The organism is Mycolicibacterium anyangense (assembly GCF_010731855.1).
Taxonomy (GTDB): Bacteria; Actinomycetota; Actinomycetes; order Mycobacteriales; family Mycobacteriaceae; genus Mycobacterium; species Mycobacterium anyangense.
Genome location: NZ_AP022620.1, coordinates 4,732,809 through 4,959,498, shown reverse-complemented (window position 1 = coordinate 4,959,498; position 226,690 = coordinate 4,732,809). Strand labels below are relative to the sequence as shown.

232 protein-coding genes and 2 riboswitches (2 of these 234 only partly in view) are annotated in these 226,690 nt (G+C 67.5%); of the genes, 103 read left to right on the top strand and 129 right to left on the bottom strand.

Going from position 1 to position 226,690, the window contains the following annotated elements; all coding sequences use genetic code 11:
* The 6 genes from G6N35_RS23430 to G6N35_RS23405 all read right to left on the bottom strand — a co-directional run.
* On the bottom strand, positions 1-39 hold the 5' portion of the coding sequence (locus G6N35_RS23430; RefSeq protein WP_179967412.1) for a hypothetical protein. 378 nt of this gene lie to the left of the window's left edge; the window shows 39 of its 417 coding nt (coding positions 1-39); the start codon lies at positions 37-39; its stop codon lies beyond the left edge, outside the window.
* Entirely contained in the window at positions 36-1,016 is a 981-nt protein-coding gene (gene hemB, locus G6N35_RS23425) for a porphobilinogen synthase (protein ID WP_163806546.1), read from the bottom strand. Before hemB ends, G6N35_RS23430 begins: the two co-directional genes overlap by 4 nt.
* A gap of 23 nt (positions 1,017-1,039) precedes the next feature.
* Complete coding sequence (locus G6N35_RS23420) at positions 1,040-2,731, bottom strand: bifunctional uroporphyrinogen-III C-methyltransferase/uroporphyrinogen-III synthase (RefSeq protein ID WP_163806544.1); 1,692 nt, start codon at positions 2,729-2,731, stop codon at positions 1,040-1,042.
* 26 nt (positions 2,732-2,757) lie between these two features.
* Positions 2,758-3,711 carry a hydroxymethylbilane synthase gene (gene hemC / locus G6N35_RS23415; RefSeq protein WP_163806542.1) on the bottom strand — a complete coding sequence of 318 codons (954 nt, stop codon included), beginning with the start codon at positions 3,709-3,711 and terminating at the stop codon, positions 2,758-2,760.
* A gap of 5 nt (positions 3,712-3,716) precedes the next feature.
* Entirely contained in the window at positions 3,717-5,084 is a 1,368-nt protein-coding gene (locus G6N35_RS23410) for a glutamyl-tRNA reductase (RefSeq protein ID WP_163806540.1), read from the bottom strand.
* Between the two features lie 106 nt (positions 5,085-5,190).
* Entirely contained in the window at positions 5,191-5,451 is a 261-nt protein-coding gene (locus G6N35_RS23405) for a glutaredoxin family protein (protein WP_246224486.1), read from the bottom strand.
* Between the two features lie 31 nt (positions 5,452-5,482).
* On the opposite strand from G6N35_RS23405, the gene G6N35_RS23400 reads away from it, so the two are divergent.
* Complete coding sequence (locus G6N35_RS23400) at positions 5,483-6,433, top strand: HAD family hydrolase (RefSeq protein WP_163806536.1); 951 nt, start codon at positions 5,483-5,485, stop codon at positions 6,431-6,433.
* A gap of 108 nt (positions 6,434-6,541) precedes the next feature.
* Complete coding sequence (locus G6N35_RS23395; RefSeq protein ID WP_163806534.1) at positions 6,542-7,042, top strand: FAS1-like dehydratase domain-containing protein; 501 nt, start codon at positions 6,542-6,544, stop codon at positions 7,040-7,042.
* Between the two features lie 6 nt (positions 7,043-7,048).
* Here G6N35_RS23395 and G6N35_RS23390 read toward each other — a convergent pair whose 3' ends face one another.
* The 9 genes from G6N35_RS23390 to G6N35_RS23350 all read right to left on the bottom strand — a co-directional run bounded on the left by G6N35_RS23390 (position 7,049) and on the right by G6N35_RS23350 (position 14,596).
* On the bottom strand, positions 7,049-8,113 hold the full coding sequence (locus tag G6N35_RS23390; RefSeq protein WP_163806532.1) for a lysophospholipid acyltransferase family protein: 1,065 nt from the start codon (positions 8,111-8,113) through the stop codon (positions 7,049-7,051).
* Positions 8,114-8,143: 30 nt separating this feature from the next.
* Complete coding sequence (locus tag G6N35_RS23385) at positions 8,144-9,217, bottom strand: SDR family oxidoreductase (RefSeq protein WP_163806530.1); 1,074 nt, start codon at positions 9,215-9,217, stop codon at positions 8,144-8,146.
* An 82-nt stretch (positions 9,218-9,299) separates the two neighbouring features.
* Positions 9,300-9,401, bottom strand: a complete 102-nt coding sequence (locus G6N35_RS23380) for a 30S ribosomal protein bS22 (protein ID WP_003402602.1) — start codon at positions 9,399-9,401, stop codon at positions 9,300-9,302.
* A gap of 113 nt (positions 9,402-9,514) precedes the next feature.
* Positions 9,515-9,781 (bottom strand): helix-turn-helix domain-containing protein, encoded by a 267-nt coding sequence (locus G6N35_RS23375; protein WP_163806528.1) that lies wholly within the window; start codon positions 9,779-9,781, stop codon positions 9,515-9,517.
* 139 nt (positions 9,782-9,920) lie between these two features.
* Entirely contained in the window at positions 9,921-10,784 is an 864-nt protein-coding gene (gene proC, locus G6N35_RS23370) for a pyrroline-5-carboxylate reductase (RefSeq protein ID WP_163806526.1), read from the bottom strand.
* Positions 10,785-10,812: 28 nt separating this feature from the next.
* A complete protein-coding gene (locus G6N35_RS23365) occupies positions 10,813-11,718 on the bottom strand; it encodes a thioesterase family protein (RefSeq protein ID WP_163806523.1) in 906 nt (301 codons plus the stop codon).
* Positions 11,719-11,731: 13 nt separating this feature from the next.
* The gene (locus G6N35_RS23360) at positions 11,732-12,577 is read right to left on the bottom strand and encodes a sugar phosphate isomerase/epimerase family protein (protein WP_163806520.1); all 846 of its coding nucleotides are present in this window, start codon (positions 12,575-12,577) and stop codon (positions 11,732-11,734) included.
* A 7-nt stretch (positions 12,578-12,584) separates the two neighbouring features.
* Positions 12,585-13,583: an Rv0497 family membrane protein gene (locus G6N35_RS23355; RefSeq protein ID WP_163806519.1), complete on the bottom strand. Its 999-nt coding sequence runs from the start codon at positions 13,581-13,583 to the stop codon at positions 12,585-12,587.
* Positions 13,580-14,596, bottom strand: a complete 1,017-nt coding sequence (locus G6N35_RS23350; protein ID WP_163806517.1) for a Ppx/GppA family phosphatase — start codon at positions 14,594-14,596, stop codon at positions 13,580-13,582. The genes G6N35_RS23355 and G6N35_RS23350 overlap by 4 nt, the downstream gene beginning before the upstream one ends.
* Before the next feature lie 69 nt (positions 14,597-14,665).
* Here G6N35_RS23350 and G6N35_RS23345 point away from each other — a divergent pair, with 69 nt between their 5' ends.
* Positions 14,666-15,442 (top strand): DUF3109 family protein, encoded by a 777-nt coding sequence (locus G6N35_RS23345; RefSeq protein ID WP_163806515.1) that lies wholly within the window; start codon positions 14,666-14,668, stop codon positions 15,440-15,442.
* A gap of 282 nt (positions 15,443-15,724) precedes the next feature.
* Positions 15,725-17,218 (top strand): sugar transferase, encoded by a 1,494-nt coding sequence (locus G6N35_RS23340; RefSeq protein ID WP_246224485.1) that lies wholly within the window; start codon positions 15,725-15,727, stop codon positions 17,216-17,218.
* A gap of 23 nt (positions 17,219-17,241) precedes the next feature.
* Here G6N35_RS23340 and G6N35_RS23335 read toward each other — a convergent pair whose 3' ends face one another.
* From G6N35_RS23335 to G6N35_RS23310, 6 genes are all read right to left on the bottom strand, one after another.
* Positions 17,242-17,928: a winged helix-turn-helix domain-containing protein gene (locus G6N35_RS23335; protein WP_163806510.1), complete on the bottom strand. Its 687-nt coding sequence runs from the start codon at positions 17,926-17,928 to the stop codon at positions 17,242-17,244.
* Positions 17,925-19,127 (bottom strand): sensor histidine kinase, encoded by a 1,203-nt coding sequence (locus G6N35_RS23330; RefSeq protein ID WP_163806508.1) that lies wholly within the window; start codon positions 19,125-19,127, stop codon positions 17,925-17,927. Before G6N35_RS23330 ends, G6N35_RS23335 begins: the two co-directional genes overlap by 4 nt.
* A 127-nt stretch (positions 19,128-19,254) precedes the next feature.
* Positions 19,255-20,010: a phosphoglyceromutase gene (locus G6N35_RS23325; protein WP_163806506.1), complete on the bottom strand. Its 756-nt coding sequence runs from the start codon at positions 20,008-20,010 to the stop codon at positions 19,255-19,257.
* Between the two features lie 97 nt (positions 20,011-20,107).
* Positions 20,108-20,623 carry a type III secretion system chaperone family protein gene (locus tag G6N35_RS23320; protein ID WP_163806504.1) on the bottom strand — a complete coding sequence of 172 codons (516 nt, stop codon included), beginning with the start codon at positions 20,621-20,623 and terminating at the stop codon, positions 20,108-20,110.
* Positions 20,620-21,957 carry a D-inositol-3-phosphate glycosyltransferase gene (mshA, locus tag G6N35_RS23315; RefSeq protein ID WP_407664577.1) on the bottom strand — a complete coding sequence of 446 codons (1,338 nt, stop codon included), beginning with the start codon at positions 21,955-21,957 and terminating at the stop codon, positions 20,620-20,622. The genes G6N35_RS23320 and mshA overlap by 4 nt, the downstream gene beginning before the upstream one ends.
* A gap of 45 nt (positions 21,958-22,002) precedes the next feature.
* A complete protein-coding gene (locus G6N35_RS23310) occupies positions 22,003-23,295 on the bottom strand; it encodes an ROK family protein (RefSeq protein ID WP_163806502.1) in 1,293 nt (430 codons plus the stop codon).
* Between the two features lie 191 nt (positions 23,296-23,486).
* Between G6N35_RS23310 and G6N35_RS23305 the strand changes: the two genes are divergently transcribed.
* Complete coding sequence (locus G6N35_RS23305; RefSeq protein ID WP_163806500.1) at positions 23,487-24,236, top strand: SDR family NAD(P)-dependent oxidoreductase; 750 nt, start codon at positions 23,487-23,489, stop codon at positions 24,234-24,236.
* On the opposite strand, the gene G6N35_RS23300 is transcribed toward G6N35_RS23305, so the two are convergent.
* The 3 genes from G6N35_RS23300 to G6N35_RS23290 form a co-directional block, all read right to left on the bottom strand.
* Positions 24,220-25,575 (bottom strand): L,D-transpeptidase, encoded by a 1,356-nt coding sequence (locus tag G6N35_RS23300; protein ID WP_163806498.1) that lies wholly within the window; start codon positions 25,573-25,575, stop codon positions 24,220-24,222. The two genes, G6N35_RS23305 and G6N35_RS23300, sit on opposite strands and share 17 nt — an antisense overlap.
* 77 nt (positions 25,576-25,652) lie before the next feature.
* Complete coding sequence (locus G6N35_RS23295; protein WP_163806495.1) at positions 25,653-26,663, bottom strand: hypothetical protein; 1,011 nt, start codon at positions 26,661-26,663, stop codon at positions 25,653-25,655.
* Between the two features lie 146 nt (positions 26,664-26,809).
* Positions 26,810-27,871: a UDP-N-acetylmuramate dehydrogenase gene (locus G6N35_RS23290; RefSeq protein ID WP_163806493.1), complete on the bottom strand. Its 1,062-nt coding sequence runs from the start codon at positions 27,869-27,871 to the stop codon at positions 26,810-26,812.
* 26 nt (positions 27,872-27,897) lie between these two features.
* Between G6N35_RS23290 and G6N35_RS23285 the strand changes: the two genes are divergently transcribed.
* From G6N35_RS23285 to G6N35_RS23265, 5 genes are read left to right on the top strand one after another with little or no spacing between them, the layout of a single operon-like run.
* Positions 27,898-28,404: a DUF2505 domain-containing protein gene (locus G6N35_RS23285; RefSeq protein WP_163806491.1), complete on the top strand. Its 507-nt coding sequence runs from the start codon at positions 27,898-27,900 to the stop codon at positions 28,402-28,404.
* A gap of 21 nt (positions 28,405-28,425) precedes the next feature.
* A complete protein-coding gene (locus tag G6N35_RS23280) occupies positions 28,426-28,944 on the top strand; it encodes a DUF2505 domain-containing protein (protein WP_163806489.1) in 519 nt (172 codons plus the stop codon).
* Positions 28,904-29,710, top strand: coding sequence for a class I SAM-dependent methyltransferase (locus tag G6N35_RS23275; RefSeq protein WP_407664636.1), 807 nt, complete (start codon positions 28,904-28,906; stop codon positions 29,708-29,710). The genes G6N35_RS23280 and G6N35_RS23275 overlap by 41 nt, the downstream gene beginning before the upstream one ends.
* Positions 29,711-29,720: 10 nt before the next feature.
* The gene (locus G6N35_RS23270) at positions 29,721-30,542 is read left to right on the top strand and encodes a carbon-nitrogen hydrolase family protein (RefSeq protein WP_163806487.1); all 822 of its coding nucleotides are present in this window, start codon (positions 29,721-29,723) and stop codon (positions 30,540-30,542) included.
* On the top strand, positions 30,539-31,492 hold the full coding sequence (locus tag G6N35_RS23265; RefSeq protein ID WP_246224484.1) for an LmeA family phospholipid-binding protein: 954 nt from the start codon (positions 30,539-30,541) through the stop codon (positions 31,490-31,492). Before G6N35_RS23270 ends, G6N35_RS23265 begins: the two co-directional genes overlap by 4 nt.
* A 91-nt stretch (positions 31,493-31,583) precedes the next feature.
* Here G6N35_RS23265 and deoC read toward each other — a convergent pair whose 3' ends face one another.
* From deoC to G6N35_RS23235, 6 genes are all read right to left on the bottom strand, one after another.
* Positions 31,584-32,303, bottom strand: coding sequence for a deoxyribose-phosphate aldolase (gene deoC / locus G6N35_RS23260; RefSeq protein WP_163806485.1), 720 nt, complete (start codon positions 32,301-32,303; stop codon positions 31,584-31,586).
* Positions 32,303-32,686, bottom strand: coding sequence for a DUF2599 domain-containing protein (locus G6N35_RS23255; RefSeq protein ID WP_246224483.1), 384 nt, complete (start codon positions 32,684-32,686; stop codon positions 32,303-32,305). The genes deoC and G6N35_RS23255 overlap by 1 nt, the downstream gene beginning before the upstream one ends.
* A gap of 32 nt (positions 32,687-32,718) precedes the next feature.
* Positions 32,719-33,003 (bottom strand): DUF2516 family protein, encoded by a 285-nt coding sequence (locus G6N35_RS23250; protein WP_179967491.1) that lies wholly within the window; start codon positions 33,001-33,003, stop codon positions 32,719-32,721.
* Positions 33,004-33,061: 58 nt separating this feature from the next.
* Positions 33,062-33,670 carry a heparin-binding hemagglutinin gene (locus tag G6N35_RS23245; protein ID WP_163806479.1) on the bottom strand — a complete coding sequence of 203 codons (609 nt, stop codon included), beginning with the start codon at positions 33,668-33,670 and terminating at the stop codon, positions 33,062-33,064.
* A gap of 71 nt (positions 33,671-33,741) precedes the next feature.
* Positions 33,742-34,134 carry a helix-turn-helix domain-containing protein gene (locus G6N35_RS23240; protein WP_163806477.1) on the bottom strand — a complete coding sequence of 131 codons (393 nt, stop codon included), beginning with the start codon at positions 34,132-34,134 and terminating at the stop codon, positions 33,742-33,744.
* Positions 34,135-34,223: 89 nt separating this feature from the next.
* A complete protein-coding gene (locus G6N35_RS23235; RefSeq protein ID WP_163806475.1) occupies positions 34,224-35,531 on the bottom strand; it encodes a DUF445 domain-containing protein in 1,308 nt (435 codons plus the stop codon).
* Between the two features lie 137 nt (positions 35,532-35,668).
* On the opposite strand from G6N35_RS23235, the gene G6N35_RS23230 reads away from it, so the two are divergent.
* Together G6N35_RS23230 and G6N35_RS23225 are read left to right on the top strand one after the other, a co-directional pair.
* Complete coding sequence (locus tag G6N35_RS23230) at positions 35,669-36,367, top strand: TetR/AcrR family transcriptional regulator (RefSeq protein WP_163806473.1); 699 nt, start codon at positions 35,669-35,671, stop codon at positions 36,365-36,367.
* A gap of 14 nt (positions 36,368-36,381) precedes the next feature.
* Complete coding sequence (locus G6N35_RS23225) at positions 36,382-37,239, top strand: polyphosphate kinase 2 family protein (protein ID WP_163806471.1); 858 nt, start codon at positions 36,382-36,384, stop codon at positions 37,237-37,239.
* A gap of 3 nt (positions 37,240-37,242) precedes the next feature.
* Here the strand turns inward: G6N35_RS23225 and G6N35_RS23220 are convergent, their stop codons facing one another.
* The 4 genes from G6N35_RS23220 to G6N35_RS23205 all read right to left on the bottom strand — a co-directional run bounded on the left by G6N35_RS23220 (position 37,243) and on the right by G6N35_RS23205 (position 41,596).
* Positions 37,243-38,118 (bottom strand): cyclopropane mycolic acid synthase family methyltransferase, encoded by an 876-nt coding sequence (locus G6N35_RS23220; protein ID WP_163806469.1) that lies wholly within the window; start codon positions 38,116-38,118, stop codon positions 37,243-37,245.
* A 144-nt stretch (positions 38,119-38,262) separates the two neighbouring features.
* Entirely contained in the window at positions 38,263-39,117 is an 855-nt protein-coding gene (locus G6N35_RS23215; protein ID WP_163806467.1) for a 3-hydroxybutyryl-CoA dehydrogenase, read from the bottom strand.
* Between the two features lie 142 nt (positions 39,118-39,259).
* On the bottom strand, positions 39,260-40,546 hold the full coding sequence (aceA, locus tag G6N35_RS23210) for an isocitrate lyase (RefSeq protein ID WP_163806466.1): 1,287 nt from the start codon (positions 40,544-40,546) through the stop codon (positions 39,260-39,262).
* 225 nt (positions 40,547-40,771) lie between these two features.
* A complete protein-coding gene (locus tag G6N35_RS23205; protein ID WP_163806463.1) occupies positions 40,772-41,596 on the bottom strand; it encodes an acyl-[acyl-carrier-protein] thioesterase in 825 nt (274 codons plus the stop codon).
* Between the two features lie 129 nt (positions 41,597-41,725).
* Here G6N35_RS23205 and ramB point away from each other — a divergent pair, with 129 nt between their 5' ends.
* Positions 41,726-43,150: an acetate metabolism transcriptional regulator RamB gene (ramB, locus tag G6N35_RS23200; RefSeq protein WP_163806460.1), complete on the top strand. Its 1,425-nt coding sequence runs from the start codon at positions 41,726-41,728 to the stop codon at positions 43,148-43,150.
* Positions 43,150-43,686 carry a carboxymuconolactone decarboxylase family protein gene (locus G6N35_RS23195; protein ID WP_163806456.1) on the top strand — a complete coding sequence of 179 codons (537 nt, stop codon included), beginning with the start codon at positions 43,150-43,152 and terminating at the stop codon, positions 43,684-43,686. The genes ramB and G6N35_RS23195 overlap by 1 nt, the downstream gene beginning before the upstream one ends.
* Positions 43,687-43,715: 29 nt before the next feature.
* Here G6N35_RS23195 and G6N35_RS23190 read toward each other — a convergent pair whose 3' ends face one another.
* From G6N35_RS23190 to G6N35_RS23155, 8 genes are read right to left on the bottom strand one after another with little or no spacing between them, the layout of a single operon-like run.
* Positions 43,716-44,000: a hypothetical protein gene (locus G6N35_RS23190; protein WP_246224482.1), complete on the bottom strand. Its 285-nt coding sequence runs from the start codon at positions 43,998-44,000 to the stop codon at positions 43,716-43,718.
* Positions 43,997-45,391: a dihydrolipoyl dehydrogenase gene (gene lpdA / locus G6N35_RS23185; protein WP_163806452.1), complete on the bottom strand. Its 1,395-nt coding sequence runs from the start codon at positions 45,389-45,391 to the stop codon at positions 43,997-43,999. The genes G6N35_RS23190 and lpdA overlap by 4 nt, the downstream gene beginning before the upstream one ends.
* Positions 45,392-45,425: 34 nt before the next feature.
* On the bottom strand, positions 45,426-45,974 hold the full coding sequence (locus G6N35_RS23180; protein ID WP_163806450.1) for a hypothetical protein: 549 nt from the start codon (positions 45,972-45,974) through the stop codon (positions 45,426-45,428).
* Positions 45,967-46,245 carry a putative holin gene (locus tag G6N35_RS23175; protein ID WP_163806448.1) on the bottom strand — a complete coding sequence of 93 codons (279 nt, stop codon included), beginning with the start codon at positions 46,243-46,245 and terminating at the stop codon, positions 45,967-45,969. The genes G6N35_RS23180 and G6N35_RS23175 overlap by 8 nt, the downstream gene beginning before the upstream one ends.
* A gap of 29 nt (positions 46,246-46,274) precedes the next feature.
* Positions 46,275-46,823: a DUF779 domain-containing protein gene (locus tag G6N35_RS23170; RefSeq protein ID WP_163806446.1), complete on the bottom strand. Its 549-nt coding sequence runs from the start codon at positions 46,821-46,823 to the stop codon at positions 46,275-46,277.
* Complete coding sequence (locus G6N35_RS23165) at positions 46,820-48,106, bottom strand: GAF domain-containing protein (RefSeq protein WP_163806444.1); 1,287 nt, start codon at positions 48,104-48,106, stop codon at positions 46,820-46,822. Before G6N35_RS23165 ends, G6N35_RS23170 begins: the two co-directional genes overlap by 4 nt.
* A 23-nt stretch (positions 48,107-48,129) precedes the next feature.
* Positions 48,130-48,909 (bottom strand): acetoin reductase, encoded by a 780-nt coding sequence (locus G6N35_RS23160; protein ID WP_163806442.1) that lies wholly within the window; start codon positions 48,907-48,909, stop codon positions 48,130-48,132.
* A 13-nt stretch (positions 48,910-48,922) separates the two neighbouring features.
* Complete coding sequence (locus tag G6N35_RS23155; protein WP_163806434.1) at positions 48,923-49,969, bottom strand: 2,3-butanediol dehydrogenase; 1,047 nt, start codon at positions 49,967-49,969, stop codon at positions 48,923-48,925.
* 118 nt (positions 49,970-50,087) lie between these two features.
* Here G6N35_RS23155 and G6N35_RS23150 point away from each other — a divergent pair, with 118 nt between their 5' ends.
* Positions 50,088-51,902 (top strand): flavin-containing monooxygenase, encoded by a 1,815-nt coding sequence (locus tag G6N35_RS23150; protein WP_163806432.1) that lies wholly within the window; start codon positions 50,088-50,090, stop codon positions 51,900-51,902.
* An 11-nt stretch (positions 51,903-51,913) separates the two neighbouring features.
* Here the strand turns inward: G6N35_RS23150 and G6N35_RS23145 are convergent, their stop codons facing one another.
* The gene (locus G6N35_RS23145) at positions 51,914-52,978 is read right to left on the bottom strand and encodes a GGDEF domain-containing protein (protein ID WP_163806430.1); all 1,065 of its coding nucleotides are present in this window, start codon (positions 52,976-52,978) and stop codon (positions 51,914-51,916) included.
* Between G6N35_RS23145 and G6N35_RS23140 the strand changes: the two genes are divergently transcribed.
* From G6N35_RS23140 to G6N35_RS23120, 5 genes are all read left to right on the top strand, one after another.
* Positions 52,970-55,099: a prolyl oligopeptidase family serine peptidase gene (locus tag G6N35_RS23140; RefSeq protein WP_163806428.1), complete on the top strand. Its 2,130-nt coding sequence runs from the start codon at positions 52,970-52,972 to the stop codon at positions 55,097-55,099. The genes G6N35_RS23145 and G6N35_RS23140 overlap by 9 nt on opposite strands.
* 57 nt (positions 55,100-55,156) lie before the next feature.
* Complete coding sequence (locus G6N35_RS23135) at positions 55,157-55,456, top strand: DUF2563 family protein (RefSeq protein WP_163806426.1); 300 nt, start codon at positions 55,157-55,159, stop codon at positions 55,454-55,456.
* Positions 55,453-56,988 (top strand): putative alpha/beta hydrolase, encoded by a 1,536-nt coding sequence (locus tag G6N35_RS23130; protein ID WP_163806424.1) that lies wholly within the window; start codon positions 55,453-55,455, stop codon positions 56,986-56,988. Before G6N35_RS23135 ends, G6N35_RS23130 begins: the two co-directional genes overlap by 4 nt.
* A 1-nt stretch (position 56,989) precedes the next feature.
* Positions 56,990-57,331 (top strand): hypothetical protein, encoded by a 342-nt coding sequence (locus G6N35_RS23125; RefSeq protein ID WP_163806421.1) that lies wholly within the window; start codon positions 56,990-56,992, stop codon positions 57,329-57,331.
* Between the two features lie 130 nt (positions 57,332-57,461).
* Complete coding sequence (locus G6N35_RS23120) at positions 57,462-58,178, top strand: hypothetical protein (protein ID WP_163806419.1); 717 nt, start codon at positions 57,462-57,464, stop codon at positions 58,176-58,178.
* On the opposite strand, the gene G6N35_RS23115 is transcribed toward G6N35_RS23120, so the two are convergent.
* The 5 genes from G6N35_RS23115 to G6N35_RS23095 are packed head-to-tail and all read right to left on the bottom strand — an operon-like array spanning position 58,175 to position 61,411.
* A complete protein-coding gene (locus G6N35_RS23115) occupies positions 58,175-59,014 on the bottom strand; it encodes a hypothetical protein (RefSeq protein ID WP_163806417.1) in 840 nt (279 codons plus the stop codon). The two genes, G6N35_RS23120 and G6N35_RS23115, sit on opposite strands and share 4 nt — an antisense overlap.
* A gap of 29 nt (positions 59,015-59,043) precedes the next feature.
* The gene (ppk2, locus tag G6N35_RS23110) at positions 59,044-59,892 is read right to left on the bottom strand and encodes a polyphosphate kinase 2 (protein WP_163807881.1); all 849 of its coding nucleotides are present in this window, start codon (positions 59,890-59,892) and stop codon (positions 59,044-59,046) included.
* On the bottom strand, positions 59,858-60,526 hold the full coding sequence (locus tag G6N35_RS23105) for a phosphatase PAP2 family protein (RefSeq protein WP_179967410.1): 669 nt from the start codon (positions 60,524-60,526) through the stop codon (positions 59,858-59,860). Before G6N35_RS23105 ends, ppk2 begins: the two co-directional genes overlap by 35 nt.
* On the bottom strand, positions 60,475-60,999 hold the full coding sequence (locus tag G6N35_RS23100; RefSeq protein ID WP_163806415.1) for a mycothiol transferase: 525 nt from the start codon (positions 60,997-60,999) through the stop codon (positions 60,475-60,477). The genes G6N35_RS23105 and G6N35_RS23100 overlap by 52 nt, the downstream gene beginning before the upstream one ends.
* Before the next feature lie 10 nt (positions 61,000-61,009).
* On the bottom strand, positions 61,010-61,411 hold the full coding sequence (locus G6N35_RS23095) for a VOC family protein (RefSeq protein ID WP_163806413.1): 402 nt from the start codon (positions 61,409-61,411) through the stop codon (positions 61,010-61,012).
* A gap of 41 nt (positions 61,412-61,452) precedes the next feature.
* Here G6N35_RS23095 and G6N35_RS23090 point away from each other — a divergent pair, with 41 nt between their 5' ends.
* Complete coding sequence (locus G6N35_RS23090; protein WP_163806411.1) at positions 61,453-63,177, top strand: N-acyl-D-amino-acid deacylase family protein; 1,725 nt, start codon at positions 61,453-61,455, stop codon at positions 63,175-63,177.
* Between the two features lie 164 nt (positions 63,178-63,341).
* On the opposite strand, the gene G6N35_RS23085 is transcribed toward G6N35_RS23090, so the two are convergent.
* From G6N35_RS23085 to G6N35_RS23075, 3 genes are all read right to left on the bottom strand, one after another.
* Positions 63,342-64,169, bottom strand: coding sequence for an endonuclease domain-containing protein (locus tag G6N35_RS23085; RefSeq protein WP_163806409.1), 828 nt, complete (start codon positions 64,167-64,169; stop codon positions 63,342-63,344).
* 141 nt (positions 64,170-64,310) lie between these two features.
* A complete protein-coding gene (gene groL, locus G6N35_RS23080) occupies positions 64,311-65,936 on the bottom strand; it encodes a chaperonin GroEL (protein WP_163806407.1) in 1,626 nt (541 codons plus the stop codon).
* Positions 65,937-66,104: 168 nt separating this feature from the next.
* On the bottom strand, positions 66,105-66,647 hold the full coding sequence (locus G6N35_RS23075) for a TetR/AcrR family transcriptional regulator (RefSeq protein ID WP_163807880.1): 543 nt from the start codon (positions 66,645-66,647) through the stop codon (positions 66,105-66,107).
* A gap of 109 nt (positions 66,648-66,756) precedes the next feature.
* On the opposite strand from G6N35_RS23075, the gene G6N35_RS23070 reads away from it, so the two are divergent.
* The 3 genes from G6N35_RS23070 to G6N35_RS23060 all read left to right on the top strand — a co-directional run bounded on the left by G6N35_RS23070 (position 66,757) and on the right by G6N35_RS23060 (position 69,944).
* A complete protein-coding gene (locus tag G6N35_RS23070; RefSeq protein ID WP_163806405.1) occupies positions 66,757-67,656 on the top strand; it encodes an SDR family NAD(P)-dependent oxidoreductase in 900 nt (299 codons plus the stop codon).
* Positions 67,657-67,676: 20 nt separating this feature from the next.
* Positions 67,677-68,171 (top strand): cupin domain-containing protein, encoded by a 495-nt coding sequence (locus G6N35_RS23065; protein WP_163806403.1) that lies wholly within the window; start codon positions 67,677-67,679, stop codon positions 68,169-68,171.
* A gap of 132 nt (positions 68,172-68,303) precedes the next feature.
* Entirely contained in the window at positions 68,304-69,944 is a 1,641-nt protein-coding gene (locus G6N35_RS23060; protein WP_246224694.1) for a DEAD/DEAH box helicase, read from the top strand.
* Here the strand turns inward: G6N35_RS23060 and G6N35_RS23055 are convergent.
* Positions 69,941-70,756, bottom strand: coding sequence for an HAD-IIA family hydrolase (locus tag G6N35_RS23055; RefSeq protein WP_163806399.1), 816 nt, complete (start codon positions 70,754-70,756; stop codon positions 69,941-69,943). The two genes, G6N35_RS23060 and G6N35_RS23055, sit on opposite strands and share 4 nt — an antisense overlap.
* A gap of 60 nt (positions 70,757-70,816) precedes the next feature.
* Between G6N35_RS23055 and G6N35_RS23050 the strand changes: the two genes are divergently transcribed.
* From G6N35_RS23050 to G6N35_RS23030, 5 genes are read left to right on the top strand one after another with little or no spacing between them, the layout of a single operon-like run.
* Positions 70,817-71,737, top strand: a complete 921-nt coding sequence (locus G6N35_RS23050; protein WP_163806397.1) for an SDR family NAD(P)-dependent oxidoreductase — start codon at positions 70,817-70,819, stop codon at positions 71,735-71,737.
* Complete coding sequence (gene moeA, locus G6N35_RS23045; protein ID WP_163806395.1) at positions 71,737-72,963, top strand: molybdopterin molybdotransferase MoeA; 1,227 nt, start codon at positions 71,737-71,739, stop codon at positions 72,961-72,963. The genes G6N35_RS23050 and moeA overlap by 1 nt, the downstream gene beginning before the upstream one ends.
* Before the next feature lie 24 nt (positions 72,964-72,987).
* Positions 72,988-73,701: a phosphatidylserine decarboxylase gene (locus tag G6N35_RS23040; protein WP_163806393.1), complete on the top strand. Its 714-nt coding sequence runs from the start codon at positions 72,988-72,990 to the stop codon at positions 73,699-73,701.
* 23 nt (positions 73,702-73,724) lie between these two features.
* Positions 73,725-74,546, top strand: a complete 822-nt coding sequence (locus G6N35_RS23035) for a CDP-alcohol phosphatidyltransferase family protein (RefSeq protein ID WP_163807879.1) — start codon at positions 73,725-73,727, stop codon at positions 74,544-74,546.
* Positions 74,547-74,549: 3 nt separating this feature from the next.
* Positions 74,550-76,760 (top strand): AAA family ATPase, encoded by a 2,211-nt coding sequence (locus G6N35_RS23030; protein WP_163806391.1) that lies wholly within the window; start codon positions 74,550-74,552, stop codon positions 76,758-76,760.
* Between the two features lie 20 nt (positions 76,761-76,780).
* On the opposite strand, the gene G6N35_RS23025 is transcribed toward G6N35_RS23030, so the two are convergent.
* Entirely contained in the window at positions 76,781-77,236 is a 456-nt protein-coding gene (locus G6N35_RS23025; protein WP_163806388.1) for an SRPBCC family protein, read from the bottom strand.
* A gap of 39 nt (positions 77,237-77,275) precedes the next feature.
* Between G6N35_RS23025 and G6N35_RS23020 the strand changes: the two genes are divergently transcribed.
* The 8 genes from G6N35_RS23020 (at position 77,276) to G6N35_RS22985 (ending at position 84,978) form a co-directional block, all read left to right on the top strand.
* Complete coding sequence (locus G6N35_RS23020; RefSeq protein ID WP_246224478.1) at positions 77,276-77,710, top strand: DUF1707 SHOCT-like domain-containing protein; 435 nt, start codon at positions 77,276-77,278, stop codon at positions 77,708-77,710.
* A 212-nt stretch (positions 77,711-77,922) separates the two neighbouring features.
* Positions 77,923-80,820, top strand: a complete 2,898-nt coding sequence (locus G6N35_RS23015) for a Na+/H+ antiporter subunit A (protein ID WP_163806387.1) — start codon at positions 77,923-77,925, stop codon at positions 80,818-80,820.
* Entirely contained in the window at positions 80,817-81,287 is a 471-nt protein-coding gene (locus G6N35_RS23010) for a Na(+)/H(+) antiporter subunit C (RefSeq protein WP_163806385.1), read from the top strand. The genes G6N35_RS23015 and G6N35_RS23010 overlap by 4 nt, the downstream gene beginning before the upstream one ends.
* A complete protein-coding gene (locus tag G6N35_RS23005) occupies positions 81,284-82,885 on the top strand; it encodes a Na+/H+ antiporter subunit D (protein WP_163806383.1) in 1,602 nt (533 codons plus the stop codon). Before G6N35_RS23010 ends, G6N35_RS23005 begins: the two co-directional genes overlap by 4 nt.
* Complete coding sequence (locus G6N35_RS23000; RefSeq protein ID WP_163806380.1) at positions 82,882-83,424, top strand: Na+/H+ antiporter subunit E; 543 nt, start codon at positions 82,882-82,884, stop codon at positions 83,422-83,424. Before G6N35_RS23005 ends, G6N35_RS23000 begins: the two co-directional genes overlap by 4 nt.
* A complete protein-coding gene (locus tag G6N35_RS22995; protein WP_163806378.1) occupies positions 83,421-83,693 on the top strand; it encodes a monovalent cation/H+ antiporter complex subunit F in 273 nt (90 codons plus the stop codon). The genes G6N35_RS23000 and G6N35_RS22995 overlap by 4 nt, the downstream gene beginning before the upstream one ends.
* The gene (gene mnhG / locus G6N35_RS22990) at positions 83,690-84,049 is read left to right on the top strand and encodes a monovalent cation/H(+) antiporter subunit G (protein WP_163806369.1); all 360 of its coding nucleotides are present in this window, start codon (positions 83,690-83,692) and stop codon (positions 84,047-84,049) included. Before G6N35_RS22995 ends, mnhG begins: the two co-directional genes overlap by 4 nt.
* Positions 84,046-84,978 (top strand): SAM-dependent methyltransferase, encoded by a 933-nt coding sequence (locus G6N35_RS22985; RefSeq protein ID WP_163806368.1) that lies wholly within the window; start codon positions 84,046-84,048, stop codon positions 84,976-84,978. Before mnhG ends, G6N35_RS22985 begins: the two co-directional genes overlap by 4 nt.
* A 10-nt stretch (positions 84,979-84,988) precedes the next feature.
* Here the strand turns inward: G6N35_RS22985 and G6N35_RS22980 are convergent, their stop codons facing one another.
* From G6N35_RS22980 to G6N35_RS22955, 6 genes are read right to left on the bottom strand one after another with little or no spacing between them, the layout of a single operon-like run.
* Positions 84,989-85,624, bottom strand: a complete 636-nt coding sequence (locus tag G6N35_RS22980) for an LON peptidase substrate-binding domain-containing protein (RefSeq protein WP_163806366.1) — start codon at positions 85,622-85,624, stop codon at positions 84,989-84,991.
* On the bottom strand, positions 85,621-85,956 hold the full coding sequence (locus G6N35_RS22975; RefSeq protein ID WP_163806364.1) for a hypothetical protein: 336 nt from the start codon (positions 85,954-85,956) through the stop codon (positions 85,621-85,623). The genes G6N35_RS22980 and G6N35_RS22975 overlap by 4 nt, the downstream gene beginning before the upstream one ends.
* A 19-nt stretch (positions 85,957-85,975) precedes the next feature.
* Positions 85,976-87,130, bottom strand: a complete 1,155-nt coding sequence (locus G6N35_RS22970) for a glutamate--cysteine ligase (protein ID WP_407664576.1) — start codon at positions 87,128-87,130, stop codon at positions 85,976-85,978.
* A complete protein-coding gene (locus G6N35_RS22965) occupies positions 87,111-87,749 on the bottom strand; it encodes a superoxide dismutase family protein (protein WP_163806360.1) in 639 nt (212 codons plus the stop codon). The genes G6N35_RS22970 and G6N35_RS22965 overlap by 20 nt, the downstream gene beginning before the upstream one ends.
* Positions 87,750-87,759: 10 nt before the next feature.
* Entirely contained in the window at positions 87,760-88,224 is a 465-nt protein-coding gene (locus G6N35_RS22960; protein ID WP_163806358.1) for a LytR C-terminal domain-containing protein, read from the bottom strand.
* A gap of 40 nt (positions 88,225-88,264) precedes the next feature.
* Positions 88,265-88,573 (bottom strand): nucleoid-associated protein NapA, encoded by a 309-nt coding sequence (locus G6N35_RS22955; protein WP_059015596.1) that lies wholly within the window; start codon positions 88,571-88,573, stop codon positions 88,265-88,267.
* A 128-nt stretch (positions 88,574-88,701) separates the two neighbouring features.
* Here G6N35_RS22955 and G6N35_RS22950 point away from each other — a divergent pair, with 128 nt between their 5' ends.
* From G6N35_RS22950 to G6N35_RS22940, 3 genes are read left to right on the top strand one after another with little or no spacing between them, the layout of a single operon-like run.
* Positions 88,702-89,295 carry a peptide deformylase gene (locus G6N35_RS22950; protein WP_163806356.1) on the top strand — a complete coding sequence of 198 codons (594 nt, stop codon included), beginning with the start codon at positions 88,702-88,704 and terminating at the stop codon, positions 89,293-89,295.
* Entirely contained in the window at positions 89,295-90,197 is a 903-nt protein-coding gene (locus G6N35_RS22945) for an N-acetylglutamate synthase, CG3035 family (protein ID WP_163806354.1), read from the top strand. The genes G6N35_RS22950 and G6N35_RS22945 overlap by 1 nt, the downstream gene beginning before the upstream one ends.
* A gap of 18 nt (positions 90,198-90,215) precedes the next feature.
* Positions 90,216-91,031, top strand: coding sequence for an exodeoxyribonuclease III (locus G6N35_RS22940; RefSeq protein ID WP_163807877.1), 816 nt, complete (start codon positions 90,216-90,218; stop codon positions 91,029-91,031).
* Between the two features lie 51 nt (positions 91,032-91,082).
* Here the strand turns inward: G6N35_RS22940 and G6N35_RS22935 are convergent, their stop codons facing one another.
* On the bottom strand, positions 91,083-92,099 hold the full coding sequence (locus tag G6N35_RS22935) for an NADP-dependent oxidoreductase (RefSeq protein WP_163806352.1): 1,017 nt from the start codon (positions 92,097-92,099) through the stop codon (positions 91,083-91,085).
* 102 nt (positions 92,100-92,201) lie between these two features.
* Here G6N35_RS22935 and G6N35_RS22930 point away from each other — a divergent pair, with 102 nt between their 5' ends.
* On the top strand, positions 92,202-92,522 hold the full coding sequence (locus G6N35_RS22930) for a hypothetical protein (RefSeq protein ID WP_163806350.1): 321 nt from the start codon (positions 92,202-92,204) through the stop codon (positions 92,520-92,522).
* Between the two features lie 91 nt (positions 92,523-92,613).
* Entirely contained in the window at positions 92,614-92,970 is a 357-nt protein-coding gene (locus tag G6N35_RS22925) for a hypothetical protein (protein ID WP_163806348.1), read from the top strand.
* Positions 92,971-92,978: 8 nt separating this feature from the next.
* Here G6N35_RS22925 and G6N35_RS22920 read toward each other — a convergent pair whose 3' ends face one another.
* From G6N35_RS22920 to G6N35_RS22910, 3 genes are all read right to left on the bottom strand, one after another.
* On the bottom strand, positions 92,979-94,217 hold the full coding sequence (locus G6N35_RS22920) for an MgtC/SapB family protein (RefSeq protein ID WP_163806346.1): 1,239 nt from the start codon (positions 94,215-94,217) through the stop codon (positions 92,979-92,981).
* Positions 94,218-94,323: 106 nt separating this feature from the next.
* Positions 94,324-96,048, bottom strand: a complete 1,725-nt coding sequence (locus tag G6N35_RS22915; protein ID WP_163806344.1) for an MFS transporter — start codon at positions 96,046-96,048, stop codon at positions 94,324-94,326.
* Between the two features lie 178 nt (positions 96,049-96,226).
* Positions 96,227-97,081, bottom strand: coding sequence for a type IV toxin-antitoxin system AbiEi family antitoxin (locus G6N35_RS22910; RefSeq protein ID WP_170313146.1), 855 nt, complete (start codon positions 97,079-97,081; stop codon positions 96,227-96,229).
* A 155-nt stretch (positions 97,082-97,236) separates the two neighbouring features.
* A riboswitch (TPP riboswitch) is annotated at positions 97,237-97,351 on the top strand.
* Here G6N35_RS22910 and thiC point away from each other — a divergent pair.
* The 6 genes from thiC (at position 97,342) to G6N35_RS22880 (ending at position 103,674) form a co-directional block, all read left to right on the top strand.
* Entirely contained in the window at positions 97,342-98,922 is a 1,581-nt protein-coding gene (thiC, locus tag G6N35_RS22905) for a phosphomethylpyrimidine synthase ThiC (protein WP_163806342.1), read from the top strand. It overlaps the preceding riboswitch by 10 nt.
* A 2-nt stretch (positions 98,923-98,924) precedes the next feature.
* Positions 98,925-99,761, top strand: a complete 837-nt coding sequence (gene thiD / locus G6N35_RS22900; RefSeq protein WP_163807875.1) for a bifunctional hydroxymethylpyrimidine kinase/phosphomethylpyrimidine kinase — start codon at positions 98,925-98,927, stop codon at positions 99,759-99,761.
* On the top strand, positions 99,758-100,381 hold the full coding sequence (locus G6N35_RS22895) for an alpha/beta hydrolase family protein (protein WP_163806340.1): 624 nt from the start codon (positions 99,758-99,760) through the stop codon (positions 100,379-100,381). Before thiD ends, G6N35_RS22895 begins: the two co-directional genes overlap by 4 nt.
* Before the next feature lie 77 nt (positions 100,382-100,458).
* Positions 100,459-101,943: a flavin-containing monooxygenase gene (locus G6N35_RS22890; protein WP_163806338.1), complete on the top strand. Its 1,485-nt coding sequence runs from the start codon at positions 100,459-100,461 to the stop codon at positions 101,941-101,943.
* Between the two features lie 18 nt (positions 101,944-101,961).
* Positions 101,962-102,222 carry a DoxX-related protein gene (locus tag G6N35_RS22885; protein WP_163806336.1) on the top strand — a complete coding sequence of 87 codons (261 nt, stop codon included), beginning with the start codon at positions 101,962-101,964 and terminating at the stop codon, positions 102,220-102,222.
* 189 nt (positions 102,223-102,411) lie between these two features.
* Positions 102,412-103,674 (top strand): APC family permease, encoded by a 1,263-nt coding sequence (locus G6N35_RS22880; protein ID WP_163806334.1) that lies wholly within the window; start codon positions 102,412-102,414, stop codon positions 103,672-103,674.
* On the opposite strand, the gene G6N35_RS22875 is transcribed toward G6N35_RS22880, so the two are convergent.
* From G6N35_RS22875 to G6N35_RS22860, 4 genes are read right to left on the bottom strand one after another with little or no spacing between them, the layout of a single operon-like run.
* Positions 103,671-104,339, bottom strand: a complete 669-nt coding sequence (locus G6N35_RS22875) for a GntR family transcriptional regulator (protein ID WP_163806331.1) — start codon at positions 104,337-104,339, stop codon at positions 103,671-103,673. The genes G6N35_RS22880 and G6N35_RS22875 overlap by 4 nt on opposite strands.
* Positions 104,340-104,379: 40 nt before the next feature.
* Positions 104,380-105,330, bottom strand: a complete 951-nt coding sequence (locus tag G6N35_RS22870; protein WP_163807874.1) for a transketolase family protein — start codon at positions 105,328-105,330, stop codon at positions 104,380-104,382.
* 29 nt (positions 105,331-105,359) lie between these two features.
* Positions 105,360-106,208 carry a transketolase gene (locus G6N35_RS22865; protein ID WP_163806329.1) on the bottom strand — a complete coding sequence of 283 codons (849 nt, stop codon included), beginning with the start codon at positions 106,206-106,208 and terminating at the stop codon, positions 105,360-105,362.
* Complete coding sequence (locus G6N35_RS22860) at positions 106,205-107,548, bottom strand: MFS transporter (protein ID WP_163806327.1); 1,344 nt, start codon at positions 107,546-107,548, stop codon at positions 106,205-106,207. The genes G6N35_RS22865 and G6N35_RS22860 overlap by 4 nt, the downstream gene beginning before the upstream one ends.
* A gap of 187 nt (positions 107,549-107,735) precedes the next feature.
* On the opposite strand from G6N35_RS22860, the gene G6N35_RS22855 reads away from it, so the two are divergent.
* The 6 genes from G6N35_RS22855 to G6N35_RS22830 are packed head-to-tail and all read left to right on the top strand — an operon-like array spanning position 107,736 to position 113,468.
* Positions 107,736-108,566 (top strand): sugar phosphate isomerase/epimerase family protein, encoded by an 831-nt coding sequence (locus G6N35_RS22855; RefSeq protein ID WP_163806325.1) that lies wholly within the window; start codon positions 107,736-107,738, stop codon positions 108,564-108,566.
* An 11-nt stretch (positions 108,567-108,577) separates the two neighbouring features.
* Positions 108,578-109,345, top strand: coding sequence for an SDR family NAD(P)-dependent oxidoreductase (locus tag G6N35_RS22850; protein ID WP_163806322.1), 768 nt, complete (start codon positions 108,578-108,580; stop codon positions 109,343-109,345).
* Between the two features lie 5 nt (positions 109,346-109,350).
* A complete protein-coding gene (locus G6N35_RS22845) occupies positions 109,351-111,075 on the top strand; it encodes a dihydroxyacetone kinase family protein (RefSeq protein ID WP_163806320.1) in 1,725 nt (574 codons plus the stop codon).
* Positions 111,072-111,527, top strand: a complete 456-nt coding sequence (locus G6N35_RS22840; RefSeq protein WP_163806317.1) for a ribose-5-phosphate isomerase — start codon at positions 111,072-111,074, stop codon at positions 111,525-111,527. Before G6N35_RS22845 ends, G6N35_RS22840 begins: the two co-directional genes overlap by 4 nt.
* Before the next feature lie 46 nt (positions 111,528-111,573).
* On the top strand, positions 111,574-112,836 hold the full coding sequence (locus tag G6N35_RS22835) for a uracil-xanthine permease family protein (protein WP_163806315.1): 1,263 nt from the start codon (positions 111,574-111,576) through the stop codon (positions 112,834-112,836).
* On the top strand, positions 112,836-113,468 hold the full coding sequence (locus G6N35_RS22830; RefSeq protein ID WP_163806312.1) for a DUF2497 domain-containing protein: 633 nt from the start codon (positions 112,836-112,838) through the stop codon (positions 113,466-113,468). Before G6N35_RS22835 ends, G6N35_RS22830 begins: the two co-directional genes overlap by 1 nt.
* A 14-nt stretch (positions 113,469-113,482) precedes the next feature.
* Here G6N35_RS22830 and G6N35_RS22825 read toward each other — a convergent pair whose 3' ends face one another.
* Positions 113,483-114,955: a M28 family metallopeptidase gene (locus tag G6N35_RS22825; protein ID WP_163807873.1), complete on the bottom strand. Its 1,473-nt coding sequence runs from the start codon at positions 114,953-114,955 to the stop codon at positions 113,483-113,485.
* A 171-nt stretch (positions 114,956-115,126) separates the two neighbouring features.
* Between G6N35_RS22825 and G6N35_RS22820 the strand changes: the two genes are divergently transcribed.
* Both G6N35_RS22820 and G6N35_RS22815 read left to right on the top strand, forming a co-directional pair.
* On the top strand, positions 115,127-116,104 hold the full coding sequence (locus tag G6N35_RS22820; protein ID WP_163806309.1) for a permease: 978 nt from the start codon (positions 115,127-115,129) through the stop codon (positions 116,102-116,104).
* Complete coding sequence (locus G6N35_RS22815) at positions 116,101-116,799, top strand: TIGR03943 family putative permease subunit (protein WP_163806307.1); 699 nt, start codon at positions 116,101-116,103, stop codon at positions 116,797-116,799. Before G6N35_RS22820 ends, G6N35_RS22815 begins: the two co-directional genes overlap by 4 nt.
* On the opposite strand, the gene G6N35_RS22810 is transcribed toward G6N35_RS22815, so the two are convergent.
* From G6N35_RS22810 to thiO, 4 genes are all read right to left on the bottom strand, one after another.
* The gene (locus tag G6N35_RS22810; protein ID WP_163806305.1) at positions 116,790-117,557 is read right to left on the bottom strand and encodes an SGNH/GDSL hydrolase family protein; all 768 of its coding nucleotides are present in this window, start codon (positions 117,555-117,557) and stop codon (positions 116,790-116,792) included. The genes G6N35_RS22815 and G6N35_RS22810 overlap by 10 nt on opposite strands.
* A gap of 2 nt (positions 117,558-117,559) precedes the next feature.
* Entirely contained in the window at positions 117,560-118,324 is a 765-nt protein-coding gene (gene thiG, locus G6N35_RS22805) for a thiazole synthase (RefSeq protein WP_163806303.1), read from the bottom strand.
* A complete protein-coding gene (thiS, locus tag G6N35_RS22800) occupies positions 118,317-118,514 on the bottom strand; it encodes a sulfur carrier protein ThiS (RefSeq protein WP_163806302.1) in 198 nt (65 codons plus the stop codon). Before thiS ends, thiG begins: the two co-directional genes overlap by 8 nt.
* On the bottom strand, positions 118,511-119,563 hold the full coding sequence (gene thiO, locus G6N35_RS22795; protein ID WP_163806301.1) for a glycine oxidase ThiO: 1,053 nt from the start codon (positions 119,561-119,563) through the stop codon (positions 118,511-118,513). Before thiO ends, thiS begins: the two co-directional genes overlap by 4 nt.
* Positions 119,559-119,671, bottom strand: a riboswitch (TPP riboswitch). (Overlaps the previous gene by 5 nt.)
* Positions 119,672-119,695: 24 nt before the next feature.
* Here thiO and thiE point away from each other — a divergent pair.
* On the top strand, positions 119,696-120,379 hold the full coding sequence (gene thiE / locus G6N35_RS22790; protein WP_163806299.1) for a thiamine phosphate synthase: 684 nt from the start codon (positions 119,696-119,698) through the stop codon (positions 120,377-120,379).
* Here the strand turns inward: thiE and G6N35_RS22785 are convergent.
* Positions 120,363-120,944, bottom strand: coding sequence for an NUDIX hydrolase (locus G6N35_RS22785; RefSeq protein ID WP_163806298.1), 582 nt, complete (start codon positions 120,942-120,944; stop codon positions 120,363-120,365). The genes thiE and G6N35_RS22785 overlap by 17 nt on opposite strands.
* A gap of 128 nt (positions 120,945-121,072) precedes the next feature.
* Between G6N35_RS22785 and glnX the strand changes: the two genes are divergently transcribed.
* Genes glnX through G6N35_RS22770 form a run of 3 tightly spaced genes read left to right on the top strand, consistent with a single transcriptional unit; the run spans position 121,073 to position 125,657 of the window.
* Positions 121,073-122,392 (top strand): protein kinase G-activating protein GlnX, encoded by a 1,320-nt coding sequence (glnX, locus tag G6N35_RS22780; RefSeq protein WP_163806297.1) that lies wholly within the window; start codon positions 121,073-121,075, stop codon positions 122,390-122,392.
* Between the two features lie 32 nt (positions 122,393-122,424).
* Positions 122,425-123,405 carry a glutamate ABC transporter substrate-binding protein gene (locus tag G6N35_RS22775; protein WP_163806296.1) on the top strand — a complete coding sequence of 327 codons (981 nt, stop codon included), beginning with the start codon at positions 122,425-122,427 and terminating at the stop codon, positions 123,403-123,405.
* Complete coding sequence (locus G6N35_RS22770) at positions 123,405-125,657, top strand: serine/threonine-protein kinase PknG (RefSeq protein ID WP_163806295.1); 2,253 nt, start codon at positions 123,405-123,407, stop codon at positions 125,655-125,657. The genes G6N35_RS22775 and G6N35_RS22770 overlap by 1 nt, the downstream gene beginning before the upstream one ends.
* Before the next feature lie 60 nt (positions 125,658-125,717).
* On the opposite strand, the gene G6N35_RS22765 is transcribed toward G6N35_RS22770, so the two are convergent.
* Genes G6N35_RS22765 through G6N35_RS22745 form a run of 5 tightly spaced genes read right to left on the bottom strand, consistent with a single transcriptional unit; the run spans position 125,718 to position 131,933 of the window.
* Positions 125,718-126,593 (bottom strand): cytochrome c oxidase assembly protein, encoded by an 876-nt coding sequence (locus tag G6N35_RS22765; RefSeq protein WP_163806294.1) that lies wholly within the window; start codon positions 126,591-126,593, stop codon positions 125,718-125,720.
* Positions 126,594-126,653: 60 nt separating this feature from the next.
* On the bottom strand, positions 126,654-127,790 hold the full coding sequence (locus G6N35_RS22760; protein WP_163806293.1) for an acetate kinase: 1,137 nt from the start codon (positions 127,788-127,790) through the stop codon (positions 126,654-126,656).
* 1 nt (position 127,791) lies between these two features.
* Positions 127,792-129,864, bottom strand: coding sequence for a phosphate acetyltransferase (pta, locus tag G6N35_RS22755; RefSeq protein ID WP_163806292.1), 2,073 nt, complete (start codon positions 129,862-129,864; stop codon positions 127,792-127,794).
* A gap of 41 nt (positions 129,865-129,905) precedes the next feature.
* On the bottom strand, positions 129,906-130,916 hold the full coding sequence (gene fgd, locus G6N35_RS22750; protein WP_163806291.1) for a glucose-6-phosphate dehydrogenase (coenzyme-F420): 1,011 nt from the start codon (positions 130,914-130,916) through the stop codon (positions 129,906-129,908).
* Between the two features lie 57 nt (positions 130,917-130,973).
* Positions 130,974-131,933: an MBL fold metallo-hydrolase gene (locus G6N35_RS22745; protein ID WP_407664635.1), complete on the bottom strand. Its 960-nt coding sequence runs from the start codon at positions 131,931-131,933 to the stop codon at positions 130,974-130,976.
* A 256-nt stretch (positions 131,934-132,189) separates the two neighbouring features.
* Here G6N35_RS22745 and G6N35_RS22740 point away from each other — a divergent pair, with 256 nt between their 5' ends.
* On the top strand, positions 132,190-132,924 hold the full coding sequence (locus G6N35_RS22740) for an MBL fold metallo-hydrolase (protein ID WP_163806289.1): 735 nt from the start codon (positions 132,190-132,192) through the stop codon (positions 132,922-132,924).
* Here the strand turns inward: G6N35_RS22740 and G6N35_RS22735 are convergent.
* From G6N35_RS22735 to G6N35_RS22720, 4 genes are read right to left on the bottom strand one after another with little or no spacing between them, the layout of a single operon-like run.
* Positions 132,887-134,209: an NtaA/DmoA family FMN-dependent monooxygenase gene (locus G6N35_RS22735; RefSeq protein ID WP_163806288.1), complete on the bottom strand. Its 1,323-nt coding sequence runs from the start codon at positions 134,207-134,209 to the stop codon at positions 132,887-132,889. The two genes, G6N35_RS22740 and G6N35_RS22735, sit on opposite strands and share 38 nt — an antisense overlap.
* The gene (locus G6N35_RS22730) at positions 134,209-135,330 is read right to left on the bottom strand and encodes an LLM class flavin-dependent oxidoreductase (RefSeq protein WP_163806287.1); all 1,122 of its coding nucleotides are present in this window, start codon (positions 135,328-135,330) and stop codon (positions 134,209-134,211) included. The genes G6N35_RS22735 and G6N35_RS22730 overlap by 1 nt, the downstream gene beginning before the upstream one ends.
* Positions 135,327-136,397 carry an LLM class flavin-dependent oxidoreductase gene (locus G6N35_RS22725; RefSeq protein WP_163806286.1) on the bottom strand — a complete coding sequence of 357 codons (1,071 nt, stop codon included), beginning with the start codon at positions 136,395-136,397 and terminating at the stop codon, positions 135,327-135,329. The genes G6N35_RS22730 and G6N35_RS22725 overlap by 4 nt, the downstream gene beginning before the upstream one ends.
* A complete protein-coding gene (locus G6N35_RS22720; protein WP_163806285.1) occupies positions 136,394-136,903 on the bottom strand; it encodes a GNAT family N-acetyltransferase in 510 nt (169 codons plus the stop codon). Before G6N35_RS22720 ends, G6N35_RS22725 begins: the two co-directional genes overlap by 4 nt.
* 452 nt (positions 136,904-137,355) lie before the next feature.
* Between G6N35_RS22720 and G6N35_RS27670 the strand changes: the two genes are divergently transcribed.
* Both G6N35_RS27670 and G6N35_RS22710 read left to right on the top strand, forming a co-directional pair.
* Positions 137,356-138,909 (top strand): PGRS repeat-containing protein, encoded by a 1,554-nt coding sequence (locus tag G6N35_RS27670; RefSeq protein ID WP_163806284.1) that lies wholly within the window; start codon positions 137,356-137,358, stop codon positions 138,907-138,909.
* A gap of 44 nt (positions 138,910-138,953) precedes the next feature.
* The gene (locus G6N35_RS22710; RefSeq protein WP_163806283.1) at positions 138,954-139,817 is read left to right on the top strand and encodes an SDR family oxidoreductase; all 864 of its coding nucleotides are present in this window, start codon (positions 138,954-138,956) and stop codon (positions 139,815-139,817) included.
* On the opposite strand, the gene G6N35_RS22705 is transcribed toward G6N35_RS22710, so the two are convergent.
* The 7 genes from G6N35_RS22705 to G6N35_RS22675 all read right to left on the bottom strand — a co-directional run bounded on the left by G6N35_RS22705 (position 139,814) and on the right by G6N35_RS22675 (position 145,267).
* A complete protein-coding gene (locus G6N35_RS22705) occupies positions 139,814-140,266 on the bottom strand; it encodes a hypothetical protein (protein ID WP_163806282.1) in 453 nt (150 codons plus the stop codon). The genes G6N35_RS22710 and G6N35_RS22705 overlap by 4 nt on opposite strands.
* A 2-nt stretch (positions 140,267-140,268) precedes the next feature.
* A complete protein-coding gene (locus tag G6N35_RS22700) occupies positions 140,269-141,489 on the bottom strand; it encodes an O-succinylhomoserine sulfhydrylase (RefSeq protein WP_163806281.1) in 1,221 nt (406 codons plus the stop codon).
* A gap of 73 nt (positions 141,490-141,562) precedes the next feature.
* Positions 141,563-141,976 (bottom strand): rhodanese-like domain-containing protein, encoded by a 414-nt coding sequence (locus G6N35_RS22695; RefSeq protein WP_163806280.1) that lies wholly within the window; start codon positions 141,974-141,976, stop codon positions 141,563-141,565.
* 44 nt (positions 141,977-142,020) lie between these two features.
* A complete protein-coding gene (locus G6N35_RS22690; protein WP_163806279.1) occupies positions 142,021-142,458 on the bottom strand; it encodes an Rv0361 family membrane protein in 438 nt (145 codons plus the stop codon).
* A complete protein-coding gene (purT, locus tag G6N35_RS22685; protein WP_163806278.1) occupies positions 142,455-143,636 on the bottom strand; it encodes a formate-dependent phosphoribosylglycinamide formyltransferase in 1,182 nt (393 codons plus the stop codon). Before purT ends, G6N35_RS22690 begins: the two co-directional genes overlap by 4 nt.
* 21 nt (positions 143,637-143,657) lie before the next feature.
* Complete coding sequence (locus G6N35_RS22680; RefSeq protein WP_163806277.1) at positions 143,658-144,776, bottom strand: AAA family ATPase; 1,119 nt, start codon at positions 144,774-144,776, stop codon at positions 143,658-143,660.
* An 8-nt stretch (positions 144,777-144,784) separates the two neighbouring features.
* Positions 144,785-145,267, bottom strand: a complete 483-nt coding sequence (locus G6N35_RS22675; protein WP_163806276.1) for a MarR family winged helix-turn-helix transcriptional regulator — start codon at positions 145,265-145,267, stop codon at positions 144,785-144,787.
* 90 nt (positions 145,268-145,357) lie between these two features.
* Between G6N35_RS22675 and G6N35_RS22670 the strand changes: the two genes are divergently transcribed.
* Positions 145,358-147,436: an MMPL family transporter gene (locus G6N35_RS22670; RefSeq protein WP_163807872.1), complete on the top strand. Its 2,079-nt coding sequence runs from the start codon at positions 145,358-145,360 to the stop codon at positions 147,434-147,436.
* Here the strand turns inward: G6N35_RS22670 and G6N35_RS22665 are convergent.
* Genes G6N35_RS22665 through G6N35_RS22655 form a run of 3 tightly spaced genes read right to left on the bottom strand, consistent with a single transcriptional unit; the run spans position 147,418 to position 150,051 of the window.
* A complete protein-coding gene (locus tag G6N35_RS22665) occupies positions 147,418-148,104 on the bottom strand; it encodes a hypothetical protein (protein ID WP_246224476.1) in 687 nt (228 codons plus the stop codon). The two genes, G6N35_RS22670 and G6N35_RS22665, sit on opposite strands and share 19 nt — an antisense overlap.
* 19 nt (positions 148,105-148,123) lie before the next feature.
* Positions 148,124-148,759 (bottom strand): PaaI family thioesterase, encoded by a 636-nt coding sequence (locus G6N35_RS22660; RefSeq protein ID WP_246224474.1) that lies wholly within the window; start codon positions 148,757-148,759, stop codon positions 148,124-148,126.
* A complete protein-coding gene (locus G6N35_RS22655; protein WP_163806275.1) occupies positions 148,756-150,051 on the bottom strand; it encodes an adenylosuccinate synthase in 1,296 nt (431 codons plus the stop codon). The genes G6N35_RS22660 and G6N35_RS22655 overlap by 4 nt, the downstream gene beginning before the upstream one ends.
* A 79-nt stretch (positions 150,052-150,130) precedes the next feature.
* On the opposite strand from G6N35_RS22655, the gene G6N35_RS22650 reads away from it, so the two are divergent.
* A complete protein-coding gene (locus G6N35_RS22650) occupies positions 150,131-150,739 on the top strand; it encodes a peptidase M50 (protein ID WP_163806274.1) in 609 nt (202 codons plus the stop codon).
* 37 nt (positions 150,740-150,776) lie between these two features.
* Positions 150,777-151,556 carry a site-2 protease family protein gene (locus G6N35_RS22645; RefSeq protein ID WP_163806273.1) on the top strand — a complete coding sequence of 260 codons (780 nt, stop codon included), beginning with the start codon at positions 150,777-150,779 and terminating at the stop codon, positions 151,554-151,556.
* A 143-nt stretch (positions 151,557-151,699) separates the two neighbouring features.
* Here G6N35_RS22645 and G6N35_RS22640 read toward each other — a convergent pair whose 3' ends face one another.
* Entirely contained in the window at positions 151,700-152,338 is a 639-nt protein-coding gene (locus G6N35_RS22640; protein WP_163807869.1) for a TetR/AcrR family transcriptional regulator, read from the bottom strand.
* A 142-nt stretch (positions 152,339-152,480) separates the two neighbouring features.
* Between G6N35_RS22640 and G6N35_RS22635 the strand changes: the two genes are divergently transcribed.
* Together G6N35_RS22635 and G6N35_RS22630 are read left to right on the top strand one after the other, a co-directional pair.
* Positions 152,481-153,377 carry a cation diffusion facilitator family transporter gene (locus G6N35_RS22635; RefSeq protein ID WP_163806272.1) on the top strand — a complete coding sequence of 299 codons (897 nt, stop codon included), beginning with the start codon at positions 152,481-152,483 and terminating at the stop codon, positions 153,375-153,377.
* Between the two features lie 5 nt (positions 153,378-153,382).
* Positions 153,383-155,155 carry an FUSC family protein gene (locus G6N35_RS22630; RefSeq protein ID WP_163806271.1) on the top strand — a complete coding sequence of 591 codons (1,773 nt, stop codon included), beginning with the start codon at positions 153,383-153,385 and terminating at the stop codon, positions 155,153-155,155.
* Here the strand turns inward: G6N35_RS22630 and G6N35_RS22625 are convergent.
* Positions 155,152-155,568: a DUF3151 domain-containing protein gene (locus G6N35_RS22625; protein WP_163806270.1), complete on the bottom strand. Its 417-nt coding sequence runs from the start codon at positions 155,566-155,568 to the stop codon at positions 155,152-155,154. The genes G6N35_RS22630 and G6N35_RS22625 overlap by 4 nt on opposite strands.
* A gap of 91 nt (positions 155,569-155,659) precedes the next feature.
* Here G6N35_RS22625 and G6N35_RS22620 point away from each other — a divergent pair, with 91 nt between their 5' ends.
* Complete coding sequence (locus G6N35_RS22620) at positions 155,660-156,394, top strand: Rv0361 family membrane protein (protein WP_163806269.1); 735 nt, start codon at positions 155,660-155,662, stop codon at positions 156,392-156,394.
* A gap of 59 nt (positions 156,395-156,453) precedes the next feature.
* Here the strand turns inward: G6N35_RS22620 and fbaA are convergent, their stop codons facing one another.
* Positions 156,454-157,491, bottom strand: coding sequence for a class II fructose-bisphosphate aldolase (gene fbaA / locus G6N35_RS22615; protein ID WP_163806268.1), 1,038 nt, complete (start codon positions 157,489-157,491; stop codon positions 156,454-156,456).
* Between the two features lie 109 nt (positions 157,492-157,600).
* Here fbaA and G6N35_RS22610 point away from each other — a divergent pair, with 109 nt between their 5' ends.
* Positions 157,601-158,260, top strand: coding sequence for a VTT domain-containing protein (locus tag G6N35_RS22610; RefSeq protein WP_163806267.1), 660 nt, complete (start codon positions 157,601-157,603; stop codon positions 158,258-158,260).
* 92 nt (positions 158,261-158,352) lie between these two features.
* A complete protein-coding gene (locus tag G6N35_RS22605; RefSeq protein WP_163806266.1) occupies positions 158,353-158,607 on the top strand; it encodes a hypothetical protein in 255 nt (84 codons plus the stop codon).
* Positions 158,608-158,619: 12 nt separating this feature from the next.
* Here the strand turns inward: G6N35_RS22605 and G6N35_RS22600 are convergent, their stop codons facing one another.
* The gene (locus tag G6N35_RS22600; RefSeq protein ID WP_163806265.1) at positions 158,620-158,919 is read right to left on the bottom strand and encodes a hypothetical protein; all 300 of its coding nucleotides are present in this window, start codon (positions 158,917-158,919) and stop codon (positions 158,620-158,622) included.
* A gap of 55 nt (positions 158,920-158,974) precedes the next feature.
* Positions 158,975-159,649, bottom strand: a complete 675-nt coding sequence (locus tag G6N35_RS22595; RefSeq protein ID WP_163806264.1) for an envelope biogenesis lipoprotein LpqN — start codon at positions 159,647-159,649, stop codon at positions 158,975-158,977.
* A gap of 192 nt (positions 159,650-159,841) precedes the next feature.
* Here G6N35_RS22595 and G6N35_RS22590 point away from each other — a divergent pair, with 192 nt between their 5' ends.
* Complete coding sequence (locus tag G6N35_RS22590; protein ID WP_163806263.1) at positions 159,842-160,498, top strand: TetR family transcriptional regulator; 657 nt, start codon at positions 159,842-159,844, stop codon at positions 160,496-160,498.
* A gap of 84 nt (positions 160,499-160,582) precedes the next feature.
* Here the strand turns inward: G6N35_RS22590 and G6N35_RS22585 are convergent, their stop codons facing one another.
* The 4 genes from G6N35_RS22585 to G6N35_RS22570 form a co-directional block, all read right to left on the bottom strand.
* On the bottom strand, positions 160,583-161,716 hold the full coding sequence (locus tag G6N35_RS22585) for an XdhC family protein (protein WP_163806262.1): 1,134 nt from the start codon (positions 161,714-161,716) through the stop codon (positions 160,583-160,585).
* Positions 161,717-161,793: 77 nt separating this feature from the next.
* Entirely contained in the window at positions 161,794-163,608 is a 1,815-nt protein-coding gene (gene nhaA, locus G6N35_RS22580; RefSeq protein WP_246224472.1) for a Na+/H+ antiporter NhaA, read from the bottom strand.
* Positions 163,605-164,705 (bottom strand): glycoside hydrolase family 76 protein, encoded by a 1,101-nt coding sequence (locus G6N35_RS22575; protein WP_163806260.1) that lies wholly within the window; start codon positions 164,703-164,705, stop codon positions 163,605-163,607. The genes nhaA and G6N35_RS22575 overlap by 4 nt, the downstream gene beginning before the upstream one ends.
* Positions 164,706-164,721: 16 nt before the next feature.
* Entirely contained in the window at positions 164,722-165,366 is a 645-nt protein-coding gene (locus G6N35_RS22570) for a TrmH family RNA methyltransferase (RefSeq protein WP_163806259.1), read from the bottom strand.
* Positions 165,367-166,034: 668 nt separating this feature from the next.
* Between G6N35_RS22570 and G6N35_RS22565 the strand changes: the two genes are divergently transcribed.
* Genes G6N35_RS22565 through G6N35_RS22555 form a run of 3 tightly spaced genes read left to right on the top strand, consistent with a single transcriptional unit; the run spans position 166,035 to position 170,784 of the window.
* On the top strand, positions 166,035-166,787 hold the full coding sequence (locus tag G6N35_RS22565; RefSeq protein ID WP_163806258.1) for a hypothetical protein: 753 nt from the start codon (positions 166,035-166,037) through the stop codon (positions 166,785-166,787).
* Entirely contained in the window at positions 166,784-168,928 is a 2,145-nt protein-coding gene (locus G6N35_RS22560) for an Rv1355c family protein (protein ID WP_163806257.1), read from the top strand. The genes G6N35_RS22565 and G6N35_RS22560 overlap by 4 nt, the downstream gene beginning before the upstream one ends.
* Positions 168,925-170,784: a putative bifunctional diguanylate cyclase/phosphodiesterase gene (locus G6N35_RS22555; RefSeq protein ID WP_163806256.1), complete on the top strand. Its 1,860-nt coding sequence runs from the start codon at positions 168,925-168,927 to the stop codon at positions 170,782-170,784. The genes G6N35_RS22560 and G6N35_RS22555 overlap by 4 nt, the downstream gene beginning before the upstream one ends.
* A gap of 1 nt (position 170,785) precedes the next feature.
* On the opposite strand, the gene G6N35_RS22550 is transcribed toward G6N35_RS22555, so the two are convergent.
* The 5 genes from G6N35_RS22550 to G6N35_RS22530 form a co-directional block, all read right to left on the bottom strand.
* Complete coding sequence (locus tag G6N35_RS22550; RefSeq protein WP_163806255.1) at positions 170,786-171,568, bottom strand: FAD-dependent oxidoreductase; 783 nt, start codon at positions 171,566-171,568, stop codon at positions 170,786-170,788.
* 42 nt (positions 171,569-171,610) lie between these two features.
* The gene (gene pyrE / locus G6N35_RS22545; RefSeq protein ID WP_163806254.1) at positions 171,611-172,171 is read right to left on the bottom strand and encodes an orotate phosphoribosyltransferase; all 561 of its coding nucleotides are present in this window, start codon (positions 172,169-172,171) and stop codon (positions 171,611-171,613) included.
* The gene (locus G6N35_RS22540) at positions 172,152-172,928 is read right to left on the bottom strand and encodes an SDR family NAD(P)-dependent oxidoreductase (protein ID WP_163806253.1); all 777 of its coding nucleotides are present in this window, start codon (positions 172,926-172,928) and stop codon (positions 172,152-172,154) included. The genes pyrE and G6N35_RS22540 overlap by 20 nt, the downstream gene beginning before the upstream one ends.
* A 19-nt stretch (positions 172,929-172,947) precedes the next feature.
* Complete coding sequence (gene ttfA / locus G6N35_RS22535) at positions 172,948-173,736, bottom strand: trehalose monomycolate transport factor TtfA (RefSeq protein ID WP_163806252.1); 789 nt, start codon at positions 173,734-173,736, stop codon at positions 172,948-172,950.
* Between the two features lie 106 nt (positions 173,737-173,842).
* Positions 173,843-175,057, bottom strand: a complete 1,215-nt coding sequence (locus G6N35_RS22530; protein ID WP_163806251.1) for an FAD-dependent monooxygenase — start codon at positions 175,055-175,057, stop codon at positions 173,843-173,845.
* 76 nt (positions 175,058-175,133) lie between these two features.
* Between G6N35_RS22530 and G6N35_RS22525 the strand changes: the two genes are divergently transcribed.
* The gene (locus G6N35_RS22525) at positions 175,134-175,688 is read left to right on the top strand and encodes a TetR/AcrR family transcriptional regulator (RefSeq protein WP_163806250.1); all 555 of its coding nucleotides are present in this window, start codon (positions 175,134-175,136) and stop codon (positions 175,686-175,688) included.
* Positions 175,689-175,793: 105 nt separating this feature from the next.
* On the opposite strand, the gene clpB is transcribed toward G6N35_RS22525, so the two are convergent.
* From clpB to nthB, 7 genes are all read right to left on the bottom strand, one after another.
* Positions 175,794-178,340 (bottom strand): ATP-dependent chaperone ClpB, encoded by a 2,547-nt coding sequence (clpB, locus tag G6N35_RS22520; RefSeq protein ID WP_163806249.1) that lies wholly within the window; start codon positions 178,338-178,340, stop codon positions 175,794-175,796.
* Positions 178,341-178,507: 167 nt separating this feature from the next.
* A complete protein-coding gene (locus G6N35_RS22515; RefSeq protein ID WP_163806248.1) occupies positions 178,508-179,575 on the bottom strand; it encodes a substrate-binding domain-containing protein in 1,068 nt (355 codons plus the stop codon).
* A 79-nt stretch (positions 179,576-179,654) separates the two neighbouring features.
* Positions 179,655-180,095, bottom strand: a complete 441-nt coding sequence (locus G6N35_RS22510) for a MarR family winged helix-turn-helix transcriptional regulator (RefSeq protein WP_246224471.1) — start codon at positions 180,093-180,095, stop codon at positions 179,655-179,657.
* A 58-nt stretch (positions 180,096-180,153) separates the two neighbouring features.
* Positions 180,154-180,669 carry a DUF1097 domain-containing protein gene (locus G6N35_RS22505; RefSeq protein WP_163806246.1) on the bottom strand — a complete coding sequence of 172 codons (516 nt, stop codon included), beginning with the start codon at positions 180,667-180,669 and terminating at the stop codon, positions 180,154-180,156.
* A 19-nt stretch (positions 180,670-180,688) separates the two neighbouring features.
* A complete protein-coding gene (locus G6N35_RS22500) occupies positions 180,689-181,060 on the bottom strand; it encodes a nitrile hydratase accessory protein (RefSeq protein WP_163806245.1) in 372 nt (123 codons plus the stop codon).
* Positions 181,061-181,657, bottom strand: a complete 597-nt coding sequence (nthA, locus tag G6N35_RS22495) for a nitrile hydratase subunit alpha (RefSeq protein WP_163806244.1) — start codon at positions 181,655-181,657, stop codon at positions 181,061-181,063.
* A 20-nt stretch (positions 181,658-181,677) separates the two neighbouring features.
* On the bottom strand, positions 181,678-182,370 hold the full coding sequence (gene nthB, locus G6N35_RS22490; protein ID WP_163806243.1) for a nitrile hydratase subunit beta: 693 nt from the start codon (positions 182,368-182,370) through the stop codon (positions 181,678-181,680).
* Positions 182,371-182,615: 245 nt separating this feature from the next.
* Between nthB and G6N35_RS22485 the strand changes: the two genes are divergently transcribed.
* Genes G6N35_RS22485 through G6N35_RS22470 form a run of 4 tightly spaced genes read left to right on the top strand, consistent with a single transcriptional unit; the run spans position 182,616 to position 184,944 of the window.
* Complete coding sequence (locus G6N35_RS22485) at positions 182,616-182,846, top strand: CbtB domain-containing protein (protein ID WP_163806242.1); 231 nt, start codon at positions 182,616-182,618, stop codon at positions 182,844-182,846.
* 12 nt (positions 182,847-182,858) lie between these two features.
* Positions 182,859-183,584, top strand: a complete 726-nt coding sequence (locus G6N35_RS22480) for a CbtA family protein (protein WP_163806241.1) — start codon at positions 182,859-182,861, stop codon at positions 183,582-183,584.
* Entirely contained in the window at positions 183,571-184,572 is a 1,002-nt protein-coding gene (locus G6N35_RS22475) for an acetamidase/formamidase family protein (protein ID WP_163806240.1), read from the top strand. Before G6N35_RS22480 ends, G6N35_RS22475 begins: the two co-directional genes overlap by 14 nt.
* A gap of 48 nt (positions 184,573-184,620) precedes the next feature.
* Positions 184,621-184,944 carry a hypothetical protein gene (locus tag G6N35_RS22470; RefSeq protein WP_163806239.1) on the top strand — a complete coding sequence of 108 codons (324 nt, stop codon included), beginning with the start codon at positions 184,621-184,623 and terminating at the stop codon, positions 184,942-184,944.
* Between the two features lie 4 nt (positions 184,945-184,948).
* Here the strand turns inward: G6N35_RS22470 and G6N35_RS22465 are convergent, their stop codons facing one another.
* The 3 genes from G6N35_RS22465 to G6N35_RS22455 form a co-directional block, all read right to left on the bottom strand.
* Positions 184,949-185,695, bottom strand: a complete 747-nt coding sequence (locus G6N35_RS22465) for a 3-oxoacyl-ACP reductase family protein (RefSeq protein ID WP_163806238.1) — start codon at positions 185,693-185,695, stop codon at positions 184,949-184,951.
* Positions 185,696-185,824: 129 nt separating this feature from the next.
* Positions 185,825-186,766: a putative antibiotic biosynthesis monooxygenase gene (locus tag G6N35_RS22460; protein WP_163806237.1), complete on the bottom strand. Its 942-nt coding sequence runs from the start codon at positions 186,764-186,766 to the stop codon at positions 185,825-185,827.
* 53 nt (positions 186,767-186,819) lie between these two features.
* Positions 186,820-188,217: an amidohydrolase family protein gene (locus tag G6N35_RS22455; protein ID WP_163806236.1), complete on the bottom strand. Its 1,398-nt coding sequence runs from the start codon at positions 188,215-188,217 to the stop codon at positions 186,820-186,822.
* Positions 188,218-188,477: 260 nt separating this feature from the next.
* Here G6N35_RS22455 and G6N35_RS27100 point away from each other — a divergent pair, with 260 nt between their 5' ends.
* The 5 genes from G6N35_RS27100 (at position 188,478) to G6N35_RS22430 (ending at position 192,068) form a co-directional block, all read left to right on the top strand.
* A complete protein-coding gene (locus tag G6N35_RS27100) occupies positions 188,478-188,780 on the top strand; it encodes a hypothetical protein (RefSeq protein ID WP_220098520.1) in 303 nt (100 codons plus the stop codon).
* Between the two features lie 141 nt (positions 188,781-188,921).
* On the top strand, positions 188,922-189,590 hold the full coding sequence (locus G6N35_RS22445; RefSeq protein WP_163806234.1) for a GAP family protein: 669 nt from the start codon (positions 188,922-188,924) through the stop codon (positions 189,588-189,590).
* A 23-nt stretch (positions 189,591-189,613) separates the two neighbouring features.
* Entirely contained in the window at positions 189,614-190,783 is a 1,170-nt protein-coding gene (locus G6N35_RS22440) for an FAD-binding oxidoreductase (RefSeq protein ID WP_163806233.1), read from the top strand.
* A 96-nt stretch (positions 190,784-190,879) separates the two neighbouring features.
* Positions 190,880-191,137, top strand: a complete 258-nt coding sequence (locus G6N35_RS22435; RefSeq protein WP_163806232.1) for a hypothetical protein — start codon at positions 190,880-190,882, stop codon at positions 191,135-191,137.
* Between the two features lie 28 nt (positions 191,138-191,165).
* Positions 191,166-192,068 (top strand): aldose 1-epimerase, encoded by a 903-nt coding sequence (locus tag G6N35_RS22430; RefSeq protein ID WP_163806231.1) that lies wholly within the window; start codon positions 191,166-191,168, stop codon positions 192,066-192,068.
* A 65-nt stretch (positions 192,069-192,133) separates the two neighbouring features.
* Here G6N35_RS22430 and G6N35_RS22425 read toward each other — a convergent pair whose 3' ends face one another.
* The 5 genes from G6N35_RS22425 to G6N35_RS27665 form a co-directional block, all read right to left on the bottom strand.
* A complete protein-coding gene (locus G6N35_RS22425) occupies positions 192,134-192,505 on the bottom strand; it encodes a heat shock protein transcriptional repressor HspR (protein WP_163806230.1) in 372 nt (123 codons plus the stop codon).
* The gene (gene dnaJ, locus G6N35_RS22420; protein ID WP_163806229.1) at positions 192,502-193,698 is read right to left on the bottom strand and encodes a molecular chaperone DnaJ; all 1,197 of its coding nucleotides are present in this window, start codon (positions 193,696-193,698) and stop codon (positions 192,502-192,504) included. Before dnaJ ends, G6N35_RS22425 begins: the two co-directional genes overlap by 4 nt.
* Positions 193,699-193,728: 30 nt before the next feature.
* Positions 193,729-194,349 carry a nucleotide exchange factor GrpE gene (gene grpE, locus G6N35_RS22415; protein ID WP_163806228.1) on the bottom strand — a complete coding sequence of 207 codons (621 nt, stop codon included), beginning with the start codon at positions 194,347-194,349 and terminating at the stop codon, positions 193,729-193,731.
* Positions 194,346-196,202 (bottom strand): molecular chaperone DnaK, encoded by a 1,857-nt coding sequence (dnaK, locus tag G6N35_RS22410; RefSeq protein ID WP_163806227.1) that lies wholly within the window; start codon positions 196,200-196,202, stop codon positions 194,346-194,348. Before dnaK ends, grpE begins: the two co-directional genes overlap by 4 nt.
* Before the next feature lie 476 nt (positions 196,203-196,678).
* On the bottom strand, positions 196,679-196,807 hold the full coding sequence (locus tag G6N35_RS27665; RefSeq protein ID WP_281357038.1) for a hypothetical protein: 129 nt from the start codon (positions 196,805-196,807) through the stop codon (positions 196,679-196,681).
* 9 nt (positions 196,808-196,816) lie between these two features.
* Here G6N35_RS27665 and G6N35_RS22405 point away from each other — a divergent pair, with 9 nt between their 5' ends.
* Together G6N35_RS22405 and G6N35_RS22400 are read left to right on the top strand one after the other, a co-directional pair.
* Positions 196,817-198,622, top strand: coding sequence for a TPR repeat domain-containing protein (locus G6N35_RS22405; RefSeq protein ID WP_163806226.1), 1,806 nt, complete (start codon positions 196,817-196,819; stop codon positions 198,620-198,622).
* A 125-nt stretch (positions 198,623-198,747) separates the two neighbouring features.
* The gene (locus G6N35_RS22400; protein WP_163806225.1) at positions 198,748-199,452 is read left to right on the top strand and encodes a hypothetical protein; all 705 of its coding nucleotides are present in this window, start codon (positions 198,748-198,750) and stop codon (positions 199,450-199,452) included.
* Between the two features lie 3 nt (positions 199,453-199,455).
* On the opposite strand, the gene G6N35_RS22395 is transcribed toward G6N35_RS22400, so the two are convergent.
* Complete coding sequence (locus G6N35_RS22395; protein WP_163806224.1) at positions 199,456-199,770, bottom strand: WXG100 family type VII secretion target; 315 nt, start codon at positions 199,768-199,770, stop codon at positions 199,456-199,458.
* A gap of 87 nt (positions 199,771-199,857) precedes the next feature.
* Between G6N35_RS22395 and G6N35_RS22390 the strand changes: the two genes are divergently transcribed.
* Positions 199,858-200,277 carry a GlcG/HbpS family heme-binding protein gene (locus G6N35_RS22390; protein ID WP_163806223.1) on the top strand — a complete coding sequence of 140 codons (420 nt, stop codon included), beginning with the start codon at positions 199,858-199,860 and terminating at the stop codon, positions 200,275-200,277.
* A 4-nt stretch (positions 200,278-200,281) separates the two neighbouring features.
* On the opposite strand, the gene G6N35_RS22385 is transcribed toward G6N35_RS22390, so the two are convergent.
* Positions 200,282-201,511, bottom strand: coding sequence for an MFS transporter (locus G6N35_RS22385; protein ID WP_163806222.1), 1,230 nt, complete (start codon positions 201,509-201,511; stop codon positions 200,282-200,284).
* A gap of 9 nt (positions 201,512-201,520) precedes the next feature.
* Positions 201,521-202,285 carry a GAP family protein gene (locus G6N35_RS22380; protein WP_163806221.1) on the bottom strand — a complete coding sequence of 255 codons (765 nt, stop codon included), beginning with the start codon at positions 202,283-202,285 and terminating at the stop codon, positions 201,521-201,523.
* A 205-nt stretch (positions 202,286-202,490) separates the two neighbouring features.
* On the opposite strand from G6N35_RS22380, the gene G6N35_RS22375 reads away from it, so the two are divergent.
* From G6N35_RS22375 to G6N35_RS22345, 7 genes are all read left to right on the top strand, one after another.
* A complete protein-coding gene (locus G6N35_RS22375; RefSeq protein WP_163806220.1) occupies positions 202,491-203,348 on the top strand; it encodes an SDR family oxidoreductase in 858 nt (285 codons plus the stop codon).
* A 327-nt stretch (positions 203,349-203,675) separates the two neighbouring features.
* Positions 203,676-205,970 (top strand): hypothetical protein, encoded by a 2,295-nt coding sequence (locus G6N35_RS22370; RefSeq protein WP_163806219.1) that lies wholly within the window; start codon positions 203,676-203,678, stop codon positions 205,968-205,970.
* A complete protein-coding gene (locus G6N35_RS22365) occupies positions 205,967-206,908 on the top strand; it encodes a glycosyltransferase family 2 protein (RefSeq protein WP_163806218.1) in 942 nt (313 codons plus the stop codon). The genes G6N35_RS22370 and G6N35_RS22365 overlap by 4 nt, the downstream gene beginning before the upstream one ends.
* Positions 206,905-208,017: a glycosyltransferase family 4 protein gene (locus tag G6N35_RS22360; RefSeq protein ID WP_246224470.1), complete on the top strand. Its 1,113-nt coding sequence runs from the start codon at positions 206,905-206,907 to the stop codon at positions 208,015-208,017. The genes G6N35_RS22365 and G6N35_RS22360 overlap by 4 nt, the downstream gene beginning before the upstream one ends.
* A complete protein-coding gene (locus tag G6N35_RS22355; RefSeq protein WP_163806217.1) occupies positions 208,014-209,231 on the top strand; it encodes a glycosyltransferase family 4 protein in 1,218 nt (405 codons plus the stop codon). The genes G6N35_RS22360 and G6N35_RS22355 overlap by 4 nt, the downstream gene beginning before the upstream one ends.
* Positions 209,228-210,526 (top strand): lipopolysaccharide biosynthesis protein, encoded by a 1,299-nt coding sequence (locus tag G6N35_RS22350; RefSeq protein ID WP_163806216.1) that lies wholly within the window; start codon positions 209,228-209,230, stop codon positions 210,524-210,526. The genes G6N35_RS22355 and G6N35_RS22350 overlap by 4 nt, the downstream gene beginning before the upstream one ends.
* The gene (locus G6N35_RS22345; RefSeq protein WP_163806215.1) at positions 210,523-210,954 is read left to right on the top strand and encodes a protease inhibitor I42 family protein; all 432 of its coding nucleotides are present in this window, start codon (positions 210,523-210,525) and stop codon (positions 210,952-210,954) included. The genes G6N35_RS22350 and G6N35_RS22345 overlap by 4 nt, the downstream gene beginning before the upstream one ends.
* On the opposite strand, the gene G6N35_RS22340 is transcribed toward G6N35_RS22345, so the two are convergent.
* Positions 210,951-212,690, bottom strand: coding sequence for an acyl-CoA dehydrogenase family protein (locus G6N35_RS22340; protein ID WP_163806214.1), 1,740 nt, complete (start codon positions 212,688-212,690; stop codon positions 210,951-210,953). The two genes, G6N35_RS22345 and G6N35_RS22340, sit on opposite strands and share 4 nt — an antisense overlap.
* Before the next feature lie 212 nt (positions 212,691-212,902).
* Here G6N35_RS22340 and G6N35_RS22335 point away from each other — a divergent pair, with 212 nt between their 5' ends.
* The 5 genes from G6N35_RS22335 (at position 212,903) to G6N35_RS22315 (ending at position 217,665) form a co-directional block, all read left to right on the top strand.
* Complete coding sequence (locus G6N35_RS22335; protein WP_246224469.1) at positions 212,903-214,774, top strand: alkaline phosphatase family protein; 1,872 nt, start codon at positions 212,903-212,905, stop codon at positions 214,772-214,774.
* 79 nt (positions 214,775-214,853) lie between these two features.
* Positions 214,854-215,405, top strand: a complete 552-nt coding sequence (locus tag G6N35_RS22330; RefSeq protein WP_163806213.1) for a hypothetical protein — start codon at positions 214,854-214,856, stop codon at positions 215,403-215,405.
* Between the two features lies 1 nt (position 215,406).
* Positions 215,407-216,345: an LLM class F420-dependent oxidoreductase gene (locus tag G6N35_RS22325; RefSeq protein WP_163807866.1), complete on the top strand. Its 939-nt coding sequence runs from the start codon at positions 215,407-215,409 to the stop codon at positions 216,343-216,345.
* A gap of 48 nt (positions 216,346-216,393) precedes the next feature.
* On the top strand, positions 216,394-217,041 hold the full coding sequence (locus G6N35_RS22320) for a hypothetical protein (RefSeq protein WP_163806212.1): 648 nt from the start codon (positions 216,394-216,396) through the stop codon (positions 217,039-217,041).
* A gap of 18 nt (positions 217,042-217,059) precedes the next feature.
* Positions 217,060-217,665, top strand: a complete 606-nt coding sequence (locus G6N35_RS22315; RefSeq protein ID WP_163806211.1) for a hypothetical protein — start codon at positions 217,060-217,062, stop codon at positions 217,663-217,665.
* 3 nt (positions 217,666-217,668) lie between these two features.
* On the opposite strand, the gene G6N35_RS22310 is transcribed toward G6N35_RS22315, so the two are convergent.
* Complete coding sequence (locus tag G6N35_RS22310) at positions 217,669-219,153, bottom strand: dynamin family protein (protein ID WP_163806210.1); 1,485 nt, start codon at positions 219,151-219,153, stop codon at positions 217,669-217,671.
* Positions 219,154-219,210: 57 nt separating this feature from the next.
* Here G6N35_RS22310 and G6N35_RS22305 point away from each other — a divergent pair, with 57 nt between their 5' ends.
* Positions 219,211-219,654 (top strand): hypothetical protein, encoded by a 444-nt coding sequence (locus G6N35_RS22305; RefSeq protein WP_163806209.1) that lies wholly within the window; start codon positions 219,211-219,213, stop codon positions 219,652-219,654.
* Positions 219,655-219,657: 3 nt separating this feature from the next.
* Here the strand turns inward: G6N35_RS22305 and G6N35_RS22300 are convergent, their stop codons facing one another.
* The 3 genes from G6N35_RS22300 to G6N35_RS27070 all read right to left on the bottom strand — a co-directional run bounded on the left by G6N35_RS22300 (position 219,658) and on the right by G6N35_RS27070 (position 223,335).
* Complete coding sequence (locus G6N35_RS22300) at positions 219,658-221,487, bottom strand: dynamin family protein (RefSeq protein ID WP_163806208.1); 1,830 nt, start codon at positions 221,485-221,487, stop codon at positions 219,658-219,660.
* An 81-nt stretch (positions 221,488-221,568) separates the two neighbouring features.
* Positions 221,569-222,576: an IniB N-terminal domain-containing protein gene (locus G6N35_RS22295; RefSeq protein WP_163806207.1), complete on the bottom strand. Its 1,008-nt coding sequence runs from the start codon at positions 222,574-222,576 to the stop codon at positions 221,569-221,571.
* A 222-nt stretch (positions 222,577-222,798) separates the two neighbouring features.
* Positions 222,799-223,335, bottom strand: coding sequence for an Rv0340 family IniB-related protein (locus G6N35_RS27070; RefSeq protein WP_197748436.1), 537 nt, complete (start codon positions 223,333-223,335; stop codon positions 222,799-222,801).
* Positions 223,336-223,567: 232 nt separating this feature from the next.
* On the opposite strand from G6N35_RS27070, the gene G6N35_RS22285 reads away from it, so the two are divergent.
* Positions 223,568-225,544 carry an Hsp70 family protein gene (locus tag G6N35_RS22285; RefSeq protein ID WP_163806206.1) on the top strand — a complete coding sequence of 659 codons (1,977 nt, stop codon included), beginning with the start codon at positions 223,568-223,570 and terminating at the stop codon, positions 225,542-225,544.
* 7 nt (positions 225,545-225,551) lie between these two features.
* A protein-coding gene (gene iniR, locus G6N35_RS22280) for an isoniazid response ATPase/transcriptional regulator IniR (protein ID WP_246224468.1) crosses the window boundary here: on the top strand, positions 225,552-226,690 show its start. It continues 1,363 nt past the right edge of the window; 1,139 of the gene's 2,502 nt are visible here — the first part of the coding sequence; its start codon is at positions 225,552-225,554; its stop codon lies off the right edge, out of view.

Sequence of the window (226,690 nt, the reverse complement as noted above, 5' to 3'; positions counted from 1 at the left end):
GGGCCGCGAAGGCACCCCCGCGGGCGGTTGAGGTGTCACGCGAGCCAGCCCGCGGCCTCGGTGGCCCAATAGGTCAGCACGATGTCGGCTCCCGCGCGCCGGATGCTGATCAGCGACTCCAACGCCGCGGCGCGGCCGTCGATCCAGCCATTGGCGGCGGCGGCGCTGATCATCGAATACTCGCCGGAGACCTGGTAGGCGGCCACCGGCACCGGGGAGACCTCGGCAGCGGCGCGCACCACGTCGAGGTAAGCCATCGCGGGCTTGACCATCACGATGTCGGCACCCTCGTCGAGGTCGAGTTCGATCTCGCGCAACGCTTCTCGCGCATTGCCGCTGTCCTGCTGGTAGGTGCGCCGATCGCCCTGCAGGCTGGAGCCGACGGCCTCGCGGAACGGGCCGTAGAACGCCGAGGCGAACTTGGCGGCATAGGCCAGGATCACCACATCGGTGAAGCCGGCGGCGTCGAGTCCCTCGCGGATCGCGGCCACCTGGCCGTCCATCATTCCGCTGGGAGCCACCACGTGCGCACCCGATTCAGCTTGGGCCAGAGCCAGTTTCACGTACTGAGCGTTGGTGGCGTCATTGTCCACCCGGCCGCGGGCGTCGAGCACGCCACAGTGACCGTGGTCGGTGAACTCGTCCAGGCAGGTGTCGGCCATCAGCACCGTCTCGTCACCGAGGTCCTTGGCCAGATCACGCAGCGCGACGTTGAGGATCCCGTCCGGGTGCAGACCGCACGATCCCAATGCGTCCTTGTCCTCATCGCGCGGCACACCGAACAGCATCAGGCCACCGACCCCGGCGTCCACCGCCTCGGCGGCCGCCGCCCGCAGGGAGTCGCGGGTGTGCTGGTACACACCCGGCATCGAGGCGATCGGTCGCGGCTCGTCGATGCCGTCCGCCACGAACACGGGCAGCACGAGATGCCTTGGCTCCAAGGAGGTCTGGGCCACCAGCCGGCGCAGGGCCGGGGTGGACCGCAATCGACGCGGACGATGCCTGGGGAACGTCATGAACCGGCCTTCGGGGTACTTGGCTAGCGGCGGCGACTCTTCTTACGCGGGGGCGGCAGAGCACCCTCGGCGCGCAGCCGGGCAGCGTGCTCGGCCAGCGCGTCGACCAGCGGACCCACCGCGGCGGTCTCGGGCTGGACGTCGACCCGCAGCCCGAACTCGGCTGCCGTCTCGGCGGTCTTGGGGCCGATGCACGCAACGATGGTGCGTGCGTGCGGCTTACCGGCGATGCCGACGAGGTTGCGCACCGTGGAGCTGGAGGTGAAGCAGACCGCGTCGAAACCACCGGTCTTGATCATCTCGCGGGTCTCGGCCGGCGGCGGTGCCGCCCGCACGGTGCGGTAGGCAGTGACGTCCTCGATCTCCCAGCCGCGTTCCCGCAGGCCTTCGGCCAGCGTCTCGGTCGCGATGTCGGCCCGCGGCAGCAGCACCCGGTTCACCGGGTCGAAAATGCTGTCGTACTCGGGGAATTCGTCGAGCAGGCCGAGCGAGGACTGCTCACCGGAGGGCACCAGTTCCGGGCTCACACCGAAGGCCCGCACCCGATCGGCGGTGGACTCGCCGACACAGGCGATCTTCACCCCGGAGAACGCCCGGGCGTCCAGACCGAACTCGCCGAACTTCTCCCACACCGCCCGCACGGCGTTGGTGGAGGTGAACACCACCCACTGGTAGCGACCGTCCACCAAACCCTTGACGGCCCGCTCCATCTGGGCGGGGCTGCGCGGCGGCTCGACGGCGATGGTCGGCACCTCGATGGGTAACGCGCCGTGACCGACCAGCCGATCGCTCATCTCACCGGCCTGGTCCTTGGTACGCGGCACCAGCACGGTCCAGCCGTAGAGGGCACGGCTCTCCCACCAGTTCAGCTTCGCGCGGTGAGCGACGGTCTTGCCGATGGTGACCACCAGGGTGCCGGTCAGCGGGCCGGCCGGGTCGTTGCCGCCCGCCAGGGTGGCGCGGTCGATGAGACCGGCCAGTGTGCTCTCCACCGAACGCTGCCCGCAGGTGGTGCCGTTACAGGTCACCACGCACGGGGTCGAGTCGGCCAGGCCGTACTCGATCAGGGTGCGCGCGGCCTCCGGCAGGTGCGAGGCGGTGGCGGTCAGGATCAGCGGGCCGGGGGCGGCGGCCAGGGCCGCCCAGTCCACCTCGCCGCGGACGTCGGCCACGGTGTGCGCCGACCCCAGCGGCAGACCCGCGTAGGTGGGCACCGCGCTGGTCGCGGGCAACCCGGGGACGATCTCGAACTCGGCGTGCGCCTTGGCCACCGCGTTCACCTCAGTGATGACGGCGTCGATCGACAGCGGATCGCCGGCCACCAGACGCACCACGTCGAATCCGGCCTTCGCCTCGGCTACGAGCGTCTTGGCCACCTCGGCGGGGTCACCCAGCGCGGGCCGGATGTCGGGGCCGACCGACACCACCGGCGGCGCGATCTCGTCGGCGATGGGCCCGTCGGAATCCTGGCCGGGGATCTGCTCGCGCGGCGCGCCCTTCTCGGGAGCCGGGGCGGGGCCGACGGCGGGCGGCAGCTCGGTGCCGACCACGTTGAGCACGGCCTGCGGCACGTCCGGATCGGTGAAGACCAGCGCCGCGTTGGCGAGCACAGCGCGGGCACGTGTCGTCAGCAGGTTGGGGTCGCCAGGACCCGAACCGACGAACGTGATGTGTCCCGGCTTCGCCTTGCGTCGCCCGCTACCGTGGCCAGTCATCGCTTCACTCCCGCTCTACTCCGCAGTCATTGCGGAGCACTGTTCGACATGACTTCGCGCGCACCGAGCTCGAACAGCTCCGCAGCCACCGAGAGCCCAAGCTCTTCGGACCGGCCCGGCGTTCCGATTCCGGACGCACGGATCACGTCGGATCCGTCTGCCGCCGCCACGCAGGCGCGCAGCGACAGCTCATCGAAGATCCGGCCGTCCTCATCAATGGACTCGACCACCTCGGCGATCGCGCCCACCGGTGCCGAACAACCGGCCTCCAGCTTGGCCAGCAGGACTCGCTCAGCGGTGACTGCGGCGCGGGTGTCGGGGTCGTCCAACTCCGCCAGTAGCGCCGCAAGCCCGGTGTCGCCCGCGCGGCACTCGACCGCAAGCGCACCTTGAGCCGGCGCTGGCAACATCTGCACCGGCTCCAGCGTCTCGGTGACATCGTCGAGTCGTCCAAGGCGGGCCAGGCCCGCCCGGGCGACCACGATGGCGTCGAGATCACCGCTGCTTACCCTGTTCAACCTGGTATCTAGGTTGCCTCTTAGGGGGCGGATTTCCAAACCGAGACCCAGTGCTCTAAGCTGCGCGGCCCGTCGCACGGACGATGTGCCGATCACCGAGCCGGCCGGCAACTCCCCCAACACCATGCCGTCACGGGCCACGAGGGCGTCACGCGGATCCTCGCGGCGCGGAATCGCCGGGATCACCAACCGGTCGTCGGCAGCCGTCGGCAAATCCTTGTACGAGTGCACCGCCATATCGACACGATGGTCGGCGATCGCCTCCCGCAGCGCGGCGGTGAACACCCCTACCCCGATCTCGGCGACCGGTTTCTGCGAGCGGTCGCCATCGGTGCTGATGATGACCAGTTCGGCACGGCGTCCACGCCTGATGAGTTCGTCTCTGATGGTCCCGGCCTGGGTGGTCGCCAGAAGACTGCCCCGGGTGCCGATCCTGATGACCGCGTCGTCGCTGCCGGCCAAGCGCCCTACTCGGTGTGTTCTGGCTGGCCGGAGTCGAATTCCGGTGCGATCAAGGGCAGTTCACCAGCGGCCACCGCATCGACGGCCTGCGGGTCGAGTTCGAACAGTTCCCGCAGCGCCTCGGCGTAGCTGTCGCCACCCGGCGCGCTGGCCAGCTGCTTGACCCGCACGGTCGGGGCGTGCAGCAGCTTGTCGACCACCCGGCGCACGGTGTGTGCGACCTCATCGCGCTGGCTGGCGTCCAGGCCCGGCAGCCGGTTCTCCAGCCGTAGCAGTTCGGCCTCGACGACGTCGGCGGCGCGCTGACGCAGCGCGGTCACGGTCGGGGTGACCTCCGCCATCCGCTGACCGGCCAGATAGGCAGCAACCTCGGAGGCCACGATCTGGCGGGCCTGCTCGGCGTCGGTGGCCGCGGCCCGGGCCGACGGTTCGCGCTGGACGCGGTCCATGTCGACGACGGCGACACCGGGCAGTCCGGCAACGGCCGGGTCGATGTCACGGGGCATGCCGAGGTCACACAGCACCAGCGGGGCCGCGGTCTCGTCACGCTGCACAGTGGCCAGGGCGTGGTGGACATCGGCCAGCGAGACGACCGGACGGACGGCGCCGGTGCAGCTGACCACGACGTCGGCGGCGGCCAGCGCCGCGGGCAGGTGATCCAGTGTCCACGCGTCGGCGGCGACGCCCTGAGCGCGGATGTTCTCGGCCAGCCGCTCGGCGCGGGGCAGCGAGCGGTTGACGACGTGAATGTGGGTGACCCCGGCGCGGACCAGGTGGGCGACCGACAGCCCGCCCATCGAGCCGGCGCCGACCACTGCGGCGGTGCGCCCGGCCAAGCCGTCCAGGCGGGACCCGGCGATGTCGAGCGCAACGGAGACCACGCTGGCGCCCGCGGCGTCGATGGCGGTCTCGGAGTGCACCCGCTTGCCCACCGACAGTGCCCGCTGGGCCAGGTCGTGCAGGACGCGGCCGACGGTGCTGTTGGCCTCGGCGGTGGCGTAGGCGCGGCGGACCTGGCCGAGCACCTGCTGCTCGCCGATCACCGCACTGTCCAGGCCGCTGGCGACCGCGAAGAGGTGCTCGACGGCGGCCTCGCTGTAGCGGACATAGGCGTGCTTGGTGAGGTCGCCCATCGACAGTCCGGAGTGCTCGGCGAGCACCTGCCCGATGGCCGACAGGCCGCCGTGGAAGGCGTCGACCACCGCATAGACCTCGACCCGGTTGCAGGTCGAGAGCACCATGGCCTCGGTCACCAGCGGCGACTGCAACACCTGGTCGATGATCTTGACCTGGTCAGACTCATCGGTGGACAACTGCTCGAGAACGGAGACCGGAGCGCTTCGATGCGACACCCCGAACAGCAGGACGCTCACGGCACGATCACCTGGCCCGCTCCCTTGCTGTGACGGAAATGTCCGTTAGTGAAACTCGGTTCCACGGTAATCGGTGCGCGGGCAGCTGACCAAATTCTCCTGCTGTTCATCCATGGGCCAAATCGGCGCGTAGCCGCGGCTCGTCGACGTCCCAATAGCTGTGCTCCCGGCCGTCGAGCAGGATCACCGGCAGGCGGTCGCCGTACTCGGCGCGTGGCGCGGTGTTGCCCGCGGCGGCCTCGGCGTCCACGTCGATAGTGGACAGCTCGAAATCGAGCTCGCCAGCCAGTTCGGCCAGCCGGGCGTAGACCTTTTCGCAGATGCTGCACCCGGCCCGGGTCAGCAGTTCGACATGTCGACGGCTCACCCGATCGAGTGTCGCAGCTAGGGTTGGTGCCATGGGTTCCGGGGACCAAGACCAGGAGCTTGCGGGTCAGGAAGCCGGCCGAGCCAGCGCGCAACGCGCTGTCGACGAGCTGGTGGCCGAGCAGGCCAGCGCGGTGGCTCGCGACGCGAGCATCGCCGCGCATCGTGAGCCGGCTGCGAACACCGCGCCGGAGCCGGGCCCGCCGCCGGCTGATCTGACCGCAGCGGCATTCTTCGATGTGGACAACACGCTGGTCCAGGGCTCGTCGCTGGTGCATTTCGGCCGCGGGCTGGCGGCGCGCAAGTACTTCACCTACGCCGACATGGCCAAATTCGTCTACGCCCAGGCCAAGTTCCAGCTGACCGGCCGGGAGAACAGCGATGACGTGGCCGAGGGCCGGCGCAAGGCGCTGGCATTCATCGAGGGCCGGTCGGTGGCCGAGCTCGTCGAGGTCGGCGAGGAGATCTACGACGAGATCATCGCCGACAAGATCTGGCCGGGGACCCGGGCCCTGGCCCAGATGCACCTGGACGCCGGCCAGCAGGTGTGGTTGGTCACTGCCACGCCCTACGAGCTGGCGGCGACCATCGCCCGCCGGCTGGGGTTCACCGGAGCGCTGGGCACGGTCGCGGAGTCCCAGGATGGGGTGTTCACCGGCCGGCTGGTCGGCGACATCCTGCACGGGCTCGGCAAGGCCCACGCCGTGCGCCAACTGGCCATCCGCGAGGGGCTCAACTTGAAGCGATGTACGGCCTACTCCGACAGCTACAACGACGTGCCGATGCTGTCACTGGTCGGTACCGCCGTCGCGATCAACCCGGACGCCGATCTGCGCGAGCTGGCCCGTGAGCGCGGCTGGGAGATCCGCGATTTCCGCACCGCCCGCAAGGCGGCCCGCATCGGGGTGCCCTCGGCGCTGGCGCTGGGCGCGATCGGCGGGGCCCTGGCGGCGGCCGTGTCGCGGCGCTCTGACCACCGCTAGCCACCAAGTGTGGGCACTATGCACGCCAGATCGTGATGTCGCGTACATAGGCCCCGCAGTCGTCCGGCCCCGCAGTCGCCCGATACAACGCTGATAGGCTCGAAAGCCATGTCCATCGCCAGTGAGATCATCGGCACCCACTTCCGATACCCGGACTACTACCTGGTGGGTAGGGAGAAGATCCGCGAGTTCGCCAAGTCGATCCAGTCCGACGACCCGGTGCACTTCAGCGAAGAGGCCGCCAAGGCCGCCGGGTACCACGACCTGCTCGCGCCGCTGACCTTCATCGCGATCGCCGGCCGCCAGGTGCAGCTGGAAATCTTCCGCAATTTCGACGTCGGCATCAATATCGCCCGCGTCATCCACCGCGACCAGAAGATCAAGTTCCACCGACCGATCGTGGCCGGCGACAAATTGTTCTTCGATTCGTGGCTGGATTCGGTGACCGAATCGCACGGGACCGTCATCAGCGAATTGCGCAGCGAAGTCACTGACGAAGCCGGCGAACCGGTGATGACCACGATCGTCACCATGATCGGCGAAGCCGAGGGCGACGAAGAGACCAACGCCCAGATCGCCGCGATCGCCGCCGCCGCACTGCGCGGCTGATCCGGCTCAGCCGAAGAACATGTTGCGGCGCTGCGCCAGCAGTTGGTACAGCGTCTGCTGAATGGTCTCGCGCACCTGGTCGGTCAGCTCGAAGGTGACCATCGGGTCGTCGGCCGCGGACTCGTCGTAGTCGGCCGTCTCGATCGGTGTGCCAAAAGCGATGTGCCACTTGGACGGAAGCGGGATCAGCCCGGCCGGACCGGCCAGCGGGAACAGCGGCGTGACCGGGAAGTACGGCAACCCCAGGACACGCGCCAGCAACTTCACATCGGCCAGCATCGGATAGATCTCTTCCGAGCCGACGATCGAGCACGGGATGATCGGCGCGCCGGTACGCAGGGCAGCCGAGACGAATCCCCCACGGCCGAAACGCTGCAACTTGTAGCGATCCCGGAAGTGCTTGCCCAAGCCCTTGTACCCCTCGGGGAACACCGCCGTCAGCTCACCACCGGCCAGCAACCGGTTCGCATCGATGGTGCAGGCCATGGTGTGGCCGGCTTTGCGGGCGATCGGGCCCAGCATCGGCATGTCGAAGACCATGTCGGCGGCCAGCAGGCGCAGGTCGCGGTGCGCCGGGTGGTGGTCGTGCACGGCGACCGAGAGCATCAGGCCGTCGAACGGCAGGGTGCCGGCGTGATTGGCGACCACCAGCCCCGCCCCGTCGGCCGGCAAATTCTCGATACCGCTGACCTCGACACGGAACCAATTCTGGAAAAAGAAGCGCAGCAAAGGCAGAACGAGCGCGTTGTTGAACTCCGGGTCGAAGCCGAATTCGTCGACGGTGTAATCGCCGGACAGCCGCTTGCGGACAAAGTCGGCGACGGCGGAAATACGTTGGGCGAGTTCGTTGGGCTCGCCCTCGACGCGGCCGATTCCTGCCGCACCGCGGCGGGCGTCGATCTCGCGCACGACGGCGGCGATGTCCTCAGCCGAGGCCCTGGTGCCGGGATCGGACAGCAGTGAGGGGTGCCTGCGCGCCGACTCGGCCCGCAACGAAGCCCGGCGAGCAGCTGCCGATCGACTCGAATTCGAGTGCAGCGGAATCACTTTCGCCTTCGACTCACCCGCCACGCCAGCTACCTCCTCCCCGACCTCACGATGTCAGCCACCCCAACGCTGCGCGACGGCGACGGCGCGGCCCTCCACCGAGCGTACCCATTTCGGGTCGATGATCGGTGTCAAACCCCGGCCACGCACGTAGTCGTCGAATGCCTCTATGGTCGTCCACTTCGGAGCAAAACCCAACTCGGAGCGCATCCGGGCGGTGTCCATCACGCGGCCGTACCGCAGCCAATCCATGTGATCGCGATTGGCTTCGGAACCCCCGGTGGCGCGTCGCAACGAATACAGTGCCCGAACCCCGGCACTGGACACTGGAAGCGCAATCCTGCCGGAGCGCCGGATCGCCTGCGACATCATGATGATGCCGTCGGCCCCGATGTTGAACGTGCCGGACCGGCCCGCGATCGTCGCCCGCTCCAGGGCCCCGAGCGCATCCTGCTCGTGCAGCAGTTGCAGCCGGGCATCGTGGCCGAGAACCGTCGGGACCACCGGACCGGCCAGGTAGCGCGAGAGTGCGGTGTCCATCGCGGGCCCGATCATGTTGGCCAGCCGCAGGATCGTCACCGCGATGTCCGGCCGCCGCCGGCCCAGCCCACGGGCATAGCCCTCGATGTCGATGCTGTCGCGGGCGAATCCCTCGCCGGGTGGACGGCGGCTACTGCTGTCCTCGGTGTAGACCACCGGGTCGTGCGGGTGGGAGCCGTAGACCTCCGAGGTGGACTTCAGGATCACCCGCCGCACCGACGGCGCCTTCTGGCACGCCGCGAACAGCTGCATGGCACCCATCACGTTGATTTCCTTCAACGTGGCCCGGCCACCGGACCGTGGTGCATAGGACGCAGCAGCGGCATGCACCACGGTGTCGACGTCGCCGTTGCGAATCACCTTGGCGATGAAGGGGTTCCGGATATCGGCGCGCACGAACTCGGCGCGGCCCATCCGGCGCAGTAGATCCTTGCTCGGGGCGATGGCATCGACGGCGATGACCTTGTTGATCATCGGGTTCTGCACCAGGCGGGCAGTCAGATACCCGCCCAGAAATCGGCAGGCACCGGTGACCAGCACAACCTTGGGGTAGTGCAGTATCTCGGTGTCGCTGCCGCCGGACTCCATCAGCACAGCCTATCGGGCCGAAGCCGGCCAGGCAGGTTTGCACGAACCGGGCCGGCGCGTGCTGCGCGGCCCCGGCAGCGGACTACTTACCGAGTTTTCTGCGCTGAACCCGGGTACGACGCAGCAGCTTGCGGTGCTTCTTCTTCGACATGCGCTTGCGCCGCTTCTTGATGACTGAACCCATGAATTCCGCTACCTAAATCCTCGCAGTGCCCGCAGTGGCGGGCGTGTCTCTCGTCCCGGTCACCTTACCTAAGCAGGTGGGAGGAACGGAAAACGGCCCTCGCCTGTCCAGGATCAGCCGGCGTCGAAGTACGAGGTCTCCAGCAGATCGTGGACGGCTTTGGCGTGCACCCGGAACGACCGGCCGACCCGCACCGCGGGCAGCTCACCGTTGTGCACGAGCCGGTAGACCGTCATCTTGCTGACCCGCATGAGCGAAGCCACTTCGGCGACGGTGAGAAATTGAGCTCGGGCGACTGGCTGCGCCTCAGCGCCACCGGCTTCTCGCGCCGATTTTCCGCCAGCCGCGTCCCGCGCCGATGGCCCGTTCATAGACGTCATCGCAACCCAATCCGTCAGGCACGGGCAGCTCCAGCGGCTTCCCCACCGCTGGCACCCACCCGTGCATACACGAGGAGAATAGCGTGGCGTGTGGGGTTACTGCGACGGGTGTGGGTCAATCCATCAGAAATTTCTTGAACTACTCTGATGTAATTCCTAGCTGCTCAGAGCGTGTTTTTGCGGCGTCGATGGCGGACTGGACCGCGGCCCGGATCCCTCCCCTTTCAAGTTCCCGCAGGCCAGCGGCGGTGGTGCCGGCCGGCGACGTGACGACGGCACGCAGCCGGGCAGGGCTGGTGTCCAAGCCCGGGTCGGCTCCGGCAGTTCGCTCGCCCTCGATGCGCTCGAGCAGCATGGCGGCCGATCCGGCCATCGTCTGCACCGCCAGGTCGGTCGCGACGGACCTGTGCAGCCCGTTGGCGACCGCGGCATCGACCAACGCCTCGACGAACAGGAAGAAATACGCCGGGCCCGAACCGGACACCGCGGTGACCGCGTCCAGCTGGCTTTCGGACACGGTCAGGACGCTGCCGACGCACTCGAACAATGCCGAAACCTCGGCCAGGTGGTCAGCGGTCGCGAAGCGGCCCTTGGCCAGCGCGCTGACGCCGGCGCCCACCAGGGCGGGGGCATTGGGCATCACCCGCACCACCGGGCTGCCAGCGGGCAACCGGGCCTCGTAGAACCCGATCGTCACCCCGGCGACCACCGAGACGAAAACCTGCTCGACACTATTGCTCTCGGCTTGGGCGGCGGCCTCGGCGATCTCGGCGATCACCGATTCGGCATCGGCCGGTTTGACCGCGACGATGACGAAGGAGGCGGTTTCCACCGCTTCGGCGACCGAGGCCACCCGCACGGCGTACTTCTCGGACAGGTAGCGGGCCCGGTCGGGCACCCGCTCGGTCACGGTCAGGTCCTTGACCTGCCGCCCCGATCGGAGGAGCCCCGCAAGGAGAGCCTCGCCCATACTGCCGCCGCCGATGATCGCGATTCTGGCCATGGGCAGACCCTAATGCCTTGTCGGGTCCTTACTGCGTTGGCACCAACGCCAGTTGGCGCGTCTGCACGATGAGGCGGCCGGTGCTGTCGACCACCGTGTGGTCCTCGTCGAACCAGTCCTGGCCGATCTGCGTCGCAGTGCACGCCACGCGCAACCAACCGTCGGCCGGCAGGCCGCGCAGATAGGCCGTCAGCTGCACGGTGGGCGCCCAGCCTCGCCGGTCGACGGCATAGGACACCGGCAGCGAGATATCGCCGCACATGAGAGCGAAGAGGACATCCACCGGACCCTCTTTGGGCCGCACCCAGATCTTGAAGAACGGCGCACCGGACTCGGCGAAGGTCTGGGTCAGGTCCGACCGGATGTCGCAGCCGCGCGCGAGGTGGTTGATGTCGGCGGCGGGATGGCCGGGGCCGATCGGCTCGATGCCGGGCGGCGGTTCGGGACTCATCACCGGCGTCACCGGGTTGACCGACAACAACGGCTCAACGAGGTGCTCCGGCTCACCGAGGGTGATGGCGGCGCGAACACAGGTGCGTTCCCCTTGCTTCAGTTCGACATCCACCAGACCGATCCGGCGCCCGCGTTTGCGCACCGTGGTGATCAATTGCACCGCACCGGGATCGGGTGCCGACAGGAAGTCCGCCGACACTGCGACGGGTTCAAACGCTGTACCTATCCCCGGGTCGCTTCGCTCCTGCCCGCCGGAACCTATCCCCGGGTCGCTTCGCTCTCCCCCTGGCCTTCGGCCGGGCGGTACCCCCAGCCCGCCGCTATCCCCATAGAACTCACGCGCCGCCTTGGCGCACAGCGCCAGCATGACGCCGCCGTGGATCTTGGGACCAATCGTCCAGTGTTCGTTGAGGTTTCCCTCGAAGCCCTGGCCGTCACCGAGTGGACGCAACGCCATCACGTCACCGAAGCGGGGAATCATCGTTGCTCTTCTCTCAGCGCAGCAGGTGGGTCCTGGCGAACTTTAGCGACTCACTGAGCAGAGCCTCGCGCTCAGCCCGGGTGCGAGCCCCTGAGGTGGTCACCTCGAGCACCACATGCCCGGCGAAGTCGCTGGCGGCCAACATCTGGCACACCTCGACGGTGGGCTGGGAGCCGTGCCCGGGCACCAGATGCTCGTCGGTGGAAGCGCCACTGCCGTCACACAGATGAAGGTGCACCAGTCCCGAGCCCATCCGCCGCGCCATGTCGAGCGCGTCGGTGCCGGCCGTGGCGGTGTGCGAGAGGTCGAGCGTGTAGTGGGCGTGATTGCCGTCCAGCGGATCGTAGGACGGTGCGAACGCGGAGATACCGACGCCGGGGTGGCCGCCGCGCTTGCGCATCCGCTCGATCGACGGCTGACCCGAGCCGAAGAACCGGTCGGCGCGGAACGGGAACATGTTCTCCACGGCGACCATGACGTCGCTGCGGGTCTCGAGTTCGGCGACCTGATCGCTGAACCCGTCGGCGTAGCGCCGCTGCCAGCGAAACGGCGGGTGCACCACCACGGTCTGCGCGCCGAGGCGCTCAGCGGCCTGCACACTGCGGGTGAGTTTCGGGATCGGGTTGGCACCCCAAACCCGTTGGGAGATCAGCAGACACGGCGCATGCACCGACAGCACCGGCATGTTGTATCGGCGGGACAGCTTCGCGATCGCCCCGACGTCCTGGCTGACCGTCTCGGCCCACACCATCAACTCGACGCCGTCGTAGCCCAGTTCAGCGGCGTACTCGAACGCGGCCTCGGTCCTCAGCGGATAGACCGAGGCCGTCGACAGACCGACCTTGATGGCTGGACGCACTGCCGAATCAGGTCGACGACAACAGGGCCAGCGGCCCGAACGTGACCAGCGCACCGACCGCGACCGCGATCAGTGTGCTGGCGAAATCCTCGGTCTTTCGGACCAGCCGCACGGCCGCCACCAGACCGAGGATGACCAACACCGACAGCACCAGCGCGACGATGTTGTTCCACCGCCACAGCTGGTCGAACGCGATGAACAGCCCGGCGCCGAACGCCACCGCGAGAAACGACTGGCCCACCGCTATCAACGCCCGCCACAACGCGGCGAGCTTGCCCTCGCGCGGCTCGGTGTCCTCGTCGTATACCGCGTCTTCGGTGGCTACCGCGGCAGCACCGCGGTCAGCGTCCTGGTCCTCGTCCTGAGCCACGCCGCGACGGGCCAGGTCGTCGGCCACGGTCTGTCCGCCGAACAGGGTTCCGCCGGACGACCGCAGATAGGACTGCAGTTCGGCGGCGCCGTCCTCGTGTTCCTCGGCGGTGACCGCCAGCGCCGCCTCGTCGACCGGGTCGAACGCCATCTGCTCGGCATCGGAGTCGGTCTCGGCCGCCGGCGCGGACGGCCTACGCAGCGGACGCGGATCATGGCTGCGTTCGGGGCCGCGTTCCCGCCGCGGCGTCGGCGCCTCGGAGCGCTGCGGGGGTACGGCGAACGGCCGCGGTGCCTCGGCAGTCACCGGCCCGGTATCGGGCGCCGGCGCCGAGCCGTTGGTGGCGGTGCCCGCCGTCGTCTCAGGCACCTCGACGGCCGGTTCCTGGGCGGTGTCGGCGGCGTCGTCGGTGACCACGTCGTTGACCGCGTCGTCGGTCTCGTCCTCGCGGACGATGGGGATCGCACCGGTGCGGATGATGGGAATCTCGCCGGTGAGCTCGGCGACGGTCACCGCATCGCTGTTACCGCGGCGGCGACGGCGACGGCCGCTGACCGGCGGGGAGCCGATCGTGCCGTTCTTGGCCAGCAGCTCGGCTACCGAGATGGGCCGGCTCGGCGTTTCATCAGTAGTCATCGTGTGCCTCTCGATCGGGCAGGAGTCGGCCGATCAGAATTCGTGCTTCCAGCATCCCCTACGGACGTTTCCACCAGGGCAGTTCCATCGGCTTCACTGTCGAGTCGGCGCAGGATGATGCCCTCGCGCAGAGCCCACGGGCAGATGTCGACGTACTCCAATGAGAGTGCTCGCATACTCGCCTCCGCCACCAGAGCACCCGCCACGATCTGCGGCGCCCGCTCGGCGCTGACTCCTTCCAACTCGGCCCGGTCAGCCGTGGTCATCCTAGAGATGAAAGATATGAGTTGCCTCAGACCGTTGGCCGTGAGCGTGCGCTTGACCCGGGGCCCGGCTCCCGACGGCGCGGCACCGGTGAGCCGCGCGAGCGAACGGAACGTCTTGGAGGTCGCCACCGCGAGGTCGGGCTCGCCGGCGGCCAGCACCGCCGCGGCGGAGGCGGCCAGTTCGTTGTCCAGCCAATCGCGCAGCATGGCCACCCGGCGGCGGCCGGGCGGATCGTCGGGCAGCCATTCACGGGTCAGTCGACCGGCGCCCAGCGGCAGGGACATCGCGACCTCGGGGGCCTCGTCAACGCCGTTGGACAACTCCAGCGAGCCACCGCCGATGTCGAGGTTGATGATCCGGCCAGCACTCCAGCCGTACCAGCGCCGCACGGCCAGGAAGGTCAGCCGCGACTCGTTGGCACCGGAGAGCACCTGCAAGTTCACCCCGGTCTCGGCGAGCACCCGGGCCAGCACCTCCTCGGAGTTCTTGGCGTCGCGCACCGCCGAGGTGGCGAACGCCATCAGGTCCGCACATCCAGAACTGGCAGCGATCTTGGCGAACTCGTCGACGGTATCGACCAGCTTGTCGGCACCGCGGCGGGTGAGCTTTCCGGAGTCGTCGATCGCCTCGGCCAGACGCAAAGCCGCCTTGGTCGAACTCATCGGGGTGGGGTGGCCGCCACGATGGGCGTCGACCACCAACAGATGAACCGTATTGCTGCCTACGTCGAGCACGCCGAGTCGCACGTAGAACAACTTATCTGTACCGGGCCGCCCGAGATTCGGGGCGCAGCGTTTTCGTCTACCGTTACCACTGTGACGCATGGGCACCCTGGCGAGGTTGAACTGGACTTCCCCCGCGAATGGGTGGAGTTCTACGACCCGGACAATCCCGAACACCTGATCGCGGCCGATCTGACCTGGCTGCTGTCCCACTGGACCTGCGTGTTCGGCACCCCCGCCTGCAAGGGCACCGTCGAAGGACGGCCCGACGACGGCTGCTGCTCACATGGGGCGTTCCTGTCCGACGACGACGATCGGGCCCGGCTCGACGACGCCGTCAAGCAGCTCACCGACGAGGACTGGCAGTTCCGCGACAAGGGCCTGGGCCGCAAGGGCTACCTGGAGATGGACGAGTACGACGACAAGCCCAGTCTGCGCACCCGCAAGTACAAGGGCGCCTGCATCTTCCTCAACCGGCCGGGATTCAGTGCCGGCATCGGCTGCTCGCTGCACACCAAGGCGCTCAAACTCGGCGTCGAACCGCTGACGATGAAGCCCGAGGTCTGCTGGCAGCTGCCGATCCGCCGCGTTCAGGAATGGGTGACCAGGCCCGACGGCAGCGAGATCCTCAAGAGCACGATCACCGAGTACGACCGCCGGGGCTGGGGCGAGGGCGGCGCTGACCTGCACTGGTATTGCACCGGAGACCCCGCTGCACATGTCGGCACCAAGCAGGTCTGGCAGTCCTACGCCCCCGAACTGACGGAGTTGCTGGGCGAGAAGGCCTACGCCGAACTGGCTGCGATGTGCAAACGACGCAGCGGTTTCCCGCTCATCGCAATGCATCCTGCGACCCGCGCGGCACAGTAGCCCCACCAGCACGATCGGCCGGATCCGCATCCCGGTTCGATTTCGCTGTGAATTTGCTGACTTTTATTTAGCGAAAATTTTCTTTGTGACATACATCACAATCAGGCTGGTTGCCGGTTTACCCGTGCACCCCTAGTCTTCTTAGCTAGCGCATCAACTGGGGGGAAGATGCAGTTGGCCCTCTAAGAGACTTGGTTGTTAGCTTTGACCTCCGAAATCGTCAGTTCTCCCAATAGCAAGCGGGTTTTGCTGCCAGCCAAGGTTCGCCGTAGCTACAAATCTGTGCACGATTTCGGCGACGATTCACTGCCGCTCACATCGGGGATTATTCGCTCAGATCGTGAGATCTGGCACAGATCCTATGCCCGCAAGCTGTTGCTCAGCGATTGCCTGATCATTTGCTTCGCCGTCGCAGCCGGACAGCTGCGCTTCGCCGGACAACCGCCGGACCTGGGGTTCCCCTGGCCGGGCTCGCCCCTGGTGGGCTACACCGCGGTCTCAGCCGCGGTTGCTCTGCTCTGGATGGTGTTCCTGAGCCTCGTCGGCAGCCGATCGGCCCGCGTTGTCGGGCACGGCAGCGAGGAATACGCGATCATCGCGCTGGCCACCTTCCAGCTCTTCGGGCTGATCGCCATCATCTCCATGCTTGCCCACATCGAGCTGTCCCGCGGCTACCTGGCCATCGCGCTGCCGCTCGGGGTGATCGGCCTGATGTTCAACAGGCGCTACTGGCGCCGCAAGACCTCGCGCCGGCGCGTGCGCGGTGAAGACCTCACCTCGGTCCTGGTGGTCGGCACCCCCCGGGTGGCCGCCGACATCGCCATCACCTTCGACAAGGATCCCGAAGCCGGCTACCAGGTGGTCGGCATCTGCACCCCGGACGGTCCGGTCGAGGGCGCTGAAGTGGTCACCGTCGGCGGCACCGCGATCCCGATCGTCGGCATGGACGAGGCCGTCGTCGACGCCGTCCGCCGCACCGGAGTCGGCACCGTCGCACTGGCCGCCACCGAGCACCTGCGCCCAACCGAGATCCGCCGGCTGATCTGGGAGCTGGACTCGCTGGGAGTCGACCTGATCGTGGCCCCCGGCCTGGTCGACGTCGCCGAGCAGCGGCTGCGCAGCCGGCCGGTGGCGGGGATGGCGATGCTGGAAGTCACCAAGCCCCAGTACAACCGGGCCAACTCGCAGGCCAAGCGCGCCTTCGATATCGCTTTCAGCTCAGTGGTGCTGCTGCTGATGTCACCGGTGTTCCTGGCTGCGGCAGCGGCGGTGAAACTGTCGAGCCCGGGCCCGATCTTCTACGTTTCGGAGCGGATCGGCCTCAACGGCACGACGTTCCGGATGTTCAAGTTCCGCAGCATGTTCGACGGCTCGGACACCCGCGCGGCGGCGATGATCGCGGCTACCGAGAGCAGCCCGCTGTTCTGGAAGGTCAAGGACGACCCGCGGGTGACGCCGGTGGGCAGGTTCCTGCGCAAGTTCAGCATCGACGAGCTGCCGCAGTTCCTCAACGTTCTGCGCGGGGAGATGAGCGTGGTGGGCCCGCGGCCGCAGGTGCGCCGCGAGGTCGATTCCTATGACGACCTGGTGCGCCGTCGGTTGGCCGTCAAGCCCGGCCTGACCGGCCTGTGGCAGGTCAGCGGCCGGTCCAACCTTCAGATCGAGGATGCCGTCCGCCTGGACCTGACCTACGTCGAGAACTGGTCGCTGTGGCAGGACCTGGTCATCATCGCCAAGACCCTGCGCGCTGTGCTGCACAGCGAGGGCGCGTACTGAGGCTGGCCCCCCGGGCCCTGGGCTCAGCCTTCCAGCTTGTAGCCCAGGCCGCGCACTGTGACCAGGTGCACCGGGTTGGCGGGGTCGGCCTCGATCTTGGAGCGCAACCGCTTGACGTGGACGTCGAGGGTCTTGGTGTCGCCGACGTAGTCCGCGCCCCAGACCCGGTCGATCAACTGGCCGCGGGTCAGCACCCGTCCGCTGTTGCGCATCAAGTACTCGAGAAGATCGAATTCCTTGAGCGGCAACGTGATCGGCTCTCCGTTGACGGTGACGACGTGGCGTTCGACGTCCATCCGCACCGGGCCGGCCTCCAGGATGGCGTCGCCGAGGCTGGAATCGTCGGCCTCGGTCCCGCGGCGCAGCACCGCCCTGATCCGGGCGATCAACTCGCGCGCGGAGTACGGCTTGGTGACGTAGTCGTCGGCACCGAGTTCCAGGCCCACGACCTTGTCGATCTCGCTGTCGCGGGCGGTCACCATGATCACCGGCACGCTGGAGCGGGCACGGAGCTGCTTACAGACGTCGGTCCCGGTCATGCCCGGCAGCATGAGGTCGAGCAGCACGATGTCGGCGCCGGAGCGGTCGAATTCGGCCAGTGCCGAGGGGCCGTCACCGACGACGGTCGCCTCGAATCCCTCCTTGCGCAGCAGGAAGGCCAGCGGGTCGGCGAGCGACTCCTCGTCCTCGACGATCAGCACATTGGTCATTGATTTTCTTTCTCTTCGTCGCGAGCCTCGCTGGTGGTGGACTCGTCGTCGGTGTCGGAATAGGCGGGTATGGACAGGGTGAAGGTCGAACCGGTGCCGGGCTGGCTCCACAGCCGGATGGCGCCGTTGTGGTTGGCCGCCACGTGCTTGACGATGGCCAGCCCCAGGCCGGTGCCACCGGTGGCGCGCGACCGGGCCTTGTCGACCCGGAAGAATCGTTCGAAGACGCGCTCCTGATCGGCGCGGGCGATGCCGATACCGCGGTCGGTGACGGCGATCTCGACGTTATTGCCGCGGCGGCGCCGGGAGATCGACACCTTCGATCCGTCGGGTGAGTAGGCGATCGCATTGGAGATCAGATTGGCCAGCGCAGTGGCCAGCAGTGCCGGGTCGCCGAGCACCTGCAAGCCGCTCGGTGCGTCGGTCGTCACCGTGATGTCGGCGTTGTCGGCGGCCACCTTGTGGCGCGAAATCGCTTCGCTGACAACGCTATCGACCTCAACGACCTCGAGTTGCGGCAGTGGTTCGGCACCCTGCAGACGGGAAAGTTCGATGAGTTCACCGACCATGCTGGCCAGCCGCTGCGACTCGGTGAGGATCTTCTCGCCGAACCGGTGCACGGTCTGCGGGTCTTCGCTGGATTCCAGCAGGGCCTCCGCCAGCACGCCCATCGCGGCGACCGGGGTCTTGAGCTCGTGACTCACGTTGGCCACGAAGTCCCGCCTGCTGGCCTCCATGCGGGCCTGCTCGGACTGGTCGTCGAGGTAGACCACCGCAAAGCGCGGGTCCTGATCGGTCAGCAGCCGCACGTGTCCGCGCACCTGCAGTCCGGAGCGGCCGGCAGCGGCTCGCCGCGGGGGCGACAGATCGACCTCGACATCCTCACCGGTGGCCAGCGTGTGCTGGGCAGCCTTCCAGGCCCGCTCGTCGAGCAGCCGGTCACGCACCAAGCCCAACTCCACCGCCCGGTCGTTGATGAAGACCACGTCGCGCATCCGGTCCACGACGACGATACCGATCGGGGCCAGCGTCACCACGTGCTGCAGCATCTGCGAGACCGTGACGCCCGCTTCGGTGATCGCGCGGCGCTGCCTGCGCTCGAGGATGCGCGGAGTGAGTCCGGCCCCGACCCCGAGACCAAGAGCGAGCGCACCTAGCGCCGCGACGGTGACCAATAGTGCCACCGAAACAACACTCACGCGAAAATCGTACGCACTCGGTGAACGTCATCCCAGCAGCGTGCGGCCAAATCGGGTTACGTCACACGTACTGGCCGATGAGTTCCACGGCCGTTCACCCGGTGTTCGCCGGCGACAGCGGCCCGGATTACTTGGCGCCCTGGTTGGCCACTGCCGCCGCGCCCGCCGCGGCGGCCTCGGGATCCAGGTAGGTTCCGCCGGCCACCAGCGGCTTCAGATCCGCGTCCAGGTCGTAGCGCAGCGGGATGCCGGTGGGGATGTTCAACCCCACAATGTCCTCGTCAGACATGCCGTCGAGGTACTTCACCAGCGCCCGCAACGAGTTGCCGTGCGCCACCATCAGCACCGTCTTGCCGGCCCGCAGATCCGGGACGACGGTCTCCTCGAAATAGGGCACGAACCGTGCCACCACATCGGCCAGGCATTCGGTCAATGGGCCGCCGCCGATGTCGGCGTAGCGCGGGTCGGCGTCCTGGCTGTACTTGCTGCCCTTCTCGATGGGCGGCGGCGGCGTGTCGTAGCTGCGGCGCCAGGTCATGAACTGCTCGTCGCCGTACTTCTTCTTGGTCTCGGCCTTGTCCAGGCCCTGCAGGGCGCCGTAGTGCCGCTCGTTGAGGCGCCAGCTGCGGTGCACCGGGATCCACAGCCGATCAGCGGCGTCGAGCGCCAGATGAGCGGTGGTGATGGCGCGGCGCAGCAGCGAGGTGTACAGCACATCGGGCAGCACGCCCTGCTCGGCGAGCAGCTTGCCACCGCGGACCGCCTCGGCGCGGCCCTTGTCGGTCAGGTCGACGTCCACCCAGCCGGTGAACAGGTTGAGCGCATTCCATTCGCTCTCGCCGTGGCGGAGCAGGATCAGGGTCGCCGCAGAATCCGTTGCCATGTCGGGAAGTCTCTCACGCATGGTGCTCGGCCGAGTGGCCAGATACGTCACAGATCGCGGCCCGTGGCGTGGCACAACTGGCCACTGGGCGCAGCGATCAGTCGTCCTCGTCGTCGTCGATCAGATGCTCGAAGGCCTGCAAATTCTTCAGTGACTCCCCCCGGGCCACCCGCCAGGCCCATTCCTTCTGGATCGAGGACTTGAAGCCCAGCTCCAGCAGGGTGTTGAAATCGGTGTCGACGGCCTCGAGGACCTGACCGAGCACCCGGTCGAGCTCATCGGGGCTGACCGCCTCCCGCGCGATGCGCCCGATCAGGTAGATGTCGCCGATGTTGTCCAGCGTGTAGGCCACCCCGTAGAGCCTGCGGTTGCGCTTGAGCAGGAAGCGGTAGACGCCCTGGTGGTTCTCGTCGGGCTGGCGGCAGACGAAGGCCTCCACACGCACCGAGTGTTCCCCGATGCTCAGCAAGGTATTGGTCTTGAGCTTGCGCTCCCCCGGCAACTCGACGATCAGCCCGGGCAGCCCGCCGTGCGAACCCTCGAACCGGGTGTAGGCCAGGTCGTTGTCGATCAGCGTCTTCTCGATGATCTGCTGGACCTCGGACCGGTTCACGCCCGCACCCCTCTGCGCATCGTCCAGCGCCGACCGTTGCGCCGGGCCAGCAGATCGCGCGCGGCACTGTGCCGGTGGCTGCTCGCGTAGTCGGTGATCGCCCGGCCGTAGCTGGTCATCAGTCCGTCAACAGTGCTGTCCCAGGAGAACTTTCGAGCATGCTCCACAGCGGCGAGACTCAGCTGGGCAGGGTCACGCCGCAGTAGCGCGTCGATGGCGGCGGCCCACTGGCCGGGCTGGTGCCCGGGCACCAGGCTGCCGCTGACGCCGTCGTTCACCGCGACCGGCAACCCACCGACCGCGGCCGCCACCACCGGGGTGCCGCACGATTGGGCCTCCACGGCGACCAGCCCGAAGGATTCCGAATAGCTCGGCACCGCAACGAGATCCGCGGCGCGATAGACGTTGACCAAGTTCTCCCGGGACTGCGGGGGCAGGAATGTCACCCGGTCACTGATCCCCAGCTCACCCGCAAGGGCCACCAGCGCATCCGGTGCGGCCAGGCCGCTTCCGGACGGGCCGCCGGCGATCAACACCCGCACATCGGGCAGCAGTGCGGCGGCGCGCAACAGGACGTCCGGCGCCTTGAGCGGTTGGATACGACCGACGAAGGCCACTACCTTCTCCTCGGCCGCCATCCCCAGCGCGGCCCGCGCCGCGAACGTGTCCCCCGGCGTGAACGTCTCCAGGTCAACTCCGGGATGCACGACGTCGATCCGGGACGGATCGGCATTGTGCAGCGAAACCAGTTGCTGCGCTTCGTCTTCGGTGTTGACGATCAGCCGGTCGGCCTCGTCGACCACCTGTTGCTCGCCGACGGCTCGCAGCGGCGGCTCCGGTGAGTCACCCTCGGCCAAGGTGGCGTTCTTCACCGCGGCCAGGGTGTGGCTGGTGTGCACCAACGGCACCGCCCAGCGGTCCCTGGCCAGCCAGCCCACCTGCCCGGACAGCCAGTAGTGCGAATGCACGATGTCGTAGTGCCCCGGCTCGTGGGTCGCCTCCGCGCGCAGCACACCGGCGGTGAACGCGCACAGCTGGGTCGGCAGGTCGTACTTGTCGAGACCCTCGAACGGTCCGGCGACGACGTTGCGGACCAGCACCCCCGGAGCCACTCGCACCACGGTGGGATCGGCCGAGGAGGTGGCCCTGGTGAAGATCTCCACCTCGACGCCGCGGCGGGCCATGTGCAGCGCGGTCTGCAGCACGTAGACGTTCATGCCACCGGCATCACCGGTGCCCGGCTGGGCCAGCGGCGAGGTGTGCACCGATACCACGGCGACGCGGCGGGGCAACACATCGGACGAGCCGTCGCTCAGATCCCGGGCGTGCCGCACGCCTCCATCTTTACACCCACCGCCGCAGCAGCCGGTTCGGGGATCTCAGGCCGACACGTCGGGGCGACGGTTCTGGGACCGGCGAAGCGCCCCGATCGGGTCGGCGTACAGGCCGCCGAGCGAGACGATGCCCGCACCGGCCTCCTGCACCCGGTTGCCGAATGCGGTGACCCGGATGTCGCGGGCCGGCAGCACCGAACGCGCCGCGAACTCCGCTTCCACGTGCTGCATGCCCTCGGGGTACTCGGTGAAGGCCTGGCCGCCGACGATCACGTCGTCGGGATTGAGCATGTCGCGCAGCAGCGCCACCGCCCCACCGAGCACCCTGGCCCGCTCGGCCAGCAGGTCGCGGGACTCGGCCGCGCCGGGCGCGTCACCCTGGCGGGCGGTGCGCAGCAGCGTCGCCATCGACGCGCTGGGCCCCGACGCCGGGATGAGTCCACGCTTGCGAGCCGCGGCCAGCACCGCCTCGTCGCTGACGGTGGACTCCAGCTGACCGGTGCCACCCAGGACGTCGGACTGCACCGGCAGCGCCGCGATGGTGCCCGGACCGCTGGCTGGGCTGTGCACCCGGCCACCGATCACAAGGGCGAAACCGACTGTCTCACGGGCATATACGTAGAGGCTGCTGGCCGTCGGCGACGGTGCGCGGCGCATACCGAGCAACAACTCGGCGCCGGCGATCGCATCGACATGGGAAGCCACCGACACCGGCAGGCCCAACGTCTCGGCCAGTACCGGACCCACCGGCGCCTGGGTCCAGCCCAGCCGCGAGTGGTCGACATGTCCGGTGAAGCTGTCGACCACCCCACCGATGGCGACGCCGACCCACAGCGGACGCCGACGGTGCCACCGGCTCAGGTAGCGACGCGCGCTGCCGGCCAGCGAGGCCAGCGCCTGGGCCTGCCCACCGCGCGGGGTAGGGGTCTCGACCGCATCGAGGGTGCGTCCGAACAGGTCGGTGGCCACGATGCTGGTGGTGCGCGCACCGATGTGGATGCCGAGGGTCAGGAACGGTTCGTGGTTGACCTCGACGGGCACGCGGGGCCGGCCGATGGCGCCGGATACCGCGAGGTCGGCGCGCTCACGCAGGATTCCGGCGTCCAGCAAGGCGGTGACCTGGCGGTTCACCGTGGCGATCGACAGCTTGGTGACCTGGGCGATCACGTCGCGGGCGATGGCACCGCGCTGACGGACGGCGGCGAATACCGCCGCGGTGGCCGCGTCGGGGATCCGCAGCGACGGGGCGACGATATGGTGCCGGGTCCGCAGCGGATGCGGGCGGGATGCAGCGACGCCGCGGGCCGGGCTATGGGAGGAAAGAGTGGTGGTGCGCATCGGGTGTCCTTCTCGAGTCTGGGGCGGGATCTGTGCCACGCCTGGCGACTTCGAGTGGGACGAAAGGAATGTCCGGTCGGGTCAGACGCAGCGAGTCGCGTGACAACAACACGCGATGTGCGCGACCAGACAGCTGGTCAGACCGATTCGGATCACGGGGAAAAGGTAGCACAGTTACTAGAGTTGGAGCGATGACGACTCCAGATGCCCATTCTCGCGTTGCCGTGGTTACCGGCGCCAGCTCCGGGATCGGGGAGGCGACATCGAGAACCCTTGCAGCACAAGGCTTTCACGTGATCGCGGTGGCCAGGCGCGCTGATCGCATCCAGCAACTCGCCGACGAGATCAGTGGGACAGCCGTTGTGGCCGACGTCACAGACGGCTCCGCGGTGGAGGCGCTGGCCGCGGGCCTGAACCGGGTGGACGTGCTGGTCAACAACGCCGGTGGTGCCAAGGGCCTCGAACCGATCGCCGACGCCGACCTGGAGAACTGGCGGTGGATGTGGGAGACCAACGTCATCGGCACATTGCGGGTCACCCGCGCCCTGCTGCCCAAGCTCATCGCGTCCGGTGACGGCCTGATCGTGACGGTGACATCGACTGCGGCGCTGGAGGTCTACGACGGCGGCGGCGGGTACACCTCCGCGAAACACGCCCAGGGCGCCCTGCACCGCACGCTTCGGGGCGAATTACTCGGACAGCCGGTCCGGCTCACCGAGATCGCGCCCGGGGCGGTGGAGACCGAGTTCTCGCTGGTGCGCTTCGGTGGCGACGAAGACCGCGCGCAGGCGGTCTACAACGGCATCACGCCGATGGTGGCCCAGGACGTCGCGGAGGTCATCGGCTTCGTGGCCTCCCGCCCGTCCCACGTCAACCTCGACCAGATCGTCCTCCGCCCCCGCGATCAGGCCAACGCCCGCCGGTTCAACCGCCGGGCGTGACCGAGCTGCTCGTCGGGCTCGACGAGCTCGACGTGGTGGTCGGGCTCGGGGTGGTGGTGGTCGGGGTGCCCGACAGGGTGGGCGCATCGGTCGGGGTCGCGGGCGCGGTGCTGGGCATGCTCGACACCGGTTTGGTGTCGCTGAGCGCCGACATGGATTTCCATTCGTCCCAGTCCACTGCCCAGTCCCAGATGTCGCCGTCGGCGTAGGACAGCTGGATCGAGGTGCCGGTGACCTCGACCGGGTCGCCGTAGATCGCGGTGTTGAAGTACTGCTCGGCGTCCGCGGTGGACAGGTTGATGCAGCCGTTGGTGACGTTGGTGTTCCCCTGCGCCCCGGAGGACGCCGGGTTGGCGTGGATGAACTCGCCGTTGTTGGAGATTCGCACCGCCCAGCGTTCGTGGACGTTGCTGTAACCGGCGGCCTGGTTGGTCATGTAGAAGTCGGCGTATTTCTCGCTGACCACGTGAATGCCGCTGCGGGTGACGTTGCGCGGCTTGTCGGCCTCGCCGTAGCTACACGGGAAATCCATGATCACCCCGGCGTCGGTGATCACCTGGATGCGGTGCGATGTCGAGTCGGCCTTGACCACCTGACGGCGGCCGATGTCGAAATCCAACGTGGAATCGGCGGCACCGTAAGCGTCATCGCCGAACTTCACGCCGTAGAGCCGCGCATCGACGTGCACCTTGGTACCCGGCTGGTAGTAGTCCCGGGTGCGCCAGTGCAACCGGGAGCCTTTCGCCTCGTCGGGCAGCCAGGCCCAGCTGCCCTCGGTCGGCGGATCGGTGACGACCGTCATCGCGCGTTCCACGTCGGGCTTGTGGGCGTTGTCGATTGCGGCGTCGAACTGCATGATGATCGGCGCGGCTACGCCCACCGTCTGGCCGTCCGACAGCTGGAATTGGCCGTTGACCTGCGTGGTGGGATTGAGGGTGACAAACGACGCGGCCACCGGGCTGGCTTTGCCGTCACGGCCCACCACCGAGCCGGTCCAGGTGTAGACCGCACCGAATCCCAGCGGCTCGGTCACGGTGAAGGCCGTGCGATCGCGGTTGAGGGTGCCCGCGACCGGCTTCCCGTCGGCGTTCGTCAGCGCCACCCGCTGCAGCCAACCGTCCTTGACCTGCAGGCTCACCGGCGCAGTCGGCACGACGTCCTTGGCGGCGTCGGCCGGAGTGAAGGTGAGCGTGGGCTTGGGTGGCGGGGCCTGCTCGGCGGTCTTGGTGCCGGGCAGGTTCGAACAGGCTGCCAGCGCACCGGGCGCAGCAACGCCGAGCACCAGCGCGGTCAGGGCCCGTCGCCGGTTGATCGGCAACGGTTGGTCGGCTGGGCTCACGTCAATCCAAGATACGGAAAGCCACCGTCAACCTGCCAACTGCCGGGGTGTGGCCATGGCCTCACCCCGGCAACTCCTCAGATGCCGAGGATCTTGAAGAAGGCCGGTGCCGCCCCGCCGAGCTGGGTTCCGGCGAAGTCGATGCTGCCGCCCACGATGCCGATCTCGGCGCCGCTCGTCTGGTCGACGTAGCTGTAGTCGCCCCAGGTCAGCGATACCGGACGCAGCGAGGAGAACAGCCCACCGACCGGGATGTGGACGACGACGCTGGGCCCGGTGCTGCCGCCATTCTGCAGCGGCAGGTCCAGGGTGCCCGCACCGAACAGCAGGGCATTGGTGAACTGCGGCGCGGCCTGCGCCCAGGCACCGAACGCCCCGAGGATGTTGCCGCTGCCCAGTGCGGTCACGACGCTGTGCAGGCTGTCGTAGGCGGTGAGGCCCGCGTTGATCACCGCGCCCGCGACGCTGGCGACGAACGCCACCGGAGCCGGAACGGCGAACGTGCCGCCGGTCAGGGTGCTGGTGCTCTTGAGCGGCGAGGTCGTGAACGTCGTGGTGCCGGCCAGTGCGAGCGTGGCGTCACCGATCGGGGTGGTGGCGTTCACGTTCAGCGACAGCGGGCCGCTCTGGCCGAGATCCGGTGCGCTGACGTTGGCAACCAGCGAAATCGGTCCGAACGGCGTGTTGATGGTCTGGTTGAACAGCTGGCCGCCGATGGAATTGGCCGTCACCGCGGTGGCGGGCCTAGCCTTGGCCGACGACTGGGACAGCGCCGCGGCGGCGCTGAGCGGGACCGCGTTGACCTTGGCGCTACGAGCGCTGGCCGCGGTGGCCGTCACCCCGGCGGTCGGTGCGTTGACTCGCTTGGCCGAGGCCACGGACGTGGTGCGGGCGGGCCCGGCATCCGGCTTGCTGTCCGATGCGGAGTTCGACGACTGATGGCGGCCGGTGTCCGCCTGAGCGACTCCGCCCGCACCGGCCAGGGCTGCACCGACGCCGAGTGCCAGTGCGCCGGCACCCAGCCACGTCCTGAGCTCCAGCATCCGGGTACGCCCGTGCGGTGCGATCGACACATTTCCACTGGCCATTTCGAATCCCCCCATATGAGCGAACAACTCCGGAAGCTCTTTACCCCCGAACTATTTTCCTCATTTTTCGTCGCCTGGGTTAATTTTCGGAATTCCCGGAGGTTAATTCTCTGGGTTGTCCGGCAGGTCCGGCTGGCCGTACCCGTCTAGAGAGCGCAGCCGACCAGTACCGGTTCGGGTGTCAGGGTGATGCCGAAGGTGTCGCGCACGCCGTCGCGGACCGTGCGGGCCAGCGCCAGTACGTCGCTCGTGGTCGCGTGGCCCCGATTGGTCAGCGCCAGTGCGTGTTTGGTGGACAGCCGGCACCGCGCTTCCGGGCCCGGGTAACCCTTACCGAACCCGGCTTGCTCCACCAGCCAGCCGGCAGCCAGCTTCACGCCGTCCGGTGCGGGATAGTGCGGCACCGGCCCGTCATGGCGAGCCTGCAGTGCCTCGAACCGCTCAGCGGGGACGACGGGGTTGGTGAAGAACGACCCCACGCTCCAGGTGTCGTGGTCGGCCGGGTCCAGCACCATGCCCTTGCGGGCTCGAAGCTCGAGCACCGTTCGGCGCACGTCCGCAGGCTTGGCCCGCCGACCTGGCTCGACGTTGCACGCAGTGCACAGTTCGGCGTAACGCAGGGGCGCCGAAACGCCGACGGTATCCAGGGCGAACTCGACCTCCAGCACCACCGCGTCCGAGGAATTCTTGAGCACGCTGTGCCGGTAACCGAACTCCAATTCGCCGGCCTGGGCCCAGCGCACCTGCCCGGTGCGACGGTCCAACAGACGCACCCTGGTCAGGCTGTCGGCCACTTCGACGCCGTAGGCGCCGACGTTCTGCACCGGGGTGGCGCCGGCCGAGCCGGGGATGCCGGACAGACATTCCAGGCCCCCGAGGCCGCGTTCGATGGAGGTGGCAACCACGTCGTCCCACACCGCACCCGCCTCGGCCCGCAGCAGCGCCCCCTCGACCGCTACGGTGCGGTTGGCCAGCAGCACGACGGTCAGATCCGTGAGGTCGTCGGCGATCACCACGTTGGAGCCACCTGCCAGCACCACGACCGGGTCCTGACCCTGATCGAGGCGGTGCAGCGCGGCCGCGATCTGATCGGTGGTGGTGCAGGTGATCACCCGGCGGGCCACCGGCCCGACCCGCAGCGTGGTCAACGAGGACAACGGCACGTGCTCGGCAACCGCCGCGCCGCCGTAATCCTCCTGGGGTGTCACGCCCCGTAACGGTAGCCTCACCAGCTATGCCGCGTTCATTCGACATGGCCACCGACTACGAAGGCAGCGTCGAACAGGTTCACGCGGCGTTCCGCGACGAACAGTATTGGCTGGCCCGACTGGCCGACTCCGGCGCCGACGACGCCAGCCTGGACTCCTTGCGGCTCGGTGCCGATGGCAGCGTCGACGTCGTCACCACCCAGATCCTGCGAGCCGACCGCCTCCCGGGCATCGTCACGCAGTTCCATCGCGGCGATCTGCACATCAAGCGCACCGAGAGCTGGACCGGCCTGGTCGGCGACCGGGCCGAAGCGTCGGTGGACGGGGTGATCCCCGGCGCGCCGGTCACGCTGACCGGTGCCGCCCAGCTGACTCCCGCAGATGTGCGGGCGCACTTGGCTTTTCGCGCCACGGTCGAGGTACGCATACCGTTGGTCGGCGGCAAGGTGGAAAACTTCATCGGCAACCAGCTGGTGGACCTGTTGATCGCCGAACAGCGTTTCACCACCAGGTGGATCACCGAAAACGGGTGATCGCGCCGGTAGTGTGACGTCATGTCCCGCCGTATGGACTACGTGGTCGCACTCGACAAGCCCGCGCCCGACCTCTACGTGAGCTTCACCAGCCGCGAGTACTGGGAAGATCTGGTCGCCGAGCATGCCCGGCTCTACGAATCGACGCTCACGCATTTCTCCTCCGGAGCGGGCGGCACCGACATCGTGTTCACCCACACCCTGTCCAGCAAGGATCTGCCGTCGGTCGCGGCCGCCGTCGTCCCGCTGAACCTGACGGTCACCCGCGAACAACACTTCGACCCGTTCGACGCCGCATCCAATTCGGCGCGCGGGCACTACAAGGCGCTGGTGCCGTCGGCGCCGATGGACTTCGGCGGAACCTACGTGCTGTGCGAGTCGTCAACCGGCAGCGAGTTACGACTCAACAGCGTCTGCACGGTCAAGGTGCCATTGATCGGCGGGAAGATCGAGGAGTGGGTGCTGGGCGGTCTGCACGGATTGTTCGACAACGAACGTGATTTCACCCGGGACTGGATCGCCGGCCATTACCAGAACTGACCGGCCGGTCGGTGTTCCCACCCGGGGCACCACCAACGCCAACCGACTGCGCCGCGCCGACCGCTGGATACTGAACTCGCCACGGGTGCGCTCGGCGCTGGAGTCGGCCGCCGACCCACTGGTGGTCGATCTGGGGTACGGACGGCTGCCGGTGACCACCCTGGAGATGGCGGCGCGACTGCGCGCGCTGCGTCCCGACATCCGGGTGGTGGGTTTGGAGATCGATCCGCAGCGGGTGGTCCCGCCGGTCGACGGGGTGGAGTTCGGCGTGGGCGGGTTCGAACTCGCCGGGCTGCACCCAATCCTGGTGCGCGCGTTCAACGTGCTGCGCCAGTACCCCGAGGAGGCGGTGGCGCAGGCCTGGGACGTGATGCGCGCGAGGCTCTCGCCGGGCGGGTTGATCCTCGACGGCACCTGCGACGAGTTGGGCAGGCGCTGCTGCTGGGTTCTGCTCGACGGGGCCGGGCCGGTCAGCCTCACCCTGGCCTGCGACCCGCGCCATATCGACCGGCCGTCCGACCTGGCCGAGAGACTGCCGAAAGTCCTTATCCACCATAATGTTCCAGGCCAGCCGATCCATGATCTGCTCAGCGCGGCCGACCGCGCCTGGGCCGCATCGGCGGGGCATTCGGTCTTCGGGCCCCGCGACCGGTGGCGGGCCATGATCACCGAACTGCGCAACGCGGGTGTCGAGATGGAACCGCAGCGACGCAACGCCCGTGATGCGGTGCTCACCGTTCCGTGGTCTTCGGTGGCACCCCTCTAGGCTGGATCCCATGCGGATCGCCCTCGCCCAGATCCTCTCGGGCACCGACCCCACCGCCAACCTGACCCTGGTCGACCAGTACACCCGGCGGGCAGCCGACGCCGGCGCGCAGCTGGTGGTCTTCCCCGAAGGCACGATGAGCCGGTTCGGGGTGCCGCTGGCCCCGGTCGCCGAGCCGCTGGACGGCCCGTGGGCCGATGCGGTGCGCGGCATCGCCGAGCGAGCCGGGATCACCGTGGTGGCCGGGATGTTCACCCCGGCCGACGCCGGACGCGTCACCAACACGCTGCTGGCCACCGGACGCGGAGTCGACGCCCACTACGACAAGATCCATCTCTACGACGCGTTCGGATTCGCCGAGTCCGCCTCGGTCGCCCCGGGCCGCCAACCGGTGGTCATCACCGTCGACGGCGTCGGTGTCGGCCTGACACTGTGCTACGACGTGCGCTTCCCGAACCTCTATCTGGAGCTCGCGGACCGCGGCGCGCAGGTGATCACGGTCAGCGCGTCGTGGGGCGCCGGACCGGGCAAGCTCGAGCAGTGGACCCTGCTGACCCGGGCCCGTGCCCTGGACTCGGCGTCGTTCATCGCCGCCGCGGGCCAGGGTTATCCCGGCGACGAGATGGCCGCCGCCAACAAGGCGCCCACCGGCGTTGGCGGCAGCCTGGTGGCCTCCCCGTTCGGGGAAGTGCTGGCGGCCGCGGGTGCGGACCCCGAACTCGTGGTGGCCGACATCGACGTCGCAAGCGTGCCCACAGTCCGCGAGACGCTCGGTGTGCTGCGTAACCGCTCAGAGTTCGCTCAGACTGATAAGGCAGAATCGCGCGGGTGACGTATCCGCCACAGGGCCCGAATCAGCCGGTCGGGCCGGGCGACCCGACCGCCCCCGCGTGGCCGGTCGCCAGTCCCGATCAGCCCACCCAGCACATTCCGCAGGTCCCCGGACCGGTGGATCCCGCTACCCAGTACATCCCGCAGCAGGCGCCGTACGTCCCGCCGCAGACACCACCGAGCGCCCCGCCGCCGGTCGAGCCTCCCGAAGAGCCCAAGTCTGGGTTCCTTCGCGATCCGCTGTCGATCGCGCTGGTACTCGTCACCGTCATCGCTCTGGCGGTGGCCGCACTGATCGGAACCGAGCTCTATGTGCGGCACCGGGCCGACACCGTGGTGGCCAACGCGGTGTCGTGCGTGGTCCAGGACTCCGCGACCGTCTCGTTCGGGATGCGCCCATTCCTGCTCCAGCACCTGACCGGGAGCTACAGCGACATCCGGGTGGAAACGGCCGGCAATCAGATCCGCGAAGCCAAGGGCATGAAGCTCGATCTGCTGCTCGACGACATCAAGATCAACAAGACGGCCGACTCGGCGGGCACCCTCGGCTCGCTGGACGCCACCATCACCTGGTCCAACGATGGGATCAAGCAGACCGTGGCGGACATCATCCCGCTCCTCGGTGGTTTGGTGACCTCGGTGGACACCTCCCCCTCGGACGGAACGATCGAGCTCAAGGGCGGTCTGGGCACCGTGACGGCCAAGCCTGCGGTCGCCGATGGCGGGTTGAGCCTCCAGGTGGTCAGCCTGACCGGGCTGGGTTTCAGCCTGCCCCGGGAAACCATCCAGCCGGCTCTCGATGCGTTCACCACCGCGCTGACCAAGAACCTGCCGATGGGTATCCACGCCGACAGCGTCGCCGTCACCGACACCGGCGTCACCGCCAAGTTCGTCACCCGCAACGCGACCATCCCCAACGGCCAGCAGGACCCCTGCTTCGCCGGCGTCTAGTCGCATCGATTCTGCGGTGAGGGCGGGTTTTCGGCCCTCATGACGGCCCTGGACGCAGAGTCGATGCCGTAGCCACAGACTCGGCGACCGGCTAATCCAGCCCGTCGAGCACAGCCCGCGTTCCGGACAGGCCCAGTCGGGTGGCGCCGGCGGCAAGCATCGCCAGGGCGTCGGGCGTGGTGCGGATACCGCCGCTGGCCTTGACGCCGAGCCGGCCGCCGACGGTCGCGGCCATCAATTCCACGGCCGCCACCGACGCCCCGCCGGACGGGTGGAAGCCGGTCGACGTCTTGACGAAGTCGGCGCCGGACTCCTCGGCGGCCCGGCAGACCGCCACCAGCGTGGGCTCACCGGCCAGGCTCAGTAGCGCCGAGGATTCGACGATGACCTTGAGCACCGCGCCGGGGATCGCGGCGCGGACGGTGGCGATATCGGCGGCGACCGCCGCCAGATCACCCGCCACCGCGGCACCCACGTCGATCACCATGTCCACCTCGTCGGCGCCGTCGTCGACGGCCAGCGCGGCCTCGTGCGCCTTAATGGTCGGAAGGTGCTTGCCCGACGGGAAGCCCGCGACGGTGGCGATCAGCAGTCGTTCGGGGCGCTCGGTGGCGCTCTTGTGCGCGGCCGACACCATCGACGGCGACACACACACCGCGACGACGCCCAGTTCGGCGGCCTCGGCGACCAGCACGGCGACGTCGGCTTCGGTTGCCTCGGGCTTGAGCAGGGTGTGGTCGACGAGTGCGGCCACCTCGGCCCTGCGCCAGGTATCCCCGGGTCGCTGCGCTCCTGCCCGCCGGGCGCCCATCAGAACGGCTCCTCGGAGCCACCGGGGTTGCACCCGGTGGCGGTCATGGTGTTGTCGTCGACGACAGGTCGCCACGGTTCCAGGTTCCAACTGGTCTTCCCCGGTTCGGCGATCTCAGCGAACCGGAAATGGCAGGCGAACTGATCACGCATACCGGGTGTGTTGGCGTCCGGCGCCAGGGCCAGCACCTCACCCCAGGCCTCGTCGATCTCCCACGGCGGCTTGAACAGCTGTCCGCCGGCTTCCCGGCCTGCGGGCGTGGGGTAGACGCGCAGGCTGGACAGATCACCCCAGTGCTGCCACATCACGTGGTCGATGAAGGGCGGTGCGGGTGCGGTGTCGGCGGCCGCTGGGGCAGCCAGGAGCACGGCGGCCGGGGCCACGCCTAGCGCGGCGACCAGGCGGGATCGCGTGATCAGCGGGACTTCCCCTGGACGTCGAGCAGCTTGGGCCGGACATCGACCAGATAGATACCGGCGGCGCATGCCGCGATCACCGGCCCCATGATCGCCGGGATCTGGAAAATTGATAGCAGGATCGCGACGCCAAGGATGACCAGCCAGACCGGCTTGGTGAGCTTGTCGGCCGCCGTGTATGCGTCGGTCCGTTGCATGGCCGCGTGGACGAAGGCGTAGATCGCCATCACGGTCACCGCCCAGACGACGACCTGAAGAACAAGACCCGCCACACCCTGGAGCATCACAGCTACAGGGTAGGCGGGTCTTGTCCCGATCGTCGAACCTAATTCGACGGTGACTTTACTTCTGGGTGACCTTCTTGGCCGGGGCCTTCTTGGCCGGAGCCTTCTTGGCGGCAGCCTTGGCCGGGGCCTTCTTGGCCGGGGCCTTGGCCGCCGGAGCCTTGGCGGCCGGAGTGGTGGCCTTGGCGGGCAGCTCGACGCCGACCAGCTTGGCGGCGCGCTCACCGACGGCGCGGGTCTGCGAGGACACGTTGCCCAGCGCCTCCTGCGTCAGCTCGACGGCCTGGTCGACGTAGCCCTCGACCTGAGCGGCGGCATCCTTGAGTTCGGGCTGGTTGCGCAGCCGCTCCAGGGCGGCCTCGCCACGCTCGACCAGGTTGTTGTAGGTCGTGGTGGCATCCTCGACGAAGCCTTCGGCAGCCTTGCGCAGCTCCTCGGAGCTGAGCTTGCCGCGCAGTTCCTCGGCACGCTGCGGCAGGTCTTCCTGCAGCTTGGTCAGCGCGGCGCGACGGCCTTCGACGCGCTCGGCAGCCTCGGTGCGGGCGTCCTCGGCGCGGTCACGCAGGTTGGCCAGGATCTCGTTGACGGTGGCCAGGGCCAGGTCGGCGGCGCCTACCGCAGCGAGCAGCGGGGCCTTCAGGTCCTCGATGGTGGGGTTCTCGGCCATGGGAATGGCTCCTTTCGTACTCGTGAAATAAGTTGTGGTTGACGGGTTTTCAGCGGATGTCGGGAGTGCGGCTAATCAGACGTCAGCTCCTCACGGGCAGCTTCGTTCTGCTGACAGAACGACGTGTAGATGTCGAGCAGAACCTGCTTCTGGCGTTCGGTGATGGCGGTGTCCCCGATGATCGCGTCGTGCACCTGACTTCCATCACTGGGTTCCAGGATTCCGGCGCGGACATAGAGCACCTCCGCCGACAACCGCAGCGCCTTGGCGATCTGACTCAGCACCTCCGCAGAAGGCTTGCGTAGCCCCCGTTCGATCTGACTGAGGTACGGGTTGCTGACGCCGGCCTTCTCGGCCAACTGCCGCACCGAAACCTGAGCGGCTTCACGCTGCGCCCTGATGAAGCCACCGATGTCATGCGCGGCATTGGAGACCACGGCCTGGATGTCTGCATCCTGTCCCATGACCGCCTCCTCGCGCAGTGGTTATCCGGTGCGTACGGAAACCACACTACGCGGGGGTGCTAACTTTTGCAAGCACTAGTTAGCGCAGGTCAGAATATGAATTGCGCCACTGTGTAGATCACCAGGCCGGCCAGAGCACCCACCACGGTGCCGTTGATCCGAATGAACTGCAGGTCGCGGCCGACGTGCAATTCGATGCGTCGGCTGGCCTCTTCGGCGTCCCAGCGCTCGATGGTGTCGGTGATGATCGTGGTGATCTCCGCACCGTACTGACCGACCAGGTGCTGGGCCCCGCGCACGATCCAGTTGTCGACCTTGTCGCGTAGCTCGGCGTCGTCGCGCACCGACTCTCCGATCCGCACGACGGAGTCGGCGATACGGGTACGCAGCGCGCTCGACGGGTCATCCACACCGTCAAGCACCAAGCGCTTCAACGTCTTCCACGCCGTCTCAGCCGCGCGGGTCACCTCGTCGCGGGCCATCAGCTGTTCTTTGACCGCTTCGGCCCGCGCGATAGTGGCCTCGTCGTTCTGCAGGTCGTCGGCGAATTCGAAGAGGAAACGCGTAGCCGAAAGGCGCAGTTCATGATTCGGGTTGCGGCGCACCTTGTCGGTGAAGTCCATCAGCTCGCGGTGGATGCGATCTCCTACCAGCTGGTCGACGAAGCGCGGCGACCAACTCGGCGAATCGCGGGTGATCACCCGCTCGATGGTCTCGCCTGCGTTCAGGGCCCATTCAAATGCCCTGTCACACAACAGCTGTACCAGTGCTTCCTGACGGTTCTCGGCAAGCAGCTGGCTCAGCACCCGACCGACGGGAGGCCCCCACTGCGGTTCGGCCAGCCGCTTGACGATCGTGCGGTCGATCACCTGCTGGATGTCGTCGTCGTTGAGCAGTTCCACCACCACGCGCAGCACGGTGGCCGCCTCACCGGCCACCCGGTCGGCGTGCACCGGTTCCGACAGCCACTTGCCCAGCCGGCCGGCGATCTGGGCGTCACGCAGCTTGGTCTCGACCACCGGTGCGGACAGGAAGTTCTCCCGCACGAAGGTGCCCAGGCCCTCGCCCAGTTGATCCTTCTTGCGCTTGATGATCGCGGTATGGGGGATCTTCAGGCCCAGCGGGTGGCGGAACAGTGCGGTGACGGCGAACCAGTCGGCCAACGCGCCGACCATACCGGCCTCGGCCGCCGCACCCACGTAGCCGATCCAGGCCGGCCCGCCCTGGGCCTGACCCCAGCGGCAGCCCAGGAACAGCACCGTCGCGCCGAGCAGGAAGCTCAGCGCCACTGCCTTCATCCGGCGCAGCGACCGACGCCGCTCGGCGTCGGCCTCGGGGTCCGCGCCGGCGAAGGACTCCGCGATAGACGCCCCGGCGCGCACTACAGCCGTCGGCAAAGCCGGACGGTCAGGTTCGGTAACCACTCCACCATCATCCGCTATCTGCGGAGCCAGTTAATGTGACCTTGCCATCAAGACAGACCGTAGAATCGGTGCCAAAGAGGGAAACGGACTCCGCGATAGTGGCACAGCAGATGAGCGACGGGGTCGCCAAGACCGATGGTCGCAAGCGACGCTGGCACCAACACAAGGTGGAACGGCGCACCGAACTTGTCGAAGGTGCGCTCGAGGCCGTCCGCCGCCGGGGCCGTGACGTCAGCATGGACGAGATAGCTGCGGAAATTGGGGTCTCCAAGACCGTCCTCTACCGCTACTTCGTCGACAAGAACGACCTCACGACCGCGGTGATGATGCGCTTCGCGCAGACCACGCTGATCCCGAACATGGCCGGCGCGCTGTCGTCGAACCTCGACGGCTTCGACCTGACCCGCGAGATCATCCGGGTCTACGTCGAGACGGTGGCCAACGAGCCGGAGCCCTACCGATTCGTCATGGCAAACAGTTCGGCCAGCAAAAACAAGGTCATTGCCGATTCGGAGCAGATCATCGCGCGCATGCTGGCCGTGGTCCTGCGGCGCCGCATGCAACGGGCCGGGATGGAGACCCGCGGCGTCGAACCGTGGGCCTATCTGATCGTCGGCGGGGTCCAGCTGGCCACGCACTCGTGGATGTCCAACCCCCGGATGAGCAGCGTGGAATTGATCGACTACCTGACCATGCTGTGCTGGAACGCGCTGTGCGGAATCGTGGAGGTCGGTGGCTCACTGGAGGCGTTCAACGCCGATCCGCATCCCTCGCCGGTGCTGCCACCCGCATTGCGGCGGGCCCCCTAGCTAGGCTCTGACCTATGGCCGACCTGCCCTCGCAGTGGACTCACGAACCGCGCAAGATCCTCCGGTTCCGCGCCGGCGAGAAGGTCGCCAATATCGATACCGACGCCACCCCCGGCTATACCGGCGATAAGAACGGCTCGACCGAAGTCCAGACCGAGCGCAACCAGCGCTTCGCGGGGCTGCAGGAGATGCTCTACGCCAACGGCAAGGCCGGCGACAGCCGGTCGTTGTTGCTGGTCCTACAGGGTATGGACACCGCGGGCAAGGGCGGTATCGTCACCCACGTCGTCGGTGCAGGCAACCCGATGGGCATCCATTACACCGGTTTCGGGGTGCCCACCGAAGAGGAGCGGGCGCACCACTATCTGTGGCGGATCCGCAAGGCGCTGCCCGCCGGCGGCCACGTCGGGGTCTTCGACCGCTCCCACTACGAGGACGTCCTGGTGGTCCGGGTCCACGAGCTGGTACCGCCCGAGGTCTGGGAGCCGCGCTACGACGAGATCAACGCCTTCGAGAAGGAACTGGTCGACTCCGGGACCACCGTGGTCAAGTGCGCCATGTTCGTCTCCCTCGACGAGCAGAAGCGCCGGCTTTCCGAGCGGCTCGAGCGCCCGGACAAGTACTGGAAGTACAACCCAGGCGATCTCGACGAACGCAAGCTCTGGCCCGCGTATCAGGAGGCGTACCAGGCCGTCCTGGACCGCACCTCAACCGATTACGCGCCCTGGCACGTCATCCCGTGCGACAAGAAGTGGTACAGCCGGCTGGCCATCACCGAACTGCTCATCGAGGCGCTCAAGGGTATGAAGCTCACCTGGCCGCCGCCGGACTTCGACGTCGAGGCGGAGAAGAAGAAGCTGGCCGGCCTCTGAAACTCAGCCCTTGACCAGGGTGAACTGACCGATGTTGGTGATGCCGCGGCGGAAGAAGTCCGCACAGCCGGTCAGGTACTTCATGTAGCGGTCGTAGATCTCCGGGGAGGTGATGGCGATCGCCTCGGCGCGGTTGGCCAACAGGTTGGCCGCCCACATGTCCAGGGTGCGCGCGTAGTGCTCGCGCAGCAGGTGGATGCGCTCGAGGGTGAAGCCGGAGTTGGCGGCGAGTTCTTCGATGTCCTCGACGGCGGGCAGCCGGCCGCCCGGGAAGATCTCGGCTTCGATGAACTGCATGAACTTCAGGTCGCTGATGGTGACCTTGATTCCGTTGTCGCGGAAGAACTTCTGGGTGTGCGCCAGGATGGTGTGCAGCAACATCCGGCCGTCATCGGGCAGCAGGCTGTAGGCCTTGTCGAAGAACAGCGGGTAGCGCTCGACCTTGAAGGCCTCGAAGGCGCCGATGCTGACGATCCGGTCCACCGGCTCGTCGAATTCCTCCCAGCCCTGCAGGCGAACCTCGATCGAGCGGGTGGTGTCCAGCCGGGCCAGACGTTTGCGGGCGTACTCCGACTGGTTTTTGCTCAGGGTGATGCCGATGACGTTCACGTCGTACTTCTGGACGGCCAATTCCAGCGCGCCGCCCCAGCCGCATCCGACGTCGAGCAGGGTCATCCCGGGCCGCAGATCGAGCTTGCCCAGCGCCAGGTCGAACTTGGCGGTCTGCGACTCGTCAAGGGTCATGTCCTCGCGTTCGTAGTAACCGCAGGTGTACCCCATGGTGGTGCCCAGGAAGAGCGCAAAGAAGTCATCGGACACGTCGTAGATCGACTGTGACTCCTCGTAGTACGGAGTCAGGTCGGCATCCACGTTCGCCATCAACACAGCCCTTCAGATATTTCACTCACAGGGTCGGACCGTGGTCAGCGAGGTCTCGCCACAAGCGGTCCCCGACCTGGGCCTAGAGGCCCACCGGCGAGCAGCCTAGTCAATTAGTCTGTGGATTGCACAAGACGCAGGTCGTCAGTAGCTGTAGAAACCCTGTCCCGACTTCTTGCCCAGTAGACCCGCCTCGACCATCCGCAGCAGCAGCGGCGGCGGCGCGTAGTGGGCATCCTTGAGTTCCTCGTACATCGAGTCGGCGATCAGCTTCATGGTGTCCAGGCCGATCAGGTCCGACAGCCGCAGCGGGCCCATCGGGTGTGAAAGTCCGGCCACGACCGCGGTGTCGACGTCCTCTACGGTGGCCACGCCCGCCTCGACCATCCGGATCGCCGAAAGCAGGTAGGGCACCAGCAGGGCGTTGACCACGAAGCCCGAGCGGTCCGCGCAGCGCACCACCTTCTTGCCGAGCACCTCGCTGGCAAACTGCTCGACCCGGCTGATCGTGCCCTCGGAGGTGACCAGCGTGTTGATCAGTTCGACCAGCGGCAGCACCGGCACCGGGTTGAAGAAGTGCAGCCCGATGACGCGGCTCGGGTTCTTCGTCGCCGCCGCGATCTTCATGATCGGGATGCTGGAGGTGTTGGATGCGAGCACCGCGTCGGGGTCGGTGATGATGCGGTCGAGCTCGGCGAAGATCTTGGCCTTGACCGTCTCGTCCTCGACGACCGCCTCGATGACGAGCTGTCGGTCGGCCATATCGGTGAGGTCGGTGGTGAACGTCAGCCGGGCCAGGGTGGCGTCGCGATCGGCCTCGGAGAGCTTGCCCTTGCTGGTCGCGCGCTCCAGGGAGCCGGTGAGCCGGCTGCGTCCGGCATTGAGCAGCTCGTCGGTCGGTTCGAAGACCACGACGTGTGCGCCTGCCTTGGCCGCCACCTCGATGATCCCGGAGCCCATCTGGCCCGCACCGACCACACCTACCCGTTGAATGCTCACTTCATCTCCTCACGCATCAGGCCCCGCCCAATATAAGGACGGGGCCTGATGGCACAGTCGGCGGCCTCGAACGCGAGCGTGCGCGCGGTGACACACACTGCGGCGTGTCACCGTGCAGACACGCACGCTCGCGGAAGGTGGCTCAGTGGAACTGGCCCTCTTCGGTCGAACCGGCCAGGGCGGTGGTCGAGCTGCTCGGGTCCACGGTGGTGGCGATCCGGTCGAAGTAACCGGCGCCGACCTCGCGCTGGTGCTTGGTGGCGGTGTAACCGCGCTCCTCGGCGGCGAACTCGCGCTCCTGCAGTTCGACGTAGGCGCTCATCTGGTTGCGGGCGTAGCCGTAGGCCAGATCGAACATCGAGTAGTTCAGGGCGTGGAAGCCGGCCAGGGTGATGAACTGGAACTTGAAGCCCATCGCGCCGAGCTCCTTCTGGAACTTCGCGATCGTCGCGTCGTCGAGGTGCTGCTTCCAGTTGAACGACGGCGAGCAGTTGTAGGCCAGCATCTGGTCCGGGAACTCGCTCTTGACTCCCTCGGCGAACTTGGCTGCCAACTCCAGGTCCGGGGTACCGGTCTCCATCCAGATCAGGTCGGAGTACGGCGCGTAGGCCTTGGCGCGGGCGATGCAGGGCTCGATGCCGTTGCGCACCCGGTAGAAGCCCTCGGCGGTGCGCTCACCGGTGATGAACGGCTGGTCGCGCTCGTCGACATCGGAGGTGATCAGGGTCGCGGCCTCGGCGTCGGTGCGGGCGATGACCACGGTGGGGACGTCGGCGACGTCGGCCGCCAGGCGTGCCGAGGTCAGGGTGCGGATGTGCTGCTGGGTCGGGATCAGCACCTTGCCACCGAGGTGGCCGCACTTCTTCTCCGAGGCCAGCTGGTCTTCCCAGTGCGAACCGGCGACACCGGCGGCGATCATGGCCTTCTGCAGCTCGTAGACGTTGAGGGCGCCACCGAAGCCGGCTTCGCCGTCGGCGACGATCGGGGCCAGCCAGTTCTCCACCGAGGTGTCACCTTCGACCTTGGCGATCTCGTCGGCGCGCAGCAGCGCGTTGTTGATGCGGCGCACGACCTGCGGCACCGAGTTGGCCGGGTAGAGGCTCTGGTCGGGGTAGGTGTGGCCGGACAGGTTGGCGTCACCGGCGACCTGCCAACCGGACAGGTAGATGGCCTTCAGGCCGGCGCGGACCTGCTGGACGGCCATGTTGCCGGTCAGCGCACCGAGGGCGTTGACGAACTCCATGTCGTGCAGCTGGTTCCAGAGCACCTCCGCGCCGCGGCGGGCCAGGGTGGCCTCCTCGACGACGCTGCCCTGCAGCGCGACGACGTCGGCCGGGGTGTAGGTGCGGGTGATCCCCTTCCAGCGAGGATTGGTATCCCAGTCCTTCTGGATCGCTTCTGCGGTCTTCGGCTGGCCAACGTTGGACATGCCTGCTCCTTTTGCTAAGTCCGGTACAGCTGGGCTGTTCTGCTGACATGAGCATGCCTCGCACCATTAGTGCACTTCAAGCGGTTTCTTCTGCCAATTTTCGCCAAGCAGTACGCTCATCTTGCGAAGTTTGCGAAGGGTCTGATCCGCTGAACCGGTTCAGAAGTTACCAACGGGTAACGCCTTTTCGCAGGTCAGTACGCTTGTACTGTTAAAACTCGATCCTCAGAGTTGGAAGATCGAGGCGAGCGCTTTGACCTCGTCGCCGACGACGTATGTGAGCGTTCTAACAGTGCGGTCGGTGAGTTCGCGACCGAACTTGTCGGTGGAACCCGGCGGGTACACGTGCGACAGGATCTCGAGCTTGTCCCCCAGCGCGACGGGGGCGTCGTGCTCGATGGTCACCCGCAGCGGCGAGGAGAACAGCTCCGGATACGGCGCGAGGAATTCCTCGACGACCTTCCAGTACACCGAGTTGTTGACGTGGTCGAACAGGTCGATATCGCTGACCCGGATGGGGAAGTCGCGGATCTCGTCGGCGTCCTCGCGGGAACCAGGGCTCAGGTAGCCCTTCCAGCGCAACCGGGTGACGTCGGTGGTCTTCTTCAGACCGTCCAGGAAGTCATCGGCGATGCGAGCCGGACCCTGGGTCTCGCGGTTGATGTTGATCCAGAAGGCCTCGGATTCGATCAGCCCGCCCTTGCGGCCATCGATCCGCACCCGCATCTCGCACCACCGGTTCGAGGTTCCCGAGCACCAGCGCCGCATGCGCAGCATGTCCTGGAACTCGATCGGTCGGATCATGTCGACCATGGTGCGGCGGACGATCCACAGCGGGTGGGTCTCCTCATGACCCATCTCGCGCAGCTGATCCTGGCCGATGTCCTGGATATGACGGCACGCCGCGTCCAGGCGAAGCCGGCCGGCCCGGTCGATGTCGCCGACCCGCAACGGCCATTCCCGATCGAAGACGTCTGGATGCGGATCGGGGACCGGCATCAGTACCTTCGCCAGACCGGTTCCGGCCGTGTCGTTCTCGGTGGTACTCATGGTGCCTTCTCCCCAGGCCGATGCTGTCCCCGCCCCAGCGCGATCATGCCAAAGGCCTCAGCGAATGCCAACCAGCTTGCTTGCCAATCCTGCTAAGGGTCCCTTAACAGCGACGGTACGCTGGACATCGTGTCCAAGACGTTCGTCGGCCATCGCGTACGTCAGCTGCGCAGCGAACGCGGCTTCAGCCAGGCTGCGCTGGCCCAGATGCTGGAGATCTCACCGAGCTACCTCAACCAGATCGAGCACGACGTGCGGCCGCTCACCGTCGCGGTGCTGCTGCGGATCACCGAGGTGTTCGGTGTGGACGCCACCTTCTTCGCCTCGCAGGACGACACCCGGCTGATCGCCGAGCTCCGCGAAGTCGTGCTCGACAAGGATGTGGACGTCGAGATCGACCCGGCCGAGGTCGCCGAGGTGGTCAACACCCACCCCGCGATGGCCAAGGCCCTGGTGAACCTGCACCGGCGCTACCGGATCGCCACGACGCAGTTGGCCGCGGCCACCGAGGGCCGGTTCAACCTCAACGCCGGGGGCAGCGGTTCGGGAGCCATCTCCATGCCGCACGAGGAAGTCCGGGACTACTTCTACCAACGCCAGAACTACCTGCACGAATTGGACACCGCCGCCGAGGACCTGACCGTGCGGATGCGCCTGCATCGCGGTGACCTCGCCGGCGACATCGGACAGCGGCTGGCGCAGGTGCACGGGGTGCGCCTGGTGCGACGGGTCGACCTCGGTGACACGGTGCTGCACCGCTACGACCCCGAGACCAAGACGCTGGAGATGAGCGCGCACCTGTCCGGCGGCCAGCAGGTGTTCAAGATGGCCGCCGAACTGGCCTACCTGGAGTTCGGCGACCTCATCGACACCATGGTGGAAGCGGCCGCGTTCACCAGCGACGAATCGCGCCGGCTGGCCCGGCTCGGCATGGCCAACTACTTCGCCGCGGCAACGGTGTTGCCGTACGGGCAGTTTCACAACGTGAGCGAGAACTTCCGCTACGACATCGAGCGCCTCTCGGCCTTCTATCAGGTCAGCTACGAGACGATCTGTCACCGGCTCTCCACGCTGCAGCGACCGTCGATGCGCGGCGTTCCCTTCTCGTTCGTCCGGGTGGACAAGGCGGGCAACATGTCGAAACGCCAGTCCGCCACCGGTTTTCACTTCTCGTCCTCGGGAGGTACCTGCCCGCTGTGGAACGTCTACGAAACGTTCGCCAACCCGGGCAAGATCCTGGTTCAGATCGCGCAGATGCCGGACGGGCGCAACTACATGTGGGTGGCGCGCACCATCGAGCGACGTGCGTCGCGCTACGGTCAGCCCGGCAAGACCTTCGCGATCGGGTTGGGTTGCGAGGTGCGCCATGCCACCCGGCTGGTGTACTCGCGAGGCCTGGATCTGTCGTCGGACAGCGCCACGCCCATCGGTGCCGGCTGCCGGGTGTGCGAACGGGACAACTGCGCCCAGCGCGCGTTCCCCGCTCTGGGCAAGGCGCTGGACCTCGACGAGCACCGCAGCACCGTATCCCCCTACCTGGTCAAGGAGTCCTGATGGCAGAACGCATTCCGCCTGGCGGCCGCCGCGAACTCGGCGTGCTCAACTGGGCTATCGCGCGGGCCGGAGCGAGATCGATCAGGGCACCGCGGATGCATCTGTTCGACGTGCTCGGCCAGCACCGGCTGCTGTTCTTGTCGTTCCTGCCCTACTCGGGTGTACTACTGAACTGGGGCAAGCTGTCCAAACAGGACAAGGAGCTGGTGATCCTGCGGGTGGGGCAGCTACGCAATTCCGAATACGAACTACAGCAGCACCGCCGGCTCGCCCGTTCCCGCGGCCTCGATGCGGCGCTGCAGGCCAAGATCTTTGCCGGCCCAGACGCCGAAGGCCTCACCGACCGCCAGCGGGTACTGCTGCGGGGGGTCGACGAGTTCGTGCTGAACCGGGACATCAGCGACGGCACCTACGCCGATCTCGCCCGGCATCTGAATCGGCAGCAGGTCATCGAATTCTGCGCCTTGGCAGGCCATTACGACGCGATCGCGGGGATCCTGGCCACCCTGCGCGTCCCGATGGACTTCCCGGACTAGACCACCGCCCTGGAGCGGGTGCCGTCAGCTCACAGGTAGGTGACGCCGAGGACGATCAACGTGAACGCCACCGGCGAGATGGGCAGAAAGGCCAGAAAGGCCGCCGCTACCAACTGCTTTCGCTGATACATCCGCCGAGCCAGCCAACCCACCGCAACGGATGCCACAGCGATGAGGGCGGCCAGGACCAACACCCAGAAGTTCACCCGATAGGCCGAGGTCGCGATGGAGATGCCGATCAGCCACAGGATGTGACCGATCACGAAGCCGCCGATCGCGGCGACGACGGCTTCGGTGACCTTCGTGGTGCTCAAAAGTTGATCATGTGTCCGGCGAGGCCGTGGAAGCATTCCTGGAGCGCCTCCGACAGCGTCGGGTGGGTGTGCACATTGCGGGTCAGCTCGTTGACCGTCAGGTCCCACTTCTGCGCCAGTGTGAGTTCGGGCAGCAACTCCGAGACGTCGGGTCCGATGAGGTGGGCGCCGAGCAGTTCACCGTACTTGGCGTCGGCGATGACCTTGACGAAGCCGGTGGGGTCGGCCAGGCCGTGAGCCTTGCCATTGGCGGTGAACGGGAACTTGGCGACCTTGACGTCGTAGCCCTCGTCACGGGCCTGCTGCTCGGTGAGGCCGAAGCTGGCCACCTGCGGCTGGCAGAAGGTGGCGCGCGGCATCATCCGGTAGTCACCGAGGGCCAGTGTCTCGGCTCCGGCGATGGTCTCGGCGGCGACCACACCCATGGCCTCGGCAACGTGGGCGAGCTGCAGCTTGCTGGTGACGTCACCGATGGCGTAGATGTGCGGCACGTTGGTACGCATGTAGTCGTCGATGGCGATGGCCTTGCGGTCGGTCAGGGCGACACCGGTCGCCTCGAGTCCGTAGCCCTCGACGTTGGGGGCAAAACCGATGGCCTGCAACACCTTTTCGGTCTTGATCTCCTCGGTCTTGCCGTCCTTGCTGACCACGACGGTCACCGTCGAGCCGTCATCGGTGATGGACTCGACCTTGGTGCCGGTGAGGATCTTGACCCCGAGCTTCTTGTACTGCTTTTCGATCTCCTTGGAGACCTCGGCGTCCTCGTTGGGCAGGGCGCGGGGCAGGAACTCGACGATGGTGACGTCCACGCCGTAGTTCTTCATCACGTAGGCGAACTCCATGCCGATCGCCCCGGCGCCGGCGATGACGATGGACTTGGGCAGCTCGCGCGAGAGGATCTGCTCTTCGTAGGTGACGACGTTCTTCGACAGCGACGTGCCGGGCACCAGCCGGGTGCTGCTGCCGGTGGCGATGATGGCGTTGTCGAAGGTGACGGTCTCGGTCCCGCCCTCGTTGAGCTTCACCGAAAGAGTGTTGGCGTCGGTGAAGGTGCCATAGCCGTGGATTTCGGTGATCTTGTTCTTCTTCATCAAGAAGTGCACACCGGCCACCCGGCCCTCGGCGACCTTGCGGCTGCGATCGAACGCGGCACCGTAGTCGAACGTGGCCTCACCGGTGATGCCGAACGTCTTGGCTTCCTTGGTGAAGATGTGGGCCAGCTCCGCATTGCGCAGCAGGGCCTTCGAGGGGATACAGCCCACGTTGAGGCACACGCCGCCCCAGTACTTGGGCTCGACGATGGCAGTGTTCAACCCGAGTTGGGCAGCGCGGATCGCCGCGACGTATCCACCGGGTCCGGCTCCGAGAACGACGACGTCAAAGTGGGTCACGCAGACAACCCTAGCGTGGGTCAGGTGCGCGCGATCAGCCGATCGTCGGGCGGGCGATCCATTCGAAGTAGTAGGCGCCGTGCAGCACCGCCGCGGCGGCCACCGAGGCCATCGGCGCCGACATCAGCGCGATGGCCAGCGCGGTGACCGGCGGCCGGCTGGGCACCATCGACACGAGCATGCTGCCCACCGCGCAGACGATCAGGTACAGCAGCACCCCGAACACGGCGGGCGTCTTGTCCAGCGAGGTGTACCACCAGAAATAGAAACCGAGGCCGGCGGCTGCGGCCAGCACCCACACGGCGGCCACGATGAAGACGAACTGCCAGCGCTTGACGTAGACGAGCGTGCCGTCGATGGCTGTGGGAGCGGGCGGCACGACCACCGGCTCGGCATGCACAACGCCACCGAGCGGCTGCAGGAAGGCGTCGGTGTCGAAGGTGTCCACTGCGCTGAATGCCGGCGACGGTTCGGGCTCCGGGGCCGTCTGCCCCAATGCCCGCAGCGGGTCGGGGTGCGGGCCGGTGTCGAAGATCGGCGCGTGATGCGGTTCGGTTTGGGGAAGGGAGATCTTGTCAGCCACCGGACACCACCTGAATGAGGACGAGCGTCGCGAGCCAACCCGGGGCCATCGCCAGGATGAACGCACCCACCGTCGTAAGCCAGCGCCGGCCGGACAACAGGATGGTCAGCATCCCGATCGCGCCCGGTACACCGATGACCAGCGCCACCACCAGGTCGGGACGAATCGGGGCTTTGACCAGCACGGTCGTGACGACGGCGGCGATCAGGCCGGTCACGCAGCCGACCAGCAACGCGCTTGTGAGCAGCCATGCCCGAGGCAGGGGTATCACCCCTATGACGATACGTGCCCTGCCGCGGACTACGGCTGAACGACTCCGGCGCGCCCACCAGGGATCGGGCAGGCATCCGCTGCCTCGGCGACCACCAGATCGGTCCGCGCGGGTGGTCGGGCACCGCGTTCGACGTCGATTCCGGTCAGCGGCGGGGAGGCGGCCAGCAACTCGTTCTCGGCATCGGTGAACGCCCGTCCGCGACTGAGGAAGCGCATGCCCTCCGGCGATTCGAGGCTGAAACCGCCACCGCGGCCGGGCACCACATCGATCACCAGCTGGGTGTGTTTCCACGCCTCGAACTGTGGGCCCGAAATCCACACCGGGGCATCCTCGAGGATCTCGAGCAGGACGTCGCGGTCCCCGACGATGAAGTCGCCGTCGGGGTAACACATGGGCGAGGAGCCGTCACAACAGCCGCCGGACTGGTGAAACATCACCGGGCCGTGGCGGTCCTGCAGTCGGTGCAGCAGGTCGGCGGCGGCCGCGGTGATCAGGGCCCGGGGCGGCGACTCGTCCCCGCGATGTGGGCGCGGTTGCCGTCGCTGAGCGCCGATAAGCGCGCCGACATCACTCATTCGAGGGTTCCTCCTGTGCGGCGAACGGCACGGACCGCGGGTGCGGTGGACGCGGGCAACGTCATGGCTGTGTCCGTGGGGTAGCGCACCGTTACATCGATTCCGGCCGCGAACCGATACGGCTGGGCGGCGAGCAGGCCGGCGAACTGCTTGCGCAGCCGGGACAGCTCGGCCCGAACAGTGACGACCCGGGACCGGTCGCCGTAGAGATCGGCGGCCAGTTCCGGGGCAGTGCGGCCCTGCGGGTTGCGGGCCAGGATCAACAGGATCTCGGCATGGCGCAGCGAGATGTCGTGGCGCCATTGGCCGAACTGTCCGGCCATGTCGAGCACCGGTGCGCCGCTGAGGTTCAGGCAGACCTGTGCCGGTGCGGGCGCGTCGTCGTCCTCGGCGGGGCGGACCAGCCAGCCGCCGGGGAGGACGTCGACGTCGCACATGCCGAAGGTGGGGATCCACAGCCGGCCGGGGCTGACGAGCTCGGGCAACAGGATCCGGTTGTGCAGCGGCAACGAGTCGACGGCGGCCACCCAGCCTTCCGCGTCGACGGCCAGCGCCGGCTTGCCGATGCGGGCCAGGATCGGGGCGGCCACCATCCGCAACCTGTTGAGGGTGCGGTCATGCTGTTCGCGCAGATGCGATTCGGCGAGCCGGGCCACGGCATCGACGAGGGCGACGGTGGTGGGATGCACCGTCGCCGCGGGCCCCGAGATGTCGACGACGCCGATCACGTGACCCGTTCGCGGATCCCGGATCGGCGCCCCGGCACAGGTCCAGGAGTGGTGGCTGCGCACGAAGTGCTCGGCCGAGAACACCTGGACGGCGCGGTTGGACACCAGCGCGGTGCCGATGGCGTTGGTTCCGACCTCGTCTTCGGCCCAGCGTGCACCCTCCACGAATCCGAGCCGGTCGGCATTGCCCAGCACCGCAGGCGAGCCGGACCGCCACAGCACCCGTCCCTGCGCATCGGCGACGACCAGGATGTTGGTGCCGTCGGCGACGATGGATTCCAGTCCGCGGGACACCTCGTCGAGCACCGACATCAGACCCGATGCGCGGCGCAACGTCTCGAGCCCACCGGACTCCACGACCGGCGGGGTGCGGCTGTCGGGGTCGACGCCGGCCGAGATCAGCCGGCGCCACGATTCGCCGATGACGTCTCGTGGCCGGGCCGGTGCGCGGTAGCCCGCCATCGTCGCGTCGTAGACAGCCGACATCAACCGCGCATAACTGCGCGGGTCTTCGCCGACCGCGACCGCGGGCTCAGGCACGTAGGTCCCTTGCATCACTGCCGATTGTGCTCCGCATCTCAGCGGTAAACCAGGCCGCCGTCGATCAGGCCGGACTGTCCGGTCATGTAGTCGGCGTCCGGTCCGGCCAGATAGGACACGAATCCGGCGACGTCGTCTGGGGTCTCGGCGCGTCCGAGCGCGATACCCCCGACGAACTTGTCGTAGGTCTCGCCCTCGGCGGCCCCGGTGAGTTCGGCGAAGCGCTTGTCGATCTCAACCCACATATCGGTGCCGACCACACCGGGGCAGTACGCGTTGACGGTGATCCCTTCGGCGGCGTGCTCCTTGGCTGCTGCCTGGGTGAGTGCGCGCACCGCGAACTTCGATGCGCTGTAGACCCCGAGCATGGCGAATCCGTCGTGGCCGGCGATCGACGAGGCGTTAATGATCTTGCCGGGCCTGCCCAGTTCTTTGAACTTGGCCGCGGCCGCCTGGATGCCCCAGAGCACTCCGTTGACATTGATGGCCCAGACGCGCGCGGCTTCCTCTTCGGTGACGTCGGCGATTGGCCCGACCAGGGCAATGCCGGCGTTGTTCACCATGATGTCGAGCCCACCCAAGGCCTGGGCAGCGTGCTCGACGGCGGCGAACACCTGCTCACGATCGCTGACGTCGGCAGCGAATGTGGTTGTTTTGCTTCCTATTTCGGCGATCTCGGCGGCGACGGCGTCGATACCGTCGGTGCCCAGATCCACCAGTGCGATGTCGGCGCCGTCACGGGCCAGTCGCAGCGCGATTCCCCGGCCGATTCCGCGGGCTGCCCCGGTGACCAGGGCGACCTTTCCTTCCAATGCCATGGCGATGCTCCGTTCAGATGGTGGGGTCGACGAGGACTTTCATCTTCTTGCCGGCGTGCAGGGCTTCGAATCCTTCGTCGACGACGTCGTCGATCGGGATCCGGGTCACCCAGCCGGTGGTGTCGTAGGCGCCGGTGGCCATCAGGGCGATGACGGCCTGGAAGTCGGCGCTGGTGTAGCACAGCGAGCCCTGAATCCGGCTCTCGTTCATCACGAGGTTCAGAAGTGGTGTCTCCAATGGCTTTTCGTAGATCGCCACGCTGATCATGGGTTTGCGCGATCCGATGCAGGCCAGGGCGGTCGTCACCGCGGGGGTAACGCCGGCTGCGTCGAAGACGGCATCGGCTCCCCCACCGTGGGTGTGGTCGGCGATGAACGTCGGCACGTCCAGCGTGGTCGGGTCGAGCGTCGTGGCGCCGAGAGCCTCGATCGCGGCGCGACGGGTCGGCGAGGGCTCGACGACCAGGACGTCGTCAAGACCCTTGCCCCGCAACGCAAACCACAGTCCGATGCCGATGGGGCCGGCGCCGAACACCATGGCGGTGTCCCCGGGATGCACATCACCGAGGGTGGCCGCGTGGTAGGCCACCGACATCGGTTCGACCAGGGCGCCGAGTTCCAGGGAGACACTGTCGGGCAGCTTGTGCAACATGCTCGTCGGCACGACGGTGTATTCGGCCATCCCGCCGTCGGACATCAAGCCGTGGAATCCGATCTGCTGGCACACGTTGTAGTTGCCGGCCCGGCAAGGGCCGCAGTGGTCACACTTGTAGATGGGTTCGACGGCGACCCGGTCGCCCGGCGCCCAGCCGGTGACGCCGTCGCCGACCGCGGTGATGGTGCCGGAGAACTCGTGACCGATGGTCAGCGGCAGTTGGGCACCGGTGAGCGGGTGGGGTTCGGTCGGCACGAAGATCGGCCCGGCGTAGTACTCGTGCAGGTCGGTGCCACAGATTCCGTTGAACCCGACCTTGAGTTTGACGGTGCCCGGCGCGGGCTCCGGTTCGGCGATGTCGTCGATCTCGACCTTGTTCGGCCCGTAGTAGACAGCTGCTTTCATGTGACAGTTCTATGTGACCGCGACCACATCCCGAAAGAGTTGCAGGGGGTTGCAGCTGCCGGTTGCAACGCCTCGCAACTCTTGTCGACCCATCAAGCCGCGGTGTGTCCTGCCTCACATGACATCAACACTGGAACCACGGACAGACCTCACCCCGCAGCAGCGGGTCGACGCCTGGCTGGCCGACTTCGAGGCCGCGCTGGCGGCCCGCGATATCGACCGTGCCGCAGCGCAATTCGCCACCGACAGCTTCTGGCGCGACCTGGTGTCGTTCACCTGGAACATCAAGACCGTCGAGGGGCGTGACGCGATCGCCGGCATGCTGGCCGCCCGGCTCGACGACACCGACCCGTCGGGGTTTCGGACCCGCGAGGCGCCGACTGTTGACGGCGACGTGACCTCGGCGTTCATCGAGTTCGAGACCGCAACCGGGCGGGCAACGGGGCACCTCCGGCTCAAGGGCGACCAGGGGTGGACCCTGCTGACGGCGTTGCAGGAACTCAAGGGCTTCGAGGAGGCCAAGGGACCGTCGCGGGTACTGGGCGCGGTACACGGTAACGACCCGGACCGGCGTTCCTGGGCGGAGAAGCGCGCGCAGGAGGAGGCCGAACTGGGGCGCACCGTGCAGCCCTATGTGCTGGTGATCGGCGGTGGCCAGGGCGGGATCGCGCTGGGGGCTCGGCTGCGTCAGCTCGGGGTGCCCGCCATCGTCGTCGACCGTCACGAACGGCCGGGTGACCAATGGCGCAAGCGGTACAAGTCACTGTGCCTGCACGACCCGGTCTGGTACGACCATCTGCCCTATTTGCCGTTCCCCCAGAACTGGCCGGTGTTCGCGCCGAAGGACAAGATCGGCGACTGGCTGGAGTTCTATACCCGCGTCATGGAGGTGCCGTACTGGTCGAAGACGACATGCCTGTCGGCGTCCTACGACGAGGGCACCAAGACGTGGACCGTGGAGGTGGACCGCGACGGCGAGCGGCTGACGCTGCATCCGACGCAGCTGGTGCTGGCGACCGGCATGTCCGGCAAGCCCAGTGTGCCGACGCTGCCGGGCCAGGACGTCTTCCGCGGCGACCAGCACCACTCCAGCGCCCATCCGGGGCCGGACCCGTACGCGGGCAAGAAGGCCGTCGTGATCGGGTCGAACAACTCCGCGCACGACATCTGCAAGGCGCTCTACGAGAACGGCGTCGACGTGACCATGGTGCAGCGGTCCTCGACGCACATCGTGAAGTCGGAGAGCCTGATGGAGATCGGCCTCGGCGATCTGTACTCCGAACGTGCACTCGCGGCGGGGATGACCACGGAGAAGGCCGACCTGACGTTCGCGTCGCTGCCCTACCGCATCATGCACGAGTTCCAGATCCCGCTGTATGACCAGATGCGGGAACGTGACAAGGAGTTCTACGACCGCCTCACTGCGGCTGGCTTCGAATTAGATTGGGGCGCAGATGGTTCCGGACTGTTCATGAAGTATCTGCGGCGCGGTTCGGGCTACTACATCGACGTCGGCGCCTGCGACCTGGTGGCCGACGGCAAGATCAAACTCGCCCACGGTCAGGTGTCTCACCTCACCGAGGACGCTGTCATCCTGGCCGACGGCACGGAGTTGCCCGCCGACCTGGTGGTATATGCCACCGGCTTCGGTTCGATGAACGGCTGGGCGGCAGACCTGATCGGTCAGGAGGTTGCCGACAAGGTGGGCAAGGTGTGGGGTCTTGGTTCGGACACCCCCAAGGACCCCGGGCCCTGGGAGGGCGAACAGCGCAACATGTGGAAGCCGACCCAGCAGGACAACTTGTGGTTCCACGGCGGCAACCTGCATCAGTCACGGCACTACTCGCTGTATCTGGCGCTGCAGCTCAAGGCACGCTACGAGGGGATCCCGACACCGGTGTACGGCTTGCAGGAGGTGCATCACCTCAGCTGAGGCACGGGCGCTCAGGCGGCAGCCGATTGGCGAATCTGGTTGCCGCCTGCGCGCTTTGCTTCATACATCGCCATATCGGCAGCAGCGATCGCACCCTCGATCACCGCGCGGACATCCTCGGCCGGGTCGGTCACCGTCACATCGGCGATCCCCAGACTCGCTGTCACGCCCCAGGCATTGGCGGCGATCGCCGCACAGAGCCTGCGGGCGAGCATCTCCACTTCCCGGGCCGGCGATGCCTGGGCGATGACGAATTCCTCGCCGCCCACGCGGGCGGCCAGGACCCCAGGTCCGCCAACCTCCTGAATCGTGGCCGCCACCTCCACAAGGATCTGGTCGCCGACCGCGTGACCGAGGGTGTCGTTGAGGCGTTTGAAGCCGTCCAGATCGATCATCACCACGCTGAAGCACACCGGGCCGCGACGCAGGCCACCGCGGAGGAGGGCGCGGGCCGACCGGCGGAAGCCTCGCCGGTTCGCCAGGCCGGTCAACGGATCGGTCGACACCGCGTCGTTCCACAGCAGCCGCATGAGGATCTGCCCGCCGAACGGGACAGTGAGCAGGCCGCCGGTGGCGAGCACGAGCGTGGCCGCGGCCATCGGGACATCATCGACCAGCACCATGCGGGCCGCACTAGCGACAGCCGTTGCGAGCGCGACGCCCACCGTGAACACGAGGAGGCGGGGGCTGTGGCAGGTCGCCACATAGGCAGCAAGGCCCAGGAATGCCCAGCAGGTCAGCAGTCCGGCGTGTTCTTCGGTCTGGGTCAGGGCCACCACCGCGACGCCTGCCGTGCCGAACATCGAGAAGGCCGTCGACAATCGCCTGCTCGGCCATCGCAGCGCATACGCAGCGGCGATCCCGGCAAAACCTGCGGCGACTGCCAGGGCGACACCGCGCGCCCACCCGTGCGGGCCGGCCGGACTGAACGTCATCAACGCCATGGCCCCGGCGAGGACCGCCACGATCACCGCCATCACGCCGCGAGCGATGGAAGCCAGCCGGCGCGAGGCGAGATAGTCCGCGAACCACTCATAGCGGTCCGGCTGTCGCCACCACTGGCGGACATGATTCACCTGCGCCCCCAATACCTAGCTGGGCCGATCGTACCGAGCCTGCCGGTTGTTGCCACCGGATCGACCGGGGCCGGGCCGGCTACGCAGAATGGTTGGGTGACGAACGCGGCTGAAGACAACGACCCGTACCTGTGGCTCGAGGAGATCTCGGGAGACGACCAGCTCGACTGGGTGCGCAAGCACAACGAGCCCACGATCGCCGAGTTCCGCGACCAGACGTTCGAGCAGTTGCGGGCCGAGGCGCTGGAGGTCCTCGACACCGACGCCCGCATTCCGTACGTGCGACGCCGCGGTGCGTACTTGTACAACTTCTGGCGTGACGCCGCCAACCCCAAGGGCGTGTGGCGGCGGACCACCCTGGACAGCTATCTGACCGAGATTCCGGAGTGGGACGTCATCATCGACGTCGACGAACTGGCCCGCGCAGACGGGGAGAACTGGGTGTGGGCCGGGGCAGATGTCATCGAACCCGATCACAGCCTGGCCCTGGTCAGCTTGTCCCGGGGCGGGTCAGATGCCGCCGTGGTGCGCGAATTCGACATGGTGGGGCGGCAATTCGTGGCTGACGGCTTCGCGCTGCCGGAGGCGAAGTCGAACGTGACGTGGGAAGACCACGACACCGTCCTGGTCGGTACCGACTTCGGTCCGGATTCGATGACCGAGTCCGGCTACCCGCGGATCGTCAAACGGTGGAAGCGTGGGCAACCGCTGTCGGCGGCCGAGACGGTCTTCAGCGGCCCGGTCACCGACGTCATCGTCTCGGCTTCGGTGGACCGCACACCCGGTTTCGAGCGAACCCTGCTGTACCGCGCGATCGACTTCTTCAATGACGATGTCTATCAACTACGTTCGGGGGAGCTGGTGCGCATCGATGCACCGACCGATGCCAGCTTGTCGGTGCATCGACAGTGGCTGCTGATCGAGTTGCGTACCGACTGGCACACTGGGACGGGTTCATATCGGGCGGGGTCGCTGCTGGCTGCCGATTTCGAGCGATTCCTCGACGGTACAGCGGATCTGGCGGTCGTCTTCGAGCCCGACGAACACACCTGCCTGCACCAGTACTCGTGGACCCGCGACCGACTGGTGGTGGTGACGCTGGCCGATGTGGCCAGCCAGGTGGAGGTGGTGACGCCGGGCACGTGGGCGCGCGAACCGATACCGGGCCTGACGGCGAACACCAACACGGTGATCGTGGCGGCCGACAGCGACGGCGACGAGATCTTCCTGGATTCCAGTGGCTTCCTGACCCCGTCACGCCTGCTGCACGGTACCGCTGGTGGTGCGCTCACCGAGATCAAGCGGGCGCCGTCGTTCTTCGACGCCGCGGATCTTGAAGTGGCCCAACACTTCGCGACCTCCGATGACGGCACAGCAATCCCCTACTTCGTCGTCGGGCACAGTCACACCAAGGCGCCCGGACCCACACTGCTGGGCGGCTACGGCGGGTTCGAGGTATCCCGGACGCCGGGGTACGACGGGGTGCTTGGCCGGCTGTGGCTGTCCCGCGGCGGGACTTACGTGCTGGCCAACATCCGCGGCGGCGGCGAGTACGGGCCGGCCTGGCACACCCAGGCAATGCGTGAAGGGCGGCACAAGGTGGCCGAGGACTTCGCCGCGGTGGCGCGCGACCTCGTCGAGCGCGGGATCACGACCGTCGCGCAACTCGGAGCCCAAGGCGGCAGCAACGGTGGCCTGCTGATGGGAATCATGCTCACGAAGTACCCGCAGCGGTTCGGCGCGCTGGTCTGCCAGGTGCCCCTGCTGGACATGAAACGGTTCCATCTGCTGCTGGCCGGGGCGTCGTGGGTGGCCGAATACGGCGATCCCGACGACCCACAGGACTGGGAGTTCATCTCCGAGTACTCGCCGTACCAGAACATCTCCGCCGACCGGCACTATCCCCCGGTGCTGATCACGACCTCGACACGCGACGACCGGGTGCATCCCGGACATGCCCGCAAGATGACGGCCGCGCTGGAAGAGACCGGCCACGACGTCTGGTACTACGAGAACATCGAGGGTGGCCATGCCGGGGCGGCCGACAACGCTCAGACGGCGTTCAAGTCGGCGCTGAGCTACTCGTTCCTGCACCGACTGCTGGGTTCCGGGGTGAATTGACCAGCAAACATTCCGTAGTACCCTCTAGCTAACAGCTAACTTCGGAGGGGTAGTGCGGTGCGGGTCGACGTCGATGAGATGCGGTCGGGTGCAAACCGGTCGTACAACGCGGCCTGGCTTGCCATGGAGGGCGCCGACCGGCTGGCACGCGGCACGGTAGCGGCGGGGATCTTCGGCGCCTTCGGTGCGGCTGAGTCGTTCTGCGGGGCTCTCGACGATGCCCACACCACCCACATGCGACGGCTGCGCGACCACCAGAGCCGGCTCGGGGTGCTCGGGGACAAGGCCCACACCACAGCCTCGGCGTTCGTGGACATGGAGGACCGCAACGCCGAGGCGCTGCGGGCCGTGCTGTGAGCGAGTATCCGAACCTGACGCATATCAGCGTCGGGGCGCTGATCGGCGAGGCGGGCGGCGATCCGTGGAAGGTCGATGCGACGGTTCAGAGTGGCGACCCCGGGGCGATCTCCGACCTGGGCCGGGCATTCTTCGAGGCGGGCGCCTGCACGGCCGAGACGTACAAGGAGTTCACCGAGGCACAGGCGCGGTTTCGCGCCTCATGGAACCGGGAGGATGGCGGGCATCCGATCAATGACAGTGCCGAAGTCCAGCGGGCGACGACGCGTTTGATGGTCCAGCAGGACCAGCTGCCGGCGATCGGTGCCGACTTGGCCGGCATAGCCGCCACACTCGCTGAGACGCAACGCTTCTCCGGCATGGAGGTGGAGAACCTCAACACTCAGCTGCACTACATCGACGCTCTGATCGGGCAGGCGTTGACCCAGCACCAGGACACGGCGGCTCTCGAGGACAGCGCGATAACTGCCACGGCCAACGTCCTGCATCAGGTGACGGCGCTGCGTGACGACTATTCGAGCAAGCTCAACGCTTCCCTGACGACACTGCGTGCCGACCACGGCTACGATCCTGCGCCGATCGAGGACGCCGACGGCGACGGCGAACTGGGGCCCGAGCAGCGCGGCCGAGAGGCCACCGACTGGTACGAGGCCAACCAGCGGGCCAAGGACGAGGCATTGGTGAACAGTGGCGGTGCGATGACGCCCGAAAAGTCCGCAGCTGCAGCACGATTGCGCGATCTGGCCGCCACGACGGATCCCGCTGCCACTCCCGACGCGAGGCGGTTGGCCGGTGAGCGCCTGGACGACTTCCGGATGGCCAATTTTGTCGGCCCCTTGCCGACGGACCCGGTGCTCGGTGGTGACGCGCGCAGCCGAGCCCGTTCGCGGCTGGACATGCAGCAGCGGCTGGAACGGGGAACGTACGGGCTGCCCGCGATGACGGCAGATCAGGCGACGCAGGCGCTGGACGAGGGTGAGCAGTACGGGCGGGTCGTCGCGGTGGAACGGGCGATGACGGCGTTGACGAGTCAAGGGATGTCGGAGGCCGGCGCCAAGGTAGTGATCATGGATCTGTTGCACCGCGCCGGTGACATGGCCGAGGTAGCGGGCTTCCCCTTGAAAGCAACCGAAACGTACGCCGATGCCATTCCCCAAGGGCGCCATGCCAAGCTGGAGGATCTGCTATCACCAGATGACGCAGTCAAATGGGCGCGAATCGCGAAGTACGCGGGAAACACGGGCGACGCGCTGCAGTTTGGGATCGCGTTCATCGACCTACTCCAAAACCAGGGTGGCGATCACAAATACGAGGAGTTTGGTGAAGCCAGCGGCAACGTCGCAGGCGGCATAGCTGCAGGGTGGGGCGCGGCGGCCTTGCTCGGGTCTGTAACCGGCCCTTGGACCACAGCGGCGATCGTCGTCGCCGCAAGTTACCTGGGTGGTGAGGGAGGCCAGAAGCTCGGCGGCATGTTCGGCGGTCTTGTCGATTCAAGCTTTGCCTCGTCAAACAGCGACGGGAAGGTTGGATAGAGTGCAACAAGCTCTTGGCTACGCCGCGGTCGCAGCGCTTGCCGGTGGCACAATCTTCAGCAGCTTCCCTTTGTGGAAATCTGAGACACTCTCGCCGGACTCAATTGAGCGTCGTGTTTGGTGGGCTGGTTGCACAATAGCCATACCATTGATGTTCCTGTCACAGCTGCCCAACTGGCGCGGCGGGCTGTTCGTAGCGATCATGGCCAGCGTCACCTTGTGCGGTATCGCGTTCTTTTGGACCAATCGGATCAAGATCCACGGCCGCATTTATGCAGCCTTTGCCATTAATCGCCGCGCCGACCGGCCACCAGCCTTAGCCGACGACCAGGACGCGGAATAGCGCGCGGGACCGAAGATGCCAGCGCTCGGAGGCTGCTATCCACGATCCTCACCCCGATCAACCTCGACCATGGTGAGCAGACCGTCTGCATTTTCGGCCTTCCCCATAGCCCATTCCCGGAACTCCGCCCGTGACGCTTGAGACTTGGTCGAACTGGCTGCTCATCGCCGGAGGTGCGCTCGTTCTCGTCGCCTGGATCGGGACAGCCTTCGTCAAAGACCCCCAGTACGAACGCTGGCTGTTCTGGCTCAGCTCGTTCCTGGGTATCACCTTCATCTCGTTGAGTCTGGCCTCTCGCGGCTGGAAGACAGTCGTCATATTCGGCGTCGGTATGGGATCAATACTGCTGTTCTACACCTACTTTCGAACTCCCTACATCGTCATTCGCGGCCGCGTTCGTTCGTTCACAACTCCCCCCACTACGCCTGACCCAAGCGACCAGGACACTGACGAGCCACCTCAACTACCACCCCGTGACAGCTATCCGGGCGCCGTGACAGCGCCGAAGGCGTGGTGGCTGTTTGCTGTCTTCGTCGTATTCGTCGCCGTCGGCGGGGCAAAACTTGGATGGGATCCGCACACACTTCCGGCTGGCGGACTTATCTGCATCCTCGCTCTTATGGGCGGGATCGACGATGCCACCCGCAAACTACCGATGGCACGCGGGCAGAAGGTGCAGGCCTTCATCATCGTGGCCGTATCGGTGCTGATGTTCTTCCTACCGCCGGTGTTGTACATCGTCGGCTATTCGATAGGTACCAAGCGGCCGATGGGCTACGGCTTGCGTGATCCGGTCGCCCGGCATTACGCCGAACTCGACGCTCAAGAGGAACGCGATCGCCCTTAGCTCGACTTCGCCAGCCCCGCCAGCAGCGTCACGATCACACCGATCAACACCAGTCCCCCACCGACAATCAGCGAGATGTTCAGCCACTGATGCATGCTGTTGACTGCGGTGTTCACCATGGCCTCGGCGATCCGCCGGATGTTGCCCGACGAGTTGTCCAGCAGAGTATTCAGATGCCGTCGACCGAATTCGATTGCTGCCCAACCTAATCCGCCCACCAGTAGCCCAGCCACACCCAACCCGACCAGCATCTTTCCGCGGCTGCGGGCCACGAACAACGTCAGCAGTGCCGCGACGGCGGTCAGCACCGCCAACCCCACGCTGGCCCACGGCCCGTAGGCCGCCACCGGCCGAAGCGCACCCGGACGCAAGATCGATGGCGCATTGTCGGTCAACGGAATTGGCACCGACGTCGGCACCGTGATGTTGTAGTCGCTCAACGTCTCCTTGAACGCGGCGTCGGACAGCATCGGCGCGAAGTCGATCACCCAGCGACCCTGCGAGTCGACACTGGATTGCACAGAATCGGTGAACAGCCACCGGTGCGCGAAGCGGTTCGCCTGCGCGAACTGTCCGGGAAATGCCGAGCTTGCCGTATACGTGGCCGCCACCAGACTCACCGTCCCGGTATTGACGCCGGTGCCCAGCCGCGCCACCTGGGTCGTCAGCTCACCGGCCACGGCCGATTTCAGGCCCGGATCGGCGGCGGCCTTCTGCGCCAGCGCCGCATACCCGTCACCGTCGACCAAGTGCTGCTGCACCCACGCCGCCGGCAGGGCAACAGCCAGCAAGACAGTGGTGACGAGCCACATCAGCAATGTGGCCACGAACCGCACGCGTCCTCCTCATTGGGACGCGCCCGGCCTCAGTCGGAATGAGACGTCGCGCGGCCCACGATCAGGGGATCAGGATTGCCGACCACTTCATGATCCTTGTTCTCATAGTTGAACTTACTCAGGACATGCCGCATCGCGTTGATCCGGGCACGCTTCTTGTCGTTGCTCTTGATGACCGTCCACGGCGCAATCTCGGTGTCCGTCCAGGCGAACATGTCTTCCTTGGCCGCGGTGTAGTCATGCCACTTGTCCAGCGACGCCAGATCGGTCGGTGACAGCTTCCACTGCCGCACCGGGTCTACCTGGCGGATTGTGAATCGGGTGCGCTGCTCGGAGGACGACACCGAGAACCAGAGCTTGGTCAGGCTGATGCCGTCGTTGACCAGCATCTGTTCGAACAACGGGGCCTGCCGGACAAACTCGGCATGCTGCTTGGGCGTGCAGTAGCCCATGACACGCTCCACCCCGGCGCGGTTGTACCAAGACCGATCGAACAGCACGATCTCACCGGCAGCCGGCAGATGGTTGACGTAGCGCTGGAAGTACCACTGGGTGGTTTCCTTCTCCGTCGGCTTCTCCAGCGCGACCACCCGGGCGCCCCGCGGATTGAGATGTTCCATGAACCGCTTGATGGTGCCACCCTTGCCCGCGGCGTCACGCCCCTCGAACACGATCACGTGCCGGTGCCCGTTCGCCTGGCTCCACTTCTGCAGCTTCAGCAGTTCGATCTGCAGCAGCCGCTTCTGCTCCTCGTACTCGCTGCGCGACATCCGCTCGTCGTACGGGTAGTTCTCCCGCCAGGTGTCGACAGGCAGGCCGGCGGCATCCAGCAACACCGGGTCGTCATCGTCGTCGTCGAAAACCTTGAAGCCGTTCATCTCCAGTGTCACCGGCGCAAAATAGCTCCTCCGGCCGACGTGACGGTGACGACGGAGTGAACGGCCGGTGCTCGATCAGCGCGACGACGCACAGCACCGAGGACGCCAGCAGCACAGCACCGACTGCGTCGGTGAAGTAGTGGTAGGACACCGCCTGGCCGACCACCCCCAGCAGCGTCCACAGTCCGGCCGCGAGCATCACCCACAGTCGCAGACCGACCAGCAGAATCACCATGCCGAGCACCATCACCATCACTGTCGTATGACCGCTGGGATAGGCCAGTGCGCCATCCTTCTCACGGCCGAACAGTCGCTTGAGCCAGCCCGCAATCATCACCGCCGCAACAGGACTGACCACCATCAGCACGACGAGGAACCACCGCTTGGCGGCCATCGCCGCCAAGACCGCGACCAGCAGGACGACCGCCATGGTGCGCACATCAGTGAAGAAGAGCAGCCGCCCGAGCCCGCTGCCGTTGGCCTGCTGGAACCAAGCGTCGATCGGCGTCGAGCCGTGACCCACCGCCAGACCGAGCACCACCATCGACGGCACCGCGATCAGCGGCCACCACCGCGCGGCCGTCAGCGCCAGATCCCCCGGATATAGGCGGCCTGGCCCAAATGCTGCATGCAATCGTCGAAGATGCTGACCAGCCGCACAGTGGCGGTCACCGGCGGGTCCCAGTTCCGGTCCACCACGCGAGCCAGTTCGGCGGCGTCGACGGTCGCGATGTATTCCAGCGCGCTCTTGTGCACGGCGTGGTAATAGCCGGCCAGCAGATCCGCCGGGGCGCGCACCTTTCCGACCTCCTCGGGAGTGTGACCGTACCCGTGCGCGTCCCGCGGCAGGTCCAGGTCGAACTGGTCCACCCATCCACCGCTGAACCACACCTGCTCAGACCCAGTGATCGCGGCCAGCTGGGCGTCCTGGATCCGCGCGCTGTGCCAGATGAGCCACGCGATGCTGTTGGCCGTCGCGGTGGGCCGGAAGAAGGACACCTCGTCGGTCAGGTCGTCGGTCAGGTCGTCGACATGCTCGATGATGCGGGTGAATGCGTCGCGCAGCAGTTCGCGCGCGGCAGCGGCATCGGTGGGTGAGTCGGCCATGACCTCGACGCTACGCGGAATTGGTCGGAACCTGGACGGCGGGCTGCGCCCCGTGAAACACGGCCTCGACATTGTTGCCGTCGGGGTCGCGGACGAACGCACCGTAGTAACCGGGGTGGTACTCCGGCCACAGTCGGGGCGCATGAAGGGATTCGGCGCCAAGACCCATCGCGGCGTCGTAGAACGAGTTGACGGCATTCTCGTCGGCGGCGGCGAAGGCGATGTGTGTCTCCCGGTTGGGCCCCATCCCGGCTCCGTCGGAGATCCAGAAACTCGGGTGGCCGTCGCGCCCGTAACCGGTCGCCGGACCGAAGTCCATCACCGGCAGATACCCGAGCACCGCCAGCACCGTGTCGTAGAACTTCCGCGATGCGGCGTAGTCCGCGCAATTGATTCCGAAGTGATCGATCACAGCACCCATCATGCAGGCCGAGCCGACGTAATCTCGGAACCATGACTTACGACCTCGTCATCCGCAACGGACTCATCGTCGACGGTCTGGGCGGCGAACCCTTCCACGGCGACGTTGCCGTCACCGACGGCGTCATCGCCGCCGTCGGTGACATCTCGGAAAAGGGCGCGCGCGAGATCGACGCCACCGGACTGCTCGTCACCCCCGGTTTCGTCGACCTGCATACCCACTACGACGGCCAGGCGATCTGGTCGGATCGGCTCTCGCCGTCGTCATCACACGGGGTCACCACCGCCCTGATGGGCAACTGCGGGGTGGGCTTCGCGCCGTGCCGGGCCGAGGACCACGAGGTGCTCGTCGACGTGATGGCCGGGGTCGAAGACATCCCCGGCGTGGTGATGACCGACGGCCTGCCCTGGACCTGGCAGACCTTCCCGGAATTCCTCGACGCCCTCGATACCGGCCACCGTGATATCGACGTCGCAGCACTGCTGCCGCACTCTCCGCTTCGGGTGTACGTCATGGGTCAGCGCGGTGTCGATCGCGAACCCGCCACCCCCGAGGACCTCGCCCAGATGCGCAAGCTGGCCGCCGAGGCCGTGCAGGTGGGAGCCCTCGGGTTCGCTTCGTCACGGCTGACGATCCACAAGACCGAGAGCGGCAATCCGATCCCGAGCTATGACGCGGCACAGGCCGAGATCGAGGCGATCGCCCGGGGCGTGGACGACGCCGGTGGCGGCCTGATCCAGTTCGTGCCCGATCTGGTTGCCGGCGATTACGAGCCGGCGTTGCGGACGGTGTTCGAGGTCGCCGCCGAGGTGGGGCTGCCGGTCACGTTCACCCTGGCGGTCGGCAACGCCGGCGAGCCGTACTACCTGGACGCGTTGACGATGGTGGAGAAGGCCAACGCCAACGGCGGCGACATCACCGCACAGATCTTCCCGCGCCCGGTCGGACTGGTGCTGGGTCTGGAACTCAGCGGCAACCCGTTCGTGATGTATCCCAGCTATCAGGAAATCGCCGACCTGCCGCTGGAGCAGCGAGTCGCTGAGATGCACAAACCCGAAGTGCGCCAACGCATTTTGAGCGACACGCCCGCCGGAGCGGGGCATCCGCTGATGTTCGCGGTGCAGGCGTGGAGCTACATCTTTCCGCTGGGTGAGCCGCCGAACTACGAGCCCGACCCCTCGGAGTCGATCGCCGAGCGCGCCCAGGCCCGTGGGGTGAGCCCGTTGGAGGAGGCCTACGACCGCCTGCTCGACGATGACGGCCACGCGATGCTCCTGGTCACGCTCGCGAACTTCCGGGACAACTCGCTGGATACCGTCGCCGAATTGCTACCGCGCGAGGACGTCATCCTCGGGCTGGGCGATGGCGGCGCGCACTACGGGATGATCTGCGACGCAAGCTATCCGACCTATCTGCTGACGCACTGGGTGCGGGACCGGCCGTCGGGCAGGATCAGTCTGGCGGCCGCCGTTCGTGAACTGACCTCGGTGCCGGCGCGGGTGGCGGGGCTAGCCGATCGTGGCCGAATTGCCGTGGGCTACAAGGCGGATCTGAACGTCATCGACCAGGACGCGCTGACTTTGCACAAGCCGACGGTGGTCCATGACCTGCCCGCGGGCGGACGCCGTCTGGACCAGACCGCCGAGGGCTACGTCGCGACGATCGTGTCCGGCGAGGTGATCTCCGAGAACGGGGTGCCGACGGCGGCCCGACCGGGGAAGCTGGTCCGCGGCCGTCGTCCCGCGCCGGTGTCATGACGTCGTGAGATGTCGTGCTGGAGCGCAGGCTGTCGAGCGGCGAGCAGCGGAAGTAGCACCCAGCGGGAAAGAGGGCTTCGCCCCTGTAGCCCGGGGCGCCTCCCGAGTGTGGGCCTTAAGTACGGGAATTCGCCGAGATCTGTACATGAGGCCCACAGTCGTCGCTAGACCGGACAGCCTGCCGCGCGAAGTTTGGCGCGAACACGCTCGACGATGACATGCGGGCGTCCCATCATCTCGGCGCTGACCCGCACCACCGCCCAGCCCGCCGCTTCGAGTAGCGCGATCCGCTCGATATCCCACGACCGCTGCCGCCTGTCGTTCCAATGCTGTACGCCGTCGTATTCGACGGCGACCTTCCATTCCCGCCAACCCATATCGACACGAACACGCAGATCGCGGAACATTATCTGCGTTTCTGGTACCGGCAGTCCGCCATCGACCAGGATGAGCCGCAGCTTGCTTTCTTGCGGTGATTCGGCGCCACCGTCGACCCGCTCAAGTGCACTCCGAAGTTTCGCGACGCCACGGCTCCCCGGGTGCCGACGAGCGAGTTCAGCGACGTCGGCTACCGACACTCCGGTGGCATTCAACAGTGCGTCAAGGATCGGTACAGGTTGCGGAAGTAGCCGCCCGATATCGAATGCCGTCCGAGCGGGCGTGGTGGCTCGGATGCTCGCGACCAGACACACTTCGTCGGGCAGCACAGTCCATGACCGGACGACCATGCCCGCTGCGGCATGGCGGTCCGCGCGAAGGATTTCCACCGGCACCGACGGATCGAGCCACTTGGTCCCCAGAGCGGCGGCGGCCGTGAGACCGCACACCGTGGCGCCGGTGGACAGCCACACAGCACGTGCGCGGAGTTGTGCTGTCATCTGGACATCGCGCCGCAGATACACATCGCGAAAGACGGGCAGGTAATGGCGGGCGAGCCCGCGTCGAGTGATGTCGCCACGGCGCACCGCCGCGCTACCAATGATGAGTTCCATGGGCCGACAGTGACGAGCCCTCCCGACGAGCGTGGGCCTCGTGTACGGATTTCGGCCTGAACCTGTGCATAAGGCCCACAGTGGGGACACGCGAAAAAGCCCCGGTGCGCGGAGCGCACCGGGGCTTCTTCGTACCGGGACTTAGAAGTCCATACCGCCCATGCCACCGGTCGGGTCGCCGGCAGGTGCGGCGGCCTTCTCCGGCTTGTCGGCGACGACGGCCTCGGTGGTGAGGAACAGCGCCGCGATGGACGCCGCGTTCTGCAGCGCCGAGCGGGTGACCTTCACCGGGTCGGCAACGCCGGCCTTGAGCAGGTCCTCGTACTCACCGGAAGCGGCGTTCAGGCCATTGCCGGCGGGCAGGTTCGAGACCTTCTCGGCGACAACGCCCGGCTCCAGGCCAGCGTTGAAGGCGATCTGCTTCAGCGGAGCCGACAGCGCGACGCGCACGATGTTGGCACCGGTGGCCTCGTCACCGGTCAGCGACAGCTCGTCGAGAGCCGGAGCCGACTGCAGCAGAGCCACGCCACCACCGGCGACGATGCCCTCCTCGACGGCGGCCTTGGCGTTACGCACGGCATCTTCGATGCGGTGCTTGCGCTCCTTGAGCTCCACCTCGGTGGCAGCGCCGGCCTTGATGACTGCAACGCCGCCGGCCAGCTTGGCCAGGCGCTCCTGCAGCTTCTCGCGGTCGTAGTCGGAGTCGCTGTTCTCGATCTCGGCGCGGATCTGGGCCACCCGGCCGGCGATGGCGTCGGAATCACCGGCACCCTCGACGATGGTGGTCTCGTCCTTGGTGACGACGATCTTGCGGGCCTGACCCAGCAGCGACACGTCGGCGGTCTCCAGGGACAGGCCGACCTCTTCGCTGATGACCTGGCCACCGGTGAGGATCGCCATGTCCTGCAGCATCGCCTTGCGGCGGTCGCCGAAGCCCGGGGCCTTGACGGCGACGGACTTGAAGGTGCCGCGGATCTTGTTGACCACCAGGGTCGACAGAGCCTCGCCCTCGACGTCCTCGGCGATGATCAGCAGCGGCTTGCCGGACTGGATGACCTTCTCCAGCAGCGGCAGCAGGTCCTTGACGGTCGAGATCTTCGAGCTGACCAGCAGGATGTAGGGATCCTCCAGGACGGCTTCCTGACGCTCGGCATCGGTCACGAAGTAACCCGAGATGTAGCCCTTGTCGAAGCGCATACCCTCGGTGAGCTCGAGCTGCAGGCCGAAGGTGTTGGACTCCTCGACGGTGATGACACCCTCGTTGCCCACCTTGTCCATGGCCTCGGCGATCAGGTCGCCGATGGTCTGGTCGCCAGCGGAGATACCGGCGGTGGCAGCGATCTGCTCCTTGGTCTCGACCTCCTTGGCGCTCTTCAGCAGCGTCTCGGTGATCTTCTCGACGGCCTTCTCGATGCCGCGCTTCAGACCGAGCGGGTTGGCGCCGGCCGCGACGTTGCGCAGACCTTCGCGAACCAGAGCCTGGGCCAGCACGGTGGCGGTGGTGGTGCCGTCGCCGGCGACATCGTCAGTCTTCTTGGCGACTTCCTTGACCAGCTCGGCGCCGATCTTCTCGTACGGGTCCTCGAGCTCGATCTCCTTGGCGATGGACACACCATCGTTGGTGATCGTGGGGGCGCCCCACTTCTTCTCCAGGACGACGTTGCGGCCCTTGGGGCCCAGCGTTACCTTGACCGCGTCGGCGAGGGCGTTGAGACCCCGCTCGAGGCCGCGGCGAGCCTCTTCGTCGTAAGCAATGATCTTGGACATTGCGAAGTAATCCTCCGGTTGGGGGTTACACGTTTTTGGCCGGACGCAGTGCCCGCGACGGACGACCGCTGCTGTGTTGGCTGCGGTCTCACCGTCCCGACCTAGCACTCACCGGTCGCGAGTGCCAACGTCATTCTTAGCACTCGGCCATGGCGAGTGCAAGGTTGTTCACGCTGCGCGTAGGCCGTCGAGGACCACCTCGACGAGCCGGTCGGCCGAGGCCTCGTTGTAGCCCTGCATGGCCTGCAAACCCACCAGGAGAGCCTTGACGTCAGCCACTTCGACGTCGGGCCGGACCACTCCTGCCGCTTGCGCCGCCGCCAGCAGGTCCGCGAGCAGGCCGAGAAAGTCGTCCTCGGCCTCGGGTATCGCCGCCTTGATGTCGATGCCCACGCCGCAGAGCGCCTCGCTCAGGCCCCGGTCGGTGGCCCCCCAACTCAAGACCATCGAGCGGATGAACGAGAACAAGGCGGTGCCGGGATCGCCGCCCGCCAACAGTCCGCGACCCTCTTCGACGACGTCGCGAATCCGGTGTTCGACGACAGCGCTGTACAGCGCCTCTTTGGTGGGAAAGTGCCGGTAGACGGTGCCGGCGCCGACCCCGGCGCGGCGGGCGATCTCGTCGATGGGCACCGCCAGACCGTCGGCGGCGAACGTCTCGTAGGCGACCTCGAGCACGCGCGCGCGATTCCGCGTAGCGTCGGCCCGCATCGGCTTGGACATCTCACCACCTCGGGGAATAGATAACCGGGGCGCGCGTTCCGTATAACTGAAGCATCCGGAGCGCCTGCCCCGTTTGATCCCCATCGTAGGAGACCGCATGAGCAAGTGGACAGCCGCCGATATTCCCGACCAGACCGGCCGCACCGCCGTGATCACCGGAGCCAACACCGGCCTGGGCTATGAGACCGCCCGCGCCCTGGCCGCCCACGGCGCCCGCATCGTGCTCGCGGTGCGCAATCTCGACAAGGGCCAGGCCGCCGCCGACCTGATCGGACGGCGCACTCCCGGCGCCGAGGTCACCGTCCAAAAACTCGACCTGACCTCGCTGGCCTCGGTCCGCGCCGCTGCCGAGCAGCTCGGCACCGACTACGACCGTATCGACCTGCTGATCAACAACGCCGGGGTGATGATGACCCCGAAACAGACCACCCAGGACGGCTTCGAGCTGCAATTCGGCACCAACCACCTGGGCCACTTCGCCCTCACCGGGCTACTCCTCGACACGCTGCTCCAGACGCCGGGCTCGCGCGTCGTGACCGTCAGCAGCCAGGGGCACCGGTTCGCGCGCCGCGGCATTCACTTCGACGATCTGCAGTCCGACCGCAGCTACCGCCCGGTGGCCGCCTACGGGCAGTCGAAGTTGGCCAACCTGTTGTTCACCTACGAACTTCAGCGGCGCCTGACGGGGAGCCAGGCCATCGCCACCGCAGCACACCCCGGCGGATCCAATTCCGAGTTGTCGCGCCACGTGCCACCAGCCGTCCGTGCGGCGTTCCGGGCCCTGGAGCAGAGCACCGACATGGGAGCCCTGCCGACCCTGCGGGCAGCCACCGACCCCGGCGTCATCGGCGGCCAGTATTACGGGCCCGACGGGCTTGGCGAACTACGCGGCTACCCGAAGGTGGTCGGCTCCAGCGCGGCCTCTCATGACGTCGATGCCCAACGCCGCCTCTGGTCGGTCTCGGAGGAGCTGACGGGAGTGGTCTTCGGAGTGTGAGGGCGGGCAAACTGGGTGGGGTGTCGCTGATCGTGCCGCCCTACCCGCCCCCGCGCTACACCGCCGAGGAACCGGAAGTCAGCGCCCGGCTGCGGCGCGGCGACGAACCGGCGGACTATGACGCATTCGGCTTGGTGAAATACCACTATCTCGCCGACCAGCAGGCCACCAACGGCGACTACGGCCTGTACCGCGTCGAGATCGCGCCCCGCGGCGGCGGCCCTGGGCCACACTTCCACCGGGCGATGTCCGAGGCGTTCTTCGTCCTGTCGGGCACCATCTCGCTGTACAACGGGACGGAATGGACCGACGGTGCGGCCACTGACTTCCTCTACGTCCCGCCCGGCGGCATCCACGGCTTCCGCAACGAAGCTGACGAGCCGGCCTCGATGCTGATGTTGTTTGCTCCCGGAGCACCCCGGGAGTTCTACTTCGAGGGTCTGGCCACCCTCGGCGAACTGTCCGACGACGAGCGCCGCGAATTCTTCATCCGCCACGACAACTTCTTCGTCTGACGACACGCCGCATCGAGGTGCGTGGGCGGATCCGCTTGCACTAGAGTCCATCTCGGTCAGGAAGGAGTCCCACGGGTGCGGGCAGAGGATGCGCCCAGCACCCAGGCTTTGCGGGGCTGGCAGCGGCGAGCGATGGTGAAATACCTCACCGCCAAGCCGCGCGACTTCCTGGCGGTCGCCACTCCGGGCGCCGGAAAAACCACCTTCGCCCTGCGTATCGTCGCCGAACTGCTGGCCGAGGGCACCGTCGAGACGGTCACCATCGTGGTGCCCACCGAGCACCTGAAAATCCAGTGGGCGCAGGCGGCGGCGCGACATGGCATCGCGCTGGACCCCAAGTTCTCCAACTCCAACTCGCAGACCTCCAGCGACTACCACGGCGTCGTGGTCACCTACGCCCAGGTGGCCAGCCACCCCACCCGGCACCGGGTGCGCACCGAGAACCGCAGGACCCTCGTCGTCTTCGACGAGATCCACCACGGCGGTGATGCCAAGAGCTGGGGCGACGCCATGCGCGAGGCGTTCGACGACGCCACCCGCCGGCTCGCGTTGACCGGTACGCCGTTCCGCAGCGACGACAGCGCCATCCCCTTCGTCAACTACGAGGTCGGGCCCGACGGGTTCGCCCGCTCGCAGGCCGACCACGTCTACGGCTACTCCGAGGCGCTGGCCGACGGGGTGGTCCGGCCGGTGATGTTCATGGCCTATTCCGGCGAGGCGCGGTGGCGCGACAGCGCCGGCGAGGAACACGCGGCACGCCTCGGCGAACCGCTGACCGCCGAGCAGACGGCGCGGGCCTGGAAGACGGCACTCAACCCGGCCGGCGAGTGGATGCCCGCGGTGATCGCCGCCGCCGACACCCGGCTGCGCGGTCTGCGGCAGCATGTCCCCGACGCCGGCGGCATGATCATCGCCTCGGATCAGACCGCCGCCCGGGCGTATGCCGACCTGCTGCTCAAGATCACCGGTGAGGCCCCGACCGTGGTGCTCTCCGACGACCCGGGCGCGTCCGACCGCATCTCCCAGTTCTCGGCCGCGACGTCGCGCTGGATGGTGGCCGTGCGCATGGTCTCCGAAGGGGTCGACGTGCCCCGGCTGGCGGTCGGCGTCTACGCCACCAGCGCGTCGACCCCGCTGTTCTTCGCCCAGGCGATCGGCCGGTTCGTGCGCTCGCGGCGCCCCGGCGAGACGGCGTGCATCTTCCTGCCCTCAGTGCCCAACCTGCTGCTGCTGGCCTCCGAGATGGAAGCCCAGCGCAACCATGTGTTGGGCAAACCGCACCGCGAGACCGAGGGCGATCCGCTCGATGCCGAACTGGCGGCGCAGAAGCGCGACGAGCCCGACGAGAACGAGAACAAGATCGAGTACCTCGGCGCCGACGCCGAACTGGATCAGGTGATCTTCGACGGCTCGTCATTCGGCACCGCGACCCCGGCGGGTAGCGAGGAGGAGGCCGACTATCTCGGCATCCCCGGCCTGCTCGACGCCGAGTCGATGCGAGATCTGTTGCGGCGCAGGCAAGAAGAACAACTGACCAAGCGCACTGCCAGCGGTGAGGTGCCCCGGCCGTCAACGCACGGCCAGCTGAGAGATCTACGTCGCGAGCTCAACACCCTGGTATCGCTGGCCCACCACCGAACCGGCAAGACGCACGGGCAGATTCACAACGAACTGCGGCAGATCTGCGGCGGGCCGCCAGTAGCGGCAGCCACCCGCGATCAGCTCAAGGCGCGCATCGAAGCTGTACGCGGCCTCACCGCGCGTCCGGGCTAGAGACCCAACAGCTCGGGAAGGTCCGCCACCGAGTCCAGCACATAATTGGGCTGCATCGCGAATTCGTCTGCCGCCCAACGATCCAACGTGACCTGGCGGAACTTTCCGGTGCGCACCAGCACGCCGGTCATCCCGACCACCTGGGCGGCCAGCACGTCGTTGTTGAGGTCGTCGCCGACCATGTACATCTCGTCGGGGTCCACTCCGAGTCGCGTCGCTGCCGCCAGGAACCCGGCCGGTGCCGGCTTACCGACCGCCATCGCCTTGCGGCCACTCGCCTGCTCCAACCCGATCAGATACATCCCGGTATCGACGCGCAGTCCATCGGTGGTCTCCCACGCGGTGCTGCGGTGCATGGCCACCACGGGCACGCCCTGGGTCATCCATTCGTAGACGCGCGACAGCGTGCGATGGTTGTATTCGGGACCGGCTCCGCCGAGGATGATGACATCCGGTGTGCCGGGATCGGCTCCGTCGTCATAGACCACCGAGTCGACGATCTCGATGCCCGGCATGTCATCGGTGATCTGGCCGTCGTTCACCAGGAAGCAGCGCGCGTCCGGATAGTTCGACCGCACATAGTCGGCGGTCAGCACCGCCGCGGTGATCACTTCGTCGGGTCGCACGTTCATCCCCGCCGTACACAGCGCCGCGGCGATCTGCTGACGGGTACGCGTGGTGGTGTTGGTCAGGAAGGACCGCGCGATCTGGTGCTCGGTGAGCACCGCCAGCGTCTCGGCCGCACCTGGGGTCGGCTCCCAGGATGTGACCAGCACGCCGTCGATGTCGAACAACACACCACCGATCGCCATACCGCGAACAGTAAACGGCCGCGGCATGGACGCAAGTTGGGCCGCCGTATCGTCTGACACATGACCGGCAGCAGGTGGACCGCGGCCGACGTTTCCCCGCAGCACGGGCGCGTCGCCGTGATCACCGGCGCCAACAGTGGGATCGGCTTCCAGACAGCCATCGTGCTCGCCGGCCGGGGCGCGAAAGTCGTGATGGCGGTGCGCAATCTCGACAAGGGCCGCGCTGCCAGGGAGCAGATCTTGGCGACCGTACCCGCTGCCAAGGTGAGCCTGCAGCAGCTGGACCTGGCCTCGCTGGAGTCCATCCGGGCCGCGGCCGAGGCACTGCGCTCGGAGTATCCGCGCATCGATCTGCTGATCAACAACGGTGGCGTGGCCTGGACGTCCAAGCAGACCACCCGCGACGGCTTCGAGCTGCAGTTCGGCACCAACCACCTGGGGCACTTCGCGCTCACCGGCCTGCTGCTCGACACCCTGCTGCCCGTGCCGGGTTCGCGCATCGTGACGGTGTCCAGCCTGGCCCACGGCACGCTGGCCGACATCGACTTCGATGACCTGCAGTCCGCCCGCCGCTACAGCCGCATCCCGGCCTATGCCCGCTCCAAGCTGGCCAATCTGCTGTTCACCTATGAACTGCAGCGCCGGCTCGGCCAGGCCGCCGCGGGCACCATCGCGGTGGCGGCCCACCCGGGCGTCTCCTACACCGAGCTGGGCCGCAACCTGCCGTCGATCCTGCAGCCGGCCACCCGGTTCATCGGCCCGCTGATCCTGCAGAGCGCCGCGATGGGTGCGCTGACCCTGCTGCGGGCGGCCACCGATCCGGATGTCCGGGGCGGCCAGTACTACGGCCCGGACGGGACCGGCGAACGTCGCGGCTACCCCGTCGTCGTGCAATCCAGCACCCGCTCCCACGATCTCGACCTGCAGCGCCGACTGTGGTCGGTGTCCGAAGAGCTGACCGAAGTGAGGTTTCCGATCTGATGCGCACCGTCGAAGAACACCAGCGGGTGGTCGCCGAGCTGATCGCGGCCAGGAGCCCGGTCACCGTGGGGCTGGCCGAGGCCGAGGGGCGGGTGCTCGCCACCGACGTCGCGGCGCCGCTGTCCCTGCCGGTATTCGACAACTCGGCGATGGACGGCTATGCGGTGCATGCCGAGGACATCGCCGGCGCCGACGCCGACCATCCCGTGAAACTGCCTGTGGCCGAGGATATTCCGGCCGGGCGCACGGACCCGTTGACGTTGGCGCCGGGAACTGCGCACCGCATCATGACCGGTGCACCGGTGCCGCACGGAGCCACCGCCGTCGTCGCCGTCGAACTGACAGACGGCGGCACCGACACCGTCGAGATCCGGACCTCGGCCAAGCCGGGCCAGCACATCCGGCTGGCCGGTGAGGACGTCACCGCCGGGACGGCGGTACTGCGCGCCGGACAGCTGGTGACTCCGGCGGCGCTGGGACTGGCAGCGGCGCTGGGCCTGGGGCAGCTGACGGTGCTGCCGCGGCAACGCGTGCTGGTGATGTCCACCGGCTCCGAACTGGTCTCGGCCGGAACCGAACTCAAGCCCGGACAGATCTACGAGTCCAACGCGATCATGTTGGCGGCGGCCGTGCGCGAAGCCGGCGGCGAGGTGGTGGCCACCCCGACATCCAGCGACGACGTCACCCAGTTCAGCGCCGTGCTGGAGGGTTATGCCGGGCAGGCAGACCTGATCATCACCTCCGGTGGCGTCAGCGCCGGTGCCTACGAGGTGGTCAAGGACGCTTTCGGGGGCTCGGCCGACGGTCACCGGCCCAGCGGCTCCAGTGCGGTGGAGTTCGTGAAGGTCGCCATGCAACCCGGTATGCCGCAGGGCGCGGGGCGCATTCACGGGACACCGATCATCACGCTGCCCGGCAATCCGGTCAGCGCGCTGGTGTCCTTCGAAGTGTTCGTCCGTCCCGCGCTGCGCGCGGCGATGGGCCTGCCGGATCCGAACCGCCCGCGGCGCAATGCCGTGCTGACCGAGGATCTGAGCTCCCCGAAGGGCAAGCGTCAGTTCCGTCGTGGCGTCTACGACGCAGCCAGCGGCACGGTCACCACCTATGGCCCCCCGGCCTCGCATCACCTGCGGTGGCTGGCCTCGGCCAACTGCCTGCTGGAGATCGCCGAGGATGTCACGCAGGTGGCCGCCGGCGAACAGGTGCAGCTGTGGGACCTCTCGTAGCGCGACGTCAGTAGAATCACGCCGATGGCCAGACGCCCCCGCACAGCGGAAGACAACCTGAAGTCCGGCCCGCAACGGCTGGTCGCGCTGGTGCGCTCCTCGGTTCCGCCGGTCCACCCCGCCGGCATGCCCTTCATCTCGGCCGGTCTTGCGGTCGCTGCCCTGGGCCGCAAGAACCGCTGGGTTCGCCGGGCGGGCTTGGCGGCCGCTGCGGCCAATGCCGGCTTCTTCCGGCATCCCCCACGCACCCCACCGACCCGGGCCGGCGTTGTCGTCGCCCCCGCCGACGGGCTGATCTGCCTGGTCGAGGAGGCCGAACCGCCGGTTGAGCTGGGCCTGCCCGCGGGTCCGGTACCCCGGGTGAGCATCTTCCTGTCGCTGCTCGACGCCCACGTCCAGCGCACACCGGTGGGCGGTGAGGTGCTCGACGTGCAGTACCGGCCCGGCAGTTTCCATTCGGCCGATCTGGCGGCGGCCAGCGAGGACAATGAACGCAACAGTGTGCTGATCCGCACGCCGGAAGGACAAGACGTGGTGGTCGTGCAGATCGCCGGCCTGATAGCGCGCCGCATCGTCTGTGACGTGCGAGCCGGCGACAAGGTCGCCATCGGCGACACCTACGGGCTGATCCGCTTCGGCTCGCGCCTGGACACCTACCTTCCCGCGGGATCGCAGATCCTGGTCGAGCCCGGTCAGCGGGCTCTGGCCGGCGAGACGGTATTGGCGCAGCTGCCGTGATCAAACCCGGGCGCCCGGCCGCGATGCGGATCCTGCCGAGCGCGACGACCGTGCTGGCGATCTGCGCCGGGCTGACGTCCATCAAGTTCGCCCTGGATCAGCGCCCGCATATCGCCCTCGCCCTGATCGGGGCCGCGGCGGTGCTCGACGGCATCGACGGCGGTATCGCCCGCGCGCTGGACGCCCAGTCCCGGATGGGTGCCGAGATCGACTCGCTGGCCGACGCGGTGAACTTCGGGGTAGCCCCGGCGCTGGTGGTGTACGTGACTCTGCTGCCGACCTCGCCGGTCGGCTGGATCTTCGCGTTGCTCTACGCGGTGTGCATCGTGTTGCGATTGGCCCGCTTCAACGCGCTGCTCGACGATGACACCCGGCCCGCCTACACCCGTCAGTACTTCACCGGCATGCCCGCGCCGTGCGGTGCGGTCGGGGTGATCGGCCCGCTCGCGGCGATGCTGCAGTTCGGGCACGGCTGGTGGACCTCGACGTGGTTCGTCTGCTTCTGGTTCGCCGCCAATGCCGCGCTGCTGATCAGCCGGGTGCCGACGCTGGCGCTCAAGTCGGTGTCCATGCCGCCGAACGCCGCACCGATCCTGCTGATCCTGATCGCCGCTGCCGCGGCCGCACTGCTGTTGTTCCCCTACATCCTGATCTTGCTGATCATCGTGGGTTATCTGTGCATCATCCCGTTCACGATCCGCAGCCAGCGCTGGGTGGCCGCTCATCCCGAGGCCTGGAATGACAGGCCGCGCCAGCAGCGCGCCGCGCGACGCGCCATCCGCCGCGCCCAACAGCCCAACCGCCGCTCGATGGCACGGCTGCGACTGCGTAGGCCGGGTGACTGAACCATGTCCGATCTCGATGTCACCGGCCCACCGCCGCCGGCGTCCAGCCTGGCGCTGACGGCGCGGCTGAACACCTCGGCCCTGGACTCCCGGCGCGGCGTTGTACGGCTGCATCCCGAGGCCATTGCCGCACTGGGCATCCGGGAATGGGATGCGGTGTCGCTCACCGGTTCTCGCACCACCTCCGCCGTCGCCGGGATCGCACCCGCGGACACACCGGCCGGGACGGCTCTGCTCGACGACGTCACGCTGTCCAACGCGGGCCTGCGCGAGAACACCACCGTGCTGGTGTCGGCGGTGACGGTGTATGGGGCACGCTCGGTGACGCTGCGCGGCTCTACGCTGGCCACCCAGTCGGTGTCGTCGGCCACCTTGCGCCAAGCATTGCTGGGCAAGGTGATGACGGTCGGCGACACGGTTTCCCTGCTGCCCCGCGACCTCGGCCCGGGCACGTCCACCTCGGAGGCCAGTTCAGCACTGGCATCCTCGGTCGGCATCACCTGGACCTCTGAGCTGCTGACGGTGACCGGCACCGATCCGGCCGGACCGGTGAGTGTGCAACCGAATTCATCGGTCACCTGGGGGGACGGCGTCACACCGTCATCGCCTCCCGCGGGCCAGGGCGCGGCGGTCAGCCCACCGATGGTGTGGCCGGAATCGCCACCGGTCTCGATGGACGATCTCAAGGGCCAGCACGTGCAGGCGGGCCGGCTCACCGAGTGGCTCAAGCTGGCGCTCGACGAGCCTGCCCTGCTGGAAAAGCTTGGCGCCAAACCGAATCTGGGTGTGCTGATCACCGGCCCGGCCGGGGTGGGCAAAGCGACCCTGGTGCGGGCAGTGTGCGCCGGACGCCGGCTGGTCGAACTCGACGGCCCGGACACCGGGGCGCTGGCCGCCCCGGATCGGCAGCGGGCGGTGGCCGAGGCGGTCACCACGGTGTGCGACGGGGGCGGTGTCCTGCTGGTCACCGATATCGACGCGCTGCTGCCCACACCACCCGAGCCGGTCGCGACGATGATCCTGGCCGAGTTGCGCAAGGCGGTGGCTGCGCCGGGGGTGGCACTGGTGGCCACCTCTCAGCAGCCCGACGCTCTCGACACCCGGCTGCGCGCACCGGATCTGTGTGACCGCGAAGTCGGGTTGAGCCTGCCCGACGGCGCCACCCGCAAGGCGCTGTTGGAGGTGCTGCTGCGTGACGTGCCGGCCGTGGACCTCAACCTCGACGAGATTGCCGACCGCACACCAGGTTTCGTGCGCGCCGATCTGGCTGCGCTGGTACGTGAGGCGGCGCTGCGCGCGGCGGCGCGGGCCAGCGAGGACGGCAAGCCGCCGGCTCTTGTTCAGGACGACCTCAAGGGCGCACTGAGCGTCATCCGCCCACTGTCCCGGTCGGCCACCGAGGAGGTGTCCGTCGGATCGGTGACCCTCGAAGACGTCGGCGACATGGTTGCCACCAAACAGGCGCTGACCGAGGCGGTGCTGTGGCCGCTGCAGCATCCGGATACCTTCGCCCGCCTCGGCGTGGAACCGCCCAAGGGTGTGCTGCTCTACGGGCCGCCCGGCTGCGGCAAGACGTTCGTGGTGCGCGCGTTGGCCAGCTCCGGCCGGTTGAGCGTGCACGCCGTCAAGGGTGCCGAACTGATGGACAAGTGGGTGGGCTCGTCAGAGAAGGCCGTCCGCGAATTGTTCAGGAGGGCAAGGGATTCTGCCCCGTCGCTGGTGTTCCTCGACGAAATCGACGCGCTGGCCCCGCGACGCGGTCAGAGTTTCGATTCCGGCGTGACCGACCGGGTGGTGGCCGCGCTGCTGACCGAGCTGGACGGTATCGAACCGCTGCGTGACGTCGTCGTGCTCGGCGCGACCAACCGCCCCGATTTGATCGACCCGGCATTGCTGCGACCCGGCCGGCTGGAGAAGCTGGTGTTCGTCGAGCCGCCGGATGCCGAGGCGCGCAAGGAGATCCTGCGGACCGCTGGCAAGTCCGTGCCGCTGTCGCCGGAGGTGGACCTCGAGGCGCTGGCCGGCGAGTTGGACGGCTACAGCGCGGCGGACTGTGTGGCGCTGCTGCGCGAGGCCGCGCTGACGGCGATGCGCCGCTCCATCGATGCAGCCGATGTCACCGCCGACGATGTGGCCAAGGCCCGGCAGACCGTACGGCCCTCGCTCGATCCGGCCCAGGTCGAGTCGCTGCGGGAGTTCGCCGCCGGGCGGTGAACGCGCGGCGCCCTCAGCGGTCAGCTCGACGGGTCGCCTTCGGTGATCGCGGCCAGCCGGTCTATCGAGGCGCGCAGCTTGTCGGTCGTCGTGGCCAAGGCCCGCTCCATCCGCTTGGTATCGGTGAGGTTCGTCCAGTCGTAGGTGTGGGTGACCAGGGTCCGGCCGTCGTCGATGGGCTGCAGTTCCCACCGCCAGAGGTGACCGGGCGGTGTCGCACCGACCTCGGACGGCCGCCAGGCGATGAGCCGGCCCTCGGTGAACTCGACCACGTGATTCTCGCGAACGACACCCTGCTTGAGCGTCATGGTGAAGACTTCGCCCGCGGAATGGACCCGCTGGCCTGTCGGGGCGTGCCCGAGGTTGTCGTTGCCGTCCCACTCCGGCTGGCGCGCCGGGTCGGCGATGAGTTCGAAGATCCGGGCGGCAGGGGCGGCGATCTCCCGGCTGGCACTGACGGTGCGGTGTTCGGTCACCCGTTCATTCAACACAACCGTTGACAGTCCAGTAGCGACATGTCAACGTTGGACGGTATGAATACCGCGATAGCCCGCGTCGGCGACCACGACCGCGCCGCCACGGCGGACCTGCTGTCACACGCCCTCGCCCAGGGATACTTCGACCTCGCCGAGTACGACACCCGCCTCCAGTCGGCCTTCGCCGCCCAGACCACCGACGACCTGCGCCGCGTCGTCGCCGACCTGCCGGTCGAGCACCTGCGCCGCACCGATCCGCGGCGTGCGGCGGCCATCAGGAAAGCGGCCCGGGCCTCGGTGCGCATTCATCTGACGGCGTACCTCGCGATGGTCGCGATCGTGTTGACGGTCTGGCTCGCGGTGGCCCTGACGGCAGGCGCCTGGTACTTCTGGCCGATCTGGCCGATCCTCGGTGGCGGCATCGGATTGGTCGGGCACAGCCTTCCGGTCCGCAACCACTGCCGTTCCAGATAGCGAAAGAGGCTGCGACACAGGCTCTTTAAGTAGCATTCACACACCACCCCAACAACCGAGGATTATGCGGCAGGGTCAACAACGTAGACTGGACCACAAGACCTAGCCGAAAAACTTGGCTGACACCCCGACCGACCAGTGGATCACCGGCGCCCTCAGCGCCGAACAGATCACGACGCGCACCCCGCGCGTCCGAAACGAACCGGAGTGCCATGCTCGTCATCCTGCTCGCGCACGCGATCGCCGCCGCCGTGGCGCCGGTCCTCGTGCACCGCTGGGGACGGCTGGCCTTCTACCCTCTGGCACTCGTACCGGCAGCATCGCTGAGCTGGGTGGTACTGAACTGGCCACCCGCTGGCGGTCCGGTGCCCACCGTCGACATCCCGTGGGTGCCCGAACTGTCGATGAACATCACGCTGCGCTTCGACACCCTCGCGGCGGTGATGAGCGTGCTGGTCCTGGCCATCGGTGCGCTGGTGCTGTTCTACTGCGCGGAGTACTTCCACCACCGCGACGGCCACACCGAAAACCGGCTACCCAGCTTCGCGGCCGAACTGGTCGGGTTCTCCGGGGCCATGTTCGGCCTGGTGGTCGCCGACAACATGCTGCTGCTCTACATGTTCTGGGAACTGACCACGGTGTTGTCGTTCCTGCTCGTCGGCCACTACGCCGAGCGTGCCACCAGCCGACGCGCCGCGATGCAGGCGCTGCTGGTCACCACCGCGGGCGGGCTGGCGATGCTGGTCGGCATCGTCATCCTCGGCCACTACTCCGGGACCTACCTGCTCTCCGAACTGGTGGCCGCACCGCCGCACGGCACCGCTGTCGCGATCGGCGTCGTGCTCGTGCTCGTCGGCGCCGTCTCCAAGTCGGCCCTGGTGCCCTTCCATTTCTGGCTTCCCGGCGCCATGGCCGCACCCACCCCGGTCAGCGCCTACCTGCACGCGGCCGCCATGGTCAAAGCCGGCGTCTACCTGATCGCCCGGCTTACGCCCGGCTTCGCCGACTCACCCGGGTGGCGGCCGACGGTCATCACCCTGGGCATTGTCACCATGCTGCTGGCCGGCTGGCGCGCCGTGCGCGAGAATGACCTCAAACTCATCCTGGCCTTCGGCACCGTCAGTCAACTCGGGTTCATCTCGGTGATGGTGGGCGCCGGCGGGCAGGACATGATGCTCGCCGGCCTGGCCATGCTGTGTGCCCACGCTCTGTTCAAGGCGACGCTGTTCATGGTGGTCGGCGTCATCGACCACTCCACCGGCACCCGCGACATCCGGCGGCTGGCCTGGCTGGGTCAGCGGATGCCGGTGCTGTTCGTCATCGCCGCCGGGGCCACCGCGAGCATGGCGGCCCTGCCGCCCTTCCTCGGCTTCGTCGCCAAAGAAGCCGACTTCGAGACCCTCGCCCACAGCGAGTCACTCGGACCGTGGGCTCCGGTCGTGCTGGCCGGAGTGGTCGCGGGGTCGGTGTTCACCACCGTCTACAGTCTGCGTTTTCTGTGGGGAGCCTTCGCGCGCAAGGGTTTTCAGGGTCCGAGTTCGCTGGTGGCCAACCTGCACCGGCCGGCAGCGGCCTTCCTGGTCTCCCCCGCCATCCTGGCCGCGGCTGGTCTGTTCTTCGGGCTGGTGCCCAGCCCGCTGGACCACACCCTCGACGACTACGCCGACAGCCTGCCCGCCGCAGGCGCCGCCGACGGCGGATACACCCTGGAGTTGTGGCACGGGTTCGGACTGCCGGTGGCGCTGTCGGCTCTTGTCCTCACCGTCGGTGTGCTGGCATTCTTCGGACGCGACCGGTTGCAGCGGGCCCGGCTGGGCCGCTACCGGCCGCTGGCCAACGCCGACCGGGTGTACGACGCGATCATCCGTGGTGCCGACGTGCTCTCGGTCCGTCTGACGGCGGTCACCCAGCGCGGGTCGATCCCGGTCACGCAGTCGGTCATCCTGGCCACCCTGGTGCTGCTTCCCATTACGGTCCTGATCTTCGGTACCCGTGACCGCCCGAATTTCCGATTGTGGGACTCCCCCATACAACCCGTGGTCGGCCTGCTGATCCTGGCCGCCGCGGTGGCGGCGACCGTGATGCGCAACCGGTTGGCGGCAGTGCTGCTGGTGGGCATCACCGGCTACGGCTGCGGCGTGATCTTCGCCCTGCACGGCGCCCCCGACCTGGCGCTCACCCAGTTCCTGGTGGAAACCCTCACGCTGGTCATCTTCGTGCTGGTGCTGCGGACCCTGCCCGCCGAAGCTGAAGAGGCGGCGGCCAAGCGGTACCGACTGCCCAAGGTGCTGATCGCCCTGGCGGTGGGTGCAACGGTCACCACATTGGCGGTGTTCGCCAAGGCGGCCCGCAGCACCACCGGAATCGCCGAGCTGCTGCCCGACGCCGCCTACTTCCGCGGCCACGGCGCCAACACCGTCAACGTGCTGCTGGTCGACATCCGCGCCTGGGACACCCTCGGCGAGATATCGGTGCTGGTGGTCGCCGCGACCGGGGTCGCGTCGCTGGTGTTCCGCAACCGCCGATTCGGTTCGGCGCCAAGGGTTTCCGATGCCGGTCAGCCCGACATCGGCCAGCTGCCACCGCTTCCGTACAGCCCGGCGGTCAGCGACACCACTTGGCTTCGGGGCAGCGAACTACGTGACCCCCGCTACCGCTCGCTGGTGCTCGAGGTGGCCACCCGCCTGATCTTCCCGCTCATCATGGTGCTGTCGGTGTACTTCTTCTTCACCGGCCACAACACCCCCGGCGGCGGGTTCGCCGGCGGGCTGACGGCCGGGCTGGCCCTGGTGCTGCGCTATCTGGCGGGCGGCCGTTACGAACTCGGCGAGACGCTGCCACTGGACGCGGGCAAGATCCTGGGCTTCGGCCTCGTGCTGTCGGCGGGAACTGCGGTGGCCTCGATGCTGCTGGGCGCTCCGGTGCTGTCCTCGGCGGTGGTCACACTCGACGTCCCCCTGCTCGGCACCGTCAAGTTCGTCACCGCCCTGTTCTTCGACCTCGGGGTGTACCTGATCGTGGTGGGACTGGTCCTCGACGTGCTGCGCAGCCTCGGCGCCCGCATCGACGTCGAGATGGCCGAGGCACCGGCGAAGGTGGCGGTCCGATGAACACCTACCTCGTTCCGCTGATCATCATCGGTGGGCTCACCAGTTGCGGTGTGTACCTTCTGCTGTCGCGCAACCTGACCCGGATGTTGTTGGGACTCTTGCTCGTCGGCAATGCGGTCAATCTGCTGATCCTGACCGTTGGGGGCCCGTCGGGCAATCCACCGGTCCGCGGGCGCACCAGCGGATCGGAGACCACCACGGCCGATCCCCTGGCGCAGGGCATGATCCTGACCGCCATCGTCATCGCCATGGGCATCGCCGCCTTCGTACTCGCCCTGACCTACCGGTCGTTCCGGTTGACCACCGAGGAGGACGTCGAGAACGATCCCGAGGACACCCGGGTGTCCAAGCTGTCCGACGAGGAGGCCTCCTCGATCGACGAGGACACACCGGAGCCCGTGGCGGCCCGCGATACCGACGAGCCCGACGAACTCGACGCACTACCCGGGCATGCGGGGTCACGATGAGCCTCTCGGGTGTGCTGATGCCGCTGCCGGTACTGATTCCCCTGTTGGCGGCCGCGCTGACGCTGGTGGCCGGCCGGCGGCCACGATTGCAGCGGCTACTCACGGTGGTCGCACTGAGCGCGGTGCTGGCTGTATGCGCGGTGCTGGTCTACCTCACCGATCGGGACGGCACGCAGGCACTGCACGTCGGCGGCTGGGGCCCGACCGACGCCGGTCTGGGGCCACTGGGAATCACACTGGTGGCCGACCGGCTTTCGGCCCTGATGCTCGTGGTGTCGGCGATCGTGCTGCTGGCCGTGGTGTTCTACGCCATCGGGCAGGGTATCCGCGACGGCGACGACCGCCAGCCGGTGTCGATCTTCCTGCCTACCTATCTGGTGCTGTCCGCCGGCGTGTGTACCGCTTTCCTGGCCGGCGACCTGTTCAATCTGTACGTCGGTTTCGAGGTGCTGTTGTCGGCGAGCTTCGTGCTGCTGACCATCGGCGCCAGCAAGGAGCGGGTGCGGGCCGGGATCTCCTACGTGATGGTCTCCATGGTGTCGTCACTGATCTTCCTGATCGGGCTGGCGCTGATCTACGCCGCCACCGGGACCCTGAACATGGCCGAGCTGTCGCTGCGACTGGACAGCGTCAGCAGCGGTACCCGCGGCGCCCTGTTCGCGGTGCTGCTGGTCGCCTTCGGCATCAAGGCCGCGGTGTTCCCGCTGTCGGCGTGGCTGCCCGACTCCTACCCCACCGCGCCTGCCCCGGTCACCGCGGTGTTCGCGGGCCTGCTCACCAAAGTCGGTGTGTACGCGATCATCCGCACCCACTCGCTGCTGTTTCCCGGCGGCGGCCTGGACAACGTCCTGCTCGTCGCCGCGCTGCTGACCATGGTGGTCGGCATCCTCGGTGCGATCGCGCAGAGCGACATCAAACGTCTGCTGTCGTTCACCCTCGTCAGCCACATCGGCTACATGGTGTTCGGGATCGCGCTGTCGAGCCGGCTGGGCATGTCGGGAGCCATCTACTACGTGGCGCACCACATCGTGGTCCAGACCACGCTGTTCCTGGTGGTCGGACTCATCGAACGGCAGGCCGGCGCGTCCACCCTGCGCCGCCTCGGCGGGTTGGCCGCCGCCAGCCCGCTGCTGGCGTTCGTCTTCATCGTCCCTGCGCTCAATCTCGGTGGCATACCGCCGTTTTCCGGCTTCATCGGTAAGGTCGCGCTGCTGGAGGCGGGCGCCCAGAGCGGCTCCGTGCTGGCCTGGCTGCTGGTCGCCGGCTCGGTGGTGACCAGTCTGCTGACCCTCTACGTGGTGGCTCGGGTGTGGACCAAAGCGTTCTGGCGGGCCCGCGTCGACGCGCCGGAGGGTGCGATGGCCGACTCGGCACCGTCAGCTCTGCTCGAGCACTACTCACAGGACGTCGCCTTCGTCGACCGCGACGACGTCGGCCGGATGCCGATCGGAATGGTAGTTCCGACAATGAGTTTGATCGCCGTCGGGTTGGCCCTGACGGTGGCCGCGGGCCCACTCTTCAGCTACAGCGATCGGGCCGCCGATGAAGTGCTGGACCGCGGTCAGTACATCAGCGCCGTACTGGGGGCCCGCCCATGAGGACGTTATTGCTGAAGGTCTGGGTCGTGGTCTGGCTGGTCCTGGTCTGGCTGCTGTTGTGGGGCACGATCTCGGTGGCCAACGTGCTCTCGGGGTTGGCCGTGGCACTGCTGATCACCCTGCTGTTGCCGCTGCCGGCGGTCCCGGTGCAAGGCAAAGTGCATCCGCTGTCGCTGCTGTGGCTGGCGCTCAATGTGGCGTGGTGGTTGGTGGAGTCCTCGACACAGGTGGCCTGGCTGGCACTGCGGCCGGGCCGCCCCCCGCTGTCCGCCGTCCTGCGGGCGAGGTTGGCGCTGAAGTCGGATCTGGTCCTGGCGTTGGGCGTCAACATCATGAACCTGACCCCCGGCACGATTGTCCTGGAGATCGACCAGACCCGCCGACTGGTGTACGTCCACGTGCTCGACGTGGGTTCGCAACGCTCGGTCGACCGGTTCTATCGGCAGGCCGCCAAGCTGGAGCGGCTGCTGGTGGCCGCCTTCGAGCGGGACTCCGAATGGCGACCGGCGGCAAGCGAATCCGAGGGGGTGACGCCGTGACGATCGTATGGGTGCTGGCCGGCACGATGCTGATCGCGGCGGCGGCGGTGACGATGATCCGGTTGCTCGCCGGGCCCAGCACACTGGACCGGTTGGTCGCCGTCGACACGATGGTGGCGGTCACGATGTGCGGGATCGGCACCTGGGCGGCCTACACGCTGGACACCACCGTCACCTACAGCCTGGCCGCACTGGCCCTGATCAGCTTCGTGGGATCGGTGAGCGTGGCCCGTTTCCGGGTGCCCGACGTGGATCGGCCCGAGCAATGAACACCGCCCTGGACATCCTGACCGCGGTGCTGGTGCTCGGCGGTTCGGCACTGGCGCTGACGGCGGCCATCGGCGTGGTTCGCTTCCCCGACACACTGACCCGCATGCACGCCGCCACCAAACCCCAGGTGTTGGGTCTGCTGCTGGTCCTCGGTGGCGCGGCGATCCGGCTGCGGGGCAACGTCGACATCGGCATGATCATCCTGACCGGCATCTTCACCCTGATCACGGCTCCCGTGGTGGCACACCGGGTGGGTCAGCTGGCCTACCGCGAGCAGAACATCCGTGATGATCTGCTGACCACCGACGAGATTCGGGATCACAGCGAAGGTGACGGTGTAGACAGGAAGTCGTGAGCCGCCACGATGACGACACCTGGGACATCACCGAAGGGGTCGGCGCCACCGCGCTGACCGTGGCGCGGGCGCGGGCCGCCGAGTCCGACGCGCACTGCCCGCTCTACACCGATCCCTACGCCCACTTCTTCATCGAAGCGGCCGCCGAGTCCGGGTGGCAGCCGGCGTTCACCGAGGAGACGCTGGCCCATATCGGCAAGGCCGACGATCAGGTGCTGGCCCGGATGAAGACCATGGCCGCCTATATCGCGTCGCGCACCAAGTACCTCGACGAGTTCTTCACCACCGCGGGCGCGAACGGTCTGGACCAGGTGGTGATCCTGGCGGCCGGACTGGATACTCGGGCCTGGCGACTGCCGTGGATCAGCGGCACCACCATCTACGAACTGGACCAACCCAAGGTGCTCGAGTTCAAGGAGCAGGTTCTGCGCCGGCACAATGCGCGGCCGGCGACGGCGTACGTCTCGGTGCCGGTAGACCTGCGTCATGACTGGCCGCAGGCGTTGCAGCAGAGCGGTTTCGATGCGTCCCGCCCGACGGTGTGGTGCGCCGAAGGACTGCTGCCCTACCTGTCGGCCCGCGATCAGGACCTGTTGTTCGAGCGCATCGACGAGCTGAGCGCCGAAGGCAGCCGGTTGGCCGTCGAAGCCTTCGGGCGCGATTTCTACTCACCGGAGTTGATGGAACGCCGCCGAGAGCGGATGGCTCAGGCGCGGCAGGCAGCCGCCGACGCGGGTATCGACGAGATTCCCGACACCGCGGCGCTGTGGTACATCGAGGCGCGGACCGACGTGGCCGACTGGCTCACCGATCGCGACTGGGAGGTGGAAACCATCGACGCACCGGATCTGATGGAGCACTATCAACGTCCTCCCGCCGACCCCGACGTAGTGCCGGACACCACGTTCGTCGCCGCCAGCAAGATCTGACCGGCCCTCGCTACTCCTCGGCGATCTGGAATTCCACCATCGCCGCAACGGTTTCGAGCGCATCCACGAACACGTCGACCCGCTCGGCCAGCGTCGGTGCGGCCAGCAGCGCGTAGCGGTCGGCCTGGCCCATGGGCACCCGGGAGGCAAGGGCGTAGATGTGCCGGGCGGCGTCGTCGGCAACCTCGGGGTCGACCGCGAGCGCATCCGGACGTAACTGCGCCCCGCGGGCACTCACGATCCGTTCGAACAGCGCGAGAATACGATCGACCACCTCACCGATGCGCTCCGGACCGACCGGCGGACCCGGCTCGTCGGGCCAGGGCTCGATGACAGCCCGGGGGTACGGATCGTCGGATAGCCACTGCGTCACCCGGATACGTTCCGACACAACGGCATTCAGCTGATATTGACCCATGCCCTGGTCGGCGTATTCGGCGATGCGGGCCAGGGCGCCGATATCGCTGCGCACATCGCCACCACCGACCTCCCGGCCACGGGTGATCAGCACGACGCCGAAGGCCGGATCATCGGTGGCCAGGCAGTCCTGTACCAGCTGCGAGTAGCGCGGTTCGAAGATCCGCAGCGGCAGGATCTCACCCGGCAGCAGGGCGGACTGCAACGGGAACATCGGTTGCGGGTTCATCGCAGGCCCTGCCCGATCAGGATGTCGCGCACCGGGGCGCTGGGGTCGACGAAGGTGCACAGCGCGGAGGCCACGCCAACCCACACCTCGGGGTTGAGGCCGATCAGCTGATTGCCCTTCTCGCCGATGGCCTTGATCACCGCGCGGCGGGTGGCGTCGTCCATGGCCAGGTACTGCCGGCACGTGGTGCTGGACAGATCCGCCGGTGCCAGCGGCTTGCCCGCCTGACCCGGCACCGCGACCGGAGCGCCGGGAATCGGCTCGGCGCAGCCCGCACCGGCCAGCACCAGCACGGCCGTCAGGACTGCGAGCCCCACCCGCTGACGTGTCATGCCGCGCCTCCTCATCAGGCTAGATGTCGAGCTCGGCCACCAGCGAGTCGACCACGGCATGCAGGTCGCCGCCGTTCTCGTCGGCTACCCGGTGCTGACGCTGATACGACGCACCGCGGCGCGGAATTTCGGCCACCGCCGCCAGTTCGTCGGCGCAGTGCAGTGATTCGGCCACCGGAGCCAGCCGTGTCAGCAGGTCGTCGAGATCCTCGGTGACCAGCCGTTCGTTGCTGTCGGCGTCGAGGATGATGATGGCATCCAGGCCGTAGCGCGCTGCACGCCATTTGTTCTCCTGAACGTGCCAGGGCGGCATGACGGGCAGCTGTTCTCCGGCGTCCAGCCGACGGTCCAGGTCGACGATCAGGCAGTGCGTCAGGGCCACCAGCGCCGAGAGCTCACGCACATTGGACACCCCGTCGAAGATGCGGACCTCGACGGTGCCCAGGTGCGGGGAAGGCCTGATGTCCCAACGCACTTCGTTGATGTGGTCGATGATGCCGGTCTTCTTCTGGTCGTGCACGAACTCCTCGAACTGCCGCCACGTCTCGAACTGGAACGGCAGGCCGGCGGTCGGCAACTGCTGGAACATCATCGCCCGGTTGCTGGCGTAGCCGGTGTCCTCCCCCACCCAGAACGGCGAGGACGCCGACAGCGCCAGCAGGTGGGGGTAGTAGTTGAGCAGCGAGGAGATGATCGGCATGACCTTGTGCGCCGAGGAGATCCCGACGTGCACGTGCACACCCCAGATCAGCATCTGCCGTCCCCACCACTGGGTGCGCTTGATCAGCTCGGCGTAGCGGGGAGCATCGGTGAGCTTCTGCGAGGACCATTCGGCGAACGGGTGGGTTCCCGCGCAGAACAGGTCCATCCCACGCTCCCGGACCGCGCCGCGCACCTCACGCAAGGTCGAACTCAGGTCTGCCATCGCCTCGTCGACGGTGTCGCACACTCCGGTGACGATCTCGACGGTGTTGCGCAGCAGTTCCTTGTGCACGTGCGGGTTGTCGCCGAGATCGGCGATCACCGCGGCGGCCCCGTTGCTCAGGTCGCGGGTCTTGGCGTCGACGAGCGCGAACTCCCACTCGACGCCGAGGGTGGGCCGAGGCGAACCGGCGAAGTCGATACGCGTAACGGCGCGCTTACCAGCGGTGGGGCTACCCGGAGCTGAGGACACCGCACGCCACCCGCTTACCAGCGGTCTGGTCGGCTGCAGTCGTGTCGGACTTGTCATAGATGACGATGGCCGACTTGTCGCCGTCGAGCAGCTGCTCTTCCTTGAACGCGTCCGTTGTGGTGACAAGCGTTCCGGTGCCGTCAGCCTTCACCTGCAGCGGCACCAGCGGGCCGGTCGGGCCCGCGGGAGCGATCGGGTCGCCGGCCGACAGGAAGTCGCCGGGGTTGCCGCCGGCTGGGCCCACCGAGTTGGGCTCGCACTTGCCGACGGAGGTCAGCTGCAGGTTGTGCAGGCCGGGGGCCAGCTTGCCCGCGCCAGTGGTCTGCACGGTCACCGTGGCGTACTTCTCGGTGAATTCGACAGTGGCCGCAGCGAGCTGGGAACCGTCCACCCCGGTGATGACCGCGTTGAGGGTCTTGGTCACCTCGGTGACCTGCTCGGGACCCGTGCTGTGGCCCTCGGCCTGGGCCGAGGGATCGGGCGAGCCGGTCCACACCGGCGGGGTGGTGCCGGGCTGCGTGGCAACCGGCTCATTCGGCGAACAGGCCGTCAGCAACGCGACGGGAGCAACGAACAGGACGGCGGTGGCGATCTTCGCCTGGCTGACGGACGTGACCATGCCCCGAACTCTATCCCGTCACCAGAACGATCACGCCCGGTGGCTGCTCGGCGATTTCGGGGATTCGTGGCGCGACGGGTGCGTTGAGCACCTTGGCGACCGCTTCGGCCGCCTGCTGCTCGCCATCGGTGGAACCGAAGTACACCGTAGTGGCGGTCACCGACGGTGCGGACAGGTTGCTGGTCTCGGTCACATTCCAGCCGGCCTCTTTGAGCCGGTCGCCGATCCGGCCTGCGCCCCCTTCCTCACCGCCGACGTTGAACACCCGCACGTCGGCCTTGGCGGCCGCCGTCGAGGTCTTGGTGGCGCTCGTGGTGGGGGTCACCGTGCGCACCGACGACGTGTCGTCGCTGGAGTCACTACCCGAACCCATCGCCTGGAAGCCGACGAGAAGGAAGATGACGCCCAGGAACAGCAACACCATCACCATGGCCCGCAGGGGCAGGCCCGAGGAATCGGGAACGCGCTCGTTCATCGGCCCCACCTTAGCCAGCGACGGCCGTCAACCCGAAAAATCAGGGAACCTCGAAGCCCAGCCGGCGGGCCGCACGCGCCTTCTGACGGCTGGCCCGAAGCCTGCGCAGACGCTTGACCAGCATCGGGTCCGCTGCGAGCGCCTCGGGGCGATCGACCAGTGCGTTGAGCACCTGGTAGTAGCGGGTTGCCGACATCGAGAACAGTTCCTTGATGGCTTCTTCTTTGGCTCCGGCGTACTTCCACCACTGCCGTTCGAAGGCCAGGATGTCGTATTCACGGCGAGTCAGCCCCTCGGGCAGGTCAGCGTCGTCGTTGGAGCGCTCAGCCCGTGCCATGGCGCCGTCCATTTCGCTCTGTGGACCCTTTCGCAAAGTTCTGACCGTGAGACATCCGTGTGTTGGCGTCATTCAATCACGCTGACGTCGGTTGGGTCGGCAGCCGAGCCCGCGCGTCGGCTGACTTAAGCTTGCCGATCATGGCAGTCAGACCAATTGTGATTTTGGGTGATCCCGTCCTGCACAACCCGACCAGCCCGGTGCCGGTCGGAGCCGACGGTTCTCTGCCCGCGGATCTGGCCGATCTGATCAAGGACATGTACGACACGATGGACGCGGCCAACGGTGTCGGTCTGGCGGCCAACCAGATCGGCGTGGGCAAACGGCTGTTCGTCTACGACTGCGCCGATGACCGCGGCCAGACCACCCGGCGGCGCGGGGTGGTGATCAACCCGGTGCTGGAAACCTCGGAAATCCCCGAGACGATGCCCGACCCGGACAACGACGACGAAGGATGCCTGTCGGTTCCCGGCGAGTCCTTTCCCTGCGGACGGGCGACCTGGGCCCGGGTGACGGGCCTGGACGCCGACGGCCAGCCCGTCACGCTCGAGGGCAACGGTCTGTTCGCCCGGATGCTGCAACACGAGACGGGACACCTCGACGGTTTCCTCTATGTCGACAAGCTGATCGGCCGTCACGCCAGGGCCGCCAAGAAGGCTGCCAAGCGCAACGGCTGGGGTGTCCCCGGCCTGTCCTGGATGCCCGGCGAGGTGCCTGACCCGTTCGGTCACTGATGGCCGGCCTTCCGCCGGTCGGCGCCCGGGTCAGCATCCGCTACCGGCTGCCGGCGGGAAGCGCACCGCCGATGACCGACGTGATCGGCCACGTGCAGTCCCTGGATCCGGTGGTGCTGCGGACCAAATCCGGCGAGGTCGTCACGATCACCCCCGCCGATATCGTCGCCGTACGTGAGCTCAGCGACCGCCCGGTCCGCGCCTCGGAGATCCGGGCCCTGGAGCACGCCGCTGCACTGGCCTGGCCTGGAACCGAACAGCACTGGCACGACGGCTGGTTCCTGCGAGCTGGTGGCGGCTACACCAGCCGGGCTAATTCTGCTGTGCCACTCGATGTTTCGGCCACCATCGCCGGCATCGGGGCGGTGATCGACTGGTATGGCGAGCGCGGCCTGGAGCCCTGGCTGGCGCTGCCCGACCGGCTCCTGCCGGTGCGCACCGCCGGTATCAAGCGCACCCGGGTGATGGTGTGCGACCTGACCGAGACGAATACCGATGCGGCCGTGGACTTTCAGGACCACCCGGACGCGTCCTGGCTGGCGCGCTATGAGCGCGACGTGCCGGTGGAGGTGCTGACCGCCGTCATCGACGGCGAGGTGACCTTCGCCTCGATCGCGGGTGTGGCGGTGGGCCGCGGAGCGGTGACGTCCGCGCCGGACGGCACCCGCTGGCTGGGAATCTCCGCGGTGCGCGTCGGCGAGCCACACCGTCGCCGTGGCCACGCCCGGGCGCTGTGCCGTGCGCTGCTGGGCTGGGGTGCACATCACGGCGCGGACCGCGGCTACGTGCAGGTGCTGGACGACAATGCCGGTGCGACCGCGCTGTACAGCGGGTTGGGCTTCGTCCTGCACCACCATCAGCGCTACGTCGAAGCGCGGTCGGTGCTCGGTCGTACGCTGTAGCCCATGCCCGCCGACGCCCTGCGAATCGCCACCTGGAACGTCAACTCCATCCGCACCCGGGTGGGCCGCGTAGTGGACTGGCTCCAGCGCGGCGACGTCGACGTGCTGGCCATGCAGGAGACCAAGTGCTCTGACGACCAGTTCCCCACCATGCCGTTCCTGGAGGCCGGCTACGAGGTGGTGCACTGCGGGTTCAACCAGTGGAACGGGGTGGCGATCGCCTCCCGCGTCGGCCTGGAGGACGTGCAGGTGGGTTTCGACGGCCAGCCGTCCTGGAGCAAGGACGGGGTGGATGCCAAGGCCGAGGCCAGGGCGTTGGCGGCCACCTGCGCCGGGGTGCAGGTGTGGAGCCTGTACATCCCGAATGGCCGTACCCTCGACGATCCGCACTACCAATACAAATTGGAATGGCTTGCCGCCCTGCGTAATACGGCCGATTCATGGCTGCAGCGCGATCCGGCAGCGCAGATCGCCTTGGTCGGCGACTGGAACATCGCGCCCACCGACGAGGATGTGTGGGACATCTCGGTCTTCGAGAACTCCACCCACGTCTCGGCGGCCGAACGGACGGCTTTCGACGCGTTCGCCGCGACCCGGTTCACCGACGTGGTTCGCCCGTTCACCCCGGGCCCCGGCGTCTACACCTACTGGGACTACACCCAGCTGGCGTTCCAGAAGCGCCGCGGCATGCGGATCGACTTCATCTTGGGCTCACCGGCTTTCGCCGAGCGCGTGGTGCACGGCGAGATCGTGAAAGACGAGCGCCGCCCGGGCAAGAAGGGCGACCCGGCCCCCAGCGATCACGCGCCGGTGCTGGTCGATCTGCAGCGTTGATTCAGAACTCACGCACACGTTGTGCGAGTGCAACTCGGCGTGACGTCTGACTCAACGTTGGGGTTCGTGGACCTTCACCAGCATCTTGCCGATGTTGGCCCCGGTGAAGAGGCCGTTGAGGGCGTCGACGCAGCGTTCGAGTCCGTCGTAGACGGTCTCGCGGTGTACCAGCTTGCCCTCGGCCTCCCAGCGGCGAAGGTCGGCGTAGGCCTGTTCGAAGCGGTCCCACATGTCCAGCGCATTGAAGCCCTCCATCGAGGCGCTCTTGGCCAATAGGTTCACGTAGTTCGACGGGCCGGGATGCTCACCGGTGAGATAGCTGGAGATGACGCCGCACAGCACCACGCGCGCCCGCATGGCCAGCCGGCCCAGCACGGCGTCGAGAATGGGGCCACCGACGTTGTCGAAATAGACGTCAACCCCCTTGGGGCAGTGCTGCTTCAGGGCGGCGCGCACGTCGTCGTTCTGGTAGTCGATACAGGCGTCGAAGCCGAAGTCCTCGACCACCGTCGTGCACTTCTGCGGGCCGCCGGCGATGCCGACCACCCGGGCGCCGGCGATCTTGGCGATCTGCCCGGCCACCGACCCGGTGGCGCCGGCGGCCGCCGAGACCACGACCGTCTCGCCGTCGCGCGGGCGGCCGATGTCGGTCATGCCGAAGTAGGCGGTGGCACCGGTCGGGCCGTAGATGCTCATCACCGCCTCCTGGTCGCTGCCGGCCTGCACCGGGGTGCTGAAGATGTCGTCGCGGATGATCACGTAGTCCTGGAAACCGGTCAGGGTGGTGACGACGTCACCGACTGTGAACGCATCGCAGCGGGTCTGCACGACTTCACCGATGCCTGCCGCGCGGATCACCTCGCCGATCTGCACCGGCGGCAGATAGCCCGGCTGGTCGTTGAGCCAGGTGCGCGCGGCGGCGTCCAGGCCGACGTAGGTGGTGCGCAACAGCGCCTCGCCCTCGGCCAGTTCCGGGGCGGGGGTGCTCACCAGCTCGACGTCGTCGGGCTTCACCAGACCGTCCGGGCGGCGGCGCAGCAGGATCTGGCGATTGGTCAGCGCGGGCACGCTGAGTGAAGCTACCGAAGGCGAAGGCACCGTCGTGGCCCGTTTCCACCCATCGAGACGCCGCGCGAACTGTGGCCGCGAGGTAAACATTGGGCTAATCACATGGCCGGCTTCGGGCCGGCACGCAAGGATTGTCGGGTGGCATCGTTTGTTTCCGTCTATGTCGATTGGGCCGCCGCCCTGGAGCAGGTCAGCGCGGCTGCAGCCGAACTGCCGTTACCCGCGGGGGTCCAGCGGGCCGAAGTTGTGCCGGCAGGAGACACCTTCGGCTGTCGGGTGGCGGTCGATCTGACGGGCGACTTCGACGAACAGCGCGACGGCCCCCGCATCGCCCGGGCGTATGCGGCACGCTTGTCCGAGGCGGTCGGCGTGCCGGTGTTCGCATTGCACGACCTGATCCTCGCCGGCCGTTCGGATTGGTGAGTCGGCGCCGTCTCCCGGGCGTCACGTCGTGTTCGCACTCGGATGATCTGCTGTCGGAGTAGGTCGGCCGCAGTGCGAAGTGGGGACTTTGATGAGTTCGGACATCCTCATCCCGAAGAGCACCGCACATCAGACATTGACGTGTATCGAGGCGCTCATCGAGTTCTACCGTCGGCAGACGCCGGCGCCCGCGGCCCGCACGATCGGTGATCTGATCGAATTCCGGGACGTGATGTCCCAGAGTGTGCGGGCATCTCGTGATCGGACCACCCGGGTGGCGGCGGTGACGCTGGTCCGGATCGCCGATCGGCTGACCGCGTCCGCTCAGGCCGAGGTCGGCCCCGACGAGATGCAGGCCGCGCTGTGGCGCATGGCCGGGCGGCTGGATCGGTGGGTCACCGAAGCAACCCCGGCGCCGGCGCCGGCGCGGGCGGCGGCGAAGAAGTAGCGCACGGCTCAGCCCCGCACCACGGCGAGAGTCAGCGCAGCGGCGAACACCAGCGCGGGCACGGCCATCGCGGCGACGAAGCCCAGACCGAAGCGACGGCCGCCCGCGGTGAACGCCAGCACGGTCTTGACAATGAGATTGGAGCCCAGCGCGGCCCCCACCGACAGCAGTGCGGTGTCGACGGTGATGTCCCCCTTGGCGGCGAGACTGGCCGCCGCGACCGACCCGGCGTGGGCATCGGCGAGGCCGGCGGCGAAGGCCGCCAACACCGCCCCCTGAGGGCCCAGAATGGCTGCGCCCCAACGCCCGACGAGCAGAGCGAGGGTGAGTACCGCGGCCAGGATCAGTGCGGGCCGCAGGGCGAACGGGCGGCTCTGCGGCGCTTCGTCGGGCGTCGGCGGCTGGTCACGCATCGCGCCCCGGTACACGAAAGCCGCGACACCGAGCAACACGAGCAGTCCGGCCACAACCGGCATCCACAGCCGCCGCAACACGTCGAGGTCGACGAGTGCGATCACCACCAGCAATTGGACGAATGTCGCCAGACTGGCGAGCAGGGCGCCGGCCAGCGGGGCGCGCAGGCCCGCGCCGGTGCGGCTGATCCGCCCCATCGAGGCGGTGGTCGCCGAGGCGGAGACGAAGCCGCCGGCCAGTCCGGTCACCAGCAGCCCACGCTGTGGACCGAGTGCGCGCACGCCGATATACCCCACCCACCCGATCCCGGTGAGCAGGACGACGAGCAGCCAGATCTTCGCGGGGTTGAGCACGCCGTACGGTCCGATCCCACGGTCCGGCAGCAGGGGCAGCACCACGAATGCCACGACGAAAAACTTGATGGCGTCTTCGAGTTCGACCTCGCTGACGATCTCCCGGGCGAACCGGTGGATCCGCGATTTGGATACCAGGAGGGCGGCCACCACCACAGCCAGGGCGACGGCGATGCCGGGCCGGCTGTAGGCCAGCGCACCGAGAAGGTAGGCGACGATCGCGGCGATCTCGGTGGTGGTCCCCGGATCCTCGGCGCTGGTCCGAAAGTAGGCCAGCGCCAACAGCACTCCGATGCCGAGCAGTCCGACCACTACGAGCCGGATGTCGATGCTGGCGGCGACCGCACCGAGCAGGGACAGCAGAGCGAACGACCGTGAACCGGCGGGCAGGGTGCGGTTGTGGCTGCGCTCCCGCTCGAAGCCGAGCAGCAGCCCGACGGCCAGCGCCACCAGGAAAGGCTGGATCTGCTGCCAGGTCACAGCGACACCCTCCCTCGTCCAGACTGCCCCGCCACTCTATGGCGCCGTCAGCAGTCACAGGAGGGTCGAACGTCACCAGCACGACCGGTGATTCGATGTCTTGGCGCTAGTCCGCGAGATCCTCGGCGTAGCGGCCGGGGTTGAACAGCGAGGCGATCGCGCCGATCACCATCATCAGCGCCGCAGCACCGAACACGACCACCAGTCCGGCGTGGAACGGCTCGGTGATGAGGTTCGGGAAGAACGTCTTACCGGTCAGCACTTCGACGTTGACCCCGGGTTGATTCAGCGCGTGGTAGGGCGCCAGGAGTTCGGCGATCGGGTTGTAGCCGAGGAACGCGGCGAACAAACTCCCGACCGGCGGCAGGTTGGCAATGTCGTGCGCCACCGACGCCGAAACACCTTGGTCCTGAAGGCCTTTGCTCATCGTCTCCGGAAGAGTGCCGGCCAGGCCGACGATCATCAGCGAGAAGAAGATGCCGATCGACAGCGACGAGCCGGCGTTGAAGAAGGTGGACCGCACACCGGAGGCGGCACCCCGCTGGGCGGCCGGCACGCTGGACATGATGGCCGCGGTGTTGGGCGCGGTGAAGATGCCGCCACCCAGGCCGTTGAGGAACACCAGCACGGCGAACACCCAGTAGTTGAAGTTGACCGGGATCATCACCAGCGCCACGAAGGTCAGCGCCATCAGGACCATGCCGCCGACGGTGAACGGCCTGGCCCCGAACCGGTCGGCGAGCGAGCCGGCGATCGGTGCGGCGGCCAGGAACCCGAACGTCATCGGCAGCATGTAGATGCCGGCCCACAGCGGGGTGGATTCGAAACTGTAGCCGTGCAGGGGCAGCCAGATGCCCTGCAACCAGATGATGAGCATGAACTGCAGTCCGCCGCGGCCGACCGACGACATCAGGCCGGCCAGGTTGCCCATCCCGAACGACGCGGACCGGAACAGCCGGATGTCCACCATCGGTTCGGCCACTCGCAGTTCGATGATGCAGAACAGCACCAGCAGCAGGATGCCGGCGATGATCGCACCGAGCACCCACGGGTTGAGCCAGCCCGTGGTGGAGTCACCGTAGGGCTGGATGCCATAGGTGATGCCGATCAGCAGGACGGTCAGACCTACACCGAAGGTGACGGTCCCGGCCCAGTCCATCCGGCCGGGATTGCGGGTGCCGATCTCCTTGAGCGAGCACACGCTCCACACCGTGCCGAGGATGCCGATGGGAACGCCGACCCAGAAGATGGCTTGCCAATGAATCTCGGAGAGCACCCCGCCGATCAACAAGCCCAGGAACGAACCGGCAACTGCCGCAACCATGTTGACGCCGAGAGCCATGCCGCGCTGGCTGGCCGGAAAGGCGTCGGTCAGGATCGCCGAGGACGATGTCATCAACATCGCACCGCCCACACCCTGAACCACCCGCCAGGCGATCAGCCAGATGGCTCCGCCGTCGAGCTGGAATGGGTCGAACGAGAGCGCGATCGCCGACAGGGTGAACACCACGAAGCCGATGTTGTAGATGCGGACCCGCCCGAACATGTCGCCGAGCCGGCCGAACGGGACTACCAGCACGGCACTGACCACCAGGTAGCCCATCAGCATCCACAGCAGGTAGCTGACATTTCCGGGCGCCAGTGGGTTCAGGCCGATACCGCGGAAGATGGCAGGCAGCGAGATCAGGACGATGGAGGAGTTGATCGTGGCGAGCAGGGTGCCCAGCGTGGTGTTGGACAGCACGACCCACTTGTAGTGCGGGTGGTCATGGTCCATCCGCCGCCGGCGGCGGTCGGTCTCGATCTCGGCAGCGTCAATCTCGGTGGTCACGGGCACGTCTCGTTTCGTAAGCAATCGATCAGTAGCAGCAGCGGGCGCCGACGGCGCAATAACGCATATGTTAGCTATACAAATCTTTCCAGGCCAATCCGCGCCGAAACTCACGATTCGCCCCGAAAGTACGAGTAGATCCCTGCGAAACGTGAAACTCGAGGCAGGGCCGCTCGGCTCAGGGTCTCCAGCCCCGCGATAGCAGATGTCGCCGGGTACGTTCGACGATCTCGTCATCGCGGTCCTCCTTGATGACATGATCAACCGCCCACCCGAGACGTTCCAGGATCGGGCGCAGTCGCACGTCCTTCACGTAGGAGCGGCGGTCGGTGCGGTGCACGTCGCCGTCGTACTCCGAGCCGACCCGGAACCGCTCCCACCCCAGGTCGAGGATCCGCACCGCGCGCCTGCCGTCGAACACCGGTACCTGGGTTTGCGGACGGGGGAGGCCGGCATCGATGTACAACAGGCGCAACCTGGTCTCCTGCGGTGAGGCCGCTCCGCCGTCGACGAGGGGCAGCACGTTGGCCAACCGCTTCAGCCCGCGCGCTCCGGGATACCGCTTGGCCAGCAAGGACACGTCTTCGATGGAGAACAGCTGGTTGCGCATCAGCGCGTCCAGCCGAGCGATCGATTCCGCGCGTCCAAGGTGCCTGCCCAGATCGAATGCGGCCCGGGCACGCACGACGACAGGGATGCCGGCGACCGTGGTGACCTCATCCGGTGCAATCGCCTCCTGCCGGACCACCAGACCCGGCTGGGGACGCGCATGCCGCGGCGATATCAGCTCGATGGTGGTGTGGGCGTCGACCCAATTCGCGCCGTACAGTCCGGATGCGGCCACGCCGGTGACCACGGCCTGGCAGCCCGTCGCCAACCACGCCGCCTTCACCCGATCCCACAGCGTGACATCGGTGTCCTTGGGCATGTACACACCACGGAAAAGCGGCTGGTAGCAACGGGTCAGCTCACTCCTGGTGAGCCGGCCATCCGTCAGCGCCGCACGTCCGATGAACACCTCCCGCTTGGCCATGACGGGAGCCTGTCACCGGGCACCGACAACGCTCCGCTGCCGGCTCCGTCGCCCAATTTCACGTTTCGCAGCGAAAGGTCGAGTAGACCGCCGCAAAACGTGAAACTCACGGCTCGGCGGACCCCCAGCGCCGTGGGCTACTGTGGGCGACGGAATACCAACCACACGGGAGTGCACACCCAAGTGCGCTGAGAGGACGGCTGTTCGGTGCCGTCGACCGTATGAACCTGTCCGGGTAATGCCGGCGTAGGGAGTGAATGATGACTGATGTTTTTGTCGACCCCACCGTCACCACCGGCCCGATCGCGGGAAGTGTGAAGGGGTACACCGACCTCGAAGACTTTCCTGGCCTGCGGGTGCCGTTTCGCCGGGTGACCACCGCCGATGGCGAGCACATCGACCTGTACGACACCTCCGGGCCCTACACCGACCCGAAGGCGAGGATCGACCTGCGCGCCGGGCTGCCGCCGCGCCCGGGTGTGGTCTGCGAAGGCACCCAGTTGCAGCGCGCCCGGGCCGGTGAGATCACCGCCGAGATGGCGTTCATCGCCGCCCGCGAGGGCGTGCCCGCCGAGCTGGTCCGCACGGAGGTCGCAGCCGGCCGCGCGGTGATCCCCGCCAACCACCGCCACCCCGAATGCGAGCCGATGATCATCGGCAAGGCGTTCGGCGTGAAGGTCAACGCCAACATCGGCAACTCGGCCGTCACCTCCTCGATCGGCGAGGAAGTCGACAAGATGGTGTGGGCCATCCGCTGGGGTGCGGACACGATCATGGACCTGTCCACCGGTGCCGACATCCACACCACCCGGGAGTGGATCCTGCGCAACTCCCCCGTCCCGGTCGGAACGGTCCCGATCTATCAGGCGCTGGAGAAGGTCAACGGTGATCCCACCCGGCTGACCTGGGAGATGTACCGCGACACCGTGATCGAGCAGTGCGAGCAGGGCGTGGACTACATGACCGTGCACGCCGGGGTGCTGTTGCGCCACATCCCGCTGACGGTCAAGCGGGTGACCGGGATCGTCAGCCGCGGCGGTTCCATCATGGCGGCGTGGATGCTCGCACATCATCAGGAGTCGTTCCTGTACACCAACTTCGGCGAACTGTGCGAGATCCTGGCCCGCTACGACGTAACGTTCTCCCTGGGTGACGGGCTGCGGCCGGGCTCGATCGCCGACGCCAACGACGCGGCTCAGTTCGCCGAGCTCGCCACCCTCGGCGAACTGACCACGATCGCGAAAAATGCTGGCGTGCAGGTGATGATCGAGGGGCCCGGCCACGTGCCCATGCACAAGATCGTCGAGAACGTCCGGCTCGAGGAGGAACTCTGCGAGGAGGCGCCGTTCTATACCCTCGGGCCGCTGGCCACCGATATCGCGCCGGGCTATGACCACATCACCTCGGCGATCGGCGCGGCGATCATCGCCCAGGCCGGCACCGCGATGCTGTGCTACGTCACCCCCAAGGAACACCTGGGTCTGCCGAACCGCAAGGACGTCAAGGACGGGGTGATCGCCTACAAGATCGCCGCCCACGCAGCCGATCTGGCCAAGGGGCACCCGCGGGCACAGCAGCGCGACGACGCCTTGTCCAAGGCGCGCTTCGAGTTCCGATGGAAGGACCAGTTCGCGCTGTCGCTGGATCCCGACACCGCGCAGGAGTTCCACGACGAAACACTGCCCGCCGAGCCGGCCAAGACCGCCCACTTCTGCTCGATGTGCGGGCCGAAATTCTGCTCGATGCGCATCACGCAGGACATCCGCGACGCGATGGCGACCAAATCCGAGGAGTTCGCCGCACACGGCAACCGGGTCTACATCCCTCTGGAACACTCGTGAGCGTGAACCTGCTGCCGTTGACGCCGCCGACCCAGACCCCACCGCGGGTTCTGACGATCGCCGGCTCCGATTCCGGCGGCGGCGCCGGCATTCAGGCCGACATGCGTACCTTCGCACTGCTCGGCGTGCACTCGCTGGTGGCGGTCACCGCCGTCACCATCCAGAACTCGTTGGGAGTCAAGGGTTTCCATGAGATTCCGACGGACGTGATCGCCGGACAGATCGAGGCGGTGGCCACCGACATCGGTATTCAGGCCGCCAAAACGGGCATGCTGGCGTCCTCGGCCATCATCGAGAGCGTCGCCGGCACCTGGCGTGACCTCGGCCTGGCAGGCAACACCCCGTTCGTCGTCGACCCGGTGTGCGCCTCCATGCACGGTGATCCGCTGCTGCACCCGTCGGCGCTACAGACACTGCGCACCGAGCTGTTCCCGCTGGCCAGCCTGGTCACCCCCAATCTCGACGAGGTGCGGCTGATCGTGGGGATCGACGTCGTCGACTCCGCATCGCAGCGCGAGGCCGCCAAGGCACTGCACGCCCTCGGCCCGCAGTGGGCCCTGGTCAAGGGCGGCCACCTGCGCGGCTGCGGGCAAAGCCCCGACCTGCTCTATGACGGCACCGACTTCTACGAGTTCGACGCGCCGCGGATCGATACCGGCCACGACCACGGCGCCGGGGACACTCTGGGAGCCGCCACGGCTTGCGCACTGGCACATGGCTATTCGATGCCCGATGCGGTCGCCTTCGGCAAGACCTGGGTCACCGAGTGCCTACGGGCGGCCTACCCGCTGGGTGCGGGCCACGGGCCGGTTTCCGCGCTGTGGCGGCTGCAGGCATGAGCCCGAGCCTCGACGACATCGGCGGTATCGCCCACGAGCCGGCCGGCACCCCGGCCGGGGTTGTGGTGCTCACCCACGGCGCCGGCGGCAGCCGCGAGTCACCGATGCTGATCCGGATCTGCGAGCAGTGGGCATCACAGGGCTGGCTGGCCGTGCGCTACAACCTGCCGTATCGGCGACGACGGCCGAAGGGCCCGCCGTCGGGTTCGGCGGCCGGCGACCGGGAGGGCATCGTCGAGGCACTCGCGGCAGCCCGGGCTCTGGCCGACGGACCGCTGATCGCCGGCGGCCACTCCTACGGCGGTAGGCAGACCTCGATGGTCGCCGCGGACAACCCCGGTCTGGTGGCGTTGCTCACACCGTTCTCCTATCCCCTGCATCCGCCCGGCAAGCCCGACCGGCTGCGCACCGAGCACTTCGGGGCGATCACCGCACCGACGGTGTTCACCCAGGGCAGTGCCGACCCGTTCGGCACCATCGGGGAACTGCGGACCGCAGCGCGCCTGATCCCGGCGCCGGTGCAGATCGTCGAGATCACCGGAGCCCGTCATGACCTGGGCTCCAAGACACTCGACGTGCCGGCCCTCGCAGTGGCCGCTGCGCTGTCCGCACTGCCGTAAGCGTGGGACCTTGGTCCCATGGACTGGGGCTGCGCGGGTCTGCGGTGGTTACCGGCCGGTCCGGTACGGTCTTTTTCATGACCGAGCAGCAGTTCGACGCGATCATCGTCGGCGCCGGTTTCGGGGGAATCGGCGCGGCGATCCAGCTCAAGAAGCTGGGTTTCACCGACTTCGTCATCCTCGACCGGGAGGACGACCTGGGCGGTACCTGGTACGTCAACCACTACCCCGGCCTCACCGTCGACGTCCCCACCACCACGTACTCCTACTTCTTCGAGCCGAACCCGAACTGGAACCGGCTGTTCTCCACCGGGGCCGAGATCAAGCAGTACGCCGACGACGTGTCAGCCAAGTACGACATCCGCCGGCACATGCGGTTCAACGCGACGGTGGCGAGTGCGCGCTGGGATTCCGACGCCGACCTGTGGCGGGTCACGCTGGCCGACGGCGACACCCTGTCCGCCCGCTACCTGATCACCGCCACCGGGTTCCTGTCCCAGCCGAAGACGCCGGAGATCCCCGGCATCCACAGCTTCGAGGGCACGGTCCTGCACACCGCCGACTGGGACAACGCCTACACCCCGGCAGGCCGGCGGATCGGCATCATCGGTACCGGCGCCACCGCGGTACAGATCATTCCCGAGCTCGCCAAGGACGCCGCCGACCTCACGGTCTACCAGCGCACCGCGATCTATGTGGTACCCAAGGTGGACATCAAGTTCTCGGCGCGGGCCAAGCGGCTGTTCGCCCGGGTGCCGTTGACCCAGCGCGCCATCCGCGCGGTCACCGACGCGCTCTACGAGTGGATGGTCTACGTGGGTGTGCTGCACCAGAAGCACTTCGGGCGGATCACCATCGCCGCCGCCGACCTGGCCAAGATGTGGCGCTTCGCCACCATCCGGGATCCCGAACTGCGGCGCAAGCTGACCCCGGACTACGACTTCGGCTGCAAGCGGCCGACCTTCTCCAACAAGTACTACCGCACCTTCACCAAACCGAACGTGCATCTGCAGACCAGCGGGATCGATCATGTCGAAGCCGACGGCATCGTCGCCAACGACGGCACCAAGGCCGTGATCGACACCCTGGTCCTGGCAACCGGTTTCGATATCTGGGAGGCCAACTTCCCGGCGTTCGAGGTGATCGGCCGCGACGGCCGCAACCTCGGAAAGTGGTGGCGGGAGACCAGGTTCCAGGCCTACCAGGGGGTGGCGGTTCCGTACTTCCCGAACTTCCTGAGCCTGGCCAGCCCGTATGCCTTCCTGGGGTTGAACTTCTTCAACTCGATGGAGTACCAGATGCGCCACATGGATCGGCTATTGGGAGAGGTGAAGCGCCGCGGCGCAACCACATTCGAGATCACCGAGGATGCCAACAACCGCTATCTGGACCGGATGACCGAACTGCTCGGGGACACGTTGTTCAGCAACGGCAACTGCACCTCGGCGCGGTCGTACTATTTCAATCCCAATGGTGAGGCGGCATTGTTGCGGCCGATGTCCACGCGCGCGGCTGTGCGCGAGGCATCGACCTATCCGATCAGCGATTACCAGATCAGTTAGAACCAGGAGAGGACGTCGATGGCTGCAGAGGGTTTGATCAAGTTGGCGGGAGCGGTCGTGGCCGCTACCGGGCTGTCGCACTTCGTGCGCCCGGAGCTCTACGAGTCGGTGTCTGCCCAGGCCTTCCCCGAGAACACATTGCAGCACACCTACATCAACGGCGGTATCGAGACGGCGATCGGTCTGGCCCTGGTGGCACCGAAAACCCGCAAGCTCGCGGTGGCCGGATTGGTTGCGTATGGCGCCTATCTGGGCGCCAATATCGCTCGCCACCGCTGAGCCCCAAGGTCACAACTTCAACAATTTTTACGGCCTCGTCAGAATTTTGGCTTAGCCTGAGCGGGCACGGCGATGCCGTAAGCCGCTGGCTCCTGGGGCCACGCTGATCCGGGTCGGGGGACCGTGCCGGACCGGCATGGGGGCGGATTCCGCTCCCAGGCCGGTCCGCATTCATGTTCGGCGCTTAGCATGCCGCCCGTGAGCACTCTGCAACGTCGGCTCGGCACGGGCGACGCCGTGGTCATCGGGTTGGGCTCGATGATCGGCGCCGGCATTTTCGTGGCATTGACGCCTGCGGCGGTGGCGGCGGGGTCCTGGCTGCTGGTCGGTCTGGCGCTGGCCGGTGTGGTGGCCTATTGCAACGCCACGTCATCGGCGCGGCTGGCCGCACGCTATCCGCAGTCCGGTGGTACCTACGTCTACGGTCGCGAACGCCTCGGACCGTTCTGGGGCTACCTGGCAGGGTGGAGTTTCGTGGTCGGCAAGACCGCGTCGTGTGCGGCGATGGCGTTGACTGTCGGGCTCTATGTCTGGCCCGCCTACGCCCACGCCATCGCGGTGGCCGCCGTGGCCGCGCTGACGGCGGTGAACTACCGCGGGGTGCAGAAGTCGGCCCTGCTCACCCGGATCATCGTCGCGCTGGTTCTGGCCGTACTCGCCGGAGTTGTTGCCGCCGTTGCCTTCTCGGGCGCAGCAGATGCGGGCAGGCTCGCACTGGGTGACAGCCGGCCGCTGGGTGTGCTGCAGGCCGCCGGTCTGTTGTTCTTCGCCTTCGCCGGATACGCCCGCATCGCAACCCTCGGCGAGGAGGTGCGCGACCCGGCCAGGACCATCCCGCGGGCCATCCCGATCGCCCTGGCGCTGACGCTGGTGATCTATGCCGTGGTCGCGGTGACCGTGCTGAGCGTCCTGGGCCCGGACGGGTTGGCCAGTGCTGCAGCGCCATTGGCCGACGCCGTGCGCGCTGCTGGTGCACCGGGGTTCGAGCCGGTGGTGCGCGCCGGTGCGGCGATCGCGGCCCTGGGGTCGTTGCTGTCGCTGATCCTGGGGGTGTCGCGGACCACCCTGGCGATGGCACGCGATCGGCACCTGCCGGCTGCCCTGGCCGCTGTGCACCCCCGGTTCGGGGTGCCGCATCGGGCGGAGGTGGCCGTCGGCGTACTGGTGGCCGCATTGGCGGCGGTGGCCGATGTCCGCGGCGTGATCGGATTTTCGTCGTTCGCGGTGCTGGTGTACTACGCGATCGCGAATGCCTCGGCGTGGACGCTCGAGGGCCCTGATCAATCCCCGGGTCGCTTCGCTCCAGCCGGCCGGGTCATCCCGGCCGCCGGCCTGCTCGGCTGTGTGGTGCTGGCGTTCGCCCTGCCGCTGCAGTCGGTTCTCGTCGGAGCGGTCGTACTGGCCCTCGGCGCCGGGATCTACGGCGTGCGCCGAACCATGACCGCAGGCTAGGCCGCGCCGCTCACCAGAACGGACGCCGCACCGGACATGTGATCGGCGACCGCGGCGGCAGCCTGGTCGGCTTCGCCGGACTCGATGGCGTCGACGATCACCAGGTGCCGTTTGGAATCCATGTTCTTGATCGCCCGGTCCACCCCGGCGAACATGATGGACATCCGGATACTGCCCTCCAGTGACGACCACGAATGCAGCAGCGTCTCGTTGCCCGACAGCTGGCACATGGTCCGGTGGAACTTCAGGTCGGCTTCGATCCGGTCCTCGAGATTGGCTGCGGCCCAACGGTCCATCTCGGCAACCGCCTGGCGCAGCGCCTCGACCGCGTCCGAGCGGTCCGCGCGGTTGGCCAACTCCCGGGCGGCCAGAGATTCCAGCGCGGCGCGAACGGTGAAAATGTCCCTGATCTCCTTGGCATCGAGATGCCGTACCGAGAGCCGACCGCGCAGCCCGGCCGAGATCAGTCCCTCCTGCTGCAATTGCCGCATGGCCTCACGCAACGTCCCACGGCTGATCTGCAGCGCCTCGGAGAGCTCGGTCTCGACCAGGTGAGTGCCGGGGCGCAACTGGCCGGTGGTGATCGCCCGGCGCAGGGCCGTCAGCGCCTGCTCACGCAGGCTGGTCTTCTCCAGACGCAGCAACGAGGTCGATTCCACCGACATTCGACGCTCCTTCGACTGTTGACATCTGGCTGTCAACACCTTACAGCCGTTCGAGGACCGTGCCGATGATCCGCGAGGTCGACAAGCCGTAGCGTTCGTGCAGCGTAGGCAGCGCGCCGGCGGCCAGGAACTCGTCGGGCAGGCCGACGGGGTGGATCGTGCGAGCGAGCCCGGCGCGCACCACGGTGCCGGCGACCGTTTCGAAGAGTCCACCGACCACGGTGTGGTTCTCCAGGGTCAGGACCAGCCGGTCAGCGGCGAGTTCGGCCAGCGCGGTAGCGGTGTCGAACGGCTTGAGCGTCGGGGTGTGCAGCACCGCGACGTCCACCCGGTGGGCGGCCAGTTGCTCGGCCGCCTGCAGCGCCCGCATGGTCATCAGTCCGCTGGAGATCAGCAGGACGTCGGCCCCGCTGCGCAAAAGCGCCGCCCTGCCCAGCTCGAAGCGGTAGTCGTACTCGTCGAGGACCGTAGGCACCTGGCCCCGCAGCAGCCGCAGATACGTCGGGCCGGAATGCGCCGCCAGCTGCGGGACGGCCTGGTCGATGTCCACCGAGTCGCACGGGTCGACGATGGTCAGGTTCGGCATGCCCCGGAAAATGGCGACGTCCTCGGTCGCCTGGTGCGACGGACCGTATCCGGTGGTCAACCCGGGCAGACCGCCGACGATGTTGACGTTCAGCCCCGGCTCGGCGATGTCCAGACAGATGAAGTCGTAGGCCCGGCGGGCCGCGAACACCGAATAGGTGGACGCGAACGGCACCAGCCCGACTTCGGCCATCCCGGCGGCGGCGCCGAACAGCAGCTGCTCGGCCATCCCCATCTGGAAGAAGCGCTCCGGGAACGCCTGGGCGAAGATATGCATGTCGGTGTACTTGCCAAGGTCTGCGGTCAGGCCGACGATGCGGCCGTCCTGTTCGGCCGCCGCCGCCAGGGCGTGGCCGAACGGGGCCGCTGTGGTGCGCTGGCCGGGGTCGGCGAACGAGGCGATCATCGCCGAGGTACGCAGGGGCGCTGCCGAAGTCACGCGGGGACTCCTTCCTCGTATCCGAGGGTCAATTGGTCGCGGCACAGCTGCCACTCGTCGGCGTCGATACGCATGAAGTGCGCTTTCTCGCGGGTCTCGAGCATCGGAACACCGCAACCGATCCTGGTGTCGCACAGGATGATTGACGGAGCCCCGACACTGCGGGCGTGTTCGGCAGCCGCGTCGAAGGCACCCAGCAGGGCGTCGACATCATTACCGTCGACACGCTGGGTGAACCAGCCACAGGCCTGCCACTTGTCGACCACCGGCTCGGTGCGCAGCACCCCAACGGTCGGGCCGTCGGCCTGCAGGGCGTTGATGTCCACCATGGCGGTGAGGTTGCCCAACTGGTGATGGCTGGCGCCCATGGCCGCCTCCCAGGTGGATCCTTCGTCGAGTTCGCCGTCGGAGAGGAAATTGAACACCCGCGCCTGCGAGCCCAGGTGGCGTAGGCCGAGCGCCATGCCCACGGCCACCGTCAGTCCGTGACCCAACGAGCCGCCCGAGATCTCCATTCCCGGTGTGTAACTGGCCATTCCGGACATCGGCAACCGTGATTCGTCGCACCCGTAGGTGTCGAGTTCATCGACGCCGATGATGCCGGCGTCGGCCAGCGCGGCGTAGAGGCCGATGGCGTAGTGACCCGTGGACAGCAGGAACCGGTCCCGGCCCAGCCAGTGCGGGTCGTCAGCCCGGAACCGCAGCTGATCGGCGTAGACACAGGCCAGCATGTCGGCGGCACCAAGGGCCTGCCCCACGTAGCCCTGTCCCTGGGCCTCGCCCATGTTGAGCACGTGATGACGCATCCGGTAGGCGGCCTGCGCCACCTTCTGGGCCCGGTTCATGCGGCGACTGCACGGGTGTCCAGGGTGCTCGCGGCGGCCAGGTCGGCCAGTTCACGCTCCTGCGCGCCCCATGTTTCGCGGGTCAGCAGGGCGGCGACCAGACCGATGGCGGCGTAGAGGCTGAACAGCAGCGCCGGGCCGAACCACCCGAAGGCCTCGTAGAGCAGCGTCGTGATGAACGGGGTGAAGCCCGACACCATCGCCGAGATCTGGTAGGCCAGCGAGGCGCCCGAAGTGCGGGTGTGGGCGGCGAACAGCTCGGGGAACCAGGCGCCCTGCGCGCCGGCCAGCGCGTTCTGACACACGCCGTAGGCGACCACGAAGGTGGCGATGATGAGGATCAGGACACCGGTGTTGACCAGAAGGAACATCAACACACCGAACGGGATCCCGAAGGCGCACACCCACAGATACACCGGGCGCCTGCCGATGGTGTCGGTGAGCCGAGCCCACCCCATGGTGGCGAAGATGCCGATGGCCGACGCGATGCACAGCGCCACAAGGGTTTCGGTCTTGGTGGCCAGTTGGGCGTTCTTGAGGTAGGAGATCATGTAGGTGATCGACACGGCGTAGCCGGCGGTCTCGGCAACGCGCAGACCGATGCCGCGCAGGATGTTGCGCCAGTCGGTCTTGAAGACCTCGACGATCGGAGCACGAACGATGCGGCCCTGCTCCTTGACGTCCTCGAATACCGGGGACTCCGGGACGCGGGCCCGGATGATCAGGCCGACGATGACGAGCACGATGCTGGCCAGGAAGGGCACCCGCCACGCCCAGTCGCCACCGAGGTGGACGCTGACCAGGAAGACGAGGTTGGCCAGCAGCAGCCCGACCGGGAAGCCGGCCTGGACGATGCCGGTGTAGCGCCCCTTCTGCTTCCACGGCGCGTGCTCGTAGCTCATCAGGATGGCGCCACCCCATTCGGCGCCGAATGCCAAGCCCTGGATGATGCGGACGGTCACCAGCAGCACCGGCGCGAGCACACCCACCGCGGCGTAGGTGGGCAGCAAGCCGATCGCGAACGTGGCCAGGCCCATGATGATGAGCGAGGCGACCAGCACGGGCTTGCGGCCGACCTTGTCGCCGAGATGGCCACCGATGATGCCACCGAGTGGGCGGGCTGCGAAGCCGACACCGAGGGTCGCGAAGGAAGCCAGCGTGCCGGCCACCGGGCTGGAATGCGGAAAGAACGCGGTGCCGAAGTAGAGCGCTGCCGCCGTACCGAAACCGATGAAGTCGTAGGTCTCGATCACGGCGCCGACACCGGAGCCGATCGCAACCCGACGGGCGTCCTTGGTGCCGTGCACCGGTCCTCGCATCATCAGAGCGTCATCGCTCATGAGCCTGATCCTTTCAAACCGTGAGGTCAAAGTCACTGTCGACGGTCGACAGTGCCCTAGGCCACTCAGTGTGAGTCGCATCATATTTAATGTCAACAGTCGACATCAAATGACCGTCGCCAGTTGACTGTCAACAGTCAACCTATTAGTCTGTGGTGACGATCACATCTGCCCCGAGGACACGTTCATGACTTCCATCCACACCCGGCTCGGCTGCTCGACGATCAGCTTTCGTCACCTGCCCCTGCCTGCGGCGCTGGACGTCATCGCCGGCCTGGGCTTCACCGAGATCGACCTGGGCGCCCTGCCCGGGGTGTGCGACCACGTCCCCTATCAGCTGGATCAGGCCGCGGTCGACGCCGTCGCCCAGGTGGTCACCCGCTCCGGCCTGACGGCGCGTTCGATCAACGGTGACATCGGTGACCTCAACATGCCGGTAGACGCGGAGGCCAGGATCCGGCGCGACGAACACCTCGACGCGCTGGTCCGGCTGGCTCAGCTCACCGGCGCGCGGGCCGTCGTCCTGCCCTGCGGCGCGGCCAACCACACCCCGGTGCGCTCACTATCCGAGGACGTCGACCTGGTCGCCGCCGAACTCATCCGGGCCCAGGACTCGGCCGGCCCGTGCGGTGTGGAGATCTGGACCGAGTCGCTGCATTTCCACCGGTTGTGCTGCGACCTCGAGCGGGCCGCGCTGCTCACCGAGCGGCTTGCCGGCACATCGATCGGCGTGGTGATGGATTTCAGCCACATCGTGGCCTCCGGAGGAGACCCGTCGGACTTCGTCACGCGGTTCGCTGCGCGCATCGCGCACGTCCACCTCCGGGATGCCACACCCGGCAACATCAACCTCTCGATCGGCCGCGGCCAGGTGGATTTCCGCGGCGGCCTCAAAGCGCTCGCCGACGTTGGCTACGCCGGTCACTTCGCGCTCGAACTCGAGACCCGAGACGTCACCGACGACCAACGACCGCGCGCCACAGCAGAAGCGGCGCACCTGATTTCCGAACTGATCTAAGGAGTACCACCATGTCCGAGCTGACTGCAGTCATCACCGGGGCCGCCTCCGAACGGGGCATCGGAGCCGCCACCGCCCGCCGGTACGCCAGCGAGGGGTGGGCTGTGGTGATCCTCGACCTCGACGGTGAACGATCTGCCAAGGTCGCCGCCGACATCGGAAACCAATACGCCGTGCCGGCTTTCGGCTATACCGCCGACGTCACCTCGGAGGAGTCGGTACTCGAGGCGCAGCGGGCCGTCGCTGCCGAGGTCGCCGCGGGCAATCTGCCGCCGGTGGGTGCGCTGGCCAACATCGCCGGCATCACCTCTCCGGTGCCGTTCCTGGAGACCACCCTCGACATCTGGAACACGGTGATGGCGGTCAACGCCACCGGCACCTATCTGGTCACCAAGGCGTTCCTTCCGGACATGATCGAGCGGGGCTGGGGCCGCATCGTCAACATGTCGTCGGTATCGGCACAACGCGGCGGTGGAGTGTTCGGCAAGGTGCCCTACTCGTCGGCCAAAGCAGCGATCCTCGGGTTCACCAAGGCACTGGCCCGCGAGATCGCCGACACCGGGGTGACCGTCAATGCCGTCACACCGGGCGCCGTCGACACCGACATCCGGGTGGGCTCCACCGATGAGCAGGAAGCCAAGCTGGCCAAGGACATTCCGGTCGGCCGTACCGCCACGACCGACGAGGTGGCTGCCGTCATCACCTTCCTGTCCAGCCGCGACGCGAGTTACCTGACCGGTACCACCGTCGACATCAACGGCGGCAGCCACATCCACTGACGGCCATGACACACCTGTACAACGACCCGGCCGCCTTCACCGAGGACATGCTGGGCGGATTCCTCGACATCTACTCGCCCTACGTCGTCGGCGTGCCCGGTGGAGTGGTCCGCGCTGCGGAGACCCCACCCGGCAAAGTGGCCGTCGTCGTAGGCGGCGGCTCGGGCCACTACCCCGCGTTCTGCGGTGTCGTGGGCCCGGGGTTCGCCGACGGCGCGGTGGTGGGCAACATCTTCACCTCCCCGTCGGCACAACAGGCCGCCTCAGTGGCGCGGGCCGCGCACGGGGACGCCGGGGTGCTGCTCATCACCGGCAACTACGCCGGCGATGTGATGAACTTCGGCCTGGCCACCCAACAGTTGCGCGGCGAGGGCATCGACGCCCGCTACCTCGCGGTGACCGACGACATCGCCAGCGCCCCGACCTCAGAGGTCGACCGGCGACGCGGCATCGCCGGTGACTTTGCCGTGTTCCGGTGCGCGGGCGCGGCCGCCGAAGAGGGCGCCGACCTCGACGAGGTCGAGCGAATTGCCCTGTCCGCCAATGCCGCAACCCGAACCCTGGGCGTGGCGTTCGACGGGTGCACCCTGCCGGGTGCCGACCGGCCACTGTTTCGCGTCGCACCCGGAACCATGGATCTGGGGCTGGGTATCCACGGTGAGCCCGGCGTGTCGACGAGCACGATGCCCACTGCTGCCGAACTGGCCACCCAGCTGGTCGCCGGTGTGCTCGCCGAGAAGCCGGCCGGCGCAGGTGATCGCATCACGGTCATCCTCAACGGCCTGGGCCGAACCAAGTACGAAGAACTGTTCGTGCTGTGGTCCACCGTGTCGGGGCTGCTGGCCGAGTCCGGCCACACCGTGGTGCACCCCGAAGTCGGCGAACTCGTCACCAGCTTGGATATGGCCGGCTGCTCGCTGACCGTGATGTGGCTCGACGCCGAGCTCGAACGGCTGTGGACCTCCCCCACCGACACCCCCGCCTATCGTAAGGGTCGAATTATCAACGGCGACAAGGCAGTACGTCGTACCAAAGCCGTCGACAACGTTGCCGCCGCGGCGCCGCATACCGACGCCGATGCCGAGTCCCAGCTGTGCGGGGCCGCCATCGCGTCGGCGATGGATCAGATCGCCGCCAGGATGGTCCATGCCGAGGCTGAGCTCGGCCGCATCGATGCGGTTGCCGGCGACGGCGATCACGGCCGTGGCATGGTGAAGGGCGCTGCAGCGGCCGCGCATGCTGCGACCACTGCAACCGGTGCCGGTAGTGGCGCGGGCGCAGTGCTGTCCTGCGCCGGGGAGGCCTGGGCAGCCCAGGCAGGCGGAACCTCGGGGGTGCTCTGGGGTGCCGCGCTGACCGCGGCCGCCGTCCGGCTGGGCAACTGGGGGATGCCCGACACCGCCGCCGTCACCGCGGCACTTCGCGCGGGACACGACGCGCTCGTACAACTCGGCGGTGCCCGGCTCGGCGACAAGACCATGCTCGACGCGCTGACGCCGTTCGTGGCCGCGGTGGAATCGGCGGTCGCCGACGGAAATGACTGGCGCACAGCATGGACGGCGTCAGCCGAGATCGCCGACAAGGCGGCCGCCGCCACTGCCGAACTGCGGCCGAGGACCGGGCGCGCCCGGCCACTGGCCGACCGCAGCGTCGGCACGCCGGATGCCGGCGCGATCTCGTTGACCATGTGCATCCACACCGTCTGTGAACTTCTGGAGGAACTCTCATGACCTTGCGCATCGTGATCGGCTGTGACGACGCCGGCCTGACCTACAAGAACGTGCTGCGCCGCGACCTGGAGCAGGACGACCGCGTCGCCTCGGTACTCGACGTCGGGGTCGGCCCCGACGAGCACACCGCCTACCCGCACGTCGCCGTCACCGCCGCCCGCATGATCGCCGACGGCTCGGCCGATCGGGCGCTGCTGATCTGCGGCACCGGGCTCGGGGTCGCGATCAGCGCCAACAAGGTCACCGGCGTCCGAGCCGTCACCGCCCATGACAGCTTCTCGGTCGAACGGGCGATCCTGAGCAACAACGCACAGGTGCTGTGCTTCGGCGAACGCGTGATCGGCATCGAACTGGCCCGCCGACTGGTCCGGGAATGGCTCGGCTACCGGTTCGACCCGTCCTCGGCGTCGGCCGCCAAGGTCGCAGCGATCTGCGAGTACGAACCAGCCTGACCAACCGGGGTGCGCCGCGCCCCCACATGCGGTTGAGTGCTGAGGCGTGATCCCGTTGACTTGGACCCGCGTCGACTCCGCCGCCGACGAGGACTTCGTCGTCGCCCCCGACCAACGCCTGAGCTGGCCACGCACCCTGGGGATCGGCGCCCAGCACGTGGTGGCGATGTTCGGGGCGACATTCCTGGTGCCCGTCCTGACCGGGTTTCCGCCGGCCACCACGCTGCTGTTCTCCGGCATCGGCACGCTGCTGTTCTTGGTGATCACCGGCAACCGGCTGCCGAGCTATCTCGGGTCCAGCTTCTCGGTGATCGCCCCGGTGACCGCCGCGGTCGCCTCGCACGGTGCCGGCAGTGCGCTGGGCGGGCTGGTCGCCGTCGGAGTGTTGCTGATCCTGATCGGGCTGACTGTCCATGTGGTGGGTACGCACTGGATCGAGGTGACCCTGCCACCGGTGGTCACCGGCGCCATCGTCGCGCTCATCGGCTTCAACCTGGCGCCGGCAGCCAAGACGAACTTCGAGAAGGGCCCGCTGGTCGGCATCGTCACGCTGGTGTTGCTCGTCGGTGCGCTGGCGTTCTTCCGCGGCATCATCGGCCGGCTGGCGATCTTCCTCGCGGTCACGGCGGGTTACGTTCTGGCGCTGGCACTCGGTGAGGTCGACACCTCCGGGATTGCCGCGGCCGGCTGGGTGGGGCTGCCGACCTTCCAGACGCCCACGGTCAATCTGGCTGTGCTGCCGATGTTCCTACCCGCCGTGATCGCACTCGTCGCCGAGAACATCGGCCATGTGAAATCGGTCGGCCAGATGACCGGAGTCGACACCGATCCACTGACCGGCCGTGCGCTGGCCGCCGACGGCGTGGCGACCGTGCTGGCCGGGCTGGGCGGCGGCTCGGCCACCACCACCTACGCCGAGAACATCGGGGTGATGGCCGCCACCCGCGTCTACTCCACCGCCGCCTACTGGGTGGCCGGGGTGACGGCGATCGTTCTGTCGTTGTGCCCCAAGGTCGGAGCGACGATCTCGGCGATTCCGGCCGGAGTGCTCGGCGGGGCGACGATCGTGCTCTACGGCCTGGTCGGGGTCCTCGGGGTACGGATCTGGCTGACCAATCACGTGGACTTCGGGCGGCCCGTCAACCAGATGACGGCCGCGATCGCCCTGATCGTCGGCATCGCCGACTTCACCTGGCGCATTGGCAGTCTCACCTTCACCGGCATCGCTCTGGGCTCCATCGCGGCGCTGGTGGTGTACCACGGGATGCGGGCGCTGGCCGCGTTGCGCGGCGCACCGCGGTCGCTGTGATGACGGGGACCGTCGAGCGGCTCTACGAGACGTTCGCCCCTTACCCGCTGCCTGCCGATCTGGCCGTGTGCGAGCAGTGCGGACCGCAATGGTCGGTCACCGACTTGCAGAAGACCTCGCTGCGCTCGCTGTCACTGCTGCAACTGGAAGCGGTGCACGTGATGGCGTTGGACGACAACGGCTTGCGACACTTCTTCCCGCGCCTGATCGAGCTGCTGCGGGGCGAGCACTCCCCGGCTTTCGCCTTCGACCTGTCCCGGCTGAAGGGGCGGATGCCGTCCTGGCCCCAACCGGAGGCCACGGCGGTCACCGCCTTCGTCGACGATCTCTGGCACCGACTGCTGTCCACATTCCCCGCCGACCTGGGCTACTTCTCGGACAGCCCGACACTGATCGATTTCACCTATTGGTGCGACTGCCCGCTGCAGCCGCACCTGGACCGATGGCTGGCGCTGGACTCCGAGGCGGCGGCGCAACACCTCGCGGAGTTGGTGCAAGACGTCCTCACCGGCCGTGAGCCGGCCGAACCCGCTCTGCGACCGATGCTGCGGGAATGGTTACGCCGGCCGGCCGTCGGTGAACGGCTGCTGGCCGCCAATTGTGAAGCGGCCCTGGAACTGTGGGCTTTGTAATCAGGATTCGGTGATCAGGATTCGGTGATCAGGTGGCGGGTGCGGTCGTCGCGCACCGGGACACCGTTGCGCCCGGAGATGTCCTGGGCGTAGAGCCCGACCGCGTAGGCCACGCCACCGCCCTGGATGCCGAGGCTCTCGCGGTCGATGTGCTCGAGGGTGTCGGTGGCCTTGTGGTAGTTCGGGTCGAACGGTGCGTTCGCGGTTCCGCCCCAGAGCTTCTGCTGATCCTCGGTCTTGTTCTCCTCGGCGCCGGAGAACAATCCGCCGGCGGGGACGCCAGCCATGGTGAAGGCGTCGTAATCCGAGCGGCCATCGAATGACGTGTCCTGCGCGGTCTTTCCGGCCGACTTGAGGTAGGCGACCAGCGCGCGTTCGATGCCCGGTGAGCCCTCCGGAACCCTGGGCACGTTCTGACCGCGCCCCGGCGCCGTCGACTGATCGCCGTCATAGGTGAAGTAGCCGGGGTTCGGCGAGCCGATCATGTCGAAGTTCAAGTACAGCGCAATGTCCTTGAGCTGATCGACATTCAGCGACTCGATGTATTTCTTCGACCCGACCGTGCCGAGTTCCTCGGCACCCCAGAAGGCGAACCGGACGGCGTTCTTCACCTGTGGGGTGGGTCCGAGCTGCTTGGCCGTCTCCAGCACCGCGGCCACACCTGAACCATTGTCGTTGATCCCGGGGCCCTCCGGGACACTGTCCAGATGGGCGCCGACCACCACGACGTCCTGGGGGGAGCCGGTCTTGGTCTGGGCGATCACGTTGCGGGCGTTGATGGTCTTGGTGGTGGCCTCGAGCATGATCGTGGTGGGGCCGGGGTTGGCCCGCAGCCGCGCACCGTCGGCCTTGGTCACCCCGACCACCGGTATCGTGACGTTGCTGTCCTCGCCGAGGGTGGCGCCCATGTGCTCCTCGTCGACGTTGTTGGCGATGACGACGCCGACCGCACCCTCCTTGGCCGCGATCGCCTGCTTGTCCGCGAACGGGCAGCTGCCCCGGTCGACGAGGACGATGGCGCCTTTCACCGGCAGGCCGGCGTAGTCGGCGGCCGCACAGCCGGGGGTCTCGTCGGCCGGTGCCGCCACCAGTGGACCGCTGACGCCGGCCGGCGGGGTGCCGGCGCTGAACTCCAGGGCCCGCGCCTGCACGCTGACCCCGCCGACGGTCATCTCGGTCTTGCCGGTCTGGAAGATCCGGGTCTGGAACTCCGGGGTCGACACGTCGAAGCCGCGCTCCCGGAGCACCCCGGCCACATAGTCGACACTGGCATCGAAGCCGGGGGTACCCACCGCTCTGGTGCCGTTGTCGGCGTTGGCGATGTCCTGCAGTTTCTGCAGATGCGCCACCATCGCATCGGTGCTGACCTGCTTGCGCAACCCGTCGGCGAACTCCGCCGCGGGTTTTCCCGCAGGCACCGGGGCGCCGGAATCGGTGGGCTTGCTGCAGCCGCCCAGGGCGACTGCGACGACGGCGGCCGGCACCATTGCCAGAGCCAAACAGGTGCGCTTCACCGCGCCCAGGGTAGACGCTTCCCCGACGGTGGCCCCGTGGTCAGGGCCGACGCCGTGAAACCGCTGCCAATCTTCTGCGGACCGCCGCCGCGCCGACCTGTGTGCCCTGAGCACTCCCTGGTTCGAGTGGCAGGATGGCCCGCGATGACCGTCGCCGCACCCCGTCGCCCCCTGGTCACCTCGACCGAGGTGCTGGTGGCTGCTCTGGTGGTGTGCGCGGTGGCCGGCACCTGGATGCGCGACGGCGTGGCAGGCAACGACCGGCTTGCCACCGCAGGGACCGTGTTCAGCGGGGTCTTCCTGCAGGCCGTGCCGTTCCTGGTGCTCGGTGTGGTGATCAGCGGACTGATCGCCGCCTACGTCTCCACCGAACGGTTGGCACGCTGGCTGCCGCGGCGGGCCCCCGCCGCGGTACTGGCCGCCGGTGTGGCGGGCGCCGCGCTACCCGGCTGTGAATGCGGGTCGGTGCCGGTGGCCCGCCGACTCTACGGCGAAGGGTCGGTGGGGGCTGCCGCACTGACCTTCATGCTGTCCGCGCCGGCGATCAACCCGGTGGTCCTGGTCGCGACCGCGGTAGCGTTCCCGGGCCAGCCGCAGATGGTGCTGGCGCGCTGTGTGGCCTCGCTGGCCACCGCGGTGGTGATGGGTGCCCTGTGGTCGAAGTGGGGCCGGCCCGGCTGGGTCAGCCGCTCGCTGCCGCGCACCCACGACGACGGTGACTCTCGCTGGACGGTGTTCACCGAAGCCGCGCGACATGACTTCCTGCAGGCTGGCGCCTACCTGGTGATCGGGGCAGCCGCGGCGGCAACCCTGCGGGTCGTGGTGCCGCCGTGGGTGTTCGAGCACGTCGCCGGCCACCTGCTGCTCGGCGTGGTGACGATGGCGCTACTCGCGTTCGTGCTGGCGCTGTGCTCGGAGGCTGACGCGTTCGTGGCCGCGAGCTTGACCATGCTGCCGCTGATCCCGCGGCTGGTCTTCCTGGTGGTCGGTCCGGCGGTGGACGTGAAACTCGTTGCCATGCAAGCAGGATTGTTCGGCCGCGGGTTCGCGGCGCGTTTCGCCCCGTTGACGATGGTGGTGGCCACCGTGTCGGCGACCGTGGTCGGGCTGGTGTTGTTGTGAGGCGCGAAACCGAGAACGTGGTCCTGTTGATCATGGGGATCGCGGTGGGGATGGTCACCGTCACCGGCGCCTACACCCGTTACGTCAAACCGGGAATGTGGCCGTGGCTGGGGGCCTCGGCGGTGATCCTGATCGGGTTGGCGCTGGTGTCGATCGCCCGCGACATCAGTGGCGGCGGCGAGCACCACCATTCCGGGCACACCCACCGCAGCGGCATCGTCTGGCTGCTGGTGCTCCCGGTGATACTGCTGATCTTCGTCGTGCCACCGGCTTTGAGCGCCAAGGCAACTCCGCCGGCAACCGTCACCGTGAGTGCGGCTCGCTCGTTTCCGCCGTTGCCACCCGGCCCGGCCCCCACGATCTCGCTGCCCGAGGTCTTGATGCGTGTCGCCGTCGGCCCGGTGGGTGGTCTGGACGGCCACCAGATCACCACCACCGGGTTCGTCCTGCATGACGGCAACCAGGTGTACCTGGCCAAGATCGTGATCTTCTGCTGCGCCGCGGACGCCCAGCTGGCCAGACTGCAGCTGTCGGGTCCGGCCCTGCCTGCGGCGGCGGGGCTGCCCGACAACACCTGGCTGCGGGTCGAGGGCACCGTGCCGCCCGGACAACGCTATACCGGAACCGATTCGATTCCCCGCCTCGAGGTGTCCAGCGTGGTGCGGATCGACGCGCCGGCCAACACCTACGGCTGACCGACCCGGGCGACAATCAGATCGGCCACTGCGGCCATACCACGGGCGTTGGGATGGAACGGCTTCGGCCGCCAGGGCAGCAAGGAACCGGCGCCGACGGTCCACGGGTCGGCCGACCACGCGTGGTGGTCGCGGCTGGCGGCTGCCGCACCGACCACCTCACACCCGGTGTCCTGCGCCGCCTGTGCGGTGATCTGCACCAGCCGGTCGGCGACGTACCGGCCCAGGCCGGTGATGTGGTCGGGCAGTGGCGGGGCCGGTATGCCCGGGGGCGGTAGCAGAGTCAGGTAGTCCACGAACAGGATTCGCGCCTCGGGCGAGCGGGCTCGCAGCGCCGCCCCCACCTCGCGCAGCGATACGCCGGCGGCGTCGAGGGCCCGCCCGCGCGCCGCCGGATCCAGCAGGTCGCGCAGTGCGGTGCCCACCATCGGCAGCTTGCGCAGCAGCCCCGGCAGGGTCGCGGCGAACAGCAGCGGCACATAGCCGACGTCGTTGCCGCCGATCGTCACCGTGATCAGATCCTCGGTGCCATCGACGACCCCGATCTGCGGCGGCGCCCCGTGCTGGGGCTCGCGCAGGATGTTGGCCGTGGTGGCACCGGAGTAGGTGACATCGACCAGATCCAGGCCAAGCTGCGCGGCGGTCAGGTGCGCATAGTTGCGCGCCGAGCGTCCGGCAGCCCACGGCGACCCCACCGCCCTGGGCTTGATCCCCGGCCCGGCAGCCATCGAACTGCCCAGCGCCACATACCGTTTCATGATCAGGCCAGGGTGGGGCTCGACGCCTGCGCCCAGAACCGCTTGGGGATGCGGCCGGCGTGCCTGGCCAGCAGTCCGGCGGTGACCGCCGACGCCATGGCGGCCGCCATCGCGGGCGGGTCGGCGGCACGGGTCACCGCACTGGCCAGAAGGACAGCATCACAACCCAATTCCATCGCCAGGGCGGCGTCACTGGCGGTTCCGATGCCGGCGTCGAGAATCACCGGAACACCGGCGGCGGCGACGATCATCTCGATGTTGTGCGGGTTGGCGATGCCCAGCCCGGTGCCGATCGGCGAGCCGAGCGGCATGACTGCGGCACAGCCGGCGCCCTCCAGGCGGCGGGCCAGGACGGGATCGTCATTGGTGTAGGGCAGCACAACAAAACCGTCGTCGACCAATTGCTCAGCGGCCCGGACCAATTCGACCGCGTCAGGCAGCAGGGTGCGCTCGTCGGCAATCACCTCGAGCTTGACCCAGTCGGTGCCCAGCGCCTCTCGGGCCAGCTGCGCGGTCAGCACCGCCTCGGCCGCTCCGCGGCACCCCGCGGTGTTGGGCAGTGGCGTGATCTCCAACCGGTTGAGCAGGTCCAGTACCCCGGTTCCGCCTTCGGCGTCGACCCGCCGCATGGCGACGGTCGTCAATTCGGTACCCGAGGCGATCAACGCCTCCTCCAGCACCGTCAGGTTCGGCGCGCCGCCGGTGCCCAGGATCAGCCGTGAGCCGAAAGTCCGGCCCGCGATGGTCAACTGTTTGATGTCAGCCACCCTGCACCGCCGTCACCACCTCCACGCATGCCCCGTCGGGCAGCACCGAATCCCATTGTGAGCGCGGCAGAACCGTCCAGTTCACCGCGACCGCGATCCCCTTGTCGGGGAGATCCAGAGCGGCCAGCAGGGCCGACACCGTGATGTCGGCGCTCACCTCGAGTTCGTTGTCGTTGACCGTGACCTTCATACCCGCGCACCCACCAGCAGTTCGGCGGCCATCCGCTCGGCCGTCCAGGGCGCCAGCAGGAAGCCCGATCGGCCGTGACCGGTGGCCACCAGGGTGTGCGCGTCGAGGCGGCCGACGATGGGCATGTTGTCCGGTGTCATCGGCCGCAGGCCCGCCGAGCATTCGGCCAGTTCGTACTCCCCGAGGCAGGGCAGCACCTCGCAGGCGTCGTCGAGCAGATCGCGCACCCCGGTGACCGACGGGGCGGTGTCCCGGCCGTGCTCGTACTGGGTGGCGCCCACCACCACGCCGTCGGCGCGCGGCACCAGGTAGACCGGCCTGCCGTGCACCCGGGCGCGAATGACCCGGCGCGGCACCGGCATACAACCCGGCCGCCACCGCAGCCGCAGCACCTCACCCTTGACCGGCCGTACCGCCAGACCAGGCCACAGCGCGGGCGCGTCGATCCCGTTGGCGATCACCACGGTGTCCACGCCGGTACGGGCCTCTTCGACGCTGCCGACCGGTCCGGCCCAGCTCACACCGAGCTCCTCGCAGGCAGCGGCCAATGCCACCACCAGCTTGCGGTTATCCACGGCCAGTTCGTCGCCGGCCACGAAACCGTGCCGAATACCTTGGGCCAGAAGCGGTTCGAGGTCGCGGGCGGCCGTTGTGGCGACCACCGGGTGGCCCTGAGCGGCCAGCCAGTCCGCGACGGTACGCAGGTCGGCGGCATCGGCCCGGTCGACGGCGACCACCAATGTCTCGCGGGCGGTCACGACATCGTCGGGCAGTCCATCGAGGAACCCGCCGTGCCACAACCGCAGCGACTCGATACCGATCGTCAGCAGCTGGTCCTCACCGGGCCAGCCCTCGCTTCGGGGCGCAAGCATGCCGCCCGCCACCCAGGAAGCCCCCTTGAATCGATCCCCCTGCTCGCTACGCTCGTGCCCCAGGGGAGGAGCAGCCTCGCGGTGCACCCGCACCGCGAGCCCCGCCTGCGCGGCGCGACGTGCCACAGCAAGTCCGATCACGCCGCCACCGATGACGGCCAGCGATTCCACCGACATGTCCCTTTCGCTTCCCTTCGCCGGCATGACCCGGATCAGGTGGTGACGGTCTGGAGGGGTTTGGCCTCCACTCTCAGTCCCGCTCCAGGGACTCCCGTGCCGAACCTCCACGCTAGCCGCTACCGTCGCGGTGTGCACCCACGCCCAACCACGCTCAGGTCCAGGCTCGCCGACGCCCGGCTGTATCTGTGCACCGATGCCCGTCGCGAGCGCGGTGACCTCGCCGAGTTCGCCGACGCAGCGCTGGCCGGTGGCGTGGACATCATTCAGTTACGCGACAAGGGCTCACCGGGAGAGCAGAAATTCGGCCCGCTGGAAGCCCGCGGCGAGCTTGCCGCGCTGGAGATCCTGGCTGAGGCCGCCCGACGGCACGGCGCGCTGCTGGCCGTCAACGACCGCGCCGATATCGCTCGCGCCGCCGGCGCCGACGTGCTGCACCTCGGCCAGGATGACCTGCCCCTGGAGGTGGCCCGCGACATCGTCGGTCCCGACCCGGTGATCGGGCGCTCCACTCACGCCAGCGGCGAGGCCGGCCGCGCGCTGATGGAGGACGTCGACTACTTCTGCGTCGGACCGTGCTGGCCCACCCCCACCAAGCCGGGCCGACCGGCACCGGGGCTCGAGCTTGTGCGTGAAGTCGCCGGGCTGCACTCCGACAAGCCGTGGTTCGCCATCGGCGGCATCGACGAGCAGCGCCTGCCGGAGGTTCTGGCCGCCGGCGCCCGACGGGTGGTGGTGGTGCGCGCCATCACGGCGGCCGCCGACCCGGCCGCCGCGGCGGGCCGGCTGCGGGCGACGCTCAGAACGGTCGAGTGACCTCGGCAGGTGCGCACCAGATGAACACACCGGTCTGGATCTCCACCGTGTGCGGCCCCGGAAGGCGGCACGCGTCATGCGCGTGCGGCCGAACCTCGGTGATACGCAACTGCTGCCAGCTGGCGGCGAACCCGGGATGCAGCGGCAACTCGGCCACCTCGTCCTCGGCGACCCAGCGCAGTTCCGAACTCTCCCGGTTGGGGATGGTGGTGAGCAGCTCGTGGGCATCGGCGATCACGGTGGTGTAGGTCCAGGAGGTGTCGCCCTGCCCGGCGATCTCCGCGGTGACGACGGTCGCGCGGACCTGTACGTGCTCAGCGGGCAGGCCGGCTTCCTCGTGGGCCTCGCGGATCGCGGCCTGCTCGGCAGTCTCGTGGCTGTCCCGGGCGCCGCCCGGCAGTGCCCAGGTGCCACCCTGATGACTCCACGGCGCGCGATGCTGGAGCAGTACCGCGGGAGTTCCGTCGGGCTGCGGCGCCCGCAGCAGCAAGCCGGCGGCGCCATGCCGGCCCCAGTACGGCGTGCCGGTTTCGGACACCACCCAGCCGTCGCCATCACCTCGCACGCGTTCAGGATAAGCACGCCACGCCGGTACTCGTCGGCCGATCCAGCCCGGTACGCCCCAGGTGCTCTTAGAATTCACTCAGGAAACGCGATAGGGATCCGGGCGAAGGGAAATGAGGTCCGCGCGAGGTGACCGTTGAGGTGGCGCACCCGTCGACCGAACCATTGGCATGGCGGTCGCCGACCGAGCCCGCCCATCCCCGGTGGTGGTTCTTCAAGACCAGCCCCGGGCGCATCCTCACCATCGGCATCATCTTGGCGATCCTCGGTCTGCTGAGCGCCTTCGCGACCTCGACGACGATCAACGATCGCCAGAATCAGCTCACCACCGTGCTCAATCACACCGAGCCGTTGGCGTTCGCGGCCGGCCAGCTCTACACCACACTCTCGGTGGCCGACGCCGCCGCTGCCACCGCCTTCATCGCTGGTTCCGAACCGCGGGTGGTGCGGCAGCGCTACGAGCAGGCCATCACCGACGCAGCCGTCGCCGTCACCCGGGCGGCCAGCGGATTGACCGACGAGCCGCTGATCCAACTGCTGGGCCGGATCAACGCACGGTTGGCCGTCTACACCGGGCTGATCGAGACGGCCCGCACCAATAACCGGATGGGCAATCCGGTGGGTTCGTCGTATCTGTCGGAGGCCTCGGCGCTGATGCAGCAGCAGATTCTGCCCGACGCCCAGCAGCTCTACGAGCAGACCTCAGCGCGGGTGGATGCCGAGACCAGCGCCTCGGCCCGGATTCCCGCGCCGGTGATCGTGGTCGTGGCCATCACCTTGTTGTTCGGCGCCTTCGCCCATCGCTGGCTGGCCGAACACACCAAACGCCGGGTCAACGTCGGGCTGATCGCGGGCGGGCTGGCGATCCTGATCATGATCATCTGGGTGGGCTCGGCGCTGGCGATTTCCACCGCGGGCAGCCGCGCCGCCAAGGACACCGCCGCCCAGTCGCTCAAGACAGTGACTAACCTGGCGATCACCGCACAGCAGGCTCGTGCCGACGAGACGTTGTCCCTGATCCGCCGCGGTGACGAAGACATTCGCAAACGGTCCTACTACCAGCGCGTCGAAACCATGCATCAGCAGCTCACCGAATACCTGGCCCGCGAGGACGCGATCGACAAGAGCGATCTCGCCGATGCCGATCAGCTGTTGATGAAGTGGCGGCAGGCCGACGAGCGGATCAACGCCTACATCGCCGTCGGCAACTACCAGGCCGCCACCCAGGTGGCGCTGGGGACCGGCGAGGACGATTCGACGCCGGCATTCGACAAGCTCGACGCCGCGTTGTCCAGTGGTATCCGGGAGAGCCGCAACCAGTTGCGCAACGACATCCTCTCGGCGCGTCGGGTGCTGTCCGGCACGACGGTCGGTGGGGCGGTGCTGTCGGTCGGAGCGGCGATCGCCGTGGCGCTGGGGCTGTGGCCGCGACTGAGCGAGTACCGGTGATGAGCGCTCGCGCGAAGAACAAACGAGCGCTGATGAGCGCTCGCGCGGCCAAGCGCTGGCTGGCCTGCCTCGCGGTGATCACGGCGACCGCGCTCAGCGGGTGCGGCAAGACGGAGTACACCGTGGCACCGCCGGTTCCGACCCTGGCGCCGCCGACGCCCGCCGGGATGACCGAAATGGCGCCGGAGCCCCCACAACCGCCCGACCCTGACGAGAACAATTGTGATCGGACCGCCAGCCTGCGGCCGTTCCCGAACAAGGCCGACGCCGATGCCGCGGTGGCCAACATCCGGGCCAGAGGCCGGCTGATCGTCGGCCTGGACATCGGCAGCAACCTGTTCAGCTTCCGCGATCCAATCACCGGCGAGATCACCGGCTTCGACGTGGACATCGCCGGTGAGGTGTCGCGCGACATCTTCGGCACTCCGTCACAGGTCGAGTACCGCATCCTGTCCTCGGCCGACCGGATCACCGCGTTGCAGAACAACACGGTGGACATCGTGGTCAAGACGATGACGATCACCTGTGAGCGCCGCAAGCAGGTGAACTTCTCCACCGTGTATTTCACTGCCTACCAACGCATCCTGGCACCGCGCGAGTCCGCGATCGCCCAAGCCTCGGACTTGTCCGGTAAGCGGGTGTGCGTGGCCCGTGGCACCACCTCCCTCAAGCGGGTGCAGGAGATCGCACCGCCACCGATCATCGTGACGGTGGTGACATGGGCTGATTGTCTTGTCGCGCTGCAGCAACGGGAAGTCGACGCGGTCAGCACCGACGACTCGATCCTGGCCGGCCTGGTGGCCCAGGACCCGTATCTGCACATCATCGGACCGAACATGGCACAGGAGCCCTACGGGATCGGGATCAACCTGGAGAACACCGGATTGGTGCGTTTCGTCAACGGCACCCTGGAACGCATCCGCCGTGACGGCACCTGGAACACGCTGTACCGCAAGTGGTTGACCGTGCTGGGGCCGGCCCCGGCTCCGCCCACGCCGAGGTATCTGGACTGATGGACACCCCGGAGCACCCCGAAGAAGATGTCGGCACCCAGCCAGCCGGTTTCGACGACCTCGGCATGGATTCGATGTCGACGATGCGCCCGATGGCAACCCAGGCCATCTTCCGGCCGAACTTCGATGACGATGAGGACTCGGTCGGCAGCGTCGGGACCGAGCCGGAAGATATGCACCATCCGACGGTGGCACGGCTCCTGTCGCCAACGCGTCGGCTGGGTGGCGGTCTGGTGGAGATCCCCCGGGTCCCCGAGATCGACCCGCTCGCGGCATTGATGGTCAACCCCGTTGTCGCCGAATCGAAACGGTTCTGCTGGAACTGCGGACGGCCGGTGGGCCGCTCGACGAAGGACTCGGCGGCGGAGTCCGAAGGGTGGTGCCCGCACTGCGGTAGCCTCTACTCGTTCGTGCCGCAGCTGTCGCCGGGTGACATGGTGGCCGACCAGTACGAGATCAAGGGGTGCGTCGCCCACGGCGGCCTCGGCTGGGTGTACCTGGCCGTCGACCACAACGTCAACGAACGCCCCGTGGTGCTCAAGGGCCTGGTGCACTCCGGCGACGCCGAGGCCCAGGCGATCGCCATGGCGGAGCGGCAGTTCCTGGCCGAGGTAGCGCATCCGTCGATCGTCAAGATCTTCAACTTCGTCGAGCACCCGGACTCGCACGGCGAGCCGGTCGGCTACATCGTCATGGAGTACGTCGGCGGAAAATCGCTGAAACTGCCCAAGGGAGAACGACTCCCGGTCTCCGAGGCCATCGCCTACATGTTGGAGATCCTGCCCGCGATGGGCTATCTGCACTCCATCGGCTTGTGCTACAACGACCTCAAGCCGGAGAACATCATGGTGACCGAGGAACAGCTGAAGCTGATCGACCTCGGCGCCGTGTCGCGGATCAACTCGTTCGGCTATCTCTACGGCACACCCGGCTACCAGGCCCCGGAGATCGTGCGCACCGGCCCGACGATCGCCTCCGACATCTACACGGTGGGCCGCACGCTGGCCGCGTTGACGTTGAACCTCCGCACCCGCAAGGGACGCTATGTCGACGGGCTGCCGGAGGACGATCCGGTGCTGGCGAAGTACGACTCGTTCGCCCGGCTGCTGCGCCGCGCGATCGACCCCGATCCGCGCCGCCGTTTCGCCTCCGCCGAGGAGATGTCATCACAGCTGCTCGGTGTGCTCCGCGAAGTCGTGGCCGAGGACACCGGGGTGCCACGGCCCGGCCTGTCGACGGTGTTCACCAGGACCCGATCGACGTTCGGGGTGGAATTGCTTGTCGCACATACCGACGTGTACCTCGACGGGCTGGCGCACGCCGAGAAGCTGACTGCGTCGGAGATCGTCACCGCCCTGCCGGTACCGCTGGTAGACCCGGGCGATGTGGCTGCCACCGTGTTGTCGGCGACGGTGCTGTCGCAGCCGGTGCAGACCCTGGATTCGTTGCGCGCCGCGCGGCACGGCTCACTGGATTCGGAGGGTATCGACCTCAGCGAGTCGGTGGAGCTGCCGCTGATGGAAGTACGCGCCCTGCTCGACCTCGGCGACGTGGCCAAAGCCAACCGCAAGCTCGACGACTTGGCCGAGCGGGTGGGCTGGCGGTGGCGGCTGATCTGGTTCAAGGCGGTCTCGGACCTGTTGACCAGTGACTATGCCTCGGCAACAAAGCATTTCACCGAAGTCCTGGACACCTTCCCCGGCGAGCAGGCACCCAAGCTGGCATTGGCGGCCACCGCCGAGCTGGCCGGAACCGCCGATGAGCGGCCGTTCTATCAGACGGTGTGGCACACCGACAACAACATCATCTCGGCGGGCTTCGGTCTAGCGCGGGCGCAGTCGGTGGAAGGCGAACGGGCGGCGGCCGTCCGCACGCTCGACGAAGTGCCGGCGTCGTCGCGGCACTTCACCACCGCGCGGTTGACCAGCGCGGTGACCCTGCTGTCCGGCCGCTCGGCGCACGAACTCACCGAGGAGCAGATCCGTGACGCCGCGCACCGGGTCGAGGCTCTGCCCGACACCGAGCCCAGGGTGCTGCAGATCCGCGCGCTCGTACTGGGCACGGCGATGGATTGGATCGCCGAGCACGAGGCCAGCACCAATCACATCCTCGGCTTTCCGTTCACCGATCACGGCCTGCGGCTGGGTGTGGAGGCCGCGCTGCGCAGCCTGGCCCGGGTTGCCACCAGCCAGGCACACCGCTATGCGTTGGTCGACATGGCCAACAACGTACGGCCGACGAGCACCTTCTAGCGCGCATTCAGTGTGCGTCCAGGGCGGATAATCGTCAGAGTTCCCGCCCGACAAGCACACTCAGCGCATGCCGAAACGCTCCCGCAGCACCGGGTCGTTCTCCCACCACAGTGTCGGGGAGCCCTCGGCCGGTGGCTCGGCCGCCAGTTCGGCATCCACCCGATCGGCCTTACGGCGCTCGTCGCGGCCCAGCGCCCGCATCAGCACCAGGACGAAGGGAATGCCCACCAGATCGCCGACGATCCACAGGATCCCGGCTCCGATCGACTGATCCACGCGTTGAGTCGGTCCCCAGTCGCGATGAAGTGCCGCATAGTAATCCGAGGCGACGATAGGGCCGAGCCACAACACCACACCCAGCAGTCCGTCGGCCAGCGACTCGACCACGCTGATCCCCAGCGACAGCAGCGGCGAATACTGCTTGGGCACCGGGTCGGCCTGCAACCGGGCATAGAAGTACCCGAACCCGATCACCACCAGGACCATCCGGGTGGCGACCGCCAGCGGCCCCCGCATAGACGCCTCGTACCAGGGTGTCAGGTACAGCAGCCACGGGGTGGCCAGCATCGCGATCGACGTCACCGGTGGCGACAGCACACAGCGCCCCACAGCCGAGGCCAGCGCCCACTCCACCACCCGGCGCCCCGCACCAGAGCCGGCCAGGACCGCGGCCAGCGGCCGGCCCAACGCCAACAGGAAGGGCGCCACGAAGAGCAGGAGCAGCACTTGGAGCGCGCGGACCCAGAACAGGACCGGGGCATACACACCGACGGCAGAAAACGTCGCCACCGCCCACACCAAGAGACCCGCCGCGAAACACCATGACTGACCGCGACTCACCGCGGCCGCCGCCCGCCGGCAGCGGAAGTACGCCGCACCGACCACCGTCATCCCGGCCAACGCAGTGATGTCCAGAGTCCAGGACAGCAGGACCATGACCGCTGACGTTACGGGTATTACCTGGCAATTCGCCGTGATCTTGCTGGACGTCGGGGCTTAGAGGACGCTCAAGCACTCCCTGGCGATGGCCAGCTCCTCGTTGGTCGGAATCACCAGCACCGTGGTCGGCGACGACTCAGCCGAGATCAGCCGCGCGCCCCGCGCCGGGCTCTCGTTGAGGTGTTCGTCGAGTTCGATTCCCAGCGGGGCCAATCCGGTGAGCGCATCGCGACGTACCTGGGCGTCGTTCTCCCCCACCCCCGCCGTGAACGTCAGCACGTCGGTGTGGCCGAGGATCGCCAGATAGGCGCCGATGTACTTGCGCAGCCGGTGGATGTACACGTCGTAGGCCAATTGCGCGTTCTGGTCCCCGGATTCGATGCGCTGATGGACCACCCGGAAGTCGATCTCACCGGCCAGACCCGACATCCCGGAACGACGGTTGAGCATCGACTCGATGTCCTCGACACCCATCCCAGCGGTCCGCGACAGGTAGCTGATCACACCCGGGTCGATATCCCCGGACCGGGTGCCCATCACCAGACCTTCCATCGGGGTGAGACCCATCGAGGTGTCGACGGGCCTGCCGCCGGCGATCGCTGAGGCCGATGCACCGTTGCCCAGGTGCAGCACGATCTGGTTCAGCGACTCCGGCGCCGCACCCAGGAACTCGGCGGCCTGCCGGCTGACGAACTGGTGCGACGTGCCGTGGAAGCCGTACCGGCGAATCTGCCAGCGGGCGGCCAACTCCCGGTCGATCGCATAGGTGGCCGCGGCCGCGGGCAGGTCGTGGAAGAACGCCGTGTCGAACACCGCGACGTGCGGCAGGTCTGGCAGTACCCGGCGGGCCACCTCGATACCCAGCAATGCCGGCGGATTGTGCAGCGGCGCCAGCGGGGAGAGGTCGCGCAGTTGGTCGAGCACCGCATCGTCGACCAGGGTCGGCCGGTACAACCGCTGACCACCGTGGACCACGCGGTGCCCGACGGCGACCAGGCCGAGACCGTCGAGGTCCCCGCCGTCGGCGGTCAGCCGCTCGAACGCCAGTCGCAGCGCAGCCTCGTGGTCGGGCACGCCGCCGTCGTCGCCGATCCGCTCGACAATGCCGTGCGCCAGGGACTCGCCGGTATCGGGTTGGATCAGTTGATATTTCAGAGATGAAGAACCCGAGTTGAGGACGAGAACCGTTCCCACGTCAGCCCTCCTGCGCCTGGATCGCGGTGATCGCCACCGTGTTGACGATGTCCTCCACCAATGCTCCGCGGGACAGGTCGTTGACCGGCTTGTTCAGCCCTTGCAGCACGGGCCCGATGGCGATCGCACCGGCGCTGCGCTGGACCGCCTTGTAGGTGTTGTTGCCGGTGTTGAGGTCCGGGAAGATCAGCACCGTCGCGCGGCCAGCCACCTCTGAGCCGGGCATCTTGGCCGCCGCCACGGTCGGGTCGACGGCGGCGTCATACTGAATCGGCCCTTCCACGAGCAGGTCGGGAGCCCGTCTGCGGACGAGTTCTGTTGCAGCGCGCACCTTTTCCACACCGGCGCCGCTACCGGAGTCACCGGTCGAGTACGACAGCATGGCCACCCGCGGGTCGATGCCGAACTGGGCGGCGGTGCGCGCCGAGCTGATCGCGATGTCCGCCAGCTCTTCGGCGGTCGGGTCGGGCACGATGGCGCAGTCTCCGTAGGCGAGCACCCGGTCGCTGAGGCACATGAGGAAGATGCTGGACACCGTCGAGACCTCAGGGCGAGTCTTGATGATCTCGAACGCCGGGCGCACGGTGTGGGCGGTGGTGTGCGCCGCACCGGACACCATGCCGTCGACGATGTCGTTGTGCACCAGCATGGTGCCGAAGTAGGAGACGTCGTGGATGATCTCCCGGGCCTGCTCGAGCGTTACGCCCTTCTTCTTGCGGAGTTCGGCATACTGCGCGGCGAATTGGTCACACAGGTCACTGGTGCGCGGGTTGAGCACGGTGGCATCGCTGAGGTCGACGCCGAGTTCGGCTGCCCGGGAACGGACTTGGGATTCCTCGCCGAGGATCGTCAGCTCGGCCACCCCGCGGCGCAGCAGCCGGCCGGCGGCCCGCAGGATGCGGTCGTCCTCCCCTTCGGGCAGCACAATGCGCTTGAGGTTGGCCTGAGCGCGTTCCATCAGCTGGTAGGTGAACATCTGCGGGGTGGTCACCGTCGGGATCGGGATCGACAACCGCTCGAGCAGATCGGCGATGTCGACGTGGCGCTCCATGATGTCGATCGCGGTGTCGATCTTGCGCTGCGAGGTTGCGGTGACTCGACCTCGGGCGCCGGCCACCGCGCTGGCCGTCTCGAAGGTACCCAGGTCGGTGGCGATGATCGGCAGCCGCAGGCCCAGGCCGGTCACCAGTTCGGCGATGCTACGGTGCAGAGCCAGCCCGCCGTTGAGGATCACCGCCGACAATGACGGGAAACCTTCGGCCGCATGGGCACTCGCGACCGCCAGGACCACATCGGAGCGATCCCCCGGGGTGATGACGGCGACGCCCTCGGTCAGCCGCTCCACCACGTGCTCGGCGGTCATCCCGGCGACGAGGACATCCATCACCTCCCGGCCCAGCAGCGACTCGTCGCCGTGGATCAGCACGCCGCCGACCGCAGTCCGCAGATCCGCGGCCGTCGGCGCCACCAGCAGCGGCTCCTCGGGCAGGACGTAGACATGCGGGCCCAGCGCCTTGCAGGCCTGCGCCACCGCCTGCATCTGGCCGGGTTCACACCGGTTGGCCACCACGGCTGCGGTGTGGGCATGCTGCAGTGCCAGTTCGGCCAGGCACAGTTCGACCACCTGCGCGACTTCCTGCGGGCTGCGGTCGCGAGCCCGCACGGAGAGCACCACCGGCGCGCCGAGGTTGACCGCGATGCGCGCGTTCACACTCAATTCGGTGGGGGTGGCGACGTCGGTGTAGTCCGACCCGACGATGACGACGGCATCGCAGCGGGCGGCCATGGCGTGGTAACGGTCGACGATGTCGGCGATGGCGCCGTCGGGATCTTCGTGGAGCCGCTGATAGCTGACGCCGACACACTCGTCGTAGCTCAGGCCCGCGTTGCTGTGGGCCAGCAACAACTCCAGGATGTAGTCGCGGTCCTCCCGGCGGGTGATCGGGCGGAACACCCCGGCCTTGGGCACCGTCGCGGTGAGCCGGTGCAGGATGCCGAGTGCGACGGTGGACTTTCCGGTGTCACCCTCGGGCGAGGCGATGTAGATCGCGGTGGCGGCGCGCGTGGAGGTCACGGCTCCAGCATTCCTTAGTCAGTCGTGCTGCCGCCCGGGAGTTAACCGAGTTTTCGCAGACGCGGCGCCAGATCCTTCTCGAAGAGTTCCAGGAACCGGCGCTGGTCGTGGCCCGGGGCGTGGAACACCAGATGGTTCAGCCCGTACTTGACGTAGTCGCCCACCTTCTCGACGGCCTCGTCGGGGTCCGAGGACACGATCCAGCGTTTGGCGACCTGCTCGATGGGCAACGCGTCGGCGGCCTTCTCCATCTCGATCGGGTCGTCGATCGAGTGCTTCTGCTCCGCGGTCAGCGACAGCGGCGCCCAGAACCTCGTATTGTTCAGCGCCAGTTCAGGATCCGGATCGTAGGAGATCTTGATCTCGATCATCTTGTCGATCGTGTCAACGTCGCGGTCGGCGGCTTGCGCGCCTTCCTTGACGGCCGGGATCAGCTTCTCGGTGTAGAGCTCCTCGCCCTTGCCGGAGGTGCAGATGAACCCGTCACCGGCGCGGCCGGCGTACTTGGCGACCGCCGGGCCACCAGCGGCGACGTAGACCGGGACGCCGCCTTCGGGCACGTCGTAGATGGAGGCGCCCTTGAGGTGGTAGTAGTCGCCGTCGAAGTCGACGCGGTCACCGCGCCACAGCTCACGCATCAGGCGCACCGACTCACGCAACCGCGCGAAGCGCTCCTTGAACTCGGGCCATTCGCCGACGAAACCGGTCGCGATCTCGTTGAGCGCCTCGCCGGTGCCCACCCCGAGGAACACCCGATCCGGGTACAGGCACGCCATCGTCGCGAACGCCTGGGCGATCACCGCGGGGTTGTAGCGGAACGTCGGCGTCAGCACCGAGGTGCCCAGGATGAGCCGCTCGGTGCGCTCACCGACCGCGGTCATCCAGGCCAGCGAGAACGGCGCGTGGCCGCCCTCGTGCCGCCACGGCTGGAAATGGTCGCTGACCGTCGCACTGTCCATCCCGTGCGCCTCGGCGAGCACCGCCAGCTCCACCAGCTCACGCGGCGCGAACTGCTCCGCCGACGCCTTGTATCCCAGTTTCAGTTCAGCCACGCTTTCGTTTCTACTCCAATGGCGCGGTGACCGGACGTCGAGGGTCCCACGCAGGCCTTAGAGCGGGAAGACTTGACCGTCCTTGGCCACCGCGGTGTTGCCGCCGAAGTTCTTGCCGACCTCGTCGAGCCACTGGGAATCCGGGAGATCGACCGGGTAGTAGTGGCTCAGGATCAGCTGCTTGGGATTCACCGCAGCAGCCACCTGGCCGACCTGTTCGGCTGACGTGTGCGAGTTCTGCAGGTAGGTGGGAGGGAAGCTGTCGCCGTAGTAGGAGTCGTCGAGGGTGATCATCGCCTCGTGCACGAGGATGTCAGTGCCTTGGGCCAGCCGGATCAGATTGTCGGATTTGGTGGTGTCACCCGAGAAGGTGATCGACACGGCGGGGTTCTTCAGGTCGAACCGGAAGGCGAACGCCGGGTAGACGTCATAGTGCGACACCAGCGTGGCGGTGACGACCATGTTGTCGTCCTCCATCACCGGGAATGGAGCAGTCCTCGGCGAGCGGTCCCGATAGTTCGACCCGGGTGGGACACGAATTTCGTTGACGCTCACCAGGTTCTGGATATCGTCGATCCCCACATCACGGATGAAGATGTTGCTGGTGTAGGCAAAGGCCTTGTGCAGTGCGGCTGTCGTCGCCGCGAGGCCCGGCGTCGGATCAGCGGGGTTGACGATCGGCGGACGAGGGTCACCGAGTTCGCTGGGCGGCAATCCACCGGCCGGTCCCGGACCGTAGACACGCACGGCGGCCTTGCCGTGTGGGGCCTTGTATCCCCCGGAGAGGAAGAAGCTGTAGTAGTCCACGATGTGGTCGGTGTGCAGGTGCGTGATGAACATCGCCTGCAGGTTGTCGAAGCTCAACCCTGCATTGGTGAACGCATTCAGCGACCCGAGCCCGCAGTCGATCAGATAGACATCGCTGCCGAGCTTCAACGCCGTCGAGATTCCGAAGCTGTGGGCTGACGGAGGGGGCCCTGCCGCAACACCCAAGGTGATCAGAGCGTTGTCCGGCAACGCCGGGGACGGCCCGGCGGTCGACAGCGGAGCCGACCTGGCCGCAGCGGTGCCACCGCTCAGCATGGCGGATCCCAGAATCGCCGATCCGGCCACCAGGGCCGATCGGCGGCTGATCGCGTCGAGCCGACGCTGGCTGTCGTGGTCGCACCGCTCTGTCACGCCGTGAGCGTACGACCCAACGGCACGATCAACTGCGGAAACCATCGTGGTCTCGGACACACTGCGGTGGCCGGCTGCGGCATAGGATCACCAGATGGCTATTGCGCTGACGGCCGTCACAGAGACCGTGCACGTCGCGAGAACCGAGCTGGTGAACTGGACCATCGTCGCCGACGATGCGGGCGTCATGCTCATCGACGCGGGATATCCCGGTAGTCGTGACGACGTTCTGACGTCGTTGCGCCAGTTGGGTTTCGGGCCTGGCGACCTCAGCGCGATCCTGCTCACTCACGCCCATATCGACCACCTCGGCTCGGCGATCTGGTTCGCCGAGACGCTCGGCACCCCGGTGTACTGCCATGCCGACGAGGTGCGGCACTCCCGGCGCGAATACCTCGAGCAGGCCTCCCCGGTGGATCTGCTGGCGCATGCCTGGCAGCCGCGCTGGGTGAAGTGGTCGGTGCAGATCGTCGGCAAGGGCGCGCTGGTGCGGGCGGGGATCCCGACGGCGCAGGCCATCACCGAGGAGGTCGCCGGCACGCTGCCGGGTCGGCCGCTGCCGGTGCCGACGCCCGGCCACACCGGCGGACACTGCTCCTACCTCGTCGACGGGGTGCTGGTGTCCGGGGATGCGCTGGTGACCGGCCACCCGCTGGCCCGCAGCGCCGGTCCGCAGCTACTGCCGGGCGTGTTCAACCATGACGAGCAGGGCTGTCTTCGCAGCCTGGCCGCGCTGGCGGCGCTGGAGACCGACACGTTGATCCCTGGCCACGGCGAGGTGTGGCGGGGACCTATCCGGCGAGCCGCGGAGCAGGCGGCAACTCGCTGAGCCCGAGGTTCTCCCGCAAGGTCCGACCCGTGTACTCGGTGCGGAACACGCCGCGTTCCTGGAGCAGCGGTATCACGGTGTCGACGAACTCGTCGAGTCCGTGCGGGGTCAGATGTGGCACCAGGATGAACCCGTCACACGCATCGGACTGGACATACCGGTCGATCTCGGTGGCCACGTGTTCGGCGGTGCCGACGAACTGCTGACGGCTGGTGACGGCGATGACCAGTTCCCGGATCGAGAGGTTTTCGGCCTCGGCCCGCTCCCGCCATGCGGCCGCCAGCGCCCGGGGGTCACCGTGGCGCACCCGGCCCTGGGTGACCGTCGGGTCGTCGACGGGTTCGACGTCGGGAAGGGGACCGTCGGGGTCATAGCCCGACAGGTCGCGTTGCCAGACCTGCTCCAGCATGGCGATCGCCGTCTGCGGGCTGACCTGCTGGTGGCGGATGAACCGCGCCTTCTCCTCGGCATCGGTCGCGCTGTCGCCGAGCACGAACGTGGCACCGGGAAACACCTTGAGCTGCTCGGGGTCTCGACCAAACGCCGCGGCTCGGGCCTTGACGTCGGTGTAGTAGCGCTGCCCGGCCTCCAACGCACCGTGCAGGGTGAACAGCGCATCGGCATGCTTTGCACCGAAATCCCGGCCTTCATCGGAGTCACCGGCCTGCAACAGGATCGGATGTCCCTGCGGGCCGGCGGGCAGAGTGGCGGTGCCGGTGACGTCGAACTGCGGGCCGCGGTGGGTGACCACCTCGGGGAGATCGGCAGCCGATGCCCAGCTGTCCCAGAACTCACGGGCCAGCGTCACGAATTCCTCGGCGCGCCGGTACCGGTCGGCATGGTCCAGGAATCCGCCGCGGCGGAAGTTCTCGCCGGTGAAGGCATCCGAGGAGGTGACCATGTTCCACGCTGCCCTACCGTCGGACAGGTGATCCAGGGTGGTGAATTGCCGTGCCACCTCGAAGGGCTCGTTGAATGTGGTGTTGATGGTGCCCGCCAGACCGAGATGCTCGGTGACGGCGGCCAGCGCGGCCAGGACGGTGAAGGTGTCCGGCCGCCCGACGACGTCGAGGTCGTGGATGCGGCCGCGGTGTTCCCGCAACCGCAGCCCCTCGGCCAGGAAGAAGAAGTCCAGCCGCCCGCGTTCCGCGGTGCGGGCCAGGTGCACGAAGGACTCGAAGTCGACCTGGCTGCCCGAGGTCGGGTCGGACCACACCGTGGTGTTGTTGACCCCGGGAAAGTGGGCGGCGAGGTGAACCTGCTTGCGGTGCTGTCCTTCTCGCATCAGGCCACCAGTCCCCACCGCCGCGCCAGCAGCTCATGCGACCGCAAGCGGTCTTCGTGACGGAAAGTCGCCGTGGTGACCACCAGCTCGTCGGCGCCGGTGGCCCGTTGCAGCGCCGACAGCCGCTCGGCCACCTCGTCGGGGTCGCCGACGAACTGGGTGGCCAGCCGGTCTTCGACCACCGGGCGCTGCTCGTCGGTCAACGTGGGCGTGTCGTCGGGGTTGGGGTAGGGCACCGCACCACCCTGTGCGCGAATCGAATACACCCAGTACCCGAAGGCCTCGGCCAGGTGGCGGGCGGTTGCCGAGTCGTCGGCGACGACGACGTCGGCGGAGACCACGACGTAGGGCTGCCGCAGGAACGGAGATGGAGTGAAATCGGCCCGGTAGGCCTCGACGGCCTCCAATGCCGTTGCGGGAGTGCTGTGATAGCTCGCCACGAAGGGCAGACCCTGTGCACCGGCGACTGCGGCACTCTGTCCTCTACTGCTGCCGAAGATCCACGGCGTCAGTGCCGCCGCCTCACCGGGGACGGCCCGCACCGGGAATCCGTCCACGGCGTGCTTGCCGTCCAGGAGCGCCAGGATCTCGGCGACCTGGTCGGCGAAATCGGGCGGTACGGCCTCGGGCTGGGTCAGCACCGTCGACAGCGCCCGCAGCTTCGGGCTGGCCAGCAGGGCACTGACATCGAACTGCGGTGGAATCACCACACCGTCGACATCGCGCCACTCAGACTGGCGGACGGGAGGTTTCGACGCCGGGTCGGCGCGTTCGGCTTCTCGGCGCCGTTGTCCGGAACGGCCCAGCCCGAGGTCGATGCGTCCGGGATAGAAGGCGTCGAGAATGCCGAAGCTCTCCACGACCGATACGGCGGTGGTGTATCCGAGTTGGACGGCGGCCGCGCCGACTCGAATATGTTCGGTGGCCGCGGCGATCTGGCCGATCAGCACCGCCGGACGGGAACTGGCCACGGCGACGAAATGATGCTCGGCCACCCAGTAGCGGTGGTAGCCCCACTGCTCGGCGTGACGAGCGAGGTCGACGGAGTTACGCAGCGCCGCAGCGGGAGTCGAACCGGCGCTGATCGGCGAGAGGTCGAGGATGGACAGTGGGACGGTCATGGCACCCTCACCGAGGCGTAGCGGTTGACAGCATCCGGCAGCCCGAACCGCTGCCGCAGCGTCTCGCCGTCGCGGTAGCTGTTGCGGAACCGGCCGGCCCGCTGGAGTTCTGGGACCACCCGGTCGGCGATCGCCGGCAGGTCGGTGGCGTTGACGGCGGGCCGCAGCCGAAAGCCGTCGACCCCGGCGTCCTGCCAGGCCAGCAGCAGTTCCACCAGCTCGGACGGCGCGCCACCGAATACCAGCGCATCGGAGGTCAGACCGGCGTCGATCCCGAAGCCGACGACCAGATCGGCGATCACCCGGAGATGCTCACCCCCGGCCGCATCGATCTCGGCGAGGATCGTGGCCAGTGACGCCACATCGGACGGAGTGACGAACACAATATCGCTTGTGCCGGCAGCGAACTCGTATACCGGTGCGGTGTGCGCGAGTGCGGCGACGACGGGTTGGCCCTGCGGTGGGCGCGGCGTGATCGACGGTCCTTTGACCGAGAAATAGCGACCCGCGAAATCGATGTAGTGCAGCTTGTCCCGGTCGATGTAACGTCCGGTGGACACGTCGCGGATCACCGCGTTGTCTTCCCAGCTGTCCCACAACCTCCTGACCACCTCAACGACATCGGCCGCCTCATCGAACAATTCGCCGGGCGCCGGCGCGTCCCGCCTGCCGAACAGAGCGGCCGAACGGGCGGTGGGGCTGACGCGCACCTGCCAGCCGGCCCGGCCGTGCGACACATAGTCGAGGGTGGCGATCGCCTTGGAAACATGGAAGGGCTCGGTGTGCGTCACCGTGGCCACCGGGATCAGTCCGATGTGCCGGGTCGCCGGGGCGATGCGTGCCGCGATGAGCACGGCGTCGCCACGCACCGCGGGCTGGCCGGCGTCCAGGGTGTCCTCGATCGTCAGGAAGTCGAGAAGACCGCGCTCGGCGATATCGGCCAGCCGCACCCAATGCCGCCCACTGGTAGCGGGTTCGGCCGATGGGTCGATGGCCAGCGTGCGCTGGCGGGCCTCGGGATGCCAGCCGTATCCGTCCAGCGCGACACCCAGGTGCAGGGGCTTCACCGGTTGAGTCGTTTCTCGAATGCCACCGGGTAGATGTCGCCGGCGGCTGGGAGTGGTTCTGGCAGGCGGGTGTATCCGCTGGCCGTGTACAGTGCCTCGGCCTCAGGTTGACGATCGCCTGTTGTGAGGTAGATCCGACGATAGCCGCGGGTCGCGATCTCTGCCTCCAAGGCGTTCAGCAGGCGGCTGGCGTGCCCTTGTCGGCGGAATCGGGTGTCGGTCCAGATGCGCTTGAGTTCGGCGGTTTCCAGACCGTCGACCACGCCGAAGCGCCGGAATGCGCCGCCGGTCACCGGCTGCCCGTCGAGCACACCGATCAGTAAGCCACCGTGGGGTGGCTCGAACTCATGGCCGGGATAGCTGCGTAGGCCGTCGAGAACGGCCTGCGAGGTCCCGCCGTATCGGGTTGAGTACTCCACGGCCAGCTCACCGAGCAGCGGCGTGGCCAGTTCGTCGTCCTGCCGGACATGGACGAACCGGACATTGCTGCCAGCGGACACAGTCATCACCTACTTGTTTACCGGGCTTCGTGGCGCGGTATTCCGTTGGCGGGCAATCAACTCGCGGTGATCGAAAATCTGCCCAGGTCGCTTGGCGGAACGGTGGGATCACCGGGGGCCATGGGGCTTCGATCAGTGCCACGATCCGGGCCGCCGGGTAGTCGCTGCCGACCCGGCTCGAGTGAACCTGCTGTCAGCCGATGAGGTTCAGGCCATCCTGCTCACGCCACCTCGGCCCACGCGGTGAACACCCGTCTGACGGTTCACCCCGTTCGTCCGACTCCGCATTGCTAAGTTCTGTCCGGAGCGCGTCGAAACAGGGGGAACACACGATGGGCGTCATTTCGCAACAGTTGGGACACTGCTGCCTGAGTGGGCTACTGGGCGCCGCAGCTCTCGCCGGACTCAGCGTCACCGTGACGGCGATGGCCAATGAAACGTATTCTTCGCCAATTGTTTTGACCTCATTCGACTCCGCGATGGCACCGCAGGCGCCCGCCAGCGGTGACGTGTGGTGGCTGATCGACGGGGCCGCGCCCACGCCTTCGGCCAGTACCGCGGCCAGCACCCTGACCGATGTCGGGCCGATCGTCGGCCCAGGGGGATGGCTGATCGGCAACGGCCTCGACGCACCCGCGAACTGCAGCGGAAGCGCGTGCAACGGTGGCAACGGCGGCCTGCTGTGGGGCAACGGCGGCAACGGGGCCAACGGTGGCAACGGCGGTAATGCCGGTTTGATTGGTAACGGCGGAACCGGCGGCGCCGGGTTGGCCGGTCAGAACGGCGGCAACGGCGGGCGCGGCGGCCTTCTGCTTGGCAACGGCGGGGCGGGCGGCGCCGGTGGTGCGCAAGTGGTGGTACAGGGCTCGGCAGTCGGTGGGGCCGGCGGCAACGGCGGCAATGCGGTGCTGTTCGGGGCGGGCGGTACCGGCGGTGCCGGCGGCGACGCCACGAGCACACCGACCGATCTGACCCCGTTCACCGCCCAAGCCGGGCGGGCCGGCAACGGCGGCAACGGTGGACTCTTCATCGGGGCCGGCGGCGCCGGCGGCACCGGCGGCACCGCGAGCCTTCCCGGCTTCGGCGACGCAACCGCCGGAGATGGCGGCGAAGGCGGGTTCGGCGGACTCTTATTTGGCGCCGGCGGTGACGGCGGCGACGGCGGCGCGGCGATTCAAGTAAGCCTCTACGGCGCGCAGACCAACGTCGCCACGTCCGGTAACGGCGGCAGCGGCGGAGCCGGCGGGGCATTGTTTAGCAATGGCGGCAGCGGTGGCGCCGGTGGCGCCGTCAACACCTATGACACGGGCATCAGTGGGGACGGTGGCGATGGTGGACAGGGCGGTTCACTGGCTGGCAACGGGGGCAACGGCGGCGCGGGCGGCGACGTCCAGGCGGCATACAACCCGTCGACCGGCGGGAACGGCGGCAACGGGGGCGGCGCCGGAGTGCTCGGAAACGGCGGCACAGGAGGCTCAGGCGGCTCGGTGACGACGCTTGCCGGCGCGGTCGACAAGCCCGTGATCGCCGGTAACGGCGGAGCTGGTGGTCAGAGCGGAGCGTTGCTGGGCAACGGCGGGGACGGCGGCGACGGCGGCGCGGTGAACGCATCCATCGGAGTCACCGCGGCGGGCAACGGCGGCAACGGCGGTACCGCGATCTCGCTGTACGGCAACGGTGGTGCGGGCGGCAATGGCGGACCCGCGCAAATCGGCCTGGCCGGTTCGACTCGCGGCGGTAACGGTGGAAGTGGCGGGGCGACGCTGACCGCGGGCCGCGGTGGTGCCGGTGGTTCGGGCGGGGGCGCGACCGTGCAGAACTTGGTCCAGACGACCGCCACCGGGGGCAGCGGTGGCAACGGCGGCAGCGGCGGTCGCCTTGGGTCGGGCGGTTCCGGCGGCAGCGGCGGCAACGGTTACTCGTCTGGTGGCAACGGCGGCAACGGCGGCTCGCCGCGTGGCACTGGCGGGACCGGCGGTTCACCCGGCGGCAGCAACGGGCAGGACGGCTAACGCCTCGCCCACTGACAAAGTTGACACCTGTAAAATGCCTCACCATGGACAACATCCGAGGCAAGACCATCGCCATCACCGGCGCCGCCCGCGGCATCGGGTTCGCCACTGCCCGGGCGCTGCTGCAGCGCGGTGCCCGCGTCGTCATCGGCGATCGTGACGTGGCGCTCGAAGAGTCCGCGGTGGCCCAGCTCAGCAAGATCGGACCCGTTTCGGGTTATCCACTGGACGTCACCGATCCCGAGTCGTTCGCAACCTTCCTGGACAAGGCCCGCGCTGACGGCGCCGGACACATCGACGTGTTGATCAACAACGCCGGCGTGATGCCGGTCGGCCCATTCCTGGACCACTCCGAACAGGCGATCCGCACTGCGATCGAGGTCAATTTCTACGGTGTGCTCACCGGTTGCCGCCTGGCGCTTCCGGAGATGGTCAACCGCCGCCGCGGGCACATCGTCAACATCGCCTCGCTGGCCGGCATGCTGGCCGTGCCGGGCCAGGCCCTCTATGCGGGAACGAAGTTCGCGGTCGTGGGGTTGTCCACCGCGCTGTCCGACGAGTTCGCACCGCAGGGTGTCCAGGTCAGCTGTGTCATGCCGACGTTCACCAACACCGAGCTGATCGCCGGCACCAAGGCCACCGGCGCCAACAAGCCGGTGCAACCGGAAGACATCGCCGCGGCCGTGGTCAAGACTCTCGAGAAACCCACAACCATTGTCTCCGTTCCCTATCCGCTGCGGTTTATCGCGGCGGCGACTGCGTTCCTGCCGCCGAAGGCACGGCGCTGGATGAGCCGGAAGTCGGGAACCGACCGGGTGTTCCTCGACTTCGACACCACGGCCAGGGCAGCCTACGAGCAGCGCGCCCAAGCGGCGACCGGCGTCGTCGAACCGCCCAAGGGCGACTAGAGAGCAGGGACGGCCGCGCCGGGCCGGTACGCCTCGATCGACTCGATTCCGCGCATCAGCGCTTCGGGCGCCACGGTGTACAGCCGCCCCTGGTCACCGCCGGTGCCCACCAGCACCGCGGTGGCCCGGTCCGGGAAATCGTCCTCGGCGCCGGCGGAGGTGATCCAGATCCTGGTCACCGGTTCGAACCGCTCGTCTCCGAACTCGCTCGCCGACGGGGCAAAGAACCAGCTGAGCAAGCTCTCGCTGGAGAACTCCTCGTCGAAGGTCCAGCCACGGTCGACCAGCCAGGAGTCGAATGCCTCGACAGCCTCGTCGAGTTCGCCTGGCTCGTCGTCGAATTGGTCTCCGAGCAGGGATTCCAGCACCGGCTCGGGGATCCAGCGGGCGTCGCGGGCAACCTGCCGCTTTTTGCGGCGGGCCTTCTTGGCATCCGATTGCCGCGACACCGCTAGCTCAGGGCCCGATCCAGATCGGCGATCAGATCCTCGGTGCCCTCCAGGCCCACCGAAATACGGACCACGCCGTCGCCCAGACCGATGGCGGCGCGGCCTTCGGGACCCATCGCCCGATGGGTGGTGGTCGCCGGATGGGTGATCAGCGACTTGGCATCGCCCAGGTTGTTGGAGATGTCGATCACCTGGAGCTTGTCGAGCACCTCGAACGCCCGGTCCTTGCCACCGTCTAGTTCGAAGGTCACCACGGTGCCGCCGCCGCGCATCTGGCGCTTGGCCAGGTCGAACTGCGGGTGTGATTCCAGGAAGGGGTACCTCACCCAGTTCACGCCGGGCTGAGCCTCCAGGAACTCGGCGATGCGGTGGGCGGACCGGTTCGAGTAGTCCACCCGGACCGACATGGTCTCCAGGCCCTTGAGCAGCACCCAGGCATTGAACGCGCTGAGCGCGGGGCCGGTGTGGCGCATGAGCTTCTGCACCGGCCCGTCGATGTATTCCCTGTCGCCGAGGATGGCCCCACCGAGCACCCGGCCCTGCCCGTCGATGTGCTTGGTACCCGAGTACACCACCACGTCGACGCCCAGCGGAATGCCCTGCTGTAGCAGCGGAGTGGCAAAGACGTTGTCCAACACCACCTTTGCGCCTGCCGCATGGGCCAGATCCGACACCGCCGCGATGTCGACCAGCGACTGCATCGGGTTGGACGGGGTTTCGAAGAACACCGCCTGGGTCGGCTTGCTCAGGGCTTCTTCCCACTGCGAGAGGTCGTCGCCGTCGACGAAGACGGTTTCCACACCCCAGCGCGGCAGGATCTCGCTACAGACCACGAAGCACGAGCCGAACAGGCTGCGTGCGGCCACCAACCGGTCGCCGGCACCCAGCAGGGCGCCGAGTGCGGTGAACACTGCTGACATTCCCGAGGCGGTGGCGAACGCCGCGGGTGCGCCTTCGATCAGCCGCAGCCGCTCCTCGAACATCGAGATGGTCGGGTTGCCGTAGCGGGAGTAGACGTAGCGGTCGATCTCGCCGGTGAAGGCCTTCTCTGCCTCGGCCGCCGACTCGTAGACGTAGCCCGACGTCAGGTACACCGCCTCGGCCGTCTCCTCGAAGCCCGAGCGCAGCAGCCCGCCGCGCACACCGATGGTGGCCTGGCTGACACCGTCGGGCAGCGGGGCGGGAATCCGCACCGACGGGACCGGACCAGCGGGCTCGCTCATCTCTCGACTCCCGCTCGCTCCGGTCCTCGCTCGTCCCTCGCTGCGATCCTCACTCGCGCTCGTCTTCGGTAGCTCACGATTGCTTCCAGGGCAGACCCAGCGCCCGCCAGCCGTTGACGCCACGGTGCCCGAGCTCATCGAGTTGACCTTCGAAGCCGTCGAGCATGTTGTAGGACGGCGCGATACCGGCGGCGGTGGCGGCCTCGGCGGCGGGGATCGAGCGGTTGCCCGACCGGCAGAGGAAGACCACCGGCCGTTCACCGGGAGTGACGCCGGCATCGATCAGCTCGGCGACGAAGTCGTCATTGTGGGTCCCGTTGCTACGGTTCCACTCGACGAACACCACGTTGCGCCCGAGGCCGGTCAGGTCGGGTACGCCCACCCACCGCCATTCGGCGTCGGTGCGGCAGTCCACCAGCACCGCGTCCGGGTTCTCACTGAGTAACTTCCAGCTCTCCTGCGGGGTGATGTCACCTGCATAGCTCACGGCCGTGAGTCTCCCACATCGGGCTGCGATGAATCGAGTGGTGCCTAGACCGGACCAGGTGAGCAGACCGTCCAATCCCCACCCTCGCGCACGAACGTCATCGGCGTCTGCAACCGATTATCAGGGGTGTGCTCGAAGTGATAGACGACGGTTGCGGTGGCCCGGTCACCGTCGATCTTCACCGCGGTGACATCGTCGACGAACCGTGCGCCGCGCGCGGACTTCGACTGTTGTTGGCGGGCAATCACTTCGGCTTCGGTGCCCTGTTGCTGTGCACAGGTGTACTTGCGGAAGTCAGAGTAGTTCTCGCGCTGCAGGGCGTCGTTCTGGCCGACGGCGGCACGGCCCACCCGGTTGTCCTCGGTCAGGCCATCGCCGCGGAACAACCAGGAGACGCCGAATCCGATCAGGACGATCGCAGCCACCCCGAGGGCGATCAAGATCGGCATCGGACTCGATCCGGTGTTCTCGTTCTCGGTCATGTCTGCCAGAGCCTCCGCAGGGTGGTCGAAACCTGACGCACCCGGTCCCGGGCCGTCGTCACATCACCGGCGGTGGCCAGCGCCAGGGTCAGCCGCAGCTGCGACGACCCCTCGTGGCGCCCGAACAACCGGACATCGCTCTCGGGCACAGTCAGTGCCTCGGCGAGCACGGCGGCCGGTTCGGGCCGGCGTTGCGGGCTGCCGTCGGCCTCGTCGGCGTACGCCACCTCGGCCGCCCCCGGCGAGATCATGATGGTGTCGACCGGCAGCCCCAGCACCGCGCGGGCATGCAATTCGAACTGCGAGAGACGCTGCGTACGCAGCGTCACCAGGGCACTGTCCGACGGACGCACGCGGACATCGGAGAAGTACACCTCGTCACCACGAACCAGCAGTTCCACCGCGAACACGCCACGGCCGCCGAGCGCCCGCACGATGCGCGCGGCCACCGACTTGGCCGCCCCGAGTGCGGCCAGCGTCATGTGCTGGGGCTGCCAGGACTCCAGCACGCCGCCGTCGAGTTGCCGGTAGCCGATCGGTTCGCAGAAATGCAGCGCCGGGCCGGAAGGCCCCTCGGTGCGGATGGTCAGCAGGGTGACGGCGTAGTCGATCTCGACGACGGTCTCGGCCAGCACCCGGTTGTGCGGCACCCGCCCGCCCGCGTCCACGGCCCGCTGCCAGGCCGGTTCGACATCGTCGGGTCGCAGCAGCACCGACTGACCTTGACCCGGTACGCCGACCACCGGCTTGACCACGAGCGGAAAGCCGGCGTGCTCGGCGATCGCGGTGAGCTCGGCCACCGAGCCGGCGAACCAGAACGGTGCCGTCGGCAGGCCCAGCTCGTCGGCGGCCAGCGTGCGGATGCCTTCGCGGTCCAGACTCAGCCGGGTGGCGTGCACCGACGGCACCACTTGCGCTCCCCCGTTCTCCTCGATCGCGCGCAGCGCGTCGATGGCCACCGCATTGGTGTCGACGACGACGTAGTCGGGCTCGACGCGGGTGATCGCGGCGGCGAGTTCGTCGGGATCGGTCATCTTGACCACCAGGGCCTCGTCGGCGGCGTCGTGCGCCGGGGCCCCGGCATAGCGGTCGACAGCGGTCACCTGGGCACCGAGGCGCTGGAACGCCAGCACCAGCTCGCGGCTCAGTTCACCGGACCCCACCAGCATGACGCGCATGATGCCCAAGGATAGGTGTGCTCAGCCCCGGGTAGGCCAATGCCAGGACGGCTCGTCGAGCAAGCCCTGGCCGACGATCTGCGTCTGGCCCTCGGTCTTGGTGAGTTCGATGGTAGTCACGTCACGTTCACGGCCCAGCGCCGACGCCAGCGGGGCGGCGTGCGTGACCACGACGACCTGCGACCCCTCGGCCGCACGGGTGATCAGCCCGGCCAGCGCCGGCAGCAGATCGGGATGCAGACTGGCCTCGGGCTCGTTGAGCACTGTCAGTTCCGCCGGTCGTGGTGTCAGCAGCGCCGCCACCCACAGCAGGTAGCGCAGTGTGCCGTCGGACAGTTCCGCGGCGGTCAGCGCCCGCAGCATGCCCGGCTGGCGCAGCCGCAGCTCGAACCGGATGTCGGTGCAGTCGATCTCCACCGTGCTGCCGGGAAAGGCGCGGTCCACCGCCTCGGCCAGCGCTGCGGCATCGCCGATCTCGACGATGGTCTGCAGTGCGGCGGCCAGATCGGCACCGTCGTGACCGAGCACGGGGGTACGGGTGCCGATCTGCGGCCGCCGCGCCGGGGCATCGGTATCGGTGCGGACGTGATCGTAGAACCGCCAGGACCGCACCTGGTCACGCAGCACCAGCAGCTCGGGCGCGGCCTGGGGGTCGGCGAGCTCGCTGAGCATGCTGTCGAATGGGCGCAGCGTGGTGGGCGCGGTGCGCCAGCCGTCGTCGGCAGCACGGATCCGCACCGACGGTCCACCCCGCTCGGCCAGCACGGTCGACGGCCGCAGCACGGGGCCGCCCCAGACCGACTCGGATTTGATCTCCGGATCCAGATTGAAGGCCGTGCGCCCGGGCACCGGCATCCCGAAGTCGACGGCGTAGCCGAAGTCCGCACCGGCGAAACCCAGCTTGAGGCTGGCCGGCCGCCCTTTCTCGCCCACGCCAGCCCACATCGTCGAACTCAGACCGCCCTCCCGGGCCAGCGCGCTGACCGCTCCGTTGCGGGCCGAGTCGGCCAACAGCCGCAGCGCACGGTAGAGACTCGACTTCCCGCTGCCGTTGGGACCGGTGACCACATTGCAGCGGCTCAGCGGTACGACAAGCCGGCGCAGCGATCGGTAGTTCTCCACGGCAACGGTGTCGAGCACGGCGCCAGCTAACCAGGAGACGCCGACAGGTCGGCACGGAACCCGCCCATGGCGGCCAACACCGCGCGGAACACCCGGTGGGCCGCTTCCAGGTCGGACTCCGGCAGCTCCGCCAGGGCGCGGTGGGTGTGGGTGGCCAGCGGCGTGAAGAACGCCTTGCCCACCTCAATACCGTGGTCGGCGTAGCGCAGGATCACCTTGCGACGGTCGGCGGGATGCGGTTCGCGCCGCAGGTGGCCGGAATCGATCATCCGCTCGACGAGGTAGGTGATGGCGGCCCCGGACATCCCCATCCGGGCCTTCAGGTCCCCCGGGGTCAGCGGGGTGCCGGCATTCTCGGCGACCATGACGTGGGTGAGCGCGCGAAAGTCGTTGGCCGACAAGTCATGCACGCCGGCGAACGCCCGGCCGATCTGATCGGATTCGGCTGAGAGTGCCTGCACATCCGCGACCACCGCCGATTCCAGTGCCGCCCGGCGCGAGTCATCCATCCCACCATCTTATCTGTTAAGTAGATGAACTGTTAAGAAAATGAAGCTATGCTCGGGTGCATGCGGAAGACGCCTCACCCCACCCCGCCGATGTGGGAACGCATCGGCGAGCTGCTCTCCGTCCGCTTCTCCTGGGTCATCGCGCTGCTCGTGGCCCTGATCGGTGTCGGACTGATGGGCGCACTCGGTCAGAGCGCCTCGGACGACACATCCCCGGTCTCGCTGCCGCCGGGCGCCGAGTCGGCGAAGGTCGCCGCCCTGCTCGAGGAGTTCCCCGGCGGCGACCAGGCACCGGTGATCCTGGTGGTCACCCGTGGCGACGGTGGCGCCCTGTCGCCGGCGGATCTGGCCGCCGCCGACGCGGCACGGGGCCGGATGCTGTCCGTCGCTGGCAGCCCCGGCGGTCCCCCGATCCCGGTGGTGCCGTCGACCGACGGTCAGGCCGCGCTGGCGCCGGTGCCACTGGACTCCACGCTGTCCGGGTTCGCGCTCAGCGACAAGGTGAAGGAGCTGCGCGCGACGGCCAAGGACGGTCTGCCCGGCGATCTGGTGGCCAATGTCACCGGCGGCCCGGCGTTCGGCGCCGATATCGCCAATGCCTTCTCCGGTGCCAATGTCACGCTGCTCGCGGTCACCGGTGCGGTGGTCGCACTGTTGTTGATCATCACCTACCGCTCCCCCGTGCTCTGGCTGGTGCCGTTGCTAGTGATCGCCTTCGCCGACCGGGTGGCCGCCGTTCTCGGCTCGGCCATCGCCGACGCCAGCGGAATGACCGCGGATGGATCGACGTCGGGGATCACCAGCGTGCTGGTGTTCGGCGCGGGCACCAACTATGCGCTGCTGCTTATTTCGCGCTACCGGGAGGAACTGCGGCGCAATGACAATCACCGCCTGGCCCTACAGACGGCCGTTCGGCACGCCGGTCCGGCGATCGCGGCCAGCAACGCCACCGTCGTACTGGCATTGCTGACTCTGTTGTTCGCCTCCTCACCGAGCACCCGCAGCCTCGGCGTGCAAGCCGCCGCAGGCCTACTCGTGGCCGCGGTGTTCGTGCTGCTGGCACTCCCACCGCTGCTGGCGCTGTTCGGCCGAAAGCTGTTCTGGCCCTTCATCCCCAAGGCCGGCGCCGACGAGATCACCACTACCGGGGCATGGCATCGGGTGGCCGACTGGGTGTCCCGGCACGCCAGCCGGGTGGCTGTCGCCTCGATCGCCGTGCTCGCAGTACTGGCCGCCGGCTTGCTGGCCACTCCGATCGGCCTCAACCAGATCGACCAGTTCCGGGTGAGCGCCGATTCGGTGACCGGCTTCAAGACCCTCTCGGCGCACTACCCCAGCGGCCTCACCGACCCGACCCGCGTGATCGGCAGCACCGACAAGGCCGGTGCGGTCGCCCAGGCGATCCAGGCAACCCCGGGCGTGGTGTCGGTGAACACCGCCGGTCAGACCGCCACCGGGCTGACCCAGTGGCAGGTCGTCACCGACGCCGCCCCTGCTTCGACGAAGGCGTTCGATACTGTTGTCGCCCTTCGTGATTCGGTCAAGAAGGCCGACCCCGGAGCGCTGGTGGGTGGATCGGACGCCCAGGCGCTGGACGCCAAAACCGCAGCCGTCCATGACCGCTGGGTGGTGATACCGGCCATCCTCATCGTGGTGCTGGCCGTGCTCTACGTGCTGCTGCGGGCAGCCCTGGCGCCCTTGGTATTGGTGGCGGCCACCGTGCTGTCGACCATGGCCGCCCTCGGCCTGGGTGGCTGGGTCAGCGTGCACCTACTGGGCTTCCCGGCACTGGACATCAGCACCCCGCTGTTCGCTTTCCTGTTCCTGGTCGCACTCGGCGTGGACTACACCATCTTCCTGGTGACCCGGGCCAGGGAAGAGACCCCTGCGTACGGAACCCGTGGTGGCATCGTGCGGGCCGTGTCGGCCACCGGTGCGGTGATCACCAGTGCGGGAATCGTTCTGGCCGCGGTGTTCTGCGTGCTCGGGGTGCTGCCCCTGATCGTGCTGACCCAGTTGGGCATCATCGTGGGCCTGGGTATCCTGCTGGACACGTTCGTGGTCCGCACGGTGGTGATCCCGGCGTTGTTCACGTTGATCGGCCCGCGGATCTGGTGGCCGGCGTTGCGCCCCGCCGAGATCGAGGAGCCTTATCGCTCCCGATTCTGATACTCGTCGCGATGACGCTCGAAAACCCCTGCGCGCGTGAGCAAGAGAACGCTGACGATCAACACCCAGACCGGGAACGCCAACGTCATCCACATGCTGATGCCGCTGGCGGTGATCAGGCCGAGCGCGGCCAGGTAGGTCAGCGCCACCAGCCAGCGCGGCATCAGCTCGGTGCGCAGCCAGATGGTGGCCAGCGAGATCATGAACACCGCAGCCATCTTGATCGCGTAGGTCTTCGACAGCGCCAGCACCGTCATCTGCCCGAAATGCGCGACGTCGGAACTGATTGCGGCCCCTCCGGTCGCGCTGTTGGTACCTGCCAGGCCGGCCCCCACCGCCGAGGTCGCGAACATCATCGCCAGGAACAGCAGACCACTGCCCAGGAACACGGTGGAGAAGAACCGGTCCTCGTAGCGGCCGAAGCCATCGCGGATGACGCCGATGAACCACAGGAAGCTGATACCGGCGAACGGCATCAGCTTGGCGGCCAGATCCATCTTCGCGCTACCGGCCTCCAGCCACTGCGATCCGGGTGCGGCTCCCTCGGGCAGCGATGTGCGGATGAGGATCAACGTCGTACCGAACAGCACGGCGAACAGCACTCCGGCAGCGGCAGCAGCGCGCGGAGTGGTCAGCGCCTTGAGTGTTCTGGATCGGTGTTCAACCACGCCGCCATGGTGACAGATGTCAGGGCTGGCCGGGCAGCAGACGCACCATCAAGCCGTGGGCCTGCGCCAGGATCGTGCCGTCGGGAGCAGTCAGCTCGGCGTTGACGAACGCCTTGCGTCCCTCGACGCGGTCCAGCCAACCCCGCACCGTCAGCGCAACGTCGATCGGCGTGACGTTGCGGTAGTCCACATGCAGGAACGCGGTGCGGCTGATCGGCCGCCCGGTGGCGTGGATGACCATGCCGAACATCGAGTCGAACATCAGCGGCAGCACCCCGCCGTGCACGGCATAGTTCCCGCCGACGTGGAACCGGCTGAACTGCACCGTTACCTCGACACCCTCGGGAGCCATCGTGACGAGCCGGAACGGCGGCATCAGCAGGCTCCCACCACCGGGCAGGTCCGGCACCCGGCTGGCGGGCCCAACTCCCTCGGCCGCCTCGAACGGCTCGAGCAGGGCGGCGAGTTCCTCGGCGCGTTCGGCAGCCGTCACCCAGGTGTCGCTATCGGCGTCGGCCGACACCGCGAGGTCCTGGATTCGGCGCATGGCCTCGACGAAGCGGCCGAACCCGGGGCCCGGATCAGCCGGCTGGAACTTCGGGAATCCCCCGTGCTTGTAGTAGTCGGGATCCGGCTGTATGTCGTCGGCGCTCACCTGGGTGCCAGAACATCGCGGCGCACGATGGTCTGGTCCCGGCCCGGCCCCACTCCGATGCACGAAACATGCGCTCCGGCAAGCTCTTCCAGACGCAACACGTAGTCGCGCGCCTTGGCGGGCAGGTCGTCGAACTCACGGGCCCCCGAAATGTCCTCCCACCAGCCGGGCAGTTCCTCGTAGATCGGCTCGGCGCGGGCGATGTCGCTCTGGGTCATCGGCATCTCGCTGGTGCGCTTGCCGTCGACCGTGTAGCCGACGCAGACGGGCACCGTCTCCAAGCTGGAGAGCACGTCGAGCTTGGTCAGGAAGTAGTCGGTGATCCCGTTGACGCGTGTGGCGTAGCGGGCGATGACGGCATCGAACCAGCCGCAGCGGCGCGGCCGCCCGGTGGTGACACCGACCTCACCACCGGTCTTGGACAGGTAGGCGCCGTACTCGTCGAAAAGCTCGGTCGGGAACGGACCCGAGCCCACCCGGGTGGTGTAGGCCTTCAGGATCCCCAGGACGGTGGTGATGCGGGTGGGCCCGATCCCGGAGCCGACGGCCGCACCGCCCGCGGTGGGGTTGGACGAGGTCACGTACGGGTAGGTGCCGTGGTCGACGTCGAGCAGCGTGCCCTGAGAGCCCTCGAGCAGAACGGTCTGCCCGGACTCCAACGCGTTGTTGAGCAGCAGCCGGGTGTCGGCGATGCGGTGCTTGAAGCCCTCGGCCTGTGCCAGCAGGTTCTCGACCACCTCGTCGGGGTCCAGCGCCTTGCGGTTGTAGATCTTGACCAGGATCTGGTTCTTCAGCTCCAGCGAGGCCCCGATCTTGGCCGCGAGCAGGTCCCGGTCCAGGACGTCGGCCACCCGGACGCCCATCCGGGCGATCTTGTCCTGGTAGCAGGGCCCGATGCCGCGCCCGGTGGTGCCGATCTTCTTGCTGCCCATGTAGCGCTCGGTGACCTTGTCGATGGCCACGTGGTAGGGCATCAGCAGATGGGCATCGGCCGAGATCAGCAGCCGCGAGGTGTCCACGCCGCGCTCATCGAGACCGGCCAGCTCGGTCAGGAGAACCCCGGGGTCGACGACGACACCGTTGCCGATGACGTTGGTGACGCCCGGGGTGAGGATGCCCGACGGGATGAGGTGCAGCGCGAAGTTCTCACCCGTCGGCAGGACCACGGTATGGCCGGCATTGTTGCCGCCCTGGTACCGCACCACCCACTGCACACGTCCACCGAGAAGGTCGGTGGCCTTTCCTTTGCCCTCGTCGCCCCACTGGGCGCCGATGAGGACGATTGCCGGCATGGCGTAATCTCCCGCTGATCTGCATAAATTCGGTCAAGCCGGTGATCTACCCTATCGGAGCGCGGGACGAGGAGTGTCGTTGACCAAGACCGATATCGCCGTGTTGCGGTTTCGGGGCCGTCGGATACCTCGGCCGCTGGCCGGTTTGCGTTGCCACGACGGGGCCGAGCCGGCCGCGATCGACGCGGCGGTCGACGGCGCGCGACGGGTCGTGGTGGTAGGTCGAGACGCCGACCTGGCGACGGTGCTGACCCGACTGCTGCGCACCGAGCGCCTCGATGTCGAGGTAGCCCATCTGGCCGGGTGGCGTGGTGCTCGCCGCGCGATCAACGCTGCGGCACAACGGGTTCCGTTGATTCGTGACGAGTCCGGCACGGTGGTGGTGGGCTCGGCGTTCTGGCTACCCCCTGGCGAGGAATCCGTGCTGCACGGCGAAGCGGTGGTCGATGACGCGGTGCTCTTCGACGGTGCGGTGACCGGCGTCCGGATCGAACCGACCGGCTCGATGCCCGGGTTGCGGGCAGCTGTGCTGTCCGGCCGGCTGCGGCCGCGGCGCTGGGTGACGGGTCGGGCCGTCCAGCTCGGCACCACCGGCGCTCGCATGGTGCGCGACGGCGTGAGTGCGCCGCGAGAGGTCAGGCGGGCCGCGTTCTATCGGCACATCACCGGGTGGCTGCGGGTCGGGTGAGCCTGACCGGGGACGACGGCGGGGGTAGCTTCGTGTCGTGAGTGTGCGCCCGCTGCACCAGTCGGTGCGTCCGAGTCCGATTTTCCTGGTCATCCTTGCCGTGACGGTGCTCGGTGGCGCATTGGCGTGGCTGGCCGCGGCAACGGTGCGGCCGATGGCCTACGTCGGGGTGTTCATCTTCGTCATCGCCGGCTGGGTGGTGTCGCTGTGTCTGCACGAGTTCGGGCACGCCTACACCGCGTGGCGCTTCGGCGACCACGACGTGGCGGTTCGCGGCTATCTGACGCTGAACCCGCTGAAGTACTCCAGCCCGCTGTTGTCGATCGGCCTGCCGCTGCTGTTCATCGCGCTAGGTGGGATCGGGCTGCCCGGCGGGGCGGTGTACGTACGCACCGGATTCATGACGCCCCGGCAGCGCACGATCGTCAGCCTGGCCGGGCCGTTCGCCAATCTGGTACTCGGGGCGGTTCTGCTGGTCGCCACGCGGTTGTTCTACGACCCGGACCACGGCGTCTTCTGGTCAGCCGTGGCGTTCCTGGGCTTTCTGCAGATCACCGCATTGTTGCTCAACATCCTGCCGATCCCCGGCCTGGACGGGTACGGGGCGCTGGAGCCGCACCTGAGCCCCGAGACGCAGCGCGCGGTGGCCCCGGCCAAGCAGTTCGGGTTCCTGATCCTGCTGGTGGTGCTGCTCGCCCCCGGACCGAACCGGTGGTTCTTCTCGCTGGTCTACGGGGTGTTCGATCTGTCCGGAGTTCCGGGGGGACTTGCCGCCATCGGCGCGCAACTGACCCGATTCTGGTCGGCCTGGATGTAAACGAAGACCGGGGTGGTCATGGCCGCAACGACCCCCTCTTTCGTTGCCGCCCCACCCCGGTCTCCATACCCCGGTAGGCATCAACAAACATACCGCTATGTATGTGAGCGTGTAAGTGACTTTGGTCCTCATCTGCCAGAGCACTACGAAGAGGGTGTCTCCAGCCACGCCCTCAAATCCGGATCCACCGCCCTGCGCAGCAGACCGGCCACCTTCTGCCACCGGTAGCGAGCCAGCCCCGGATCGGTGTCGACGAAGGCCGGGATGAGGATTCCGCGCAGGGTATCCATCGCGACGTAGACGAACTCCAGCATGGCGTCGTGCAGATGCCGCGGAACCGACTCGAGCACCGCCGCCGTCACCGCACTGGCCGCGATCGGGGCAAACTTCGAGACCTCGCGGGCCAACTCGGGATCCGTCCGCCCGGCAACCCAAAGTTCCACTACTGGAACGAATCCCGGTGCCGCGTGCACATCCCAGATGAGGTCCAGGATCGCGCCGATGGGATCTGAGCCCCGGGTGTATCCGGCCTTGAAACCGGTCACCACCGTGGTGACGGTTCTGGCCGTCATGTGATGCATGGCGGCGGCCATCATTTCATGCTTGGAGCCGAAATGGTGGATCTGCGCACCCCGGGTCAACCCTGCAACCTCAGCGATTCGCGGAGTGGTCGTGCCCGCATAGCCGTATCTCGTCAAGCACTCGATGGTGGCGTCCAGCAGGCGTGCACGGGTCGAGGCGCTGCGCTCTTCCTGAGTGCGCCTGGGCTTGGCGGGCTGCATCGGCACGGCTGAAATCCTACTGTTGGTCCGAATTAGTACGAGGTTACGTTCCCAATGGTATGTAAATTTCGCCCAGCACGGGGAAATGGTCCCAACACGGGACGCTTGCGACATATGCGATTCTGCGCATATATTTCTGCGCATGGGAGCCGGACACGACCACAGCCATGGCGGGGACACCCGGGTGAGCAGGATGCTCATCGCGGCGGCCATTCTGACCGTCTTCTTCATCGTCGAACTGACGACCGCGCTGATGATCGGGTCGATCGCCCTGCTCGCCGACGCCGGACACATGCTGACCGACCTGGTCGCCATGTTCATGGGCCTGACCGCGGTGCTACTGGCCCGGCACGGCCCCGCCTCGGCGGCCCGGACCTACGGCTGGCATCGCGCCGAGGTGTTCACCGCCGTCGCGAACGCGGTCCTGCTGATCGGCGTCGCCGTGTTCATCCTCTACGAGGCCATCGAGCGCCTCGGCAACGCGCCCGAAATCCCGGGCGCCCCGATGATCGTGGTAGCGGTGGCGGGCCTGGTCGCCAACCTGGCCGTGGTCCTGTTGTTGCGATCGCAGTCCGAAGAGAGCCTGGCCGTCAAAGGCGCCTACATGGAGGTCGTCGCCGATACGGTCGGCAGTATCGGCGTGCTGATCGCCGGCATCGTCACGGTTACCACCAGCTGGCCCTACGCCGATGTCGTGGTCGCGGTCTTCGTCGCGCTGTGGGTGCTGCCCCGGGCGATCTCGCTGGCCCGGTCAGCGTTACGGATCCTGTCCGAATCATCGCCCGCTCATATCGACGTCGACGAGTTGCGCTCGGCATTGGCCGCGGTCGACGGGGTCACCGAGGTGCACGATCTTCATGTATGGACGCTGGTGCCCGGCAAGGACATGGTCACCGCGCACCTGACCAGCACGGGAGACTCCGACCGGGTGCTCGACGACGCCAGGGCGGTGCTGGCCGCCCGCGGGCTCGCGCATGCGACCGTTCAGGTCGAGCCGCCCGGCTGCGCCGACGACTGCCCGGGTCAGACGGACTGGTGAGCTAGTTGAACAAGCCGCCGCGCTGGCCCATCGGACTGCGCGCGGCGATCAGCACCGCCATTCCAGTCACCGCGGGATGGGCTGCGGGTGCCATGGGCTCCGGACTGATCGCCACCCTCGGCGCGTTCACGTCCCGCTTCGGCGGCGACCGGCCCTACGCCAACCGCGGTATCGAGCTCGCGACCGTAGCGGTATCGATCGCCGCTGCCGTCACCCTGGGCGGTTGGTCGGCTCGGGTTCCGTGGCTCGGGGTGCTGGTGGTGTCCCTGGTCGCCGTCGCGGCGGTGTGGCTGTGTAACGCGCTGGCCGTCGGACCGCCCGGCGCGTACATCTTCGTGGTCGCCTGCGCCGCCGGAATCGGGGCTTCTGCCGCACACCTGGCGCCCTGGACGCTCGGACTGCTGGTACTCGGCGGCGGGGCGGTGGCCTGGCTGGTGCAGATGTCCGGAGCGGTGTTCGGCTTTCGCAAGCCCGAGCGCGCCGCGGTTGCGGCCGCCGCCGAGGCCGTCGCCGATTACCTCGAGGCCATGAACTCCCCCGGGGAACGCCCGGCCCGCCACCGCGCCGCCGCAGCGCTGCACCGATCGTGGCGCGTGCTGGTGAATTATCAACCGCTGCAAGCCCGCCCGAGCAGCATCCTGCATCGGCTGCGGGCGGCGAACCACGCGGTGCATGTGTTGTTCGCGACGGCGGTCACCACCACAGGACCGAACGCTATTCCGGCTCCCGAGACCGCCGAGCTGGCACGCCGGCTCGGCGCACTGCAGATGGCGCCGGAGGATGTCGCGCCTCGGGACGCCGCACGGATACCGCTGGGTAGTCCGCCGGTGCTCACCGTGCTGCGCCGCGCAGTCACCCCGGGATCGCCGGTGCGCCACATCATGCAGCGCGTCGGCGTCGGCGCCGCGCTGGCCGGTGCGGCGGCGATGGCGCTGGGGGTCGACCACGCCTACTGGGCGATGTCGGCCGCGGTACTGGTGCTGCATCAGGGCACCGACCGCAGCCGCACCCTGCGCCGGGGAGCCGAACGGCTGCTGGGCACCTGGGTGGGCCTCGGGCTGGCCGGACTGATCCTGTCGCTACACCCCCACGACCTCTGGTTGGTGCTACTGCTAGCGCTGCTGAACTTCACCATCGAGGTGCTGGTAACCCGAAACTATTCGCTGGCAACGGTTTTCATCACCACAGCCGCGCTGACGATCTCGTCGGGCACCCACCCCGCCGACATCGGGCGCCTGTTGCTGGCTCGCGGAATCGACACGTTGATGGGCTGCGCGATCGGGGTGGCCGTCTACCTGGTCGCGGCTCGCTGGCAGGAGGCCACCCGGTTGACCGACGCGATCGCGCGCACCCTGGACGCGGCAGCGCAGGTACTCCCCTACGTCGCCGCCGGCGACACCGTCGGGCTGGCGGCGCGGGCGGCCCGCCGGGACCTGCAGATCGCCGCGATCGCGCTCATGGAGTCCGGCGAGGCCGCCAAGGCCGGGTCGGTGCGGCAACAAGCGATCGCACAGCAGTTGCTGCCCGCGGTGACCGCGACCGAGCAGCTGGCCTACCGGACGATCGCGGCTTGCTGGACCATCGAGCACCGCCCCGACGGCACCGAGTTCGGCCGAACGCTGTTCGGCGGCCGACCGGCCCAACCGCATGTCGAGGCGCTCGCGGCGCTGGCGACCGCCGTACGCACCGGCGCCGCTGTGCCCGCGGACGGCGATCACCTGCTGTTCCTGGCCGACGAGATCGGCGACCTGCGCCAGGCGCTGACCGCCGACCGTTAGGCGAGGCCGAGCTCGGCGCGGGCCGACGGATCGCAGTCGTCGAGCAGGTCCAGGCAACGGGCGTACTCGTCGGTCTCGCCGATGGTGTCGGCAGCGCGGGCCAGGGCGGCCACACAACGCAGGAAACCCCGGTTGGGTTCGTGCTGGTAGGGCACCGGACCGAAACCCTTCCACCCGTTGCGCCGCAACTGGTCGAGGCCGCGGTGGTAGCCGGTGCGGGCGTAGGCATAGGCGGTGACGGCCTTGTCCTCGGCCAGTGCGTCCTCGGCCAGGCACGCCCATGCCACCGACGCCGACGGATGCGCCGCCGCCACGATCGCCGGCTTCTCCCCTGCCTCCAGCGCGGCCTCGGCCTCGATATCGCCGGGCAGCAGTACTGGTGCGGGGCCGAGCAGGTCACCAAATGACGTCATGTGGCCATTGTGCCGTGCCGCCGCGGCCCGGTGGCACACCCCAACCGATAGGGTCAGTACCACCAGCTCCCGAGGAGGACCGCAGCACGCCATGTCGAACCCGTCCGGGCCCGACCACGACGCCGATCAACCCGTCGTCGACGACAACGGCGGCCAGCCGCCCGGGGACGTCGACGGCGCCACCGAGGTGATCGCGGCAGCTGATCCCACACCCGAACGTCGTTACACCGCACCGGGTTTCGACGCGGGCTCGACGCAGATCATCGACCGCCCGCCGCCGGACCCGGAGACCGAGATCCTCTCGACCCCGACCGAGGTCTTTTCAATCGCCGAACAACCGATCCGCACCGGCCCGCAGGAGATCCTCCCGCGCGTCCCGCTGACGCGGCGGCGCAGCTGGGGCGTGGTGATCGCGGTGATCGCCGGCATCGCGGTGCTGGCGGCGGTGATCATCGTGGCCGTCATCCTGCTGACCCGCGGCAACACCACGAAGGTGTCCCAGGAAGAACTCGTCCGCACCACGATCCACGACTTCGACACCGCCGTGCAGACCGGCGACCTGGCCACGCTACGCACCATTACCTGCGGCGTCACCAGGGACGGCTACGTCAACTACGACGACCGGGCCTGGTCCGACACCCACGCCCGGGTCGCCGCCGCCCGCCAGTACCCGGTGGTCGCCAGTATCGACGAGGTTGTCGTCAACGGCGAGCACGCGGAAGCCAACGTCACCTCGTTCATGGCGTTCGATCCCGCGACCCGGTCGACCCGCAGCTTCGACCTGCAGTTCCGCGACAACCAGTGGAAGATCTGCCAGTCGTCGTAGCGATTTCGGCGCGCTGTCGTCGCTGAGCGACGGCAAGCGCGCCGAAATCGCTGGTCGAGCTAGCCGGCGGAGACACTCCGGCCGGCGCTGTGCAGGTCGTTGCAGGCCTCGACCACCCGCTCGGACATGCTGGCCTCGGCCTTCTTGAGGTAGCTGCGCGGATCGTAGGTCTTCTTGTTGCCGACCTCGCCGTCAACCTTGAGCACACCGTCGTAGTTGCTGAACATGTGCGCGGCGATCGGCCGGGTGAAGGCGTACTGGGTGTCGGTATCGACATTCATCTTCACCACGCCGTACTTCAGCGAGTCCTCGATCTCAGACTTCAGCGAACCCGAGCCGCCGTGGAACACGAAGTCGAACGGCTTGGAGCCCTCCGGCAGACCCAGCTTGGCCGACGCGACGCGCTGACCCTCGGCGAGCACCTCGGGCTTGAGGACGACGTTGCCCGGCTTGTACACGCCGTGCACGTTGCCGAACGTCGCGGCCAGCAGATACTTGCCGTGCTCTCCCGCGCCGAGCGCCTCGATGGTGGCCTCGAAGTCCTCGGAGCTGGTGTACAGCTTCTCGTTGATCTCGGCCTCGACACCGTCCTCTTCACCGCCGACCACGCCGATCTCGACCTCGAGGATGATCTTGGCGGCAGCAGCCTGCTTGAGCAGTTCCTGGGCGATCGACAGGTTCTCCCCGATCGGCACCGCAGAGCCGTCCCACATGTGCGACTGGAACAGCGGATCCTGGCCCTTGGCCACTCGGTCAGCCGAGATCGCCAGCAGCGGGCGCACGTAGGTGTCCAGCTTGTCCTTGGGGCAGTGATCGGTGTGCAGCGCCACCGTGATCGGGTACTTCGCCGCGATCACGTGGGCGAACTCCGCCAGCGCAACCGCGCCGGTGACCATGTCCTTGACCCCCAGGCCGGAGCCGAACTCCGCACCTCCGGTCGAGAACTGGATGATGCCGTCGCTGCCGGCGTCGGCGAAACCCTTGATGGCGGCGTTGATGCTCTCCGAGCCGACGCAGTTGATCGCCGGGAACGCGAAGGAGTGTTCCTTGGCGCGAGCCAGCATCTCCGCGTAGACCTCGGGTGTGGCGATGGGCATGGCACGTCCTCTCCGCAGTTCGTGGTCAGTCTGTTGGTCGTCGCAAGAAGTATCGCAAAGAGCTGCGGGCGGGGTGTCGCCAGAACGGGGACCGGTATCTTGGGGCCTCATGACCACCACCGTGTTGGCCCTGCCCAGCATCATGGATCCGATGTACTGGCTCGGCGAAGGCGGTCTATTCGCCTCCGCGGTACTGCCGGGCATCCTCGTCATCGTCTTCATCGAGACCGGGCTGCTGTTCCCGCTCCTGCCGGGTGATTCACTGCTGTTCACCGGTGGACTGCTGGCCGCCGCCCCCCATCCCCCGGTCAACATCTGGGTGCTGGTGATCGCGGTCTCGCTGGTGGCGATCCTCGGCGATCAGTGCGCCTACTTCATCGGCCGGCGGATCGGTCCGGCCCTGTTCGATAAAGAGGACTCCCGTTTCTTCAAGAAGCATTACGTGACGGAGTCGCACGCCTTCTTCGAGAAGCACGGCCCGAAGACCATCATCATGGCGCGCTTCGTGCCGATCGTGCGCACCTTCACACCTGTGCTGGCCGGGGTGTCCTATATGCGCTACCCGGTCTTCCTCGGCTTCGACATCGTCGGCGGTATCGCCTGGGGTGGCGGCGTCACCCTGCTCGGCTATTTCTTGGGCAACGTGCCGTTCGTGAAGAACAACCTCGAGTTGATGATCCTGCTGATCGTTTTCCTGTCGATCCTGCCGGCGCTGATCACGGTGGGTCGAAACGTCATCGCGCGGCGACGGCCTGCCGAAGGCGACTAAACCGCCTCCAGCGTTTTCCCAGCGAATGGCCAGCAGTTCTGCCAGGAAACACCTCTAGCTTTGCGGAATCTGTACGAAAGGACACAGGTTTCATGAAGCTTCTCGTCAAGGCAGCCGCGGTGGCAGCCGGTATCGGTATGGCGACCCTGTTCGGCGGCACGGCGGTCGCGTTCGCGGGGAGCCCGACGACCACGCTGACGATCCAGGACGGCAGCAGCGGCGCCGACGGAGCGGCCATCGATTCTGATGGCACCCAGGGTTCATACAAGACGGCGATGGACGGCTCGGAGACCGGTCCGATCATGGTGGCGACACCGCAGGACAAGGCGCACGCCACCAGCCACTGACCCGTCAGGTCATCACGGCCAGGACGACGGCGCCGGCCCGGCCGGCGGCATCGGCTTCAGATTGGCGCCGGGCATCTGCGAGTTCTGCAGACCTGCCATACACAGTCCGAGCCGCCCGGGAAGGCAGACGCCTCCAGTGCCGGAGATCTGCGTCTGCGACTGCGACCAGCACACCCCCGTCGTGGGGTCCAATACCTGACCGCCCCCGCACTGAGCACTTGCCTGGGGCGCCGCGACCAGCGGCATGGCCAGTAGCCCTGCGGCACAGACCGAGGCGAGCAGCGCGCCAGGAGCCTTGATTCGGGTTTTCATGTCGATACTTCTCCGTCGATGAGCAGGGCTGAGTAGGTGTCGAATCAAGCGACCGTCACGCCGGCGGGGTGATCGTGGTCTTCTCGTCGATCAGATTGGCGGCGTCGATGATGACGCCCTGCTGCCCATCGAGGGCGTCGGCATTGAGCTGCAGTACGAATAGTGCGTCCTTGCCCGGAACCACCACGGTCTTCTGTGCGGCGATGCGCTGCTTCCCATCCCGGGTGTAGGTACCAGCCGATTGAACGGCGTCGAACCCGCCCAGTGACGTCTTCTTGGTATCGCCGACCGGCTTGAAGTCCGGCAGCGCCTTCAGCTGGTTGGGCGCATACTCGAGAACCTTTGCCGCCTCGACGTTTCCGGTCAGCTTCGAGGCGATCGCATACATGATCGGCGGGTCATTGGGATCCACCGGCTTGTCGTAGACGATGGCTCCGTAGGCCCAGTCGGGGGTCTTGTCACCGGCCAGGCTCCAGTCGGGCGGGAAGGGGAAGTTGAAGTCCGGTGTCCCGGGGTCTTTGGGTTTGAAGGGCGTCTCGGCAATCTTGTTCTGGGTGATGTACTCGTTGATCGTGATGGCCGACCCCGCAACGGGTGTCGCAGTCGACGACGTCACCGCACTCGTCGATGCCGCTTCCGACTTCTCGGTCTTGGTCGTCGAGGAGCAACCGACCACCATGAGACTCACCGACACCAGCCCCGCCGTCGCCACAGCCGCAATGTTCTTCATTGGGCGCTCTCTCCTTCGGTCGTATTGATCGGCAGACTAGGCTGGCGGGCCGCAATCCCGCGGCCGACTTCACTTTCCGGCGGACCTGTCTTTGCTTGGTGAAGCACTTCCAGCAGCTCAGCAGCCTCGCCAACGGATTTATTGACGCTTCCGTCACGTAATATGTATTCAAATTGGAGGTGCACTGTCCCGATGGCGATCCAGGCCAGGGCCGAAGTTACTCGGCAAAGCATTATCGACGCTGCTGTCAGCGTGTTCGACGAGGTCGGCTACGGCAAGACCGGGCTGTCCGACATCATGAGCCGGGCCGGCGTGACCAAGGGTGGCTTCTACTATCACTTCGCCACCAAGGACGCCGTCGCCGCCGCCATCATCGAGGAAGCGGCCGCCGAGATCCGGGCTCAATTCCAGACCATCGTCGACTCCTCGTCGTCGCCCGCATTGGACAACCTGATCCGCGCATCCTTCTATGTGGTTGCCATTACCGCGACTGACAATCGGATCAGAGTTGCCAACATGCTGCGCCAGTCCCTGACCCACGTCAGTGATGCCGGACCGGCGAGCTATCCGGCCGAGCGGGCCATTCTGCTCCGCGCCGTCGAGAAGGCGATGGCCGAAGGTGGATTGCAGGCCGACGTCGACCCGGACGCAGTGGCGCAGGCGATCTGGACCCTCGGCCCGGGCACGCTGCTGCTGGCCGAAGCAACCGGCGACGACGTCTTCGCACGCCTGGCCCAGGTCTGGACGGTACTGCTGCGGGGAATGGTGGTACCCGAATTGCTCACTCATACAACTGATTTCGTTGACCTTATGACGCGCCAGCATTCGAAGGTTCCACGGCAACGATGACCGCCGGGAGCGCCGTCGCGCACGTCCTGACCGAGGTCGCGAAATTCCCGCAACTGGGATGACGCTCAGGTAGGCCGGATCCCCTTATTGGTGAGAGTCTTTGTCGTCGTGGTGAATTCGCCCGTCGATCTCAGAAAGCGGACGGCCTCCCCCGCTCCATCGGCGGGCGATGATCTCGGCGGCGATGGACACCGCGGTCTCCTGCGGCGTGCGGGCACCGAGGTCCAGTCCGATCGGGCTGGACAGTCTGCTGAGTTCAGCATCGGTCAGGCCGGCCTCGCGCAGCCGGGCTACCCGGTCGTCATGCGTCCGGCGCGATCCCATCGCCCCGACGTACCCGACGTCCAGGCGCAGTGCGACCTCCAGCAGTGGGATGTCGAACTTGGCATCGTGGGTGAGCACGCAGATGACCGTGCGGGTATCGATCGTCCGGGCCGCGACCTGGGCAGCCAGGTAGCGGTGCGGCCAGTCGACGACGACCTCGTCGGCGGTGGGAAAGCGCGCATTGGTCGCGAACAGTGGACGCGCGTCGCACACCGTGACCCGATAGCCGAGGAACGATCCCTGCTGGGCCACCGCCGCGGCGAAGTCGATGGCACCGAAGACCAGCATCCGTGGCCGCGGGGCATGGCTGGCGACGAACACCTCCATGCCCTGACCGCGCCGCTGACCGTCCGGACCGTAGGTCAACACCTCGCTGCGCCCGGCGGCGAGCAGACCCCGGGCATCGTCGATCACGGCGTCATCAGCCCGCGCGGATCCCAGCGAGCCGTCGGCCGTGTCGGGTCCGATGGCCAGCCGCCGACCCAACCAGGCCGGATCGGTATGGGCGATCACCGTGGCGACAGCCACCGGTCGATGCGCGTCGATCGCCTCGACAACTGCCTCGAGATGCGGAAACGTCTGCGAGGACACCGGTTCGATGAAGATGTCGAGGATGCCACCGCAGGTGAGGCCGACGGCGAAGGCGTCATCGTCGCTCACGCCGTAGCGCTCCAACCGCGGGAGCCCGGTCTCGACGACCTCCATGGCCGACTGGTAGACGGCACCCTCTACGCAGCCGCCGGACACCGACCCGCTGACCGTACCGTCGGGCGCGACCACCATCGCCGAGCCTGGCTGGCGAGGTGCGGAGCGGAAGGTGCGTACCACGGTGCCGACACCGGCGGTTGCGCCGGTCCGCCAGACCGCGACCAGTTCCGCGAGGACATCCTGCACATCGTCAAACCTAGGCCGAATCCGCGCTATCGGCGCACCGACGGGCGTTTGTGGTCGCGCCCAGGTTCTCGACCGGCTCAGCGCGTCCGGGTGGCCTCCAGCGCGCGGATCAGGCTGGCCGAATCATAGGGCCCCTTGTGCCGGACGCCGTTGACGAAGAACGTCGGTGTGCCGTTGAGGTCCATCACCTCGGCGTCCTGGGCGTCGTCGTCGACGCGGTGCAGCACCTTCGCCGAATGCACATCGTCATCGAATCGGGCGATGTCACAACCGACTTGGTCGGCGTAGCGGTAGATGTGCTGCCATTCCAGGAAGTCCTGGAACTCGAACATCTTGGCGCCCATCTCGAAGAACTTGCCCTGCAGCGCGGCCGCCTCACTGGCTCGCGCCGCATCTACCGAGCGCGGGTGCACCCGCTCCAGCGGCAAGTGCCGCCAGACGTAGAGCAAGTCGTCGCCGAAGTGCGCCCGCACCTCGTCGATCGACCCGGTGGCTCGACTGCAGAACGGACATTCGAAATCGCCGTACTCGACCAGGGTCAGCGGGGCGTCGACACGGCCGCGGTAGTGGTCACGATCGGGATCGATGTCGCGGACCAGCTTCAGCCCGACCGCCACCGGTGGACTCAACCGGTCGGTGAGCCGGAAGATCGCCCAGCCCAACGCGAATGCCACGACGGAGGCGGCCAGCACGCCGACCCTGGCCAGGTCCTGCGATCGGGGGTCTACGATCGCGATGTCGACGATGAACAGCGCGATGGTGAAGCCGATGCCGGACAACGCCGCCCCACCGGCCACCCGCCGCAGGGTCAGCCCAGGCGCCAGCCGGCCCAGGCCCGTCCGCTGCACCAGCCAGGTCGCACCGGTGATGCCGATCAGCTTGCCGGCCACCAGGCCGACGACCACACCCCACGTCAGCGGTGAGCGCGCCGCCTCCGTGATCGTGCCGGCGTCCAGGTGTACGCCCGCGTTGGCGAGCGCGAACACCGGCAACACCGCGAACGAGACGTACGGACTGAACGCGGTGACGAGCCGCTCGTTGATCGAGATCGAATCTCGCAGGCTGCGGGTGGCGGCGCGGGCGTACTGCGAGTTCGGCGACTGACGGAACACGCGGATCACCTCGACGGCCGCCTCGACTCGCTGGCGTTCCGGGGTGAACACCGGAATGACCAGCGCCACGGCCACCCCGGCCAGCGTCGGGTGTACGCCCCCGGCAAAAAGTGCTAGCCACAGCCCCACGGCCAGAACCGAATACGCCAGACCACGCAGCGCAGGTGGGAGATAGCGCACCGCGATCAGACACCCGCACAGGGCGACGGCGATCACCAGCGGGACGAGATTGATCTTCTCGGAATAGAACAGTGCGATCGCCGCCAGCGCACCGACATCGTCGACCACCGCCAGCGTCAGCAGGAACGTGCGCAACCGGGCCGGATACTTCGGGGCGATGATCGCCAGCGCCCCGACCAGGAAGGCGGTGTCGGTGGAGATGACGACGCCCCAGGCACCGGCCGCCTCACCGGAGGGGTTGAACAGCAAGAAGACCAACGCGGGCAAGGTGAGTCCGGCGACCGCGGCCAGCACCGGCACCACCGCCCGGGACCGCTCGGTGAGCTCGCCGATGGTGAACTGTGCCTTGACCTCCAGCCCGACGATGAAGAAGAAGAACGCCATCAGGCCGTCGTTGACGAGTTCCTTGACCGTCAGCTCGGCGTGGACAGTACCGAAGGTCAGCCCGACCGGAGTCTCCCAGAACTCCGAATAGGTATGCGCCCAGGGGGAATTCGCCCACAGCACAGCCAGCAGGGTGAAGCCCAGCAGCAGGCCTGCGGCGGCATTCTCGCCGAAGCGTTTGGCGGTCGGGTCACGGCCGGCGCGCGAACCCCTCACTGCGACACCGTGTGCGCGGCCTCCATCAGCATCCATCCCGACAGCTGTACGGAGAGATCACGTTCCGGAGTTGCCGACGAATGCACAGCACCCTCGATGAACTGTGCCTCCGTACCGCCGGCCGCAGGTATCTCGGCAGTCCGGTCCCAGAAGGGTCCGAACAGTGGCAGCCCGTCCACGGTCTGGCGGTTGTCCCATGCCGCCTGCGCCGAGTCGTGCACGATCCGGCGCGCAGTGTCCCGGGCGGCGACGTCCTCGGCGGTCTCGCCGGGTAGCGCGGTCGCCGCTAACGCCAGATAACGGGCGGTGATCCCGGCGAACAAGCCGCCGTCACCGCCGCCGGCACCCTTGATCACCCCGTTCGGCGCCATCTGCGCGTCGATTGCGGCGACCAGCCGCCGCGCTCGTGCGGGATGCCGTTCATCGGAGGTCCGCACCGCCAGTTCGGTTTCCAGGCCCAGCACCACGCCCTGGCAGTAGGTGTACTGGGCGCGCACCAGCGAGCCACCCTTGATGCCGTCGAAGACCAGATGCGTGTCAGGGTCGATCAGCGTCTCGTCGATCCAGTCAGCCATCTGCTGGGCGCGACGCAACCGATCACCATGGCGGGCCAGGAAGATACCTGCCGGGCCGTTGGCGGGAGCGTTGAAGAACTGATCCTGCTTGCGCCAAGGGATTCCGCCACCGTCCTCCGGCACCCAGGACTTCACGAATTGCTCACCGAGAGTCTTCAGTGCACGTTCACGGTCGATGCCGACCAACCGGCCGGCACGCTCCAGGGCCAGGGCCAGCCAGGCCATGTCGTCGTAGTAGCTGTTGGTCCACCGGCCGTTGTTGCGGATCCGGTGTCCGCGAATCTGCCGGGAAATACTGGTCAGTCGCTGGGGCTGCGGGTCGCGCAGCTGGGCGTCGACCAGACAATCCAGCAGATGAGCCTGCCACCAGTAGTGCCAGGTGCCGTACAGCGAGTCGCGGCGAGTGGGCGGCCACCCGACGACTCCGAGTTGCGCACCGGGTAGCTGCCAGAGCCGTTTGAGGTGTCGTCGTGCAACGGCCGCCTCAGCGCTGGCCGCCCGGTTCGCCCACAGCTGGTCCATGGTGTCCAATCCTGCCCTACCAGGCCCGGGAAAGGTCAGCCCAGCGCCTGATCCAGGCATGCATCGCAATTCCCGCGGCGACGGCGGCGTTGATGCTGCGGGTGGAACCGAACTGCGCGATCGACACCGTCAGCGCGGCACCGCTGCTCGCCGCCTCGGAGATTCCGGGGCCTTCCTGGCCGAACACCAACAGGCAATCGCGCGGCAACTCAGCGGTTTCCAACGGAACCGCTCCGGGCACGTTGTCGACCGCGATCACCGTCAACCCGGCATCGGCGGCGAAGGCCAGCAGCGCTTCGGTGCTGTCGTGATGGGTCAGCCGCTGATAACGATCGGTCACCATGGCACCCCGGCGATTCCAGCGCCGCCGGCCGACGATGTGAACAGTGTCCACCGCGAAGGCATTGGCGGTGCGCACCACCGCACCGATATTGGCGTCGTTCCCGAAATTCTCGATGGCCACGTGCAGCGGGTGCCTGCGCCGGTCGATATCGGCGATGATCGCCTCCCGCGCCCAGTACCGGTAGGCGTCGACGACGTTGCGTGCATCGCCGTCACGCAGCAGCTGCGGGTCGTAGCGCGGGTCATCCGGCGGGTCACCCGACCAGGGTCCGACACCAGGCGCACCGGTACTCCATTCGGTGGGACCGGGGTCGGTCACCGGTGTCTCACCACCGCGCGGGCAGGGACGTCGGCAACGTTGGACACCGAAGCACCATATGCGCCGTCGTCGCCCGGTGTCGTGGCGGCAGCTTCGTGGCTACCGACACATACTCGAAACCGGTGCCCCCAAAGGCCCGAGGCGAGGCTGGCGACGCCTGCACGGCACTTTGCTGGAGGTCGGCGAAGAAGGACCTCCGACCTCACCCTTTTCGGGTGAGGAACGCCCCATCGCAGCATGCCGCCGAGCGGGGTTTCGCAACGCCGACCGACGGGGTTGGGAACAGGTTCCAGAACGGGCCGCATCACCCCTCTCAGGGCCCGTCAACCCTGCTGCAGACGTGTCCAACACCACCCAACCCGCCGATAACGACCTTCCACGCCTCGGCGATCATAAGTGTAGGGTCCTGCCCCTCAAAAACACCTTGACCACCTGTGACCTCGAACATTGTCGATTCCGGACATCAACTTCGGGGTTCCGCCAGTTGAGGTTTGCCATGGACTACCGAAGCTACTGCTGAGTAGACAAGGTTTTTCCGGCCGACGGGTGGAGTCTTGGCCACCTTCGGCGAGATACTAATACTTGCGTACGCGCATATTCCGTGGCGACGCAAGCGTGGCGTGACCTGCGGCAACCCTGTCCGCAGGCCGTCTGATGGATGGGAAACGATGAACACTTCTGTGCTGGCCGTTCCTGACGAGACCCTATACCACCTGCCCGAAACCATTAGCTGGCAGGACGAGGACACGGGGTGCACCATCGTGCTTGCTCAACCGGGCAGCGAACCTGGTCTATGGCAAGACTACCTGCAAGGTGCGCAACGCAACTACCAGAAGCACGGTGTCGAGGCTGCGCTGGACCTGGACTCGTTCTCCGACGGCCGGGACACCACGCTGTTCTACACCGCGCTGGATCCCTCCGGTGCAGTGGTCGGCGGACTGCGCGCCAAGGGCCCGTACTTCAACGCCGACGAGTCGCACGCGATCGTCGAGTGGGAGGGCCAGCCCGGCCAGGACCTGGTCCGCAAGATGATCACCGACCGTCTGCCGTTCGGCGTGGTGGAGATGAAGTCCGCGTGGGTCGCCGACGACCCCGCCCGGGCCGGCTCGCTGACCAACACCTTCGCACGGACCGCGTTCCCCACGATGGAACTGCTGGGCGCGCAGTTCATCATGGCCACCGCCGCGGCTCACGTGCTCGACAAGTGGAGTTCATCGGGAGGTGTTGTGGCGACCAAGGTTCCTGCCGCCGCCTACCCGAGCGAGCGTTACCGCACCAAGTTGATGTTCTGGGACCGTCGCACCTTCGCCAACCACGCCGAGCCGCGGCAGCTGGCGAAGATCGTCAAGGAGATGCGTATGCTGGCCACGCTGTCCGATGAATTCGGCGGCTTCGGCATGCAGTACGGGAGTGGCATGTGAGTTTCGACGTCTCCGCCGGTATCGGCGCGGACGCGTACAGCGCACACCTACTGCACAGCGACAACCCGGGGGACACCACCGCACTCGAGCAGCTGCGGTCTGACGTATCGATCGAATTCGTCGACCGCACAGCCGAGTTCGCGGCAGCTTTGCAGGCGCTGCGTCCCACCCCAGATTCGGAGATCCTCGCCGAGCCGATGCGCTGGGCGTACTACCCGTGGCGCCGGGCGGTCGTTGCCGTCCCCGGCCCTCAGGGATTTCGCCGGCTGCGGCTGGACCGCAACCGCAACATGATCACCCTCGCGGAGCAGGACACGCTGGCCGGACTGCGGATCGGTGTGGTGGGCCTGTCGGTCGGGCACGCGATCGCCCACACGCTGGCTGCCGAGGGACTGTGCGGCGAACTGCGGCTCGCCGACTTCGACACCCTCGAGCTGTCGAACCTGAACCGGGTTCCGGCAACCGTGTTCGACATCGGCGTGAACAAGGCGATCGTGGCAGCGCGACGGATCGCCGAACTCGACCCCTACCTGCCGGTCACCGTGTCGACATCCGGCATCACCCAGGACTCGATCGACGGCTTCCTCGACGGCCTCGACGTAGTGGTCGAGGAATGCGACTCGCTGGACATCAAGGCCGCGGTGCGTGAAGCAGCCCGGCAGCGGCGCATTCCGGTGGTGATGGCCAGCAGCGATCGCGGACTGATCGATGTCGAACGATACGACCAGGACCCGCAACGGCCGATCCTGCACGGACTTCTCGGTGCGATCAGCACCGCCGACCTGGCCGGGCTCAGCAGCAGCGACAAGGTTCCCCACGTCCTGCGGATCGTCGATGCGGCACGTCTGTCCGATCGCGGGGCGGCATCACTGGTCGAAGTGGGCCGCTCGCTGTCGACCTGGCCGCAACTCGCCGGCGACATCGCCGTCGGTGCGGCCAGCGTGGCCGAGGCGGTGCGCCGGATCGGGCTCGGTGAGGCATTACCGTCCGGGCGGGTGCGCATCGATGTGTCCAGCGCGCTGGATTCGATCGCCGAACCCGAGCCACCGGCCACGATCGCACCGGCTACCAGCACTGCAACCGATGCGCCCGACGACTCCCAACCGGTGCTCACCGCCGTCGCCACCGCCATCCAGCGCGCCCCGTCGGGGGGCAACATGCAGCCGTGGCACATTGTGGCGGAGAATGATTCGGTGACCGTCCAGATGGCAGCCGAGTACACCTCGACGATGGACGTCGCCTACCGCGGCAGCGCGGTGGCCATCGGCGCTGCCGCGTACAACGCACGGATCGTTGCTGCGTCCCGTGGCGTGCTGGGCCCGGTGCGCTTCACCGAGGACGACACCGACGTGCCCCTGCGCGCAACCATCACGCTCGGCGACGGCCGGGACGACGCCCTGGCCGACCTGTACGGTCCGATGCTGGCCCGCGAGACCAACCGGCATCGGGGCACACCCACGCCGCTCAGTACGGCGACTGTCACGGCGCTCGAGGACGCGGCGCAGACCGAAGGCGGTGTACTGCGCCTGCTCACCGAGCGCGCCGACATCGAGCGCGCTGCGGCCATCCTGGCGGCCACCGACAGGATTCGCTACCTGCAGCCGCGGCTGCACGCCGAGATGATCTCCGAACTGCGTTGGCCCGACGAGGACGTCTCCGATGGTCTCGACATTCGCGGCCTCGAACTCGACCCGGCCGACATCGCCACGCTGGACATCCTGCGCCGCGGTGACGTCATGGCTCGCCTCGCGCAGTGGGACGCCGGCCACGCACTCGGCGAGGATGTGACCAAACGCGTCCTGGGCAGTTCGGGCCTCGGTGTGGTGACGATGGCCGGACACACATTGACCGACTACGCCCGCGGCGGAGCGGCGGTGGAGGCGGTCTGGATCGCCGCCCAGCTGCACGGTATCGGAATCCAGCCGGTATCCCCGGTGTTCCTCTACGCGCACGACGACGGTGACCTCGCCGAGCTTGCTGCCCAACATGTTCCGGAACTGCGGTCACTGCAACAGCAGTTCCGGGATCTCACCGGCACCGAACCCGGCGAAGGCCAGGCGCTGGTATTGCGCTTCATCCACGCCCCCCGGCCCTCGGTGCGCAGCCGCCGCCGGCCGCTCGAGGGCGAGCTGTCCCGATGACCGCACCGCACCGCCTCGACACCCTCGTCACCGACGTCGCGACGATGCTGATGGCGGCCACCTCGGCAACGTCGGCCGAGGTGAGCCGGGAGGTGCTCGCCGAACTGGTGGAGACCTTCGGCGTGGACGTGAGCTTCCTGCGATACAACGACCATTCGATCCGGGCGACCAAGCTGGTGGCCGAGTGGCCGGCCCGTCCCGAGGTGCCCGATCCCGATCCGCTCGGCGTGGTGTACTTCGCCGACGCCGACCCGATCTTCGCGGCCGCCGAACACGCCAAGGAGCCGGTGTTCTTCTCCCCCGAACCGGTGGAGGAAGACGCCGACGACTACCAGCGCCGCGTCGCCGAAGCCGGCTACGCACTGCCCTCGCTGGCGTCGGTGCCGTTGTTGTCCGGTGACGTCACGACCGGGGCGCTGGGATTCATCAAGTTCGGCATCAAGGACTGGTCACCCCAAGAACTCAACGCGCTCAAGGCAATTGCTTCGCTGTTCGCTCAAGTTCAGGCCCGGGTGGTTGCCGAGGACCAGCTGCGTTACCTCGCCGAGCACGACGATCTCACCGGCCTGAGCAACCGTCGTGCGTTGCTGGCCCATCTCGACGATCGGCTTCGGGTCGGCCGGCCCGGACCGGTCTCGGCGCTGTTCCTCGACCTCGACCGGCTCAAGGCGATCAACGACTACCTCGGCCACCAGGCCGGTGACTGGTTCATCCGGACCTTCGCCGAGCGGTTGCGCGAGGAGACCAACCCTGCCGACGTCATCGCACGTCTGGGCGGCGACGAATTCGTGGTGGTTCCCGCCGCACCGATGAGTGCCGAGGATGCCGAGGCGCTGGCCTACCGGTTACAGGCGCTGTTGCGTGAGCGGGTAGCGCTCGGCGGCGAGATGCTCACCCGCACAGTCAGTATCGGTGTCGCGCTGGGGTCACCTGGGCGAGATACCACCTCGGATCTGCTGCGCCGGGCCGATCAGGCCGTACTGAACGCAAAGAATGCCGGGGGCAACAAGATCGCGGTGTTCACCGACGAGATGTCGCTGAGCAGTGAATTCCGCAACGACATCGAGTTGCACCTGCAGGGCGTCATCGAGACGGGTTCACTGACCCTGCACTACCTGCCCGAGATCGACATGCGCACCGGCGAGGTGCTGGCCACCGAGGCGCTGGTCCGCTGGCAACACCCCACCCGGGGCTTACTGTTGCCCGACTCGTTCATCCACGTCGCTGAATCCATCAATCTGGCAGGCGAATTGGGGCGCTGGGTGATGCGGGCGGCCTGCGAGCAGTTCAGCCAGTGGCTGGCCAAGGGAATCACCGAGAACGCGACACTGAGAATCAACGTCTCGCCGGTGCAGCTGGTCACCGACGGCTTCGTCGAATCGGTCCGCGAGACCATCGAAGAGTTCGGGCTCGACGGCAAGTCGGTATGCCTGGAGATCACCGAAAGTGTTGTGGTCCAAGACATCGAGACCACCCGAATCACCCTCGCCGGCCTCAAGGAGGTCGGTGTGCAGGTGGCCATCGATGACTTCGGAACCGGCTACAGCGTGCTGACGCACCTGAAATCTCTTCCGGTGGACACCCTCAAGATCGACAAGAGCTTCGTCTTGGACCTAGGGTCCAACCCCGGGGATCTGGCGATCGTTCGGGCGGTCATCGCATTGGCCGAAGCGTTCGGGCTGGAGTTGGTGGCGGAAGGCGTCGAGTCCGAGACCGCAGCCCGCACGCTGCTGCAGCACGGCTGCCATCGGGCACAGGGTTTCCTGCTGTCACGCCCGCTGCCCGCCGAGGCGATGGCCGAACTGTTCGCCAAGAAGGTGGTGCCGGTGAACTTCGGAGTGCCCAAAGCCCGCTGAGTCAGTCGATGTGCAGTAGTTCGACTCGACCGAATCGGCTGGCCGTCCGGCTGACGACCGCAACCTGAACCTCGATGTCGCGCAATTCCGGCTGAGCAGGCCACTGGGCACCGCCGGGAGTGGGTCCGGTCGACAGCGCGACACCATCCAGGGCACGCACCAGCCTGGTGCCAGCGGGCCCCTCGATGGCGGCACCGGCCACCCTGCCGTCCTCGAAGATCAGCTTCTGCAGGCCTACGCCTTCGCTGGGGATGTCACGCTCCTCGACCTGCCGGGCCAACCAGTCCGTCAGCGCGGGGCCGGGCCGGTCTGCGTCGGGCTGGTAGGCGCCGAGCAGGGCCGCCCGGATCGCCTGTCCCGATTCGGTGCGCATCGGCGTCATGCCATCGGGTACGGCGCTGTAGATCACCCCGAACGGGGAGGCGGCGCACTGCGCAGCCCAGTCGCGCAACCTCGAACCGACGAAGGGTGCCACGGTAGCGGGCCGACCCTTCTTGGGGGTGGCCGGCGGTTCGGGCACCGCGCGGACGACCGGCAGCTCCAGACCCTGCGAGGTGCGATCCGCCAGCCCGAGATCGTCGATCATGGCTTGCAGATAGGCCAACGTGTCGTCGTCGGCGAGGTCGGCGGGGTTCACCGCGTCGGCGAGCATCACGTTCAGGCCGAGATCCGTACACAGGATGGCCTGCGACAACGCCCCGGCGCCACGGCCCGCGCAGATGACGTCGACGACGTCGTCCCAGTACAGATCGGAAGGCTGTCCAATCTCGTCATCCGCTGTCATTGCCGCCTGCTGACGCCGCTCCATGAACCGAGTATCCCGGGCTCAGGCCAGGCCGAGGTCGGTCAATCCGAGGATGCTGCGGTACGGCACACCTTCGGCTTCGATGGCCTCGGCGGCGCCTGTCGCCCGGTCCACCACCGTCGCAACGCCCACGACTGTGGCGCCCGCCTCGCGTACCGCCCGCACCGCCGTCAGCGCCGAGCCGCCGGTGGTGCTGGTGTCCTCGACCACCAGTACCCGCTTGCCCACCACATCGGCACCTTCGATTTGTCGTTGCAGCCCATGGGTTTTCGCCGACTTGCGCACAACGAAGGCGTCGATGGGCCGGCCGGGTGCGTGCATCACGGCGGCGGCCACCGGATCGGCACCCATGGTCAGCCCGCCCACGGCGGCGTAATCCCAGTCGCTGGTGAGCTCGCGCATGAGCCGGCCGATCAACGGGGCGGCCTGGTGATGCAAGGTCGCCCGGCGCAGGTCGACGTAGTAGTCGGCTTCCTTGCCCGAGGACAATGTCACCCGGCCGAAGACCACCGACAGTTCACGCACCAACCGGGCAAGGTCGTCGCGCAGTTCGGCATTGAGTTCAGGTGCGGTCTCGGCCACGTCCAAATCCCTTGGTGAGCGCGCGGACCAGGCCGCGCGGAACGAGGCGTCCGCCGGTCGTCAGCACCTTGTACTGCAGACCGGGAACGCTGATGACTTTGCCTTTGGCCACATCGGCAAGGCTTTCGGCGACAACGTCATCGACGTTGAGCCACATGATGTTCGGGATCGACTTCATGTCGATTCCCGCACGCTCGTGAAATTCGGTGTGTACGAAGCCCGGACACACCACATGGATACCGACACCCTTGCCGTCGAGTCCGTTGGCCAGGCCTTCGGTGAAGGACACCACCCAGGCCTTGGAGGCCGAGTAGGTGGAGCCGCGCCCGGACAGCAACCCCGCCACGCTGGCGATGTTGATCACCGTGCCGGACCCGGCGGTCAGCATCGGCGGCAGCGCGGCCCGGGTCAGGTGCATCACCGCGGTGACGTTGACGTCGAGCTGGGCCTGCAGCATCGCCGGATCGGCGGTCCAGAATTCACCAGAGGTGCCGAAGCCGGCGTTGTTCACCAGCACCTGCACCCCGGCGGCCAACCGGTCAGCAACCGTGGCGCGGTCGGCGGCTTCCGCCAGATCGGCGGTCAGAACCTCGACGGCCACGCCATGGGCAGCTCGCAGCTCGGCGGCGAGATCGTCGAGACGCTCCTGGTTGCGGGCGACCAACACCACGTCGTAGCCGTCGCGGGCGTACCGGCGGGCATAGCCTGCGCCAAGACCTGAGGTGGGCCCAGTAACAAGGGCAACGGGACGGGACACGCCGTGACCCTATCGAAGTTCAGCGCTGGTAATTAGGGGCTTGGGTGCCGGCCTGGCTCGAGCCACGCGGCTGCTGCGGGCGCAGCGGCGGCGGAGCGTCGGTGCGGCCGGTGGGCAGTTCGCGGCGACCGGCCGGAGCCAGCGGGCGCCCGGGTGCGGGATTGCGACGGCCGGCCGACTGCGTGAGGGCAGCCTGTGCAGGCAGCGGCGGCAGCACCCGCAGCAGGTCATTGAACTGCCGAACGGTGCGCAGACCCTCGTCCCATTGGGCGCGGCTGGAAGTGATCGGCATCGACACCAACGTCCAGTTCTGCTCGTTCCACATGATCTCCGCACAGTCCGGTGCGGTGTGGGCGAAGGTGACCATCCGGCGGTCGCAGGCGCGGCGGGCGGCGTCGAGGTTGGTGGAGTACACCATCCGCGGGCCGATGGCGCCGAGCAGCCAGATGTCGTTCTCGCGCGGCTCGGCGATGCCCTTGAGCCGCAGATCCATCACGACGTTGGTGCCGACCTTGCGGTGCAGGGCGATCACGGTGGCGACGTCTTCGAGGTCGAAGATGTAGACCGCTTCACCGCGGATCTGGCCGAGCACCACGTTGCGGGCGGTGACGTCACCGACGGTCGACATGACGCCGCGCGTCCAGCGGCTGACGATCTCGGTGGACTCAGCCTCGAAGTCGAAGCCGTGCGACCGCGCCCAGGACTTGCGGCGGCGGCCGAGGCCGCGGCGGCGGCCGATGTCGATGTATAGCAACACTGCCGCACCCACGAAGCAGAGTGCGGACAGCGTGAACCAGAACGGAACCATTAGGCCTAGCGTATCTGCTCACCCGCCGGAAAGGAGAACCCCAGCAGGTCACAAGGCTATTACGGCCGGGATCGACGGGTCGCGGATCCTGCCAGGTGGGCTTCCCTCAGGCGATGGCACCCGGCACCGGGTAGTCGGGATAGCCCATCGCGTCGTACAACCGGACGCCATTGTCGTTGAGGTTGGCAACAGTCCTGGTCAGACCGGCTGGCACGGCATCCAGGATGCGGGCCGCGGCGACCAGGGCCCGCACCCCGAAGGCCGAACGCGGCACCAGGGTCTTGGCCACCCGGCGGGCGAACGCGCGGCTGTGCCGCACCGGATCAGCCATCACCGCTTCGTAGGCGGCGAACGCCGAGGCGTAGTCGTCGCCGGCCCGCTCCAGTTCACCGGCCAGTACGTAGGCGCCCAGCACGGCCAGGCTGGTGCTGCCGCCGACGCCGGGTCCGGGGCAATAGCCCGCATCGCCGACCAGGGTGACTCGGCCCCGCGACCAGCTGGTCCGGTCTAGTTGGGTGATCGAGTCGAAATAGAACGAGGCCGCGCGGTCGAGTTCGCCGAGCCAGCGACCGACGGTCGGGTCCAGGTCGTCGAACGCGGCGCGGAGCAGCAGACGCTGCCGCGCGTCGTCACGATGGTGGTAGTCCAGCGGTTGCACGGACCGGAAGAGGAATACCGCACGGGCATCGTCGAGGTGGTCGGCCGTATAGATCATCGCCCATCTGCCGGCATCGACGAAGCTGGTCAATTCACCCTCGCGGGCAAAGGCTTTCGGGATCGAGAGGACGGCCAGGTAGCAGCCGAGGAACCGGCTGTGCCCGGAGTCAGGACCAAAGACGAGTTGCCGCACGCCGGAATGCAGTCCGTCGGCGCCGACGACGACGTCGTAGCGACGGCGCCCGGCGCGGACGAAGTCGACGGTGCCGTCGTCGGAGATCGCAGTGATTTGGTCACCAAATAGGTACTCGACGTCGTCGCGACCGGCGTCGTAGTAGATCCGACTCAGGTCATCGCGCATGATCTCGATGTGCCGGTCCGAGATGACGCCGACCAGCTTCAAGTAGTCCACGTCAACCGGAGGGCGCCCGTTGGTGCGGTGCAGGATCATCCTGGTGGTACCGGTTGCGCGCGCCCGGACCTGCTCGATCACACCCATCCGTTCGGAGATCTCCATCGCGGGGCGGAACAGGTCGACCGCATGACCGCCGGCTTTGCGCAGCGCATCGGCGCGTTCGACGACGGTGACATCGAATCCGCGACGAGTAAGCCAGTAGGCCAATACCGGTCCGGCGATACTGGCGCCAGAGATGAGTACCCGCATGACAATCCCCTTACTTAACGGTCGGTAAGTGAAGTGATGCCAGCTTACTTAACGATCGGTCAGTTAGGGTGGCTACATGACCAGGACGTCGTCGGGAACCCGTGAACGGATCCAGGATGTCGCCCGCGAACTGTTCGGACAGAAGGGCGTGCAACGCACCAGCCTGCAGGACATCGCCGACCGGCTCGGCATCACCAAGCCCGCGCTCTATTACCACTTCAAGTCCCGCGAAGATCTGGTCCGCAGCATCCTGCAGCCGCTCATCGAGGAAGGTGAGCGCTTCGTGACCCAGCAGGAAGCGCGTGCCACCGACGATCCGGCCACCCCGCGCGAACTGCTCGAGGGCTACTTCGACTTCCACTACCGGCACCGCGCCGACATGATGCTGGTGATCACCGAGCTGACCACACTGGCCGATCTCGGATTGATCGACACGCTGCTGGCGTGGCGAGAACGGTTGTGCCGGTTGATCTTCGGGCCGGAGCCGACGTTGGAGCAGTCGACGCGCGGGGTCATCGCGTTCGGCGGTCTGCAGGACTGCTGCCTGCAATTCCCCGACAGCGCTCAGCCGCGGCTACGCGAGGCGACCGTCACCGGCGCGCTCGCCGCGCTCGGCATGCCAACGGCCTGAATGCACGAACAGACGCAAAATCGCATCGATTCGGGCGGAATCGTGCGACTTTGCGTCTGTTCGGCGTTGGCAATCAGCCCAGGCTGACGGTCTTCGCGCAAGCGCTCATCCCAGGATCAGCGATTCGCCGTCCGGGCTGACATTGACCGGCACGATGTCGCCGTCGTGGACCTCACCGGCCAGCAGCAGCTTGGCGAGCTGGTCACCGATGGCCTGCTGCACCAGCCGGCGCAGCGGGCGGGCGCCATAGAGCGGGTCGAACCCACGGTTGGCCAGCCACTGCTTGGCCGGCAGCGACACCTGCAGTTCCAGGCGACGCTGCGCCAGCCGCTTCTGCAGCTGAGCCAGCTGGATGTCGACGATCTGGACCAGTTCGTCGGGGTTCAACGCATCGAAGATGAGCACATCGTCGAGGCGGTTGATGAACTCCGGCTTGAAGGCCGCGCGGACCGCCGCCATCACCTGCTCCTCGGATCCACCCGAACCCAGGTTCGAGGTCAGGATCAGGATGGTGTTGCGGAAGTCGACCGTGCGCCCCTGACCGTCGGTCAGCCGTCCCTCGTCGAGCACCTGCAGCAGCACGTCGAACACGTCCGGATGGGCCTTCTCGACCTCGTCGAACAACACCACGGTGTACGGGCGCCGCCGCACCGCCTCGGTCAGCTGACCACCCTGGTCGTAGCCGATGTACCCGGGCGGGGCACCGACCAGCCGGGCCACCGAGTGCTTCTCGCCGTACTCGCTCATGTCGATGCGGACCATCGCCCGTTCGTCATCGAAGAGGAAGTCGGCCAGCGCCTTGGCCAGCTCGGTCTTGCCGACACCGGTCGGGCCGAGGAACAGGAACGAGCCCGTCGGCCGGTTGGGGTCGGCGACCCCGGCCCGGCTGCGGCGCACGGCATCGGAGACGGCCTGGACAGCATTGCGCTGCCCGACGACACGCTGACCCAGCTCCTCCTCCATGCGCAGCAGCTTGGCGGTCTCGCCCTCGAGCATCCGACCGGCCGGGATCCCCGTCCACGCGGACACCACATCGGCGATGTCATCCGGTCCGACCTGCTCCTTGAGCATCACGTCCTGGCGCGCCTGAGCGGTCGGAAGCGCTGCGTCGAGCTTCTTCTCGACCTCCGGGATACGGCCGTATCGCAGCTCGGCGGCCTTGGCCAGATCGCCGTCACGCTCGGCCCGGTCGGCTTCGCCGCGCAGCACTTCGAGCTGTTCCTTGTATTCGCGCACCACGTCGATGGCGTTCTTCTCGTTCTGCCAGCGGCTGGTGAGCTGGGCCAGCTCTTCCTTCTTGTCGGCCAGTTCGGCACGCAACTTCTCCAGGCGGTCCTTGGAGGCAGCGTCTTCCTCCTTGGCCAGCGCCATCTCTTCGATCTCCAGCCGGCGTACCAGCCGCTCGACCTCGTCGACCTCGACGGGCCGGGAATCGATCTCCATGCGCAGCCGGGAGGCGGCCTCGTCGACCAGGTCGATGGCCTTGTCCGGCAGGAACCGGCTGGTGATGTAGCGGTCGGACAGGGTCGCCGCCGCCACCAGCGCGGAGTCGGTGATCTGCACGCCGTGGTGCACCTCGTAGCGGTCCTTGAGGCCGCGCAGGATGCCGACGGTGTCCTCCACGGATGGCTCTCCGACCAGCACCTGCTGGAAGCGGCGCTCCAGGGCGGCGTCCTTCTCGATGTACTTGCGGTACTCGTCGAGCGTGGTCGCGCCGACCAGCCGCAACTCGCCGCGGGCCAGCATCGGCTTGATCATGTTGCCGGCGTCCATCGCGCCCTCGCCGGTGGCACCGGCGCCGACGATGGTGTGCAGCTCGTCGATGAAGGTGATGATCTGGCCGGCCGAGTTCTTGATGTCGTCCAGGACGGCCTTGAGCCGCTCCTCGAACTCGCCGCGGTACTTGGCACCGGCGACCATCGAACCCAGGTCGAGGGAGATGACGGTCTTGCCGCGCAGGCTCTCCGGCACGTCACCGGCGACGACGCGCTGCGCCAGACCTTCGACGATGGCCGTCTTGCCGACGCCGGGCTCACCGATCAGCACCGGGTTGTTCTTCGTGCGCCGGCTCAGCACCTGGATCACGCGCCGGATCTCGTTGTCGCGGCCGATCACCGGGTCGAGCTTGCCTTCCCGGGCGCGCGCGGTCAGGTCGGTGGAGTACTTCTCCAGCGCCTGGTAGCTGGCCTCGGGGTCGGGGCTGGTGACCCGGGCGCTGCCACGCACCTTCACGAACGCCTCGCGCAGGGCCTGCGGCGACGCGCCGTGGCCGGTCAGGAGCTTGGCGACGTCGGAGTCGCCAGTGGCGAGGCCGACCATGAGGTGTTCGGTGGAGACGTACTCGTCGTCCATCTCGGTTGCGAGCTGCTGGGCAGCGGTGATCGCCGCCAGAGACTCGCGCGACAGCTGCGGCTGCGAGGTCGCCCCGCTGCTGCTGGGCAGCCGGTCGACCAGGCGCTGCGCCTCGGTGCGGATCGTGGCCGGATCAACGCCGACTGCCTCGAGTAGCGGCGCGGCGATGCCGTCGGCCTGCGTGAGCAGGGCCAACAGCAGGTGGGCGGGCCTGATCTCCGGGTTACCGGCCGCACTGGCAGCCTGCAACGCGGCGGTCAGCGCCGCCTGGGTCTTGGTGGTCGGGTTGAAAGAGTCCACGACACCTCCATTTCTGTCGAGAAAAGCTTGTCGAGGTTTACAACGCCGTCAATCTTGAGTCTGTTCCGCTCAAGTTTAACGAATCTGCAACGCTCGGCCCAAGAGGCTTTTGGCACCAAAACCCTCGCCGCGCCGATGGCGGCCCGAGTGGCTTTTCGCGGTGGAGGTCAGGCGGCGGAGATGCGTGCCCGGATCTCGAAGTCGAGATCGATCGCCTCGGCGACGTAGACGTCCTGGCTCAGCTGATTACCCTGCATCGTGACCTCACCGCGCGGGCTGATGTAGGTCAAGCCTCCCGCCGCCGCCATCAGGTCGGCCACCGCCAGCGAGCCGGCCCGTGACACCAGCGCGATCAACAAGGTGATGGCCTCGTAGCAGGATTCCCCGATGCTGTTCAGTGCGGGGGCCGCCGGCCCGAACGTGGCGTAGTAGTGCGCAGCGAAATCCATGCTGGCGGTGGTGTGCAGCGCCTCGAAATATCCGGCCGCCGCGAACAACCCGCGATTGCTCTCGCTGCCGCTGGCCATCAGCATGTTCTCTTCGACGTGCGGGCTTAGCCTCGGCACCACCGTGTCCAGCCCGGCCGCGGCGAACTGCCGGTTGAAGAGCACGCCGTCTCGCCCCACGAGCAACAGCACCACCCCGGTTGCGCCACTGATCTCGATCTCGCGGAGGGTGGCCGAGAAGTCCTCGGTGCCCAACGGCACATAGCTCTCACCCACCAGCGGGGTGCCCTGGGCGCGGGCATGCCCCGCTGCCGCGGCCCCGGTCTGCCGTGGCCACACATAGTCGTTGCCGATCACGATCCAGCGATCGACACCGTGTTCGTCGGCCATCCAGTCCATCGCCGGCAGCAGCTGACGCGACGGCGTCTCACCGGTCAGGAAGAGTCCCGCGGTGCGCTCGCCGCCCTCGTAGAGCGGCCCGTACACGTACGGGACCCGGCCCACGGTCACCCGGGCGATCGCCTGCCGAACCGGGGAGATGTGCCAGCCGGTGACCGCGTCGATGGCGCCGCGATCGACCAGCCGGGCGATGTCGGCGGCAACCACAACCGGCGGCCTGCTGCCGTCCACCGGCACCAGCCGGACCTGCCGTCCCAGCACGCCGGTGGTGGCGTTGATGTCGGCGATGGCCAGTTGCGCGCACGCCTCGCAGGACGGCCCGTAGATGCCTGCCGACCCCGACCGCGGGATGACCAGGGCGACGTTGATCGCGGATGTCAGTTGCCCCATCGGCCTCCGTCCACCTGCATCGCGGCCACCACGATCACCATCGTCGGTCTGTCGCGTTACTACCGCGTTGCGCGGCCGTTCACGGGCTGGAAAACAGATCGCCGACGCGTGCCAGGGTGCGGATGAACTGCACGGCGTTGTCCTCACCGAGCTCGTCGACCAGCGCCGCCTTGAGTCCGGACTCCTGCCTGGTGAGTTTGCGGACCTTGGCCTTGCCGCGCGCCGACAGGTGAACCAGCACCCGGCGGCGATCCGTCGCGTCGACCCGGCGAAGTACCAGACCGCCGTCGACCAGCTTGTCGACGATGCGGGTCAACGTCGGCGGCGGGATCGACATCGCCGCCGAGATGTCACTCATCGTGAAGCCGTCACCGGTGCGCAGGGCGCCGAGGACCCGCCAGCCCTCGACGGTGTTGACCTCGGCGTCCAGCAAGCCGTTGCACAGCGCGTCGACCCAGCGACGCTCAGCGCGGAAGAACACTTCGGCAATGCTTTCCAGATTGCTCGTCGACGTCGACACGACGCTCCTGGCTCTTGATCGCTTCTGGGAGGACAACTACTTTGCGCGACAGCGTATCTCACTGAACCGCGCGCCGCAGGACCATGGACTGGGTGAGCGTTTCCAGCGCCGCGGCACCCCACTGGGAGGCCACCCCGAAGCCGGCGCCGACAAGCGCGGTCGTCGCGGCAATCAACGCCGGATTCGACACACCCACGGTGGTGACGGAGTTGCCCGTCGCCGCAATGGTTCCGACCGTCATGGCGAACCCGAACACGATGGCCGGCGCGGCCGACACCCAGGCCAGCCGCGAGACCTGCACCATCGCGAAACTGCCGACCCCCACGGCGATTGCCACCAGAACGGCGCTGGAGGTGTGGGACACCGACAACAGGGTGGCCGTCGCGATGGCAATACCGGTCCAGTTGCAGGCCACCGACTTCAGCAGCCCGGACAGTCCCGAGCCCACGAAGAAGAAGGATGCCCAGGCCAAGAACAGCACCCAGACCGGCAGCTTCCACACCGTGGCCGTCATGAGTGTCGACACCATGCCCAGCACTCCAACGCTGACGGCTAGCGAAGAGATCTTCGACATCTGCGAATCCCTTTCTGCCTCAGTGCTGGTGGTCATGACCGTGGTCATGATCTCCGTGAGCGAGTAGCTCGGCCTCGACGAGGGTCCGCTCCTGGAACTGATCGGCGTCGAAGAAGTTCTTCTGCGCCGCCAGTCGGCAGAACGCCTCACCGAACTGCCGGTAGTAGACGCCGGGGTCACAGGTCTCGTCGATTCCGGAGTCACCGATCACCGCGATCAGGTGCGCCTTGAACTCATCCCATTCGAACGCCCCGGACTTGCACAGGTGCACGACCAGTCCGAAAAGTCTTCCCTGCCAAGGAGCATCGAAGATCAGCTCGCCGTTGGAGCGGGGCAGCGCAATCGTGCCGCCGAGATCGTCGAACCCGGTCAAATCGAGCGTCGCAGTCATCTATGCGCTCCCCGGTGCCGTCGCGAGGGCGGTCCCAACCATCGAGTCGCGGTTGATCAGCGGGATCAACTCCTCGACGGTCATGCCCTCGGTCCCCTTGGGCCGCTGCGGGATCACCAGATAACGGATTTCGGCGCTGCTGTCCCAGACGTCGATCTTGACCTCGTCGGCCAGCGTGACGCCGAACTCGCCGAGCACACTGCGCGGATCCTTGACCACCCGCGCCCGGTACTGCGGATACTTGAACCACGCCGGTGGAATGCCGAGCAACGTCCACGGATAGCACGAGCACAATGTGCAGACAACGACATTGTGCCGCTCATCGGTGTTCTCGACCGCGACCATATGCTCGGTCTGCAGACCGGTGAACCCCATGTCCGCAATCGCCGCGGTGGCATCGCGCAGTAACCATTCGCGGTACTCGGGCTCTGTCCACGCCCGCGCAACCACCTTGGCGCCGTTGATCGGTCCCATGTCGTTCTCGAAGGACGCCACCACGGCATCGACGGCCTCGTGTTCGGCCAGACCCTTCTCGACCATCAGCGACTCGAGCGCGTTCACCCGCGCCTCGACGTCAGACAAAGACAGCCAGTCCATTTCGTTCATCTCTCCTAATCTCAGGCCGGTTCGAGGTAGTTCTCGAACAGATCGGCGTACAGGTTGAAGTCTTCGACCGCCTCGTCACCCCACAGATCGACCGAGCTGAACTTGACCATGTAGAGCTGGTGCGGAGTGTCGATCTGCTTGTGTGCGCTGTCGGCGGGGTCGTGAAAAGCGCCGTACTGCTTGGCGATCACGCCGGGCGCTCGGTTCAGGTAACCGGGCAGCCGGTTGTGGGTCACCTCGTTGATGTTTCGCACACACACCTTCTCCCCGACGGCGTAGCGGGGAGGCGCGTCGGCGGGCAGGTCGTGTGGGGTGCCCTTCCACAGGATCTCGATCATCTGCTCGGCGAACGGCGAGAGCGTCTCCGGCTTCTGCGGGTGCGGGGTCATCGACGGAGTGCCCAGCTCCTGCATCCGTGCGTCGATCTCCTCGTGGGAGATGTAGCCCTTGTCGTTGAGTAGCTTCTCCACCGAGAACAACCAGTGCGCGTAGTAGGTGGAGTCGAGGTACTCGCTCCACTTCATCAGCTCGATACCGTGGCGCTGCTCGTCGAGATTGAACGCACCCTTGGCGATGGCCATCGCGGTCACCGCGTGCATCCGACCCTCGAACGGGTAGCGCCAGTCCGGGATTCCCGGTTCGAGGAATTCGGTGGCGACGGGTCCGATCCCGTCGCGTCCACCCAGGTCGTGTGGACCGTGCATATGCCGCTCTCCCATCATTAGTTCACGGTCGTAATACTTTCATCTGGAACTATGCGCACCGTCGGTGTCGCAGCGCAATCCGTACCGCCATGCGTAACACAGGATTTACTCGCCAGGGCTTGATTGTTAAACCTGGATTTCAGCTTGGGACGATCCCACTCCACCGGTTGACCCGCCGGAACCGTGCCAGGTATTCAGAGCAAGCGAAATATTTGCAATCTGGAAGTAATTACGAAAGGAACCTGATGTCTTCGACCACCGGACAGTCCGCCGTGCAGCACGGCGCGACACTCGACCTGCCCGATTCCACCACCACCGGCATCGCCCTGCAGTTGACGGTGACCACCCTTCTGGCATTGATCGCCTTCTACTTCATCGGCTTCGACCAAGGCGCGGTATCGGTGTTCGGCTCCGACACCCACGTCCACGAGTTCGTCCACGACGCCCGGCATCTGCTCGGCTTCCCCTGCCACTGAAAGGTGCCCCCGATGAACAAGATCATCGGCCTCGGCCTGACCGCCGGCCTGGCGGGCGGGATCGCCGCGTTCGGCTTCGCGCGCGTCCTGGTCTCACCGCTCGTCGATCAGGCGATCGGCCACGAAGAGGCCCACGCACACGGCGACGAGCACGAGGTCTTCAGCCGCGCCCTGCAGGAGAACGTCGGCGCCGGCGTCGGCACGGTCATGTTCGCCGTCGTACTCGGCGCCCTGTTCGCAGTCGCGGTGGCGACCTTGTCGATGTACCGGACCCGGCACGGAATCCGTACCGACCTCCGCTGGACCGTCAGCGGTCTGGCGGCGACGGGGTTCGTCGCGGTCAACCTGGTCCCGGCGATCCGCTTTCCGGCCAACCCGCCCGGTATTGGCATGGCCGACACCATCGGCGCCCGCACCACCGCCTATCTAGTGCTGCTGGTGACCTCGGTGGGGCTGGCGATCGTCGCCGTCGCGCTGGCCGCCCGGCTGAGCCAACGGCTGGGCACCTGGGCGGCGGTCGCGGTCACCGGCTGGGGGTATCTGATCGGCGTCACCCTGGTCGCTCTGTTGCTACCCCACTTTGACGAGGTGTCCGACCACTTCCCCGCCGCCCTGCTCGCCGACTTCCGGCTCTTCTCGCTGCTGACCCAGGCACTGATGTGGCTGGTGCTCTGCACTGTGTTCGCTGCCCTGCTGCCCCGCGTGCTCACCCCGAGGACGGTCGATGCGCATCGTTGAGTTCATTCCTACCTCCGACCAGTACGTCTGGACATTCGGCGGCGCCGAACCGGTGCTGGAGGTCTCGCCAGGAACCGCGATGCGGCTGTGGACCGAGGATGCGTTCGCCGGACGGGTCACCTCCAGCGCCGACAAACCCAGCCGGGTCCTCAACACCAAGGAGCTCAACCCGCAGACCGGGCCGTTCTATGTCACCGGGGCCGAGGTCGGTGACACCCTGGCGCTGCACTTCGTCTCCATCGAGCCGGCCAGGGACTGGGCCGCCTCGACCACCATCCCGCTGTTCGGCGCACTCACCGGCACCGACCGGACCGCAACCCTGCAACCACCGCTTCCCGAGCTGGCCTGGATCTACCAGGTCGACCGGGCACGAGGCACCGCCACCTTCAGCGCCCACGAGAGCGACTTCACCCTCGACATCCCGCTGGCTCCGATGATGGGCACGGTCGGGGTCGCACCCGCGCTGCGGGAAGTCCGCACCACCCTGGTCCCGGACTACTTCGGCGGAAACATGGACACCCCCGAGCTGCGAGCCGGCACGACCGTCTACCTCGGCGTGAACGTCGATGGGGCGCTGTTCTCGGTCGGCGACGGTCACTACCGCCAGGGCGAGGGAGAAACCTGCGGCACCGCACTCGAAGGGGCGATGGACGTCACCCTGGTGGTCGACCTGATCAAGGGCGGCGCGCCGGCGTGGCCACGTTTCGAGCACGACGACGCCCTGCTCACGGTGGGCTCGGCGCGTCCACTCGAGGACGCCTGGCGCTGCAGCCAGGTCGAGATGGTCCGCTGGCTCCAGGAGCTGTACGGATTGAGCACGATCGACGCCTACCAGCTGTGCAGTCAGCTATGCCTGTCACCGCTGGCCAACGTGGTCGACGTGAACTACAGCGCGGTGACGAAGATCAGCAAGGCACTGCTGCCGCCCGCCGAGGCCTACGGCGGTACGCACCGCAAACTGCGGGCCGCAGGGGCTCAGCTGGCGTGAGCTCCCGGCAGGGGTGGACACCACCGTGTTCGAACATATGATCGATCAGTGGGTGAGCTCACCTCGATCGGTCATCACGGACAGCCGGTGCGGCCGCCGTTCCGGCAGGTGCGTCCACCGCTGCCGGTGCTGATCGACCTCACGGTGCTGTTCCCGCGCGAACCGCATCGAACCGGCCGCTACCACCCCCACGGCCTGCAGATGCACAAGGTCGTCGAAGGAACGCTGAGCTGCTGGGGCCTGTGCGAACAGGGCGATTGGTGGGGCCTGGTCACCTACCAGATCGCCTACGGCGCACACCACAAGACCGTCACGCACTGGGTGCCGGCCTGGACGCTCAAACCGTCCTCGAGGAGATCGGCCAGCCGCTGAGCAGCTAGACGACGAATCCACCGTCGACGGTGACGTGGGAGCCGGTCATGAACCCGGATTCCGGGCCAGCCAGGAAACTCACCATGGCGGCGATGTCGCTGGTGTGACCGTATCGCCCCAGCGGAATGATCTTCCGAAGACTGTCGGCGAATTCGCCCTGGTCGGGATTCATGTCGGTGTCGACGGGCCCCGGCTGCACGTTGTTGACGGTGATCCCGCGGGGCCCGAGCTCGCGGGCCAGGCCACGCGTGAACGACGCCACCGCGCCTTTCGTCATCGCATATACCGACAGCCCCGGACCGGGCACCCGGTCGGCGTTCACGCTGCCGATGTTGATGATCCGGCCACCTTCGCCCAGGTGCGCGACCGCGGCGCGCGCCGCCCAGAACACGCCACCGATGTTGATCGCGACCATGGTGTCGAACTGCTGGGCCGTGATGTCCTCGATGGGGGCTATCTCGGCGACGCCGGCGTTGTTCACCAGCACATCCAGCCCGCCTAGTTCGGTGACGGTCCGCTCCACGGCGGCCGTCACCTGGGCCGGATCAGCGGCGTCGGCCCGGATCGCCACCGCCGTGCCACCGCTCGCCGCCACGTCGGCAACCAGTTGTTCGGCCACCGACGCCGAGTTGGCATAAGTGAACGCCACCGCAGCGCCGTCAGCGGCCAGTCGTCGGACGATCGCCGCACCGATACCGCGCGATCCACCGGTTACCAGCGCTCGCCGCCCGGCTAATGCTGCTGTGCTCACGGTCAGTGCCTCCGATGTTGGTGCTGACAGAACGCGATTCGTCCAATGGCTCCGTTCGGGTCAAGCAGGACGACCCAGCCCGGATTCCCGATGTGATCAGCATCGCACTGCGTGCCTCCGTCGTGGCGGCTACCGGGAGTAATCCCAGTACTGCAACCACTGCACGGTGGCGAAGACGCCCAGGGTCAGCAGGTAGCCGACGGCCAGCACGGCGGCGCCCAGAGCGCTGATCCGCGCACCCGCGCCGTCCACCGGGTCCAGCCAGATGCCGAAGAGCCGACCCGCCCACGGCATCAGCACCCACTGCAGCGCCGCGACGCTGACGACCTGACTGAGCCACAGCGCCAGCCACGGCGGGGCACCCGAACCGTCGAGCAGCGGACCCATGAATCGCGACAGCAGCATCACCGTCGGGTAGAGCACGAACAGGATGAGCATCGCAGTCTTCCATTTCGGGGTGATCGCGGTGCGCCCGTTGACGGTGCGGACCGTGGTACCGAACGCGGTGGTGGCCGAGACGACGGAGAATTCAGCGCTCAGACTCGAACGCAGCGGCCCGAGCGCCTCGACGCGTTCTGGGGAACCCAGCCACGTCGACAACTGATGGTCGGTGCGGAACCGCAACACCGAGATCGACTCCCCGCCTTCGGCCGGCGGGAAAGCGCAGCAGCCCTCGAAGCCACCGAAGTGCGCGCTGGCTTGTGCCAATTGTGTTTCGGCAGAGATGAATTCACCTTCCCGACCGGGCGACACCGTGTGCCGGAAGATGCCGACACCCGAGGGCACACCGTGAGCTTCGGTGATCACCAGATCCGCGGTGGCGCGCAGAATTCCGCGCCCCGCACCGCGTTCGAGCACCGCCCGTCGCGCCGCGCCGTCCAGCCAGTCGTGCAGGGCCTGCTCGCTGGCGAAGCTGACAACGATCCCCCAGTCGAGCGAGGGCTGCCCCAGCACCGAGGTCCGGAAATCGGTGGCGGCGGTGGCGGTGGCCCGCATCTCGGAGACCCAGTCGATGAAGCCGGGGGCATCGTTGGTCGGGTGAAAGATCGTGATGACCATGGCTGCGCTCATGGCCGTCAGGATCTCACCTCAGCGGGGAAATATGTTGGGGTCAACGGTGCCCGCTAGATACCTACGCGGTTGCCCTGCACGTACACCTCGGCCACCGAGGATTCCCGAATACCCATCAGCAGTGCGAACAGAGTCTGCTCGCGAGCAAGTTCGGCCTCCTGCGACCGCAGGGCGTTACGCAGCAATCCCTTGAGTGCACCCGCCGGTTGCACGACCACGAAATCGGCTTCCTTACCAAGGTCGAAGTTGCCGAATCGGTCTTCCATATCGAGCGCCCGGGCACCACCCAGGGTGGCGAGGAACAACATCTCCGCCGGGTGTATCGACACCCCATCGTCGCCGGCCTCACTGATGTGTTGTTTGAACGCATCACCCACGACACGGGGGATCAACCATTCGTCACCGCCTCCGAAATCGGTTCCCGCAGAGATGTTCACACCGGAGGCGACGGTGCGCTTCCATGGCATGGTCCCCGAGCCGAGGAACAGCTGCGAGACCGGGCAATGCGAGATCGAGGTACCGGTTTCGGCCATCCGCGCCAATTCGACATCCTGGCAGTGCACACAGTGCGCGAGGATCGTCCGCCGGCCGAGCAGGCTCTTGCCGCCGACCGCCGAACCCGGCAAGAACTTCCCGTCGTAGGTGTCGAGGTACGTATTGACGTGGAAGTCCTGCTTTGTCGTGTCGACCTCGCCGGTTGCGGGGCGGTCGTTCTCATTGAGATGGCTGTGCACGTAGACCCCGCGGTCGCGGAACTCGTCGTAGAGCTCACCGAGATTCCTCAGGGTCTCCGGGGTCACTGCCAGCGAGAACCGCGGCACGATCGCGACGTGGAGCAACGCGGTACTGACGTCTCCGGTATCGGCGGCGTGCCACTGTTCGATCTCAGCCCGGGTCAGCCGAATGGCATCGCCTTCGGAGGTGATCAGCGGCTGGGCACTGTCTGGCCCGCGGGTTTGGATGCCACGCCCGGAGACGATCCGCAGTCCCGCTTTGAGGGTGGTGCGGAAGAGTGCGTCCTGAGCATGCGGAAACGCGGATCCGAACACCATCGCGGCAGTGGTGCCCGCGGCGATCCGCCGCCTGGTGAACTCCAGGGCGGCGTCGGCCGCGAACTCCGGATCGGCGAACTCCGCCTCGGAGGGAAAGATGCACTGCGTCAGCCATTCCAACAGCTGCCCACCACCGTAGGAGGCACCGGCATAGGTCTGGGGAAAGTGGATGTGAGTGTCGACGAACCCCGGTAGCAGGTAGCCGCCCGTGTGGTCGTGCGCCCTGGCCGACGCGTAGAGGTCCGGTAGTTGCGACCGCTCACCGACGAACAGAATCGTGCCGTCCTCACCCACGACCAGCGCACCGTCGGGGATGGACACCAATGCGTCGACGGCTTCGGTGATCCTGGGGCTCCCCGCCAGGTGGAAGATGTGACCGTAGTGGACGTGTGTCGGCATCGCCTAGTGCCTGGCCCGCGTCATGCGCTCGGACAGATCGTTGAGAAGTGCTGCGGCTGAACGTTATTCATGGCACCCGAGGATGTCACACCGTGTTGCCGTTGTCCGACACTGGCGTGAGCCAGATGGCAGGCATCAGGTTGACGTCGCACGACATGGCTTCACCATAACGTCGAGCGCGCCTCTTCGCCTGGTAGCGAGCACGTTCGAATACTCAGTACGCACCGGCGTTCGGCGGCGATGTGGTGGCATACGGATTGGTGAGCACCACCGTCGTCGTCGGGGTGGGCGTGGACGAATTCTCCGCCGGCGGTGTCAACTCGCCGGCGGTCTCGACCGGCGGCGGTGGCGGCGGCCCGGCGGTGGGATTGAGCTCCGTGGTGGAGATCGGCCGGGTCGTCGTCGACGACGTAGTCGTCGTCTTGGAGGTCGTCGGCGGGGTGGTCCGGGTGACCGACGACTGGTTCGGAGGGCTCTCGCGGTGCCGTGAGCTCTCCGAGGTGTGGATCACTGCGAACACCAAGATCAGCAACAGCAGCACCGCTGCGATCCCCGAGACGTAGATCAGAGTGCTCTGCCGGCGATCGTGGCCGTCGTCACCCTTTTCCTCGTCGGCATCCATGCCCACGGCCACAGATAGTACGGTCAGCCGTGGCCGCACGTCGTCCGACCAACAGCAGTCTGACTATCGGCAGGAGGCACCCGTGACGAGCAGTCTGGGCCCAGAGCTGGCCGAACTCATTCCGCTGGCACTGGTCATCACCCTCTCGCCGCTGTCGATCATCCCGGGCATCCTGATGCTGCACACCCCTGCCCCGCGGCCGACCAGCCTGGCCTTCCTGATCGGCTGGATCGTGAGCATCGGCGGCTTGACGGCCGGATTCGTGGCGATCTCGAATGCTCTCGGCGGGCTCAACAAGCAGCCGACCTGGGCTCCGTATGTGCGCATCGTGATCGGCGCCGGGCTCATCGCGTTCGGGTTGTACCGCTGGTTCACCCGTAACCGTTCCGATCACACACCGGCGTGGCTGACATCGATGACGACCATCAAGCCACCCCGCGCCTTCGTCACCGCGATCGTGCTCGCGGTGGTCAATCCCAAGGTTCTGTTCATGTGCGCCGCAGCCGGTTTGGCCATCGGGTCGGCCGGGCTGGGCGCCACCGGGGCCTGGACCGCCGACGTGGTGTTCACCGCCGTGGCCGCCTCGTCGGTTGCGCTTCCGGTGCTGGCCTATCTGGTTGCCGGCGAGCGGCTGGATGAGCCGCTGACCCGGTTGAAGACCTGGATGGAGGAGAAGCACGCCGTCCTGGTGGCGGCCATCCTCGTCGTCATCGGGGTGATGGTGTTGTACAAGGGCATTCACGGGCTGTAGCCGACCGGCCTAAGATCGCGGCCGTGGGCCTCGAGGACCGTGACGCCGTGCGGGTGCTGCACGCTGCCCTGGACCCGCACTCCACCGGCTCCGCCGAGCTGATCCGCCGGCTCTACACCCGCTGGTTCGCCATCGACCCCGACGTGCGGGATCTGTTCCCGCCCGAACTGCACCACCAGCGCGCCGCGTTCGGCCAGGCCATGCACTGGGTGTTCGGGGAGTTCGTGGCGCAGCGAGCCCAGGCGCCGGTGAGCTTCCTGGCCCAGCTCGGCCGTGACCACCGCAAATACGGCGTCACCACCCATCATTACGGCACCCTGCGCGACGCCTGGTACACCACGATGCGCACTCACCTCATCGACGACTGGACCACCGCCGTCGACGACGCCGCCACCCAGGCCATCAACCTGATCATCGGCATCATGTCGGGTGCCGCCGACGCCGAGGACGGTCCCCCCTGGTGGGACGGAACGGTCCTGGAACACCACCGCGTCTCACGTGACCTGGCCGTCGTCCGCCTCCACCTGGACCGGCCGATGCCCTACCACCCGGGCCAATACGTCAACGTGCAGATTCCGCAGTGGCCGCGGCGGTGGCGCTACCTGTCCCCCGCCATGCCGGCCGACCCGGACGGCTACATCGAGTTCCACGTCCGCTCCGTGCTCGGCGGGATGGTCAGCAACGCGATCGTCTCGGAGTGCCGGCCCGGGGACCGGTGGCGGCTGTCGAGCCCGCACGGCGCGATGGAGGTGGACCGCGACGGCGGCGACGTGTTGATGGTGGCCGGCAGCACCGGGCTGGCACCGCTGCGGTCGATCATCATGGACCTGTCCCGGTTCGGCGACAACCCCCGGGTGCACCTGTTCTTCGGCGCCCGGTACCCCTGCGAGTTGTACGACTTGCGCACCCTCTGGGAAATCGCCGCCACCAGCCCATGGCTGTCTGTCTCCCCGGTCTCGGAATACCCGGCCGACCCGCCGTGGGCGGCGGACTACCCCGACGTGCAACCGCCGCGCGGGCTGCACGTCCGCCAGACCGGCCGGCTTCCCGAGGTGGTGACCAAGTACGGCGGCTGGGGCGATCGGCAGATCCTCATCTGCGGTGGTGCCGCCATGGTGCACGCCACCCGCGACGCCCTGATCGCCAAGGGAGCACCGCCGGATCGCATCCAGCACGACCCGCTCTCGGGTTGAGGCCCGCGGCCACGCGTTTCGTGACTTTCGTCCCTTACGTCCTGCACCCGGTGAGACGAGCATCATCGTTGGGGTTGCAAGCAAAGGGGCTGGGATGTGACCACGGGTTCGGCTGACAAGGCTGCCGGCGACCGCGAACTCGACACCGTCGCTTGGCAATTCCTCTGTTCACCCTTCACCGGGCCGGAGTACTGGCACCACTCACTGGACCGGCGGCTGGACGCTTTCCTGCGCCGCCATGGTCGCGAGGACATCCTCAACGACGGTGCGGCCTACGCCGTGGTGATCGAGCGGGTGATGGCGAACATCGGTCGGGCCCGCCAGGTCGGTGTGCTCACGCCGCCGCAGCACTGACGCTGCGCATCATCGCTAGACTTCGACGATGGCCCAGCCGCCGTCCGTCGTCCTGACCGATCCCGCCTCGGCGCTCACCGCCACCTTCGTGCCGTCGGCCGGCATGATCTGCACCTCGCTTGCTGATGGCGGTGTGGAACTGCTGGGGCAGCGACGCGGGCTGCAGGCCTATCTGGACAACGGCAAGACGATGGGCATTCCCATCCTCTATCCGTGGGCAAACCGGTTGAGCACCAACACCTATGACGTGGGCGGTGGTGCGGTGACGCTGACCCCGGGAGTCGGTGGGGTGCGCGCCGATGAGCGCGGCCTACCGATCCACGGTGTGCTCTCGGCCTACCCGGGATGGCTGGTCACCGAGCAGAGCGGCAATCGGCTGACCGCGGACCTCGACTTCGGTGGACAGCCCCGGCTACTGGCCAGTTTCCCGTTCCCGCACATCGTCACGCTGGACATCACCCTGGCCGACCGCGCCCTGACGGTACGTACCACGGTCATCGCGACGACGGTGGCATCGGTGCCCTTGTGTTTCGGCTTCCACCCTTACTTCAGGATTCCCGAGGTTCCGCGGGCGCAGTGGACGCTGCAGACCCCGCCGTTGCGCCACCTGCCGGTAGACGACAGCGGCATTCCGACCGGGGCGGCCGAGCAGTGGGGCCCGTTCTCGGAGGCGTTGGGCGATACCACCTTCGACGACGGCTTCGACGGTGTCGAAGCGGGCGCGGTGTTCACGCTCTCGGGCGGAGACCGTCGGATCGAGATCGTCTTCGATCACGGCTACCCGGCGGCACAGATTTTCGCACCGGGTGGTGAGGACCTGGTCGCGATCGAGCCGATGGCGGCGCCGACCAATGCGCTACGCGCCGGCGGCTACCGCTCAGCGGTCCCCGGCCGGCCCGCAGTGTCCACGTTCACCGTCCGCGTGCGTTGATTCAGAACTCACGCACAGAGTTACTCGAACTTTTCCTGCGTCAGTTCTGGATCGGGACAATGTGCCTACCGCCGGGGCTTCCAGACCACCAGCGCGGTGCTCTTGGGCACCACCGCCAGATCACGACGTTGGTTGGCACGCAACGTCTCCAGCTCACGGGCCATCTCCTGCATCCGCGACTGCAGGGCCTCGACTTGGTTGGTCAGTTCGATGATCCGCTTGATCCCGGCGAGGTTGACGCCCTCGTCCTGGGACAGCCGCTGCACCTCGCGCAGCAGCTCAACATCGCGTTCCGAATAGCGGCGGCCGCCACCGGAACTGCGCTGGGGGCTGACCAGGCCGAGCCGGTCGTAGGTGCGCAGCGTCTGCGCATGCATACCGGCCAGCTCGGCGGCCACCGAGATCAGAAATGTGCGCGACTCCTCCGATGCGCTCATGCCCGATTACCTGCCCATCCGGCTCGCGGGTCGAACCCGCTGGCCTTCTCCGCCGCCGCGTAGGCCTCGAGCGCTTCCAGCGCCTCGCCCTCCACGTTCGGCGGCACCGCGACCTTGACGGTGACCAGCAGGTCACCATGCCCGCCGCTGCGCTTGGGGACACCACGGCCGCGCACCCGCAGGATGCGTCCGTCGGCCGTGCCCTTGGGCACCCGGACGCCGACCTTGCCCTCCAGCGTGGGCACCGAAAGGGTTGTGCCCAAAGCGAGTTCGGTGAAACTCACCGGGACGGTCACGGTCAGGTCGTCGCCGTCACGGCCGAAGACCTTGTCGGGGCGGACGTGCACGGTGACGTACAGGTCACCCGAGGGTGCCCCGCGCAACCCGGCCTCGCCCTGGCCGGCCAGCCGGATACGCTGACCGTCCTCGACGCCCGGGGGGATCCGCACGTTGATGGTGCGGGTGCGGGTGGCGACGCCGGTTCCCCGGCATTCGTCGCACGGATGCTCGATGATCGAGCCACTGCCGCGGCAGTCGGTGCACGGTTCGGAGAACCCGAACGCACCCTGGTTGCGGTTGATCACCCCTGAGCCGTTGCAGGTGGCGCAGACTTTGGGGCTGGTGCCCGGACGTGCACCGCTGCCATGGCAATTGGTGCACGGCGCCGGGCTGGTCAGCCGCAGCGGCATGGCGACACCCTTGGTCGCCTCCAGGAAGTCGAGATCGGTTTCTGTCTCGAGATCCTTGCCGCGCCGGGGCCTACTTGGCCGGGGCTGGGCGCCGCGGCCGAACAATCCGCCGAACAGGTCGCCGATGTTGGCGCCACCGTCCTGTCCGGCTTGGCCGAACAGATCGTTGAGATTGAACTCTGCGCCGTCGCCACTGAAGCCACCGAAGCCGCCACCCGCGCCGCCGCCACCACCGCCGTTGAAACGGCGGCCGAAGCCACCCCCACCGGCGAACAGCCGGCGGGTCTCGTCGTACTCCTTGCGCTTGGCCGGGTCGGTCAGCACATCGCGGGCCTCACCGACCTCCTTGTAGCGCTCTTCGGCCTGCGGGTTGTCGGGGTTGCGATCGGGGTGATTCTCGGCGAGCAGCTTCTTGGCGACCCGCTTGATCTCCGCGTCGTCGGCATCAGAGGAGACGCCGAGCACCTTGTAAAAGTCCTTTTCAACCCATTCGCGTTGAACCATCCAGCGTCACCTCCTCACCTTTTCTCGTAGTTACTGATCTGATTCTGCGTTCTGGGCGCCCGACTCCGCCGCGTTCGCGGGCGTGTCGGCCTGCCCGGCCTCGTCCTCGACGGTGTCGACGACGCCGACCAATGCGTGCCGCAGCACCTGCTCGCCGAACTTGTAGCCCTGCCGCATCACCGTGCCGATCACCGGCTTGGAGCCCTCGCCCTCGTGCTGCACGGCTTCGTGCAGGGACGGGTCGAACTCGTCACCCTCGGCTCCGAACGCGCTCAGGCCCAGCCCGGTCAGGGCGGACACCAGCTTGTCGGCGACCGACTTGAGCGGGCCGCCCTCCAGGTCACCGTGGCTGCGGGCGCGGTCCAGATCGTCGAGCACGGTGAGCAATTGGCTCACCACGACGGCCTTGGCGCGCTCGCCTGCCACCTGCTGGTCACGCTGCGCGCGCTTGCGGTAGTTGGCGAAGTCGGCCTGCACACGCTGCAGGTCGGCGGTTAGCTCGGCGATCTTGTCGGCGTCCCCGCCGGCGTTCGCCGCCTCCGGCGCTGGCCCACTAGGGACCGCGCCGGAGGACTCGCGAACTTCTCCGGTCAGGGGGTCGATTCGGCGCTTGTCGGTGACAGTTACCGGTTCTTCCTGACCTTCACTCACTTGCGCTCCTGATCCTCGTCTTCGACGACCTCGGCGTCGACCACATCGTCGTTCGACGAGCCGCTTGCGGCCCCGCCGTCGGCGGCCTGGTCAGCCTGGGTGGCCTCGTAGATCGCCTGGCCGAGAGCCTGGCTCTCGACACCCAGCTTCTCCATGGCCGACTTGATGGCGGCGATGTCGCTGCCCTCGAGCGCGGTCTTGGCCTCGGCGATGGCGCCGTCGACCTTGGCCAGCGTCTCCTCGGGGACCTTCGAGCCACCTTCGGCGCTGCGCTGCTCGGAGACGAACTTCTCCGTCTGGTAGACCAGCGACTCGGCCTGGTTGCGGACGTCGGCCTCTTCGCGGCGCTTGCGGTCCTCTTCGGCGTGCGCTTCGGCGTCCTTGATCATCCGGTCGATCTCTTCCTTGGACAGGCCGGAGCCTTCCTGGATCTTGATCGTGTTCTCCTTGCCGGTGCCCTTGTCCTTGGCCGTGACGTGCACGATGCCGTTGGCGTCGATGTCGAAGGTGACCTCGATCTGGGGCACGCCGCGCGGAGCCGGCGGGATGCCGGTCAGCTCGAAGCTGCCGAGCAGCTTGTTGTGCGCAGCGATCTCGCGCTCACCCTGATAGACCTGGATCTGCACGGACGGCTGGTTGTCGTCGGCTGTGGTGAAGGTCTCCGACCGCTTGGTCGGGATGGTGGTGTTGCGCTCGATCAGCTTGGTCATCACGCCACCCTTGGTCTCGATGCCCAGGCTCAGCGGCGTAACGTCAAGCAGCAGAACATCTTTGACCTCACCCTTGAGCACACCGGCCTGCAGGGCAGCGCCGACCGCGACGACCTCGTCGGGGTTGACGCCCTTGTTGGGCTCCTTGCCACCGGTCAGTTCCTTGACCAGGTCGGTCACCGCGGGCATCCGGGTGGAACCACCCACCAGCACCACGTGGTCGATATCGGCCACCGAGATGCCGGCGTCCTTGATGACCTGCTGGAACGGCTGACGGGTGCGGTCGAGCAGATCCTGGGTGATCTTCTGGAACTCCGAGCGGGTCAGCTGCTCGTCGAGGAACAGCGGGTTCTTGTCGGCGTCGACGGTGATGTAGGGCAGGTTGATCGAGGTGCTCTGCGAGCTCGACAGCTCGATCTTGGCCTTCTCGGCGGCTTCACGAAGCCGCTGCATGGCCATCTTGTCCTTGGTCAGGTCGATGCCGCTGGTGGCCTTGAACTTGTCGACGAGCCAGGTCACAACCCGGTCGTCCCAGTCGTCGCCACCGAGGTGGTTGTCACCGGAAGTCGCGCGAACCTCGACGACACCGTCGCCGATCTCCAGCAGCGAGACGTCGAACGTGCCGCCACCGAGGTCGAAGACCAGGATGGTCTGTTCCTTGCTGCCCTTGTCCAGGCCGTAGGCCAGGGCCGCGGCGGTCGGTTCGTTGACGATGCGCAGCACGTTGAGGCCGGCGATCTGGCCGGCTTCCTTGGTGGCCTGACGCTGGGCGTCGTTGAAGTAGGCGGGGACGGTGATGACCGCGTCGGTGATGTCCTCACCGAGGTAGCTCTCGGCGTCGCGCTTGAGCTTCATCAGCACACGGGCGCTGATCTCCTGCGCGGTGTAGTCCTTGCCGTCGATCTCGACGGTCCAGTCGGTGCCCATGTGCCGCTTGACCGAACGGATGGTCCGGTCGACGTTGGTCACTGCCTGGTTCTTGGCGGGCTGGCCAACCAGCACTTCGCCGTTGCGTGCAAAGGCAACCACCGACGGCGTGGTGCGGGACCCTTCGGAGTTGGCGACGACGACCGGGTCGCCACCCTCCAGTACCGCGACGACGGAGTTGGTGGTCCCGAGGTCGATGCCGACCGCACGAGCCATGATGAATTCCTCCTGAATAGTTACGTCTTAGGTCTGAGCGGACCAGACTCAAGACTGCTCCTGCCGGATGCCGGCTGTCAAGCCCTAGTTGAGCCTAGTCCACTCAAGTTGTCGAATGGGTCAACGGGCCCGATCCGCGATTTGTTCCCGGCGGCAGTGACTGGCACCGGTACAGATCTGCGGTAAGTTTGCTCACTGTGAGCATTACCCTCGCCGACCTCGATCGATGGGATCCTGGCGCGGTTCGCTCAGTTGCCGAGGCCGCCACACGGCGCGCCAACGATACCCGTGCCGTCGCTCACGACATCGGCGGCATCATGAGCCGCTTGCAGTGGGAGGGGTACTCCTTCGAGGCGGCGAGGGCGAAAGCACAGACGATCAGCACCGAACTGGAGAAGCACGCCGACGAATGCGATCAGGCCGCGACCGCGGTCCGGTCGGCGGCGTCGGAGGTCGAGTCGATCAAGAACGAATGGTCACGCATCCAGCACATGGCGGATCGCTGGAGCATCACCATCGACGTCGCAGACGGCGCGCTGCACTATCCGACACCGGCGGACCCCGAAGAACGCGCCGAGATCGAGCATCACGTCCAGATCGTCCACGACGCGATCGTGGATCTGCTGCGCCGGGCAGACTCCACCGATCAACACCTCAGCGCAGCGGTCAATAGTGCGATCAGCGACATGGCCGACGCTCTCGGGACGGATCACATCGACTCCCCACAGGACGCCCAGGAGACTGTCGAGCGGGCCCTCGCCGGTAACCAGGATGCGGCGGCGCAAGTGAAGTCGGTGCTGGATTCGATCACCGCCGACCAGCGGGCAGGCAAGGCACCTCTCACCCCGATGCAGGCCTCGGTGTTGAGCCAGCTACAGGCCCAGCAACACGGAATGTCGATCGAGGCCCTCAATACCGCTGAGCAGCGACTCGGCGACAACAAGGGCATCCTCGGCGATTCGTGGCAGTTGATGAGCAATCCGAACATTCACTTTCCCAAAACCGAACTGACCCCCGGCGCGGTGGACGACCCGAAGAACATCGGCGCGGGCGGATTCGGCCAACTTCCCGCCAGCGTCCAATCGGTGCTGTCGTCCAAAGGAATGTCCAATCTCAACGAAATGGGCAAGCTGACCAACATCGTCAAGGACGGCAACCCGGTGCTCCGACAGGGCACCGCGCTGGATCGCAACATGCTCAACAAGGCCACCGAAATGATGGCTGCCCCAACGTTCGACGGCACACCGGTCAACGGTCGGGGCGGTCCGACCGTCATCACCAACGACGGTCGGCCCGTCGCGCTTGATGTGCTCGCCACCGCCGGGCAAGACCACCTGGCAGTGCACGACGTCGTGCGCGACTCGTCCTACGCGGATCGCTTCATGAAGGGTGTGACCTCGACCGATTGGAGTGACGGCGGAAAGGCCGCAGGATCGATGTTCGGCTGGACCGGCGATGCGGCCGACGGCCCCGAGGCCAAGCTCGCCGCCGAGACGGCGTCCGCTTACGGGTCCTACGTCGGCCACCACGAGCAGGATCTCCTGCATATGGCCGGTAATCAAACTCTAGGACAAATGAATCCTGAACTGGTGCGCGGCCTTTCACACGGATTGGCTCCCTACATCCCCGATATTGCGGAACTTTCAGAAGGCAGGCATGCCGGGTTCGCCACCCCGGATACAGCCGGCGACGCACAAAGCGGAAGTATGCCCATTGCCAAGGGAATCTTCTCAGTTCTCAGTACCGACCAGCAGGCCTCTGACTACTTCAATGGTCGGGCGGGACATGACGCCGTCAACGCTCAAATGGATTACGCCAACGACTTCAAGCACGGCGTCGACATGTCCAGCGACAACCATCGGCTGCGCGATTCGATGACACTACAGGGGCTTGTTGACTCCGGAATCCACAGCGCCACAGACGCATCCGGCATTAACGACGATGCCAAGACCGCGGCCGCGTACGCAGCCAAGAAGTCCGCCTATGACTTCGCCTTCGCCGGACTCGATGCCACCGGCGTTCCCGGAACCGACCTGGCATCCAAGGCCTTCGAGCAAGCCCTCATCGGCGAACAACCGACCGCAAAATGGGATCCGCATGCCGTGCCCGACCTTGACATCGGCCAGGGTGAACAGCAGGTGCTCAATGCGCTGGCGCAGAATGGCACTCCGATCCACGGCTTACCCGGATCATTTCTAGCCCCAGCTGATCCCAATGACCCAGAAGCACCGCGCCGCATTCTCTCTCTATCGGAATACAACGCACGCAACTACGCGGCGCCGATGTCCAGTGCCGAGTACAGCGACGCGATCAGATCGGCGATGAACTCCACCTTGGGAAGAGATTTGGTGGACGGCATCGATGTGCAGATGACCACCCGCTACAACGCGGTCACCGAGGATGTGGATCCCCAACGATGACGATCAGCCGAGTCCTCCTCAGACCCGTCGCAGGTCTGCTTACTGCGATCGTCGCCGCATCCGGATGTTCCAGCAGCAACTCACCCAGCCAGCCGCCACAACCTGTGGACCGATGGCCCGCGGTGATGTCCGACTTCAGCTTCGTGTGGAGTGGTGAACCAGGCATCGACCTGCTGTCACAACCCGCGGTCGTCGTGCGGGCCTACCTCGAATCGGTCAGCGCAGCTTCGGCTGCGGGCAGTAACGACTACCTGTACCCCGGCTTTCAGAGCGCCGTCGCCAAGACCGTGTCCAAGGACCCATCCAACTACTCAATGGACCTTTGGCCAGAACTCCACTATCCCTGGACGCAGCCAACAGTGGGGACCAGCCGGGAACATATTCTGCGGGTTACCGAAGACGCCCTACGCACTACGGCGGTGATCTGCCACTTCGGCTGGGGTGTCGCCCGAAAGGGCGAGAACGGCTTCTACGCCGCCAGCGCTCAGTGGGATGGGGCAATGACAGGTGTGGGAGCGTTCCGATTGTCGCTCAAAGCACCAGCATCATCCGCGACGAGGGGCCTGCGTCCACAGCAGGGGCCATCCCCCGCGGCGCTCACTGATACATTCGGAGGCTGGCGCGTCGTGGCGAAGTTGTCAGAATCTTCACCTTCCGACGCAGTCGGTCCTGGCACCCAGTGGCCCGAGTTCGCCGAGGACCTCGCCGCCTGCGCCGCCAAAGCTCCCGAATCCGAAGAACGCCGGCAATTCCTCACTACCGGCGAGCACCCACGGTCGGACTTCCCGACTCTGCCGGCCTACCCCGGCTGGCCGGCCGAAAGCCAGTAGCCGCTAAAGGTCCGCCGGACCAGCGACGTTCCGCAGTTCGGCTGCGTTGCGTCGTTCCATGTCATCAAAGAGACGAGCCGCCGTGCCGATGTGGGTGGCGTGGTTCTCGAGTGCCGCCGTGTGTCGCGCGCTGATCGTCTGCCACTTGCCAGCCATCTCCACCAACGCATCCGCTGAGGAACCAACCCAGCCTTCCTCTGCCGAGGCGAGGCCGCGAACCGAGCTGGTGTGCGACGACTCGAGCGCGGCGGCCTGCTCGGCCACCTGCGTGCTGGCACCGATCAAGCCGGCGATGTCGACCCTCAGTGTCTCTGCCATAGCGGATACCTCCGATCTGCAGGCTAGCCGCCTGCCCCACCGTCAGCCAGTCACCCGCATCCAGCCACACCCACTAAGTTGGCGCGCATGACTGCGCCCAAGATCGACCTGTCCACCGCCCAGCGCCTGGTCTCGGCCGCGCACGCCGAGGCACACCGCCGGTCGGTCAGGATCTCCGCGGCGGTCGTGGACGCCGGGGGCAATCTGGTCGCGTTCGCCCGGATGGACGGCGCCGAGATCGCCGGCCCGGCGCTCGCCGTCGACAAGGCCTACACCGCGGTCGCGAACAGCATCGCCACCGCGGAGCTCGCCGTGCTGGCCGCCCCGGGCGGCGAACTGTTCGGGCTGCAGGCCAACGGCGGCGGCCGGTTCGTCATTTTCGGCGGTGGCATCCCGCTGCGGGCCGAGGGTGAGATCGTCGGCGCGATCGGGGTCAGCGGGGCCAGCACCGCCGACGATGTGGCGTGCGCCGAGGCGGCGGTGAACTCCTGGCAGGCCGCGCCCTGACGTCTCAGCTCTCGACGGCCTCGAGCGCATCGTCGCGTCGGCGGCCCAGGAACCGGGCCAGCCACATCTGGATGACCGCGAACACCGCCAGCACGGCGCCCACGATGCCGAAGGCGCCGTACACCCCCACGCCTGACGAGAATGCGCCCCCCACAGCACTGTTGACCCCGACCGACACCGCCGCCCGGCCGAACTCCGAGGCAGCCGTGACCCCGCCCGCGTGTTCCAGCGGGGTCAGTTCCTGGCGCCATCGGGTCAGCACCAGCCGGGCGCAGACGTTGCCGACACCGAACAGGAACACCGCGACGATCATCACCGGCAGGTTCACCGGGATCCAGCCCACCGCGAGCAACACGGTGCCCAGCGCACCGGCGAACACCCAGCCCGCACCGGAACCGCGATGCCTCGTCACCGCATACAGCACTGCGCCCGCGACCCCACCTAGCGCGAAAGCCGATCCGACGTGACCCACGTAGGCCGGATGGTGCATAAGGCCTTTGGCGAAGAACGCGCTGAGGATCTTGCGCAGTTCGTAGAGATGGAACAGCATGAGTCCAGCAACGACGACCAACAGATACTTGTGCGCCAGAACGTATTTCAGGCCGGCCCACGTCCCGCCGTGCGCATGCCCGATTCCCAAGGCCGACGCCTTGTCAGGAAACGTCTTCGGGATGAACAGATACAGCCCTGCCGAGATGGCGAAGCCGATCGGGATGACGATGTGCGGCACGATGCCCGCCGACCAGATCATCAGGCCACCGAGCATCAGCGGCCCGAGCACCGCCCCCACTTCGAATGCGACCTCGTACCTCGAGTTGATGCGATCCAACAGATCGCCACGGTGCCCGGCAAGTTCGAGTGGCACGGTATGCACCGCGGTGTCGACGTAGCCGCGGATCAACGCCTCCACGGTGTAACAACCCATCACCCATGTCAGGCCGGCGAAGCCGAAGGTCATCCCGATCGGTATGCCGGCCAAGGCGATTCCGCGCAGCAGCGTTGACATGACCAGCACCATCCGCGCACCGAATCGTTCGGTGGGCCAGCCGCCGAGGTAGGTGCCCAGCATGTGTACCCCAGTACCGAAGGCCGAGAAGAACGCGGCGCTGCCCAATGATCCGGACATGTCGGCGACCAGCAGAGGTTGGGCCAGGTGCACCGCGCTGTTGACGATCTGAGTGACGAAGACCCCGCTGAGCAATCCACTCAGCCGGACAGCACTATCGCGCGGCACTGTTGCCGCTCACCGGGTCGGCAGATGCACGAAAGCGTTGTGCGCGACGAACACGCCCACGGCGAGCAGCAGGACCGCGACGATCCAGCGGCCGTGGACCTTCATGATCCGTTCGTAGCCATCCTTGATCCGGCCTGAGGCGCCGGGATGGACCAGTTCGATCACAGCGGGTGCCAGCGCGGGCACCACCGCGATCGCGGCGAACATGACGATCCCCAGGGTGCGTTCGGGGCGACTGCTGATCTCCAGGATCTGGTGGCCGGCCGCGATCGCGATCGGAAACACCTTCGGGTGCAGGCCGCAGATCGCGAAACCGGCGAACAGAGCCCTGCCGATGCGCTGACGCGGCGTCAGGTCTGCTGCGGGATCCAGCCGGCCCATGGTCGCCGGAAAACGTTCGGTGAGCCGGGCTCGCAACCGGCTGGTCTTGCGATCCGGTTCCGAGACGTCGGCAATGGGCTTGTGGCGGGCGGCTCCGATCGCCCGGTAGACGCCGATGGTGAGCAACGCCGCGGCGATGACCACCCGCAGGATGAAGCCACCCCAGGTGTCGTGGTGGGCAGTCGATGCCGCACCCGCGCCGGACAAGTGGGCGAGCAGGACGCCGATGACGGTGGCGAAGGCGATACCCACGATGCCGCCGACCGCGAACGCGAACGCTGCCTGCCGAGGCACCTTCTTGTCGCTGGCGACGACCAGTCCCAGAACCAGGGTCTCGGGGCTGAACAGGATCGCCAGAGCCAGGGTGGCCAGGACGGCGAAGTGTGTGCTCATCGGCTCAGCCCATCAGGCTTTCGACGTCGACCTCGGTCTGCATGGCGGCAGATTACTCCAACGACTCGACCGTTACCCGAACGGCTCGAAAGACGGTGAGCGACTTCACCGTAACGCTGCGCCCTGCGTTCCCGTCCAGCCGGTCACCACATCGAGGTGTGCCAAAGCGGGCAGCACGACAGCGCGGTGCGCTTAAGGTGCACCCGTGGGTACCTACGCAGTGACCGGTTCGGCGTCCGGAATGGGTCAGGCCGTGGTGCAGAAACTCCGGGCCGACGGCCACCACGTCATCACCGTGGACATCAAGGAGGCCGACGTGACGGCCGACCTGTCCACCGCGGCGGGGCGCCGTTCGGCGGCCGATGCAGTGCTGGCAGCCAGCGACGGCCGCCTCGCCGGGGCGGTGTTGGCCGCCGGACTCGGCCCGACGCCGGGTGCCGACCGCTCTCGCCTGATCGCACAGGTCAACTACTTCGGGGTCGTCGAACTGCTGACGGCGTGGCGTGGCGCGCTAGCCACCACCGACCGGGCCAAGGTGGTGGTCTTCTCGAGCAATTCGACGACGACGGTGCCCGTGGTTCCCCGACGAGCGGTCAATGCCCTGCTGGCCGGCGACGGCGACAAGGCGGTGCGCGCCGTGCGCCTGTTCGGCCGCAACGCCCCGGCGATGGCCTACGCCGCATCCAAGATCGCAGTCAGCAGGTGGGTGCGCAGACAGGCGGTGACGCGCAACTGGGCCGGGGCCGGCATCCGGCTCAACGCGCTGGCGCCGGGGGCGATCCTGACCCCGCTCCTCGAGCGCCAACTGGCCACCCCGAAAGAGGCCAAGCTGATCCGGGCCTTCCCCGTTCCGATCGGCGGATTCGGAGACCCCGACCAGTTGGCCGACTGGGTGGTCTTCATGCTGTCGGACTCCGCGGACTTCCTCTGCGGCAGCGTCCTGTTCGTCGACGGCGGCTCGGATGCGTACTTCCGCGCCGACGACTGGCCCGCGACGGTGCCGGCCCGCGGACTCCTGCCCTACCTGTGGCGTAGTCGACAGTTCAGACGCTCCACCGAATGAGGTTGCCCGCCGGCGAATCCCGCGCCGGGCAGATCTGCTTGCAACCGCGACGAGTATGTCGGCACCCGAGCGCGGTTACGTTCGTTTGCGGTGACTCACCGTCGGCGGTCTTTTCCCTGGACATCGGCGCGCCGCCGCGCGACAGAGCTATGCCAACTCGAGGCCGCGGGTGGCCGGATGCCGGCCGAGTGACCGCCGCGCCAGAGCCGGTTCGGCGCAGCGTGAGCAATCACGACGCCGACCGTCACGCCGTCTGAGCTGGGCATCCGACGCGCCCGACCCACAGAAGTGACAGCGCCACACGGCGATGACACTCATGATGACACCGTGATTCTTGTCGCCTGGCAGACGCTGGCGCTGGCCCTTCAGGTCGGCGCCGTCCTGCTGGCGCTGCGTGGCCAGGACGGCCTGGCCGAGGTGATCTCCGTCGGCGGGTTTGCGATCGCCTTCGCCAGCGCACTGTGGGTCCTGACCCGGCCGGTGCTCACCAGGGCCGCCCGTAACACTGCCGTGGTGTGCCTGGGCATCACCCCGGCGCTGATGTGGCACAGCACCAACCTGCTGATGTTCACCGGCTTCGACGAGCAGCTGCACATGCGCACCCTCGGCGACATCATCTCCTCGCACCGACTGTTCGAGGCCAACCCGCTGCTCGGGGTGAGCCCGCAATACCCGGGCCTGGAAGCCTTCGCGGTACTGCTGCACCAGATCGGCCTGCCCACGATGGCGGCGGCGACGACCGTCGTTGTCGTCTGCCGGCTGATGTTGGTGACGGTGCTCTGCGACGCCGTCGAACAATTGACCGGGGACGCGCGGGCCGGAGGTCTGGCGGTGGCCGCCTATGCGGTCTCACCCCAGTTCGTCTTCTTCAACTCCCAATTCGCCTACCAGACCATGGCGTTGCCGCTGGCGCTGGCAGCGGTGAGCCTGCTGGCGCGGGCCCGTAGTTCGGACTACCCGGTGCGGCTGTTCCTCGGCGTCACCGTCTGTCTGTTCGGCGTTGCCGTGACGCACCATGTGACGAGCTTTCTCACCACCGTGTTCCTGGTGTTGTGGGCTCTGGTCGAGACCGGCCAGTCCCGCCTGCGGATCCTGTACGGGGCGCTGGTCGCGGTGGCAGCGACCCTGGCGTGGGCCATGGTGCAGTGGTCGATGCTGTCGGGATACTTCGGGCCGATCATCGACGACGTGTCGAACCAACTCTCGACCGGCATGCGTCGCAAGCCATTCCAGGATTCCGGCGGCTCCGTCCTGCCGTCCTGGGAGCGGCTGCTGTTGCTGTACTACGCGCTGATGCTGACGCTGGCCGTCCTGGCGCTCGCGGTGTACGCGTTCAGCTGGTGGGGCCGGCACATCTTCGGCCCCCGCGAACACCGTCCCCGACGCTGGCTACCCTCGCTGTTGCTGCTCTTCCTGGTGGTGCTGCTGCCCGTCCTGATGGCTGCCCGGGTGGTGCCCAAGGGCGGCGAGATCTTCGACCGTTCCAGCAGTTTCCTGTTCCTGCCCTTCAGCTTGTTGGTCGGCCACTACGCCGTCCGGTTCTGGTGGCATGAGCCGCGACACGCCCCCACCGCTGCGCGCTGGAGGTCCGGAACCGCGCGGATAACGGCCATCGTGCTGGCGTCGTTGATGTTCGTGGGCGGCTACATCCTGGGCAGCGGAGCCACCTGGTCGCGGTTGCCGGGTGAGTACCTGGTCTCCGCCGACAGCCGCTCGATGGACTCCGAGACGCTGGCCGCGGTCGAATGGGCCCGGCAGAATCTTCCGCCCGGCAGTCGCATGAGCGCCGACCGGGTCAACGAGACACTGTTCGCGGCCCGGGCAGGACTGTGGCCGATCCTCAAGCGCCGCGACGCCGACGTACCGTCGCTGTACTTCGCCGACGACTGGGGTGAGAAGGAGACCGAGACGGCGCGCATCCTGCAGTTGCGCTACCTCTACGTCGATCGGCGATGGGCCGAGCAGCTACCGCACCTGGGGTCATACTTCTTCAAGGGCGAGACTCCCGAGGTCCAGCAACTCACCGATTGGGAACTGACGAAATTCGATACCGTTCCCGGCATCACACTGCTCTACCGGCACGGCCCGACATCGCTGTACGACCTGAAAGGCCTTGGCGTGCAAGAGCTGCGCAACGGCTGGTACGGCCAGACACCGACAGTCACGGTGGTGACGCAGCTCGCCGTGGGCCTGCTGGGCGGGCTGCTCATCGGCCTCACCCTGCACAGCGGTCTCCGGCCGCGGCTCGGCGCACTGGCCCGGGGCTGGTACTCCGACGCCGGGCCGGCACTGTCCTTCGCGACCATCGTCGCCGGCTTGACGCTGTTCTCGATAGCGCTGCTGCTCCTAGGGATTTGGCTCACGCCGATGTCCGTGGGTGTCGCTGTCGGGTTGGTGGTGTTGATCAATCCCGGGCGCACCTTGGCCTTCGTGCGCGCCGGGTGGTCCCGCATGCCGTGGCGACAGGTCGGCCCCGCCGCGCTGCTCGCGGTTCCGATCGCGGGTGTCCTGGGAGTGGCGGTGTTCAGTGCCGCTGACCGGGACAGCTTCCAGGTCCGCGACATCCTCGACGATCCATCCGCGATCCACGTATCGCCCGACTCGACAGAGGCACCCAAGTGACCAGTTGCGCCGTGGTGATCTGCGTGTACACCGAGGACCGGTGGGACGAGATCCTGGAGTCGGTGGAATCCGTTCGGGCACAGGATCCGCCCCCGCATGAGCTGATCGTGGTGGTCGACCACAACCCGGCGTTGCAAGCCCGGCTCATCGAGCGGCTGCCCGATGTGCGGGTGGTGCCCAACAGCCACGAACGGGGGCTATCCGGCGCCAGGAACACCGGTGTCGACCTGACCACCGGGGACGTGGTGGTATTCCTCGACGACGACGCCGCGGCCCACCCCGGCTGGCTGGCCGGGCTGGCTCGGCACTACCAGGACCCCAACGTGCTCGGCGTCGGAGGCCGCATCGATCCGCGCTGGGCCACGCAACGTCCGGCTTGGTGGCCGCCGGAGTTCGACTGGGTGATCGGTTGCAGCTACGTCGGCCAGAAGCCCGGCGTCGTTCGCAATGTCATCGGCGCCAACGCCTCGTTTCGCCGAAAGTTGTTCGCTGAAGGCGGATTCGCCTCCGATATCGGCCGCACCGCGCTGATCTCCCGGCCGGTCGGGTGTGAGGAGACCGAATTCTGCATCCGCGCCAACACGACCTACCCGGACGGGGTGTTCCTCTTCGACGACACCGCCGCGGTCTCCCACCACGTTCCGGCCGCACGGCAGAGCTTTTCCTACTTCCGGACCCGCTGCTATTCAGAGGGGCTGTCCAAGGCTCAGGTGACCCGACTCGTCGGCGCGGGAGCCGGGCTGTCCTCGGAGCGCACCTACACCAGGGTCGCTCTGCCCACCGGGGTGGCGCGCGGCATCGGCGACACCTTCCGCGGCCAGGCCGCCGGCCTGCTGCGCGCCGCTGCCATCGTGATCGGGCTGGGCTACACCACATTCGGTTATCTGGTAGGAACTGCGTCGGGCCGGTTGGGCGCATTGCGGGGAGGAACACGATGAGCGGTGACAACGCCCGCCCGCTACGGGTTGCCATGGTGGCCGCCCGTGCGCTTCCGTTCATGGGCGGGATCGAGACCCACATCCACGAGGTGTCGCGGCGCCTCGCGGCCAAGGGTGTCGAGGTCACCGTGCTGACCACCGATACCACCGGAGAGCTCCCCGTCGACGAGAGGATGGCGGGTTACCGGGTGCGGCGCTGGCCGGCCTATCCGCGATCACGCGACTACTACTTCGCCCCGGGCTTGACCCGCTATCTGCGGCACACCAACGACTTCGACGTCGCCCATATCCAAGGTGTGCACACCCTGGTACCCCCGATGGCCCTGGCGGCTACCAAGCGCTCGCAGATCCCGACGGTGCTGACGTTCCACACCGGCGGCAGCTCGTCGGGGCTGCGGGAGTCCGCCCGATCGCTGCAGTGGAAAGTGATTGCGCCGCGGCTACGTAGCGCCGCGGCCCTGGTGGCGGTGTGCGAATTCGAGCGCGATACCTTCGCCACCGCGCTCGGGGTCCCCGCTGGCGATATCCGGCTGATCCGCAACGGATGCGATCCCTTGCCGGTCGACCCGTCCGCACCGGTCCCGGCCGGGGATCCGCTGCTGGTCTCGATCGGCCGGCTGGAACGCTACAAGGGTCACCACCGCATTCTGCGAGCGCTGCCCGCGATCCTCGCGCAGGCACCCGGTGCGCGGCTCGCCCTGATCGGTAGCGGGCCCTACGAGCAGGAACTCCGGGACATGGCGGCGCAACTCGGTGTCGCAGAGCATGTTTCGATCCGCGGCTACGGCCCCGACGAGCGCGGCGAGATGGGCAATGTGGTGGCCAACTCCGATGTCGTCTGCCTGCTCAGCGACTACGAAGCCCACCCGGTCGCGGTGATGGAAGCCATCGGCACCGGAGCCAAGGCGCTCGTCGCCGACACCTCGGGGTTGTCCGAGCTGGGCCGTGCCGGCCTGGCCACCACCATCGCACTGGAGGCACCAGCCGACGAGGTGGCCGCCGCCGCCCTGGCCGTCGCCGCGGAGCCCCGAATCCCGCCGCCGCACATCGCTACCTGGGACGACTGCACCGACGAACTGCTCCGGCTGTACCGGGAGGTCCGTCGATGAGAGTCTTGCTGCTGGCCCAGTTCCTGCCGCCGGTCTCCGGCGGCGAAGAGCGACATGTGTGGAACCTGGCGCGCGCCTTGGCGTCCCGCGACCATCAGGTCACCCTGCTTGGCTTCGCCACCGATGCCGACAGCGCGGGCGAGACGATGGAGGACGGGGTTCGGCTGGTCCGGGTGCACACCGCCGCCGCCCGGCTGCCGATGCTGTACAGCGACCCCGAACGACCGCACGCCCTACCGCTGCCGGACCCTGTCGTCAGCCGCGCGATCCGCCGCGAGCTCGAGACGCACCGCTTCGACGTCGTCCACGCCCACAACTGGATCGTCAACAGCGCACTGGGTCCGGTTGCGCGAGCGGGCCTTCCGCTGGTGATGACACTGCACGACTACAGCCACATCTGCGCCACCAAACGTCTGATGGAATACGGCAAACAGCGCTGCGGAGGGCCGGGCCTGAAGCGGTGCCTGTCCTGCGCGGGCGATCACTACGGCACGGCCAATGGCACCGTCACGGTGCTGGCCAATGCGTGGGCTGCCGGTCGGCGGGCCAGGGGCATCAGCAGGGTCGCCGCCGTCAGCAGCGCAGTGGCCCAGGCGGTGGCACTGCCCGGGGACGGCTGGCTGCACAGCGCGCGCCTGACCGCGCAGGTGATTCCCAACTTCATTCCCGATGAGATCGTCCTGGCCGATATTCCGGCCTTCGCACCCGACGCGCCGCTGCTCTTCGTCGGCGACCTCAGCCCCGACAAGGGGGTACAGGTTCTGCTGGATGCCTATGCGGCGCTGCAGGATCCGCCGAAGCTGGTCCTCGCCGGCCGGTCCACCGAACAGTGGCGGTTCCCGCCGGGTGCGCAGTGGACCGGTCCACTGCCGCACGCCGAGGTCGTCGGCCTGTTCCGGTCGGCGCGGGCGGTCGTGGTGCCCTCGGTGTGGGCCGACCCCTGCCCCACCGTCGTACTCGAAGCGATGGCGGCCGGGCGGCCGGTGGTGGCCGCGGCCTCCGGCGGCATCGTCGATATGGTGGTCGACGGCCGCACCGGTCGGCTGGTGCCGCCCGGCGACGTCGCCGCTCTGACCGACGCCCTGGCCGATGTGCTGGCCGACCCGCAGCGCGCGACAGCTTACGGTGAAGCAGGCCGGGACCGGGCCAGGGAGTTCACCGTCAGCTCCGTCGTCGAACGCATCGAGCAGATGTACCGCGAGGCCACCGGATGAGCAGCGACGCCGAAGAGCACGCCGCACACCGGAGCAAGCTGAGCTTCCTGTTCCGCAATGCCGCGTCACTGGTGTCGACGACGGTGGTGACGTCCGGTCTCGGCTTCCTGTATTGGGTGGTGGCCGCGCGGTTCTTTCCCGCCTCGGCGGTCGGTTCGGCCGCGACCGCGATCGCGGCCATGAACCTGATCGCACCGTTCACCGTGCTTGGCTTCAGCACCACGTTGATGGCTCAATTGCCGGCGATGCGCGATCGCCGCGCCCAGCTGGTCTCCTCTGCCGCGCTGGTGTGCGGGGTGGCCGGCGCCGTTGCCGCCCTGGCCTGCACACTCGCGCTCCCCGCGAGCTTTCTCGGCATCACCGAGGTCGGACATCAGGTGTGGGCCACCGTGCTGTTCGCGGCCGGAGTCGCCGCCCAGAGTGTCGCGAACATGCTCGATGCGGCCCTGCTCAGCGTGCTGGGTGGTGGTATTCAGCTGTGGCGCAACACGATCCACTCGGTGGTGAAGCTCGCTCTGCTGGTGGTCTTCGCGCTCACCCTGTACCTCGTCGGATCGCTGAGCATCTATGCGAGCTGGTTCGTGGCCAATGTGGTGTCGATTGCCGTGGTCGGGATCTGGCTGATGTATCGGCAGAAGGTCACCATCGGCCAGGCGATGCCGAGTTTCTCGGCTCTGCGCGGCATCCACTTCGAGGCCGCCAGACATCACAGCCTGAACCTCTCGCTGCAGGTGCCCTACTTCGCGATGCCGATCGTCGCCAACGTCACGCTGGGCGCAGAACAGGCCGGCTACCTCTACGCTGTGTGGTCCCTGGCGGGCTTCGTGTTCGTCCTGCCGCTGGCCCTGTCGAGTGCCTTGTTCGCCTCCGGGGCACGGGATTCCAGCACCATCCTCAAGGAGTTCGGCGTCACCCTGCGGTTCTCCATGCTGGCGTGCCTGGTCGCCAACATCCTGATCCTGCCGTTCGGCGGCCTGGCGCTGCGGATCTTCGGCGGGGCCTATGCCAGCAGCGGTCACCTGGCCCTGATCATCCTGTGCCTCGGCGGCTTCGGGGTGGTGGTCCGCGACCACCACGTAGCGATGGCCCGGATCCTGGGCACAGTGGGCCGCGAGGCCGTCCTGATCAGTGTGCTGAGCGTGCTGGAACTGGCGGGGGCAGCCATCGGCGCCATCAATGGCGGGTTGACCGGACTCACGCTGGGCTGGGTGATCGCCATCGCGGTCGAAGTGGTGGCCCTGGGCCCGATGGTGTGGCGGGCCTACCGCGGACGGCTCGAGGTGCCGGCCCGATGAACCGGCGAATGCTGATCGCCGTCATCGCCACTGCGCTGGTGCTGCCCGGCTGCAGCCATACCGGTCCGCCGCCTCGGCAGACGGTGACAGTCGCGGTGTCCTACGACGACCTCCTCACCCACAAGACCGTCACCCGGCAGGCCAGTCTCCGAGTCGGAGACGCGCTGACGGTGTCACTGGGCGCCAATCCGTCCACCGGCTACCAGTGGGACTCGCAGGCGCAGATCAGCAACGGCGCGGTCCTGACCCAGACCGGCCACCGCACCGTCGCCCCGGATGACGGCCGCCCCGGCGCATCCGGATCGCAGGAGTGGACGTTCGAGGCGATGGCACCCGGTACCGCGGCCATCACCACCAGCTACGGCCAGCCCTGGCCAGGTGGTCAGAAGCAGGCGTGGACCTTCACCGCGCAGGTCACCGTCGGTTAGGGCCGCATCTCGTAGGCGCCGTCGAAACTCTTCACCTGCTGCCATACCCGGCCGAACCGGTCGGTGTCGATCACCGGCTTGCGCACCGCGGCCAGCGCCCACTCCTGCTGTGCCGGGGTCGAACTCGACTTACCATGCAGCGCAACAGCATACGCGGAGAAATCGCGGATCTGAACATCGAAGATCTGATCGATGACGTCGCGGTCGATAGCGCGCAGGTCGGCCTGCTCCAGGATGAGTTGGCCGTAAACCACCAGGGTGAACAGGTGACCGACCACCAGCATGAAGTCGAGATCGCGCATCTGGTCGGCGTCCGGCGCGGCGGTGGTGAGCAGATTCTGCAGTGCCCGCGCCTGGTCGAGGAACCGGGCGACGTTCGGGATATCCGAGAATCGCTCGTAAGCGGCAGCCCAATCGGAGAACTGGATCTTCGACGCACCGCCGGCCGGCCCTTGGGCCCAGAAGAACGCATCGTCGGCCGGGTCGTCACGGGTGCCGATGACCGGGTAGTCGACCGGGTTGAACAGATAGTTCGGCATGAACTTGAGGATCTGCGCCACGTTGACATGCACCGTGCCCTCGAGCCGGGGCAGGGCACCGATGAGCCGGGCCACCTCGGCGAAGTAGGTGTTGCGCTCGAACCCCTTGGCCGCCAACACATCCCATAGCAAACGCACCACGACTTCACCCTCGGAGGTGACCTTCGCCTTGGTGACGGGATTGAACAGTAGGTAGCGCCTGTCCTGCGAACTCGCGCTGCGGAAGTAGTCGATGGCGCGATCGCTGAACAACTTCATCGCCACCAGCCGGGCGTAGGCCTCCACGAAACTGGCTCGCACGTGCGGGAAGTCGGTCACCGGGTTGCCGTAGAGAATCCGGTTGTTGGAGTGGGTGATCGCTTCGTAGAAGGCGTGCTCGCACATCCCGATCGAGGCGGTGCACAGGTTGAACTTGCCGACGTTGACGGTGTTGAGCGCCACCGAAAAAGCATCCGGCCCGGTGCACAGGATGTCCTCCTCGCGGACCGGATAATCCTCCAGCCGGAAATTGCTCACATACATCTGACCGTGGACGACGTTGCCGATCAGCCGGTAGGCCGGATGGGTGCTCTCAGCGGTGAACCAGACGTACCCGTCTGGTCCGTCGACGTCGGCGCGGCGGGAGAACACCGAGACCATCCCGGCCACGTTGCCGTTGCCGATGTAGTACTTCTCGCCCGACGCCCGGAATACGACGCCCTCCTCGTCGCCCGCGGCGGCCGGCGTCAGAACCATGTCGGTGTTGTAGATGTCGGCGCCGTGCTCACGTTCGGAGAGCGCGAACGCCATCACCCCGCCGGCGTCGAGTTGGGCGGCGGCGCGTTCCTTGGCCTTGATGTTGTCGCTCTGCCAGATCGGTCCGAGCCCGAGGATCGTCACCTGCTCGGCGTACCAGTAGGCCAGACCGTAGAAGCCGAGGATCTCGCTGAGGGCGGCGTTGCGGGAAGTGTCCCACCGCTTGTTGTCGTCGCCGATGCCGTATTCGGACGGAGTCAGGAACGTGGCAAAGACCCGTTCGCGCTTGATGAAGTCCAGGAAGTCCGACACCCAGGTCGCGTCCAGATCGTCCTGCAACAGGGTGACCTTGCCGCGCGCCTCGAACCAGTCGATGAGCGCCCGAAGCTGGCGCCGGGTTTCCGGGTCGAACTGCGCGAAGTCGGCCGTGTTGGGGTTGAACAGCAGGGGGGAATTCGCCATCAGGCTCCTTTTGCGGGTTCGGCGTCCGAATCTAGCCTGATCTTGGTCTTCACCAATCCTGTTCGTCGACAACTCAGGGATCGCACCCGCGGGCCCGGACCACTGACCTGCGCCAGTTGCGCAAAGACTGTGAAACGCCTGTGCATCCGCTGGCTGCGCGTTACCGTCACGGCCACAGCCGCATACCAGCCGACGAAGACCGGGAGTGCGATATGACGACGATCAAACAGGTTTGCCTGGGCGCCGCGGTCGCGGGCGTGGTCGCGGGTGCCGGGACGGCGCTGGGGACCGCGGTCGCCTACGCCGAATCCCCCTCGTCCGACTCGCCGGGCACCTCGCAGTCCGACCCCGGCGGTGCCGCCTCGCATGCCGGCACTGCGGGCCGGTCGGCCAGGTCGGCGGGGACGTCGGCTCGAACCGGATCGCCCGCCGGGGACAGCTCGCCGCAACCGACCACATCATCGGCCAAGACCCACTCGCCGGAGTCGGGTGCTGTGGTGCGCCGGACGGCGACGCTGCTGCGCGATCTCGCTCCGGCAGCAGAGTCGGCCGCCACCGACACCGACGTGGTCGGCGTCGTCGAGCCCGCGACTGCGGCACCGACCGCCACGGCGGCACCGAAGCCGGCGGCGTCGGCCCCGCTTGCCGCCGCCGTCGTCCCCGCACTGGTACGCGCCCCCGCCCCGGCGGCCCCCGTGTCGATTCCGCTACTGCCGCTGCTGCCCACCCCCGCCGCACCGGCACCGGCCGCCGCGTTCGCCCTGAGTGCCTCGGCCAGCAGCGCCCGGGTGCGCAGCGCGAGCGCGCTGATCACCCAGCTGTCCGCGACGCCCACCCACGTGCTGTTGATCGGGACCGACGGCACCAACCTCGACAAGATCCTCGCCGACCCGGTCGCCAACGCCGGCTTCATCAATCTGATGAACCAAAGCGTCACCGGCGCAACAAGTATCGTCGGGCACACCACGATCTCGGGCCCGTCGTGGACGACGATCCTCACCGGTGTGTGGGACAGCAAGAGCGGGGTGATCAACAACCTGTTCAACCCGGCGCCCTACAACGCCTGGCCCACCGTGTTCAACCTGATCGAATACAACAACCCCTCGATCAACACCGCGGTGATCGCCGACTGGAAGTACATCAACGACATCGGTAATGCCGGCGGCTACAAGGCCGACGTCAATGACTTCGTCGACTTCACCAACAGCTGGGCCGACACCGATAGCCAGGTGGTGTCGAAGACGATTCAGATGATCCAGAACACCCAGGCCACCGACTCGACGTTCATCTTCTCCTACCAGGTGCAGGTCGACGAGGCCGGCCACGCCTACGGCGGCGGGTCACCGCAGTACGCCCAGGCCGTCACCAATGTCAGCGACAACATCGCCGACATCATGGCCGCCATCGATGCGTGGGAAGCCGACCCGAACAACAACGGCGAGAAGTGGACGGTCATCGTCACCACCGACCACGGCCACCAGCAGTCGCAGGGGTTCGGCCACGGCTTCCAGTCCCCCAACGAGACGTCGTCGTTCATCATCTTCGACCTCGAGGGCGATGACGCCAATGACGGCAAGCAGAACCTCGGCTACACCAACGCCGACATCACGCCCACGATCATCAACCTGTTCGGCCTACCATCGCGCTCGGACTTCGACGGCGTCCCGCTGGGCACCAAGGGCAGCAGCATCGTCGACCCGGTCGACCTGGTGCAGTCGCTCAACGACGCGATCGACATGTACGGCTATCCGAACATCGGTACCGACATCGCGCTGGGCGTGCGGACCGTGTTCGCCTCGATCCCCTACTTCCTCAACAACTTCGTCACCAGCATCACCGACCAGCTGCAGGGGATCGTCGATCAGGACATCTTCCTGATCAGCGCACTGGCGGGCATCGCCGAGGCACTGGTCAAGATCACCGGCGACATCGTCGTGGGAACCACCCAGGCACTCGCCCGGGTGGTGGCCCGAGCCACCGGCTCCGGCGTGATCGCCCCGACCGATCCCCCGCTGCCCCCGCCGCCCGGTGCCGCCGTGGTGCCGGCCCCGGCGCCGGTGCTGCTGACGGTGAACGTGGCCTGACCGAGCCTCGCCGGATCACGAGGCTCGACCGCTCGGGTCACTGCAGTAACTTTCGTCACTGAGTGCGTAGTCTGGACCGATGCGCTCATCCCACGGCGTGAAAGCCGGCCTGGCGGCGGCATTGCTGGTCACCGCCGGTATGGCGGCCGCCGGGTGCAGCACCACGACCGACGGCGCGGCCACCTGCCCCGGCTGCGGCCCCGGCGGGGAACCCAGCTTTCCCACCAGCCGGCCCACCGTCGCCCCGCCGACCACCACCACGACCACTCCGTCCGGCCCCTCGACCGGTGGCCAGACGCTGTCACCCAGCTCAAGCGGATACGTCTACATCGAGACCAAGTCCGGCCAGACCCGCTGCCAGATCAACTCCGAATCGGTGGGCTGCGAGTCGAACTTCACCAATCCACCGGTCGTCAACGACCAGCCGGCCAACGGTGTCGAAGTGAGCGCTGCGGGCAGTGTCCGCTGGATCAGCGGGAACCTCGGCGCGATCCCCACCACACCGATCGACTACAGCACCTATCACGCGGTCGGCTGGACCATCGACGCCAGCAGCAGCGGCACCCGCTTCACCAACGACGGGACGGGCCACGGGATGTTCATCAGCACGGGAGGCGTCGAGGTCTTCTAAGCTGGCGCAGGTGGACTTCCGTGTGTTCGTCGAACCTCAGCAGGGCGCCAGCTACAACGATCAGCTCGCCGTCGCACAGGCAGCTGAATCCCTCAGCTACTCAGCCTTTTTCAGATCCGACCACTACCTGGCCATGAGCGGGGACGGTCTTCCCGGCCCGACCGACTCGTGGGTCACGCTGGCCGGGATCGCCCGGGAGACCACCACCATCCGGCTGGGCACGCTGGTGACGTCGGCGACCTTCCGCTACCCCGGCCCGCTGGCGATCTCGGTCGCCCAGGTCGACGCGATGAGCGCCGGCCGGGTCGATTTCGGGATCGGAGCCGGCTGGTTCGAGGCCGAGCATCAGGCCTACGCGATCCCCTTCCCGCCGCTGGGCGAACGCTTCGAGCGGCTCACCGAACAGCTCGAGATCATCACCGGCCTGTGGAGCACGCCCGCCGGCGAGACCTTCGACTACCAGGGCACCCACTACTCCATCACCGATTCGCCGGCGCTGCCCAAGCCCGCGCAGCAGCCATACCCGCCGATCGTCATCGGCGGTGGCGGCGCCAAGCGGACGCCCGCGCTGGCCGCACGGTTCGCCGCGGAGTTCAACCTGGCCTTCCCGACCCTGGACTTCGTCGAACCGCAGTACGGCCGGGTCCGCGCTGCCCTGGAGAAGGTGGGCCGCAGCCCCGACGACATCGTCTACTCGGCGGCGTTCGTCGTGTGCGCCGGGCGCAGTGACGCCGAGATCGCGCGGCGGGCCGCTGCCATCTCCCGCGACGTCGACCAACTGCGTAAGGACACCCCGCTGGTCGGGACGCCGTCGGAAATCGTCGACCGGCTGGCCCCTTTCATCGAGGCCGGCGTGCAGCGGGTGTACCTGCAGGTGCTCGACCTGTCCGATCTGGACCATCTGGAGTTGTTCGCCGAGGTGGCGCGCCAACTCGCGTGATTGCGGAAAGCGACGTTCGCGCTGGCGGGGCGGCTAGCATAGGTAGCCGTGGCGAAAACTGACCCCACCGGGGCCACCGGCTATTCCGCCGAGGACGCCATCTCGTTCCCCGATCCGTTCGGTCCGTACCCCGACCAGCCCTATCCCAGTGGTTCGGTCGCCGGCTCACCGCCAGCCGAACCGGCCGCTGTCACCGGGCCCCCGCCGCCGGTCGACGACGCCGATCCGCCCACCGACCCCGCGTTGCCGGCAGTCGCTGCCGACGACGGGTTCGACCCGTTCGCCGCTGACGCGTTCTGGTTCCCGGAACGGCCGTGGTACCGCAAGCAGTCGGCAACGATCGCACTGTGGGCCATCGGTGCGGCCGTGGTCGCCATGCTGGTCGCGGCGGTGCTGCTGGTGGTCCGCGGTTCCGGCGAATCCGGCAAGCCCAACCAGGACACCGCCCCGGCCACCACGGGGCCGTCGACCACACCGCTGAGCAGTTCGAAACCGCCGGAGCCGCCCCCGCCCCCGCCACCACCGCCGGAGAGTCCGCCGGCCTCGGCGCAGCCCCGCAACACGTGGGTGCCGCAGTACCCGAGTCAGGGTGGCAACGGCCGGCCCAACGTCACCACACCGCAGACCAGGCCCCCGCAGATCAGCGTCCGACCCACCCACCGCCCGGCGTTCCCCAACCAGCCCGGCGGGGGCTGACGGCTACTATCGGAACCCGTGGCGCGCGACGGTTACCCCGACGACCCGAACAACTACTCCGAGAGTGACCCCACCCAGTACGCCAACTACGGCGGCACCGGGGGTGAGGCGTACAGCGACTACCAGGAGGCGGGCTATGGCCAGCCGACCGGCTACGGGCAGTATCCCGACCCGCAGCCGCCGACTCCCTGGTATCGAAAGCCGTTGGCGCTGATCGGTCTTGGTGTGCTCACCGCAGTGGTGCTGGCGTTCCTGGTTTACGCCGTCGTCAAGTTCACCGGCGGTGATTCGACCAGCCCGTCGGTCACGTCGAGCACCACACCGACGTCCTCGGTGGACACCTCGTCGCCTGCCTCGGTGGCACCGGGCACCGGCGGCACCACCGCGACCGTGACCGAGTCTGCGAGCACCACCACCGAGACGCCGACCACGACCAGCCAGACGCCGACCACCACGACCACCACCGACACACCGTCGACGAGCACCAGTACCAGCACGAGTACGTCGACGAGCACCAGCACAGCGGTGGTGACCAGTACGACCACCGAGACGGTCACCACCACCCAACGGGTGCTGCCCACCCTGCCGACGCTGTTCCCGCGGCCCGGCCAGAACGGCCAGTAGCCCTCAGTACCCGCGTGCGGCGTACTGAGCCACCAGCGCCTCGGCGCTGCGCACCGCCGCCCGGCAGGCCCGCGTCGTGAACGGGTCGTTGAGGGGGTGCTCGGCGCGCCGGCGCCACCGTTGGGCGGCGGCGAAAGCGGCCCGCGGCCCGTCGTAGGGCACCTCGGGGGTCAGCCCGAGCCGGCTGGCCGGATCGGTCCCCGACCCGCCGATGATGCGCCGCAGCGACGCCATTTCATCGTCAGTGAAGGTGGTTGGCCGGGAACGTAATTGGCTCAGCAGCCGGAGTTCCTCGAAGGCGTGGGTGTCGGCGAGCAAGGGATCGATATCGGCGATCACGTAGGGCGTCGCCGCAATGGGGTTGGCCTCGACGAACCGGCGTAGCGAGACCAGGGCGGTGTGCGCCTTGAGTGATTCTGAGCGTTGTGCGAACTGTTGGTCGATCACATCGCGCAGCGCCACCAGCCCGCTGCGCTCGAGCAGTTCGTCGGCCAGCGCCACCGAATCCTGGACACCGGCTCGCAGCACCGCGATCGAGATCCGGATGCCGAACATGCCGAACCGGTCGAGCAGCGCGGCCCGAGTGGGCACATCCACGGGCAGCTCGATGTCCGGTCGGACGAACCGGTCCACGCTGAGCATCGCCTTGTTCAAGTCGGCCGGGTCGACGGCGGCGAGTTTCTGCAGGGCGGCGAACTCGCTCTGCCGCAACGTGCGCGCGGTCAGGGCGAGCAACCCGGACACCGGGACCACCGCCTGGCAGATGCCGGTGCGGTCGAGTTCCTCGGTGAACCGGTTGGCCACATCCTTGGCCGACATCATCGCGTCGAGGCGACCCGCACCGATCTCGTCGGCCCGTGACGCCACCCCGATCACCCCCAGTGCGCCCGAAGACCCGCCGACCAGTTCACCGATCTGCCGCAGCAGCGCGATGTCGGCGGCGTTCAGGGTGCGCAGCAGGAACACCACGGCGTCGACCCGGGGCACCCCGTCGTCGGGCACCAAGAGCCGCAGCGTCCGCTCGGAGACGTCTCGGGACAGCGACGACGTGCCCGGGGTGTCGATGATCGTGGTGTTGATCAGCTCGACGGCCGGCCACTCCACGTCCAGATCGGCGACCTGGACCGGGTCGAGATCACCGAAGTCGAAGGTCAGACCGTCAGCTCTGGCGATCGGCACATTGGTCCGCCGGCCACCGACATGGTTGGCGGTCACCTTGGGGACCGGGCCATGCCGGAACCACGTGACGATGCGGGTGGCCTCGGTGGCGTCGGTCGGCGCGATGGTCTCGCCCACCAGGGCGTTGACCAGGGTCGACTTACCTGCCTTCAGGGTGCCGGCCAACGCGATCCGAATCGGCTGGTTGAGCCGGGCGGCAATCCGGTCCAGCTCAGCGAACACGTCGGGGCGCTGCTGGTATCCGGGTTCGGTCTCATAGGCGCGACGGGTGCCGGCCAGGATGGCGCGTACCTGATCGCTGGTGCTCATCGAGGGTCGAGTCTACGGTCCAGCGCGCGTACTGCCGGACGGCTAGTATCAGCCGCCATGGCCCCGACGACGCCGTGGTACCGCTCTTCGGCGGCCACCCTGGCAGCGGGACTGCTCGGTCTGGGCATCATCGCCGGACTGGTGTTCGCCGTCATCACGATGTCGGGGCGCTGGAGCAGCGGCGAGAGCGAGACGGTGGTACCACCGGGCACACATCTGCCCGAGCCCCCGCACTTCGCCGCCACCACGACGGCGGGCACCTCGACGACCTACACCACCGTGCGGTTGTCCACCACGGATATCGGCGTGCCGGGCGAGGCCGCGTCGACGACGGCGACCACGACGCCCACCGACACCCCGGCGGTGCCGACGGCACCCCCACCGGGCGCGGTCGCACCGACCTTCCCGGGCAGCTTCCCGACCCGGGTCACCCATCCGCCAGGCACCATCCGGACCGGACCGCGGCTCAACGAGACCCGGACGCTGTACCCGCAGCCGTAGCAATCACCTTGCCGGGAACAGCTTTTCGGCGTTGTCGAGCACCTGGCCCAGGATGTTGAGCTGACGTTCGAGCTCGCCGATGCGATTGTTGCGTTCGGTCTCCTCCAGACGGGCGGCCGCGATGGTGGACTGCAACGACTCGTTGAGCGAACGGGTGGTCTGGTTGGCGATCTCGCGGTAGTGGTCGCGCAGCTGGCGCTGGACGTTCTTGAGCCGGTCGCGGGATTCCTTGGCGACCACGAACAGGACGTCGTCGGCGAAGCGGCGAAGGTTGGTCTTGGCCTCGTTGCGCACCCGCAGCATCCGGTTCTCCATGTCCTCCTTGTATGCCTTGCGCCCAAGCAGCAACCCGGCGCCCAACGACAGCGGGTTGAACATGCCCAGCCCGGCCACCGAGGTGAGCATGCCGAACATCAGCACACCGCCGTAAGAACCCCGCATACTGGTGATCACCTTGTGGCCCTTGCCAATCGGCTTGGACTCCAGCCGCGCCAGCGACTTGAGCCTGCCCACCTCGGCACCCATCTCCCGCGCACTGACCTCGGGCATCTTGATCGCATCGAGGCCGGCCTCGACAAAGGTGCGGGCCACCTCGGCGGCCAATGCCTCGGCACGCTGGTAGGCCCAGACGAAGTTGTCCCCGACCGCGTTGGCCACGTCGTCCTCGACCTGGGCGCCGATCTCGGCCCACTGCTGGGTCGGATCGCACCCGTCGATGACCCCCTCGGCGTGCTGGGTGATGGCCCGGAACCGGGCCCGCAGATCATGGTCGACGTCGGCGGTCAGATCGGCGATACCGTCGTTGAGCACCTGCTGCCACAGCGCGGTCTGCTGCAGGGCGTCCTGGGCTTCCTGCTTGCGACGCTCCAGATCTGCTGTGAGTCTGCCGATCTCATCCGGATCACTCAGCGCGGCCAACTCGGCGTCGACTGCCAGCCGCAGATGTTCTGCAGCGGAACGGATTTCGTTGACCACATGGTCGCGCACCCGATCGTTCTCGCGGGAGAGCACCTTTTCGGACAGGAACTTGACGATCGCCGGGAAATTGGATTCCTCGTTGAGTTCCTTGTCGTTACTCTGGATCGCGTGGCTGCGCAGCAGCGAGGACACCGGGATCATCGGCAAGTCCAGACCAGCCCGCTGCAAGTGGGCGGCATTGGTGTCCACGATCTGGCGCCAGTACGGGTAGAGGTCGGTCTTGGTGGCGACGATCGCCGCGACCGGGCAGACCTCGTAAGCCTGGCGGATGAACCGCATCTCGGGTTCGGTGAACTCCTGGCTGGTATCGCTGACCATGAGCATCGCGTCGGCATCGGGCAGCAGGCCCAGCGTGGCCGACAGATGTGGTTGCCCGTGGCCGCCGACGCCCGGGGTGTCGATGAGGGTCAGGCCACCTCTGAGCAAGGGACTGGGGGCGCCGACTTCCACCCGCAGCACCTCACGCCCGCCGGCTTGTGGTGCGCGGCGCAGGTCGTGGCGGATGTCGGTGACCGGGATGTCGACGACATCGGGCTCCAGCCCGTCACCGGTCGACACGATCAGCTGTGCGGTGGGCTCGTCGGCATAACTGACGACGGTGACCAGCGCGGTGGTCTCGTCGTCGCCCACCCGGGCCACCGGCACGTTGAGCAGCGAGTTGAGGAGCTGACTCTTGCCCTGCTTGAGCTGCCCGGCGACGACCACCCGGATCTGCGGGTCGCTGATCCGCTTCTTGGCCTCCGCCAGGCGTGCCGCCAGGTCCGCCCGATCGTTGAGGGTGGCGATCGCGCTGGTGTGTTCGATCAGCTCGACGATCACCTGTACCCGGCGCGGGTCTTGCTGCGGTTGCGTCACGTGTCCTCCCGGTTGTCCACCGTATGCGCAGACAACTGGCGGGGACCTCCAGACTTGCTGAAGGTCCCCGCCGCCGTCCGATCAGAAGCCGAGCAGGTGGTTGCCCGACGCCAGCGCGAGATCGTTGCTGTTGTCGAGGTGGCTGTTCACCAGGGTGGTGTCATGGCTGGTGTCGAACAGTGCGTGGCTCGAGCTGTCGTGCGTGGCGATGTCGGTCACCGTCGTCGGGTGCACCGAGTTGTCGGTGTGCTCGCTGACCGCGGTCGAGGCGGTGGTCGCGGTCTGGGTGTGCGTCGGGACGCTGACCGAGTTGCCGCTGTTGGTCGAGGTGTGGCCGTCGATGACGGTGATACCACCGCCGCCCGCGTTGCCGCCGCTGGCATGCCCGCCACCGAGCCCGATCAGGCTGCCACCGGCGCTGGCGCCGCCGCCGTTGCCGCCGCTGGCGTCCACGTCGTGGAACACCGGCCCACCGTTGTCCTTGATGACGGTGCTGCCACCGGTTGCGGTGGTGCCGTGGTCGTCGATCTGGCCATGTCCGAGAGCAACATTGGCGCCGGTCCCGGCCACCACGTGGCCGTTGTTGACGTCGTTGCTGTTGCCGAGCACCGCACCGTCACCGCTGACGATGTCACCGCGGTTGGCACCGCCGACCACGACACCGCCGTCGGTGGCGGTCTGGGTTGTCTTGTTGCCGAACGTGATGTCACCGAAGCCGAGGTTGAAGCCACCCTGCTGGGCGTTCGCGCCGGCTGCCTGGTCGGGGCTCAGCAGCGAGGTGTCGTTGTGGCTGGCCAGGTCGGTCTGCGGGGCGAAGGTCGGCGCGGGTGCATACACCGGCTGGAACGCTGGCGCGTAGGCCGGGGCGAACCCGTATTGGTTGGACACCGCGCGCTGCAGGCCGGCGATCGGGTCGCCGTCGCCGAGCACGAGTCCCGGCACGGCGGTGGCGGCCACCGCCGACACCTGGGCCGGGCTGACGCCGGCCAGGCCGGCGTCGCGCAGGGACTGATCCGGGGCGGCGACGAAGGAGCGGGCGGCGTCCTCGTCGCGGAACAGGTTGAGGATCCAGTCGATGAGAGTGAGCATGGTCGGAACCTTTCGGGCGTGCCCGCCGGGCTGTCCGGCGATCTGGACATCACGCTATGGCCGCCGCCGGAACCCGAAAACGGGGCGAGATCCCCTCGTCGCGTTACCCCCACCCGGGATCGTTGCGGGCTCTCCGTTAGGGGATTAGGGGGTCCCTAGGAGACGGCCCCAAAAACGCCTAAACCCCACGTCGCGGGACGTGGGGTTGACCGTGGGCAAGGGTCAGAAGAGGTCGAATCCCGGATGCTCGGCACCGGAGTGCGCGTCGGTGGTGTGGGAGTGCTCCCAGCCGGCGTCGGTGATCCAGTCGGGGGTGTGACCGGGATCGGCATGCTGATCCAGTTGGGGCTCGGCGAACTGAGTCGACGGGTCGGTTGGCGTCGGATCCAACAGCGCGGAGTCCGGGCCGGTGTCGGCAACCAGGACATGGTCGGCGGCCCCCGGGTCCTGGATGACGCCGGTGTCCACCGGGTGCGTATCGGCCACCGGATGCGATACCGCGGCGTCGAAAGCGTCGAAGGCGGCGGTGGCAGCGCCACTGGCCCACACGTTGCCGCCCCCGCTCGGGTCGGCACCGAAGGTGGGCGTGGCCGTGGACAGTGAATCGGCCACCATCGGGATCAGGTTATTGACATCCACGCTGGTCACATCGGGCAGGTGAGCGTCAGCGATGGCGCCGGCCGGGTCGGCGGCGTAGCGTGCGGCGGCATCGGGGTCGCGCACCAAGGACATCACAAAGTCGAGCAACGAGTTTGCCATGTCACGTCTTCTCCCCTACCGCCGATACTCACAGCGGAATTCCAGCTGCTGACAAGAATGCTATCGGCGAAACCAGACACCCGGATCGGTGCCGAACCCATCCCGCTGACGGCGACGTTAGGGGATGCAGCCTTAGGGGATTCCACGCCATTAGGGGTTTATTGCCGGGGATCAGGGCAGTCAGCCGTTATGGTGAAAACCGCCGCTGCGCGCAGCTGAAGGGAAGTGCGAATTGAGCGACTCGCTGGGGTTGTCGATCGGGACGGTCAACCTGGCGGCTGCCCGCCCGGGCCGCCAGCCGGTGACCCGGAGGTCGGTGCTGACGCTGTGGGACAACCGCCCCGCCGAGGTCGGCGTCCCGTCGCAGAACCCGGAGTTGACCAGCCCGAACCTGACCGAGGCGGGTCAGGTGTTGCGCGGCTTCGTCGAACGAGTCGGAGATCCGGTCCCCCTGGTGGCTGCCGACGGGTCTGCACACAGCGGTGAGGCACTGGCCGCTGAAGCCCTCGAGGCGATGGCGCGGGCCGTCGACGACGGCAAGCCGCCATCGACCATCGTCATCGCCGTGCCCGCGTACTGGGGCCCCGGCGCCGTCGGCGCGCTGCGGGGAGCGCTGCGGTCACGGCCCGCGCTATCCCCCGGCGGGGTGGCCCCGACACTCATCTCGGATGCCACTGCAGCACTGGCCTCCCTTCAGGCCGACCCCGGTCTGCCCAGCCAGGGTGTGGTGGCGCTGTGCGATTTCGGTGGCAGCGGAACCAACATCACCCTGGCCGACGCGGGCGCCAACATGGCGCCCATCGGCGAAACCGTGCGTTTTGCCGATTTCTCGGGTGAACAGATCGACCAGGCGCTGCTCACCCAGGTGCTGGCCGCGGTGCGCGACGCCGCCAACGCCGATCCGGCCAGTACCGCCGCGGTGGGCGCGCTGACCCGCTTGCGCGACGAATGCCGACAGGCCAAGGAGCGGTTGTCCGCCGAGACGGCGACCGTGGTGCCGGTGGAGCTTCCCGGGGTCCGCACCGAGATCCGGGTGACGCGCGCCGAGCTGGAGGGCCTGATCGCCGAGCCGCTGGCCGGCTTCCTGGATGCTCTGGGGGATGCCCTGGAGCGCAACAGGATTCCCGCTGTCAACCTGGCCGCGGTGGCGACGGTCGGCGGTGGCGCGGCGATACCCATCATCACCCAGCGGTTGTCCGAGGAACTGCGCGTGCCGGTCGTCACCACGCCACTGGCCGGTCTCAACCCAGCCATCGGAGCCGCGGTGATCGCGGCGCGGGGTATCGCCCCGGACGCGCCGACCGGCATGTCTGTTGCCGCCGCCGATGCCCCGACTGGTTTGGCGCCCGCGGCATGGGCGGCCGGCGCGGCCGGCGCGGCCGCCACCGAGTCAGCCACCGACGGTTCGCCGTCGGCGACGTTCCGTGCACTGGCCTGGTCGCAGGACGACGAGGCGGGCGAGGAGCCGGTGCCCTACTCCGGCGAGGACTACACCTTCGACTACGCGCAGCAGGCCCAAGGTGCCAGCGGCGCGCGGCCGATGATCGAGTTCGACTCCGACGCCCAGGAGACTGCGCTGGTCGACGCCCCGGTGCCGTGGTACCGGCGACCGCCGCTGCTGTTCGGGGTCGCCGCCGCGGTGGCCGCGGTGGCCGTCGGCGGCCTGGCGATCACGCTGACGAGTGCGGACAGCACACCAACCACCACGACCACCCGCGTCACCAAGCCGGGCGAGCAGACCGCCGATGCCGTCACCACGAGTGTTGTTCCGCCACAGACGGTTACGGTGACCGGCGACAACGGCAGCCCGACGGTGTCGACCGTCCCGGCCTCGACCACCACCCAGCCGGTCAGCACCACCACAACCACCACGACCACGCCGTCGACCACCACAACCACCACCACGACGACGACGACGACCACAACGACCACAACCACCACCACGACCACGACGACTCCGCCGACGACGACCACCACCACGACTCAACCGACGACGACGACCACCGCCGCACCCACCACCACGACGACCGTCGCGCCGCCGACCACCACGGTCGCACCGCCGACCACGACACCCGCCGCGGTCACGACGACGGCAGCAGTGGTCACAACGACCGCGGCCGCGGCAGCCACCACCGCACAACCGCCGACTCACCAGGCCGTGGTCACCACCGAAGCGCTGATCCCCGCTGTCGGCGGACCCGAGAGCTAGCCACACCGTGACCGAACTGGTTGCGCTGCAGAGCCTTCCGGCAGCCGCGAAGGTGGTGGTCGATGCCCTGACGGCGACACCGCCCGGTCCGGTCAAGGCGCTGGTCACCGGCGGAGTCGGTACCGGTAAGAGCACCGTGCTGGCCGCGATCCGAGAGGCGATGCGCGCCACCGGGGCGGCGGTGAGCACCCGACTGCCGGGCCCGCAGGAACGTCCGGCGGTGGTGGTGATCGACGACGCGCACCTGCTCGGCCCCGAGGAACTCAGCCGCCTCGCCGAGCTGGCCGGCGCGCCGGACTCGACCGTCGTCGCCGCCGCCGAGCCCCGCGAGAGCGACGAGGCGTTGCGTGCGCTGGTCACCGCCATCGAGCGCGAGCGTCCCCGCATAACCCTGGGACCTCTTGCCGCAGCTGATGTTTCGCGCCTCCTGGCTGATCCGTCCGGACACCCCCCACGCGGCGAACTAGTCACCAACATGATGGTCGCGACCGCAGGCATTCCGTTCCTGGTGTCGGCGGTGGCCGATTCAGCGCGACACCCGTCACCCAACACGGTTGCCCAGACTGCCTTTTTCACACTTATCGAGCGGCTACGCCGGTTGGCAGAGCCGGAACTGGACGCTCTGCTGGTGTGCTCGTTGAGCTACGACCTCGGCGCTGCCGACCTCGCGGCCGCCCTCGCTGTTCCCGCCGAACGCGCCCAATTGCTGGTGGACCGGGCCCGGGCCACCGGCCTGGTGGAACCGTCGCACAGCCCGCACTTCCTGCGCTCGGTGCACCGCGCAGCGGCACAAGTGGTGGGCAATGCTCGTCATCGCGAGCTCGAAACCTCGCTCCTGCGTTCACAGATCGACATGTCGACCCTGTCACCGGCATTGGCGCTGCGGTTGGCCGAACATGGTGTTCGCGACCAGCAGCTAGCCGACGTGCTGCGCGAACAGGCCGCCGCCGGCCGCGGCGATCCCGCCTCGGCCGCGCGCCTGTACCGCGCAGCGGTCGACGCCGGCGCTGCCGAACTGCGTCCCGAACTCGCCGACGCACTCGCCCGATCCGGTGACTGCGCGGCCGCCGCCGGCGAAACCGACGACCTGTTGGGCTCGGCAGATCCGCGGGAGCGAGCCGCCGCGGTTCGCGTCGCGGCGAGCAT

Coding starts and splice junctions, on each gene's coding strand:
- hemB (WP_163806546.1), bottom strand. CDS start 1,016: ATGACGTTCCCCAGGCATCGTCCGCGTCGATTGCGGTCCACCCCGGCC.
- G6N35_RS23420 (WP_163806544.1), bottom strand. CDS start 2,731: ATGACTGGCCACGGTAGCGGGCGACGCAAGGCGAAGCCGGGACACATC.
- G6N35_RS23400 (WP_163806536.1), top strand. CDS start 5,483: ATGGGTTCCGGGGACCAAGACCAGGAGCTTGCGGGTCAGGAAGCCGGC.
- G6N35_RS23395 (WP_163806534.1), top strand. CDS start 6,542: ATGTCCATCGCCAGTGAGATCATCGGCACCCACTTCCGATACCCGGAC.
- G6N35_RS23385 (WP_163806530.1), bottom strand. CDS start 9,217: ATGGAGTCCGGCGGCAGCGACACCGAGATACTGCACTACCCCAAGGTT.
- G6N35_RS23380 (WP_003402602.1), bottom strand. CDS start 9,401: ATGGGTTCAGTCATCAAGAAGCGGCGCAAGCGCATGTCGAAGAAGAAG.
- G6N35_RS23375 (WP_163806528.1), bottom strand. CDS start 9,781: ATGACGTCTATGAACGGGCCATCGGCGCGGGACGCGGCTGGCGGAAAA.
- proC (WP_163806526.1), bottom strand. CDS start 10,784: ATGGCCAGAATCGCGATCATCGGCGGCGGCAGTATGGGCGAGGCTCTC.
- G6N35_RS23365 (WP_163806523.1), bottom strand. CDS start 11,718: ATGATTCCCCGCTTCGGTGACGTGATGGCGTTGCGTCCACTCGGTGAC.
- G6N35_RS23355 (WP_163806519.1), bottom strand. CDS start 13,583: ATGACTACTGATGAAACGCCGAGCCGGCCCATCTCGGTAGCCGAGCTG.
- G6N35_RS23335 (WP_163806510.1), bottom strand. CDS start 17,928: ATGACCAATGTGCTGATCGTCGAGGACGAGGAGTCGCTCGCCGACCCG.
- G6N35_RS23325 (WP_163806506.1), bottom strand. CDS start 20,010: ATGGCAACGGATTCTGCGGCGACCCTGATCCTGCTCCGCCACGGCGAG.
- G6N35_RS23310 (WP_163806502.1), bottom strand. CDS start 23,295: ATGCGCACCACCACTCTTTCCTCCCATAGCCCGGCCCGCGGCGTCGCT.
- G6N35_RS23305 (WP_163806500.1), top strand. CDS start 23,487: ATGACGACTCCAGATGCCCATTCTCGCGTTGCCGTGGTTACCGGCGCC.
- G6N35_RS23295 (WP_163806495.1), bottom strand. CDS start 26,663: ATGGCCAGTGGAAATGTGTCGATCGCACCGCACGGGCGTACCCGGATG.
- G6N35_RS23285 (WP_163806491.1), top strand. CDS start 27,898: ATGCCGCGTTCATTCGACATGGCCACCGACTACGAAGGCAGCGTCGAA.
- G6N35_RS23280 (WP_163806489.1), top strand. CDS start 28,426: ATGTCCCGCCGTATGGACTACGTGGTCGCACTCGACAAGCCCGCGCCC.
- G6N35_RS23270 (WP_163806487.1), top strand. CDS start 29,721: ATGCGGATCGCCCTCGCCCAGATCCTCTCGGGCACCGACCCCACCGCC.
- deoC (WP_163806485.1), bottom strand. CDS start 32,303: ATGGGCGCCCGGCGGGCAGGAGCGCAGCGACCCGGGGATACCTGGCGC.
- G6N35_RS23250 (WP_179967491.1), bottom strand. CDS start 33,003: ATGCTCCAGGGTGTGGCGGGTCTTGTTCTTCAGGTCGTCGTCTGGGCG.
- G6N35_RS23245 (WP_163806479.1), bottom strand. CDS start 33,670: ATGGCCGAGAACCCCACCATCGAGGACCTGAAGGCCCCGCTGCTCGCT.
- G6N35_RS23240 (WP_163806477.1), bottom strand. CDS start 34,134: ATGGGACAGGATGCAGACATCCAGGCCGTGGTCTCCAATGCCGCGCAT.
- G6N35_RS23230 (WP_163806473.1), top strand. CDS start 35,669: ATGAGCGACGGGGTCGCCAAGACCGATGGTCGCAAGCGACGCTGGCAC.
- G6N35_RS23225 (WP_163806471.1), top strand. CDS start 36,382: ATGGCCGACCTGCCCTCGCAGTGGACTCACGAACCGCGCAAGATCCTC.
- G6N35_RS23220 (WP_163806469.1), bottom strand. CDS start 38,118: ATGGCGAACGTGGATGCCGACCTGACTCCGTACTACGAGGAGTCACAG.
- aceA (WP_163806466.1), bottom strand. CDS start 40,546: ATGTCCAACGTTGGCCAGCCGAAGACCGCAGAAGCGATCCAGAAGGAC.
- G6N35_RS23205 (WP_163806463.1), bottom strand. CDS start 41,596: ATGAGTACCACCGAGAACGACACGGCCGGAACCGGTCTGGCGAAGGTA.
- G6N35_RS23195 (WP_163806456.1), top strand. CDS start 43,150: ATGGCAGAACGCATTCCGCCTGGCGGCCGCCGCGAACTCGGCGTGCTC.
- G6N35_RS23170 (WP_163806446.1), bottom strand. CDS start 46,823: ATGAGTGATGTCGGCGCGCTTATCGGCGCTCAGCGACGGCAACCGCGC.
- G6N35_RS23165 (WP_163806444.1), bottom strand. CDS start 48,106: ATGCAAGGGACCTACGTGCCTGAGCCCGCGGTCGCGGTCGGCGAAGAC.
- G6N35_RS23160 (WP_163806442.1), bottom strand. CDS start 48,909: ATGGCATTGGAAGGAAAGGTCGCCCTGGTCACCGGGGCAGCCCGCGGA.
- G6N35_RS23155 (WP_163806434.1), bottom strand. CDS start 49,969: ATGAAAGCAGCTGTCTACTACGGGCCGAACAAGGTCGAGATCGACGAC.
- G6N35_RS23150 (WP_163806432.1), top strand. CDS start 50,088: ATGACATCAACACTGGAACCACGGACAGACCTCACCCCGCAGCAGCGG.
- G6N35_RS23140 (WP_163806428.1), top strand. CDS start 52,970: ATGATTCACCTGCGCCCCCAATACCTAGCTGGGCCGATCGTACCGAGC.
- ppk2 (WP_163807881.1), bottom strand. CDS start 59,892: ATGAACGGCTTCAAGGTTTTCGACGACGACGATGACGACCCGGTGTTG.
- G6N35_RS23100 (WP_163806415.1), bottom strand. CDS start 60,999: ATGGCCGACTCACCCACCGATGCCGCTGCCGCGCGCGAACTGCTGCGC.
- G6N35_RS23090 (WP_163806411.1), top strand. CDS start 61,453: ATGACTTACGACCTCGTCATCCGCAACGGACTCATCGTCGACGGTCTG.
- G6N35_RS23085 (WP_163806409.1), bottom strand. CDS start 64,169: ATGGAACTCATCATTGGTAGCGCGGCGGTGCGCCGTGGCGACATCACT.
- groL (WP_163806407.1), bottom strand. CDS start 65,936: ATGTCCAAGATCATTGCTTACGACGAAGAGGCTCGCCGCGGCCTCGAG.
- G6N35_RS23075 (WP_163807880.1), bottom strand. CDS start 66,647: ATGCGGGCCGACGCTACGCGGAATCGCGCGCGCGTGCTCGAGGTCGCC.
- G6N35_RS23070 (WP_163806405.1), top strand. CDS start 66,757: ATGAGCAAGTGGACAGCCGCCGATATTCCCGACCAGACCGGCCGCACC.
- G6N35_RS23060 (WP_246224694.1), top strand. CDS start 68,304: ATGGTGAAATACCTCACCGCCAAGCCGCGCGACTTCCTGGCGGTCGCC.
- G6N35_RS23055 (WP_163806399.1), bottom strand. CDS start 70,756: ATGGCGATCGGTGGTGTGTTGTTCGACATCGACGGCGTGCTGGTCACA.
- G6N35_RS23050 (WP_163806397.1), top strand. CDS start 70,817: ATGACCGGCAGCAGGTGGACCGCGGCCGACGTTTCCCCGCAGCACGGG.
- moeA (WP_163806395.1), top strand. CDS start 71,737: ATGCGCACCGTCGAAGAACACCAGCGGGTGGTCGCCGAGCTGATCGCG.
- G6N35_RS23040 (WP_163806393.1), top strand. CDS start 72,988: ATGGCCAGACGCCCCCGCACAGCGGAAGACAACCTGAAGTCCGGCCCG.
- G6N35_RS23035 (WP_163807879.1), top strand. CDS start 73,725: ATGCGGATCCTGCCGAGCGCGACGACCGTGCTGGCGATCTGCGCCGGG.
- G6N35_RS23030 (WP_163806391.1), top strand. CDS start 74,550: ATGTCCGATCTCGATGTCACCGGCCCACCGCCGCCGGCGTCCAGCCTG.
- G6N35_RS23020 (WP_246224478.1), top strand. CDS start 77,276: ATGTCAACGTTGGACGGTATGAATACCGCGATAGCCCGCGTCGGCGAC.
- G6N35_RS23015 (WP_163806387.1), top strand. CDS start 77,923: ATGCTCGTCATCCTGCTCGCGCACGCGATCGCCGCCGCCGTGGCGCCG.
- G6N35_RS23010 (WP_163806385.1), top strand. CDS start 80,817: ATGAACACCTACCTCGTTCCGCTGATCATCATCGGTGGGCTCACCAGT.
- G6N35_RS23005 (WP_163806383.1), top strand. CDS start 81,284: ATGAGCCTCTCGGGTGTGCTGATGCCGCTGCCGGTACTGATTCCCCTG.
- G6N35_RS23000 (WP_163806380.1), top strand. CDS start 82,882: ATGAGGACGTTATTGCTGAAGGTCTGGGTCGTGGTCTGGCTGGTCCTG.
- mnhG (WP_163806369.1), top strand. CDS start 83,690: ATGAACACCGCCCTGGACATCCTGACCGCGGTGCTGGTGCTCGGCGGT.
- G6N35_RS22980 (WP_163806366.1), bottom strand. CDS start 85,624: ATGAACCCGCAACCGATGTTCCCGTTGCAGTCCGCCCTGCTGCCGGGT.
- G6N35_RS22975 (WP_163806364.1), bottom strand. CDS start 85,956: ATGACACGTCAGCGGGTGGGGCTCGCAGTCCTGACGGCCGTGCTGGTG.
- G6N35_RS22965 (WP_163806360.1), bottom strand. CDS start 87,749: ATGGTCACGTCCGTCAGCCAGGCGAAGATCGCCACCGCCGTCCTGTTC.
- G6N35_RS22960 (WP_163806358.1), bottom strand. CDS start 88,224: ATGAACGAGCGCGTTCCCGATTCCTCGGGCCTGCCCCTGCGGGCCATG.
- G6N35_RS22955 (WP_059015596.1), bottom strand. CDS start 88,573: ATGGACGGCGCCATGGCACGGGCTGAGCGCTCCAACGACGACGCTGAC.
- G6N35_RS22950 (WP_163806356.1), top strand. CDS start 88,702: ATGGCAGTCAGACCAATTGTGATTTTGGGTGATCCCGTCCTGCACAAC.
- G6N35_RS22945 (WP_163806354.1), top strand. CDS start 89,295: ATGGCCGGCCTTCCGCCGGTCGGCGCCCGGGTCAGCATCCGCTACCGG.
- G6N35_RS22930 (WP_163806350.1), top strand. CDS start 92,202: ATGGCCGGCTTCGGGCCGGCACGCAAGGATTGTCGGGTGGCATCGTTT.
- G6N35_RS22925 (WP_163806348.1), top strand. CDS start 92,614: ATGAGTTCGGACATCCTCATCCCGAAGAGCACCGCACATCAGACATTG.
- G6N35_RS22910 (WP_170313146.1), bottom strand. CDS start 97,081: ATGGCCAAGCGGGAGGTGTTCATCGGACGTGCGGCGCTGACGGATGGC.
- thiC (WP_163806342.1), top strand. CDS start 97,342: ATGACTGATGTTTTTGTCGACCCCACCGTCACCACCGGCCCGATCGCG.
- G6N35_RS22895 (WP_163806340.1), top strand. CDS start 99,758: ATGAGCCCGAGCCTCGACGACATCGGCGGTATCGCCCACGAGCCGGCC.
- G6N35_RS22890 (WP_163806338.1), top strand. CDS start 100,459: ATGACCGAGCAGCAGTTCGACGCGATCATCGTCGGCGCCGGTTTCGGG.
- G6N35_RS22885 (WP_163806336.1), top strand. CDS start 101,962: ATGGCTGCAGAGGGTTTGATCAAGTTGGCGGGAGCGGTCGTGGCCGCT.
- G6N35_RS22880 (WP_163806334.1), top strand. CDS start 102,412: ATGCCGCCCGTGAGCACTCTGCAACGTCGGCTCGGCACGGGCGACGCC.
- G6N35_RS22875 (WP_163806331.1), bottom strand. CDS start 104,339: ATGTCGGTGGAATCGACCTCGTTGCTGCGTCTGGAGAAGACCAGCCTG.
- G6N35_RS22870 (WP_163807874.1), bottom strand. CDS start 105,330: ATGATCGCCTCGTTCGCCGACCCCGGCCAGCGCACCACAGCGGCCCCG.
- G6N35_RS22865 (WP_163806329.1), bottom strand. CDS start 106,208: ATGAACCGGGCCCAGAAGGTGGCGCAGGCCGCCTACCGGATGCGTCAT.
- G6N35_RS22860 (WP_163806327.1), bottom strand. CDS start 107,548: ATGAGCGATGACGCTCTGATGATGCGAGGACCGGTGCACGGCACCAAG.
- G6N35_RS22855 (WP_163806325.1), top strand. CDS start 107,736: ATGACTTCCATCCACACCCGGCTCGGCTGCTCGACGATCAGCTTTCGT.
- G6N35_RS22850 (WP_163806322.1), top strand. CDS start 108,578: ATGTCCGAGCTGACTGCAGTCATCACCGGGGCCGCCTCCGAACGGGGC.
- G6N35_RS22845 (WP_163806320.1), top strand. CDS start 109,351: ATGACACACCTGTACAACGACCCGGCCGCCTTCACCGAGGACATGCTG.
- G6N35_RS22840 (WP_163806317.1), top strand. CDS start 111,072: ATGACCTTGCGCATCGTGATCGGCTGTGACGACGCCGGCCTGACCTAC.
- G6N35_RS22830 (WP_163806312.1), top strand. CDS start 112,836: ATGACGGGGACCGTCGAGCGGCTCTACGAGACGTTCGCCCCTTACCCG.
- G6N35_RS22825 (WP_163807873.1), bottom strand. CDS start 114,955: ATGGTGCCGGCCGCCGTCGTCGCAGTCGCCCTGGGCGGCTGCAGCAAG.
- G6N35_RS22820 (WP_163806309.1), top strand. CDS start 115,127: ATGACCGTCGCCGCACCCCGTCGCCCCCTGGTCACCTCGACCGAGGTG.
- G6N35_RS22810 (WP_163806305.1), bottom strand. CDS start 117,557: ATGAAACGGTATGTGGCGCTGGGCAGTTCGATGGCTGCCGGGCCGGGG.
- thiS (WP_163806302.1), bottom strand. CDS start 118,514: ATGAAGGTCACGGTCAACGACAACGAACTCGAGGTGAGCGCCGACATC.
- thiO (WP_163806301.1), bottom strand. CDS start 119,563: ATGTCGGTGGAATCGCTGGCCGTCATCGGTGGCGGCGTGATCGGACTT.
- G6N35_RS22775 (WP_163806296.1), top strand. CDS start 122,425: ATGAGCGCTCGCGCGGCCAAGCGCTGGCTGGCCTGCCTCGCGGTGATC.
- G6N35_RS22770 (WP_163806295.1), top strand. CDS start 123,405: ATGGACACCCCGGAGCACCCCGAAGAAGATGTCGGCACCCAGCCAGCC.
- G6N35_RS22765 (WP_163806294.1), bottom strand. CDS start 126,593: ATGGTCCTGCTGTCCTGGACTCTGGACATCACTGCGTTGGCCGGGATG.
- G6N35_RS22740 (WP_163806289.1), top strand. CDS start 132,190: ATGGCTATTGCGCTGACGGCCGTCACAGAGACCGTGCACGTCGCGAGA.
- G6N35_RS22735 (WP_163806288.1), bottom strand. CDS start 134,209: ATGCGAGAAGGACAGCACCGCAAGCAGGTTCACCTCGCCGCCCACTTT.
- G6N35_RS22730 (WP_163806287.1), bottom strand. CDS start 135,330: ATGACCGTCCCACTGTCCATCCTCGACCTCTCGCCGATCAGCGCCGGT.
- G6N35_RS22720 (WP_163806285.1), bottom strand. CDS start 136,903: ATGACTGTGTCCGCTGGCAGCAATGTCCGGTTCGTCCATGTCCGGCAG.
- G6N35_RS22710 (WP_163806283.1), top strand. CDS start 138,954: ATGGACAACATCCGAGGCAAGACCATCGCCATCACCGGCGCCGCCCGC.
- G6N35_RS22700 (WP_163806281.1), bottom strand. CDS start 141,489: ATGAGCGAGCCCGCTGGTCCGGTCCCGTCGGTGCGGATTCCCGCCCCG.
- G6N35_RS22690 (WP_163806279.1), bottom strand. CDS start 142,458: ATGACCGAGAACGAGAACACCGGATCGAGTCCGATGCCGATCTTGATC.
- purT (WP_163806278.1), bottom strand. CDS start 143,636: ATGCGCGTCATGCTGGTGGGGTCCGGTGAACTGAGCCGCGAGCTGGTG.
- G6N35_RS22675 (WP_163806276.1), bottom strand. CDS start 145,267: ATGGATGACTCGCGCCGGGCGGCACTGGAATCGGCGGTGGTCGCGGAT.
- G6N35_RS22670 (WP_163807872.1), top strand. CDS start 145,358: ATGTGGGAACGCATCGGCGAGCTGCTCTCCGTCCGCTTCTCCTGGGTC.
- G6N35_RS22655 (WP_163806275.1), bottom strand. CDS start 150,051: ATGCCGGCAATCGTCCTCATCGGCGCCCAGTGGGGCGACGAGGGCAAA.
- G6N35_RS22640 (WP_163807869.1), bottom strand. CDS start 152,338: ATGCAGCCCGCCAAGCCCAGGCGCACTCAGGAAGAGCGCAGCGCCTCG.
- G6N35_RS22635 (WP_163806272.1), top strand. CDS start 152,481: ATGGGAGCCGGACACGACCACAGCCATGGCGGGGACACCCGGGTGAGC.
- G6N35_RS22625 (WP_163806270.1), bottom strand. CDS start 155,568: ATGACGTCATTTGGTGACCTGCTCGGCCCCGCACCAGTACTGCTGCCC.
- G6N35_RS22620 (WP_163806269.1), top strand. CDS start 155,660: ATGTCGAACCCGTCCGGGCCCGACCACGACGCCGATCAACCCGTCGTC.
- fbaA (WP_163806268.1), bottom strand. CDS start 157,491: ATGCCCATCGCCACACCCGAGGTCTACGCGGAGATGCTGGCTCGCGCC.
- G6N35_RS22610 (WP_163806267.1), top strand. CDS start 157,601: ATGACCACCACCGTGTTGGCCCTGCCCAGCATCATGGATCCGATGTAC.
- G6N35_RS22605 (WP_163806266.1), top strand. CDS start 158,353: ATGAAGCTTCTCGTCAAGGCAGCCGCGGTGGCAGCCGGTATCGGTATG.
- G6N35_RS22600 (WP_163806265.1), bottom strand. CDS start 158,919: ATGAAAACCCGAATCAAGGCTCCTGGCGCGCTGCTCGCCTCGGTCTGT.
- G6N35_RS22595 (WP_163806264.1), bottom strand. CDS start 159,649: ATGAAGAACATTGCGGCTGTGGCGACGGCGGGGCTGGTGTCGGTGAGT.
- G6N35_RS22590 (WP_163806263.1), top strand. CDS start 159,842: ATGGCGATCCAGGCCAGGGCCGAAGTTACTCGGCAAAGCATTATCGAC.
- G6N35_RS22575 (WP_163806260.1), bottom strand. CDS start 164,705: ATGGACCAGCTGTGGGCGAACCGGGCGGCCAGCGCTGAGGCGGCCGTT.
- G6N35_RS22565 (WP_163806258.1), top strand. CDS start 166,035: ATGAACACTTCTGTGCTGGCCGTTCCTGACGAGACCCTATACCACCTG.
- G6N35_RS22555 (WP_163806256.1), top strand. CDS start 168,925: ATGACCGCACCGCACCGCCTCGACACCCTCGTCACCGACGTCGCGACG.
- G6N35_RS22550 (WP_163806255.1), bottom strand. CDS start 171,568: ATGACAGCGGATGACGAGATTGGACAGCCTTCCGATCTGTACTGGGAC.
- ttfA (WP_163806252.1), bottom strand. CDS start 173,736: ATGGTTCCGTTCTGGTTCACGCTGTCCGCACTCTGCTTCGTGGGTGCG.
- G6N35_RS22530 (WP_163806251.1), bottom strand. CDS start 175,057: ATGCGGGTACTCATCTCTGGCGCCAGTATCGCCGGACCGGTATTGGCC.
- G6N35_RS22525 (WP_163806250.1), top strand. CDS start 175,134: ATGACCAGGACGTCGTCGGGAACCCGTGAACGGATCCAGGATGTCGCC.
- G6N35_RS22515 (WP_163806248.1), bottom strand. CDS start 179,575: ATGGGGCAACTGACATCCGCGATCAACGTCGCCCTGGTCATCCCGCGG.
- G6N35_RS22505 (WP_163806246.1), bottom strand. CDS start 180,669: ATGTCGAAGATCTCTTCGCTAGCCGTCAGCGTTGGAGTGCTGGGCATG.
- G6N35_RS22500 (WP_163806245.1), bottom strand. CDS start 181,060: ATGACTGCGACGCTCGATTTGACCGGGTTCGACGATCTCGGCGGCACG.
- nthA (WP_163806244.1), bottom strand. CDS start 181,657: ATGGACTGGCTGTCTTTGTCTGACGTCGAGGCGCGGGTGAACGCGCTC.
- nthB (WP_163806243.1), bottom strand. CDS start 182,370: ATGCACGGTCCACACGACCTGGGTGGACGCGACGGGATCGGACCCGTC.
- G6N35_RS22485 (WP_163806242.1), top strand. CDS start 182,616: ATGTCTTCGACCACCGGACAGTCCGCCGTGCAGCACGGCGCGACACTC.
- G6N35_RS22480 (WP_163806241.1), top strand. CDS start 182,859: ATGAACAAGATCATCGGCCTCGGCCTGACCGCCGGCCTGGCGGGCGGG.
- G6N35_RS22475 (WP_163806240.1), top strand. CDS start 183,571: ATGCGCATCGTTGAGTTCATTCCTACCTCCGACCAGTACGTCTGGACA.
- G6N35_RS22460 (WP_163806237.1), bottom strand. CDS start 186,766: ATGAGCGCAGCCATGGTCATCACGATCTTTCACCCGACCAACGATGCC.
- G6N35_RS22455 (WP_163806236.1), bottom strand. CDS start 188,217: ATGCCGACACACGTCCACTACGGTCACATCTTCCACCTGGCGGGGAGC.
- G6N35_RS22430 (WP_163806231.1), top strand. CDS start 191,166: ATGGCCCAGCCGCCGTCCGTCGTCCTGACCGATCCCGCCTCGGCGCTC.
- G6N35_RS22425 (WP_163806230.1), bottom strand. CDS start 192,505: ATGAGCGCATCGGAGGAGTCGCGCACATTTCTGATCTCGGTGGCCGCC.
- dnaJ (WP_163806229.1), bottom strand. CDS start 193,698: ATGGTTCAACGCGAATGGGTTGAAAAGGACTTTTACAAGGTGCTCGGC.
- dnaK (WP_163806227.1), bottom strand. CDS start 196,202: ATGGCTCGTGCGGTCGGCATCGACCTCGGGACCACCAACTCCGTCGTC.
- G6N35_RS22400 (WP_163806225.1), top strand. CDS start 198,748: ATGTCCGACTTCAGCTTCGTGTGGAGTGGTGAACCAGGCATCGACCTG.
- G6N35_RS22395 (WP_163806224.1), bottom strand. CDS start 199,770: ATGGCAGAGACACTGAGGGTCGACATCGCCGGCTTGATCGGTGCCAGC.
- G6N35_RS22390 (WP_163806223.1), top strand. CDS start 199,858: ATGACTGCGCCCAAGATCGACCTGTCCACCGCCCAGCGCCTGGTCTCG.
- G6N35_RS22380 (WP_163806221.1), bottom strand. CDS start 202,285: ATGAGCACACACTTCGCCGTCCTGGCCACCCTGGCTCTGGCGATCCTG.
- G6N35_RS22360 (WP_246224470.1), top strand. CDS start 206,905: ATGAGCGGTGACAACGCCCGCCCGCTACGGGTTGCCATGGTGGCCGCC.
- G6N35_RS22355 (WP_163806217.1), top strand. CDS start 208,014: ATGAGAGTCTTGCTGCTGGCCCAGTTCCTGCCGCCGGTCTCCGGCGGC.
- G6N35_RS22350 (WP_163806216.1), top strand. CDS start 209,228: ATGAGCAGCGACGCCGAAGAGCACGCCGCACACCGGAGCAAGCTGAGC.
- G6N35_RS22345 (WP_163806215.1), top strand. CDS start 210,523: ATGAACCGGCGAATGCTGATCGCCGTCATCGCCACTGCGCTGGTGCTG.
- G6N35_RS22340 (WP_163806214.1), bottom strand. CDS start 212,690: ATGGCGAATTCCCCCCTGCTGTTCAACCCCAACACGGCCGACTTCGCG.
- G6N35_RS22335 (WP_246224469.1), top strand. CDS start 212,903: ATGACGACGATCAAACAGGTTTGCCTGGGCGCCGCGGTCGCGGGCGTG.
- G6N35_RS22330 (WP_163806213.1), top strand. CDS start 214,854: ATGCGCTCATCCCACGGCGTGAAAGCCGGCCTGGCGGCGGCATTGCTG.
- G6N35_RS22310 (WP_163806210.1), bottom strand. CDS start 219,153: ATGAGCACCAGCGATCAGGTACGCGCCATCCTGGCCGGCACCCGTCGC.
- G6N35_RS22305 (WP_163806209.1), top strand. CDS start 219,211: ATGGCCCCGACGACGCCGTGGTACCGCTCTTCGGCGGCCACCCTGGCA.
- G6N35_RS22295 (WP_163806207.1), bottom strand. CDS start 222,576: ATGCTCACTCTCATCGACTGGATCCTCAACCTGTTCCGCGACGAGGAC.
- G6N35_RS27070 (WP_197748436.1), bottom strand. CDS start 223,335: ATGGCAAACTCGTTGCTCGACTTTGTGATGTCCTTGGTGCGCGACCCC.